The 182373-nt window shown below is 69.5% G+C and carries 135 protein-coding genes and 18 pseudogenes (1 of these 153 cut by a window edge); 90 read left to right on the top strand and 63 right to left on the bottom strand.

What is annotated here, in order from left to right; genetic code table 11:
* Positions 1-167: 167 nt before the first annotated feature.
* The 9 genes from ACZ68L_RS17510 (at position 168) to ACZ68L_RS17470 (ending at position 16354) form a co-directional block, all read left to right on the top strand.
* Positions 168-1460 (top strand): cytochrome P450, encoded by a 1293-nt coding sequence (locus ACZ68L_RS17510; RefSeq protein ID WP_469577693.1) that lies wholly within the window; start codon positions 168-170, stop codon positions 1458-1460.
* A gap of 556 nt (positions 1461-2016) precedes the next feature.
* The gene (locus ACZ68L_RS17505; protein ID WP_469577692.1) at positions 2017-3789 is read left to right on the top strand and encodes an alpha-galactosidase; all 1773 of its coding nucleotides are present in this window, start codon (positions 2017-2019) and stop codon (positions 3787-3789) included.
* Positions 3790-3868: 79 nt separating this feature from the next.
* A complete protein-coding gene (locus ACZ68L_RS17500) occupies positions 3869-6697 on the top strand; it encodes a DOMON domain-containing protein (protein ID WP_469577691.1) in 2829 nt (942 codons plus the stop codon).
* A 285-nt stretch (positions 6698-6982) separates the two neighbouring features.
* A complete protein-coding gene (locus ACZ68L_RS17495) occupies positions 6983-8254 on the top strand; it encodes an enolase C-terminal domain-like protein (protein ID WP_469577690.1) in 1272 nt (423 codons plus the stop codon).
* Positions 8255-8279: 25 nt separating this feature from the next.
* Positions 8280-9638, top strand: a complete 1359-nt coding sequence (locus ACZ68L_RS17490; RefSeq protein WP_469577689.1) for an ABC transporter substrate-binding protein — start codon at positions 8280-8282, stop codon at positions 9636-9638.
* 29 nt (positions 9639-9667) lie between these two features.
* On the top strand, positions 9668-10567 hold the full coding sequence (locus ACZ68L_RS17485) for a carbohydrate ABC transporter permease (protein WP_469577688.1): 900 nt from the start codon (positions 9668-9670) through the stop codon (positions 10565-10567).
* The gene (locus ACZ68L_RS17480; protein WP_469577687.1) at positions 10564-11517 is read left to right on the top strand and encodes a carbohydrate ABC transporter permease; all 954 of its coding nucleotides are present in this window, start codon (positions 10564-10566) and stop codon (positions 11515-11517) included. The genes ACZ68L_RS17485 and ACZ68L_RS17480 overlap by 4 nt, the downstream gene beginning before the upstream one ends.
* Entirely contained in the window at positions 11514-15533 is a 4020-nt protein-coding gene (locus tag ACZ68L_RS17475; protein ID WP_469577686.1) for a fibronectin type III domain-containing protein, read from the top strand. The genes ACZ68L_RS17480 and ACZ68L_RS17475 overlap by 4 nt, the downstream gene beginning before the upstream one ends.
* Entirely contained in the window at positions 15530-16354 is an 825-nt protein-coding gene (locus ACZ68L_RS17470) for an NAD-dependent epimerase/dehydratase family protein (RefSeq protein WP_469577685.1), read from the top strand. The genes ACZ68L_RS17475 and ACZ68L_RS17470 overlap by 4 nt, the downstream gene beginning before the upstream one ends.
* A 241-nt stretch (positions 16355-16595) precedes the next feature.
* Here the strand turns inward: ACZ68L_RS17470 and ACZ68L_RS17465 are convergent, their stop codons facing one another.
* Entirely contained in the window at positions 16596-17453 is an 858-nt protein-coding gene (locus tag ACZ68L_RS17465) for an SMP-30/gluconolactonase/LRE family protein (protein WP_469577684.1), read from the bottom strand.
* 41 nt (positions 17454-17494) lie between these two features.
* Positions 17495-18277 (bottom strand): SDR family NAD(P)-dependent oxidoreductase, encoded by a 783-nt coding sequence (locus ACZ68L_RS17460; protein WP_469577683.1) that lies wholly within the window; start codon positions 18275-18277, stop codon positions 17495-17497.
* Positions 18278-18582: 305 nt separating this feature from the next.
* Between ACZ68L_RS17460 and ACZ68L_RS17455 the strand changes: the two genes are divergently transcribed.
* Entirely contained in the window at positions 18583-20616 is a 2034-nt protein-coding gene (locus ACZ68L_RS17455) for a beta-galactosidase (protein WP_469577682.1), read from the top strand.
* Positions 20617-20964: 348 nt separating this feature from the next.
* Here ACZ68L_RS17455 and ACZ68L_RS17450 read toward each other — a convergent pair whose 3' ends face one another.
* Both ACZ68L_RS17450 and ACZ68L_RS17445 read right to left on the bottom strand, forming a co-directional pair.
* A complete protein-coding gene (locus tag ACZ68L_RS17450) occupies positions 20965-21633 on the bottom strand; it encodes a DUF4232 domain-containing protein (RefSeq protein WP_469577681.1) in 669 nt (222 codons plus the stop codon).
* Positions 21634-21833: 200 nt separating this feature from the next.
* Positions 21834-22316: a hypothetical protein gene (locus ACZ68L_RS17445; RefSeq protein WP_469577680.1), complete on the bottom strand. Its 483-nt coding sequence runs from the start codon at positions 22314-22316 to the stop codon at positions 21834-21836.
* 82 nt (positions 22317-22398) lie between these two features.
* On the opposite strand from ACZ68L_RS17445, the pseudogene ACZ68L_RS17440 reads away from it, so the two are divergent.
* Positions 22399-22583 (top strand): annotated as a pseudogene (locus tag ACZ68L_RS17440) (IS5/IS1182 family transposase); the annotation flags it as partial.
* Positions 22584-22676: 93 nt separating this feature from the next.
* Here ACZ68L_RS17440 and ACZ68L_RS17435 read toward each other — a convergent pair.
* A complete protein-coding gene (locus ACZ68L_RS17435; protein WP_469577679.1) occupies positions 22677-23303 on the bottom strand; it encodes a TetR/AcrR family transcriptional regulator in 627 nt (208 codons plus the stop codon).
* Positions 23304-23353: 50 nt separating this feature from the next.
* Between ACZ68L_RS17435 and ACZ68L_RS17430 the strand changes: the two genes are divergently transcribed.
* Positions 23354-24283 (top strand): NADP-dependent oxidoreductase, encoded by a 930-nt coding sequence (locus ACZ68L_RS17430; protein ID WP_469577678.1) that lies wholly within the window; start codon positions 23354-23356, stop codon positions 24281-24283.
* Here the strand turns inward: ACZ68L_RS17430 and ACZ68L_RS17425 are convergent.
* Entirely contained in the window at positions 24280-25263 is a 984-nt protein-coding gene (locus ACZ68L_RS17425; RefSeq protein ID WP_469577677.1) for an IS481 family transposase, read from the bottom strand. The two genes, ACZ68L_RS17430 and ACZ68L_RS17425, sit on opposite strands and share 4 nt — an antisense overlap.
* Before the next feature lie 124 nt (positions 25264-25387).
* Positions 25388-26302, bottom strand: a pseudogene (locus tag ACZ68L_RS17420) (IS982 family transposase).
* A 28-nt stretch (positions 26303-26330) separates the two neighbouring features.
* Between ACZ68L_RS17420 and ACZ68L_RS17415 the strand changes: the two are divergent.
* Positions 26331-26456: pseudogene (locus ACZ68L_RS17415) on the top strand (IS630 family transposase); the annotation flags it as partial.
* Between the two features lie 26 nt (positions 26457-26482).
* Here the strand turns inward: ACZ68L_RS17415 and ACZ68L_RS17410 are convergent.
* The 4 genes and pseudogenes from ACZ68L_RS17410 to ACZ68L_RS17395 all read right to left on the bottom strand — a co-directional run bounded on the left by ACZ68L_RS17410 (position 26483) and on the right by ACZ68L_RS17395 (position 29917).
* Positions 26483-27436 carry a GNAT family N-acetyltransferase gene (locus ACZ68L_RS17410; RefSeq protein WP_469577676.1) on the bottom strand — a complete coding sequence of 318 codons (954 nt, stop codon included), beginning with the start codon at positions 27434-27436 and terminating at the stop codon, positions 26483-26485.
* 208 nt (positions 27437-27644) lie between these two features.
* Entirely contained in the window at positions 27645-28040 is a 396-nt protein-coding gene (locus ACZ68L_RS17405; protein WP_469577675.1) for a VOC family protein, read from the bottom strand.
* A gap of 101 nt (positions 28041-28141) precedes the next feature.
* Positions 28142-28906, bottom strand: coding sequence for a class I SAM-dependent methyltransferase (locus ACZ68L_RS17400; protein ID WP_469577674.1), 765 nt, complete (start codon positions 28904-28906; stop codon positions 28142-28144).
* Positions 28907-29067: 161 nt separating this feature from the next.
* Positions 29068-29917: pseudogene (locus tag ACZ68L_RS17395) on the bottom strand (IS5 family transposase).
* Positions 29918-30003: 86 nt separating this feature from the next.
* Between ACZ68L_RS17395 and ACZ68L_RS17390 the strand changes: the two are divergent.
* Together ACZ68L_RS17390 and ACZ68L_RS17385 are read left to right on the top strand one after the other, a co-directional pair.
* Positions 30004-30453 (top strand): annotated as a pseudogene (locus ACZ68L_RS17390) (LacI family DNA-binding transcriptional regulator); the annotation flags it as partial.
* Positions 30387-31016, top strand: coding sequence for a substrate-binding domain-containing protein (locus ACZ68L_RS17385; RefSeq protein WP_469577725.1), 630 nt, complete (start codon positions 30387-30389; stop codon positions 31014-31016). The pseudogene ACZ68L_RS17390 and the gene ACZ68L_RS17385, both read left to right, overlap by 67 nt.
* A 111-nt stretch (positions 31017-31127) precedes the next feature.
* Here ACZ68L_RS17385 and ACZ68L_RS17380 read toward each other — a convergent pair whose 3' ends face one another.
* Together ACZ68L_RS17380 and ACZ68L_RS17375 are read right to left on the bottom strand one after the other, a co-directional pair.
* On the bottom strand, positions 31128-32204 hold the full coding sequence (locus ACZ68L_RS17380) for a mannonate dehydratase (RefSeq protein WP_469577673.1): 1077 nt from the start codon (positions 32202-32204) through the stop codon (positions 31128-31130).
* Between the two features lie 143 nt (positions 32205-32347).
* Entirely contained in the window at positions 32348-33088 is a 741-nt protein-coding gene (locus ACZ68L_RS17375) for a GntR family transcriptional regulator (protein ID WP_469577672.1), read from the bottom strand.
* A gap of 631 nt (positions 33089-33719) precedes the next feature.
* Here ACZ68L_RS17375 and ACZ68L_RS17370 point away from each other — a divergent pair.
* From ACZ68L_RS17370 to ACZ68L_RS17355, 4 genes are all read left to right on the top strand, one after another.
* The gene (locus ACZ68L_RS17370) at positions 33720-35006 is read left to right on the top strand and encodes an ABC transporter substrate-binding protein (protein WP_469577671.1); all 1287 of its coding nucleotides are present in this window, start codon (positions 33720-33722) and stop codon (positions 35004-35006) included.
* Positions 35007-35078: 72 nt separating this feature from the next.
* Positions 35079-35981: a carbohydrate ABC transporter permease gene (locus ACZ68L_RS17365; RefSeq protein ID WP_469577670.1), complete on the top strand. Its 903-nt coding sequence runs from the start codon at positions 35079-35081 to the stop codon at positions 35979-35981.
* Positions 35981-36901, top strand: coding sequence for a carbohydrate ABC transporter permease (locus ACZ68L_RS17360; RefSeq protein ID WP_469577669.1), 921 nt, complete (start codon positions 35981-35983; stop codon positions 36899-36901). The genes ACZ68L_RS17365 and ACZ68L_RS17360 overlap by 1 nt, the downstream gene beginning before the upstream one ends.
* 25 nt (positions 36902-36926) lie before the next feature.
* Positions 36927-39809 carry a fibronectin type III domain-containing protein gene (locus tag ACZ68L_RS17355; RefSeq protein ID WP_469577668.1) on the top strand — a complete coding sequence of 961 codons (2883 nt, stop codon included), beginning with the start codon at positions 36927-36929 and terminating at the stop codon, positions 39807-39809.
* Positions 39810-40090: 281 nt separating this feature from the next.
* Here ACZ68L_RS17355 and ACZ68L_RS17350 read toward each other — a convergent pair whose 3' ends face one another.
* Both ACZ68L_RS17350 and ACZ68L_RS17345 read right to left on the bottom strand, forming a co-directional pair.
* Complete coding sequence (locus tag ACZ68L_RS17350; protein ID WP_469577667.1) at positions 40091-40606, bottom strand: TetR/AcrR family transcriptional regulator; 516 nt, start codon at positions 40604-40606, stop codon at positions 40091-40093.
* A gap of 310 nt (positions 40607-40916) precedes the next feature.
* A complete protein-coding gene (locus tag ACZ68L_RS17345; RefSeq protein ID WP_469577665.1) occupies positions 40917-41900 on the bottom strand; it encodes a LuxR family transcriptional regulator in 984 nt (327 codons plus the stop codon).
* A gap of 218 nt (positions 41901-42118) precedes the next feature.
* Between ACZ68L_RS17345 and ACZ68L_RS17340 the strand changes: the two genes are divergently transcribed.
* From ACZ68L_RS17340 to ACZ68L_RS17325, 4 genes are all read left to right on the top strand, one after another.
* Positions 42119-43531: an aminopeptidase P family protein gene (locus ACZ68L_RS17340; protein WP_469577664.1), complete on the top strand. Its 1413-nt coding sequence runs from the start codon at positions 42119-42121 to the stop codon at positions 43529-43531.
* A gap of 97 nt (positions 43532-43628) precedes the next feature.
* A complete protein-coding gene (locus ACZ68L_RS17335; protein ID WP_469577663.1) occupies positions 43629-44432 on the top strand; it encodes a class I SAM-dependent methyltransferase in 804 nt (267 codons plus the stop codon).
* 174 nt (positions 44433-44606) lie between these two features.
* Positions 44607-46382, top strand: a complete 1776-nt coding sequence (locus ACZ68L_RS17330) for an MOSC domain-containing protein (RefSeq protein ID WP_469577662.1) — start codon at positions 44607-44609, stop codon at positions 46380-46382.
* Between the two features lie 497 nt (positions 46383-46879).
* The gene (locus ACZ68L_RS17325; RefSeq protein ID WP_469577661.1) at positions 46880-48196 is read left to right on the top strand and encodes a phosphatase PAP2 family protein; all 1317 of its coding nucleotides are present in this window, start codon (positions 46880-46882) and stop codon (positions 48194-48196) included.
* 610 nt (positions 48197-48806) lie between these two features.
* Here the strand turns inward: ACZ68L_RS17325 and ACZ68L_RS17320 are convergent.
* Together ACZ68L_RS17320 and ACZ68L_RS17315 are read right to left on the bottom strand one after the other, a co-directional pair.
* Positions 48807-49556: a cache domain-containing protein gene (locus ACZ68L_RS17320; RefSeq protein ID WP_469577660.1), complete on the bottom strand. Its 750-nt coding sequence runs from the start codon at positions 49554-49556 to the stop codon at positions 48807-48809.
* Positions 49557-49560: 4 nt separating this feature from the next.
* Positions 49561-50379, bottom strand: coding sequence for a FadR/GntR family transcriptional regulator (locus tag ACZ68L_RS17315; RefSeq protein ID WP_469577659.1), 819 nt, complete (start codon positions 50377-50379; stop codon positions 49561-49563).
* A gap of 113 nt (positions 50380-50492) precedes the next feature.
* On the opposite strand from ACZ68L_RS17315, the gene ACZ68L_RS17310 reads away from it, so the two are divergent.
* From ACZ68L_RS17310 to ACZ68L_RS17295, 4 genes are read left to right on the top strand one after another with little or no spacing between them, the layout of a single operon-like run.
* Positions 50493-51530: an ABC transporter ATP-binding protein gene (locus ACZ68L_RS17310; protein ID WP_469577658.1), complete on the top strand. Its 1038-nt coding sequence runs from the start codon at positions 50493-50495 to the stop codon at positions 51528-51530.
* 55 nt (positions 51531-51585) lie between these two features.
* Complete coding sequence (locus tag ACZ68L_RS17305; RefSeq protein WP_469577657.1) at positions 51586-52788, top strand: ABC transporter substrate-binding protein; 1203 nt, start codon at positions 51586-51588, stop codon at positions 52786-52788.
* A gap of 13 nt (positions 52789-52801) precedes the next feature.
* On the top strand, positions 52802-53686 hold the full coding sequence (locus ACZ68L_RS17300; protein ID WP_469577656.1) for an ABC transporter permease: 885 nt from the start codon (positions 52802-52804) through the stop codon (positions 53684-53686).
* Positions 53687-53728: 42 nt separating this feature from the next.
* Positions 53729-54544 (top strand): ABC transporter permease, encoded by an 816-nt coding sequence (locus ACZ68L_RS17295; protein WP_469577655.1) that lies wholly within the window; start codon positions 53729-53731, stop codon positions 54542-54544.
* A 335-nt stretch (positions 54545-54879) separates the two neighbouring features.
* Here ACZ68L_RS17295 and ACZ68L_RS17290 read toward each other — a convergent pair whose 3' ends face one another.
* Entirely contained in the window at positions 54880-55734 is an 855-nt protein-coding gene (locus ACZ68L_RS17290) for a DUF3592 domain-containing protein (RefSeq protein WP_469577654.1), read from the bottom strand.
* Between the two features lie 422 nt (positions 55735-56156).
* Positions 56157-56582 (bottom strand): hypothetical protein, encoded by a 426-nt coding sequence (locus ACZ68L_RS17285; protein WP_469577653.1) that lies wholly within the window; start codon positions 56580-56582, stop codon positions 56157-56159.
* A gap of 370 nt (positions 56583-56952) precedes the next feature.
* Between ACZ68L_RS17285 and ACZ68L_RS17280 the strand changes: the two genes are divergently transcribed.
* The 8 genes from ACZ68L_RS17280 to ACZ68L_RS17245 all read left to right on the top strand — a co-directional run bounded on the left by ACZ68L_RS17280 (position 56953) and on the right by ACZ68L_RS17245 (position 66602).
* Entirely contained in the window at positions 56953-58323 is a 1371-nt protein-coding gene (locus ACZ68L_RS17280; RefSeq protein WP_469577652.1) for a hypothetical protein, read from the top strand.
* Positions 58320-59609 (top strand): hypothetical protein, encoded by a 1290-nt coding sequence (locus ACZ68L_RS17275; RefSeq protein WP_469577651.1) that lies wholly within the window; start codon positions 58320-58322, stop codon positions 59607-59609. Before ACZ68L_RS17280 ends, ACZ68L_RS17275 begins: the two co-directional genes overlap by 4 nt.
* Before the next feature lie 3 nt (positions 59610-59612).
* Positions 59613-62531, top strand: a complete 2919-nt coding sequence (locus ACZ68L_RS17270) for a tetratricopeptide repeat protein (RefSeq protein WP_469577650.1) — start codon at positions 59613-59615, stop codon at positions 62529-62531.
* A gap of 459 nt (positions 62532-62990) precedes the next feature.
* Positions 62991-63356 (top strand): recombinase family protein, encoded by a 366-nt coding sequence (locus ACZ68L_RS17265; protein ID WP_469577649.1) that lies wholly within the window; start codon positions 62991-62993, stop codon positions 63354-63356.
* Between the two features lie 196 nt (positions 63357-63552).
* A complete protein-coding gene (locus ACZ68L_RS17260) occupies positions 63553-64308 on the top strand; it encodes an SDR family NAD(P)-dependent oxidoreductase (RefSeq protein WP_469577647.1) in 756 nt (251 codons plus the stop codon).
* Between the two features lie 160 nt (positions 64309-64468).
* The gene (locus tag ACZ68L_RS17255) at positions 64469-65347 is read left to right on the top strand and encodes an ABC transporter substrate-binding protein (RefSeq protein WP_469577646.1); all 879 of its coding nucleotides are present in this window, start codon (positions 64469-64471) and stop codon (positions 65345-65347) included.
* 90 nt (positions 65348-65437) lie between these two features.
* On the top strand, positions 65438-66169 hold the full coding sequence (locus ACZ68L_RS17250; RefSeq protein ID WP_469577645.1) for an SDR family oxidoreductase: 732 nt from the start codon (positions 65438-65440) through the stop codon (positions 66167-66169).
* A 232-nt stretch (positions 66170-66401) separates the two neighbouring features.
* Positions 66402-66602, top strand: coding sequence for a hypothetical protein (locus ACZ68L_RS17245; RefSeq protein WP_469577644.1), 201 nt, complete (start codon positions 66402-66404; stop codon positions 66600-66602).
* 169 nt (positions 66603-66771) lie between these two features.
* On the opposite strand, the gene ACZ68L_RS17240 is transcribed toward ACZ68L_RS17245, so the two are convergent.
* Positions 66772-66942, bottom strand: a complete 171-nt coding sequence (locus ACZ68L_RS17240; RefSeq protein WP_469577643.1) for a hypothetical protein — start codon at positions 66940-66942, stop codon at positions 66772-66774.
* 594 nt (positions 66943-67536) lie between these two features.
* On the opposite strand from ACZ68L_RS17240, the gene ACZ68L_RS17235 reads away from it, so the two are divergent.
* The gene (locus tag ACZ68L_RS17235) at positions 67537-70146 is read left to right on the top strand and encodes an SdrD B-like domain-containing protein (protein WP_469577641.1); all 2610 of its coding nucleotides are present in this window, start codon (positions 67537-67539) and stop codon (positions 70144-70146) included.
* Between the two features lie 116 nt (positions 70147-70262).
* On the top strand, positions 70263-71084 hold the full coding sequence (locus tag ACZ68L_RS17230; RefSeq protein ID WP_469577640.1) for a hypothetical protein: 822 nt from the start codon (positions 70263-70265) through the stop codon (positions 71082-71084).
* A gap of 107 nt (positions 71085-71191) precedes the next feature.
* On the opposite strand, the gene ACZ68L_RS17225 is transcribed toward ACZ68L_RS17230, so the two are convergent.
* Positions 71192-72559 carry a right-handed parallel beta-helix repeat-containing protein gene (locus tag ACZ68L_RS17225; RefSeq protein ID WP_469577639.1) on the bottom strand — a complete coding sequence of 456 codons (1368 nt, stop codon included), beginning with the start codon at positions 72557-72559 and terminating at the stop codon, positions 71192-71194.
* A gap of 30 nt (positions 72560-72589) precedes the next feature.
* On the opposite strand from ACZ68L_RS17225, the gene ACZ68L_RS17220 reads away from it, so the two are divergent.
* Complete coding sequence (locus tag ACZ68L_RS17220; protein ID WP_469577638.1) at positions 72590-73801, top strand: Dyp-type peroxidase; 1212 nt, start codon at positions 72590-72592, stop codon at positions 73799-73801.
* Positions 73802-74016: 215 nt separating this feature from the next.
* Here ACZ68L_RS17220 and ACZ68L_RS17215 read toward each other — a convergent pair whose 3' ends face one another.
* Genes ACZ68L_RS17215 through ACZ68L_RS17205 form a run of 3 tightly spaced genes read right to left on the bottom strand, consistent with a single transcriptional unit; the run spans position 74017 to position 78908 of the window.
* The gene (locus ACZ68L_RS17215) at positions 74017-75849 is read right to left on the bottom strand and encodes a glycoside hydrolase family 36 protein (protein WP_469577637.1); all 1833 of its coding nucleotides are present in this window, start codon (positions 75847-75849) and stop codon (positions 74017-74019) included.
* An 18-nt stretch (positions 75850-75867) separates the two neighbouring features.
* Complete coding sequence (locus ACZ68L_RS17210) at positions 75868-76722, bottom strand: alkaline phosphatase family protein (RefSeq protein ID WP_469577636.1); 855 nt, start codon at positions 76720-76722, stop codon at positions 75868-75870.
* Between the two features lie 59 nt (positions 76723-76781).
* On the bottom strand, positions 76782-78908 hold the full coding sequence (locus ACZ68L_RS17205) for an alpha-galactosidase (protein ID WP_469577635.1): 2127 nt from the start codon (positions 78906-78908) through the stop codon (positions 76782-76784).
* Between the two features lie 213 nt (positions 78909-79121).
* Here ACZ68L_RS17205 and ACZ68L_RS17200 point away from each other — a divergent pair, with 213 nt between their 5' ends.
* The 10 genes and pseudogenes from ACZ68L_RS17200 to ACZ68L_RS17155 form a co-directional block, all read left to right on the top strand.
* Positions 79122-80288, top strand: a complete 1167-nt coding sequence (locus ACZ68L_RS17200) for an ROK family protein (protein ID WP_469577634.1) — start codon at positions 79122-79124, stop codon at positions 80286-80288.
* A 140-nt stretch (positions 80289-80428) separates the two neighbouring features.
* Complete coding sequence (locus tag ACZ68L_RS17195) at positions 80429-81712, top strand: ABC transporter substrate-binding protein (protein WP_469577633.1); 1284 nt, start codon at positions 80429-80431, stop codon at positions 81710-81712.
* Between the two features lie 5 nt (positions 81713-81717).
* A complete protein-coding gene (locus tag ACZ68L_RS17190; RefSeq protein WP_469577724.1) occupies positions 81718-82746 on the top strand; it encodes a carbohydrate ABC transporter permease in 1029 nt (342 codons plus the stop codon).
* Between the two features lie 7 nt (positions 82747-82753).
* Positions 82754-83599 carry a carbohydrate ABC transporter permease gene (locus ACZ68L_RS17185; RefSeq protein WP_469577632.1) on the top strand — a complete coding sequence of 282 codons (846 nt, stop codon included), beginning with the start codon at positions 82754-82756 and terminating at the stop codon, positions 83597-83599.
* Positions 83600-83670: 71 nt separating this feature from the next.
* Positions 83671-85611: a glycoside hydrolase family 5 protein gene (locus tag ACZ68L_RS17180; RefSeq protein ID WP_469577631.1), complete on the top strand. Its 1941-nt coding sequence runs from the start codon at positions 83671-83673 to the stop codon at positions 85609-85611.
* 37 nt (positions 85612-85648) lie between these two features.
* Complete coding sequence (locus tag ACZ68L_RS17175; protein WP_469577630.1) at positions 85649-87403, top strand: glycoside hydrolase family 35 protein; 1755 nt, start codon at positions 85649-85651, stop codon at positions 87401-87403.
* A 25-nt stretch (positions 87404-87428) separates the two neighbouring features.
* Positions 87429-90482, top strand: a complete 3054-nt coding sequence (locus ACZ68L_RS17170; RefSeq protein ID WP_469577629.1) for an alpha-mannosidase — start codon at positions 87429-87431, stop codon at positions 90480-90482.
* A gap of 33 nt (positions 90483-90515) precedes the next feature.
* A complete protein-coding gene (locus ACZ68L_RS17165; protein WP_469577628.1) occupies positions 90516-91175 on the top strand; it encodes an HAD family hydrolase in 660 nt (219 codons plus the stop codon).
* A 183-nt stretch (positions 91176-91358) separates the two neighbouring features.
* On the top strand, positions 91359-91508 hold the full coding sequence (locus ACZ68L_RS17160; protein WP_469577729.1) for a hypothetical protein: 150 nt from the start codon (positions 91359-91361) through the stop codon (positions 91506-91508).
* Between the two features lie 50 nt (positions 91509-91558).
* Positions 91559-91801 (top strand): annotated as a pseudogene (locus ACZ68L_RS17155) (ISAzo13-like element transposase-related protein); the annotation flags it as partial.
* 188 nt (positions 91802-91989) lie between these two features.
* On the opposite strand, the gene ACZ68L_RS17150 reads toward ACZ68L_RS17155, so the two are convergent.
* Positions 91990-94791 (bottom strand): helix-turn-helix transcriptional regulator, encoded by a 2802-nt coding sequence (locus ACZ68L_RS17150; protein WP_469577627.1) that lies wholly within the window; start codon positions 94789-94791, stop codon positions 91990-91992.
* A 182-nt stretch (positions 94792-94973) separates the two neighbouring features.
* Here ACZ68L_RS17150 and ACZ68L_RS17145 point away from each other — a divergent pair, with 182 nt between their 5' ends.
* From ACZ68L_RS17145 to ACZ68L_RS17135, 3 genes are read left to right on the top strand one after another with little or no spacing between them, the layout of a single operon-like run.
* The gene (locus tag ACZ68L_RS17145; protein ID WP_469577626.1) at positions 94974-95888 is read left to right on the top strand and encodes an MBL fold metallo-hydrolase; all 915 of its coding nucleotides are present in this window, start codon (positions 94974-94976) and stop codon (positions 95886-95888) included.
* A 21-nt stretch (positions 95889-95909) separates the two neighbouring features.
* Positions 95910-97400 (top strand): carboxylesterase/lipase family protein, encoded by a 1491-nt coding sequence (locus ACZ68L_RS17140; protein WP_469577625.1) that lies wholly within the window; start codon positions 95910-95912, stop codon positions 97398-97400.
* A 53-nt stretch (positions 97401-97453) separates the two neighbouring features.
* Entirely contained in the window at positions 97454-99073 is a 1620-nt protein-coding gene (locus tag ACZ68L_RS17135; RefSeq protein ID WP_469577624.1) for an RNA ligase family protein, read from the top strand.
* Between the two features lie 59 nt (positions 99074-99132).
* Here ACZ68L_RS17135 and ACZ68L_RS17130 read toward each other — a convergent pair whose 3' ends face one another.
* Positions 99133-99441, bottom strand: a complete 309-nt coding sequence (locus tag ACZ68L_RS17130) for a muconolactone Delta-isomerase family protein (RefSeq protein WP_469577623.1) — start codon at positions 99439-99441, stop codon at positions 99133-99135.
* 166 nt (positions 99442-99607) lie between these two features.
* On the opposite strand from ACZ68L_RS17130, the gene ACZ68L_RS17125 reads away from it, so the two are divergent.
* From ACZ68L_RS17125 to ACZ68L_RS17095, 7 genes and pseudogenes are all read left to right on the top strand, one after another.
* The gene (locus tag ACZ68L_RS17125; protein ID WP_469577622.1) at positions 99608-100540 is read left to right on the top strand and encodes a LysR family transcriptional regulator; all 933 of its coding nucleotides are present in this window, start codon (positions 99608-99610) and stop codon (positions 100538-100540) included.
* Positions 100541-100728: 188 nt separating this feature from the next.
* Complete coding sequence (locus ACZ68L_RS17120; protein ID WP_469577621.1) at positions 100729-101445, top strand: SDR family NAD(P)-dependent oxidoreductase; 717 nt, start codon at positions 100729-100731, stop codon at positions 101443-101445.
* A gap of 29 nt (positions 101446-101474) precedes the next feature.
* Positions 101475-101870: a YybH family protein gene (locus ACZ68L_RS17115; RefSeq protein ID WP_469577620.1), complete on the top strand. Its 396-nt coding sequence runs from the start codon at positions 101475-101477 to the stop codon at positions 101868-101870.
* Positions 101871-101907: 37 nt separating this feature from the next.
* Positions 101908-102030, top strand: a pseudogene (locus tag ACZ68L_RS17110) (transposase); the annotation flags it as partial.
* 391 nt (positions 102031-102421) lie between these two features.
* Positions 102422-102967 (top strand): hypothetical protein, encoded by a 546-nt coding sequence (locus tag ACZ68L_RS17105; RefSeq protein ID WP_469577619.1) that lies wholly within the window; start codon positions 102422-102424, stop codon positions 102965-102967.
* A 287-nt stretch (positions 102968-103254) separates the two neighbouring features.
* Positions 103255-103440, top strand: a complete 186-nt coding sequence (locus tag ACZ68L_RS17100) for a hypothetical protein (protein WP_469577728.1) — start codon at positions 103255-103257, stop codon at positions 103438-103440.
* Positions 103441-103575: 135 nt separating this feature from the next.
* Positions 103576-103848: pseudogene (locus ACZ68L_RS17095) on the top strand (hypothetical protein); the annotation flags it as partial.
* Between the two features lie 181 nt (positions 103849-104029).
* Here ACZ68L_RS17095 and ACZ68L_RS17090 read toward each other — a convergent pair.
* Both ACZ68L_RS17090 and ACZ68L_RS17085 read right to left on the bottom strand, forming a co-directional pair.
* Positions 104030-104449, bottom strand: a complete 420-nt coding sequence (locus ACZ68L_RS17090; RefSeq protein WP_469577618.1) for a hypothetical protein — start codon at positions 104447-104449, stop codon at positions 104030-104032.
* A 146-nt stretch (positions 104450-104595) separates the two neighbouring features.
* The gene (locus tag ACZ68L_RS17085; RefSeq protein ID WP_469577617.1) at positions 104596-105165 is read right to left on the bottom strand and encodes a carbonic anhydrase; all 570 of its coding nucleotides are present in this window, start codon (positions 105163-105165) and stop codon (positions 104596-104598) included.
* Positions 105166-105972: 807 nt separating this feature from the next.
* Between ACZ68L_RS17085 and ACZ68L_RS17080 the strand changes: the two are divergent.
* Positions 105973-106491, top strand: a pseudogene (locus tag ACZ68L_RS17080) (DDE-type integrase/transposase/recombinase).
* A gap of 67 nt (positions 106492-106558) precedes the next feature.
* Here ACZ68L_RS17080 and ACZ68L_RS17075 read toward each other — a convergent pair.
* Entirely contained in the window at positions 106559-107101 is a 543-nt protein-coding gene (locus ACZ68L_RS17075) for a hypothetical protein (RefSeq protein WP_469577616.1), read from the bottom strand.
* A gap of 589 nt (positions 107102-107690) precedes the next feature.
* Here ACZ68L_RS17075 and ACZ68L_RS17070 point away from each other — a divergent pair.
* A pseudogene (locus ACZ68L_RS17070) lies at positions 107691-108105 on the top strand (transposase); the annotation flags it as partial.
* A 62-nt stretch (positions 108106-108167) separates the two neighbouring features.
* On the opposite strand, the gene ACZ68L_RS17065 reads toward ACZ68L_RS17070, so the two are convergent.
* From ACZ68L_RS17065 to ACZ68L_RS17045, 5 genes and pseudogenes are all read right to left on the bottom strand, one after another.
* Positions 108168-108782 (bottom strand): HAAS signaling domain-containing protein, encoded by a 615-nt coding sequence (locus tag ACZ68L_RS17065; protein WP_469577615.1) that lies wholly within the window; start codon positions 108780-108782, stop codon positions 108168-108170.
* A complete protein-coding gene (locus ACZ68L_RS17060; protein WP_469577614.1) occupies positions 108779-109153 on the bottom strand; it encodes a PadR family transcriptional regulator in 375 nt (124 codons plus the stop codon). Before ACZ68L_RS17060 ends, ACZ68L_RS17065 begins: the two co-directional genes overlap by 4 nt.
* 140 nt (positions 109154-109293) lie before the next feature.
* Positions 109294-109568, bottom strand: a pseudogene (locus tag ACZ68L_RS17055) (hypothetical protein); the annotation flags it as partial.
* Positions 109569-109665: 97 nt separating this feature from the next.
* The gene (locus ACZ68L_RS17050) at positions 109666-109887 is read right to left on the bottom strand and encodes a transposase (protein ID WP_469577613.1); all 222 of its coding nucleotides are present in this window, start codon (positions 109885-109887) and stop codon (positions 109666-109668) included.
* A gap of 3 nt (positions 109888-109890) precedes the next feature.
* Positions 109891-109986, bottom strand: a pseudogene (locus ACZ68L_RS17045) (hypothetical protein); the annotation flags it as partial.
* Between the two features lie 435 nt (positions 109987-110421).
* Here ACZ68L_RS17045 and ACZ68L_RS17040 point away from each other — a divergent pair.
* Positions 110422-110946: a hypothetical protein gene (locus tag ACZ68L_RS17040; RefSeq protein WP_469577612.1), complete on the top strand. Its 525-nt coding sequence runs from the start codon at positions 110422-110424 to the stop codon at positions 110944-110946.
* Between the two features lie 52 nt (positions 110947-110998).
* Here the strand turns inward: ACZ68L_RS17040 and ACZ68L_RS17035 are convergent, their stop codons facing one another.
* Entirely contained in the window at positions 110999-111685 is a 687-nt protein-coding gene (locus ACZ68L_RS17035; protein ID WP_469577611.1) for a hypothetical protein, read from the bottom strand.
* A 142-nt stretch (positions 111686-111827) separates the two neighbouring features.
* Positions 111828-111944: pseudogene (locus tag ACZ68L_RS17030) on the bottom strand (ATP-binding protein); the annotation flags it as partial.
* Between ACZ68L_RS17030 and ACZ68L_RS17025 the strand changes: the two are divergent.
* The 12 genes and pseudogenes from ACZ68L_RS17025 to ACZ68L_RS16970 all read left to right on the top strand — a co-directional run.
* Positions 111918-112100, top strand: a pseudogene (locus ACZ68L_RS17025) (transposase); the annotation flags it as partial. The pseudogenes ACZ68L_RS17030 and ACZ68L_RS17025 sit on opposite strands and share 27 nt — an antisense overlap.
* A gap of 388 nt (positions 112101-112488) precedes the next feature.
* Entirely contained in the window at positions 112489-113394 is a 906-nt protein-coding gene (locus tag ACZ68L_RS17020) for a LysR family transcriptional regulator (RefSeq protein WP_469577610.1), read from the top strand.
* A 413-nt stretch (positions 113395-113807) separates the two neighbouring features.
* Complete coding sequence (locus tag ACZ68L_RS17015; RefSeq protein ID WP_469577609.1) at positions 113808-115373, top strand: 4-hydroxyphenylacetate 3-hydroxylase N-terminal domain-containing protein; 1566 nt, start codon at positions 113808-113810, stop codon at positions 115371-115373.
* Positions 115374-115467: 94 nt separating this feature from the next.
* Positions 115468-116403 (top strand): VOC family protein, encoded by a 936-nt coding sequence (locus ACZ68L_RS17010; RefSeq protein WP_469577608.1) that lies wholly within the window; start codon positions 115468-115470, stop codon positions 116401-116403.
* On the top strand, positions 116400-117140 hold the full coding sequence (locus ACZ68L_RS17005) for an RraA family protein (RefSeq protein ID WP_469577607.1): 741 nt from the start codon (positions 116400-116402) through the stop codon (positions 117138-117140). Before ACZ68L_RS17010 ends, ACZ68L_RS17005 begins: the two co-directional genes overlap by 4 nt.
* A gap of 3 nt (positions 117141-117143) precedes the next feature.
* Positions 117144-117566, top strand: coding sequence for a cupin domain-containing protein (locus ACZ68L_RS17000; protein WP_469577606.1), 423 nt, complete (start codon positions 117144-117146; stop codon positions 117564-117566).
* A gap of 56 nt (positions 117567-117622) precedes the next feature.
* Positions 117623-119173 carry an aldehyde dehydrogenase family protein gene (locus tag ACZ68L_RS16995; RefSeq protein ID WP_469577605.1) on the top strand — a complete coding sequence of 517 codons (1551 nt, stop codon included), beginning with the start codon at positions 117623-117625 and terminating at the stop codon, positions 119171-119173.
* An 11-nt stretch (positions 119174-119184) separates the two neighbouring features.
* Complete coding sequence (locus ACZ68L_RS16990; RefSeq protein ID WP_469577604.1) at positions 119185-119586, top strand: RidA family protein; 402 nt, start codon at positions 119185-119187, stop codon at positions 119584-119586.
* A gap of 152 nt (positions 119587-119738) precedes the next feature.
* The gene (locus tag ACZ68L_RS16985; RefSeq protein WP_469577603.1) at positions 119739-121118 is read left to right on the top strand and encodes a purine-cytosine permease family protein; all 1380 of its coding nucleotides are present in this window, start codon (positions 119739-119741) and stop codon (positions 121116-121118) included.
* 94 nt (positions 121119-121212) lie between these two features.
* A complete protein-coding gene (locus ACZ68L_RS16980) occupies positions 121213-121809 on the top strand; it encodes a flavin reductase family protein (RefSeq protein WP_469577602.1) in 597 nt (198 codons plus the stop codon).
* The gene (locus ACZ68L_RS16975; protein ID WP_469577601.1) at positions 121806-123032 is read left to right on the top strand and encodes an acyl-CoA dehydrogenase family protein; all 1227 of its coding nucleotides are present in this window, start codon (positions 121806-121808) and stop codon (positions 123030-123032) included. The genes ACZ68L_RS16980 and ACZ68L_RS16975 overlap by 4 nt, the downstream gene beginning before the upstream one ends.
* Before the next feature lie 121 nt (positions 123033-123153).
* A complete protein-coding gene (locus ACZ68L_RS16970; protein WP_469577600.1) occupies positions 123154-123972 on the top strand; it encodes a fumarylacetoacetate hydrolase family protein in 819 nt (272 codons plus the stop codon).
* Positions 123973-124223: 251 nt separating this feature from the next.
* On the opposite strand, the pseudogene ACZ68L_RS16965 reads toward ACZ68L_RS16970, so the two are convergent.
* A pseudogene (locus ACZ68L_RS16965) lies at positions 124224-124784 on the bottom strand (transposase domain-containing protein); the annotation flags it as partial.
* A 114-nt stretch (positions 124785-124898) separates the two neighbouring features.
* Between ACZ68L_RS16965 and ACZ68L_RS16960 the strand changes: the two are divergent.
* The gene (locus ACZ68L_RS16960) at positions 124899-125183 is read left to right on the top strand and encodes an integrase core domain-containing protein (RefSeq protein WP_469577599.1); all 285 of its coding nucleotides are present in this window, start codon (positions 124899-124901) and stop codon (positions 125181-125183) included.
* Between the two features lie 57 nt (positions 125184-125240).
* Here ACZ68L_RS16960 and ACZ68L_RS16955 read toward each other — a convergent pair whose 3' ends face one another.
* A complete protein-coding gene (locus ACZ68L_RS16955; RefSeq protein WP_469577598.1) occupies positions 125241-126497 on the bottom strand; it encodes an FUSC family protein in 1257 nt (418 codons plus the stop codon).
* A 16-nt stretch (positions 126498-126513) separates the two neighbouring features.
* Here ACZ68L_RS16955 and ACZ68L_RS16950 point away from each other — a divergent pair, with 16 nt between their 5' ends.
* Positions 126514-127053: a MarR family winged helix-turn-helix transcriptional regulator gene (locus ACZ68L_RS16950; protein ID WP_469577597.1), complete on the top strand. Its 540-nt coding sequence runs from the start codon at positions 126514-126516 to the stop codon at positions 127051-127053.
* A 185-nt stretch (positions 127054-127238) separates the two neighbouring features.
* Here ACZ68L_RS16950 and ACZ68L_RS16945 read toward each other — a convergent pair whose 3' ends face one another.
* Positions 127239-127961, bottom strand: coding sequence for a hypothetical protein (locus tag ACZ68L_RS16945; RefSeq protein WP_469577596.1), 723 nt, complete (start codon positions 127959-127961; stop codon positions 127239-127241).
* 279 nt (positions 127962-128240) lie between these two features.
* Between ACZ68L_RS16945 and ACZ68L_RS16940 the strand changes: the two genes are divergently transcribed.
* Positions 128241-128510 (top strand): hypothetical protein, encoded by a 270-nt coding sequence (locus ACZ68L_RS16940; protein WP_469577595.1) that lies wholly within the window; start codon positions 128241-128243, stop codon positions 128508-128510.
* A 7-nt stretch (positions 128511-128517) separates the two neighbouring features.
* Here the strand turns inward: ACZ68L_RS16940 and ACZ68L_RS16935 are convergent, their stop codons facing one another.
* The 3 genes from ACZ68L_RS16935 to ACZ68L_RS16925 form a co-directional block, all read right to left on the bottom strand.
* The gene (locus ACZ68L_RS16935; RefSeq protein ID WP_469577594.1) at positions 128518-128685 is read right to left on the bottom strand and encodes a hypothetical protein; all 168 of its coding nucleotides are present in this window, start codon (positions 128683-128685) and stop codon (positions 128518-128520) included.
* A gap of 11 nt (positions 128686-128696) precedes the next feature.
* Positions 128697-129092, bottom strand: a complete 396-nt coding sequence (locus tag ACZ68L_RS16930) for a hypothetical protein (RefSeq protein ID WP_469577593.1) — start codon at positions 129090-129092, stop codon at positions 128697-128699.
* Between the two features lie 139 nt (positions 129093-129231).
* Positions 129232-130161, bottom strand: a complete 930-nt coding sequence (locus tag ACZ68L_RS16925; protein ID WP_469577592.1) for an AraC-like ligand-binding domain-containing protein — start codon at positions 130159-130161, stop codon at positions 129232-129234.
* A 358-nt stretch (positions 130162-130519) separates the two neighbouring features.
* Here ACZ68L_RS16925 and ACZ68L_RS16920 point away from each other — a divergent pair, with 358 nt between their 5' ends.
* Positions 130520-130714 (top strand): hypothetical protein, encoded by a 195-nt coding sequence (locus tag ACZ68L_RS16920; RefSeq protein ID WP_469577591.1) that lies wholly within the window; start codon positions 130520-130522, stop codon positions 130712-130714.
* Between the two features lie 37 nt (positions 130715-130751).
* Here the strand turns inward: ACZ68L_RS16920 and ACZ68L_RS16915 are convergent, their stop codons facing one another.
* The 6 genes and pseudogenes from ACZ68L_RS16915 to ACZ68L_RS16890 form a co-directional block, all read right to left on the bottom strand.
* Positions 130752-131060: a hypothetical protein gene (locus ACZ68L_RS16915; RefSeq protein WP_469577590.1), complete on the bottom strand. Its 309-nt coding sequence runs from the start codon at positions 131058-131060 to the stop codon at positions 130752-130754.
* Positions 131061-131236: 176 nt separating this feature from the next.
* Complete coding sequence (locus ACZ68L_RS16910; protein ID WP_469577588.1) at positions 131237-131368, bottom strand: hypothetical protein; 132 nt, start codon at positions 131366-131368, stop codon at positions 131237-131239.
* Between the two features lie 43 nt (positions 131369-131411).
* Positions 131412-131567 (bottom strand): annotated as a pseudogene (locus ACZ68L_RS16905) (site-specific integrase); the annotation flags it as partial.
* 121 nt (positions 131568-131688) lie between these two features.
* Entirely contained in the window at positions 131689-132612 is a 924-nt protein-coding gene (locus ACZ68L_RS16900) for a GNAT family N-acetyltransferase (protein ID WP_469577723.1), read from the bottom strand.
* A 271-nt stretch (positions 132613-132883) separates the two neighbouring features.
* On the bottom strand, positions 132884-135028 hold the full coding sequence (locus ACZ68L_RS16895; protein ID WP_469577587.1) for a M48 family metallopeptidase: 2145 nt from the start codon (positions 135026-135028) through the stop codon (positions 132884-132886).
* The gene (locus ACZ68L_RS16890; RefSeq protein ID WP_469577586.1) at positions 135025-135504 is read right to left on the bottom strand and encodes a hypothetical protein; all 480 of its coding nucleotides are present in this window, start codon (positions 135502-135504) and stop codon (positions 135025-135027) included. Before ACZ68L_RS16890 ends, ACZ68L_RS16895 begins: the two co-directional genes overlap by 4 nt.
* A 246-nt stretch (positions 135505-135750) precedes the next feature.
* Here ACZ68L_RS16890 and ACZ68L_RS16885 point away from each other — a divergent pair, with 246 nt between their 5' ends.
* Positions 135751-136281 carry a hypothetical protein gene (locus tag ACZ68L_RS16885; RefSeq protein ID WP_469577585.1) on the top strand — a complete coding sequence of 177 codons (531 nt, stop codon included), beginning with the start codon at positions 135751-135753 and terminating at the stop codon, positions 136279-136281.
* Positions 136282-136642: 361 nt separating this feature from the next.
* On the opposite strand, the gene ACZ68L_RS16880 is transcribed toward ACZ68L_RS16885, so the two are convergent.
* Both ACZ68L_RS16880 and ACZ68L_RS16875 read right to left on the bottom strand, forming a co-directional pair.
* Complete coding sequence (locus ACZ68L_RS16880; protein WP_469577722.1) at positions 136643-137089, bottom strand: zinc finger domain-containing protein; 447 nt, start codon at positions 137087-137089, stop codon at positions 136643-136645.
* 107 nt (positions 137090-137196) lie between these two features.
* Positions 137197-137607 carry a RidA family protein gene (locus ACZ68L_RS16875; RefSeq protein WP_469577584.1) on the bottom strand — a complete coding sequence of 137 codons (411 nt, stop codon included), beginning with the start codon at positions 137605-137607 and terminating at the stop codon, positions 137197-137199.
* Between the two features lie 77 nt (positions 137608-137684).
* Here ACZ68L_RS16875 and ACZ68L_RS16870 point away from each other — a divergent pair, with 77 nt between their 5' ends.
* Together ACZ68L_RS16870 and ACZ68L_RS16865 are read left to right on the top strand one after the other, a co-directional pair.
* Positions 137685-138071, top strand: a complete 387-nt coding sequence (locus ACZ68L_RS16870; RefSeq protein WP_469577583.1) for a winged helix-turn-helix transcriptional regulator — start codon at positions 137685-137687, stop codon at positions 138069-138071.
* A pseudogene (locus ACZ68L_RS16865) lies at positions 138035-138163 on the top strand (IS6 family transposase); the annotation flags it as partial. The gene ACZ68L_RS16870 and the pseudogene ACZ68L_RS16865, both read left to right, overlap by 37 nt.
* A 136-nt stretch (positions 138164-138299) precedes the next feature.
* On the opposite strand, the gene ACZ68L_RS16860 reads toward ACZ68L_RS16865, so the two are convergent.
* A complete protein-coding gene (locus ACZ68L_RS16860; protein WP_469577582.1) occupies positions 138300-138671 on the bottom strand; it encodes a hypothetical protein in 372 nt (123 codons plus the stop codon).
* Between the two features lie 147 nt (positions 138672-138818).
* On the opposite strand from ACZ68L_RS16860, the gene ACZ68L_RS16855 reads away from it, so the two are divergent.
* Entirely contained in the window at positions 138819-139019 is a 201-nt protein-coding gene (locus ACZ68L_RS16855) for a hypothetical protein (RefSeq protein ID WP_469577581.1), read from the top strand.
* Between the two features lie 208 nt (positions 139020-139227).
* On the opposite strand, the gene ACZ68L_RS16850 is transcribed toward ACZ68L_RS16855, so the two are convergent.
* Positions 139228-140772 (bottom strand): FMN-binding glutamate synthase family protein, encoded by a 1545-nt coding sequence (locus tag ACZ68L_RS16850; RefSeq protein ID WP_469577580.1) that lies wholly within the window; start codon positions 140770-140772, stop codon positions 139228-139230.
* A 470-nt stretch (positions 140773-141242) separates the two neighbouring features.
* Here ACZ68L_RS16850 and ACZ68L_RS16845 point away from each other — a divergent pair, with 470 nt between their 5' ends.
* Positions 141243-141368, top strand: a complete 126-nt coding sequence (locus tag ACZ68L_RS16845; RefSeq protein WP_469577579.1) for a hypothetical protein — start codon at positions 141243-141245, stop codon at positions 141366-141368.
* Positions 141369-141988: 620 nt separating this feature from the next.
* Here ACZ68L_RS16845 and ACZ68L_RS16840 read toward each other — a convergent pair.
* Positions 141989-145690, bottom strand: coding sequence for a S8 family serine peptidase (locus ACZ68L_RS16840; RefSeq protein WP_469577578.1), 3702 nt, complete (start codon positions 145688-145690; stop codon positions 141989-141991).
* Between the two features lie 263 nt (positions 145691-145953).
* On the opposite strand from ACZ68L_RS16840, the gene ACZ68L_RS16835 reads away from it, so the two are divergent.
* From ACZ68L_RS16835 to ACZ68L_RS16800, 8 genes and pseudogenes are all read left to right on the top strand, one after another.
* Positions 145954-146970 carry a helix-turn-helix domain-containing protein gene (locus ACZ68L_RS16835; protein ID WP_469577577.1) on the top strand — a complete coding sequence of 339 codons (1017 nt, stop codon included), beginning with the start codon at positions 145954-145956 and terminating at the stop codon, positions 146968-146970.
* Positions 146971-147133: 163 nt separating this feature from the next.
* Positions 147134-147385, top strand: a pseudogene (locus ACZ68L_RS16830) (ABC transporter ATP-binding protein); the annotation flags it as partial.
* 627 nt (positions 147386-148012) lie between these two features.
* Complete coding sequence (locus ACZ68L_RS16825; protein ID WP_469577576.1) at positions 148013-148825, top strand: hypothetical protein; 813 nt, start codon at positions 148013-148015, stop codon at positions 148823-148825.
* Positions 148744-149478: a hypothetical protein gene (locus tag ACZ68L_RS16820; protein ID WP_469577574.1), complete on the top strand. Its 735-nt coding sequence runs from the start codon at positions 148744-148746 to the stop codon at positions 149476-149478. The genes ACZ68L_RS16825 and ACZ68L_RS16820 overlap by 82 nt, the downstream gene beginning before the upstream one ends.
* A complete protein-coding gene (locus tag ACZ68L_RS16815; protein ID WP_469577573.1) occupies positions 149475-150518 on the top strand; it encodes a hypothetical protein in 1044 nt (347 codons plus the stop codon). The genes ACZ68L_RS16820 and ACZ68L_RS16815 overlap by 4 nt, the downstream gene beginning before the upstream one ends.
* A gap of 74 nt (positions 150519-150592) precedes the next feature.
* Positions 150593-151240 (top strand): MgtC/SapB family protein, encoded by a 648-nt coding sequence (locus tag ACZ68L_RS16810; RefSeq protein ID WP_469577572.1) that lies wholly within the window; start codon positions 150593-150595, stop codon positions 151238-151240.
* 370 nt (positions 151241-151610) lie between these two features.
* Positions 151611-152387 (top strand): hypothetical protein, encoded by a 777-nt coding sequence (locus ACZ68L_RS16805; RefSeq protein ID WP_469577571.1) that lies wholly within the window; start codon positions 151611-151613, stop codon positions 152385-152387.
* Positions 152388-152535: 148 nt separating this feature from the next.
* Positions 152536-153123: a sigma-70 family RNA polymerase sigma factor gene (locus tag ACZ68L_RS16800; RefSeq protein ID WP_469577570.1), complete on the top strand. Its 588-nt coding sequence runs from the start codon at positions 152536-152538 to the stop codon at positions 153121-153123.
* 747 nt (positions 153124-153870) lie between these two features.
* Here the strand turns inward: ACZ68L_RS16800 and ACZ68L_RS16795 are convergent.
* The 10 genes from ACZ68L_RS16795 to ACZ68L_RS16750 all read right to left on the bottom strand — a co-directional run.
* Positions 153871-154689, bottom strand: coding sequence for a helix-turn-helix domain-containing protein (locus ACZ68L_RS16795; RefSeq protein ID WP_469577569.1), 819 nt, complete (start codon positions 154687-154689; stop codon positions 153871-153873).
* Positions 154690-154780: 91 nt separating this feature from the next.
* A complete protein-coding gene (locus tag ACZ68L_RS16790; RefSeq protein WP_469577568.1) occupies positions 154781-155791 on the bottom strand; it encodes a teichoic acid biosynthesis protein C in 1011 nt (336 codons plus the stop codon).
* A 76-nt stretch (positions 155792-155867) separates the two neighbouring features.
* Entirely contained in the window at positions 155868-156299 is a 432-nt protein-coding gene (locus ACZ68L_RS16785) for an SH3 domain-containing protein (protein WP_469577567.1), read from the bottom strand.
* Between the two features lie 141 nt (positions 156300-156440).
* Positions 156441-156806: a hypothetical protein gene (locus ACZ68L_RS16780; protein WP_469577566.1), complete on the bottom strand. Its 366-nt coding sequence runs from the start codon at positions 156804-156806 to the stop codon at positions 156441-156443.
* Positions 156807-157409: 603 nt separating this feature from the next.
* Positions 157410-158696, bottom strand: coding sequence for an MFS transporter (locus tag ACZ68L_RS16775; RefSeq protein WP_469577565.1), 1287 nt, complete (start codon positions 158694-158696; stop codon positions 157410-157412).
* An 88-nt stretch (positions 158697-158784) separates the two neighbouring features.
* Positions 158785-158991, bottom strand: a complete 207-nt coding sequence (locus tag ACZ68L_RS16770; RefSeq protein ID WP_469577564.1) for an MbtH family protein — start codon at positions 158989-158991, stop codon at positions 158785-158787.
* 86 nt (positions 158992-159077) lie between these two features.
* Entirely contained in the window at positions 159078-160574 is a 1497-nt protein-coding gene (locus tag ACZ68L_RS16765; RefSeq protein ID WP_469577563.1) for an amino acid adenylation domain-containing protein, read from the bottom strand.
* Entirely contained in the window at positions 160571-163915 is a 3345-nt protein-coding gene (locus tag ACZ68L_RS16760; RefSeq protein WP_469577562.1) for a non-ribosomal peptide synthetase, read from the bottom strand. The genes ACZ68L_RS16765 and ACZ68L_RS16760 overlap by 4 nt, the downstream gene beginning before the upstream one ends.
* On the bottom strand, positions 163908-165707 hold the full coding sequence (locus tag ACZ68L_RS16755; protein ID WP_469577560.1) for a carbamoyltransferase family protein: 1800 nt from the start codon (positions 165705-165707) through the stop codon (positions 163908-163910). Before ACZ68L_RS16755 ends, ACZ68L_RS16760 begins: the two co-directional genes overlap by 8 nt.
* 50 nt (positions 165708-165757) lie before the next feature.
* A protein-coding gene (locus ACZ68L_RS16750) for a non-ribosomal peptide synthetase (RefSeq protein ID WP_469577559.1) crosses the window boundary here: on the bottom strand, positions 165758-182373 show its 3' portion. Its footprint extends 586 nt past the window's final position; 16616 of the gene's 17202 nt are visible here — the last part of the coding sequence; its start codon lies beyond the right edge, outside the window — the gene reads right to left on this strand; it ends in the stop codon at positions 165758-165760.

Raw genomic sequence — 182373 nt, 5'->3', positions numbered from 1 at the left:
CAATCTGGGGGGCTTCCGGCCCCCAATTGTGTTTGTTTACCGCGGGCCATTCGTGGGGTTCACCCCCGGGGGGGGGGCCCCCGGGGGCCCCCCCCCGACCCCCGGCCGCGCTGCCGACGACATCGACCTGGACAGGTACAAGAGTCAGGGACGATCTCATGGGCCGAATGAATCAGCCACCGAGGTTGCCCGAAGGCAGCTTCGCGGCCTGGACCCGCGACCGGCTGGCACTGGCGCGCCGCGGCGCGGACGAGTGCGGGGACGTCTGGCAGCTGGAGCCGGGTGTCTACGTAGCCGCTACCGCCGGGCCGTGTGAAGAAGTCCTGCGCCGCGCGCAGGACTTCCCCAGGGCACCCTCGCCTCTCTTCCCACCATTGAAGCGGTCGAGCGGAGCACCGACGCCTGAGGAGCGCGCGCACGCTCACGCCGCCCGCATGCGCGGACTACGCCCGCAGGCGGTTGAAGCCCGGATCGGTGAGATTGCGCCCAGGGCCGCTCGATTTCCTGACCAGTGGCCCACGGGTCAGGACGTCGAGATTCTGCCCCTGGTCCGGCACGCCCTGACAGAGATCGGCGTGCACTACCTCTTCTCCGAAGACGCTCCCACCCTGCTGCCCTTTGCCTCACAGCTCTTCCTGGCCCGGGAGGCGCTGGTACGCCCCTCGCGCTGGGTATGGCCGCGCTGGATCCCCACACCGGCACGGCGGTTCCGCAGACGGCAGCAAGTCGCCTTCATCAACGCTTTGCGGCCCATCGTCCGCCGGCGCCGTTCATCGGGCCGGCTCGGTGACGACATGCTGGGACAGATGCTCCGGCCATCCTCCCACTACGGCCTGCTGCCGGAAGAGGCCATCCTCGACACTCTGCCCGGAATCACCGTCGCCACCTTCGAGACACCGTCCCGGGCAGCCGGATGGATCCTGCTCCACCTGGCCCGGCACCCCCACGCGGCGGACCGCGTCGCGGCCGAGGCCGCCTTGCTGCCCGCGGATCCGGCCGTGACGACCAGCACCCACCTCGACAGCCTGCAATACACCCAGGCACTGGTACGCGAGGTGCTCCGACTGTTCCCCCCGAGCTGGCTACTGACCCGGCGCGTCAAGCGACAGACTCAGCTCGCCGAATACACCATCGACGCCGGGTCCATCGTTCTCGTCTGCCCCTACACTGCGCAGCGCGACGCACGGGAACACCCCGAGCCGGACCAGTTCCAGCCCGAGCGCTGGCTCGATGACTCGGGCTCGTCGGCGAAACCCGGAGTATTCCTGTCCTTCGGTACCGGGCCGCACGGCTGCGAGGGAGCCGCTCTGGCCATGGCGATGCTGACGCTCCTGACTGCGCAGACCGCCCGCCGCTACCACTTGAGTGAGCCGCCCGGACCGGAACCCGGCTACCGGGTCGCCACCTTGGAAGGTCTCGCACCTGTCGGCTTGCGCCTGCGTGCCACCTTGCGCAGCTGAGGGCAGTCCCGTTCCGACTGCCAACCGGGAGCGGAAGTCATCGCCCTTGGCAACGGCTTGCTCCTTCGTCCAGGCACGGTAGCTTGCGGCGGACCGCGGTAGATCCAGCCGGCTCCCTCGCCGCCCGTCATGGTCGGCGAAGCGCGTGAACGGTGTCCAGCCGTCGGGCTCGATAACGCGTAGGCGTACCCGTTTGCCAGTCCAGGGCGACGCCGACCCTATTTGATCACCCTGCAGTGCGCGCGAGGCTGAGAGGCACGCTCCCAACCTCTAGGCAACGTTGTCTCGACTGGCTATGGTTCAGAACCGACCCACGGAGGGCGGCAACTACGGCCTTGTGCCGGGACAGCTCGTGTCGCACTGGTCGACGGCCCTAGTTCATTGCCATCGGCTATCTGAACAGGGGCGATCCTCGCGTAAGTCGATGGGAAAGCTGCTGATGTAAAGCCAGCACCTTCAGGCAGGCGAAGGTGTCCCGAGCGAGTGTGCTGCATCGCTAGGCAACGTTGTCTCACCTCGTTGTGTTTCAAGGCCCGAACCTTGGAGGGAACCGGAGATGGCCGACATCATGGATCTGGCGCAGTTGTGGGCCGACCATGACGCGATCCACGTGCACGGCGTCGAGGTCGCTCTGCTGACCGGAGGGTCGCCTCCCGAGGTGGAGCACGACGAGGACGGCGCGGTGGTCCACCTTCGGGGCCGCCCGGCCGGACCGGTGCTGCTGCGTCTGGACGTCCCGATCGGCGACGCCGTCGGCTACTGGCACCCGGCGGCCGGCTGGGACCGGCACCTGGTCGCGGACTGGGCGAGCGGCTGGCACCGCGTCGGCCTCGTCGCCTCGGCGCCGCTGGGCTGCCTGTACGACGCGGCCGGCTCGGCGCTGCTGGCCTTCACGTCCGACCGGGTCACGGCGACGACCAGGATCCGGTTCGGCGTCGCGGAGGCCACGGCCCGCTTCGGGGTCTGGCTGGCCATGGAGCTGCGTCCGGGAGAGAGCTGCCGCATACGCGTCCAGGCCCCGGGACGCTCCTTCGCCGACACGATGCGGGCCCTGACACACCGGCTCCGCGACGGCGACGCGTTGCCCACGCCGGACGCGGCCCGTACTCCGGCCTACTCGACGTGGTACTCCCTGCACCGGGACGTGGACGCGGCGCGCGTGGAGGCCGAGGCGGCGCGCGCGGCCGAGGCCGGCTGCGGAATCCTGCTGCTGGACGACGGCTGGCAGCAACGGGCCCAGGGCCCCGGCTACTCCGGCAGTGGCGACTGGACGCCGGACCCGGCGAAATTCCCCGACTTCGCCGCTCACGTCAAGACCGTTCAGGGCCTCGGACTGCGCTACCTGGCCTGGATCGCCCCGCTGCTGCTCGGCGAACGCACCCTGGCGCACGAGAAGATGAAGGAGTTCGCCCCGCACGCCGTGCCGCGCCTTTCGTGCCGTGTCCTCGACCCGCGCCACGAGGAGGTCAGACGGTTCGTCACCGAGGCCTGCGTGGACCTCGTACGCCGCTACGGTCTGGACGGACTGAAGATCGACTTCCTGGATTTCGCGATGCTCCACGCCCAGGAGGAGGACGGCCGGGCCGGCACCGACATCGGCGTGGCGATGCGGTTGCTGCTGACCGAGTTGCGCGAGAGACTGCGCGAACTGCGTGGCGACGAACTGCTCGTCGAACTCCGGCAGCCCTACACCGGTCCGGGCATGGCCGGCTTCGGAAACCTGCTGCGCGTTCAGGACTGCCCGGCCGACGCGACCGCCAACCGGGTGCGGACGCTGGACATCGCCGCCACCGCGGCCGGATCCGTCCACTCGGACATGCTGATGTGGGACCCCGGGGCGACGGCGGAGACGGCGGCCAGGCAACTCCACTCGGCCCTGTACGCGACCCCGCAGCTCTCCGTGCCACTGGCCGCGCAGTCCGCCGAGCACCGCGCGATGACGGCCTTCTGGCTCGGGTTCTGGCGGGACCACCGCGACGTCCTCACCCGCGGCGAGATCCGCGCGGGACGGCCCGACCAGCTCTACCAGACGGTGATCGCGAGCGCCGGGAAGCGAGCCGTGATCACCTACTACGCCGAACACCGGGTCGCCCCGCTGCGCCTCGAAGCCTTCACCGAGACCGCCCTCGTCAACTCCACCGCCGCCGCGCATGTGGTCCTGGACGTCGACGGCCGTGCCGTGGAGGTCCGGCTGGACGCCGCGGACGCCTGCGGCCGGCCCGCCGGTTCGTCCGTCCGGACCCTGGGCCCCGGCCTGCACTCGATCCCCGTTCCCCCCTCCGGTCTGTGCGTGCTCAGGCCGGTGCCACCCGCGGATTGCCCGCGCTGACGTCTGGAGAGGTCCGCTCGTGTCGAACAGCCAAGATCGACGTCCTCGTACCACCGCGGAATCGCCGGCCCCCGGCGAGATGTCCCGCCGCACACTCGTGGGCCTGGGGGCGGCGACCGTCCTCGGAGCAGCGGCCACCGGCGTTCTGGCGCCGCGCGCCCAGGCCGCCGGAGCGGCCGCCCCGCAGTCCGCGGCGGCGGGACCCACGGTCACCCTCGCCTTCTCCGACCCGACCGGGCTCTACCCGGTCGACGGCGACACCCCGGCGACCCCCGACCTGCTGGTCTCCGTGACCAGCCCCACCGCGCTGAGCGGAACCGTCGCCTGGTCCGTCTCGGCCCGGAACCAGATGCCCGGAAGCGGAACGGAGCCCTTCGAGGTGGCGGCGGGCGCCCCGAGCACCGTCACGATCCCGCTCGGCCCGCTCGGCCCCGACTACTACCTGGTCACCGCGACCGTCACGGACTCGGCCGGGGCGCAGTTGCTCGCACAGACCGTCGGACTCGGCGTGATCCGGCCCACGGTCGCCGGACGGCGTCCGCAGTCGGTGTTCGGCATGGGCATCCGGCCGGAATCCACCCCGGCAGTCACCAAGCAGATCGCGCAGCGCATCGGCGTGAAGTGGACCCGGGGCATCGCCTCTGTCCAGCCTGACACCGTGTCCCCGAAAGCGGGTGTGTTCTGGCAGCAGCCCCAGATCGATGTCGCCCGAGCCGAGATAGCCGACTGGCACGAGCACGGCATCGAGACCCTCGGCGGCATCAACTACAACATGTCCTGGAACGTCCAGCCGGGCCCGAACGGCGAGCCGCTCAAGCTGTACCAGAACCGGCCCAAGGACATGGCCGCCCATGTCGAGATGGTCTACCACGCGATCGCTCCGTTGCAGGACCTGGTCCCCAACTGGGAGCTGTGGAACGAGCCGTGGGTCCATGGCTGGACCTGGAAGACCGGCGACGCACAGGACTACCGGGACATGTGCCGGATGATCTGGGAACGCGTGAAGCCGGAGTACCCGGACGTGAACCTGATCGGCGGCGGCTCGGTCTCGTACAACCGTGACGTCGTCTACGCCCAGGGCTCCAAGGACACCGGCTACATCGACGGTTCGGTCAACCACGCCTACGGCTACCCCGACGCCACGCAGTACGCGATGACCAAGACGCAGATCAAGATGGACAAGCTCTGGTCGCGGACGAAGGGGCGCGCCGGACAGTGGCAGACCGAGCTGGGCACCGCCACTCGCTACAACTTCGCCGACCTGCCCCCCGAGGAGGCCGCCTACGGGGTGGCCCGGACGCTGGCCCCCACCTATCTGCTGCACATGCTCGCCGGTGCCGAAGAGGACACCTCCATCCGGATCTTCTGGTTCTCCCTGTCCTACGACAAGGGCTACTCCGGCGACGACTTCAACATCTACGACGCGACGACCAGGACTCCGCGGCCCGTGGTGGTCGCCTACGCGACGATGACGAGCCTTCTGGAGGACTCGGCGCTGCAGGAGGAGTTGTACCCCGACGCGAAGTCCACATGGGGCTTCCTCTTCCGCGGCGCGGACGGCAAGGGCAGGGCCGCCGTCTACGCCGACCAGCTCTACGACGGCACCGACGAGCACCAGAGCGCCGGTCACACCGGCACCCTCACCCTGAACGACGCCCGCGGCATCCGCGCCTACGACTACCTCGGGCGCCGGCTCACCGACGGCAGGTCGTCCCGTGTCACGCTGACGCTGAAGCCGTGGGAGGCCGTCTACTTCGACAGCGACCTGTCACCGGCCGCGCTCCGCAAGGCACTGACCGAGGGCGCGCGCTTCGACTACACCACGCCGCTGCACGTCAGCCCCCTGTCCTTCGTGAAGCCGCTGGACTCGACGAGCACCATCGACGTACGGGTGGAGAACGTCACGCCGAAGGCGCTGGACGTCTCGCTCGGGATCACCCCGCCGGCGGGCTGGCGGCTGGGGCGGCGGACGGTGCCGGTCAACGGGATCAAGCCCGGGGAGTCCCGCGTCGTCTCCTTCCCCGTCACGAAGCTCGATGCCGACGCGACGAACCGGTACACCGTCGGATACGACGTCACCGTGGCTCACCGGCCGGGCTTCCACCAGAGCGGATCGCAGACCGTCCAGGTCGCCTATCTCCCGTTCCGGCACATCAGCGTCGGCGGGAGCGCCAGCCAGTGGAACGATGTCATCCCGGTGACGATGACCAGCGTGACCGCCGCCGGTGACAGCAGGACCTACTCGTTCCAGGCCGCCTGGGACGATGCCTTCCTGTATGTCAGGGCCCTGGTCGGAGACGATCTCCAGGTGTCGAACCCGGCGTTCACGGCCGACGAGTACAAGTTTCCGTTCCAGGCGGACAGCGTCCAACTGGCCTTCGACGCCACGGCCGACAAGACCGAGGACCTGCTGGCCGGCGACCCGCACTACGAGAAGTGCCTGCGGTCGATCTCGCACCTGTACGTCGCCACCCTGGCCACCGGCGGCCGTTCCGAGCTGCACCGGCAACTGGCGCCCGGCACCAACTACCAGACCTTCTACCCGACCAATGCCGTTCTCCCGACACCGCTCGGCCCGATGGACGCGCAGCCCGCCGACGGCACCGAGGGCCGGGTGCTCGTCTCCAGGGACGACACCGACAAGCAGACCAGATACGAGATCGCCCTCGCCTGGAGCCAGCTTCCGGAACTGGCGGCACAGGTGAGAGCCGCCCGTCCGGGGGGCGTCACCCCGGCCACGTTCGCCTTCCAGGTGCAGGACGCCGGAACGACCGGTCACGGGGCCACCTACTGGACGACGCAGTCGGAGCCCCCGACGTCGGGGTGCTACAACTTCGCCCCGTTCTGGGGCACCGGCGCACAGTTCACCGGTGGTCGCGTCGACACCCGGTGGGGCATCGGGCGCTGAGCGGCCGGGCCCTGCGTGGCGGCCGCCCGGCGGGAGTCCGGCGGCCGGGCGTCCCCGATGCCGGACTCCCCACCCGCCCCCGCGACACCCCGCACACGCAGCCAGGAATCCGGACCGACGAACCGGAAACCGGACCGAGGACGACCTGCGATCCCGGCGGAGGAACCGGAACGAACACGATCCGCATTCCCGACCGAGGAACCGGACCCAGCGTGGACCAGCGGTACCCGTCGGCCCGGCGCTCGCACTCGTGGTGAGCGCCGGCCAGAACCAGGAGCCACACCCGTGAGCGACACCCCCGACAAGCCCATCGAGCCGCCGTGGGCGCAGCCCTCCGGCGTCCGGATCACCTCGGTCCGGGCCATCCTCACCGCACCGGCCGGAACGACGCTCGTCGTCGTGCGGGTCGACACCAGCGAACCCGGACTGTACGGACTGGGCTGCGCCACCTTCACCCAGCGGGCGGCGGCGGTCGCCACCTCGGTCGACGAGTACCTGGCGCCGCAGCTGATCGGGCGCGACCCCGCCGACATCACCGACATCGCCTCGACCCTGCACGTCAGTGGCTACTGGCGCTCCGGCCCGGTGCTCAACAACGCCCTGTCCGGGGTGGACATGGCGCTGTGGGACATCAAGGGGAAGCAGGCAGGGCTCCCGGTGTGGCAGCTGCTCGGCGGCCGGTGCCGTACCGCGGTTCCCCTGTACGCGCACGCCCAGGGGCGGGACGCCGAGGAGGTGGCCGACGAGGTACGCGACCTGATGTCCCAGGGCTACCGGCACGTGCGCTGTCAGGTGGCCGTACCCGGCGCGGGCACCTACGGGGCGCCGGCCGCCGCGGCCCCGGTCGGCTCCCGCCCGCCCCTGACCCCGAACGCCTGGGACCCGGCGGCGTACCGGCGCACCGTGGGCGTGTTGTTCGGGCATCTGCGCCAGGAGCTGGGCTTTGAGGTCGAGTTGATCCACGACGTCCACGAACGGGTGCACCCCACCGACGCCGTGCGGCTCGCGAAGGACCTGGAGCCGTACGACCTGTTCTATCTGGAGGACCCGGTCGCGCCGGAGGACATCGAGTGGCTCCGTACCCTGCGCAGCCGGACCGTGACTCCCATCGCCATCGGTGAACTGTTCACCAACCCCGCCGAGTACCGGCCCGTGGTCCAGGAGCGGCTGTGCGACTTCATCCGCGTCCACGTCTCCGCCATCGGCGGCATCACGCCGGCCTGGCGCCTCGCGGGCGCGTGCGAACTGTTCGGCGTGCGGACCGCGTGGCACGGCCCCGGTGACGTGTCGCCCATCGGCCATGCCGCCAACCTGGCCCTGGACCTGGCCTGCCCGAACTTCGGGATCCAGGAGCAGCACCTGTTCGGGGCCGCCGCGCGGGAGGTGTTCCCCGGCTGCCCCGAGATCCACGGCGGCCACCTGTGGCCGAGCACCGCACCCGGACTCGGCGTCGACTTCGACGAACGCCTTGCCCTGAAGTACCCGCCCCGGTTCCCCGCCCCCGGTGGTGTGTGGAAGCCGCCGCGACGAGCAGACGGTGCCCTCCAACGCCCCTGACCGACCGCCCGAAGGAGCCCGACCCATGAGACCCCGTACACCCTTCACGATCCTCGCCGCGTCCGTCTGCCTGGCCACGGTCCTCGGCGCCTGCACCACCCCGTCCTCCGGAAGCGGCGGCGGTGGAGCGAAGCAGAACGTCACGCTGACCGTCGCGGAGTGGACCAACCCCGGCGCCGTCGAGTTCACCAAGGAGCTCAACGCCAAGTTCGAGAAGGCGCATCCGGGAGTCACCGTCAAACTGCAGACGGCCCCGAACGCCAACGGCGCCTGGCAGCAGCTGTGGAACAGCATGCTGCAGTCCAAGTCCCTCGATGTCCTCGCCCAGTTCCCCCCGACCCAGCAGGGCTACGCCCCCGACTACACCAACCTCAAACCCGGAGGGGCGGCCGCACTCATCACATCCGGTCAACTGACCGACCTCAAGGACCAGCCGTTCATGAAGCAGTACGACCCGCAGGTCCAGTCCGCAGCGGTCGGATACAAAGGCGGCGTCTACGGCGTCATGGCCGCCGAGTACGTCGGTGCCGGTGCGATCTGGTACAAGAAGGACCTGCTCGCGAAGCACGGCCTGTCCGTTCCCACCACGTACCAGGAATTCCTGGACGCCTGCGACAAGCTCAAGAAGGCCGGGATCACACCGATCTTCGTGTCCGCGCAGAGCGGCATGCACGGCGGCGTGTGGCAGGGCATCGCGAATCAGATGATCATGAAGGGGCACCAGCCCTCGGAGTCCGTCAAGGTGTCCGAGGACCGGGCCACCGCATTCTGGAAGGGCACGCAGTCCTGGACCGACCCGGTCTACAAGGAGATCTCGCAGCGGCACACCAAGATCATGCAGTACATCGAGCCCAATGCCTCGGGCGTGTCCCAGCAGACCGCGCCCGGCGTCTGGGCCACGAAGGCCGACAACTACCCGTTCCTGCTCGACGGCTCCTGGGACGGGCTGACCATCCAGCAGGCCAACCCGAAGCTCAACCTCGGGTTCTTCGCCCTGCCGGGCACCGATGATCCGGCGGCCAACCGCGTCGCGTTCAAGCCGGACCTCACCTGGGTCGTTCCGACCACCGCGCCGCACAAGGACCTGGCGATGCAGTGGCTCGCGATGTTCTCCGAGCCCGACACCTACAAGAAGTGGCTGGAGCAGACGGGCTCCATCTCCACCCAGCCGGCGCTGCAGAACACCGGCCTGCCCTGGATGGACTGGCTGAACGGCCACATGAGTGATGCCTTCCCGCAGCTCACCAACCCGTGGATCCCGGTCGGGGCGCCCATCGAGGCGGGCGGTCCCGATCTGTACAAGATGAAGCCGATCGGCAGCGACAGCATCGACACCCTCCTGTCCTCCTCGGCATCGGCCTACCGCAAGTCGGTCGGCAAGTAACGAGCGCACTCTCGGAAAGGAGGCTCGGCGTGGCACGCTGTCCCTTCGGAAACCAACGGACGCGGCGGTTCATCCCCTGGGCCAGCATCGCGATCCCGGGAGCCGGGTGGCTGCTGTTCGGGCTCTACCCGTCGCTTGCCACCATCGGATACTCGTTCACCCGGTACTCCGGGCTCCCGGGCACGCCTTTGAACGTCTGTGGTCTGTGCAACTACTCGGCGGCGTTCACATCGCTGTCCTCCGTGGTCGGGGACGCGGTGCGGGTCACGCTGACCTATGTGCTCGGTGTGACCGTACTGCAGACCGCGATCGGTCTGGGCCTCGCCCTGCTGCTGAACCGGCCCGGACGCTCCTACACCCTCTACCGCGCCGTCATCTTCATGCCGCAGATCTTCTCGGTCGCGGTGGTCGGCGCCATCTTCGCGCTCATGCTGGACCCCTACTCGGGCCCGGTGGAGAAGGTCATGCACGGCCTATTCGGCAACACCTCGGCGTTCCTCGGGTCGAGCTCGCTGGCCCTGCCCCTGGTGATACTGGTGAACGTGTGGATGTTCTCCGGCTACACGATGCTCATCTACATCGCCGGGCTGCGGAACATCCCACCGGCGGTCTACGAGGCGGCGGCCATGGACGGCGCCGGACGCCTGCGGGTGTTCCGGCACGTGACCTGGCCTCTGCTGGCACCGGCCACCACGGTGACCGTGTTCCTCACGGCGATGGGGACGCTGGGCGAGTACGCGCTGATCATGGTCCTCACCGGCGGCAACTTCGGGACCAAGACCCTCGGGCTGTACATGTTCCAGTCGGCGTTCGGAGGCGACAGCCAACTCGGTTACGGCTCGATGCTCGCCATGCTGCAGTTCCTCCTGACCGTCGTGATCGGCGGCGGACTGCTGTTCACCCTGCGCCGACGGGAGATCTCGCTGTGAAGGCCTCTCCTGCCGTCCTGGACCGGAGCGATCAGGGCCCTGCTCGGAGCAGTACACCGCAGCCGAAGGCGCCACTGCTGTCCACGAAGGCGGCCAAGTCCGCCGGGGTGAACCTGCTCTGCTTCGCGATCGCCGCCGTGCTGTTCGCCCTGCCGCTGGTGTACATGCTGCTGCAGGCGTTCAAGACGTACACCGGGTTCCTCCAGAACCCCACCGGGATGCCGGATCCGTGGACCACGGAGAGCTTCTCGACGGCGTGGAGCCAGGGCCACTTCGGACGGCAGATGATCAACAGCCTGATCTACGCGGTCATCCCCGACACGGCCACCCTGATCCTCGGGGTCTTCCTGGCCTTCCCCATCTCGCGCGGATACTTCAAGCGCTCCAATCTCTTGTACACGTTCTTCATCTTCTCCGGGTTCCTGCCCGGCGGCCTCATCCCGCTGTTCATCGAAGCGAGATCGCTCCACCTGTACAACAGCATGGCCGGGTACCTGATCCTGACCAGCCTGTCCGGCGCGGGGTTCTTCTTCTTCGTCGGCTACATCAAAGGCATCCCGCGCGAGATCGACGAGGCCGCCGCGCTGGACGGCTGCGGCTACGTCCGCTTCATCTTCACGATCATCATGCCGCAGATGAAGCCCGCCCTGGCCACCTTCGCCATCTTCGGATTCGTGCACGCCTGGAACAACCTCATCCTGCCGCTGGTCATGCTGTCCGACGCGGCGCTGTGGCCGGTCACCCGCGGGCTGTACTCGTTCTTCGGTGAGTACACGCAGAACTGGCCGCTCATCGCCGCCGGCACGTTCATCGTGGCCGCACCCATCCTGCTCCTGTTCGTGCTGCTCCAGCGCCACCTCGTCGAAGGCGTGGCGGGCGGCGCGGCGCTCGGCACGCAGGGCGTCGCCGGAGCGCCCGTCGTCCAGGGCGAGGAGGGGGACGGATCATGACCGGCCCGGTCACCTCCTGGCCCACGGGCGGCGACCGGGTGCGGTTCCGGCTCGCCGACCCGCTGCGCCACCCGGATTTCGCCTGGCCCAGGACCCTGCTGCACCATCCGGTGCGCTGGGCCGCCCCGTCGCTCCGCGCCGAGCAGCTCCGGCTGGTCGACGAGACGGGGCGGTCGGTGCCCTTTCAGCTCTCCCAAGTGAACACGGTGGACGGCCACCTGACGTACGCCGTCGTCTGCTTCTTCGCCGACCTGCCTTCCGGCGCGACGCGCGAATTCACCCTGTGCGCCGACCCAGCGGTGCCGACGGCCCACGTCCCGCGACCGGTCCGGATCACCGAGGACGGCGCGTCCACCGTCGTCGACAGCGGAGCGCTCCGGATCCGGCTGCCCTCCTCGGGCCGGTTCGCCGCCGACTCCGTACCGGGTCCCGTCCTCCAACTCGACCGAGGGCAAGGCTGGGTGGGAAGATCCGCCGTGCGCTGTGGCACCGAGAACCTCGAACAGCTGGAAGTACGGCTCGTGGAAGCCGGTCCGCTGTTCGCCACCCACGAACTGCGCTACCACTTCACCGGCACAGCCGCCTACACGGTGACGGTCGCCTGTGTCCAGGGCTGCGAATTCGTCGACGTGGCCGAGGAGATGACGGCGCTCGACTCCGGCACGACGGCATGGGAACTGAGCTGGGACGGTGTGGCACCGACCCACCGCTTCTCGTCCACCTGGCCGTTCTCGCAGTGTGCCGACGACCACGCCGACCCGGAATCACCGCACTTCTACCACTGGCTCGGCATCGACGAGCCGATCGTGCTCGGCGACAGCGGGGAGGACCCGTCGTTCTCCGGGCCCGGCGGCAGGGAGAGGCCGGACACCGACTTCGCCTTCACCGTCGGCCCGTACGCCCCGAGCCACGCGTGGAACATCCGCCCGCACGCCACGTTCTGGGATGCGGAGGGAGGCGATGCGATGGGTGTCTTCCTCCTCGACCACGCCGGGTGGGACGACCGCGTCTACGCGTCCTGGGCCTCCGCGGATCATCTCCAACTCCGCTTCCGCCACGACGGCGTACTCCACTGGACCTGGCCCCTGCGCTCCGGGATCCGCCGGACGGCGATCGCCTTCTACGATCACGAACACGACCTCGAGGTACTGCGCGACCAGAAGGGCACGCGGTACCCGTCGTCGTACGTGCGCCACCTCCATCACTGGCAGGGCACGCTCAGCCTGGATCGCGTCAAGGACTGGAGTCTGACCTACGCGGGAAGGCGACCCGCCCCGCTGTGCTCCGAAGGCGAACTCGACTCGCCCGACGACCTCACCGCAGCGCTCTTCACCGGACCGGAGGGCCCGAGTCTCATCGCTCACGGGGTCAACGAACACCCCGGCTACCTCAACATCGGGCAACGCCCCCTCTACGACCGGCTGCTGGACGGCTACGACCGTCTCGCCGACCGGCTCGAAGCGACGGACCGCGAACGGGCCGACGCGCTGCTGTTGCTGACCGCCCACGTCTCGGCCGGCGAGGAGATCGGCCCGCTGCGCCGCATGATCGCGGGCCACCCGAACTTCCTCGCCGACGGCAAGGCGGCGCTCGCCTGCCTCGCCTGGCTGTTCCCCGACCACCAGGCAGCACCGGAGTGGCTCGACCAGTTCGAGAAGTTCGTCGAACTGGCCGGCGTCTTCCACACCAGACCGGCGCTGCCGGCCCAAGGGTCGCGGGCCGGCCGCTGGACCGAGAGCCTGGCCACCTACGTGTGGGCCTTCCTGCGCCCGGTCACCCAGGGCAACTTCCTCGGCCGGCTGACCGACGGCCGCAACCGCCTGGCCACACCGGAGTTCGCGGCCGTCGGTGACTGGCTGGTGAACGCCCTGACCGCCCCGGTAGAGACCGGCGCCGACGGCGAACTCCGCCGCCTGCACCCCGCGCAGGGGGCCCACGCCTTCTGGCCCCGGCGCCCGCCCATCGAGATGCGGCTCCTCGGCGAGGCCCTGCGCCGCTACCGTCCACTTGTCGCGGAGCATCTGCTGTGGGGGAGCGATGAATGCGCCCACCGGCTCGACAGCCCACCCGGTGCGCCGGACCCGTGGCGGGTCACGGTGCGGTCCGCCGGCGATCGCGGGACCAATCCGCGGCTGAGGAGCTCGAAGTACACCGGATACGGCGTCACGCTGCGCGCCGATGTGGACCGGTCCGGGGAGGTCGCGGTCTTCCTCCAGCAGGTGGACCGCGGCCCCAACTACCGCTGGGGGATCGCCGACGACAACGGCAGCGGGCACATCTACTACTACGCCGCGGGGCACTCCTACAGCGGCCACGGCCCCGAGGACGCCGGGGACCGCAGGGCCCCCGACGCCACCTTCGCCACCTCCTGCGCGGTCTGGAAGGGCGGCGCCTACCGCTCGATCGGCCAGAACACCCTCGACCGGCCCCTCCACGACCTGGGCGGCGCGCAGTACGCGGAGATCGTCTCCGACCCGGACGGCCCGGTGGGCGGCCTCTATCTGAGTCGCAGCGTCCTGCTCGTCGGCAGCGACTACCTCGTCACGTACGACGCGTTCGCCGCGGGCCAGCGCATGGTGTGGACATGGTCCGCGCTGACCGAGGCCACCGGCCACGACGCCAACAGCTTCCCGCACCTCGCCGAGCGGATGCCGTTCATCCACGTGGTCCGCGGTGTGCGTACGGACGGAGCTCTCGACGGCACCTTCGTGACCGACGTCTCCCGCGGCGTGCGCCTGGAGGGAAGGGCCGACGGCGCGAACGGCAACACGCTGGCCGTGGTGAGCCACCGCGACGACCTGGAAGTCGCCCCCGCCCACTCGACGCCCTGGGGCGCCCGGATCCGGACCCCGCACAGCCTGGACTTCGTGTTCCGGCACGCGGCGTCCGCGCACTACGAACCGAAGACGGTCGAGTTCGCCGAGCAGGGGCTGCGCTTCTCGGGGACGGCCGGGACCATCCGGCTCTTCGACGACGGCCTGCGGCGACTGACCCTCTTCCACGGGAATGCCGTGGGAACCCCCGAGCTCCTCGTGACCACAGGGGACGACGATCTCGGCATCAGCCTCGGCTACCGGGACCCCAACGAGGCCCGGGGCGTCTACCACGCCCCGTCGGACAGTTCGGTGAGCCTCCACGTGCCCGGCGGGCTCGATGCGGCGGCCCGCTTCCACATCGACGGCGCGCCGGCACGCCTCCTCACCGAGTCGCAGGACACGATCACCGTCGCCCTGCCCCGAGGCCGCCACCACTGGGAGCTGACGGGCGGACAGCCGGAGCCACCGTCCTCGCAGGTCGTACGCACCGAGACCGTCGCCGACGGCGTGCTCGTGCACTTCTCCGCGGCAGCCGCCGCGGACCGCTACACCATCCAGCTCAGCTCCGACGGCGGCCACACCTGGGCGACGGCCGCGCAGACGGAACGAAGCCCCGTCCACCTGGCCGGCCTTGCCGAGGACCAGAAGCAACACGTCCGCGTCATCGCCCGGAACAGTCGGCGACAGGCCGCTCCGGGCGCCGACTACCCCGTTCACCCGAGCCACCGCGCACCCGACCCGCCGGACGGGCTCAGACTCCGGCTCGGCCACGGCAAGGTCACCGCCACGTGGGGCGAGGTGCTGGGCGCCGGCGGATACCGGCTCTACCGGCGCCGCAAGGGCGAAGCCACCCACCACGAGATCTTCGCCGGGTTCGGGTTCCGGCACGTCGATCACGCGCCCGGCGTCATCCCCGAACGCGACGATCCGGGCCGGGCCGGCCCGGCGGACGTGACCGTGTACGAGTACGCCGTCGCGGCCGAGAACGGCAACGGCACAGGCCCGAAATCGGCGCCCGTGGACACGGATCCGGGAAGTTGGCGGCACTGGAGTCCACCGACGGATCCCGCCTTCCGCCGGCAGCACACCTACAACCGGCCTCCCTACGTGCCCGCGTCCGCGACCCCTCGCCCCTACGACCACCAGGTCCCGCCCCCCGAACTGCCTGCCGTTGCCCACCCGGCCGGGGAGGCACCGTGACCGGGCAGCGGATCCTGCTCACCGGCGCCGCGGGCCGCATCGGCCGCGAACTGCGCCCGCGCCTGGCCCACGCAGGCCGGACCCTGCGCCTCCTGGACATCGCGGACATCGAGCCGGCCGGACCGCGGGAGAACGTGGAGACCGTACGGGCGTCCTTCACCGACCAGGATGCGATCGACGCGGCCTGCCAGGACGTCGACGCGGTACTCCACCTGGGCGGGCTGGCGGGGGAGACGTCATGGGAGCGGATCGCCGACATCAACATCGACGGCACCCGGCGGGTCCTCGAAGCCGCACGGAGGCAGGGCGTTCGCCGCGTGGTGCTCGCGTCGAGCATTCACGCCGCGGGGTTCCACACCCGGGACGACGCGGCCGACGGCGTCCTGCCCGCCGCCGTACCGCCGCGCCCGGACACCTACTACGGTGTCAGCAAGGCCGCGATCGAGGCGCTGGGCAGCCTCTACCACTCCCGGTTCGGCCTCGACGTCACCTGTCTGCGTATCGGCGCGTTCCGGCCGCGCCCGCTCGCCCCCGAGGACCTGGCCGCCTGGCTGTCGCCGGGCGACGCGGCCCGGCTCGTCGAGGCATGTCTGCAGGCCGAGCCCGCCGCGTTCCGCGTCCTGTGGGGCATCTCCCGCAACACTCGGCGATGGTGGTCGCTGGAGGAGGCGGAGGCCATCGGGTACCGCCCCGAGGACGACGCGGAACACCACCTGGCGTCGATCCTCGGCTCCGGGACCTTCGGCCCGACGGACCTCGATCCCGCCGGCCCTCGCAACTTCCGCGTCGGCGCCGGCTTCTGCACGATGCCGCTCGGCTGACGACCGGAGGGCCCGGCCGATCGAGGCCGGGCCCCCTGAGGGGCAGGCAACGTTGTCCCGGATGGGGTGAGTCAGGTGTGCCCGGGTGACGGGAGGACTCGGGCGACCTCTTCGGCAGGTCCGGCGGTGGACGTGCCGGGCCGGGAGGCTTCGCGACCGCGTCCGGCCGTCGAGCGGGGATCGCGCCCGTGCGGTCGTCGGCCACGCCGCGCCCCGGCCCTGCTCGGCCCCGCCGATCGGCTCATCCGGCGAACGTGGCCGAAGGCAGGCCGACGGCGCCGCCCGTCTCGCTGACGACGAAGACGGACCCCGCCGGGTCGTCGTCCGAGAGTTCCAGACCCTCCCGGGCCGAGGTGACATACAGCGCGTCGAGGCGGGGTCCGCCGAACGTACAGGAGGACGGCTGGTGCACGGGCAGGGAGATCTCGCCGAGCAGGTCGCCGTCGGGGGAGATCCGTGCCACGCGCGCGCCGCCCCACACCGCGACCCACAGACACCCGCTCGCGTCGACGGTGAGCCCGTCCGGCAGGCCCGTGCGCGCGGGAAGCCGGAACAGTGTGCGCCGACGGCTTATCCACGGTTCTTCGTCAGTGGTGTCGAAGGCGTAGATCTCGCCCGCGACCGAGTCGGCGAGGTAGAAGGTCCGGCCATCGGGGCTCCAGCCGAGCCCGTTGGGCAGAGCGAGCCCTTCGAGGACCACCCGGCTCGTCCAGTCGGGCAGCAGGACGTGCAGGGCACCGCGGCCCGGCCGGAAGTCCATCGCCGTGCTGCCGGCCCAGAACCGCCCGTGCCGGTCGCACTTCGCGTCGTTCATGCGCTCGCCGTCCGGCAGCAACGCGCGCCGGGTGGTCATCGAACCGTCGGCGTGTACGCTCGCGAACCCCTCGGCCGTGGCCGCCACGAAGCCTCCGCCGCGTCGGGGCACCGCGGCGCCGACCTGTGTCGGCAGCCGAAGGCTGGTGGTCCGGCCGGTGACCGGGTCGCTGGTGTGGATGTGCCCGGCGGGGATATCCACCCAGTGCAGGCGCCGGAGCCCGGCGTCCCAGACCGGTCCCTCGCCCACCCCGGCCCTGCCGGGGATCGCGATCCTGGCCGTCATCGGAAGTCCTCCGTCGTCGCCTGCGGTCGAGATGCCCGCCCTCAACCGGGAAGTACTACCGCCGCGTTGGCGAGCAGCCCGCCGTCGACGGGCAGCGAGACGCCGGTGATGAAGCTGGCTCGGTCCCCGGCCAGAAAGGCGATCGCCTCCGCGACCTCGTCCGGTCGCGCCACCCGCCCGAGCGGATGCATCCGCCCCCAGGACTCGACCAGTTCCTGCGTGCCCCGGTCACTGCCGTCGGAGAAGGAACGGGCGGAGGCGCGCAGCATCGGGGTGTCCACCGACGCGGGACAGACCGCGTTCGCCCTGATCCCGTTCTTCGCCTCGTCGATGGCGATCGACCGGGCGAGCGCGTTGAGCGCCCCTTTGCTGGTGGTGTAGGCGGCGACGGCGGTCTGGGTGACGAAGGCCTGCACGGAGGAGACGATCACGATCGAGCCCGCCCCACGGGCACGCAGGTGGGGGAGCGCGTGCTTGACGGCGTGGAAGGCACCGGTCACGTTGACCGCGAGCACCTCGTTCCACTCGTCGGCGCCGGTCTCCGCCGCGGCGCCGTAGCGCTGGATCCCGGCTGCGGCGACGAGGATGTCGAGCCCGCCGTGTGCCGCCGCGACCCGGGTGACGAGTCGAGCGGTCGCGGTCTCGTCGGTGACGTCCACCTCGACGCGCTCGACACCGGGAGGCAGTTCCTCGTGCGCGCCCTCCGATGGGATGCCGGCCGCCACGACCGTCGCCCCGCGCGCGGCGAGCACCCGGGCCGTCGCGCCTCCTATGCCGCTGAATCCACCGGTGACAATGGCGACCTTGCCGTCGAACTCCGCCATGTTCCGCTCCCTCGATGTGGTCCTGGGCCCCATGCCTGGCCGAGCCCCGCCGTCGAAATGATCCAGGGGCAGCTGTGACGGGCGGTTTCGGCTGATGTCCACGGCACGGACGGCCGGGCGAACTGCGTTCCGGTGACGTCGACTTCACTCTAAACAACGTTGTCTCAGCCCGCTAGTGTGTGGCCGTTCCGTACTCCGGTGCACTTTCGGGCGGTGCTCCTCGGCCGCGTCCGGCTGTCGCTCGATGCCGTGTCGGGGTCGTTCGCGTGGGCGCTCGTTCGTCGGGCGGTGAGGAGAAGAAGCTCGTGACGGCAGAGTGGATCAGATGGCCTGCCAACGTCGTTGCCCGGTTCGGCGGGGAACCCGTGGCGTTCGGCGGCGACTACAACCCCGAACAGTGGGACGAGGGCGTATGGCCCGAGGACGTCCGGCTGATGCGCGAGGCCGGAGTCAATCTGGTCACCGTGGGTGTCTTCGCCTGGTCGACGTTGCAGCCGGAGCCCGACCGGTGGAACTTCGGCTGGCTGGACCGGCTGCTCGACCTGCTGCACGCGGGCGACATCGCCGTCGATCTCGCCACGGCCACCGCATCGCCCCCGCCGTGGCTCACCACGCGGTTTCCCGAGGTGCTGCCCGTCGACCGGCAGGGGCGGACGATGGCGCAGGGTGGACGCCAAGCCTGGTCGCCGTCGTCACGGATCTACCGCGAGCACTCGCTCGCGCTGGTGGAGAAGCTGGCGGAGCGCTACGGCGAACACCCGGCACTCGCACTGTGGCACGTCTCCAACGAACTCGGCGGCCACAACTCCCGGTGCTACGGCGAAGCGAGCGCCGTGGCCTTCCGGAGCTGGCTGAGAGTCCGCTACGGGGACTCGCTCGACGAGCTGAACGCCGCGTGGACGACCAGTGCGTGGAGCCAGACGTACGCGGAGTGGGAAGAGATCCGGCCGCCACGGCTGACATTCACCGACTCGAACCCGACGCAGGTGCTGGACTTCGACCGGTTCAGCTCCGACCAACTGCGGGCGCAGTTGCGGGCCGAGACGGCGGTCCTGCGGCGGGTCACGCCCGACGTGCCGGTCACCACGAACCTGGTGCTCTTCGATGCCGGGAAGAACATGAACTACAGCTCGTGGACCGGCGATGTGGATCTCATCGCCAGCGATCACTACCTGAGACCGACGTCCGACGCCCAGGCAGAGCTGTCCTTCTCGGCCGACCGGGCCCGTGGACTGTCCCGGGGGAGGCCGTGGCTGCTGATGGAGACGGCCACCGGCGCCACGAGCTGGCGCCCGGTCAACCCCGCGAAGCGTCCGGGACAGCTCCGGCGGGACGCGCTGGCCCACCTCGCCCGCGGATCCGACGGCATCTGTTTCTTCCAGTGGCGGGCCGCGCGTGCGGGCGCCGAGCGGTTCCATTCCGCGATGCTGCCGCACGCGGGGGCCGACAGCAGGAAGTTCCGGGAAGTGAAGGCGCTCGGAGCGGAGCTGGCACGCTGTGCCGAGGTGCTCGGCAGCCGGGTGGCGGCGGACTGCGCGCTGCTCTTCTCCGAGGAGTCGTGGTGGGCGGCCGACCGCGAGTCGCATCCGCACAACGGTCTGTCGTACATGGAGTCCGCCCTCGGGTGGTACGGGAGTCTGCGCGACGCGGGCGTCACCGTCGACATCGTTCCTCCGTCGGCCGAACTGTCGGACTACCGACTGATCATCGTGCCCATGCTCTACCTGGTCCGCGACGAGGACGTCGCCGCGCTCACCGCTGCCGTGCACGCGGGGGCCACCGTGCTCGTCACCTATTTCTCGGGCATCGTCGATCCGCTCGACCGGGTGCGGCCCGGCGGCTATCCCGGAGCGTTCTGCGAACTGCTCGGCGTACGCGTGGAGGAGTTCGCGCCGCTGGTGGACGGGGACTTCGTCGACATCGACGGGGTCACGGGACCGGTACGGGTCGCCACCTGGAGCGAGGAGATCGATCTCACCGACGCGGAGGCGGTCTGCTGGTACGAGGGCGGCGACTTCGCGGGTGCACCGGCGATCACCCGCGCGCACCGGGGCGAGGGGGAAGCCTGGTACGTGGGCGTGGAGTTGGACGCCGACGCGCGTGCGTGTCTGGTGGGGCGGCTCGTGAAGCGGTCCGGGGGGACGACGGTTCCGGCCGGAAGTGGCGTCGAGGCCGTGACGCGCCGTTCGGCCGGCAATGACTACGTCTTCCTCATCAATCACGGTGGCACCGAAGCGACCGTTCCCGGCGGGGGGACCGACCTCCTGGACGGATCGGTGCACGAGGACGGGGTCCCGGTGCCGGCGGGTGGGGCGCGGGTCCTCAGACGGGTCCGCTGAACGCATCGGGCGTACCGGCCGTAGGGTGCCGGGCCGGCACCCTCGAACTGCCGTCTGCCGCAAGGCGTCCGGCACGCACGGCCGCGTTGTCGGAGTCGTCCACGTACGTTCGGTACGAGGACGATCCGCCGCCTCGCGATCGAACGAGCCGGACGCCGCACGACCGGGACTCCGGCCGAACGACGCCGGTTCGAAGACACGTCCTGGGCCCCGTCCTCAAAGCCGCTTAGAACCGGCTGCGAAAAAGGCATGCCAAGCGTTGCTGACATGGGCTGGCTACACGCTGGATGGCCGAGATCCTGGCCGGATGCGGCGGTTGGCCACCGGGGCCGGCCGTGCGCACCACCCCTACTCGGTCGTGTGCGTGGGGTAGACCTCGACGTCGGTGTAGGCGCCCTTGATGTCCCCTGTGCCCGCAGGCCACTTCAGGTTCACGGTGTGGGTCTCGTTCGGGGGCGTCACCAGGATGTTGGTCGGGGACGCGAGGCTTTTGCCGGTGTTGTCGATGTCGTAGGCGAGGTTGAAGACAGCGGCGTCGCCGGGCTTCAGGGTGGTGATACGTGGCTGGGCGTGGCCGCGCTCGATGGGGTTCGAGGTGTGGTCGGCGTCCTTGATGTCGACGCCCGCGAAGCCCGTGGCCGAGCAGGTGGTCGAACCCCGGTTGATCATGGTGATGTCGATCCTGCCGGAGTCCTTGTCGGGCGCGGCGTCCCTGGCGTCGATGGCCAGGTCCTCCGTCTTGCAGAACGTGACCTTGCCGCCGGTCTTCGTCGCGCCGTTCGAGGCTGCCTCTGCCTTGGTGTCCTCACCGGAGCCCGCCTTCGCGTTGCCGGCCTCCGAGCCGCCGGAGCCCGAGCCGCCCTCCGAGTTCGAGCCGCCGTTCGAGGACGAAGAAGACGAGGACGAGGAGCCCTTGGAGGACGAGTCCTTCCCGGAGCCGTCCCCGCTGCAGGCGGTGAGCGAGAGGGTGGCGGTGATGCCGATGGCGGCGAGAGCGGTGATGCGGGTGTACTTCACGGTGTTCCCCCAGGAATGGCGCGGTGCGTGTGTTCGGAAGTATTTGTATCTCGCACCGAGTCACAGGCGGTCCTCCGCGACGTCTTCGTTCTGTCACAGGTGCATTGGCCTCTCGGTTCGCCCAAGAGCTGCCCCGTAATTGCCGCAGAGCAAGCAACCGTCTGTGGCAGCCGGGCGGCCTCAGGTTTCAAGATCCTCAGTCACAGGGCTGATCGACGAAGGGATTCCTGCCACTCGTTCATCACGTCGCGGGCCTCGTCCAGTGCGGGATCGCGGCTCCCGCCGGGCGCGTATGCCGGGGACCGGTCCACGCGGAGCGGCACATGGGCGCAGTACCAGGCTCGCTTGGCGCCTGCTTGCTCCGCGTCCGTGCCCGTCCGTAGGTAGTTGAGCAGTGCAACCATGACCCTGCGGCGTCCGAAGGCATAGACCGCTGGTTCGACGAACCAGCGGCAGAAGCTGGGGTCGGGGTCGTAGACGGCTGCGGCCATCAACGGCGTGAAGAACTCTTCGGGCAGGCTGGCGCGTTCGAGCAGTGGCTTGCGTGCCGCATAGGCCAGGTGTCGTGCGCGGCGGGCTTCAGGCACGTTGGCGGCCTCCCTGAGGTTGAGCAGCCGGGCCACCTCGGCCGCGCACGACAGGAATGAGCGGGCAGCTGTCTCGTGGTGCGCTTCTTCAGCCATGGCGGCATTCTGGACCGGCTCGGGTCCAGAGGGTACGGGGGGCGACGGTTGCCGATCCGCGAGCGACGGCATGTCGGAGAACCGCGGCCGCCAGGGCGGCCGACCGCCCAGCTTCGACCGCGAGACATACCGTCGACGCAACGCGGTGGGTGCTTCAACGGACTGAAGCACTTCCGAGCCATCGCCACCAGGTACGGCAAGACCGCCGCCTCCTACGAAGCGGCGGTCAGCCTGGCGTCGATCCTGCTCTGGGCGAGATCTGCTTGAAGACGGGGCCCAGTGCCGCATCAGGCAACGTTCGCCCTGTTGTCGAATGCGCGTGGGCGCCCGTCATGGGGGTGCCCGCTGCCTGATGCGGCACTAAATCACAACCGCCAGCGGCAGCCGGACCGGCGGGGGCAGCGGCGGGATGGCCGGCTCGGCCCGCATGCCCTGGATCAGCAGCGCGGCGAAGCGCCGTGAGGCGGCCACTGCGGCGGCTGGCGAGGTGGTCCGGATGCCGCCGTTGGCCATGAGCACCATGATCAGGTCGTCCAGGACGAAATCCGGGCGCAGCTTGCCACCTGCCTTGGCCCGGCGGGCGAGTTCGGCGACCTTGCCCAGTGCCTGCTCCCGGTCCGCGGCGAAGTCGATCGCGCGGGGGAAGGCCGAGACGAACGCTGCGGTGAAGCCCCGGTCCTGCGCCTGCATTTCACACACCGCCTCGATCACCAGGCAGAAGCCGCGCCATGGGTCCGGATCGGCCAGTCCCTCGTCGACGATGGCCGTGCAGGCCGTCATCTGCTCGCGGAAGGCCTCGGTGACCAGCCCCTCCTTGGTCGGAAAGTGCCGGTAGAGGGTCGCGGGTCCGACCGCGGCACGCCGCGCGATCTCGCGCATCGCCACGTCCAGCCCCTGCTCGGCGAACGTCGTGCGGGCCACGGCGAGGATGCGCTCCCGGTTGTCCCGGGCATCGGAGCGCAGGGAGTGAGGCAAAGGGTTCGTCACCGCTCTCACTTTAGCCAAACGGACGGGGTGTTCCGATAGTGTCCGACGCCATGAGAGCACTGACATTCTCCGAGTACGGTCCCGCAAGCGTCTTGGAAGTCGCCGACGTACCGGAACCACACGCGGGACCAGGCCACATCCGGGTGGGCGTGCGGGCATCGGGCCTCACTCCCGCCGACTGCCACCTCCGTTCAGGCCGGTACCGCGACATGGCGCCGCTGCGCCTGCCCCACGTGCTCGGCATGGATGCCGCGGGTGTGGTCGACGAGGTCGGCACAGGGGTAACCGGTATCCGGCCGGGCGACGAGGTCTTCGGCATCGTCGAGGTCGCGGAGCTCGGCGGTGCGAACGCCGAGTACGCCGTCTTGGCAGCCTGGGCGCTGAAGCCGGACGCGCTGAGCTGGGAACAGGCCGGCGGCGCGGCCGGGAACGTCGAGACCGCCACGCGGGCCCTCGACCGGCTGAAGGTCGGCACCGGCACGACCTTGCTGATCGAGGGCGCGGCCGGCGGGGTCGGCGGGGTCGCCGTCCAACTCGCGGCGGCCCGAGGCGCGACCGTCATCGGTACAGCCAGCGCGCACAACCACAAGTTCGTCGCGGGGCTGGGGGCGACGCCGACCACCTACGGCCCCGGGTTGGGCGAGCGGGTCACCGCCCTGGCACCGGACGGAGTCGACGTCGTCCTGGACTGCGTCGGATCCGGCTCGCTGCCCGATCTGGTGGACCTCATTGGAAGCCCGGACCGGGTGGTGACCATCGCCGACATGAACGCCGCGAAGTACGGAGTCCACCGAACACGCTCGGCGGGCCCGGGAGCGGACCCGCAGGCGGTCGAAGGACTTGCCGTGGCCGCCGCTCTCGCCGGGCAGGGCCGCTTCACCGTGCCGGTCGCGGCCGCCTTCACCATCGAGAACGCTGTCGCGGCACACCAGTTGAGCGAGACCGGCCACGCCCGGGGAAAGATCGTACTCACCCTCTAGCTGTATTGACCCGCAGGGGTGTTGACTCGGCTGATTGGTGGATTGCCGTTGAGTGCGGTGTGGCAGCGGTGGTGGTTGTAGGTGTGGAGGAAGTCTGCCAGGGCCGCGGTGCGTTCGGTGTTGGTGGTGTAGGGCCGCAGGTAGGCCCATTCCTCCAGCAGGGTGCGGTTGAAGCGTTCGGCTTTGCCGTTGGTCTGTGGCCGGTAGGGGCGGATGCGTTTGTGGGCGACGCCGGCAGCGGTCAGTGCCTGGGTGAAGAGCTTGGACTTGTAGCAGGCGCCGTTGTCGGTCAGGACCCGTTCGATGGTGATGCCGTGGCCGGTGAAGAACGCCTGCGCGCGTTGCCAGAAGGCGATGGCGGTGTGCTGGCGTTCGTCGGTGAGGACTTCGCTGTTGGCGAGGCGGGAGTGGTCGTCGACGGCGGAGTGGATGTAGCTGTAGCCGATCACCGGTTTGCAGCTCTTGCGCAGGTCGGTGGTGGACTGCCGGTTCTGGTTGCCGGCAGTCCTGCCGACCGTGCGCCAGCCGCCGCCGTCAGGGATGTTGCCGAGTATCTTGATGTCGACGTGCACCAGTTCGCCGGGGCGGCTGCGTTCGTAGCGGCGTATCGGCTCGCTGGTCGGCCGGTCCAGCCAGGCGAGCCGGTTCAGGCCGTGACGGGTCAGGATCCGGTGCACCGTGGAGGCCGGCAGCCCGAGGATCGGACGGATCCGGGCAGGACCGAGCTTGCGGGCCTGGCGCAGATCGCAGACAGCGGCTTCCGTCCCGGGAGCTGTGCGATGCGGGGTCGTGTGCGGCCGACTCGAGCGGTCGAACAATCCCGGATGGCCTTCCGTGCGCCACCGCCGCACCCATTGGTGGGCGGTCGCCCGCGAGATTCCCATCTCATCGGCCACATCAGCGACCGGGCGGCCCGAACAGACACGCTGGATCAACAGCCGCCTGCCATGAACAGTCAGTCGGGCATTACGGTGGGACACGAAGACCTCCGGTGTGGTGCAGTCCTGGACAGCTCCACCACACCGAAGGTCTTCGCCTTTGATCAAGACCCCCGTGTCAACAACGCTCGTGATCAATACACCTAGATGATCGATTCCAAGGGGTTTAGTGGTCGTAGGCAGTCAGTGCGCGCATGACCGGCCGGCCGGTGTGGTCGTTGTGCCAGATGGCGGCCGTGAGCGCGAGGATGCGCTGCAGGATGCGGACCGCCACGCCTGCGGGTGTGCGGCCACGGTGCCGTTCGAGGTCGAGCTGGCCCTTGAAGGTCTCGTTGATCGATTCGATGACTTGCCGCAGCGGCTTGAACAGCTGTGATCCGGCCCGTTCGGCTTCGCCTTTGCGGGCCGGCCGCAGCAGCCGGATGTCCAGCTAGGCCAGCTGCTGCTCGAACTCGCGGCCGAAGTAGTTCTTGTCGCCGATCAGTGTCTGGCCCGGGCGGCCGGCGGTGAGCTGGGGCTCGACGGCGAGCAGGTCCAGCAGGGTCTCGCGTTCGTCTGCCTTGGCGCCGGTCAGGGCGAAGGCGACGGGCAGGCCGCGCAGGGTGCACACCGGGTGCAGCCGCAGTCCCCAAAAGAACCGGCTGTGGCTGGCGCAGTAGCCGTACTGGGCCCATCCGGCCAGGTCGGAGCGTTTGACGGTCTCGCGGGAGCGCCCGCACTCGACGGGCGTGGAGTCCACCACCCACACATCGTCGGTCCACAACGTGGTGTCGACGTCCAGCGCGCGGGTGACGCCCCGGATGAGCTCGGCGGCCTTGCGCAGGCGCTTGTTGTAGCCGGGCTGCTGGGGCAGGTAGGGGAACAGGTGCCGCAGGTGAGCGCGGGCGTGCCGCAGCCACCGGGCCTCGGAGGTGAAGCCGAGCATGGCCTGCATCATCGCCAAAGTCACTAGCTCGGCATCGCTGAGCTGCGGCGCAATGCCCACGGCCGGCCGCCACGGGGCAAACTGCGGCGAATCCTTCAACAGGTCGTCGGTCTTCACATAGAGTGCGGTCGCGAGGGAGTCCAACTCTGTCTTCACACACTGACGTTGGACTCCCTCCCTCCATGACCGCACCGACCACGCCGGCCACAAGGAGCAGGGCAGCATGATCCGCCGCTACATCATCTGGCGGAACCGCCACGCCGACGGCACCCGCCTCCGTCAGGTCTTCGCCCGGGCCAACGTGGCCTGACCAGCGACTACCCGAACAACCAGTCCTCAGCCCGCGGTCTTGGTTTTGATCAGCGGCGTGTCCCGCGTGAACTCCCGGAACCCGACGCTGTAATACAGTCCGCGCGCCTGGGGGTGCCCCGGCGCACCCAGGCAGGCGACCGTCATATGAGTGGCCCCGGCCGCCCGCGCCAGATGCATCCCGTGCAGAAGCGTCGCCCTTCCCAGCCCCAGACGCCGGTAGTCTGGATGCGTCCCGACCGGCTCGAACTCAGCGGTCCTGTTCGCTTCGTCGAGCCACATGATCGTCGAGGATGCCATCGTTCCGTCCGGCGCCTCCACCAGGATGTGCAGATCGCCGCGATACCCCGCCGTCTGCCGGACGCCCTGGTAGCCCTCGGCCGTGTACATCGAGGGAGCCCAGGCGTCCAGATGGGCCTGGACCGCGGCCTTCGGCCCGGCCTCGTCGGCGGTGCGGAACCGGAATCCGTCCGGCAGTACCGGCTGTTCCACGTCGATGAGGTCCCGCTCGTTGAGCTGGGTCCAGGACCCGGCGTCGCCGAGCGCGGCCGGGTCGGTCTCATAGCCGTGCGCCGCCCATCGCTTCAGGGCGAACTCATCGGCGGCGCTGGGCATCACCGTACGCTCGATGTCCGCCGCCGTACCGTCGTACCAGTCGATCACCTCGTCAACCAGCCCGGCGCGGTCGGGATGGACCTGATACGCCAGATAGGCGTCGGTGACGTCCTTCACCGACCCGTCGCTCAGCCTCACCCGGTGCGGAAGAAAGGCCCAGCTCCACGCCACCAGATCCCCGCCGGAGAACCACAGCCGACGCCGCCAGCTTGCGCCGTCGCTGGTGTGTCCCTTGCCCCAGACCCAGGCCAGCTCGCCGAACGACGCGTCGGTGTTCACCAGGTCCGGGCGGGCGGCGGTGACACGCTGCGCCAGACCCTGCATGAGCTGCACGTCCGCGGCGGTGACAAGTTCGAAGTTCGCCATAGTGCGCCACTGTGTCAGGACCTCGCAAAGCCGTCGAACCGATTTCCGGGGCTGCCGATCGCGGCAGTCAACAGCACAACGCGCGCATCGTCGTGGCGGCGGAGCCGATGGCAGGCCGGGCAGCCACGTCCGTCGATCTCACCGGCCGACTGCGGACATCGATCGACGCGCGTCACGACCTGCAGGGCGAACGTTGCCTGCTACAGGACTAGTTGGGCGGTGCCAGGGTGCGCAGGACGCAGAACTCGCTGCCCTCGGGGTCGGCCATGACCACCCAGCTTCGGTTTGGGCCTTGGCCTACATCCGTCTTGGTGGCGCCGAGGCCGAGCAGTCTGGTCACCTCGTCGTCGGTGCTGCCGTCGATTAGGCTGACGTCGAGGTGAAGCCGGTTCTTCACAGTCCTGGCCTCGGGCACCTGGATGAACAGCAGGGTGGGCGACATCTGGCGGGCCCGAACGTCCTCGACGGTCGGTACCCAGGAGCCGATCTCGACCTTGCCCTCGTTCCGGTCGATCACTTTGAAGTCCAGGACCTCGCACCAGAAGGCCGCGAGTCTCTCCGGATCGTGGCAGTCAACGGCCAACTCGGTGAACCTACTTGTCATGCCTTTCTCAGATAGTGCGGACGGGGCTCAGCTTATGGGGCCGCGCCGCCCATCCGGCAAGTCCGGGATCGCTACGACCACGAACCCTTGGAATCGATCGTCTAGGGCATTCCGGGAGGGACGGGCTCCGTGGCACCGCGCCGCGCCACGAACACGAACTCCCTGCCCGGCCGGTCGGGTGCGTCGCGTACGTCCTCGACGACGAAGCCGTGCTCGTGCAAGTCCCGCTCGATCTCCGTACGTTCGCGGAAGCGAAGTGTCGATTCCGAGGTCAGTACGTCCCCGTCCGCAGCGAACACGTGCGTACCCCGGAAGCTCACCAGCGGCAGGCTCACGTCCGTCAGCTCGGCCCAGGTCTCGACGTGGCCGACGCCCGGGATGTCCGTCATGCGGTACGTGGTCTCGCGCGTCCACTCCGCCCACTCCTCCCACACGCGCTGCGCCGGATCGCGCGTCTCGAAGACAAGCCGCCCGCCGGGCCGCAGTGCCTCGTACGCGCCGCCCAGCGTCGTACGCCACGTCTGCGGATCGGCGAGCGCCTGGGCGACGTTCCCGGTCATCGTCACCAGGTCGATCTGCATGGGCGGCAGGTCCCCCGCGTCGCCGTCGAGCCAGCGCACCCGCTCCGCGCCCGGCTTGCCACGCGCGACGTCGACGGACGCCCGCGCGGGATCGATCCCGGTGACCGTAATCCCGCGCTCGGCGAGCAGCAGCGCGAACACGCCCGTACCGCACCCGATGTCCAGCACGGACCGCGCCCCGAACTCCTCCGCCATCGCGAGATACGCGTCGAGGTCGCTACGGTCCGGATCGAGTGGGTCGTAGATGGCGGCGAGGCGCGGATGCCCGAAAGTTGCGTCAACCATGGAGGCGAACGTATGTGGCCCGAGCCCGCGCGGCCACTGCTTTTTCAGGTTACGGCGCCAAGCGGGCGCGGCGAAGTGCGCCGCTGATCCCAGCGCCCCTATCGGGCGCGGCCGTACCGCAGCGAACCTCGGCCAGGCCGCTTAGGAGTTGCCTTCAAATGTCACGCCCACATCAGGAGCGAGGCGAGGGTGACGGCCGCTTGGTAGGACTCGGCGGTCTTGTCGTAGCGGGTCGCGATGCCACGCCACTGCTTGAGGCGGTTGAAGTACCGTTCCACGACGTTGCGCTGCTTGTAGAGCTGCTTGTCGAAGCGCGGCGCCGTCCGCCCCGGCTGCCGCGGCGGGCCCGGTTGCTCTTCTGGTCGGCCCGCTCGGAAATGGTGTGGGCGATGCCGCGCTGCCGCAGCCAGGTGCGTATCGCGCGGGAGCTGTAGCCTTTGCCGCCCAGCACATGAGCGGGCCGCAGCCGGGGCCGTCCCGGCCCGAGGCGGGGCACCCGGATCGCCTCCATCACGGCGGTGAACTGCGTGCAGTCGTTCGTGTTGCCGCCCGTCGGCACGAAGCCGAGCGGGCGCCCCAGGGCATCGCAGGCCAGGTGGATCTTGCTGGTATCGCCGCCGTCCCGGGAGCGTCCGAGTGCGGGGACGCGGAGCCCCCATTTCGGGCTCCGACGGCATGCTGGTGGGCGCGTACGACGGTGGAGTCGACCGACACCAGCCAGTCGATCTCGCCCGCCGCGTCCGCCCAAGCCTGGGCGGCCCGGAGCATCCGATCGAAGGTGCCGTCCAGGGCCCACCGGCGAAAGCGGGTGTGCAGCGTGTGCCAGGAGCCGTACCGCTCCGGCACGTCCCGCCAGGCCGTGCCCGTCCGGAACTTCCACACGATTCCGTTGAGCACAGTTCGGTCGTCCAGCCGCTTCCGTCCGCGCAAGGAATGGGGCAGCAACGGACGGAGGAACTCCCGGTCCGCAATGGACAGTTCATGGCGACGTATCACCCGCCCCTGATCCACTACTCAAGGTCAATTGAAGACACGCCCTAGTATGATCGACCGCCAACTGCCGTCGGCTGGAGAGAGCAGTGCCGCGCAATCCCACCATGAACGACGTCGCCCGCGAAGCACGCGTCAGCCTGAAGACCGTCTCGCGTCACGTCAACGGGGCGACGAACATCGATCCCGAACTCGCGGCTCGGATCAGCGCGGCGATCGTGAAGCTGGGCTACCGCCGCAACCTCTCGGCGGCGAGCATCCGGCCCGGCTGGACCGGCAGGACCATCGGCCTGGTCATCAGCGACCTCGCCAACCCCTACTACTCCACGCTCGCCGGCGCCGTCGAGAGTGTGGCGGACGCCGCGGGCTACCTCGTCACGATCGCGAGTTCCAACGAGGAGGGGCCGCGGCACGACCGCCTGGTCGACCGGCTCATGGAACAGCGGGTGGACGGCCTGATCGTCGTACCACCGCAGCACTCGGCCCGTGACTGGTCCGAGGTCGCGTCGCCCATCCCTCCGCTGGTCTTTCTCGACCGGCCCACGCCGTACCCGGCCGCCGACACAGTTCTCGCCGACAACGGGGGCGGGCCCGCGAGGCGACCTGGGCGCTCCGCCGCGCCGGTGCGCGGCGCATCGCTTATGTGGGCGACTCGCCCGGCATCCACACCATGCGCGAACGGCACGCCGGATACGCCGCGGCGCTCGCCGAGGCGGGGATCCGGGTGGCGGACGCGCCCACGATCACGGCGGCCCACACCAGGGAGCAGGCGCAGCGCGCGGTCGGCGCCCTGCTGCGCGACGGCTCGGCCGACGCCGTCTTCGCGGCCAACAACCGTGCGACGATCGGCGCGTTGCTCGCGTTCCGACAGGCCGGTCGGCGGCTGCCGCTGATCGGCTTCGACGATTTCGAGACGGCGCTGCTCGGCAGCCCTCCGGTCTCGGTGGTGAGCCAGGACATCGAGCTGATGGGGCGCACGGCGGCCGAGTTGATGATCGCCCGACTCAACGGCGACAGCTCGGAGTTCGCCACCCGAGTGTTCCGCACTCGGCTCGTCCTCAGGGGATCCGAGAGGCCGGATCCGGAAGAAGGCCGGTACGCGAGCCGTCCGCTGCGGTGACCGCGAGTCGGGCGGTCACCGGGGAGCAGGCCGCGCACCCCGGCGCAGGACGTGCCGCATCCGCGGCCCGACCGGGCGAACCCCCGGTCGGGCCGGGCGAACCCCACACGGTCACGCCGACGTCCCGCCGTTCGCCGGTACGGCGCGTGGTCCGGCCGGTTCGTCGAGCGACAGGCCGTTCAGGACGCCTTGCAGATATCCGATCGCGTGCGCCCGGCCCCGGCTGCAGTACGCCTCGGACGAAGTGTCCCCCCAGGTGTCCAAGTCGCCGATCATGGCCGGAACATGATCGTCAATCAGGAAGCCGTCGAATCCCGAGGCTTCGAGCCGACGGATCACTCGTGCCGGGTCGAAGTTGCCCTCGCCGAGGAAGCATTCCCGAAAGCGCGGCACCGTGCCGCGGACGTCCCGGAAGTGGACGTAGCAGATGGCCGGTCCCAGCAGGTCGATGACCTCGTTGACGCTCTGCTCGCCGGCCATCTCCGACACGGTGCCGAGGCAGAGGTTCAGCCCCCATGACGGGCTGCCGCCGGCTTGGGCGTGGGCCCGTCCGATGGCATCCGGGGAGGTGAAGATGCGGGCGATGCCCCCGAGCGGCTGTGGTGTGGGCGGATCGTCGGGATGGAGGGCGAGCCGTACCCCGACCTCTTCCGCGACGGGCAGTACGGCGTCCAGGAAGTACTGGTGGTTCGCCCACATCCTCTCGGCGCCGATCGGCTCGTCCGGAGTCCGGTCGGGGGTCAGCCGGTAGCCGGCGAGCGCGTTGCCCGCCGGGACGTCGGCCAGGTCGAAGGCGGTGACTTTGGCTCCGCCCCGGCCCTTCGCCGCCATGTCCGTGCGCCACACGTAGGTGGCCAGGAAGTTGTAGCCGAGCACGTCGACCCCGACGGCGGCGAGGTTGCGGATGGTCTTCTGGTAGTTCTCGATCTGCTCGTCGCGGCCGGGCAGACCGCGCTGGATCTTCCAGAAATGGGCAAGGGGGACGTTCTCGATGCCGTCGATCGCCAGTCCGTCGGCGTCGCAGCGGTCCCGCAGGGCCCGCAACTCCGTCAGGCTCCAGAAGCCGCCGGTTCCCGGCAGCAGATCCGGAGTGTGGAACTGGACGCCGGTGAGCCCGAGTTGGTGGGCGAAGGTCGCGACCCTGGCGTCGTAGGTGTCGATGTGGCCGAGGGAGAGCCGTATGGTCATGCCTGCCCGACCCGATGCCGGCCGAGCCCGTCCGTGTTCTCGAAGTCCATGACGTCGCCTTCCTTCAGGTAGGGGAAGGGCCGGACAACGCTACGCCTGAGGGCGTGCCGTGCTGGCGGTCCGGCCGTGTGTCCTGATCGATGTCAATCGGTGAAGTAGCCCGGGTACTCGGCGCGCAGCGCCGGGCCGCGTTCCAGGGCGCGCCGGGCGTGCCGGCTGATCAGGGCGCGGCCCGCGGGCAGATCGGCGTTCTCCAGAGCGTCGACGATCAGCCGGTGCTCGTCGATCAGTGCGCGCATCGCGGCGGAGTCCGGCAGGGAGAGCCGGCGCAGCCGGTCCAGTTGCAGCTTCATCCGCTGCACGGCCTGCCATGCCCCCGGATAGCCGCTGAGCGAGAAGATCTCGCAGTGCAGGGCCTCGTCGGCCAGGAAGAACGCGTCGTAGTCCTCGGCACGGCAGCTGTGCTCCTGCCGTTCGAGCAGTTCACGCAGCACGGTGACGTCCACCGTCGGGTCGGCGCACGCCACTTCGAAGGCCGAGACCTCCAGGCTCTCGCGGACGAAGCGCGCCTCTTCGACGTCACGCAGGCTGATCAGGCCGACCCGTGTGCCGACTTGGGGTACGACCCGCACGAGCCCGGCGTCGACGAGCCGTGCGAGTGCTTCGCGCACAGGGGTGCGGCTGACGTGGAGTTGTCCGGCCAGGTCGGTCTCGGACAGGGATGCTCCCGGAGCGAGCCGGAGTTCGCGGATCGCGGCGACCAGCTCCTCGTGGACGCGGTCGGACGTCCGGGTCCGCGCCCCGTCCCGGATGATCGGGGCCAGTCCCGCGTCGCGCCCGGCCAAGTTCCGTTCAGGGATGCGCGGTTGTTGAGGGAGATTCACGAAATGATCGTTGCACGCCGTATGCTTGTATGCAAGTATCCCCACCATCGACCCACTCGTCGGGGAAGGGAAACACCGTGTGCGCCGACGCGCGAGACCCGTCACCGTAGGACCCTGCGTGAGACTCCTTCCCGTGCGGCGAATGTGACGGCGGAATCCGGGCCAGGTGTCCGTGCGGGGAGGCAGTGCCACGACCGCGACCGCGGGAAGGCCCGGCGTCCCTGTCCCATCGGCGACCGGAGCCGTGCCTCTTCGCGAGCGGCTTCCGTCGAGCTGCCGGAACACGCGTGGACGACCGCGATTCCGGTACGCCCGCACAGTGCGCGAACACCTTTTGCGCCCAAGTCCGTTGCCCGCACCACCGGCCTCGGACCCCAAGCCGTCATCCGGGCCTCGCGGACGACCCGTCCGCGCCCGGCCATGTGCCAGTACGTCCACCGTGCCCCTTCCGGCGGGTTTCACAGCCGTCCGCGGGCACGGGACCGGGAATCAACCGACGTACTCGACCCAGGCCAGAACGTCCCGCAAGACCAGCCAGGCAACACCCCTGGCCGTCCGCGAGGACTGCCTCGATCCACGCAGTGAAACGAACAGCGCTGTACAGAGCCGAATTTGAGAGGACGTCATGGTCATGCGCAAGGCGAGACTCGCTGCGGCGGCCGTCATCGCCGCCACCGGCATCATGCTTTCGGGGTGCGGTGGCAGTACCGAAGCGAGCACCGACGGACCGGCCGAAATCACCTTCTGGGGGTGGGCGGAGGGCTACGAGAAGTCCGTCGAGCTGTGGAACAAGTCGCACCCGGACATCCACGTGAAGTACGAGGCGATAACCAACGGCGGCGCGGGCGGCTACAACAAGATGCTCACTGCCGCCAAGGCGGGGAAGGCCCCCTGCCTGGCACAGGTCGGCTACGAAACCTTTTCGAGCTTCCTCGCCGCCGGCGTGCTGCAGGACGTCAGTGGCTACGTGAAACCGCGGAAGGACGAGTTCGCCGACTGGGTGTGGGGCAACGTCGGCGTCGACGGCAAGGCCTACGGCATTCCGGTCGACACCGCGCCGATGGCGATGTTCTACCGCGCCGACCTCTTCAAGAAGGCGCACATCGAAGTCCCCAGGACCTGGGACGAGTTCACCACCGCTGCGGCGGCGGTGAAGGCCGCCGACCCGTCGTCGCGCCTCATGAACCTCCCCACCGACCCCTACCTCTACGCCGGATTCGCCTGGCAGGACGGTGCCCCCTGGTTCGGCACCGAGAACGACGCCTGGTCCGTCTCGCTCGACAGCGCGGCGAATGGCAAGGTCGCCGGCTACTGGCAGGGACTCTTCGACAAGGACCTCGTCACCTCCCATCCCGCCTTCGACGCCGCGCTGTACTCGGCATGGAGCAAGGGAAAGGTCTGGGCGGAGGTCGGCCCGGTCTGGTCCGCCTCCCTCATCCGGGACAACGCCGCCGGCTCCGCGGGCAAGTGGGACATCGCGCCCATGCCGCGGTGGGGCACACAGGACGCCGTCGGCAACTCGGGCGGCTCGGCCACGGCCGTGATGAAGGACTGCGCGCGGCCGAAGGAGGCCACCGAATTCGCCCTGTGGATGTCGACCGACTCCGGTTCGGTCTCGAACCTGATCGACTCCGCGGCCATCCTTCCCGCCTCCAAGTCCGGGCTCGCCAACAAGGCACTGGACGCCCCTCAGAGCTACTACGGCGGCCGCCCCATCTACCAGCTGTTCCGTCAGGAGGCGGCCAAGGTGAACCCCGACTGGCAGTGGGGCCCGGTCATGTCCACCACGGCCACGACGCTCGGTGACGGTCTCGGCAAGGTGCACACCAAGAAGGGCACCTTCCAGGACGCCCTGAACAGCACCCAGAAGGGCACGGTCTCCGCCCTGCGGTCCCAGGGATTCTCCGTGAGCAAGTAGTCCCGCGCGGGGGCCGCGCCGACGCGGCCCCCGCTGGATCCGCAAACCCGCCACCCCACGGAAGACGTGACCATGCCCTCCTCGACGATCCGGCGGCGCCGACTGCGCGAACTGAGGCGAGCCGCGCCCTTCGTCCTGCCGTTCCTCCTGCTCTTCGTCATCGTCTACCTGGTACCCACCGGGTACTCCGTGGGCCAGAGCTTCTTCGCCGAAAAACGCTCCGGCCTCGGCCTTTCCGGAGCCGAGTCCGTCTTCGCGGGCTTCGACAACTACATCCGGGTCTCCCACGACACGGACTTCATCTCGTCGCTGGGGCGGGTGGCATTCGTCGGCGTCATCCAGGTGCCCGTCATGCTCGCCATCGCACTTTTCCTCGCCCTGCTCATCGATTCGTCCGCCACGAAGGGACGCCGGTTCTTCCGGATCGCCTACTTCATCCCCTACGGGCTGCCCGGTGTGATCGCCGGTCTGGTCTGGTCCTTCCTGTACGCGCCCTCGCTGAGCCCCATCACCCGGTACTTCGAGTCGATGGGCGTCCACTTCAGCTTCGTCACCGACGGCGCTCTGCCCTTCTCGATCGCCAACATCCTGACCTGGGCATGGACCGGCTACAACACCATCCTGATCTTCGCGGCCCTGCAGGCAGTCCCCGAGGAGACCATGGAGGCCGCCGCGCTCGACGGCTGTTCCGGCTGGAAGGCCGCGCTGCTCATCAAGGTGCCGCAGATCCGACCGGCCCTGCTGCTTACCCTCGTCTTCTCCATCATCGGCACGTTCCAGCTGTACAACGAGCCCGCCACCATGAAATCCGTGGCGCCGAACCTGTCGTCCACCTACACACCGATCATGGCCGCGCTGCGGTCGCTGTCGGCCAACGACTTCAACTACGCCGCCGCGCAGTCCGTGGTGCTCGGCGCGCTGATCTGCGTACTGTCCGTCCTTGTCTTCCGCGCATCGGCCAGGAGCGTCGACTGATGACCGCCACCCTGCAATCGCCCACCCGAACCGCGCCCGTGGCCCGGGAACCGAAGCCGCGGCGTTCCCCGGCGGGCGCCCTCACGACGGTCAACCCGGCATCGCGCCTGTTCGTGCTGGCCGTCATGACCCTCTTCGCCGTGTACTTCCTGCTCCCGGTGTGGTGGCTGGTCGTCTCCGCCACCAAGGGCTCCGGAGAGATCTTCTCGGGCAACGGCTTCTGGTTCGGCGGGCACTTCGCCCTCTTCGACAACATCCGGACCCTGTTCGAGGCCCAGGGCGGCATCTACGCGCGCTGGCTGCTCAACTCGCTGCTGTACGCGGTCGGCGGCGGGATCGTCTCCACGGTCCTGGCGTCCATGTGCGGTTACGCACTCGCCAAGTTCCCGTTCCCGGGGCGCGAGGCCGTTTTCGGGACGGTACTCGCAGCCGTGCTGCTGCCCGCACCTGTGCTCGCCATCCCGCTCTACCTCGTGTTCAGTTACACGGGGACCATCAACACTTTCTGGGCCGTGTTCATCCCGAGCATCGTCAGTCCCTTCGGCGTGTACCTCAGCCGGATCTACGCGGCGTCCTCGATACCGGACGCCCTGATCGAGTCCGGGCGCATCGACGGAGCCGGCGAGCTGCGCATCTTCGCGATGTGCGCGCGGCTCATGGCTCCCGCGATGGTCACGATCTTCCTGTTCCAGTTCGTCGCGATCTGGACGAACTTCCTCCTGCCCTCGCTCATGCTCGCCGACACCTCGCTCCAGCCGGTGACGGTGGGCCTCGTCGGCTGGCGTGAGCTCCAGGGCTATCCCATCAGCTACACCACCGTCGTCACCGGCGCGCTGGTCTCCGTCGTCCCCGTCGTCGCCATGTTCGTGTCGTTGCAGTCGTTCTGGAGCAAGGGCCTCGTCACGGGAGCCGTCAAGTAGCCCATCCACCCCGAAAGGATGATCCATGAACATCCTGACGCGAAGAGTGGCAGCAGTGTGTGTCGCTCTTCTTCTGGCGGTACCAGGCACCACCGCCGTAGCAGCCGACGACCCACCGACGAACCTGCTCGCCGCGGACCTGGACACCGGATTCGACAGCGGCAAGAGCCCGCTGACCATGGCCGGCCAGACATCGGGAGGCACCCAGCAGATCGTGCAGGTCGACGGCGACAACGCCCTCGAACTCCGCGACGCCTCCCAGGGCACCAACCTCTCCAGCTACTTCTACCACCGGTGGTCCACCGGCGTACTGAAGGACCGGATCAACGCCGTCTACAGCGAGCCGGTCGGCAGCCCCGCCCGGCAGTTCGTCCTCCAGTACGACCTGGCGCGGAGCGCGGCCAGCGACAAGCCCGTCGCCAAGGACATCTACGCCCAGATCCAGTTCGGCAACTTCGACAACAACCTCGTGCCGCGATTCCCGGTGCCCGCGGTGAGCGTCACCACCACCTCCGCCTACACCGGCACCTCCGGCAGCCTGTCGCGGGTCGACGACACCGCCCTCCCCCCGTACCGCTTCACGATCGTCCCCAACGGCGGGCAGCGGCTCATCTCCACGGTGGAGCTGGGCTTTTCGGTGCGCGTCGACACCGGCGGCACCGACGAGGCGATCACCGTCGACAACCTCGGCGTCTACGAGGTACCCGGCGGCATCACCGACACGGAGCCCCCCACCGCCCCGACCTCACTGACCGCCGGCGTGACGGCCGGCAGTGTCTCGCTCGGCTGGACCGCCTCGACCGACAACCTCGGCGTGACCGGGTACGACGTCTTCCGCGACGGCTACCAGGTCGCTTCCGTCAGCGGCACCACCACCTCGGCCGTCGTCACCGGCCTGATGCCCGCCACGCGCTACGACTTCACGGTGCGGGCCAGGGACGCGAGCGGCAACAGCAGCGCGCCGAGCACGCCGCTCAAGACATCGACCGGCCCGTACGTGCCGGAGTCGCCCGCCCCCTACCCCGGCACCCAGAAGACCCGGACACAGTGGCTGTGGAACAAGACCAAGGCCATGAAGGAGGAGAGCGGCGCAATCAACGTGGCCCAGTACACCGCGCAGCTCGCCGACCACGAGAACGTGACGACGAACCTCGCCAAGCTCGACGCCCAGTTCCAGAGCTACGACTACGAGCAGTACAAGACCATGGCGAAGATGTACTCCTACCTCATGGTCGGGGACCAGTTCAGCCCGGACATGCTGGCGCACGTGCGCGGCTACTTCGCCTCGTACGGCTACGCGAAACTCCCGCAGACCGAGAACCTGCGGATGAGCAACTACGCCACCGGATACCTCGTCGGCCAGTACTTCCCCGACCTCGCCGACCTCAACGGCCGCTCCGGGGCACAGCTGAAGGCCGCCAACAAGGCGAACATCCTTGAGATGGTGAACGCGGGCGTGCGCAGCGGATGGGCGGAGTACCAGAGCCCCGAGTACACCTTCATGACGTATTTCTGTCTCAACGCCCTCTACCAGTGGGCCGACGACGCCCAGTTGCGCCAGCAGGTGAGGATGGCGATGGACGTGATGTGGTTCGAGTGGGCCAACGACTGGATCGACGGCTACATGATCTCGTCGGAGAGCCGAGCCAAGGGCGACCTGTCCTCCGTCAACGATCCGACCTGGCGGCCCGCGGACCACTCGATGCTCGCCTGGACGTACTTCGGCGCCCACCGCGCACAGCAGGGTGTCGGCGAATCCGACAACCCGGCGCCCTCGGCGTACCGTCCGAACCTTGAGTACGCCGGTCTTGTGGCCTGGCCGGGGACCAAGTACACACCGCCCGGGGCGGCGGTGGAGATCGGCCGGAAGACCGACAAGTCCTACACCGCGCACAAGACCAACCTCCAGAACTCCAGTGGCAACGCGATGGACATCTACCGCACCGGCTACGTGCGTCCCACGTGGGGCCTGGGCACCGAGGTCCAGTACCGTCGGGTCGACAACTGGATCGAGGATCTGCCGGTCGTGCTCCGCTGGCACTCCGACGCCGCGAATCCGCTGTTCCGGCTGTCGGTCGACCAGGGCAACGCCTCGATCGGTGCCTATGACCAGCCCGCCAACCAGCGGGTGATGCAGGACGGTCCCACGGCGGTCGGCGTCTACAAGTCGTCGGGCGATCAGGCCTCGAACTACATCAACGCACTGTTTCCCGCCAACGGTTCGATTCGGGAACGGCGTGAGGTCGACGGGTGGACGATCGCCGACACGGGGCCGATGTACTTCGCGTACAAGCCGGCGAAGCCCGGAACCTGGTACCACCAGACACCGAACGACCCTGCCAACAAGGTGAAGACGACTGCGCAGAACCACCCGACCGCCACCCTCAGCTACAGCTATGACATTCTGCGCAGCCAGGCCGACAGCAACGGCTGGGTGCTGGAATCGGCGGACGCGTCCAAGTACGCCGACCTCGACGCGTTCGCGCACGCCCTCACCACTACCACCAGCCTGGATGTGAGCCATGTCGACGAGGCGAATCCGCGGCTGGTGTACCGCAGCCTGGGCGGGGACGACCTGGACATCACCTTCGACTCCGCTTCGGAGGCGCCCGGCGCCACCCATCTCGTGAACGGTGCACCGGTCGACTACGACGCGTTCAAGCTGTTCGACACCCCGTGGCTGCAGCAGGACAAACGGGGCTCGACGTTCACCGCCACAGTCGGTGGCGAATCCGTCGTCTACGACTTCGACCACTGGACCGTGACCGCCGTGGACGGCAGGGACCAACACCGGCGCAGCGGCCCCCGGCCCGACGACGCTCAGAGGGCGGGCCACGGACCCGGGGCGTGTCCGCAGGGTCACGGGAGCCGGAATTGCAAACAGGCGAGGGCGACCACGGCTCGGTAGTGGACGGCTCTCGTGTCGCGTCGCCGCCGCCCGCACGGCGGCGACCGGCGGCCCGTCACCGAGGACGGGGGACAGTTCGACCTTGTGAAGGCAGGCCCGGCCGGATACCGATTCCGGGGGATGGCTGTCCCAAGTCCGTGGGCCACTGCGGCAGGAGAGTCCGAGCACACCTCGGAGCGGGATCCGTGGACAAGACCGGCTTCGGCGCCTTGCGCCCTCCACCCGGTCCTGGCGGGTGGGACGGTGGAAGAAGCCCCAGTCGATCCTCGCGGGGCACTTCGTCAGTCGACAGAAACCGGCTCGGTGGGAGGCATATTGAGCAGCGTGGCGGCGGATTCCTCGGCCAGATCCTCGGCGTGGCGGGGGAGGGGCTTGTCGGCTCGTAGGTGGCGCCGTACCAGCGCGAGAGGCAGGTCGACCAGGGCGAGAGCGACGCGCTCGGCGGCCTGGGGGCCCTCGGCGCCCAGAGCCGCCGTGACGGAGGCCAGGGCGGTGCGCACGCGCTGGTTGCCCCGGTCCGCGCGACGGATGTGTTCCTCGGACCAGTCGGCGCGCCCGAAGTCTTCGGCGCCGTAGAGGAGCAGAGCGGCTTCCTTCGGGTGGGCGCGGCTCCATGCGACGACCTGTCGGGCCGCGGCGGGCCCGGATCGCTGCGGGTCGACGTCCGCTTCGAGAATCTCGACGTAGCCCGCCTGGAAGCTCTCGACCGTCCGCAGCCACACCTCGGCGAGCAGGGCTGTCCGCCCCGCGAACCGGTGGTAGGCCGAGCCGCTCGGGGCGCCCACCGCTGCGGCCACGCACACCCGGCGCGCCGGGGGCGGTACGTGCGGCTGCTGCGCAGCCTCGCTCGTTGACCGCCGAGTGCGGGGCCGCCCGGACCAGGGGCGGGTCGCCCGGAGGCGGGCTCCTCCGGGCGACCCGACCCCCCGTCGATCCCGTCAGCCCTTCGGAATTCCCCTCATCACCAGCACGACCCCGCCCGACCCGGCCTCACGGTCCACGGCGAGGACCGGCCCGGCGCGCGTGGCGGGCCGAATCCCTTCGCCCGTGGACGCGGCCGTCCGGGCTCTGCGGTGCCGAGCTGCCGTCGGGCCCATAGGCTGCCGGTCACAACCATCCGCAGCGCTGGGCCTGCAAGGCCAGCTGGAAGCGGTTCTCGGCGCCCACCTGAGCCATCAGGATCTGCAGGCGGCGGTACAGCGTGCGGCGACTGATTCCCATCTCACGGGCGATGACGTCGTCGCTCGCTCCGCCCGCGAGGAGCCACAGCACACGGCGGTCGGCGGGCGGCAGACCGCCTGGGCGGGTGGCGCGGCCGTGGAACGGCAGAGCACTCTGCCAGGACTGTTCGAACAGCGCCACGAGCGCGGAGAGCAGGCCGCACGGCTGCACGACCAGCATGGTGTTGTGCACGTCGGCCTCTTTGATCGACAACGACACGAGCGCGTACGCCTCGTCGATGATCACGAGCTTGACCGGCACCGACGGCACCACCCTGGCCTGCTCGCCGGCCTTGATGCACGGTTCGATGACCTCCTTCAGATGGCCCGGATGCTCCAGCGACTCCCGCGAGTACACGACACGCTGTGTAACCCCGCGCGCGAGCGTGGCCAGCGCGTCGTCCGTGGCCCCGGACAGCGGGAAGTACGGCGGTGACTCGAACTGCCGGATCTGATCGCGGGCGCTCGCCCAGGCATGACGAATCCTGGGCCCGACGGCGTCGCCGGTGACGACCTCGACGAGATGGTCGTTGTACGCGGCGAGCCGCTGTCGCCGGAACGACTCGAACGCGCCCCCGACGGTGATGCGCGACTCCTCGACCTCGGCCGCCCGGTGCCGGGCGAGAATCTCCAGGCCCGCGGTGGGCGGAACCGGGGCCACCACGTCCCCGCCCTCCTCGGCGGCACTGGCCAGACCGGCGTCCACCAGTGCGCCGTAAGCCGTGGCGAGTTCCGCACCGCCCAGACCGGCCGCGGTTCCGATCGCACTCAACGGAGCAGGGGCCAGCTCCAGCAGCGCCAGATAGACCTGGCCCGTCGCGTGATCGAGTCCCAGAAGCCGAAGGGCCTCGCGGAGTTTCGCGTTCGTCATACGCCGAATTATCGACGACTGCTCGCGACGCCGTGGCCGATCTGTGCCAGTGGCGGTCTTCGGCACCAAGGGTGTGCGGTGCGGGATAACGTCCGAGAGCCGCCGGCGACCGGCGGCAGCGAGGGCGCCCGGGCCGCACCGGGAGGGAGCTCGGCCTGTCCGCAGGGCTCCGGCTGCCCCTCGCCGCCGAGGAACCCACCCAGAAGAAGGTGTATGACGTGGCGAAAGCCCGAAAGAACGGTCTCTACTCAGGGATCTCCGAGGAACTGTCCGCTCTGATGCGGACGGGATGGGCGGACACCGAACGGCACGACCTGAGGCTCGGCGAGCAGTCTCCGTACGCGGCCCGCCGCCGCGCCGCGCTCTCCGCGCGCTTCCCCGGCGAACGCCTGGTGATCCCCTCGGGGAATCTCAAGGTGCGTTCGAACGACGACACCTACCCGTTCCGCCCGTACTCGGGCTATGTGCACATGACCGGAGACCAGGCCCGGGACGGCGCGCTCGTCCTCGAACCCCGTGCCGAAGGCGGCCACGACGCCTACTGCTACCAGCTGCCGCGGGACAGCAGGGACAACGACGAATTCTGGGTCGGCGCCACGGCGGAGCTGTGGATGGGCCGGCGCCGCTCCCTCGCCGAGTCGGAGCTCGTGCTCGGCCTGCCCTGCCGCGACGTCCGCACGGTGGCCCGGGACCTTTCCGCCGCCTCCGGTGCGCCGACACGGATCGTGCGCGGTGTCGACCCGTCCCTGGAGGCCGTAGTCACCACCGAGGAGGAGCGCGACGCCGAACTGGAAGAGGCGCTCAGTGATCTCCGCCTCGTCAAGGACGACTGGGAGATCGCCGAGCTCCGCAAGGCCGTGGACTCCACCGTGCGCGGATTCACCGATGTGATCGGTGAGCTCTCCCGGGCGGTCGCGTCGTCCGAGCGGTGGATCGAGGGCACGTTCTTCCGCCGTGCGCGCCTTGAAGGAAACTCCGTGGGCTACGGCTCGATCTGCGCCGCGGGTGAGCACGCCACCATCATGCACTGGACGGACAACGACGGTCCGGTGCGCCCGGGGGACCTCCTCCTGCTCGACGCCGGTGTGGAGACGCACACCCTCTACACCGCCGACGTCACGCGCACGCTGCCGGTCAGCGGAACCTTCACACCCCTGCAGCGCAAGGTCTACGACGCGGTGTACGAGGCCCAGGAAGCCGGCATGGCGGCCGTCAAGCCGGGCGCCGCGTACCGCGACTTCCACGAGGCGTCCCAGCGTCACCTGGCGGCCCGGCTGGTCGAGTGGGGCTTCGTCGAGGGCCCGGCCGACCGCGCGTACGAACTCGGCCTCCAGCGTCGCTTCACCATGGCGGGCACCGGTCACATGCTCGGTCTGGACGTCCACGACTGCGCGGAGGCCCGGCACGAGGAATACGTCGACGGAGTCCTTGAGCCGGGCATGGTGCTCACCGTCGAGCCCGGTCTGTACTTCCAGCCGGACGACCTCACCGTGCCCGAGGAGTGGCGCGGCATCGGCGTCCGGATCGAGGACGACCTGGTCGTCACCGACGACGGTCACGAGAACCTGTCGGCCGGCCTGCCGCGGTCGGCGGACGACGTCGAGGCGTGGATGGCCCGGTTCGCGGGCTGAGTACGCCGCAGAAGGTGTCCGGTGCCGGATCCACCGGATCGAACGGCTACGGCGGCCGGCCCGAGCCCGCCCTGCGCCTGTCTGCCAGAATCGCCATATGGCTGATCACGACGCTGCCCGCGGCTATTTGCTGGACAACAGACAGTCCGAGGCGGGTATCCGCTTCGGGGCCCTTGCCGAGCTGTTCGACCCGGTGACGTTCCGGCACGTCGACCGGCTCGGGATCGGTGCCGGCATGCGGTGCTGGGAGGTCGGCGCCGGCGGTCCGTCCGTCCCCCTCGGACTCGCCGAACGAGTCACCCCGAGGGGGACGGTGATCGCCACCGACATCGACGTGTCCTGGACCCGGGACATCGCCGGCGGCGTGATCGAGGTGCTGTCCCACGACGTGGCGGCCGACCCGCCGCCGCCCGGCGGCTTCGACCTCGTGCACGCACGGCTGGTCCTGGTGCACGTCACCGACCGCGCCGAGGCACTGCGCCGGATGGTCCAGGCGCTGAGGCCCGGCGGCTGGCTGCTCCTGGAGGACGCCGACCCCGCGTTGCAGCCGCTGCTCTGCCCGGACGAGTCGGGTCCCGAACAGCGCCTCGCCAACCGGTTGCGGTCCGGCTTCCGCACCCTGATGGCGGCGCGCGGCGCGGACCTCGCGTACGGGCGGACCCTGCCCGGAGTGCTTCGCGAAGCCGGTCTGCACGATGTGCAGGCCGACGCGTACTTCCCGATCACCTCGCCGGCGTGTGCCGTGCTCGAGGACGCGACGGTGCGGCAGATCCGCCACCGTCTGGTGGGGGAAGGACTTGCCACCGACGAGGAGATCGACCGCCACTTGGCGAACGTCGCCACCGGGCGGCTCGACCTGGCCACCGCCCCGATGATCTCCGCGTGGGGACGCCGCCCGTAACCCCTCCACGACTGCTCATCGGGCGGCCGCGGGCCCCGGCACGATCCCGTCACCGCTCGGCTCGTGCCGGGGTCGTACGCGGGGACGCGCGACACGCCTTCGACGCCGAGCCCGGCGGCTTCCCGCTGACTACGATCCGGCTGGGGGACGGTGCCGACGGGCGAGGAGCAGTTCATGGCCGAATTGGTCTCCGTGAACGTGGGGCTGCCCCGGGACGTCGCCTGGCACGGCAGAACGGTCCGGACCGGTATCTGGAAGACCCCCGTGACAGGCCCGGTGACGGTCCGGCGGCTCAACCTCGACGGCGACGGCCAGGGCGACACCGTGGGACACGGCGGCGAGATGCGGGCCGTGATGGTCTACCAGCTCGGCTCCTACCACTACTGGGCGAAGGAGCTGGGCCGTGACGACTTCGTCCACGGCCAGTTCGGCGAGAACTTCACCGTGGAGGGCCTGCCGGACGACGAGGTGTGCATCGGCGACCGCTACCGCATCGGCGACGCCGTGTTCGAGGTGAGCCAGCCCCGCGTCACCTGCTACCGGGTGGGGATCCGCATGGACGAACCCCGCATGGCGGCGCTGCTCGTCGCACACAAGCGGCCCGGCTTCTACTTCCGTGTCATCGAGGAGGGCGAGGTCGCCGCGGGCCAGGAGATCGTGAAGATCGCCGACGGGCCGGGACGGCTGACCGTCGCCGAGGTCGACGGCTTGCTCTACCTGCCCCGCCCGCCGCGTGAGCGGGTCCGGGCCGCACGAGGCATCAAGGCCCTGAGCGCCGGCTGGCGGGAGTCGTTCACCGCGATGCTCGATCAGCGGGAGTACGTCACCGGTAACCCGGGGCTGAGCGCCGAGGGCACGTCCCCGCCGCCCGCCTGGCCGGGATTCCGCCCCCTGCGCGTGACCGGGACCGTGCGGGAGAGCCGCGCGATCTTGTCCCTCCAGCTCGCCGACCCCGACGGAGAGCCGCTGCCGCCGGCCCTTCCCGGCCAGTATCTGACGCTGCGTCTGTCGGTCGACGGCGACGGCGACGGCGACGGCGCTCCGGCGCTGGTCCGTTCCTATTCGCTGTCCGGACGGCCCGGCGCGCCCACGTACCGCATCAGCGTCAAGCGGGAACCGCACGGTGCGGCCAGCACCTGGCTGCACGAGCGGGTGCGGGTCGGTGACCTCCTTCAGACGGCCGCTCCGCGCGGAGTGTTCACTCTGCGGGCCGAGGACGCCGACCCGGTCCTACTGGTCTCCGCCGGCGTCGGCGTCACACCCGTGCTCGCCATGCTCCACGCCCTGGCCGACGCGCGAACCGCCCGTCGGGTCTGGTGGGTCCACGCGGCGCGCGACAGCCGGGAGCACGCCTTCGCGAAGGAGGCCGCCCAGTTGCTGGGCCGACTCCCACACGCCCGGCTGCGCATCTGCTACAGCCACCCGGCGCCACAGGATCGGCTCGGAACCGACTACACCGACCGGGGACGCCTCTCCCGGGAACGGTTCGCCGAACTCGCCCTCCCGTCCACGAGCCAGGCCTACGTGTGCGGACCGCCGTCCTTCATGGTCGACGTCCACGCTGCCCTGGAGTCGCTGGGCCTGTCGGCCGGGCAGGTGCACACGGAGATCTTCGGCGCCGGCCCCTCCACCACCCCCGGCATCGCCGCCGCACCAGCCCGTCCTCCGCACGCCCCGGAGGGCCCGTCCGGCACCGGCCCGACGGTGTCCTTCGCCCGCAGCGGACTCACCGTGCCCTGGCAGGACGGCTACGGCAGCCTGCTGGACTTCGCCGAGGCCTGCGATGTCCCCGTCCGCTGGTCCTGCCGCACCGGGGTATGCCACACCTGCGAGTCCGGAAAGCTGTCCGGAGCCGTCATCTACGACCCCGACCCGCTCGGGCCGCCCGCCGAGGGCGACGTCCTGATCTGCTGCTCCCGGCCCGACGGAGACGTGACACTCGACCTCTGAGCCGGGCGTGGCACCGACCGGTGGCGCGGGCGCCCCGGGCGCAGGCCACCGGCTCCGCGCCGGTGTCGCCGATGGCCGCGAGGAGATGCCGCCGCACACTCACCCCGGCCCGCAGTTCGTCAGCGGGGGAAGGCGAGCACAGCGGCGGCATCTGATGGCGCACCAAACGCTGTCTCTGGGACAAAACGCTCTTCAAGGGTCGCTGAGTGACCCGTGTCTTCCCCCGATGCCCGCCGGGCGCCGAGACTTTGACGGTCAGTCCCGGAACGTCGAACCGTCGAGCCGGGATCGACCGGCCTTCTCGTCACTCGTGACCAGTGAACTCGCCCGCACCGCTCCTATAGCATGATCGAACCCACGACGAGCACCGTCATCGCAGTCCTTCACCGGAAAATCACGCTGTCCGGCACGAAGGGTGACCTATTCGATCAACATCTAACAAATCGGCCAAATAATTGATATCTATAGCGTCGCGGATGTTTTCGCGAATAAGCAGAATGACGTTCTCCGCGGGGCGTCAACCGCGGGCAATACTCTGGGCCGCGGCGGGTGTGGTGACCCTCGGCTTCCTCATTGCGTTGGAGATCGCCGCGCGGCACTACGGCCTGCCGGGGCCGATCGTCAGCCAGGTGCAAGAGGTGGTAACAGCCCCCAAATCGGGTTTCCTCTTGTACGCCAGTATGGCGTTGATGATGGTGGTGCTCACCTGGCGGCAACGGTTCATCGCGGCTGGTGTCGCGATCGGCATCGACGTCGCCTTCCTGCTGGTGCGGTGGGCGGCCGACATCAAGGTGACCGACGGTCATCCCTTCGGCAACGGCGCGTTGTGGGTGATTCTGGGCTATGCGGTCATCGCTCTCACGCGCCGCACAGGCCGGGAACGAGCCCTGCTGTTGAAGGGCGTCGGGCTGGGCCTGCTGCTGGTGGCCGGCCGCAAGACCGGTGATACCTGGCTGCTCATCACGTCGAAGACCCGCCCGGCGGTGCTCGACCAGTACGTGGCAACCGCCGATCACGCGCTGGGCAACCCGTCGTGGCTGGTAGGCCGCATTGTCACGGCCACCGGCCCGATCGGCGCCCATCTTCTCGACTCCGTCTACACCCTGCTTCCGGTGGCGGCGGTCGTCGTCACGCTGTACCAGCTACGTGCCGTGGCGGTCGAGCGCTGCTTCCCGGGCCATCATCTGGTGCGCACCTTCTTGGTCATCGGCCTCCTCGGGCCGGCCATCTACATGATCTACCCGGTGGTCGGACCGATCTTCGCCTACGGCGCCGACGGCGGGCACTGGGCGGTGGCCGACCTGTGGCCGGACACGCCGCCGCCGATCAATACCCCGCACCACATGCCGTTCGACGAGATCACCCCGCGCAACTGCATGCCCAGTCTGCACACGGCGTGGGCTACCGCGATCTTCATTCATTCCCGCAAGGGCCCACGGACTCTGCGGATCGGCGGCGCGTTCTGGCTGATCGCCACGCTCGCCGCGACACTGGGATTCGGCTACCACTACGGCGCGGATATCGTTGCCGGTGTGGTGTTCGCGCTCACGATCGAGGTGGCGCTGCGTTCGCACGAACGCGGTTGGGACCGGCGAGGAATCCAGCTGGTCACCTACGGTGCAACGGTCTTCGCCGCGCTCCTGGTGTCATATCGCTATCTGTCGATGGAGATGGCCGAATATCCGTGGATGTTCGGGCCACTTCTCATTCTGGCGATGACGTCAGTGGTCTACGGCTACGTACGGATCACCAGACTGTGGGAGCCGAAGGCCGGACCGGTGCCACAACCGGAACCGCAACCCGAACTGGTTTGAGTCATGGTGCGTCCGGAGGCGTGCGAGCTCCAGGCGCGACTTGTGCCGGACGCCAATTCTCCTGGTCTCCGGCTTCTCGCGCCGCCTCACGACGTGTCGGATGCCGGCGTCTCATCCTTGTGTCGTCTGCTCGGCGGTCCGCGCCGACCGGGGTGAGCCGTCGGACTCGTCTTGTCGCAGCACACTTGGCCGGAGTCACGATGCCGGCCAGTGTTGTTGCCATGCCGACCGAGAAGGTCGGGCTCATTGTCCTCGAACGACATCGCTGTCGCGGAAGAGGCGACAAGTCTGCCCTTGCCCAACCTGGTTGACGGAGCGTCACCGAGGAGAACTCCGAGCTGGTCACCCGGTTCCTGGAGCCCCGGAGAACAATGCTCAGCACCTGTGGATCCGCCCATCGACGGGGTCATCGAGCAAGGTCGACGTTGCGGCGCCGGTCGAGAAGGCGCGCCCGGCGCTGCGGCGTTGCACCGGACGGACGTCTGTTCCGCGGCGCAGTGTGGAATGACGTCGATGCCTCGGCCGGATGCGGGCCTGGCCCCGTTGGCCCGGTGTGAGCAGAAGGGGTCGGGTCGAGCCACGCATCCGCCGGCGTCGGGCGGAGCCAGCCTCACCGGCGTTGTGCCGGGGGTGTTGCTGTCACCAGGATGAGAGGGATCCCGTTGCAGGGCCGCAGTTGCTGCCCGCCGTGTTCCGTGCCGATTCCCGGTCCGGCCAGTACCGCCGCGAAGTCCGGGCCCCTGGTGAGCGATCCGACCAGGTGGTGGGGATCGGTAGAGGCGGCGACCCGGCCGCGCGCGTTGACCAGGCGGGCGGTTCCCGGCAGGCGTTGGAGCAGGGGCATGACGACCGCTTCAAAGCGCCGCAGGTAGATGTCGGCAGCGGCCACTCCCATGAAGCGTCCCCCGACCGTCACCGGTGAGGAGAGGGTGAGGCTGTACTCGTCGGAGCAGAGGTAGTCGACGTACGGTCCCGCGACCGCCCGCTGTCCGGTGTCGCGGGGCAGGGTGAACCAGTCCCAGTGGGTGTAGTCGGAGTACGCCGAGTGCTCCGGGTCCAGGTCGAGCAACAGCGGATGTGCGGCACCGTCCGCGCTGGTCTGCCACCACTCCAGCCACGCGGGTACGTCGTCGAGCAGTCCTGGCGCCGCCACGAAGCCGAGCCCCGAGATCAGGTCGTACCGGGCGAGACCGGCGCGCAGGCCGGGGCGGAGCGCGGCCAGATCGGCCGAGACCGGCCGACGGCCGTCTGTGACGGCCGAGGCCAGTACCGACTCCGTGTCCGTAGCGGTCCTGCCTACGGCGTCGAAGACTCCTTCGAGCGCGTCTCGGACACGGGCGGCCGCGTCGGCGACTGTCATCTCGTCAAGTACTGCCGATCCGGCGCTTGCGAGATGGGGACTGCTGCCCATCGGGGCCCTCCTTCGGACGGCGACCGCGCGCATCGTCGGCCGAGCCGAGCCGGAGTTCGATCAGGCGCGCCATGGAGGCCTGCACGCATTGTTCGGCCAGCGTCCTGGCGCGGTCATCCGCCCCATCATGCACGGCTGAGATTACGGCGCGGTGACGATCCGCTGCCTCCTTGAGGTGCCGGTCCTCGCAGAGCACGAGGCGCAGAAGGGCCCCCACTTCGGTCTGGAGAGTGACCTCTTCCCTGGTCAGCCGGGCGGACTGGGCGGCCGCGGCCAGTTCGACATGGAAGCGCCCGAAGATGCGACTGCGCGCCCCCGAGCCCTCGGCCACCACCAACTCTCCCAGAGACCTCTGCAGTTGCTGCAGATCCTCGGGGTCGGTGCGCTGGGCCGCGAGCCGCGCGGCGGCACCCGAAACGGCTGCCCAGTGGTCGGCGAGATCACGGAGTTCCTCGGTGCTCCAGTCGGAGAGGCGGTCAAGCAGCCGGTCCTCCGCAGGACCGTCGGGCACGGTGACGAAGCTGCCCCCGCCACGGCCCCTGCGGGTGGCGACCAGGCCCCTTTGCCGCAGTGCCATCAGCGCTTCCCGCAGGGTCACGGTGGAGACGCCGAGCTGGGCGGCGAGGTCGGTCTCGCCGGGCAGCTGCTCGCCGTCCGCGAGCAGTCCGAGGTCGATGGCGTCACCGAGCCGCCGCACGACGGCATCCACGCGGGCCAGGGTGTCGACCGGCGTGAAGACAACTCTGCGGGCGCCGGGTCTGTCTTGGTTCACGATCACCACCTTGCCAGTTGACCGAGCTTTTACCTTAACGGGCCCTTGAAATTAGAACTATGACTTCATATGTTTACGGTCAACTCCCGACAGCACCAGAAAGGTTCCCGCCCATGGAGGGAATGGCCGTCCGGTTGCAGAACCTGCGTAAGTCCTTCGGCCGGACAGAGGCTGTGGCAGGAGTCGACCTGGAGATCGCGGAGGGCGAGTTCTTCTCGATGCTGGGACCGTCCGGTTCCGGCAAGACCACGGTGCTCCGGATGATCGCCGGCTTCGAGGCACCCACCGGCGGAACCATCGAGCTCGCAGGCTCCGACGTCACCGCTCTGGCACCCTTCGAACGCGACGTGCACACCGTCTTCCAGGACTACGCGCTCTTCCCGCACATGACCCTGGAGCAGAACGTCGCCTACGGCCTCAAGGTCCGCAAGGTGCCGAAGGCCGAGCGTCTGAAGCAGGCCAGGGAGGCTCTGGCGAGCGTACGTCTCGCGGACCTCGGCACGCGTCGCCCGTCCCAGCTCTCCGGAGGCCAGCGCCAGCGCGTGGCACTGGCCCGCGCCTTGGTCGGTCGTCCGAAGGTGCTGCTGCTCGACGAGCCGCTGGGCGCCCTCGATCTCAAGCTGCGCGAGCAGATGCAGGTCGAGCTCAAGGCGATCCAGCGCGAGATCGGCATCACCTTCGTCTTCGTCACGCACGACCAGGAGGAAGCACTGACGATGAGCGACCGGATCGCGGTCTTCAACCAGGGCCGAGTCGAACAGATCGGCACCCCGGCCCAGATATACGAACGTCCCGCCACCCCGTTCGTCGCAGGCTTCGTCGGCACGTCGAACCTGCTGACCGGCGACGCCGCGGAGCAGGTTGTGGGCGGCCGGGGAACGTACAGCATCCGGCCGGAGAAGATCCGCGTGCTCAAGGAATCCGCCATCGCCGACGAGCCGCAGCACTCCAGTGCCACCGGCACGGTGGCGGAGGTCGTCTACCTGGGGGACGCCACCCGCTTCCTGGTGGACCTCGACGCAGGCGGCCGGCTCACCGCCTTGCAGCAGAACTTGGAGACCTCCTCCGAGGACGTCGCGGCCCTCCGCGGCTCCCGGGTCACGCTCCAGTGGCACCAACGGCACAACTTCCAGGTCCCTGAGGCCCGGTGAGCGCACACACCCGCACGACCCGTACCCGCCCCTTCCCTCTTCCGTGGAGATCCCTGTGCGTCTGAACCGAACGTCCCGAGCAGCGGCCGCGCTCGGCGCCCTGCTCCTTGCCGGCGCCTGCGGCACCTCGGACACCGCTGCGACGTCGCCCGGTGGCAGCGGCTTCACCCCGCCCAAGCTCACCGCGCAGAAGACCCTCGGCAAGACGGAGGGCGAGGTGAACCTGATCGCGTGGGCCGGATACGCCGAAGACGGTTCCAACGACGCGAAGGTCGACTGGGTCACCGACTTCGAGAAGCAGACCGGCTGCCAGGTCAACACCAAGACCGCGGGCACCTCCGACGAGATGGTCAGCCTGATGAAGACCGGTCAGTACGACGCGGTCTCCGCCTCCGGTGACGCGGCGCTGCGGCTGATCGCCTCAGGCGACGCCGCACCGGTCAACACCGAGTTGGTGCCCCACTACAAGGATGTCTTCTCCGGGCTGAAGGACCAGCAGTGGAACTCGGTCAAGGGTGTCTCCTACGGCATCCCGCACGGCCGCGGCGCCAATTTGCTGATGTACAACACGAAGAAGGTCTCCCCGGCGCCCGACTCCTGGTCCGCGGTCTTCGACAAGTCCTCGGCGTACAAGGGGAAGGTCACGGCGTACGACTCGCCGATCTACATCGCGGACGCCGCCCTGTACCTGATGAAGGCCAAGCCGTCCCTCGGCATCAAGGACCCGTACGCCCTGGATCAGAAGCAGTTCGACGCCTCCGTCGACCTGCTCAAGGAGCAGAACGCCAACGTCGGCGAGTACTGGAGCGACTATCTGAAGGAGGTCTCCGCCTTCAAGAGCGGTGACTCGGTTGTCGGCACCAGCTGGCAGGTGATCCTGAACACCGCCCAGGCCGAGAAGGTCCAGGTCAAGGCCGTCCTCCCCAAGGAGGGCGCCACCGGATGGTCCGACACATGGATGATCTCCGCCAAGGCCGAACACCCCAACTGTGCCTACAGCTGGATGAATTGGATCATATCTCCGAAGGTGAACGCTCAGGTCGCCGAGTACTTCGGTGAGGCCCCGTCCAACGCGAAGGCCTGCACTCTGACCGCGGACAAGAACCACTGCGCCACCTACCACGCCGCCGACGAGTCGTACTGGAAGGACGTGCATTTCTGGACCACGCCCATCGCGCAGTGTGTGGACGGACGTACGGACACCACGTGCGTGCCGTACGCCAAGTGGGTTCAGGCCTGGACCGAGATCAAGGGCTGAGGGTTACCCGCCGATGACCACCACCGCGCCTGCCGCCGGTCCCGTCCGGCGGCTCGCCGGGGCCCTGCACCGCCGCCCCCGGCTGCAGCTGTCCCTGTTGCTCTCCGCGCCATTGGCATGGCTCGCCCTGGCCTACCTGGGCTCGCTCACCGTGCTGTTCCTCTCCGCGTTCTGGACCACGGACTCCTTCACCTCCAACGTGGTGAAGATCTGGAACACGGACAACTTCACCGCACTGTTCACCACCGATGTCTACCGGCAGGTCGCCCTGCGCAGCATCGGCGTCGCCCTCGCGGTCACCGGGCTGTGTGTGCTGATCGCCTTCCCGATCGCCTTCTACACCGCTCGCATCGCGAATCCCAAGCGGCGGCCGCTCCTCGTCGTGGCGATCCTCACTCCGTTGTGGGCCAGCTATCTGGTCAAGGCGTATGCCTGGCGGCTCATCCTCGCCCACGGCGGCCTGCTCGACTGGGCATTGAAGCCACTGGGACTCGAAGGGCCCGGGTACGGACTCACCGCGACTGTCCTGGTGCTGACCTACCTGTGGCTGCCGTACATGATCCTGCCGATCCACGCCGGACTCGAGCAGCTCCCGGCCAGCCTGCTGGACGCCTCCGCCGACCTCGGCGCCCGCAGCGGCCGGACCTTCCGCTCCGTGGTGCTGCCGATGATCCTGCCGTCCATCGCGGCCGGCTCGGTCTTCACCTTCTCGCTCAGTCTCGGCGACTACATCGCCGTACAGATCGTCGGAGGAAAGACGCAGCTCATCGGCAACCTCATCTACTCCAACATCACCCTGGACCTGCCTCTGGCCGCCGCACTCGGCACCGTGCCCGTCGTGATCATCGTGATCTATCTGCTCGCGGTGCGCCGTACCGGAGCCCTCAGCAGCCTCTGACCCCTCTCCTCAACCTCCGTAGCACGCACAGCGAAGGCCCCCATGAATCTCTCCCGCCCCGCGCGCGTCACACTGCGCATCGCCGCCGGGCTCGGTTTCGCGGTGATCTACGTCCCGCTGCTCCTGGTCCTCGTCAACTCCCTCAATCCCGACCGTAGTTCGGGCTGGCCACCGCCAGGACTCACCTTCGACTGGTGGGTGGCCGCCTGGCACAGCTCAGGCGCGCGCGACGCGTTGTGGACCTCGGTCAGGGCCGGGCTCGGCGCGACCGCGATCGCACTGGTCCTCGGTACGCTCATCGCCTTCGCCTGCCAGCGATACAAGTTCTTCGGACGTGAGGCCATCTCCTTCGTGGTCGTCCTGCCGATCGCACTGCCGGGCATCGTCACCGGCGTCGCGCTCAACACCGCCTTCCGTACGGTCCTCGAACCGCTCGGAGTGGGCCTGGGTATGTTCACGGTGGTCGTCGGCCATGCCACCTTCTGCATCGTGGTCGTCTTCAACAACGTGATCGCCCGGCTGCGCCGGATGCCCGGTTCGTACGAGGAAGCCGCCATGGACCTCGGGGCCCACAGCTTCCGTACGTTCGTCGACATCACCTTCCCGCTGGTGCGTTCCGCGCTGGTGGCGGGCGGACTCCTGGCCTTCGCCCTGTCCTTCGACGAGATCGTCGTGACGACGTTCACCGCCGGGCCCGGTGTCCAGACCCTCCCCGTCTGGATCTTCTCCAACATGGCCCGACCCCAACAGGCCCCCGTCGTCAACGTCGTTGCCGCCGTCCTCGTCCTGCTGTCCGTCATACCGATCTACCTCGCCCAGCGGCTGTCGTCGGACACCGCCTCCGGCAGCCGCATCTGAGGGGAGCACCTCCGTACCCCCAGCGATGACTGACATGCTCACCCTGAGCGGCCAGGAGCCGGACGACACGCTGACGCACAACCGATCGGCTCTGATCGATCAGCACAGCGCAAGTGACCCGTCAGGATGCACCGGATCCCTGAAGGCCACGCCGCCGAGCGGTGGTTCACACATTCGGCGCACCTGACTTCCACGTACCCGGACTGCACCCAGTAGGGCCGCAGCTCCCCTCGGCCAGGGGCCCGGCCGGCCACCCTGCCGAATCAACCCGGCCGAGCCGCTGTCCACGCGCTCGTCGGCGAAACCGCCTCGCCCTGCGACGGCGGCTGAGGTGATCACATCGTGGCCGCTCCGGTCACCATTGCCGCTGTTCCGGTGAGCAGGAGGGCGACGATGAAGGCGATGCTCTTCACTCCGGAGCGGCGGTCGGCCGCGGGGTCGGGCGTGTAGACGGCCGGATCCGTGGGGGCGTAATGGATGGTGAGGTCGCGGCCGAGGGACAGGCCCGGGTCGGGGATGCCGTTGCGGGACAGGACGGTGACATGAGTGCCCTGACGGGTGGTGAAGACGACGACGGGGGCGTGGCTGACGATCTCGTCGCCCTCCCCGTCGGTGTAGACGTCCTTGGTGACGGCCACGACATGCGCCGGTACAGCGACGGCCGAGGCCAGCAGGCTGTTGCGGGTGCGCGCCAGGCGGATGTCGGGGCTGATCGCCCCGACGGCGGTCAGCAGGGCGCCGAAGCCGAGCAGTGCCCACGGGTAGCCCCGGACGACGGTCGCATGGATCGCCAGCCCGATGAGGAGCAGGACGACCGCGCAGTCGGGGCCGCCGCGTCCGCTCTTCTCGCCCGCGGTGTCGATCACGATGAGGAACCGGTGTGGTTGCCCGGGTGGGTAGCGCACGTCGAGTTCCCGGCCCACCCAGGCTTCCTGGATCGCGTCGCCGTGCCTGCCCGCGTTCGGCAGGGTGAACTCCTGCCCGGTGGCCGGGTCCTGGAACGCGATCGTCACCAGTATCCCGGGCTTCTGGGAGTCGCCGTGGGCCGGCTGCTCCACTTCTACGATCCGCGCCTTCACCCATACCGCTCGCTGGGCCCGGGTCACCCCGGCGAGCGAGCGCCCGTAGCCGAGCAGCGCCAGCCCCGCGGGCACCACCCACCACATCTCCAGTACCTCGTAGCCGCTCATCCGAGCCTCTGCCCTTTCTCCGCGGAAGGCAGCCCGCGGGACGCTTCGGGCGCGCCCCCGGCGCACGGGCCGCGCATGTACGAATGAACCCACCCGTAGACCGACCGCGACGCCGGATTCGTCCCCACCCGGGTCGAAGCCGGCCATGTCGGTGCTCCGAGTCCTCGGGCCGGCTCCGCGTCCAGCCGGTCCGCCAGGACTTGCAGGCCGACGAGCCGGTGCGGGTCGTACAGGATGGAGTGGCGTCTGCCGTGCTTGGTGCTGATCGTGAGTCCGCGGTTTCGGCCGGGACGGAACGCCGGACGAGGCTCCTTCCGGATGTCACCGGGCGGCGTCGATGTAGCCGAACACCTCCAGCACCCGGCCGTCGAAGGAGACCAGGACGGAATCGGTCGCCGGAGCCTCGTGCAACGGCGTCGGGGTCACGGCGCCAGGCCGTCCCCGGCGTAGAGGTATCCGCCGGGCCGGGCGGGGTCGGACACCAGCAGCACCTGGTCGCCGGTGCGGGGGATCCGCAGTTTGCAGACGATGGTCTGGAGTGTGATCCGGTCGGTGGTCCCGGAGGGTTGCAGGACCAGGTCGACGACCGGGTCGAAGTTGACCAGCTTCCCGGTGTCGCTGATCGATACGACGACGGCGGGTGTGGTCGGCGCCCCCATGGCGAGCAACTGTCGTACGTCGAGGCCGGAGTGGTACGCGCCGATCGACTGCTGGACTCTGGCGAAGTCCTCTGCCCCCAGGAACGCACGCGTGGCGCGACCGTAGAAGCCCTTGCCGTCGGCCACCTTGCCGGCGATCTCGGCCGCCCGCTCCTCGCGGTTCTGGCGGCTTTTCCTGAAGATTCCCATGACGGCTCTCCTTCTGGTGATGTCCGGTGCCGTGCGGACGCGGGGGGTGGCCGGCACTCGGACGGTGACCTCGTTCGCGATGTCCGGCAGGCGCGGGACGGTGATGATGCGGCCGACCTGGAGGCGGCCGGTCAGGCGGTCTGACAAAGGCTGTTCGACGGTCGTCTCGCACGACGATCCGCCGGGGCGGCCGGCGAGTTGCGCGGCGACCGAGGTGACCGTCCCACGGCCGTTGTCGCGCGGTTGACCGTCCTGGTCATGGGTTTGCCTCCTCGCCGTGGACCCGGTCCGACGGTGTGGACGCTAGCGACCGGGGACACCTACCGATCCCAGGTTCGCCCGCCCTTTCCGGACGACGTACTCTCCTCACATGCCGCCTCCGAGCCAGCAGACCGGCGAGCGCCGACCGCGCGCCATGGTCATCGACGGGGCCTGGCGTGGCCTCGGACCAGGGCTGGATTCACTGAGCGGCCCCGGTGGCGCACCGTTGACCCGGACGGTCAAGCTGATCGTGCTGCCGCTGATCGTCAGGCCGGCGCTGCATCCTGAACTCGCGGTGGACTTCCTCGGACCGGCGCAGGCCGCACGCCTGGACGCGCTGATCCGCGAGTCGGGTACGCGTCTTGCGGCGACGGCACAGTGGTTCACGCTGCTCAAGAGGACCCGCCGTGCACTGGGCATCGTGGCCGGCAACCCCCAGGACCTGTACTTCCAGCGGTGCTTCGAGCTGGCCACCGAGCACGGAATACCCTCGGCCGGTGCGGACACGGTGGCCAGGGCCGTGGTGGAGGACGTGGTCGGCGCGGCCGGCGGACGCACGGTGGAAGTGCTGAAGGACCATCTGGCGGACGCTGCCCGGCGCGCCCGGCTCGATGGGGAGCTGACCACCGCGTGGGAGAGCCGTCAGCCGGCCCCGGCCGCTGACGCGGTCACGGCGGTCGCACTGTCGGCCGAGGTACTGGAAGCCTGCGGCACGCCGGGGCGGTCGCGGAACTCGCCGCAGTACACGGCCATGGTCGAGGCGGGACACGGAGAGTTGTTCGGCCGGGCCCTGTGGGCGGACGCGAGCGGTGTCTGGGGCCGCGACGATCTCCCGGCGCATCTGGGGCTGACCGCGTGGCAGGTGCCGCCGTGTCCGGATACCGGGCGGGGTGCATCGACGGCCACGCTTCCCGCGCCACTGGACCGCACGCTCTTCGAGCGGCTCTTCGTCGTTCTGCACTCGTCGGCCCGGCGCGAGGAGCTGCCGACGGTGCCCGAGCTCGTGGGGCGGGAGGTCGGACGCAGTTGCGCTCCGCTCGGTCTTCACGACGAGAGCCTGCGCGTCGCCGTGGTCCTCGGCGGCCGGCTCGCGGTCGGTCTCGACCCGCTGGGCAGCGGGGATTCCGCGCTGGGGCGGACTGCGGCGCATCGGACCGTCAACAGCCGCTGGCGCCGGGAGGCTTCGGTTCTTCGTGCACGGCGGATGACCGTTTCTCCCGGCCCCGACCCGGACGGCGGCGTCCTGGACACCCTCGCCCAGGACCTCCGTACCCCCTGGGCCGCCTACATGCGGCGGCTGTGGGTGCGGCTGCACGGGCGGGATGTCCGCGACGCACCGCTGGGCGACATCGCGTCGGCCTGGGCGGTGCTCGACGGGGTCGCGCGCTCGGTGATGATGGACCACCGCGCCAGGGTCCGGTCGGCGCTGCGCTCGCTGTCGGCGACCATCGCGGAAGCGGCCGAGCGGAGCGGCGCGTGAGGGCGCGGGCCGGCATCGACGTCCATGTCGCGCGGGGCGAGGGCGGCACGATCCGGGTCGCCGCCGGCCCTGGCGTGGACCGAGCCGAGGACGGCAGCGACGTGGCTGCCGCGGGTCCCGGCTTCACCGGGGCCGTTCTCGACGTCGCGGGCGCGGTTCTGGTCTGGCCCGTCCTCGGGGAACCGGGTTTGCCGGTGGCGGAGGTACATGACGTGGGGCGGGCGCAGCAGTGGCTGTGGGCGGTCTACGGCGAGTGCACCGCCGCTGCCGTGCACGCCTGCGCGGCAGGGGAGTCGCCCGGTGTCCGGGTGACGGCGGACATGACCGCCCTCGCGGGCGGCGCCGCCCGGCTCGGCTTCGGGCACTGGGTGTCCCGGTGGTGGCCGGCGTCGTACCTCGACGGGATCCCGGCGCTCGAACCGGACGTGCTCGGCCTGGAGCTGGCCGCGCTCACCCACCGGTGCCAGCAGTTGTTCGACGACTTCGGTGATCAGCCCGATGACTGCGTGGCCGAACTGATCGAGGAGCACGAGGCCGCCCTCGACCCGCTGATCCAGTGGTGGCGCGCGGCACCGCAGCCGGCGGACACGGCACGCCACCTGGAGAGCGTCCTGCGGCTGATCGACGACGCGGCGGACAGCGCCGGGCTGGACGGGTCGGCGCTGCGCCGCCTTCGCTCATCGCTGGACCAGCCCCATCAGGGCGGTACGCCGGTCGGCCCCGGTGCGGTGTTCGCACGGCACGACAGCTACGCACTCGCGGCGGGCGAACCGCACCACGCGGGCGGCCGGGTGATCGCCCGAGGCTCGGGTACCAACGACTGGCGCCGCTACCCGCCCGGCTTCGTCGACGCTTCCGAGCACGCGGTGTCCTGGACCGCTCGCGCACTCGGCGCGCGACGGCTGATCGAGGTCGAGGTCGTCGCGCACGTCGCGGCGCCCACCGGCGGTGCGCCCCTCGTCGCTGAGGTCCGTGTGAACGGTGGCCACCCGGACCGGGTGTTCCTCGCCGGACGGGACGACATGTGGATCGGCCGGGCGGATCTCGACCCGCACCTCCCGGCCGGGGCGATGCCGCCACGTTTCGAGGTGGGTGTACTGCTGCCCGGATTCGACCCTGGTCCGGGGCTCGAAGGCCGCGAGGGCCGCGAAGTGATTCGCGCACTGGTCCGGCGGCGACTCGCAGCCGCGGCACAGCCCCTGGCGTACAACGGGTCGCCGCACGAAACGTCTTCGGGGCTGTTCCTTGCCGAGATCGCAGCTGCTGCCACCGGTGAGGACTACTGACGGATGCCGGACGAGGACGAGGAGAACGCAGCGGTGACGCAGCTGTACGGGGAGCCCTTCGACAGCGGCTTCGCCCGGGCCGAGGAGCATCAGCTGGCTGCTGATCCCGGGGCCGCGTGCGCCGTTTACGAGGAGTTGCTCACCGTGGCCGAGTCCATCGAGGACTCGCCCGATGTGCGGTTCCTGCGGGCGCACCTGCTGGCCGACATCGCGAGCGTCCGGCTCACCGCCACGGACCTGGTCGGGGCGGAGGAAGCCGTCGAGCGGTCCCGCGGGCTGCTCAACGGCATCGAGTCGGTGCCGATGGGGCCGCGTGGTCGTCAACTGTGGCTGGAAATGCTGCTGAAGACGCTGTTCGCCAGGGCCGACCTGCTGCGCAGGACCGGGCGCCTGGACGAGGCGCTGGGATGTCTGGACGAGGCGGCGGTCCGGCTGCCCGAGTTCGACGACCCCGAGAGGCTGCGTACTTCCGAACTCGGCCTGAACCGGGTGCATCTGCTGATGGAGCGGGGCGAGTGGGGAGCGGCCGAGGAGCAGGCCTCGGCGCTGCTGTCCATCCTCCCCGAGACCGTCGTGGAGACCGTGCCTCCGCTGCTCACCGCCCTCGGCCTGATCTGCGCCTCGACCGGGCGGTTCGACCTGGCCGAGGACTACTTCGCCCGCGCGGAGGACGGTTTCCGGGCGATGGGGGACACCGGTGAGCTGCAGTCGCTGGTCGCCCACCGGGCGTACGCCGCGATGCACCGGGGCGAACTCGACCTCGCGGAGCGGCTGTTCGCCGAGGCGTCGGCGCTCTTCGAACGGCAGGGGCGGTTCGGCGACCTGGCGGTCTGTGAACAGGCCCGTGGCTTTCTCGCCGGCCGGCGTGGCGACACCACCGACGCGGACGACCTGCTGGGGGCGAGCCTTGCCCGGTTCGAACGGCTCGGCGCCTCGATCGCGGCCGCCGACACCATGCTGCTCGGCGCCCAGCACGCCTATGACCGGGGCGACATCGAGGAGATGAAGCGACTGGCCCACGAGGCCCGCGAGGTGTACCAGGCCCGAGAGGTGTACGAGCGGTGCGCGCAGGTCGACCTCATGCTTGCGAAGATTCTTGAGCACAACCTGAACCTCACGCACCACGGCGACCACGAGACGGAGTCCATCGGCACCGCGCTCTCCCTCGCCCTTCCCGCCGCACTGGCCCTGGAAGCGGCGCGTTACGACTTCGTCACCGCCCACGCGCGCAGTCAGTGGCTGGAACTGGCGGACGACGCCATGCGGTTGGTCTTCCGCCTTGCTGTACGCCGACAGGACCAGGGACTGCTCTTCGAACTGGTGGAACACCGCTGTGCGGGCGCCTCCCTGGCCTTGGACCGTACACCGCCGTCGGCGACACGCACCTCGCCCTCCGGGCCGGCCGGGTCCGCCGAAACGGTCTTCCCGAATGCGGCCATGAAGGCGTACGGGCACGTCGAAGGCCCGACGACGCTCGGGGGTGTGGCGGCGGAGGCAGCGGCCTCCGCCGGCCTGCGCGTCGCGCCGCCGCCGAAGGTGCGGATGTCGCCGGACTCCGGCCGCGCCGCGCTCCAGGAGTACATCGCGGCGGCCGAGTTCCGCTATCACCGGCGGATCGTGAACGCGGAAGAGGTGCCGTTCTGGATCACCGACGACCTGACGAGCCGCCCGGTGGTCCAGGTCCGGCTGGCCGACGCCGGCGATCTGTTCATGACCTGGACATGGGCCGGCGGGGCCCGGGGGTTCGGCACCGGCCGCGGGCCCGGTGACGAAGTCGACCAGGCGGTCGGTGCGCTGGCCGCCGCTCTGCCGGGGGCGGGCGGCGGAACGGACGGGATACGGCGAGCGTTCGATTCGGGAGCGATGGCCGACCACCGGACCGAACACCTACTCGCACGGGTGCTGGCCGAGGCGCTGTGGCCGGAGGGGCTGACGGCGCAGATACGCCAGGTGTCGGCGCGGGCGGGCCGTCCGCTGGTACGGATCCAGCCGTCGCCCCGGGTCGCCCAGGTCCCCTGGGAGTTGCTCGCCGTCGACGACGATGTCCGGCTCATCGATCTGGCGGATGTCGTGACCACCGCCCCGGTGTCGTTGCGGCGGCAGGATCCCGTCGCGCGTCAGGCGCCGGACGCGGACACCGATGCCGACACGGTCGTTCTCGTCCTCGACCCCCGGGTGCCCGGATTCCGGGCCGACTCCTCGCTGGGCTCGGTCCTGGGACCGCCCGGCTCGGACCCGGAGCTGCTGTCGTTCGTCCAGAGCCGCCTCGACACGGGCGCCGTCGTACCTTCCGTCGCCACCCCGGCCGAGGCATTCCGCCGCACCGACCTGGACCGGGACTGGCTGAGCGGCGTGCTCCGCAAGGGCGCACGCAGACTGATGTATGTCGGACACGTGAGCGGCGCGCCGGTCGAGGGCGGGCAGAGCGAGGACGGCACGCTCCATCTGTGCTGCGGTCCGGGGACCGACGGCCTGGCCGAGCCGATCCGCACCCATCGGCCGCTGTCCGCCAAGGACCTCCTGCTCGGCACGCTGCCCCTGCGCGCGGACGGGGAGCCGGGTGCGCGGATCTGGCCCGCGCCGTCGCGGGTCGCCCTCATCGGCTGCGAGAGCGGCGGCGACCTGCGGTTCGCCGAGTCGTTCGGCCTGGCGACAGCGATGATCCACAACGGTGCCGAGCTGGTCACCGCCACCCGCTGGGTGCTGCCCACCAGCTTCGCCTTCCACCGGCTGGCCGGCCTGGCCGAGTCCGTACGCCCGCTGTCGGAAGCGATCACCGCCGTCGACACCGCCCACGAGCACAGCGACCCCGTACACCGGCTCGGCCAATGGCAGCGCGAGCAGCTCAACCACTGGCGCGCCGACGGCCGGATCGAGCACTCGCCCCTGCTGTGGGCGGCCATGACCTGCATCGTCGTGTGACCAGCAAGCGGTCCGCCGGGACCTGACACACAGCTGGGACGGAGGAACGGCGACGACACCCTGCTGCTGCGCGGCCGGGTGTACGACCATGACGACCCTAGGCTGCGGCCGGGGCAGGCGCGACCGTTGTGGCGAGCGAATCCCGAGATCACGGCCACCATGATCCGTCGCAGCGAGATCGGTCGCCGGTCCTCTTCCGAATCCCTGTTCCGTGCGGAGAAGCCGCGGCATTGGCACCTACCTCATCGGCCCCGGCTCCATTCCGGGCGGGACACCGTGCGTCATGATCCGTGATGCTCCGATCCGGCATCTCTCCGCCTGGATCTCGGACCGGCTCTCGAATTGCGGCAGACCTCTGTCGACGCTCGCCCCTGTGGTCACGAAGCCGCACGTGGGCGGTTTCGGCAACCCGCGTCGGAAATCAACCTCGGAGAACGGCGCTTGGGGTAGTTTCCGACCGTGCCTATCGGCTACTGCCGCTTCTCGACGGCCGACCAGAGCCCTGATCATCAGATCGACGCCCTGCCGCGGGTCGGCGTCGACCGCGACAACATCCACGTCGACACCGGGAGCGGCGCGAAGCCGTCCCGCCCGGAGCTGGACCTCGTCATGCGACCGCTGCGCGAGGACGACACGCTGAAGGTCACCCGCCCCGACCGGCTCTCCCGCTCCGTGCCGCACCTGATCACCCTCGGCGCGGAGCCGCGTGAGCGGGGTATCGGGCCGCACTTATCGAACAGGGCATCGACATCTCCACCATGGAGGGGCGAGCCCGGGACGGCCCCGGCGGGGACTGGTGCCGACGCCGTCGGCGCCGCTGAGTGAGATCACCCGCGGCGCGATGGAGCGGCTGCTCACTTCGTAGTCGCCGCGTGAATTCGACTGGACCGAGGCCGATCTGCTGCGGACGACCGTCGACACGTGCTTCACGGGGCGATCGGCTCAGCACACTCCCGGCACCGACGACGAACAACTGGGCGGTCAAGCCGACGGCCCGCGATGATGAGCAGGAGGTGGGCCCGTGACTGGGGCAACCGACAGGGTGGCATTGGTGACAGGGGCCAGCAGCGGAATCGGTGCGGCCACCGCGCGCCTGCTGGCCGCGCGAGGGATGCGCGTGGTGGTCAACTACCTTCGCAGCGGCACGGCAGCCGAGGAGGTCGTGGCCGGCATCGAGGCCGCGGGCGGCCAGGCCATGGCCGTACAGGCCGACGTACGCGAGGCAGCGGCGGTCGAGAGCCTGACCGAGCAGGTCCAGGCGGCATGGAGTGGCATCGACGTGCTCGTGCACAACGCGCTCACTCCGTATGTGATCAAGCCGTTCCAGGACATGACGTGGGACGAACTGGGCGGCAAGCTCGACGACGAGATGCGTGCGGCGTTCGCGGTCACCAAAGCAGTTCTGCCGGCCATGACCGAACAGGGCTGGGGACGCATCATCTATCTCGGTACCGGCCTCAGCAGCCGGCCTCGGGAGGGCATGATCGCGCTGGGCACGGCCAAGGCAGCACTGGCGCAGTTCGCCCGGTACCTCGCCCAGGAACTGGGCCCGCGCGGCATCACGGTCAACATCGTCGAGCCCGGCCCGGTGGAGGACACCCGCATGGCGAAGGCGCTCGACGAGACGCACAAGCAGCGGCAAGTGGCCGCTACCCCCCTGGGCCGCCTGGCACACCCGGGCGACGTCGCCCAAGCGGTCGCCTTCTACGCCAGCGAGGACAACGCCTTCATGACCGGCACCACGGCCGCGGTCAACGGCGGGATGTCCATGTACTGACGCCCGCCGTCCTCCGCACACGGCGCCATACCGTCCCGGTCCGGCTGACGGCAGGCCGGACGGCATCCGGCACACCGTCACCTCAGCACCATGGGCCGCAGCCGCCGTGCCGGCGACACGCGCGGGCGCACGGCGGTGGCACGATCAAGGAAGAACGTTCATGTACACGATCGATCTCGCCTACGTCGGGCGGGGCCTGCACGAGGAACTGGTCGCGTACATCGCCGACCAGCAGGGCTACTACGCCGACGAGGACGTCCACGTAGCGCTGCGCGACGGCTGCGCCTGGGACGAGGAGCGGCTGCGCCGGTGCGCCACCATCGGCCTCGGCCGGGCACTGCTGTCCCGACTCGCCCATGGCATCCCCTGGGTCGCACTCGATGTCAACACCCACAGCCCGCTGTTCTGGTTCCTCGCCCGCCCCGGCCTGACCTCCCTGGCCGACCTGGCCGGCCGACGGCTGGCGGTACACGCCCCCCACACCGCACCCGGGTGCTTCGCCCGGATCGTGCTGCGTCAGGCCGGCCTCGACCCGGACCGCGACATCCACACCATGGTCCGCCCGCCCGGCGACTACGGCATGGACCTGCGCCGGTTGAACGACGGCACGATCGACGCCGCCCTGGTCGGCAGCACCATGGCACCGGAAGCGGTAGCCGACGAGCACGGCTGGCAGGTGCTGGCCTGGGTCGGTGATTACTTCCGGATCCCCACCGTGGGCGTGGCCGTCGACCCCACCTACGTCCACCCGGACGACCCCGCGGTCCAGGCCGTCGTACGAGCCCACCGGCGTGCCCTGCAGATGATCCACGACGAACCCGACACCACGGTGCGGTACGTCCAGACGTTCCTCGGCCGACACACCGCAGACGAAGCCCGAGCCCACTACGAGACGTTCATCGCACCGTATTTCACCACCGACGGCCAAGCCGACCTCGCCGTCGGCGCCACCGCGATCACCGCGGTTGCCGCCGAACTCGGTGTCCCCGCCACCGTCACCGCAGCCGAGTTCTATCGCACCGCAGCCACCAGCCCATAGGGGCCCGGTGATGCCGACGCCGTCGTCATCTGGGCAAATCAGAGCCTCATACGGCGTATATGGGGCATCAATCATCGAAAGGCGCATGTCATGAAGTTCGCAGTCATCGGCGGAACCGGGCTGATCGGGTCACGGGTCGTCGAGAACCTGAACGCGGCCGGGCACCAAGCCGTACCGCACTCGCTGTCCTCAGGCGTGGACGTCATCACCGGCCAGGGGCTGGAGGCGGCCGTGGCGGATACCGACGTCGTCATCAACCTGACGAATTCCCCGACCTTCGACGACGCCTCGCTCGCCTTCTTCCAGACTTCGATGGACAACCTTCTTGCCGCGAGCGAGACGGCCGGGGTCGGGCACTTTGTCATCCTCTCGATCGTCGGCGTGGACCAAGTGCCTGATCTTGACTACTACCGGGCGAAAGTGCTTCAGGAAGACATCCTCAAGGCCGGGTCGATCCCCTATTCCATCGTCCGCGCCACGCAGTTCATGGAGTTCATGGACGCGACCCTGTCCATGACCACCGACGGCGACACCGTCCGCCTGCCGCGCACGCCCATCCAGCCGATCGCCGCCGCGGATGTCTCCACCACGGTCGCCGAAGTCGCCGCAGGCAGTGCTCTGAACGGCGTCGTCAACATCGCAGGTCCCGACGTCTACCCCCTCGACGAACTCGGCCGTCTCACCCTGACCGCCAAGCGCGACGGGCGCTCTGTCGTCACCGATGACACCGCCGGCATGTTCGCCGCCGTCCACGGCGACGTCCTCACCGCCCGAAGCGATGCCCGCATTGCCCCCACCAGTTACACCGGCTGGCTCTCCTGAATCAGCTCCCTCCGACGGAACCATCAAGTGCGGGACGCACAGGACGGATCGCTCACCAGAACGGACACGGCCGGGGCACCTTCGGGCGCCCCGGCTGCTTCACGGGCAAGGCGTTGTCGGAACACGGCATCGGCATCCCCGTCCTCGCGGTTCGCCATGCGATCGGGAGCTGACCGACGGCAAGGCACCCGCGGGCGCCGACGAAGTCGTCCTCGATCGGGAGCTCGCCGCGGTGCTCGGCACGGCCATCTCGCTCGCGGTGCTCACCGCCTTCAGCGTCGGGATGACGGGCGCCGCCCAGCCGTCCGTCCACCTGCCGATGTTCCTCGGGGTTCTCGGCTTCGCCGCGGTGCTCACCGCGGTGGCGACGCTGGTCCCCGGCCGAGTCGCACTCGGCGGACGCCCGGCGGACGTCATCAGCGCCCGCCAATAGACCGGCGCACCACGCCAACACCGCTGTGTCGCAGGGGAGTTCAGCTGCAGTGCACCCCTGCGTGCTGCATGGCGCGGCGCACACGAACGGCCGAGGGGCCGGCTCCCTGTGGAGGGGCCGGCCCCTCGGCCTGCCCGTCGGACGGCGGATGTCGCGTGCGTGGCCCCGCTCAGCCGAAGACCGCGCCGTTGCCCGCCCGGTCCACCCGGCTGCGCCGGTGGTCCAGGTGCGCGGACACCCGGTTCAGCCGGCGGTCCGCACCGTCGTAGGACGGAGTGAACGACGTACGGCCATGCACCGCGAGGCGGTTGTCGCCGACGCGCAGCGACAGCGCCGACATCGTGACGACCGGCGCGCCGGTCGGTGCTGTATGGCCTGCGCGATCAGCGCCGCCACCGGGGCCGCCGCGGTGCTGCTGCCGTAGGCAGCCGCGCTGCTCGGCAGTGTCTTCGAATGATCTCGTGTGGTGGATCACGGTTGGGTGTTCGTCACCATGAACTGTCGGATACGGAGCGGTGGTTCGTCCAGACACTGTTGCCCGCTTCGTCGCAGGGGCGCGAGAGGCTGGACGACCGACGGGTCCTCAACGGGAGCGTGTGGCAGTTCCGCACCCGTTTCCGGTGGTCGGCGGCGAACGAGTTCGCCATTCCGCCACGATCTTGCCCAAAGCCCTTCTAAGATCGCTGGCAAGGCGGTTCTCCGCATCTCTATGTACTCCCCCACGAGCAGGGCATCAGGCCCTTCTGAACGCTGAGAGCAGGAGATGACTTCTACGAATGAACAAGCGAAGGGAGCCGCGCCCGAGCAGCGTCGGCGGAGGCCGGGCATGCCCGGTCGTCGCACCGTTGGCTGCCTGGCCGCGCTCGCCTTGGGAATCGGTAGCGGCTCGTTAGCCGTGGCGCCTGCGGCGCACTCGCAGGCGGGGGACGGATCGGTGACGGTCCGGGTGATCCGGGCCGTGGACAACAGCGGCGTGTGGACACCCGCGCTGGAACCGGGCATCGCGGGCGTCAAGGTGACCCTCACCGACGACGCCGGAACGGGCATGGAGGGGGTCACGGCGGCCGACGGCACCGTGACACTGACTCCGGCGGCCGAGGGCACCACCAGCGGCAAGTACCGGGTGCAGGTGGTGAATCCGAAGCCGGGTGTGCTGTTCCCGGCCTTCGCCTCGCGCAAGGGACTGGACGGTGCGCCCGACCAGTTGAGCAGCAATGAGGAGTTCGTCGACCTCTCCGGCGAGAAGAACGTGGCGTACACCACCGGGCTGTGGAATCCGGGTGACTACTGCCAGAAGAACGCACCGCTGGTGACGACCTGTCAGCCCACCACGCGCGAGGGCGGGACTCAGCGCACGCTGGTCTCCTTCCCGTACGACGCACGCGGTCAGGACGGCGTCGACGTCAACGTCACGAACATCGCCACCAACGCCGAGACCGGCACGCTGTTCGGCATCGCGTGGAACAAGGCCGACAAGCGGGTCTTCTCCTCGGCGCTGGCCAAGCGCACTACGGACTACGGTCCGGGCGGCGCCGGCGGGATCTACGTGACCGACCGCGCGCAGAAGAAGACCACCCTGTTCACCGTCGTCCCGGACGCGGGGACGACGGCGCACGGTCCGGGTACCGACGACGCCTTCCTCACCGTGCCCGGCAAGGAGAGCCTGGGCGGCATCAAGATCACCGATGACGGCAGGGACCTGTTCGTCGTCAACCTCAACAACCGCAAGCTCTACCGCTACGACGCCACGGCGGCGACCGCAGCGGCGCCGAAGACCGTCACCGCCATCCCGGACCCGGGCTGTCCGGCGGCGGGGGACTGGCGCCCGTTCGGCCTGGGGATGCAGGACGGCACCGGCTACCTCGGCGGGGTCTGCTCGGGCGAGTCCACCGGGAAGGTCTCGGACCTTCGCGCGGTGGTTCTGCCCTTCGACCTGGGCACCGGCGCCTTCCAGAAGGCCGTGCTGAACCAGCCGCTGGACTACCCGCGCGGCTCGACGGTCGGCGCTGGCCCGTGCGATGGCGCAGGCTGGTTCCCGTGGACGAGCACCTACCCGGTCTCGCAGGACGGACGGCCGTGTGGCGACTCCACCATCGCCAAACCAGAACCGGAGTTGGGTGAGATCGCCTTCGAGACCGACGGCTCGATGCTGCTGGCCTTCCGCGACCGCTTCGGTGACCGCGCGCCAGCCGGTCCCACGCCGAACTCCGCCGCCCTCGTCATGTCGGGCGGTGACCTGAACAAGGCCTGCCCGGCGGACGGCATGTATGTGATGGACACGAACAACGGCTGCGGGCTGTCCCCTCGGGGCACTCGGTTCTTCGACACCAGCTGGGGTGGTCACCGCAACACGGCGTTCGCCGGCATGGCGCTCTCCAAGGCCGAGAACACCATCGCGACCTCCGCTTTCGACCCCAACCACACCGCCCTCGGGTACGGCACGTCGTTCCTCCAGCGCGATGGCACGCAGGATCCGGAGTTCGGCCTGCGCCTCAACCCGGCAGGCACCGTAGCCCCGTTCGGCAAGGGTGCCTCGATGGGCGATCTGGAGGTGCTCTGCGACCAGGCCCCGCTCCAGATCGGCAACCGGGTCTGGTACGACCCCGAGCGCAAGGGCATCCAGAGCCCGGGCCAGCGCCCGGTCGTGGGCGCGACCGTCAACCTGTACGACGAGTCGGGCAAGCTCGTGGGGACGACCGAGACGACGGAGCGTGGCGAGTACTACTTCGACGACTCCAATGTCACCGGCGGCCTCCAGCCGAAGACCAAGTACACCATCCGCCTCGACAATCCGGTCGACTACGCCAAGGGCGGCCCGCTCTACCAGTGGGTACCCACGGAAGCGGATGTCGGCGACAACCACTTCATCGACTCCAAGGGCATCGTCCCGCGCGGCGCGAGCTTCCCGGAGCGCGCGCTGACCACCGGCGGGCCGGGAGAGAACGACCACACCTACGACTTCGGCTTCCGACAACAGGAGGGCGTGCTGCGCCTGGTCAAGCACGACCAGGACGGCAAACCACTGGCCCGGGCGAAATTCCAGCTGTGGAAGGAGACGAACGGCTCCGACGACTTGCAGACCACAGGGGCGGAGCCGGATACGCGGGTCGACGAGTCCTGCATGACCGGGACCGACGGCATCTGCCAGGGCACCGGCGCACCGGGCACGTACTACTGGCAGGAGGTCAGCCCGCCCGCAGGTTACGCCGCACCCGACGTGGCGGTGTTCGGGCCGCTGGTGCTGACCTCCGACAATCTCGACGACGGGGTCTCGGTGACAGCGGTCAACCGACGGCTTCCCACCACCGAGCCGACGCCGGTACCGACGACGCCGGTACCGGACACACCCGGCAAACCGGGTTCGCCGGGGGCCCCAGGCGCACCGGGTGGACCCGGTGCACCCGGCCACGCACCCAACTCGGGCCTGGCGTCCACCGGCATGAGCCAGGTGGTTCCGCTGGCCTTGGCCGGCTGCGCCGCGCTCACCGTCCTCGGTGCGGCACTGGTCGTACTGATGCGCAGGCGAAGGGCACAGCACCGCTAGCCCGGGGGCGGGGCGACCGGCTCAGGTGACCTCCGGGCCCGCTCGGGCGGGTTCGCGGACCAGCGGTTCGCGAACCCGCCCTCCTGTGTGACCGACCGATGAGAGAAGGCGACCGCATGGCTCGGAAGAGGAAGACCGACGGCCGTAAGCCGCGTCGGGCCCTCTGGTTGAGAACACTGATCGCGATCACGGCGTGCGGCGCCGCAGTGGGCGGCCTGGCCGCCTACCGGACCTACTCCGACGACACCACCACCGAGCGGCCGGTGACGATGGAGGAGGCGTCCAGGCTGGCGCTGTCGCGGCTGAATCTGTACCAGGCCAGTCCCGTGGCGGTGACCCTCACCGTCATCGAGGGCGGCGGAGTGGTGGTGCGGGTCAAGGGGGTCGTGGACTACAGAACCCACCGGGCCGTGGGGAGCTACCGGGTCACCGGGTCCTCCGGGTCCTCCGGGCCCGCCACCGGGCAGTTCGACCACGGGCTGATCGTCTGGGACACCGGCGGCCTCGGCCTGGCCCCCGTGCCCAAGGGCGACAACAGACCGCCCTGGCAGCAGGCCGAGCGCATCCCGCGCTCGGGCTGGTCCGCGCGCTCCTACACGACCGATCCCCTGGACGCCGGGCTCCAGTTGCTGATCGAGCTCGGCGCGGACCGTCCCGACAACCCGCTGTTGCTCGCACAGTCCGGGGCTCGCCGGCTGGAACGTGATCGCATCGACGGCCGCAGTTACGATCGGTTCGCCGGGCCGCGCGCCCAGGGTGCCACGCCCGGTGCGGGTCCCGACGGCGGACGGTCGCCGCTGACGTACTGGGTCGACGGTGACGGCGGCCTGCGACGGGTGACGATGCGGATCTCGGGCCTGGGAACTCCCACCACCATGGAGTTCTCCGGACGCGACGGCAGCGCGAAGCTCCCCGAGGCGCCGTGGGGCACCGGCTGACATCTCGGTTCTGATGCGCCCCGGCTTCCGCGGTTGCCGACGGCCTCCTCGACCCACCCTTCGGGGCAGCAGGGTGAACGGGGGCCGAGTCCACCGCAGCGCCGTGCTCAGCGCGAGTGTGGTACGGCGTCCACATCCTTCGGGAGCGGATACGCGGCCGCGTCGACGGCCCCCGGCAGGTCGGTCGCCGGGCTGCCCGGGGCCGTCGGGTCCGGCATGGACGGTTGGGCGGATGGGGCCGGCACCTGGCTGAACGGGACGCCGGGCGGCGCCTGCACCGGCGCGGTCCGGCCGGTGGGCAGCGCGCCCCGGCCACGGGTGCCGCAGCCCGCGCGACCCTCCAGGCCGTTCGGGCTCTGGACGTCGGGCCGGTTGTCCGCGAAACAGTTGCCGGGGTCGGCCGAGGCCAGCACGAGGTCGATGCCGTTGCCGGTGGCGCGATTGCCTTCGACGCGATTGCCGCTCGCCGGATGCCCCGGCGGGTCGGTGACGACCACTCCGGCCGCCCGGTTGCCCCGGACCAGGTTGCGCTGGACGCGGTTCGCGGTGCCGCCGCCGATGCCGATGCCGATGCCGAAGCCCCCGTCCGCCTGCTCGGGCGTGTCGGCGGCGTTGTTGTCGGCGACCACGTTGCCCGCGATCACCGCGCCGTGCTGCGGGGCGAGGGCCTCCAGGTCGTTGGAGTTGACTGTGACGCCGACCCGGTTGCGGGTGACGCGATTGCCCAGCACCGACAGGCTGTCCGAGGCATTGGTCAGTTCGATGCCGACCGCGTTGCGCTCCACGGTGTTGCCGCGGACGACAGTGCCGCAGGGCTTGCACTGGCCGACGTAGATGCCGGAGTCGGCGTGCCCGGAGGCGTAGGAGTCCTCGATCACGCCGTCGCGCGCGTCGAAGGCGTAGATGCCGTACAGGCCGTTGTTGTATGCCGTGACCCGGGTCGCGCGGAAGCCCCGGACGGCAGGGAAGCGGGTCGTGTCCAGCGGGTCGTAGGCGGAGCCGCCGGCGCCGCGCTGTTGCAACCGCTCGTCGGTGACGCCGGTGAACAGCACGCCGTTGGCGAGGTAGCCGTGCACGGTGAGGTTCTCGACCACCGAGCCGGCGCCGGTCACGGTGATGCCGTTGGCCAGACGCACACCGCCGTCGAAGACCACCTTGTTGCGGTCCGTTCCGCGCAGCACCAAGCGGGGCTTGGTGACGCGCACGCTCTCCCGGTACACGCCCGGGCCGATCAGTACCGTCTCGCCCTCACGAGCGACGTCCACCGCCTGCTGCACCGAGGGGAAATCCTGCGGAACGCGCAGCACGCTCCCCGCCGGATGCCGCGCATCGCCGGACGTCGACCCCGTACCGGAGCACCCGGTGGCCGCCAACGCGACCGAGACGACCAGCACCGACAGACGCAGCGCCGCCCGGAACACCGACGTCGGGACTGCCGAGCGGTTCAACAGGCTTTCTGCAGACAGGGTTTGCATGGCAGATGTTTTATCGTCTCCAATAGGCCTATGCCCACCGAACAGGGAAATACGCCCGATCCATCCCGACCCGCGGCAGCCGGTTTCGGGCGGCGCCGGGCACTGCTCGCAGCCGGAGCGGTGCTCGCCGCCGGGGTCGGCGCGGGGGCCGACGAACTGGCGAGAGACGACCGGACAGTCGGCCGTGCCACCGCCGGATCCCCGCCGACCGAGGCCGCTATTGCCTTCCACGGCGCCCGACAGGCAGGTGTTACGGCGCCCCAGCAACCGGCGACGCACCTGCTCTCCTTCGACCTCCCGCAGACCTCGGCCGCCACCGACCGGAAGACCCTTCGCAGCGTCCTCGGCGCGCTGACCAGCACGCTCGCCACCGCAGCCTCCGACGCCCCGCCCGACCCGCGGCTCCAGGGCGGTGACGCGACCCGGCTTGCCTCCCTGGTCGGCATCGGCCCCGCTCTCGCCGCTCGGCTCGACCTCAACGTCCCCGCCTCACTGGGGGAGTTGCCGTCTTTCCCCGGTGACCGCCTCGACCCGCGCCGCAGCAACGGCGATCTTCTGGTCCAACTGTGCGCAGCCGACCGCTGGACGCTCACCATCGTTGCCGAACTCGCCGACCGGGCCGCGCACGCCGCCGGCGCCGTGCCGCGCTGGACCCAGTCCGGCTTCCTGCCCCACACGACCCCGGGCACCACCCCGCGCAACTTGTTCGGCTCCAAGGACGGCACCGCCAACCCGGATCACGCGGCGGCCGAGCAGTGGGTCTGGGGCCCGCCCGGAGCCCACGGGGACGGCACCGTTCTGGTCTACCGCAGGATTCACATGGACGTCACCGGCTTCGCGGCCCTCCCCGAGCGCCAGCGCGACCGGGTCATCGGCCGCCGCGCCCGCGACGGCGTCGCCCTCAGCGGCACCGCCGAGCATGACGAGCCGGACATCTACGCCAAGAACCCCGACGGTTCCTACGTCATCCCCGCCACAGCCCACGTGCGTCTCGCCAGCCCCCGCTTCGACGGCGGCGCCCGTATGCTCCGCCGCAGCTACAGCTACGACGACGGCCCGACCGACCGCGGCCTGCTCTTCTGCGCCTTCATGCGCGACCCCGCCCAGTTCACCCGCGTCCAGAACCGCCTGACAGCCCGCGACGCCCTCACCTCGTTCCTTCAACACCGGGCCTCGGCCGTGGCCTACGTCCTGCCCGGCGCCGCGCCCGCCGGGACTCTCGGTGAACAGCTCTGGACATGAGGTTCGCTTCGCTTCTTCCGCCCGCAAGCGCCCCGGAACGGCCGGTCAGGGGTGCGCCGCGCCTGGGAGAAATCGGGAGCTGGGCCGGATTTCGACACGCTGCGTCATGGAGAGCCGGGCAAGGGCGCCTGCTCAGCTTCCGCGAGGTCGAAGAGCTCATGCTCCAGCACTATGAAAGGAGTGGGTTCGTCGGCGCGCTCACCCGGGGGAGCGGGTCAGCGGGCCACGGTGAGGCGGCACAGACCGGACGGTGGTATGACGAGCGCGTGAATGCCGCCGGTGAGCAGTCGCGTGGCGGCCGGCCGGGGACGTCCGTCGGCGCTGTAGGAGTGGACGCGGACGACGACGGGCTCGGCCGACTCGGGGGATTCGACGAGGAGCCGGGCCATGGGGGTCGCGTTGACGAGGGTGAGAGTTTGCCATGGCCCTTGGGGGAGGCGGAGGACCGTGTCGGTGTAGGCGGTGATCACCGTCTCGGTCGCGGAGTGGGCGGTGACGTGAGGATAGAGCTCGTCCGGCCGCCCCGTCTCGTACGTGCCTCCGATGAGTGCCGGCCGAAGCCGGTGCCAGCTTTCGAGCCAGAAGGCGAGGGTGGCCCGGTGGCCGGGGGAGAGCCGGGAGAGGCGGGTGGAGATCTGGGGCACCGCGTGCAGGGCGCCGTGGACGTGCCGGGCGACGGTCTCGGGTGTCGCGTCCGGGTCCCACATCAGCATGTCGGAGTGCACGACCGCGCCCGGGGTGAGCAGGGCGACGTCCAGGGTCCGCACGCGGTTGGCGACGGGGTCGGCCGGACAGTCCGACGCGCGCAGGGCGTTGCCGAACGTGGTCATGGCCGGTCCGGTGTAGGGCTGGCGCAGTTCCAGGACCACGTCGTCCCCGCGCAGGGACCGCAGGCCGTCGCGCAGCCGGGTCAGAAGCTCGGCCAGGGCATGCCCGACGTCGGCGATGTAGCCAGGCGCCCGCGCGCTGGACGGCGGGGTGTGCGCGTAGGCCATGACCTCGTCCAGGAAGTCGAGCTTGAGTCCGTCGAGATGGTTCTCCTCGACGAGTCCGCGACAGGTGGTCACGACGTGGTCGCGTACGTCGCGGTGGCGCGGATCGAGAACGTGACAGTCCAGATGCGGCACGTACCGAGGTGCGCGCCCCGCCCACGCCCTGTGGGCGTCCGAGCGGTTGCCGAGGAGCAGCGGCGCGATCCACACGACATGGCGCAGCCCCAGGCCGTGGATTCTCCTGACATGGCCGGGCAGGTCGGGGAACTTGGCGGGATCGGGCAGCCAGTCGCCGCAGCCCGCGTATCCGCGGCCGGTGCCGTGCAGTTGCCAGCCGTCGTCGAGGAAGAGCTGGCCGAAGCCGAGTTCGGCCGCGAGAGCGGCCTCGGCCTCGACATCGGCCGCGTTCACGTCCTGAGTGAAGGCGTACCACGTCGAGTACACCGGTGTACGGGCGAAGTCCGGCACCGGCAGCGGGCGTACGGCCGGAAGCTCCGTCAGCCAGTCCCGTAGCTCTCGTAGCGCCGCCGCCACGGTGACGCCAGGGGTGGCGAGGCGTACGAGGCAACTCTCGCCCGGCGCGAGCGGGAAGCGCAGCCACACGCCGAAGCGCTGGTGCTCCTCGGACACCCCGAAGCGGATCAGGCTCTGCCCCACGACGCGGTCGGTGGCGAACGCGAGCAGGCTCCGCCCCGCCGCGTCGTACAGGCATCCGGCCGGTGCGGAGCGGATGAGCGACAGGGGCCGCCAGGCCGACCAGTCGGCGGGCAGCGTCCGCTCCCACCCCGCGTCGGGGTGCCAGAAACCTGCGGCGTCGCCGAGCGGGACATCGAGGCGGACGGTGACCTGGGCCGCCGCGCTCGCCGTGACGTGCACGAGGGACGGCTGCCCAGGGGGCGTCCCCCCGGCCGCGCCGACAGCGCCGCCGGGGGCACGGACGCTGACCGTCGCACCGTCGACGCGGAGGGCGGAGGGATCCTGCCACCACTGGTCGTCGTCGAAGGGCGATGTCGTGACGTGCTCCGCCGCGCTGGGTGGGGAAGGGGTGGTGTCCACGGAAGTCCTCCGGTCGGATCACGGGGCGAAGGGGGTGCCGTCCAAGGTCCAGTGGGAGTCGGGGGTGATGCCGAGGGCGGAGTAGACATGGGCGGCGACGTCGGAGTGGTGGAGGGCCGACGGAGCCTTGCCCGCGGGCAGACCGGGACCGCACGCGGCGACCCAGGCCGTTCGCTCCTGCGGGCTGCGTCCCCCGTGGCCCCCTTCGTCGCGATGGCCGTGGTCCGTCACCACGATGATCGTCCACTGCTCCGCCGCGTTGCCGGGCCGCTGCTGTACGGAGGTGAGGAGCCGACCGAGCCGCCGGTCCGCGGCCTCGATCGAACGGCGGTACTCCTGGCCGCAGCCGAGGAAGTGGGCGGTCTCGTCGACGGCGCCCAGGTAGACGAAGCCGGCGTGGAGTTCCTCGTCCAGGCCGAGAAGGTGTTCCGCCTCGGCGGTCACCCTGTCGTCCACCTCCTCCCATGCCTCGGGGGTGTCCGCGCGCGGGGCGACGTAGCCGAGCCGGGTGGGGGCGACGAAGAGCGGGCCGCCCTGCTGCGCGAGGAAGAGCGGTGCCCAGCCTCCGACGGCGAAGGTCCGCAGTCCGCAGTCGGCGGCGAGGCGGGTCGTGAAGTCGGGGAAAACGTCCAGGCGGTTGCCGTCGAGGCGGTTGGCCCACACCCCGTGCTTGGTGACGCCGACGCCGGTGACGATGGTGGTCCAGCAGGGGCCGGACATCGTCGGTGTCCCGGAGTCCACCTCCACGGGGGCCAGGAAGCCCGCGCGGACTATCCCGTCGAGGTGGGGGGTGTCGAGTTCGGGGAGCAGGTCGAGGCGTACGCCGTCGATGCCGACCACCAGTACGCGGGCGGTGTCCTGGGCGGTGTCCATGGGCGGATCCAGAGGTGTCGTGGGTGGGCGGGGGAAGCATGAGTGGAGAGGCACGACGCTCAGGGGCCGACGCGGCGGAGCCGGATCAGGTTGCTGGCGTAGTCGCCGACGGGAAGTCGCGGGTCGATGCCCCGGTGGACCAGGACGGCACCGCTGTACACCCGGTCCTGGTCCGGATCCAGATAGCGTGCCTCGGGGTCGAGCGAGGGCAGCCGCACCGGGGCGGGGCGGTGACCGAAGCGGGTGGTGGGGCGCCAGACGAGGAGCACGTGCTCGCTGTCGTCGGGTGCCGCGTAGTGGACGGCGGTCAACGGCCCGGGCGGGGTGACGCGGTGCTGGGTTCCCCGCTGCACAAGCGGGCGGATCCGCTTGTACTGGGCGACGAGCTCGGCGGCTTCCTTGAATTCCTCGTCGGACCAGGACGCCAGGTCGCCGCCGAGCCCCAGCGCCCCGGCCATGGCGACGTGGAAGCGGAAACGCAGGGGGGTGCGCCGGCCGGTGGCGGGGTTGGGGCTGTCGGTGACCCACGCTGCCATGGCCTGGGCGGGGAAGACCTGAGAGAAGCCGTGGTGCATGCCGATCCGGTCGACCGGGTCGGTGTTGTCCGAGGTCCAGGCCTGGTCGGTGCGGGCCAGCATGCCGAGGTCGACGCGCCCGCCGCCGCCCGCGCAGGCCTCGATGCGCAGTCCGGGGTGGGCGGCACGGAGCCGGTCCATGATCCGGTGGACGGCCCGGGTGTGATCGATCCACAGGCGGTCGGGGTCGGAGCAGCCGTCCCAACCGGCCTCGGTGAAAGCCCGGTTGGCGTCCCACTTGAGCCAGTCGACGTCATGGTCGCGCACCAGACGGTCGAGGGTCTCCTGGGCCCAGGCCTCGACCTCTGGCCGGGCGAAGTTCAGCACCAGTTGGTTGCGGAGCTCGGTCGCGTCGAGTCGGGGGGAGTGGACGACCCAGTCCGGATGGGCGCGGTACAACTCGCTGTCCCGGTTGACCATTTCCGGTTCCACCCACAGCCCGAACTCCATGCCGAGGCGGTGCACCTCGTCGGCGAGCGGACGCAGTCCGCGGGGGAAGGCCTCGGGGCGAGGAGTCCAGTCGCCGAGCCCGGACCGGTCGTCGCGGCGGGTGCCGAACCAGCCGTCGTCCAGGACGAAGAGCTCCGCACCGAGCCGGGCGGCCAGGTGTGCAAGGCGGATCTGGCCGGCCTCGCTGACGTCGAATCCGGTGGCCTCCCACGAGTTGTAGAGGACCGGCCGGTCCCGGTCGGGCTCCGGCAGTACGTGCGCGCGCACGTAGTCGTGCCAGGCGCGGCTGGCCGCGCCGAAGCCGTGCGGGCTGTAGAGGCCGGCGTACACCGGTGTGCGAAGGCTCTCGCCCGGCCGCAGAGTCCAGCTGAGGCCCTCGTGACCGAATCCGCCGGTCCAGGTGGTGCGGCCGACCGGATCGCGGTGCACCGTGACGCGCCAGCTCCCGCTCCAGGCGAGCGCGGTGCTCCACACCTCGCCCCGCTCCTCGCTCGCGGTGCCGTCATCGAGCGCCAGCCAGGGACTCGCGTGGTGGCCGGTGAGCCCCCGACGGCTCGTCAGTACGGTCTCGGCGACGGGGAGCCGGTCGTGCTGGAGCTGGAACTCGCTGTTCCAGCCGCCCACCAGGTGGCTGAGCCGGTAGTCGGAAAGTGCCGGAGCGGTCCAGGAAGCCGAGTCCAGCCGATCGACGGTGACCGGATCGGGCGGGCCGTCGGCGGCTCCGGTGTGGGTCAGTTCCGTCCAGCGCTCGACGATGTCGGTGCCGGGCCGGACGCTATAGCACAGTTCGGCGCGTAGGGGGCGGCGCCGGTCGTCGAGGCGCAGCCGGAGATCGCCGCCGTCGACGGTGTGCCCGGCGAAGCGCCACTGGGCGCCGCGGGTGCCGTCGGCGAAGCGGACCTGAAGGCCGGCCGGTCCGAAACGCGCCCCGGTCTGCGGTGCGAGTTCGTCGGCGGCGGCGTCCGCCTCGAAGCTGCTCGCGGCGGAGGAGACCGCGTCCGGCAGCGAGGCCAGGGTGTCGGCGTCGAGCGGCGCGCCCCAATACAGGTGCCGGGGGCTGCCGTCGGGGGCGACGCGGAACGCGTACACGCTGTTCGGTGTGGACAGGACCGCGAGGCCGAGGTCGGGATCGAAGGTGACGAGCGAGAGCGTGGCAAGCACGGATGGGTCCCCAGACGTGCGGAGAGGAACAGGGTCGTATCCAGGGCGGCGTGGACGGAGCACAGCCCACGCCGCGATCCGGTGCCCCGGGACGGGCACGGAGGCGGCCCTGAGCGTAGGACGGCACCAACTCCTAAATCAATACTGGAAGAAGTTATTTATTTGCTCTACGTTGCTCCCGTGTTTCGACATCACTCCCAGCCTTCCCGGCCTTTGGTCAGCGCGCCTGCCGAGACCGCGGTCCTTGCCCTGCTCCTCGCGGAGGGACCGCTCAGCAGAGTGGAACTGGCCCGGCGGACGGGGCTCTCCTCGACGGCCGTCACCAAGGCGGCCAGGCCGCTCATCGACGACGGCTACCTGTACGAACTCCCGCCGGAGCGCACCGCACCCGGTGCCGGCCGGCCGGTCAACCCGCTCGCGGTCGCTCCCGACCGGGAGTACTTCGTCGGACTGAAGATCAGCGGCGACCAGGTCTTCGGCGCGGTCTGCGATCTGCGGGCCGGCATCCGAGCCACGGCCGGCCGGTCGCTCGACGTGTGCACCCCCGAGACGGTCGCCGCCCGCGTCGCCGAGCTGGTCGGCGAACTGCTGGACGCCGAACCCGCGTTCCGGGACCGTACGCGCCACCTCGGCGTCGCCGTGAACGGCGACGTGGACCGCGACACCGGCAGGCTCCGCCACTCCGGCCTCCTCGGCTGGCGCGACGTCCCACTCGCCGAACTGCTCACCGCCTCCACCAACTTGGCGGTCACCGTCGAGAACGATGTCCGGGCCCTGGCCGTCGCCGAGCACTGGTTCGGCGAAGGCATCGGAACCGGCCACTTCGCGCTGGTCACCATCGGCGCGGGCATCGGCTCCGCGCTCGTCGTCAACGGGCACCTGCTCAGAGGGGCCTACGGTGTGTCGGGCGAGGTCGGACACATCTGCGTCGACCCGACCGGACCGCGCTGCCGCTGCGGCGCGCGCGGCTGCGTCGAGGCGATCGCGTCGACCGACGCGATTCTCGCGGCGGTCCGCCATGCCGCCGCGAACCCGCGCCTCACGTTCGACGAGGTCGTCGAGATGGCCCGGGAGGGCCGTCCGGCGGCCCGCGAGGCCTTCGCCCGGGCCGGACAGGCCATCGGGGTCGGCATCGCCGCACTGGTCAACCTGGTCGGCCCGGAGCGTGTCGTCGTCAGCGGTGAAGGGGCCGACGCCTACGACCTGTTCAGCCGTCACATCCAGGACGCCTACGCCGCACACGCCTTCGGAGCGGCGTCCCGGTGCCCGCTGTTGCTGCGCCCGCTGCCCTGGGAGGAGTGGGCCCGCGGTGGCGCCGCCGTGGCCATCCAGGCTCTCTTCCCACAGCCCGCGGCCACCCCCACGATCGGCGCCGGCTGACCTCCGTGGCACGTCGTCGTCCCCACAGCCGTCGCGTACGACTCCCTGGCCGCCGCCCTCCTCTGCCGGCAAGCACTGGCGAAGGCGCCGACCAGGGAACACATCCGCCCCGCACACACCCTCACAGAAGGAAATGCGACATGAGCGCACGCAGAGCCGAGCTTAGCCGACGCGGATTCCTCACCGGATCGCTGCTCGTCGCCGCCGGAACGGTCCTGACGACCGCCTGCAGCACCGACCCCACCGGCGGCTCCTCCTCCGGAGCGAAGACCACCCTCAACGTCTGGTACCACGCCTACGGCGAGGCCGGCACCCAACAGGCGGTGCTCCGCTACGCCAAGGCCTTCACCAAGGCCAACCCGGACATAGCCGTCAAGGTGACCTGGGTCCCCGGTGACTACACGAGCAAGCTCAACGCGACCCTGCTGACCGACGCGGCCCCCGACGTCTTCGAGATCGGCGACTTCAGCGAGGCCCTCGCCCACCGCGGCCAGATCGCCGCGCTCGACGACGTGTACGGCAGCGCCAGGAGCGACTTCAACAACAACGCCATCGATTCGGTCACCGTCGAGGGCAAGCTCTACGGCGTCAAGGAGATCGACGACGTCATGATGCTCTACTACCGCAAGAGCGCCCTGTCGAAGGCCGGAATCACCCCGCCCACGACCTTCGACGGCCTCGTCGCCGCGGCGAAGGCCCTGACCACCAAGAAGAACAAGGGCCTGTTCCTCGGCAACGACGGCCTCGGCGACTCCGCGATTCTCGCCATCTGGTCCAACGGCGGCGATCTCGTGGCCCCGGACGGCAAGGTGGCGTTCGGCTCGGACCAGGCACTCGAAGCACTCAAGGGCCTGAAGCGCCTGCACGACGACAAGTCGCTGCTGCTCGGCTTCACCACCGACTGGTGGGATCCCGCCGCCCTCACCCAGGGCGTCGTGCCGATGCAGTGGAGCGGCCTGTGGGCGATGCCCGCCGTCTCGTCCGCGCTCGGCGACGACTTCGGTGTGCTGCCCTGGCCCGCGTACAAGGCCGGCGGCACTCCGGCCGTACGGGTCGGTGGCTGGACCAGCTGCGTCAACGCCAAGGGCAAGAACGTGACCGCAGCCAAGAAGTTCGTCCAGTGGCTGTGGATCCAGCAGTCCGACCTCCAGAAGGACTTCGCCGAGAGCTACGGCTTCCACGTCCCGCCGCGCACCTCCGCGGCGGCGTCCGCGAAGAAGCTCTCCGGCGGTGCCGCCAAGGAGACCATGGAACTGGCCGCGAAGTACGGAAAGCACAACCCTGGAACCTGGGAGACAGCCGTGAGCAGCGCGTTCAACGCGGCCGCGGCGAAGATCGCCGGCGGGCAGGGCGACCCGGCCGCCCTCCTGGCCGCCGCGGCGAAGAAGGCCCAGAGCGAGATCGACAAGCAGCTCGGCCGATGAAACCGATGAACCCGGCGACCGACATCACGCCGGCGCCCGAGCGAGCCGGGCGCCCCGCGATCACCACGCGGGGCGCCGCCCGCACCGGCAGGTCCGGCACCGCTCGCACCGGCCGGGCCCGTGCGGCCCGGCCCCGCGTGGGCCGGTCCGGCTGGATCGCGTTCGTCGCTCTGACCGCGCCGACACTGATCGGGCTCGGCATCTTCAAGTACGTCGCGATCGGCTGGAGTTTCCTGCTCAGCCTCAGCGACGCGCGCGGCACCATCGCCCTCGGCCACTGGGTCGGACTCGACAACTACCAGACGCTCCTGTCCGACCAGGCGTTCCGTGACTCGCTGGTCACGATCCTGCTGTACACCGCCTTCATCGTGCCGGTCACCTTCGCAGCCTCCCTCGGGCTCGCCCTGTTGGTGCACCGGATCCGGCGCGGCCGGGCCCTGCTGCGCACCACCTTCCTCATCCCCACGGCCGTCTCGTACGTCGCCGCGTCGCTGCTGTGGAAGATGTGCCTGTTCAACGGTCTGCCGACAGGTATCGCCAACATGATCGGCGGATGGTTCGGAGCGGAACCGGTGCCCTGGCTGCAATCCACCTCGCCACCGCTCTACTGGATCGTCCTCGTCACGCTGCGTCTGTGGCTCCAGGTCGGGTTCTACATGGTGCTCTTCCTCGCCGGGCTGCAGGCCATCCCCAAGGAGGTCTACGAGGCCGCCTCGCTCGACGGCGCTACGGGCCGGCGGCTCCTGACCTGGATCACCCTGCCGATGCTGCGCAACACCGCCGTCGCCGTACTGATGCTGCTGTTCATCGCCGCCTTCCAGGCCTTCGACGAGTTCTACAACCTGTTCAACAGCGGACTCTCCGGAACCGGAACCGCCCCCGTACAGACCCCGCTGGTCCAGCTCTACAACACCGCCATGGGCAGCCAGAACTACGGCCTCGGCTCGGCCGGCGCCTTTGTGCTCACCGCCCTCATCGTCGGAGTGACTCTGATCCAGGGACGGTTCACCGGATTCGGCAGGAGCGGAGAATGAGAAGCGCATGATCACCCTGTCCGGACTGTCCCGAACCGCGCGCCTCCTCGTACGCGGTCTGCTCGTCGGCCTGCTCACCATGGCCTTCCTGGCGCCCTTCTACCTGATGCTCCGCAACGCGCTCATGGACTCCGGGGGCCTCACGGCGCCGGAGTGGACGTGGTGGCCCTCGACGATGCACTTCGAGAACTTCACCGCCCTGTTCGACGACCCCGCTGTCTCCATGGGCAAGGCCCTCGGCAACTCGCTGCTGATCGCCGCCGTCACCGCGCCGGTCTCCACCCTCCTCGCCTCCGCGGCCGGCTTCGCCCTCGCCCGGATTCCGGTACCCGGACGCGGTGTGGTGCTCGCCCTGGTGGTGGCCACGCTGATGATCCCCGGCTCGGTCACCTTCGTACCGACGTTCGTCGTCGTCGGCGCCATGGGCGGCGTCAACACGCTGTGGGGCATCATCGCGCCCGGCCTCTTCAACCCGTTCGCGGTCCTGCTGTTCCGTAACTTCTACCTCCAGTTCCCGAGCGAGATCGAAGACGCCGGACGACTCGACGGCCTCGGCTGGCTCGGCCTGTACCGCCGGATCGCCCTGCCGAGCTCCGGAGCGATGCTGGCCTCGCTCGGGGCGCTGTCCTTCATCGACAGCTGGAACTCCTTCCTGTGGCCGCTGGTCATCGGCCAGGACCCGTCCTCCTGGACCGCGCAGATCGCGCTGTCCACCTTCCTCACCTCGCAGACCATCAACCTGCCCGGCCTCTTCGCCGGCGCCGTCGTCACCATCACGCCCCTGGTCGTCATGTTCCTCGTCGCCCAGCGCTACATCGTCGAAGGCATCGCCACCAGCGGTCTCAAGGGCTGACCCACCGCACCACACCGTTCCGCACCACGCACAAGGCAGGCACACGACCCCCACCCGCAAGGAGCTTCCCCGTGACACCTCGCATCACCCTGCTCCGACGCGCGACCGCGGCCCTCGCCACGTCGTCCGCGCTCCTCCTCTGCACCCTCACCCCCACCGCCGCCGCGGCGGACACGGGGACGGCACCGCCGCCCCCGGCCCTCACCGGCGCACAGCTCACCGCCTCATGGACCGCCCCGCTGTCCACCCGGGACCGATACGTCGTCGACGCCGACGGCGACCGGTTCAAGCTCAAGTCCGGCAACTGGGCCGGCGCACAGGGCACCTGGCAGGGCAGTGGCGACGTCGGCGACGTCGCCAACCACCAGGCGAGGCAGATGTCGAACAACATTCCGCTCGGCCTCGACCGGAAGCCGATGTCCCAGATCCTGGCCGACTTCCACGCCCTGGGCCTGAACAGCATCCGGCTCCCGTTCGCCAACGCACTCATCCACGACACGAGCGCCGTCCCGGACTCGGCCGTCGCCGCCAACCCGCAGCTCAAGGGCAAGACCCCGTTGCAGGTGCTCGACGCCGTCGTCGGATCCCTGACCGCAGACGGCTTCGCCGTCATCCTCAACAACCACACCACCAGCTACCGCTTCTGCTGCGGCCTGGACGGCAACGAGCGCTGGAACAGCGGCCAGTCGACCCAGCAGTGGATCGACGACTGGGTGTTCCTGGCGAAGCGCTACCAGGCCGACAAGCGGGTCGTCGGAGCCGATCTGCGCAACGAGGTCCGTCGCGACACCTGGAACGACGCGAACTGGGGCTGGGGCGACGACCACGACCTCAACAAGGCCCTGGAAGAAGCCGGCAACAAGATCCTGCAGGCCAATCCGGACATGCTCGTCATCATGGAGGGCATCAACTGGCAGGGCATACCGACCGACCTGACCCCCCACAGCCGCCCGACACTCACCCCGGTCGCCACCCTGTCCAACACCCTGATCCGCTCCGACAAACTCGTCTACGCGGCCCACTTCTACGGCTACACCGGCCCGAACCACACCGGTGCCACCGGAACGGGCGAGACGCACGACCCGCGCTACGAGGAATTCACCCCCGCACAGCTCGCCCAGGTCGTCGACGACCAGGCCCTGTTCGTCACCCGGTCCGGCCAGCACTTCACCGCACCCGTGTGGATCAGCGAGTTCGGCGCCGCCGGCCGCGGCGGCATCGACGCCAAGGAACGTGCCTGGTTCGCCAACTTCACCGACATCCTGGTGAAGAACGACACCGACTTCGCCATCTGGCCCCTGGCCGGCTGGACCGACACGAACGGCACACCGCAGGACAGCTGGGCCATGGTCAACTACAGCGCGGACGGCACACGGCTCGGTGTCATGGACGCCGGCGACTGGCGCGCCACCGACTGGAACAAGCTCGTCAACGCCGCCGGCAAGACCGGCCGGATCGCCCCGGCACCCCGCTGGAACATGCTCAACCTGGACTACGCCGACTACAACGTCTCCGCCACCATGCTGGCGAAGCCGGACTGGTCCCCGGGTAACCGCAAGGCCAACTGCCCGGACAGCCAGCGGCTCGTCGGGCTCGGCCGCGGCGACAGCCGAGGACTGTGCACCGACGCCGGTCAGCCGGCGAAGTCGAGCGGCTCCTGGACCGTCGTCACCGACGAGCGGTACGTCACCGGGGGCGACTGGGCGTCCGGATACAACAAGCTCCAGTGCCCCGACAACACCTTCGCGGTCGGCTACAGCGTTCAGAAGAACGCCATGACGGCCCTCCTGTGCGCCCCCGCAGCCGGCTCCCTGCCCACCACCGGCCGCGCGGTCTGGTTCGACCGCGGTGACAACCGCCCCGCCACCGGGGGCTCGACCGGCAGCGACTGGGCACCGGGCTACTACAAGGGCCAGTGCGCCGACAACGAGTACCTCGCCGGCGTTGCCTACACCTGGAAATGGAACCACGGCGGCGTCCCCGACGCCGTGCTGTGCCGCCCACTGGGCTGAACCGACCGAACCCGCGCCCCTGAGGAGTAATACCGCCATGCCCCGACTGGAGATCGCCGACGACGGTTTCCGTCTCGACGCCCACCCGTTCCGCATCATCTCCGGAGCCCTGCACTACTTCCGGGTCCACCCGGAGCAGTGGGCCGACCGACTCCACAAGGCACGGCTGCTGGGACTGAACACGGTCGAGACCTACGTCCCGTGGAACCTGCACGCCCCGCGCCGCGGGGAGTTCCACCTCGACGGCGGTCTCGACCTGCCCCGGTTCCTCGACACCGCCGCAGCGGAAGGACTGCACGTCCTGCTCAGGCCCGGCCCGTACATCTGCGCCGAATGGGAGGGCGGCGGCCTGCCCTCCTGGCTGCTTGCCGAGGACGGCATCACCCTGCGCAGCGGCGACCCCCGCTATCTGCACGCCGTCGACGAGTACCTCGGCGCCCTCCTGACCCCGCTCCGCCCCCACTTGGGAAGCAACGGCGGGCCGATCCTCGCCGTCCAGGTGGAGAACGAGTACGGCGCCCACGGCGACGACACCGCCTACCTGGCCGAACTCGCCGCCATGCTGCGCCGCCACGGCGTCGATGTTCCCCTGTTCACGTGTGACCAGCCCTCCGATCTGGCCCGGGGCAGCCTCGACGGGGTCCTGGCCACCGCCAACTTCGGCAGCCGTGTCACCGCCGGGCTCACCGCCCTGCGCGAGCACCGGCCCCGGGGCCCGCTGATGTGCGCGGAGTTCTGGATCGGCTGGTTCGACCGCTGGGGCGGCATCCACACCCGCCGCGACGCGGCCGAAGCCGCGGCCGATCTGGACCGCCTGCTCGCCGCGGGCGCCTCCGTCAACATCTACATGTTCCACGGCGGCACCAACTTCGGCTTCACCAACGGAGCCAACGACAAGGGCACCTACCGGCCAACCGTCACCTCCTACGACTACGACGCCCTCCTCGACGAAGCCGGCGATCCCACGCCCAAGTACGAAGCCTTCCGGCAGGTCATCGCCCGCCACGCCCCCGTTCCCGAGGAGCCCCTGCCTCCGGCCGCCCCCAAGGCGGCCTACGGGCCGGTGGAACTCACCCCCGCGGCCGGCCTGCTGGAACAGGCGGACGCCCTCGGCATCCCGGTGACCGCCGACCGGCCGCTGACCATGGAGGAACTCGGCCACCCCTTCGGATTCGTCCTCTACGAGACCGACCTGCCCACGCCGGGACCCGTCGTCCTGCACGTCGAGCAGATCCACGACCGTGCCCAGGTCTTCGTCGACGGCCAGCCGGTCGGCGTCCTGGAACGCGAGAGCCACGAACACGCTCTCGCCTTCACCGTGCCGCGCCAGGGAGCCCGGCTCGCCGTACTGGTGGAGAACCAGGGGCGTGTCAACTACGGAGCGGGGCTCCACGACCGAAAGGGCCTGATCGGCCGCACCACGGTCAACGGGCACCCGCCCGCCGCCTGGCAATGCCGCGCCCTGCCCCTCGACCGCCCGGACACCTTCCCCCAACGGTCCGTGGATCCCGTCGGGTCACCGGTGGGGCCGGCGTTCCACCGGGGCACCTTCACCGTGGACGGGTGCGCCGACACCTTCCTCCACCTCGACGGCTGGACCAAGGGCCTGGTCTGGATCAACGGCTTCGCGCTGGGGCGGTACTGGTCCCGAGGGCCCCAGAACAGCCTGTACGTTCCGGCCCCCGTCCTCAGGCCCGGCGCCAACGAGGTCACCGTCCTCGAACTCCACGCCGCCACCACCCGCCACGTCCACCTGCGCGACACATCCGACCTCGGGCCCACCGAGGAGTGACCTTTCCCCTCTTCCGGAGCACGCCATGCACAGCAACCGACGCCTGACCGAGCAGCGGCTCGACCGCGTGCTGAACCAGCGCATCCGCCCGGCCGTCCACGCCCGCGCCACACCGATCCAGGTGGAGATCTGGAACGCCCCGGGCGAGCCCGTACCGGTGCCGGAGGGTCTCGCCGCTCCCTACCGGCCCGTCACGATCGGACACCGGTGGGGCCCGGCCTGGTCCACCAGCTGGTTCAAGATCAGCGGACAGGTTCCGCCGGAGTGGGCGGGGCAGCGGGTCGAGGCCGTGTTCGACCTCGGATTCGATGTCACCGGTCCCGGCTTCTCGACCGAGGGCCTCGTCCACCGCACGGACGGCAGCGTGGTGAAGGCGCTCAACCCGCGCAACGCGTGGATCCCCGTCGGCGACCCGGCGACCGGAGGCGAGGAGTTCACGTACTACGTCGAGGCCGCCGCCAACCCGACCGTCCCCTTCCCCGGCGAACCGCACCACGCACCGACGCGGGCGGGGGACCGGCCCCCCTGGCTGACGGAAGGAGAGGCCACCGGCGAGCCGCTCTACCGACTCCGCCGCGCCGACCTGGCCCTCTTCGACCGGGAGGTGTGGGAACTCACCCAGGACCTGGATGTCCTGGGGCAGCTCATGCACGAGCTGCCCGAAGGGTCCGAGCGCCGATGGCAGATCCTCCACGCGGTCGAACGAGCCCTCGACGCCGTGGACGTGCAGGATGTCGGCGCAACGGCGTCCGCCGCCCGCGAGGCACTCCGCCCCGCCCTTGCGGCGCCCGCCGCGGGCAGCGCCCACCGCGTCTCCGCCATCGGCCACGCGCACATCGACACCGCCTGGCTGTGGCCGCTGCGCGAAGCCGTGCGCAAGGTCGCCAGGACCGTCTCGAACGTCACTCATTTGATGGAAGACCACCCGGAATTCCGCTTCGCCATGTCCCAGGCCCAGCAACTGGCCTGGCTGAAGGAGCAGCGTCCGGACGTCTACGCGCGCGTGCGCCGGAAGGTGCGGACGGGCCAGTTCCTGCCCGTGGGCAGCCTGTGGGTCGAGCCCGACACCAACATCACCGGCGGGGAATCCCTCGCCCGCCAGCTGATCCACGGCAAGCGCTTCTACGCCGAGGAGTTCGGTGTCGAGACCGAGGAGATGTGGCTGCCCGACACCTTCGGCTACAACGCGGCGATGCCCCAGCTGATGAAGCTGGCGGGCGTGCGCTGGTTCCTCACTCAGAAGATCTCCTGGAACACCACCAACAAGTTCCCCCACCACACGTTCTGGTGGGAGGGCATCGACGGCACTCGGATCTTCACGCACTTTCCGCCGGCGGACACGTACAACAGCGAGCTGTCCGGAGCCGAACTCGCACACGGGGTAAGGAACTTCCAGGACAAGGGTGCGGCCGGCCACTCCCTGCTGCCCTTCGGCTACGGCGACGGCGGCGGCGGGCCCACCCGTGAGATGCTCGCCCGCGCCGAGCGACTGGCCGATCTCGAGGGCTCCGCCCGGGTCGTCATTGAGCGGCCCGCCGACTTCTTCGCCCGCGCCCACGCGGAGTACCCCGACGCCCCGGTGTGGCTGGGCGAGCTCTACCTGGAGTTCCATCGGGGCACGCTGACCAGCCAGCTACGGACCAAGCAGGGCAACCGGCGCAGCGAGCACCTGCTGCGCGAGGCCGAGCTGTGGTCGGCGACGGCAGCCGTGCGCACCGGCTTCCGCTACCCGTACGAAGCCCTCGACCGGCTCTGGAAGTCGGTCCTGCTGCACCAGTTCCACGACATCCTGCCCGGATCCTCCATCTCCTGGGTGCACCGGCAGGCGGAGGAGACCTACGCGGCGGTCCGCAGGGAACTGGACGGCCTCGTCGACGCTGCGCAGCGGGCGCTGGCCGGCCCGGGACCGGGCACGGTCGTGTTCAACGGCACGCCGTTCGCCCGGGGCGGCATCGACGCCCTCGGCGCCGCACTGCGCACGGAGGACCCCGCACCCGCGGTCACGCCGGTGCCGTACGAGGGCGGCCACGTGCTGGACAACGGACTGGTGCGTTTCGTGATCGACGACCGCGGTCTCGTCGTCTCGGCCCTCGACCTCGTCGTCGGCCGCGAAGCCCTGCCTCCCGGCGCCGCGGCCAATCTGCTCCAACTCCACCAGGACTTCCCCAACGAGTACGACGCCTGGGACATCGACGCGTTCTACCGCAACACCGTCCGCGACCTCGACGACGCCGACTCCGTGACCGCCGTCGGGGGAGGCGTCCAGGTCCGGCGCACCTTCGGCGGCTCGCACATACGGCAACTGCTCTCCCTGCGGGAGGGCTCGCGGCGTCTCGATATCGACACCGACATCGACTGGCACGAGCGGGAGAGACTCCTCAAGGCGGCCTTCCCCCTGGACATCCGGGCCGACCACTCGACAGCCGAGATCCCCTTCGGCCACGTCCGGCGCCCCACTCACACCAACACCAGCTGGGACGCCGCGAAGTTCGAGATCTGCGCCCACCGATTCCTCCACGTCGGCGAGCGAGGCTGGGGCGCGGCGGTGGTCAACGACTCCACCTATGGGCACGACATCACCCGGGACGTCCGTCAGGACGGCGGCACGACCACGACCGTACGGCTCTCGCTGCTGCGTGCCCCCCGCTTCCCCGACCCGGACTCCGACCAGGGTCACCACCGGCTGCGCTACGGCTTCGTCCTCGGCACCGCCATCGCCGACGCGGTACGCGAGGGGTACGCCTTCAACCTTCCGGAGCGCGCCGTCCCCGGGGCGACGAAGGTGACCCCCCTTGTCGGCACGGACGACGAGGCCGTTGTCATCGAGGCCGTCAAGCTCGCCGACGACCGCTCCGGCGACCTCGTCGTCCGGCTCTACGAATCGCACGGCGGACGTGCCCGGGCCGCACTGACCGTCGCCGCCCCGTGGGACACCGTGACCGAGACGGACCTCCTCGAACGCCCCCTGGACGGAGCGGAACCCACCCGGCCCGGCACACCGGAGAGCACGTCGCTCCACCTCACGCTGCGCCCGTTCGAGATCCGCACCCTCCGGATCGGGCTCCGGGCCCGTACCTGACGGACGCACGACCGACACCACCAGGGAGACTCCGTGACCACCGAACTCCAGGCAGTCCTCTTCGACATGGACGGCACACTCGTCGACACCGAGCGGCTCTGGCTGCGGACGGTCGAGGACGAGGCCATCGGCCTCGGCCTCGACCTCACGGACGCTGACCTCCCGTTCGTCCTCGGTCGCTCGATCGAGGACAGTGCCGCGCATCTCGCCCACCGCGCGGACGGCCGCGCCGAGACGGCCAGGCTCGGCGCGGCCCTTGAACGGCGCTTCACGGAACTTGTACGCGGGCAGGTCGTCCCCCTGCCCGGGGCCGTCGAACTCCTCGCGGCGCTCCGGGCCGCAGGCGTGGCCACGGCGCTGGTCTCGGCCTCGCCCCGGCCCGTCGTGGACACCGTCCTCGACGTCCTCGGGCGACATCGGTTCACCACCTCCGTCGCTGCCGGCGAGACCCCGCGCACCAAGCCCTTTCCAGACCCATACCGGGCGGCACTGGCCGCCCTCGGCGCCGACCCGACCGCCTGCGTCGCCGTCGAGGACAGCCCGACCGGCATCGAGTCCGCTGAGACGGCCGACTGCGCGGTGCTCGCCGTACCCTCGCTCACGCCCGTTCCCCCGGCACCGCGCCGGACAGTGGTACCCAGCCTGCTGGACGTGGACCTCGGCCTGCTCCGACGACTCGCCGCCGAGCCGTGAGCGGGCGATGTGAGGGCCTACGCCAACTCCGGCCGTCATGTCCGGGCGGACGGCGGCTGATGCAGGCCGGCTCGTCGGCCGGTCGGCCGAGAACCTCCGGCTCACCCTCGCGATCGCCAAACGCTTCGACACCGCCACGGGCTTCGTGGTCCTCCCGCCCAGGTGGCCGGTGGCTGGTGGCTGGTGGAGAGAACGCTGAGCAGGCTGCTGCGCTCGCACCGTCCGGTGCGCGATGTCGAGACGCTGCCCGCCATGCACGAGGCCATGGTGCTGTGGTCCATGACCATGCCGATGAGCGGCCGCCCGACAGTCGCCCCATCTCTGCGACCGTAGAACCGAGTTCATACTCACCTGAGCCGAACCAAAGGATCACGTTCGGAAAGCGGATGCCTTCTGAGGGGCTGGTTTCGGCCTTGCCGTCACTCATCGAACCCGATCAGCGGGCGATTCGGGGCCCCGCTGCGTTGGATGGTCAAGGTCACCCGGAATCTGGTGGCCGAGCTGACCCGTCAGGGGCACCGGGTCGGCCATGACACCGTCGCCGCCCTGCTGAAGGCCGAGAGATTATTCTTGCAGGGCACTCCAGGACCACCGAAAGCGCCCGCCTCCTCGGCCGCGACTCCGAGCGGCAGCGGTTGCGGAAGGCTCGCAGCGTGCGGGGCTGGAGCGTCCCGCCGGTACCACCCGCCCGTTCCTTGGGCCGCGACGGAGAGGCGAGCATCGAGGCGACTCAACAACATGACCCAGGTGATCACCGGCCTGCTCGACTTCGGCGATATCGTGCACGTCCTCGGCCGATTCGACGGCCGTGCCCTCATCCATCGTGGCCGGCCGTCGCGAGGGTGCCCGCGATGAGGCCGTGCAGTTGGGACCGGGCGGTGATGCCCAGCTTGGGGAAGCTGCGGTAGAGGTGCGAGCCGACCGTGCGCGGGGAGAGGAAGAGCTTCTCGCCGATCTCGCGGTTGGTCAGCCCGCGGGCGGCGAGCCTGATGATCTGCTGCTGTTGCGGGGAGAGTTCGGCAAGCGCGTCGGGGACCGTGTCCGTGACGTCGAGGCCGGCGGCGCGTGATTCGGCCCGGGCGCGCTCGATCCACGGGTGCGCGCCCAGGCGGCGAAAGGTCCCCAGGGCCTCGGTGAGCGGCGCCCGTGCCTCTGTGATGCGCCGACGGCGCCGCAGCCACTCGGCGAGGTCGAGCAGGGTCTGCGCGCGTTCGAAGGGCCAGTGCACCAGTACCGGGTCCGCCAGGGCCGCCCGGAAATGCCGCTCGGCGTCCTCGGGGTCCGCCAGCAGGCCACGGGCTCGGCTGATCAGGGCACGCAGGCGGGGTGAGGCGTTGTCCGCGAGCGTGCCCGCGGAGCGCTCGACGATCGTGGCGGCTTCCGCACGGCGGCCGCTGCGCGCGGCGGTGGCGGCCAGGTCCGCGAGGGCCGGGTAGGAGGCGTGGTAGTGCACGGGCGCGCCGTCTGCCGTGAAGGTCATGCGGAGTTGGTCGTATGCGGCCTCGTACGCGCCTTCCGCGACTGCCGCGGCGCCGAGCGAACGACGGGCATAGACGGAGACCGAGCGGCTTTCCAGTGGATCGATCAGGGCGAGAGCGTCGTCGATCCGGGCGCGGGCCGCCGTCGCGTGCCCCTGGAAGGCCAGCACGGTGGCATCCACGGTGGCCGCACAGGCCACAGCGTGGTCGAGGCCGGCCGCCCGGCCTGCCGCGGTGGTGCGGGCGCAGGCGTCCCTGGCCTGTTCCCACCTTCCTCGTTCCACATAGGCCCAGGCGACCGCGCCGCCCAGACCCTCCGGCAGCGTTCCCTGCGACTCCCACCGGTCGAAGGCCTCGTCGAAGGAGCGGACGGCCTGCGGGGTCTCGTCCAGGAGCCACGCCATGATCCCGACGGTGGTGAGCCGCTCCGGCCGGGATGCCGCCTCGGCGGCCGACTGCGCGAGCAACGAGACGAGTTCGGCCCGATCGCCGAAGGGGTCCGACACGGCCCGCACCCAGGTGCGCAAGCCCGCGAGTGAGGCGTCCTCAGCAAGACGCCCCAGGATGTCCTGGATGCGGTCGTGCTGGGTGACCTCCCCGGAGTAGAAGCGGACCACGGAGGCTCCGGTCAGCAGGTCCAGCGCGGCGGCGGGCTGGGAGTCCGCCAACTCCTCGGCGGCGTCGGTCAGTCGGGAGAAAGCCGTGGTGTGGCGTCCGGTCAGCACCGCCAGCCGTCCCGCCTGCACGGCGGCTGCGGCCAGCAGCGACGCGTCGTCCGTGCGTGCGCGTACCGCGGCGGTCAGTTCCTCGACCCAGGCGAGGTCTCCGGTGAACACGGCCGCTGAAGCGGCTTCGACCAGCAGCCGGGCACCGTCCCCGCGCTGTGGCGCCAGTTCCGCGGCGCGCTGCAGGGCCTTGGCCGCCGCCGCATGGCCGCCGCGTCGGCGGGCTCGGGCGGCGGTCCGCTCCAGCTCCGCCGACACGGCCGCGTCCGGACCCGGGCAGGCGGCGGCCAGATGCCAGGCACGCCGATCCGGTTCGTCCCGCAGCAGCTCGGCGAGCGCGAGGTGAGCTTCGCGCCGGGCGCCCAAGGACGCGGCGTGATACACGGCGGACCGGACCAGGGGGTGTCGGAAGCGGACGTCCCGGACGGTCCGTCGGACCAGTGCGGCCTGCTCGGCGGGCAGCCAGGCATCGTCCCCGGCACGCGGCAGCCCGGCCGCGACGGCGATCGCGGAGTCGCCACTGTCCATGGCGGCCAGGAGCAGCAGGGCCTGTGCCGTGGCGGCGGAGAGCCCGTCGAGGCGAGCGGCGAGGATCCGCTCCAGGTGATCGGTGAGCGGGAGCGGACCTGCGGACGGCAGTTGGGCGGCCGCGTCGTGGGCGGTGGCTGCCCTGGCCAGTTCCACCAGTGCCAGAGGGTTGCCGCCCGCCTGGTCGAGGATCCGTGTCCTGGTAGAGCCGGTGGGGCTCTTCGGCTGCACATCCAGCAGCTGATTGGCCGCGGTGTTGCTGAGCGGTCCCAGCGCGAGCGTCGGCACGCGCCGGTCGAATCCCGGGAGGTGATCGCCGCCACGGGCTCCGATCAGCATCGTGACCGGCTCACCTTCCAACCGTCTGGCAGCGAAGGACAGCGCGTCCACGGAAGCACGATCGCACCACTGCGCATCGTCCAGGACCACGAGCACGGGACGCTGGTCGCCGAGGGCTGACAGCAGGCTCAGGACGGCGACCCCGATCAGCATGAGATCGGGTGCGTTCGAATCCCGGGGCGTGGCCGGCCCCGCGCCGAAGGCGTCCTGTATCGCAGCGCGCTGCCTGTCCGGCAGTCCGTCCATCTCGGCCGGCACCGGCCGTAGCAACTGGTGCAGGGCGGAGAACGCCAGACTCGACTCCGACTCGCTCCCCTCGGCACGCAGTACGCGAGCACCGCCCGCTTCAGCCCGACGCACCGCACGGTCCAGCAGCGCGCTCTTCCCCGTGCCCATGTCACCGACCAGCAGCAGAACCGGGTCGGCCGACGCCGAGTCCACCGCACGGAAGAGGCGTGCCAACTCCGCGTCCCGGCCGACGATCAGCTCCCTGGGACGCGGCTGCGGCCCCATCACCGCACCGAGGCTGCCTGTGTGCTCGTCCACGGAGTCTCCAGGAAACATGGCTCTTCGGTCGGAGCCGCCTTGCCCTTGCCTCACCCAGGCTACAAGCCGCAGGGTCCAGCGCCCGAACCGTGCGCGCGGGTGCCGTCACGTGACGGATACCGCGCGCGCCGCGGCCGCTCGTACGGTTCCAGGGAGTCCCTCGAACCCCCAAGGACATCCCCATGGAACACATCACGCTCGGCAACGTCACCATCACCCGGGTATGGGAATACTTCGGCTCCGTCGACATGACGCCCGACACCTTCTTCCCGGAAAGCCCGAAGGAAATCTGGGACGACGGCGCCTCCTGGCTGACCCCCCATTTCCTGGATCCCGATACCCATACCGTGAATTCCGCGATCCAGACATGGCTGCTGCGCAGCGAGGGCAAGACCATCCTCGTCGACACCGGCGTGGGCAATCACAAGGAGCGCCCGTACGCACCGGTCTGGAGCCACCTGGAAACGGACTTCCTGGCCAATCTCGCGCGCGCCGGCGTCGGGCCGGAGGACGTGGACATCGTGATCAACACACATCTCCACATCGATCACGTCGGCTGGAACACGTTCCTGGACGGTCGGCGCTGGGTACCCACCTTCCCCAACGCCACCTATCTGATGCCGAAGGACGACTTCGACTTCTGGAATCCGGAGAACGGCCACAAGCCGCTGCTCGGCCGCGGCAACCAGAACGTCTTCGAGGACAGTGTGGCCCCGGTACACCAGGCCGGCCAGACGCTGCTGTGGGAGAACACCCGCCAGATCGACGCCGACCTCCGCCTGGACGCGGCTCCCGGACACACCCCCGGCTCCTCCGTGCTGACCCTCACCTCCGGGACGGACCGCGCGGTGTTCGTCGGCGACATGCTGCACAGCCCGGTACAGATCCTCGATCCCGGCTCCAACAGCTGCTTCTGCGAAGATCCCACGGGCGCCCGCGCCACCCGCCGCAAGGTGCTGGGCTGGGCGGCCGACCACAACGCACTCGTGATCCCCGCGCACCTGGGCGGCCACGGCGCCGCAGAAGTGGCACGCGAGGGAGACAAGTTCGTCATCAAGGGCTGGGCCCCCTTCGCCCCGTACACCGAGCAGGGCTGAGGCCCGCGGAAAGGCACCACTGTGAACCACCACACCGAACCCATCGTGACCATGGCGCAGGGAGCGGTCCGCGGACTGCGCCATGACGGCACCGTCGCCTTCCTGAACATCCCCTACGCCGCCCCTCCCCTCGGCGCCGGGCGGTTCGCATCGCCTCAGCCGCACGAACCGTGGGACGGCGTACGGGACGCCACTGTGCCGGGTCCCAACGCGCCGCAGTCCGCACGCAAGCTCGGCAGCGTGGACATGTCCCCCTACTTCGGCGCCGGTTGGAGCCGCGGGAAGGACTACCTCACCGTCAACGTCCGGACGCCCGCAGCCGCGAACGCCGACCTGCCCGTCATGGTGTTCGTCCACGGCGGCGGATTCGTCGCCGGATCGACGAGGCCCGCGCTGTACGACGGCTCCGCCTTCGCCCGCGACGGCATCGTCCTCGTCACCCTCAACTACCGGCTCGGTATCGCCGGTTTCCTCGACATCCCCGGCGCGCCGGTCAACCGCGGCCTGCTCGACGTCGTCGCCGCGCTGCGCTGGGTCCGGGAGAACATCGCCGCCTTCGGCGGTGACCCGCACAACGTCACCCTCTTCGGTCAGTCGGCCGGGGCGACCATCGTCGGTGGCGTCCTCGCCACCCCACAAGCCACGGGCCTGTTCCGCCGGGCGATCGTCCAGAGCGGCAGCGGCCTGGGGGCGTTCACCACCGAGCAGGCTGCCCGCGTCACCCGGGCGGCGGCCCATGCCCTGGGCATCGAGCCCCACGTCGAGGCCTTCACGGAGATCTCCGACGACCGCCTGGTCGAGGCCGCCTCCCGGCTCACGGGCATCGACCTGCAGACCGGGACACACCACGACCCGCTGATCGGACTCAGCCCGTTCAGCCTCGTCCTCGACACGCAGCCCGCCGAATCCGTCGCCGCCGGCCTCAGCGCCGACGTCGACCTGCTCATCGGGACCAACGCGGAGGAGGGCAACCTCTACCTGGTCCCCGTGGACAAGTACGCCACCTCGACCGCCTGGGACGTCGACGACGTGGCGGCGCGCTCGCACCCGAATCCGACGCAACTCGTCGAGACGTACCGGAAGACACGCCCCGAGGCGTCCTTCGGCGCGCTGCGCTCCGGCATCATGGGCGACGCGCTGTTCGGCGCGGGCAGCTGGGCCCTGGCCGGCGCACATGCCGCCCATCCCCAGTCCGCCACCTACGCCTACGAGTTCGCCTGGCGCTCCCACGCCCTGGGCGGAGAGCTCGGCGCCACCCACGCGGTTGAGCTGCCCTTCGCCTTCGATCTCGCGCACCTGCCTCAGCTGTACGGCCCCGCCGCCCTGCTCGGCCCCGACAAGCCCCCCGTGGAGCTCGCCGCCCGCATGCACGAGACCTGGGTCCGGTTCGCCAGGACCGGCAACACCTGCTGGGACCCGTACGACGACGAGCACAGGACCACCATGCGCATCGGTGCCGAGTGGATCCAGGTCAACGACCCGCGCAACCAGGAACGACATGCCTGGAGCTGACCTTCGTACGCGTCCGTCCGCACCTCGGCCGGCTCCCCGGCTGCGCCGTCCTCATGACGCTTCGGGGCGCCGAGCACGTTCGCGGACCGGGTCCGCAGCGCGGCATCACTTCCCGCCATGTCGGTCTTCCGGCCGATAGCCGCCTCCTCGATGCAATAGCTACGCCCTCGCAGAGCCGGGCCTGCAGGAGGCGCAGGACGACATCGCCGACTTCGTCACCAAGCACACCACCTGAGCCGACACGCCATGTCCCGCAGATCACGGCTCCGGAGCCCTCAGCGGCGACTGTCGCCGGCGGCCAGGAGGCTGGTCATCTCGACGTCCGGTCCTCGGGAGGGTCGGACCGGACGTCGAGGAGGCGCTGGAGCCCGCACGGGCCGCGATGGCGACGGTGCGGGTGCTCCTCCCGAGGCCCGCCGGTGCGCCTCGCGCAGGCCGGCGGCGGGAAGCGCGGCTCGACCAGGGCCCGCTCGTCGTCCCAGGTGTCGGAGGGACAGCAGTGTCGCCGCGGCAACTTCACTCCCCACAACCAAGGACAGGCGGGGTCTGCCAGTTTGACCTTCCGGAGCCGTCACGGTGAATCTTGGTTGCCCGGGGCTGGGCAGACAGCGATGATCCTCCTTATGTCCGACACCACGTCTGCGGGTTCCGCGCTATGCCCGTATCCCAAGATCCCCGCGAGGGGACGGCTCGGCGTGTCCGGGGCCCGGGAGTGGGTCGCGGCGGAGAAGGTGCACGGTGCGCACTTCGCGGTGGTGTGTGATGGTTCCGGGGTCCATCCGGCGAAGCGCCGTGAGCTGTTGGGCAACGATGCGCTGGATGGTTTTTTCGGCGTGAGCAGGGTCTGGCCGGTGTTGTCGGTGGCGGCGGCCCGTTTTGCCTCCGCACTGCGCAGTGTGTGGGGTGACGCTGCGGTGGTGACGATCTACGGCGAGCTGGCCGGTGGTTGCTACCCGCACCCAGGCGTTCCTGCCGTTGCCGGGGCCGAGCCGGTGCAGACGGGCGTGTGGTACGCGCCGGGCCTGCACTGGCTGCCGTTCGACGCATCGGTCGAGAAGGCTGAGGGCCGTTGTTGGATCTCTGACCGTGCTCTGCGCCAAGCCGCGGCGGCCGCGGGGCTCGTCTGCCCTCCCGCTCTTGGGCACGGCGCACTGAACGAGCTCCAGGAGCTGCCGTGCGCCTTCGCCACAAGAGTCCCAGCCCTCTTCGGGCTGCCTGTACTGGCAGACAATCTCGCCGAAGGCTACGTCCTCAAGCCGGCCGGTGAATGGCCGGAGGAGGATTCCGCAGGCGCAGGCATGCGTCCGGTGGGCAAGGTGAAGCAAGCGTCTTTCGCCGAGGACGAGCGGTTCAACGGCGCACGTCCCTATCTGCCACCGCCGCAGGGAGCGGCCGGAGTTCCCGCCTGGCTCCTGGTCGAGGCCTCGGCACTCCTCACTCCCGCTCGCGCCGCCGCCGCGGTCAGCAAGCTGGGCCCCCGCACTCCGGTGGACGTTGTGGCGGAGGAGATCACCGGGGATGTTTCGGAAGAGCTCGCCGAAGCGGTGGGAGGCTTGGAGGACACACTCCTACGCCTGCTGGAACGGGCGCTTCTGCCCGGGGCACACTCTCTGGCGGTGTTCGACGCCAAGGACCGCCATCCTTCCCGGACGGTCAGAGAAGGCACACCGTGACGGCAGCGAGGGGTCTGTCAAAACGTTTTTCAGTCCTCACCCCTCCGGAAGTTGACTGATCATCGGGCTGATGATCGGGACGGGCGGCCGGGATCGTTGGGGTGGAGTTCGAGCGCGGTCACGGTGAGGGTCATCCACGGGCGCAGCGGAAGGCTTCCGAGGACCTTCTCGCGGAGCTGGTCCTCGTCGGCGGCGCGCCAGATACCGATGCTGCGCAGTTCTCCGACCGGGCGCCACAGGTGGGTCAGGTGGCCGGCGGCGGCCAGCTCGCGGGCGCGGACGGCCTCGGCGGCGCGGCGGTGGTCGACTTCCTCGGGGGTGGTGCCCTCGGGCACGGTGGTGGTTATCTCGACCAGGAACTCGTTCATGGTCCTGCTCCCTTCGCGGGGTGTCCTGTGATGGGCGAGGGCGGGGCCGCTCGGCAACCCGGGCTCCGTCGTGTCCGCATCGTCCGTCCGTCGTCCCGCCGGGCGCCACGACCGGCGCCCTCCGTGCTGGTAGGCGCAGCCTCCTACCGGCCGTAGCATGTGAGGCGTGGAACTGCGTCAGCTGCGGTACTTCGTCGCGGTCGCCGAGGAGCTGAACTTCGGCCGGGCGGCCGCTCGGCTGCTGATCGCCGGCCCGTCCTTGTCCCAGCAGATCAAGGCGCTCGAACGCGATCTCGGGGTGGTCCTGTTCGACCGCGATCGGCGTTCGGTGGCGCTCACTCCGGCGGGTACGGCGCTGCTGCCGCACGTGCGCGCCCTGCTGGACCGGGCCGACGACCTCAAGCGCCGGGCGGGGCGGCTGTCCGGTTCGCAGCCGGTCCGGCTGGGCTACGTCAACTGGCTGCCGCCGGATCTCGCTGCCCGTACGTCGGCGGTGGCCCGGGTGCATGTCGACGCGTGGGTCGCGCCGTCCCACACCCAGGCTTCCCGGGTCGCCGACGGCAGCCTGGACCTCGCGGTGTGCTGGGTGCGGGAGGAGGACCTGGAGCGGCTGGGTCTGGTGGCCCGGCTGGTCGGCGCGGACCGGCTCTACGCCGTGTCCGCGGGGGCCGGTACTGGTGCCGTGCGCGTCCAGGACACCGTCGTGCTGCTCGACGAGGACGTCACCTCCTGGGCGTCGTGGAACGTCTACGCGGAGGAGCTGGTCCGCGACACGGGCGCCAGGGCGGAGCGCGTTTCGGACGGCGGTGTGACCGGCCCCGCGTTCTTCGACCACGTCCGCCGTCTCGGCCGGCCGGTCGTCAACTGTCCCAAGGGTCAGACCGCCGCGCTGCCACCGGACCTGGTCCGGCGGCCGATGGTGGCGCCGGAGGTGCGCTGGACGTGGTCGCTGGTGCGGCGCGTGGACGAGGAGCGTCCGGCGGTGCTCGCCGTGGCCGACGCGCTCTGCGACGCCGTCGGGGACCTCGGGCTGCACGGCCCGGACGCCTGGCTGCCGGCCGGTGACCCGTACCGGCCGGAGCGCCGCCAGGAGCTCTGACCAGGGCTGGAAGGCTGGGCCTTCCAGCAGGGAGGAAGCCGGTCACGGCGGCGGGACGGTTCGGCGTTGCCCCGCCCGTGCCACCCTGCCTACCGTTGAGGAGTCGACCGGCGGCTGCGGCCGAGGTCGAGGAATCCCACCCCGCACCGAGCGCGCGGTCGTGCTCGGTCACACCTCGGAGGTATGTCATGGGCATGCAGGAGCAGCAGAAGGTCGCCGTCGTCACAGGGGCCTCGCAGGGCATCGGTGCCGGCCTGGTCGAGGCCTACCGCAAGCTCGGCCACGCTGTCGTCGCCACCTCGCGCACCATCGCCCCCGCCAACGACGCGGGCGTGCTGACCGTCCCGGGCGACATCGCCGACCCGGCCACCGCCGACCGCGTCGTCTCCGCCGCCATCGAGCGCTTCGGCCGAATCGACACCCTGGTCAACAACGCCGGCGTCTTCCTCGCCAAGCCGTTCACCGACTACACCCCGGAGGACTACGCCACGGTGACCGGCGTGAACCTGACCGGCTTCTTCCGCCTCACCCAGCTCACCGTCGGCCAGATGCTCGCCCAGGGCGGCGGACACATCGTCACCATCACCACAAGCCTGGTCGACAACGCTGACGCCAGGGTCCCCTCCGTACTCGCCTCGCTGACCAAGGGCGGCCTGCAGTCGGCCACCAAGTCCCTCGCCATCGAGTACGCCACCCGGGGCATCCGCGTCAACGCCGTCTCCCCGGGCACCATCCGGACCCCGATGCACGCCGAGGAGACCCACCAGTTCCTCGCCGGCCTGCACCCCGTCGGCCGCATGGGCGAGATCGACGACATTGTCGACGCCGTCCTCTACCTGGAGAACGCACCGTTCGTCACCGGCGAGATCCTCCACGTGGACGGCGGCATGAGCGCCGGCCACTGAGCCCCCACCCAACTCCTGGGAGAACCGCCATGCACCACACCACCACGGACGACGAGACGATCCTGCGCGGCGTTCTCGACGGCTGGAAGGCCGCCGTCGACCAACACCAACCAGACCAGGTCGCCGCCCACTTCACCGAGGACGCCATCTTCCAGGGCCTGCACCCCTACAGCGTCGGCCGCCCCGGCATCGCCGCCTACTACGACTCGCAGCCCCTCGGCCTGACCGCCGATTTCCGCATCCTGGAGACCCGACGCCCGGCCGAGGGCCTGGTCCTCGGCTACCTGAGCGTCGACTTCTCCTTCACCGACCGCCCTGCACTCACCGTCCACCTCGGCGTCCTGCTGCAGCAGATGGACCACGGCTGGGCCATCGCCCACTACCAGGTCTCCCGCCTGGACCACGCACCCGCAGCCTGGGACTAAACGTTTGGTGTAACTCCCGATCACGGAAGATGCATCGATGACCAGCGACAACGTGACCGAGGTCGAGACCGTCGAGCCGTCTGAGGCGGTGCCGTCGAAGTCTGTGGACGACCGGCTGATTGACGAGCTGGTGGGAAGGGCCCAGGCCGAGGGCTTGCAGCGTCGGCGCAGAGCGATGGCGGACGCGCGACGAGTTGAATTGATGGCTGTCTCGGGGCCGGGTCCTGCCGTTCCGGCGGAGCAAGGAAGGCAGAGAGGCCCTGTTCGTATCCCTTGGCGAGCGCGGTCGTGAGGGCCGTAACGAACACAGGCGTTGATGCGCCACAGATCGTCGTCCTCGCCCTCGCGCAGGAAGCCGAGCCGTACCCGGCGGTCGGGGAGCGGTCACGTAGACGTTGCCGATCATGTGGAATTCGAATATGTCAACGCTCGGGCTGCCGAGGATGCAGAAGGGTTCTCGACATGCCCGTCTGGCCTAGGTTCATTGGCATGTGGGGTGGTATGAGGTCAGGGACGAAAGCCACGCGAAACGTGACGAGGAGGTTGGTCCGATGCGCGAAAACACGGAGCGGCGCGGAGACGACGAGAGCCATGAGTGGCGTCGAGGGCTGCTCAGACGGTGGCAGGAAACGTTGCACGATCACACCAATCCAACCCAGCGCTCCCTCCTTGCGACCTGGCTCGCCTTCGGGGCCACCTTCGGGGGCGCACGCGTGATCACTCACGGCATCCGCAGCGGTCGACTGCCCTGGGGCAACATCTCCACGTCGGGCGGAACCCATCTGCACCATTACAACTTCGGTATCGCCACACTGGCCGGCGTCGGACTGGTCGCCGTACGGGGTGACGCGCAATACATCGGACATCCCGGCGTCGGGGCGGCCTATGGCGCCGGAACAGCGTTCATCGCCGACGAATTCGCCCTCCTCTTGGACCTGAAGGACGTCTACTGGGCCAAACAGGGCCGGATCAGCGTCGACATCTCGCTCGGTATCATTTCCGTCCTCGGCCTCTACCTCACCGCCGCCCCCTTCTGGCACGAACTGACCAAAGTCACCCGCCAGCATGCCCTGGAGCGCCTGAAGAACGAGCGGTAACGCTGGAGCGCAACGCGCAGATCCTCGGTAGCCACCTCCTCACCGCGATGCCACTGGCCTTCGAGACCTTGCTTGTGCTCGGAGAAGGTTGTGGCCAGTACCTGCACGGTCGTTCATTATGGTCTCTACGGCGGTGACGGCCAGCTGTTGGACTGAATGGAGTTGCTCGGCCGTCAGTGAGCCTTTTCCAACCTCAGGCTGATGCATGGTGAAGGACGAGGACGGCTTTGACGAGTTCGGTGATGCGGTTGGTGCCGCAGCGGAGCTTCCGCTGCAGTCGCCGGCCCTTGAGGTTCGCCGCCTACGGCCTGACCCGTGACCGGCTGCTCGGGCACGTCAAGACCCGTAAGAGGCGCGCCCAGTTCCTGGAGTTCTGCCGCCACCTGCGCACCCTCTACCCCGCCGACGTGCGGATCGCGATCGCCTGCGACAACTGTGAGACTCGTGGGGTGCCGTCGGGGGCCGGAGCCTGACCCGTGCGACAACTGGCCTCAGTTGCCTTGGAGTAGATCTGTCGGCTTCCGGTCCCCTGCGGCGCTCGCTGCCGCCGGCCAGCCTCCGACGGCCACACAGGCACCTTCAGCCGCTTGACGAAACATAGGGGCATCTTCTCACCGCACCTGACCACCAAGTGGTGCCGCCGGGTGGCGGACTGGGCCGAGGCGAACAACATCGAGATCGCCTGCACCCTCACGAACTCCTCCTGGCTGAACCGCATCGAAGCCCAGTTCACTGCGCTGCGCTACGTCGCCCTCGACGGCACCGACCACGCAAGCCACAAGGCGTAAGGCAGCATGATCCGCCGCTACATCATCTGGCGGAACCGCCACGCCGACGACACCCGCCTACGTCAGGTCGTCGCCCGAGCCAACGTTGCCTGAAAAGCGAATACCCGAACGACCAGTCCTCAGCCCGCGGTCGCGGTTTTGATGAGCGGGGCGTCCCGCGTGGACTCCCGGAACCCGACGCTGTAGTACAGCCCGCGCGCCTGGGGATGCCCCGGGGCACCCAGGCAGGCGACCGTCATATGAGTGGCCCTCCGAGCGAGGCAGGGTCGGTCTCCTAGCCGTGCGCCGCCCATCGCTTCAGAGCGAACTCATCGGCGGCGCTCGGCATCACCGTACGCTCGATGCCCGCCGCCGTACCGTCGTACCAGTCGATCACCTCGTCAACCAGCCCGGCGTGGTCGGGATGGGCCTGATACGCCAGATAGGCGTCGGTGACGTCCTTCACCGACCCGTCGCTCAGCCTCACCCGGTGCGGAAGAAAGGCCCAGCTCCACGCCACCAGATCCCCGCCGGAGAACCACAGCCGACGCCGCCAGCTTGCGCCGTCGCTGGCGTGCCCCTTGCCCCAGTTCCAGGCCAGCTCGCCGAACGTCGCGTCGCTGTTCACCAAGTCCGGGCGGGTGGCAGTGACACGCTGCGCCAGACCCTGCATGAGCTGCACGTCCACGGCAGTCACAAGCTCGACGTTCGTCACAGTGCGCCACTGTGTCAGGACTCCGCCAAGCCGTCGAACCGTTTTTCACGCACCGTCGTGGCGGCGGGAGCCGATGGCAGGCCGGGCAGCCATGTCCGGTTGCCTGTCACCGACCTGACAACGCCCGTTCCTCTCGTCCGGCCGGTTCAGGAGGGGGCGCCGGTCAGGAGCTCCACCTTGCCGGTGTCGAGTGAGTAGTAGGCGCCGACCACGGCAAGGGCGCCTTTGCCCACGAGTGGGGCGAGGTCCTGGTTGGAGCGCAGATCGGTCGCGGTCAACTTGACCTGGGCGCGGGCCATGGTCTCGACCGGGTCGGCGCCGCCTTCCCGGGCTGCCTGCTCATATGCAGGCTGCAGAGCCTTGACGATCGCCTGCAGGTTGCCGGGGAGCGGTTTGCCGTGACGAATGGACTGGTACGCCGCTTTGACGGCGCCGCAGCGCTGATGCCCGAGGACCACGATGAGCGGGGTGCCGCTCGTCATGGGCCCGTACTCGGCAGAACCAGTGACCACTGGGCCGACCGCCTCCCCGCCCGTACGCATCACGTAAAGGTCACCCAGCCCAGTATCGAAGAGGAGTTCGGGTGGCACTCGGGAGTCGATGCACGAGAGGATCGCCGCAAAAGGCTCCTGCTCCTGGGCTACGAACTGACGCCGGTTCGGGTCCCGGTCGGGGTGTTGAAGGTCTCCGCTGACCCAACGCTTGTTGCCATCCATCACTCTTGTGAGCGCCGCGGCCGGCGTGGTCGGCCGCGCTTCTGGCGAAGCGCTGGTCGCCGACGTGGCGGCGCTGGTTGCTGAGCACCCCGCCAGCGCGACCGTGGCGCCCGCAAGTGCTCCGGCAAGCAGAGCTCTACGATCCGGACGACCTTCTTTGTCCATGGGTAGTTCCTCTCGGTGCCGCTCAGACACGTCCGTGCTTATTGACCAGGGCAATTGTTCAGCGTGGTATGGGTGACCTGCCAGCAGGCGCAAGCGGGCGCGGGCTACTTTGCCACCGACGGCCCACAGAACCGGTACCCGGTTTGAGGGGGTCCCCACCTCACGAAGACGTCCGACGGCGCGCCGCTCATGGCGGCCGGGGCCATTCTTCCGGGAGGCGACCCGGCCCCTCCTCTGGTGGAGACATCAGCGATGGCGGGCGAGGCGGACGGGCTGGGCGGCGAAGTCGATTTCCTGTGGCGGAGCCCGGATGAGGCGCGTTGATGCCGTTCCTGCCGAGATGCCGTGGCCGGCTCTGGGTGAGCGGGGGAGTGCCCCGCACGTCTACGTATGCCCCGGGCGGGCGTGGACGACGAACTGCTGCAGTTTGTGCATCGGGTGCATCGGGTGCATCGGGTGCATCGGGTGCGTCCGGCCAAGGCTCCGTGCCCGTACCCGAAGCCGACTCCGACCCGCTCAACAGCGCGCCGCGCACCACGATCCTGCTGTCGCGCGTGTGGCGAATCGGCATTGTCAGGTTGAGCGGAGGGCCCTTCGGTGCCGTAAGACGATCACGGTTCTCGTCTTCGGAGGGCCGTGCTCATGGACGCCATCACCCCGTCGTACAAGGACTACCGCTTCCCGGCCGAGGTGATCCCCACGCGGTCCGGCTCTACCATCGGTTCCCCCTCTTGTACCACGAGGTCGAAGCGCTCCTGCTGCAGCGAGGGATCGAGGTCGCCTACGAGACGGTCCGCCAGTGGCGCACGACCTTCGGCCGCGGGCGCGGTGCCCCGGGTGGTGGTCGCCGACAAGCTCGCCTCCTGTGGGACCGCGCATCGCGAGGTGATGCCCTCGGTGGAACATCGCGTGCACAAGGGGTTGAACAACCGGGCGGAGAACTTCCACCAGCCGACAAGGCACCGCGAACGCGCGATGAAGAGGTTCCGCTCCGTCGGTGGGGCACAGCGATTCCTGGCCTCGTTCAGTCGGATCTCCCCATACTTCCGTCACGGATGCCACCTGATGTTCGCCTCCGAGTGCCGCACCGCGATGAAGGACCGCTTCACCATCTGGAACGAGATCACTGCCACCACCGGGCACCTCGTCCCGATGGCCTGAACCACACCCGCACCGGGCAGAGCTGCCCGGAACGGCCTCGGCATGCCAAGAGCCGGAAGCCTCTCGCTCAACCTGACAAGGCCCGCGGGCCTGCCTCGTCTATGAGGCGGACGAGCCGGAGAATGTCTACGTTGCCCTGGCCAACGGCGAGTGGCACGGCAATCAGCTCTACCCGGAATCGGCAGATGATCCTGACCATGCCTTGGCGAACATCGCTGACGCGGCGCAGGAGACCGTGGCTGAGCGTCTGTGGCAGGCGTGGCCCCTGTGTGCCGAACACGACCTGGGCATGCATCCGCGCGATGCGGAGGGGCAGCTCTCCTGGTGGTGCGCCGGAGAGCGGCTGCGTCACGGGCGGGCCCACATCCGTGCGGCCGTGGGCGCGCTCGACACCTTCTGAGCCGCCCGCATCGCCGTAACCGCAATCGGCAGAAAGCAGATTGACATCATGTTGCGCGACAGTCGCAGCGGGTGCGCCGTGGCATGAAGGGGGCCGTGCGGGTTGGGTGTTGTTGTGACGCAATACCTTGGCCGCACGGCCTTGTCCCATCCTATCTTCACCGGCCTTCAGTACCGTCGACTCGGCGCGCTCATCGGCGAGTTGGCTCATGCGTGGATGGCTTCCGAGGAGGGCCGACTGCACAACCGCAGGGGTCACAGCCGTCTGCGGGCAGCCGGGGCAGGCCCGAACCACCAGTTGGTGTTCACCGACCGGATCATCGCACGGAGGTCCGGGTGCGCCGCCCCGGGGCGAACAGGCCCGGACGGCGCGCGTTCTCTCGGGGAAGATGCGGCAGAACACCAAGAAGGCCACCGTCGTCACCGACGAGCAGCAGCTCGAAGCGGTGCAAGGTGAGGGCCTGGCGGTGGCGAAAGGAAACGTTCGAGGTTCGGTCACAGTGACCGCATGGCGAACGGCTCACCGGATGCGGATCAGGTATTTTCCAGTCGTTTGCGGTCTTTCCTTGTGATCTCGCCCCGGACGGTCTGACTCTCCGTAGTGGAAGTGGGATCTGTCCTGTTGTGGTCTCAGGTGCCGTACTGGATGCCGCACTTGGGTGATGAAGTCGCCGTGCCGGAGGAGATCGACAAGGTCGGAAACGTCAGCCGGTCCTGCTACGAGGAGATCGGGGCAGAGCTTCGGGATGAGGTGGAGAGGGAGAAGTACGGTCAGTTCACGATCGGGGACCGTGCTCTGGAAGATCAACGGCCGCAAGCGGCACCTGGTCGTCGATACCCGCGGCCTTCCCCTGCTCGTCATGGTCACTCCGGCCGACCTCCACGACTCGTCGCCGCGAAGGAGGTCCTCTTCCGACTCCGCCTGATGCACCCGGAGATCACCATCGTCTGGGCCGATTGGGCCTACGCCGGGAAGCTCGTGACCTGGGCCAAACGGCACCTCAACCTGACGATCAAGACTGTCGGCAGGCCCAAGGACACCGCCGGCTTCGTTGTCATCCCCCGCCGCTGGGTCGTCGAACGCTCGCTGGCCCGGATGATGTACGCCCGCCGCCATGCCCGCGACTACGAACGGCTCGTCCAGCACTCCGAAACCCTCATCACCTGGGCCGCCATCACCCCCATGACCTGCCGCATCACCCGCTGACCGGCCCCCCTCCGTCACCGCACCAGTCGCCCAACGGCTCTCGGCAAACCCGCAGACCGAGAACAACTTCTCAGGCGCGGCGGGCCCGCCAGAGCCATGCTGCCGTGCCGACCATCAGGGCGAGGCTTCCCAGGTTGCCCAGGAGGGCCGGGATTTCTGCCGCCGCGTGGCCTGAGATCAGGTTCCAGGTGACGATGACGGTGGTCGGCACGATGACGGTGAGCAGTACGCCGGTGGTCTTCTGGACGGCGGTCCAGTGCACTGAGGTGCAGAGAAGTACCGCGCCGGTGACGCGGAACAGGAAGCCGAACACCGGGCCGGGGTCGAACGCCGCGTCGGGGCCGATGGAGAAGATCATCGTGAAGGGCAGCGAGAGGGTGAGCATCAGGAGGGGGACCAGGGGGTGCACCTTGCCGCGCCGGGCGGGTGCGTCCACGTCGCTCCCGGCCGGGGTGCCGGTGGTCCCGTTCCCGGCCTCGGTCAGCGCTGTCGCCGCGATCGTGCGGGGGTCCCCCAACTCCGTGAGTATCTCGCCGATCGCGGCGTCGGGGCGTTCGGTGCGCGTCACCTCGATGTGTTCGGCGAGGTCGGCGAGGAGTTCCTGGCGGCGGTCGGCGGGGAGTGCGGAGCTCTCGCGCTCGACGGCGCAGAGGTAGTCGCGTACGGGGTCGGCAGAGGTCTTCATGTGAGGTCTCCGGTGGAGGGGTGCAGGGTGGTCAGGAAGGTGTCGACGGCGTTGCGGAAGCCGGGCCAGACGCGGGTGAACTCGTCGAGCGCGGCCCGGCCGCTGTCGGTGAGCGCGTAGTAGCGACGCGGTGGTCCGGAGGCGGACTCCTGCCAGGTGGTGGTGACCAGGTCGTCGCGGCGGAGCCGGGAGAGCAGCGGGTAGACCGTGCCCTGGCTGGTGGCCAGGGCGCCGGAGTCCTCCAGGGCTTGGAGGAGTTCCACGCCGTAGCGGGGGCGGTCCCGCATCAGGGCGAGTACGCAGTACTCCAGGACACCCTTGCGCAGCTGGGCGGCTGCCCGGGCCTGTTTGGCCGAATCACCTGGTTCCATGCGATGCAAGATACCTGGTTGGGCAAGGGAATGGGAAGGGGGGCGGATCCCCTCAACCCATCAGTCTGGTGATGCCGGTGATTACGACCTTCTGGGTCGTTGCCAGGCCGTAATCGGGCGGGGGACTCGACAAACCCGCAGATCGGGAAGTGGCGGGAGGGGAATCGGCCGAAGCCGGTGGTCTTGCCGCACCTGATGTGGTCCTCTGCGGTGGCGTGTCCGCGGTGGCGGACCTCCGGAAACTGGGCGGAGCCCCCGATCCGGCACTGTCGGTGCCGTGCCGGTGGGCGTCGGGGATCTGCGCGAGACCGTCGTCCAGCACCGCGATGTGATCGGCGGTGGTGTTGGCTCCGGCGTTGCCGGGCCGCAGCCGCCCGGACATGCCCTCGCTGACGTTGGCGAAGAAACACCAGAGGGTGTCAATGGCCTTGAAGTCCCCGTAGGCGGGCAGGTGTTGTCCCCACTGGCGGCCTGCGAGATCTCCCCGACGGCGGCCAGTCATCTCCCCGCCGTCAATGAGGTGGTGCTGGGGGTTCCAGCCGGGGCAGGTCGCGTACCGCGGCCAGGACGTGGGTGGAGTCGGTGCGCTGGGTGGTGCGCTCGCGTACGAGTCCGGCCTCCTTCAGGCGCCCGAGCGCGAGGTCGAGGAGACGGTCGGCGCGGCCGTCGCGGGTGAGACGCTCACGGAAGTCGCCCAGCACACTGCGGTGGAAGCCGGGGTCGTCCAGCTCCATGGCCGGCGCGTATGTGAAGTCGATGCGGCAGCGGACCGCTTCGGCGGCCTGCCGGTCCGAGAGATCGAGCAGGAACCGCAGAACACAGACGGTGGCCAGCTGGGCTGGTGAGAGGCCGGGGCGTCCGTCGCGCAGGTACCAGTCGGCGTAGTCCTCGTTGTGCCGTCCGGGTTGCTCGCCCGCGCGATCTGCGCGGTCAGGGAAGGGACTTGCTCACCGGAACGGGAACGCAGGGACGACGGACACCTCGGTGACTACATCGGTCTTTGAAACAGCCCCGAGCATGCCCGTTGATCACGCCGCCGCACCGGGAAACTCCAAGATCCCCACAGAGTCAAGCTGACGTGGATGTTCCTCAACCCCCGTGAGGCCCGCGAGTTCGCGGAAACTGAAGGACTTTTCGCGGGAACCCGAGGATGGACGGTCGTGTTCTCGTGGGTTCGGCCCCGGGTTCAGGCGAACACGCGGGGTGGGTGCCGAGTGGGCCCGCCCCTGGGTGCCTTCCCTGGCAACGGTGCTGACACCGTAGGAGTCATGAGAGCAGAAGGAACGACACCGGAACCGGAAACCTCTACGCAGAGTGGGCTCACATCTCTGGGTGAGGTGGCGTGCCGTTATCAGGCGGATGAGATACGCCCGGAGGATCTGCCGATGATCGCTGCTGAGGCGCTCGCAGCCGGACTGGACACCCCGACATTGTGCGAGCTCGCCGGTTGGCCTCGCAGCGCGGATGCCCGCGATATTCGCGACGCGTTCGAGCAAGCACTTGCCGAGTCAGGAATCGGGTTGCCGGATCGGGGCCTGGCACGGCGCCACGCTCTGCGTCGGATGGCGGCGGGACTCATCGATGGAGAAATCACTCCCGCTGACCTGGCGACGGACGACTGGCGGGAGACGGAGGTCGAGACCGTGGCGGAGCAATCGTTCGTGGCGCTGATCCCGCAATGCGATTGCTGTATCGAGTACACGTTGGGGCTTGACCAGCAGACGTGGGCGGCCCAGCTGCGGAACGCTGCCCTCGCCCTGACATCGTCTCCGCCGATCGGCCCCGGATGCTGACTCTGCCTGGCGTGCTCATCCTCAGCAAAGGCGTGGACCGGTCAAGCAGACTTCACTGAAGTGGCTGTTCAGCGGCCTGGTGCAGCAGCGCCCGTGCGGAGTCCGCGTAGCGCATCGCGGTCTTCTCGTCGAGCCCGAACACCTCGACGAGGTGGAGCGGGTCGGGCCCGTGGGTCAGGGCCTCTTCGAGTTGCCGGTCGACGCGGAGCCGTTCCAGCGTCGCGTCCTGCCCGCGCATCGCGGCGCTGATCCAGTGGTTGCCGGCGCGGCTGGTCTTCGTGGCGGTCTGGTTGGTGATCAGTAGGTGGAGGTTCGCGGTGTTCGGCCACCGGCGGCGCCGGTGCTCCAGCCAGTCCGGCAGCAGCTTCCGGGTGAGATCGTCGAGTGGGCGGACACGCCCGGCGATGGTCAGCCGCCGGTTGCCGAGGTCGACGTCGACGTCGACGAGCATGAGGTTGGCGATCTGGGCGACCCGGGCGGCGTGGACCGCTGGGAAGGCGAGGATGAGCCGCGTCGCCGGGGTGGTGGCCGCCGCGACGGAGCGGTCGACCTGCTCGGGGAAGAGCGGTTGCAGCACGGCGTACTCGTAGTGCCCGACCTTGATCCGAATGGTGGGGTTGCGGAAGATCAGTCCGTTCCGCTTCGCCCAGGTGAACAGCGAGTGCAGGGCGATGAGTTGGTCGTGGCGCTGGTGGCCGTGGAGTGTCTTGATGTAGGTGAGGACACCGTCGCGGGTCACCTCCCGCAGGCGGTCGTAGCGGTTCGACCAATCCAGCGGGGCCGGACGGACCCGGTTGAGGCAGAGCCAGACCGTACCTTCCCGTCGCGGGAGGCTGCGGGGGCCGCCGTCGCGCAGGACGCGGGTCCAGCGCTCGGCCTGTTGGCATGATCTCGTCGAATCCGGACGGATGGAGGTTGCTGCTCACGGCCAGCGCCCTCCTTTCGTAGGCGGCAGCCACCAGGCGGTAGAAGCCTTCGGCGGCGTCACCCGCCGCTGGGAACCCAAGAAGCTCCGCCTGCGGCTGTTCTCCGCCGCCGCCCAGCTCGTCACCACCGGCCGTCGCCGCTGGCTCCGTTTCACCACCCGATGGCCCTGGACCAATGAGGTCACCCGGGCCATCGACCAGTTCCAGGTCCTGCCGAGCCCCGGCTGACCAGCCACTGCAACCGCCCCGACGACCCGCACCACCACACCGGGAACGTGGAACCTGGCGCCCATACGACGCGACAACCGGGTCGCCAGCGTGCCCCAACCCCGAAAAGACCCCACCTCGCCAACACAGAGTCCCCATCAGCACACCGACGAGGACTCATGAACGATCGAGGCTAAGGGCTGTCCCGTGATCCGTGGTGGATCAGCGCGCGGCGTCAGATGCGGTGCATCGCAAGGCGGAGGGACGTCCGCATACTGGATGTATGCGGATGTTCCGACAACGCGGCGAGGTGCCGTAGCTGACGTCGCGCGCCCGCCAGGGATTACGGGACAGCCCTTAATCTGCCTGCTTGTCAGAATTTCTGCAGGAGCCGTGAAAGGCAGGGAGCATGGACTTTCGTCAGATCGAGTACTTCAGGGCCGTCGTCGAGGCCGGTTCGGTTTCGCAGGCTGCCAAGAATCTCAACATGACGCAGCCGCCGGTGAGCCACGCCATCGCGAAGTTGGAGGGGGAACTCGGGGTGCGTCTTCTTGAGCGGACGGCAAAAGGTGTTCATCCCACCCAGGCCGGATTCTACCTACTGTCCAAGGGTGGGCGCCTGGTAGCCGACCGTAATCGCACTGTCGAGACACTGAAACTGATGGGCGAGGGCGCGGTCGGAGATCTGCGCATCGGTGTGGAACCCATGGTCATCAACGAAATCATCGCCGACGTTCTGGCCGAGTTCCTCGAACAGGCCCCAGGTGCACGCGTAAGCCTGACCGATGTCACCCCCGACGTCATCATTCAAGGGATTCGGGTCGGCGAGCTGGACATGGGCTGTATCCCTTTCGGTCCCAGCGAATTCGCTGGATTCATCGCTGACTTCTGCGATTGGTATCCCGTCATGGGAATCGACATCAAGCTTGCCGTTCCACGATATCGGGCGAGAGAACAACACCCTGGCGGTAAAGGATGGGGGCGTTGGATCCTGCCGTATCGAATTCCGGCATTCGCGGGCATGCCCGAAGCCGTCGAGAAGGCCCTGTCGGATGACGACTCCTTCGAAGTCCTCGAAGTTTCCACGCCGCAGACCGCACTTGCCTTCGTCGCTGCGGGACTAGGCGTGGCTCCCGTGACCGAGCGCATCGCGGGTAAGAACGATTCGGTGGCGCTCCTTGATCCTCCGCGGTGGCTCGGCCCCATGCAGGCGACGCTCCTGTGGAGGCGGGAGCGTGAGATCAATCCACTGATGGAGCGCTGGCTGCAAGCGACTCGCACTGTGGCTGAGCATCGACGTGCGATCGGATCGTGAGCGGATCCATACAAGAAACTATGCCCCCCTCTATTGTGCCGCGTATGGAACGGGAGGGAAAAAGTAATCGCACGTCTCGTAAATCGAGATGAATATCGTGTGACGTGCATCACTTTTGCGCATGTTCTGACCTCTCTGCCGCGCCCTCGCTGGGCATGAACTGGCTGTTCAGAGGTGGTTTCTGGATTGAGTTCCGGTCGAGGGGCAGGTCGTCGACCGATGCGGCCCGGCCGATCGGGGCTCGTCGGCTCCTATTGCCCCCGGCTACCGGCCGTGTAAGTCTTCCCGGCAATTCAACGCCGCAGGCAGCTTCGGGTCGGTGAGGGGAATCCGTCTTGATGGATCGCTGATCGCGTATTGCCTGAACCGGTGACTTGACCCGTTCCGTGGGTGACAAGAAAGGTTTTCGGTTCATGAAGTCAGGAAACGCGAATCAGCCGGCACATAACCCTGCCGGTCGTGAACATGTCCCCTTTATCGGAGAGGAGTACCTCGAAAGCCTCAATGATGGCCGCGAGGTCTGGATCTACGGGGAGCGGGTGGAGAACATCGCCGAGCATCCCGCTTTCCGTAACTCGGCCCGCATGATCGCTCGTATGTACGACGCCCTTCACGATCCGGCGCGCAAGGACGTCCTCACCGCGCCCACGGAGTGGGGAGGTTTCACCCACCGCTTCTACCAGGCGCCGAAGAGCGTCGACGAGCAGGTGGCCTCCCGGGACGCCATCGCCGAGTGGCAGAGGATCACCTGGGGCTGGATGGGCCGTTCCCCCGACTACAAGGGCTGCTTCCTCGGTACCCTAGGCGCCAATGCGGAGTTCTACCGGGGCTTCGAGGACAACGCGCGCAACTGGTACCGCAAGGCCCAGGAGAAGACGTGGTACATCAACCACGCCATCATGAACCCCCCGGTCGACCGCGGGCTCGGCGCGGACGCGGGCAAGGACGTGTTCATCCGGGTCACCCGGGAGACCGACGCCGGTTTCTACGTCAAGGGCGCCAAGGTGGTCGCCACGGGATCGGCGCTGACGCACTACACCTTTGTCGGCCACGTGGGTCAGGTCGCCATTCAGGACCCGGCCTACTCGCCCGTGTTCATAATGCCCACGAACGCCCCCGGTGTGAAGCTGCTCTGCCGTACGTCCAACGAATACCGCGCGGCCGTACTGGGCAGCCCGTTCGACTACCCGTTGTCGAGTCGTCTCGACGAGAACGATGCGATCCTGGTGCTGGACGACGTGTTCATCCCCTGGGAGAACGCGTTCATCTACAACGACCTCGAGCAGGCCAACAAGTACAACATCCACTCGGGCTATCTGGAACGCGCGTCCCTGCACGGGTGCACCCGGTTCGCCGTCAAGATGGATTTCCTGGTCGGCATGCTGTCCCGCGCGCTCGACGTCACCGGGGCGGGCCAGTTCCACGGCGTCATGTCCCAGCTCGGCGAGGTCATCGCCTGGCGCAACACGTTCTGGGCGCTGTCGGACGCGATGGCGAAGAGCGCGGTGCCGTGGAAGGGCGGCATGATCCAGCCCGACCCGCAGTTCGCCGGCGCCTACCGCGTGATGAACCAGCTGGCCATGCCGAAGATCAAGAACATCATCGAGCAGGTCGTGGCCAGTGGCCTGATCTACCTCAACTCCCATGCCAAGGACTTCAAGACCCCCGAGATCCGCGGCTACCTGGACACCTACCTGCGCGGTACGGGCGGCATCGACGCCGAGGAACGCGTCAAGGTCATGAAGATGCTCTGGGATTCCATCGGCACGGAGTTCGGGGCCCGCCACGAGCTGTACGAGATCAACTACATCGGCAGCAACGACGTGACGCGTCAGACCAACCTGTTCGGCGCACGCGGCAGCGGTCTCCTCGACTACTGCAAGGACTTCGCGCAGAGCGCCATGGACGAATACGACCTGGACGGCTGGACCGTGCCGGACCTCATCGGTCCCGACGACGTCAGCATCCTCAAGGGCTGACCGTCCACGCGGCTCCCGGCAGAGGGAGCTCCGACCCATTCGGCGGCGACGGACCGAACCGGCCGCCGCACTCTCACCCACCACAGGAGGACCCGTGGCTACGGCAGTAGACGCTGCCCAAGTGACCTACGAGGCACCAGACCTCAAGGTGATGGAGAAGTTCCTGACCGCCTTCGGCATGACGAAGGTCGAGGGCAGCGACGACCAGACCCTGTACATGCGGGGAACGGGCACTCAGCACCACATCCATGTGACCCGCAAGGCCGACAAGCGGCGCTTCGTCGGTGCCTCGATCGAGGTCGCCGCCTTCGAAGACCTCGTCGAGCTCGCCGCCAAGCCCGGGTCCTCCCCGATCGACGCGTCCACGGAGCCCGGTGGTGGTCACGAGGTCTCGATGACCATGCCTGACGGCATCGAGATCCGGGCGGTCTGGGGCCGCGAGAAGGCCGAGCCGATCGTGGATCGGGAGCCCTTCGCGATGAACAACATCCGCGACAAGAACCGGGTGAACGCCACCGTCCGCGTGTCCGTCGCGCCGTGCACCATCGCGCGCCTGGGCCACTTCGTACTCCACGTGAAGAACCACGACGAGTCCATGGCCTGGCTGAACGAGCGCTTCAACTTCCTGCCCTCCGACTACTTCGTCCCGCCGGGCGAACAGGGTCCCATCGTCGGCACCTTCGTCCGGCTGGACCTGGGCGAGCAGCTCGTGGACCACCACTTCATGCTCGTCCTGCAGTCGGACTGGGTAGGAGTCCACCACAGCGCGTTCGAGGTAACCGACATGGACGCGGTGATGTCGTCCCACGACCACCTCCTCCAGGAGGGCTACACCCTCGACGTCGGAGTCGGCCGCCATCTGCTGGGCAGCCAGATCTTCGACTACTGGAAGGACCCGTTCGGCTTCCGCGTCGAGCACTACACCGACGGCGACACGGTGGACGCCGGCCACCGGCCGACCAGGTTCAACGGGACCGCCGCCGACACCACGCAGTGGGGGAACCGTCCGCCCCTGGAGTTCTTCCAGTGACCGGCCGAGCGCGCGCGGACCGCGCCGAGCCGGTCCGTGAACAGCTGGTGCGGGCGGGATCGGCCACCGTCGCCAACATGCTGCTGCGACGTGGGCTGCGGAACGTGATCATGTCCGGCGTCCGGCCGCTGGCAGCCGGGCAGCAGCCGCTGGTGGGCCCGGCCTACACCCTGCGGTTCATCCCCGCACGTGAGGATCTCGACACCCTCACCAACTACGCGAGCAGCGACAACCTGCACCGGCGTGCGATCGAGGAGTGCCCGCCCGGCGCGGTGCTCGTGATCGACGCGTTCGGTTCCACGGCCGCGGCGTCCATGGGCGACATGATGGCGGCGCGGCTGAAGCACCGCGGTGTGTCAGGCGTGGTCACCGACGGCGGCTACCGGGACTCCGCGGCCATACGGGAGACCGGCCTGCCGTGCTACCAGCGGGACAACGCACCGAAGGCGACCCCCATCGCCCTGCATCCGGTCGCGCTGGACGAACCCGTCGGCTGCGGCGGAGTGGCGGTCTACCCGGGCGATGTGCTGCTGGGCGACAGCGACGGCGTCGCGGTCATTCCCCGTGACCTGGTCGCGGAAGTCGCCGCGGAAGCCGCCGACGCCGCAGCGTACGAGGAGTTCGCGGCCCTCGAAATCCAGCGCGGACGGAGCCTCTTCGGCCTCTTTCCCGGCACATCGAAGAGCCGCCAGGAATACGACACATGGGTGGCCGCGGGCCGCCCGGGTTTGGAGTGAACAGTGGACATCAACCCCGCAACCATGCAGTCGCTCGAAGTGCTGATCCATGCCGCTGATCTCAAGGAGGAGAACTGGATCGACTACCCGGACTACGGGTTCCGCCAGTACTTCCTCTTCAAGAACCCCGACACCGGAGCCAGCATCGCCCTTCTGGAGTACGAGAAGGGCGGCACCATCCCGACCAAGCACACGCACGCCTCGAACCAGTTCATGTACTGCCTTGCGGGTGACTACGAGTACACCGACTCCGGTCTCCGGCTGCGCCCCGGCTCGTTCTACATGAACCCGAAGGACCACCCCCACGGTCCGACCCTGGCGCACGAGCGCAGCGTGCTGGTCGAAATCTACGACGGCCCGCACTACTACGAGAAGCCCGAATACCACACCGACGAGACCATCGGGGACTTCCTTGCGAAGGAATGACGCACCGACTCGTTTCCGCATTCCTGCCGAACCCGTGACGCTGATGGGGAGTGATGATGACCGAGACCACCAAGACTCTGTTTGACACCGACAAGGTGCTGGCTGAATTCGGCCTGGACCAGGTGCATTCCGGTACCTATGCGGACTCTCTCGGCTGGGGAGCCGTCGAGGGCAGGCCGGTCATCGAGGCACTGTGCCCTGCTGACGGTGAGCTCGTGGGCCGTGTCGCGGCCTCGGACGGACAGGACTACGAGCTGATCGTGGCCGCCGCCGTCGAGGCGCAGAAGAAGTGGCGGATGGTACCGGCGCCGCGGCGAGGCGAATTCGTGCGCCGGATCGGCCAGTTGATCGAGGAGAACATTGACGGTCTGGCCGCCGTCGTCTCGCTGGACACCGGCAAGTCGACGATGGAGGCCAAGGGCGAACTTCGCGAAGCGATTGACATGTCGACGCTGGCCGCCGGCCAGGCGCGCATGATGTACGGCTTCACCCAGCAGTCCCAACGCGCGGAACACCGCATGTACGACCAGTGGCTGCCGCTGGGTGTCGTCGGGCTCATCAGCGCGTACAACTTCCCGGCCGCCGTCTGGGCGCAGAACGGGTTCCTCTCCGCGATCGCCGGCAACACGGTGATCTGGAAGCCGAGCCCAAAGGTGCCGCTGACCGCCATCGCGGTGCAGAAACTGGTCAACAAGGCGGCGGCGGAGATGGGGTGCGAGGGCGTCTTCTCCCTGTTCATTCCCGATGACAACGCGGTCGCCGAGAAGCTGATCTCCGACACCCGTGTCGCCATGGTCTCGTTCACGGGTTCCACGACGGTGGGACGGAAGGTCGCCGACATCGTCGGATCGACGCTCGGCCGCCGGTACCAGCTGGAATGCTCGGGCAACAACGGCTGCATCGTCGACGAGACCGCGGACCTCGCACTCGCCGCGAAGGCGCTGACCTTTGGCGTGGTCGGTACGACCGGCCAGCGATGCACGAGCACCCGCCGCATCATCGCCCACGCGAGCATCGCCGACGAGCTGGTCGCGCTGATGAAGAAGGCCTTCGACCAGATCACCATCGGCGATCCGCGGGAGAAGGAGACGGTTGTCGGCCCCTTGATCGACGAGCAGGCGGTGGAGGACTACAAGAACGTCCTCGCCGGCGCCGAGCGCGACGGAGCCACTGTGGTGCACGGCGGCAAGGCGTTCGAGCGCCCGGGTCTGTACGTCGAGCCGGCCATCGTCACGGGTGTCGAACCGCACTTCGAGATCGCCCAGTCGGAGACCTTCGTACCCATCGTCTCCGTGCTGACCTACACCGATCTCGACGAGGCCATCGAGATCCACAACGGCGTGGCCCAGGGGCTCGCCTCGGGCATGCACAGCACGAACCTGACCAACATCGAGACCTTCTTGTCGGCTCGCGGCAGCGACTGCGGCATCGTGCGCATCAACATGGGCACCACGGGCGCCGACGTCGGCGCCGCCTTCGGCGGCGAGAAGGAGACCGGCGGTGGCCGTACGGCCGGTTCGGACGCGTGGAAGGGATTCATGCGCCGCCAGAGCGTATGCGTGAACTGGGGCGGGACTTCCGCATGGGACAGCCGGATCGACCTCTGAGGATTACAACCATGAAGAAGGAACGTTTCTCCTCCGACGCCGTGCGAGAGCCGGCGGACAAGACCTGGTCGAACTGCCTCCGCATCGACGACCTGATCTTGATCTCCGGAATGACCGCGCGCGGTCAGGACGGGGAGACCCTCCTCGGCGAAACCGCCTACGAGCAAGCCAAGGTCGTCTTCCAGAAGATCAAGGACCTGGCCGAGGCGGCGGGCGCGACCATGGACGACATCGTCAAGATGACGATCTTCGTCACGAACATGAGCGACAACACCGCGGTGTGGAAGGCCCGTCAGGAGTTCTTCTCCGGCAACTTCCCGGCCTGCTCCCTGGTCCAGGTCGCCGCCCTCGCCAAGCCCGAGATCCTGCTCGAAATCGAGGCCATTGCCGTAGCGGGCTGCAGCACGGACTAACCGGTCGCGGCGACACCAGAAGCGTCCCCATGTGGAACGCCGCCGCGGTGCTATTTCTCCGATGGGTAGGAACTGTGTCTTCACACACAAGAAATCTCAGCTCCACCGATTCAACGCTGGCGACCGCGGCAGAAGACCATTCCCTGGTCAGCGTGCCCAGGTCGGAAAGAAGGAGCGGGTACCAGCTCGCCCTCAGTCCGATCAGCGTCGCCACCGCGCTCGTCGTCTTCGCCATCGCGGGTTTCACCGTCGTGCTCGCCGGTTTCACGGTGGGCCTGATCGTCGGTGTCCTCGTCGCGGGCTTTGCCGTCTTCCTCGGCAAAGCCCTCGGGCGGATGGCCTTCGAAACCGGCATGTCCAGCACTATCACCTCCCGGTTCTTCGGATTCGGGTTCATGGGCTCGTCGATCGGCTCGGTCATCTTCGCGTTCATGATCCTCGGCTTCCTGGCCATGGAGGCCGCCCTGCTCTACCAAGGCACGCTGTTGATGCTGGACCTGCCCGACTCATGGGCGATGCGCATCCTCATCTACGGCCTCATGACGCTGCTGTGGATCGCGCTCGCCATCTTCGGCCTCAAGCTCGCGTTGCGCGCGTCCGGCGTTCTGACGGCCGTCACGCTACTCGTCACGATCTACATGATTGTTCAGATCTACGTGATCCAGGGCGCCAACCCGATGGACGTGTTCACCTACGGGGGCGTCGTCCCCGGAGGTCTCTGGCCGCGATTCGAAGCCGCGATATCCGTCATGGGCGCGACGGCCGGAACCATCGCTCTGGTCACGACGGACTTCGCCCGCTACTGCCGTACGCGCCGTGACGTCACGATTCTGGCCGCGGCCGGCCCGATCACCCAGAACATCGTCATGACCATCCTGGGATCACTCGTCGTGATCGGCGGCATGCCCGACGTCATCGACTACCTCCTGGCCCACAACGCGGGCATGAGCCCGGAAGCGGCGGCTGCCGCGGGCAACGCGTTCGTCATGCAGAACACGGGAGCCTTCTTCGTCATATTCGCCGCCTGGATGGGCTTCATCACCATCTACGCGGCCCAGGCCAAGGCCCAGGCCATCAACGCCTACTCCGGATCGCTCTCACTGGTCAACCTGGTGAACTCCCTCACTGGCAGGAAGCCGGGCAGGGCGGCGATGGTGATCGTCGGAAACATCATCGCCCTGGTGATGATCGCCGCCGGAATCCTGGAGCAGTTCAGCACCTACCTGGCGTACCTGGGCGCCATGACCCTCGGCATGTGCGGCGTGATGATCGCCGACTACTACCTGGTGCGACGGGCACGGTACGACAGCCGTACCCACCGGGTGGAGAAGTGGAACTGGGCCGGAGTCATCACGCTGGTCCTGTCCGGCGCCGTCGGGATGACCCTGATGGCCACCGATGTCTTCGCCCTCGGCTTCCTCGTGTCGTTCGTCGTGGCCCTCGCCCTCTACCCGCTGCTGCGGAACTGGATGCCCGAAGGCACGGGCACCTCCTTCGTCGCAGGCGAGGAAGCCGTCGAAGAAGCCCACTGACCCGGGCCGGCAGCCGCGTCCCATGCCGCGGCTGCCGGGCCGCCCCCGGCCCTCATTCGCGGGCCGACCCCACGATTCATCCAGGAGGTTCAGGATGACCGACATCATGTGGGACTCCGAGATCTATGAGAAAGCCGCTGACGCCAAGACCCTCGCGTCAAGCGCCGCGATCCCATCGCTCGCCGATCCCCGTCAACTTCGCAACACGCTCGGCAACTTCGCCACCGGCGTCGTCGTCCTCACCTACCAGGCCGACGACAGCTACTACGGCGTCACCGTGAACTCCTTCACCTCGGTGTCCCTGGATCCGCCTCTGGTACTGGTCTCCATGCAACGCACCTCGCGCGCATTGACCTACCTGCTCGAACGCCCCTTCGCGGTCAACGTTCTCGGGGACAACCAGCTCGACACCGCGCTCCACTTCGCCGGCAAGCCGCAGTCCCACCCCATCGAATGGGTCGGGGACGACACGGCGCCGCGGATCAACGGTTCGCTGGCGTACTTCCAGTGCACGCCGTGGGCGGGATACGACGGCGGGGACCACGCCCTGGTGCTCGGGCGGGTGATGTCCTACGGCCAGCAGGACGACACCCGGCCCCTGCTCTTCTACCGCGGCCAATGGAGCGCCCTGGCCCAGGACGCCGACGACCACGCCACGGACGGTGCGCGGTCCGAGAGGAGTCGACCGTGACGATCCACACACGGGTGAACGAAGAGATCTCCGGGCTGCTGGAGGAACTGGACGAGATCTACCCGCTCCTGCAGAGCGAGGCCGCGGACAGCGAGCGGCTGCGCCGTCCGACGCCGGTCGTGCAGGACGCACTCCGCGACAGCGGGATCTTCAAACTGATGGTGCCCGCCGAACTCGGCGGCATGGAGGCATCCCCCCTGCAGATCCTGCACGTGGTGGAAAAGCTGTCCCACGCCGACGCCTCGCTGGGATGGCTCGTGCGCGCCCTCACGAGCGAGACGGCGACCGCGGCCACCTACCTGGGCGACGAGGCGGTGGCCGAACTCTTCGCCGATGGCGGGTACCCGCTGGTGGCGGGGCAGTCGACCTCGTTCACCGGCCGGGCCGTACGAGTTGACGGCGGCTACCGGGTCAGTGGCGTCTGGCAGTTCGCACCCGGCGTGTCCATGGCTACGCACCTCAATCTCGCGGCGACGGTCGAGGGGACCGGGGAGCGACTGGTCTGCCTCGTGCCGCGGGCGGCCATGCGGATCAGCGACAACTGGGACATGCTCGGGCTGCGCGCGACCGCGAGTCTCGACTATCGGGCCGAAGACGTGCTGGTCGAGGACCCGTACGTGTTCGGCATCGGCCCGGAGAACGCCCGACGAGGCCGTTCCGTGAACTGGTCGAGTCCTGCTCTGCTGGCCGGCCTGCATCAGGCTGCCTGGTCGCAGGGCGTCGGACGGCGCATGCTCGACGAGTTGCGAGAGCTGACCCGGCGCAAGAACCCCGCGGAGGGGTCCCCGGTCACCAGTGACGAGTTCTTCGCGGAGTTCGCACGACACTTCTCGCACGTCCGGGGCACGATGGCGCTGCTGCGCGAGACCTGGCGTGACAACGAGTCGACCCTCGCCACGAGGGCACAACTGAACGACGAGCAGGAGACGATGTCCCGGCTCGTCTGCAGCCTCGCCGGCCGGACCGCGCTGGAGATCAGTCAGCTCGTGCACCGTTTCGCGGGTGCGCAGGTCATGCGGGACGGTGTGCTGCAGCGCTTCTTCCGCGACAGCCACGCCGGAAGCCAGCACCGGGGCTCCTCGCACATCGTGACGCAGCAGTGTGGCCGGATGCTGTCGGGCACGCTGCCCGTCGGGTCGCACTGGGGATTCTTCGACTTGGTCGTCCCCGAGCAGGCGCCACCGACGTCTGACGACGTCGGATCCGTCGGCCTGAAGCAGTGATCCGCATCCAGCCGCGGAACAACGCCTGCCACGCGACCGCCGGCTCCGTCGAGGAGAACGCGAGACCTGCCGCGGAGCATGGCACCCGCGAGCGAGGGCGGGACAGCAAGAGAAGAGAGACATGAAACTGGCAACCGTACGCACCCACAGCGGGACGATCGCGAGCCGCCTGGACGGTGAAGTGTTCACCGAGATACCCGGCCACGCCGACGTCGGTTCCCTGCTGATGAACGAGAACTGGCGAGAGATCGCGAGGAACGCCACCGGCAGCCGGCACCGCATGGACGAGGTCGAGTTGGATGCGGTCGTACCGAACCCGTCGAAGGTGCTGTGCACCGGGCTCAATTACACGAGCCACATCCAGGAGATGGGCAGGGACCTTCCGTCGTACCCCACTCTCTTCGCGAAGTTCGCCGACACCCTGACCGGCCCGACCGACCCCGTGGCGGCCGTGGCGGAGGATCCGGAGATGGACTGGGAGGGCGAGCTCGTCGTCGTCATCGGACGGACGGCGTACAGGGTGAGCGAGGAGGAAGCGGGTGAGTACATCGCCGGTTTCACGGTCGCCAACGACATCTCGATGCGGGGATGGCAGTACCGTTCGACGGAATGGCTGCAGGGCAAGATCTGGGCACGTTCCACCCCGGTGGGCCCGGTCTTGGTCACGTCCGACGCATTCGATGCCGCAACCGCGGTCCTGCGCACCACGGTCAACGGAACCTCCGTCCAGGAACACGGCGTCGCGGACCTGCTGTTCACCCCTGCTCACCTGGTCGCGTACATATCCACCATCCTGCCGCTCCGCCCCGGAGACCTGATCCTCACCGGCACCCCTGGAGGAGTGGGAAGGGCCCGCATGCCGCGGGTGTACCTGACGGCCGGAGACGTGGTCGAGGTGACGATCGACGGAATCGGCGCCGTGTCCACGCCGATCGTCTGAAGGCCGTGTTGCACGTCCACGCCCACGGCCGAGCCACTTCATGTCCTCTTGGCACGTGTCGGCTCAGGCCGCCGGCACCCGGTGTCACCGCCGGCCGGCGGCCTGCAGCGCGTCCGTCGTCGGCAGCGTGTGCGGCGTGTCACCCGTGGGGTACTTCTGGCGATCTCCCGCCGGTGGCGGCGTGAGGAGCGGCCTCGGAACCCCACGAAGCCGCGGTCCGAGGCCGCTCTGCTGTGTACTGAGAGGGGTTGAAGCAGACCGCGGGTGCCGGTCTCACACAGAGCCATCAACGGGACGTGCGGGTATTCCTCCACGCCTCGGTGGAGGCGGGTCTTTCCCAGCACCTCACGGACCCGGAAGGTGTCGGGAGCCTGCAGCGAGCTGCATCCGTCGAAGACGACCGTGCGCCATCGCCGGTAGCTCACACCGGGCATCGAAGGGCGGCCGAGCGGGCCGGCCACCGTCTCGAACAACTCCTGGAACGGAGCCGTCCCCAGACGGCGGCGTACCTCGCGCAGTGCCTTCTCCGAGGGGACCTTCGAGGCCAGGGTCCGCACCCCGGCAATCAAGTTGCTCCAGACACGCAGGTATCCGGCTTCCGGGAAGAGGCACATCGCCAGGACGAAGTACACCCCCACGCGGGAGGGGATGAGACGCAACCTGCGCTGCACCGCCCTGGTGTGCTCCAGCACGTCGTCGATCAGCTCGAAGGGAAAAAGCTGTGTGAGCTCCCCCAGATGTCCGGGCGCGAAGATGCCCGAGGCGACGGTGATGCCGTGCGTCACCGTCGTGGTGGCAGACTGGTCGGGCAACGGGACCTCCGTTCGAGTAGTGAAGACCTTGGTCGGCTTCACCTCTGTAGCAGAGGTCCCAGCAGAGGTCCCGTTCTTCGTGGTCGCCTTGGACCGGAAGCTGATCAACTTCACGTGAGGCGGGACGGCTTAACTCCGCGGCATTGCCTGTACAGGACCGAGTTGATCAATCCCCGGCGGCCCTGGACGACCCGCGCCCGGGTCGAGCTGGCTACCGCCGAGTGGGTCGACGGGTACAACCACCGACGGCTGCACGGTGAGATAGGGCACATCCCGCCCGTCGGGGTACGAAGCCAACTACTACACGGAACTCACGAAACCTCAGGTCACGACCACCATCTGAGATCTCTACCGAACCCCCGGCCGTTCCGGGTTCGGTGGGGACTCGATTGCGTGTAGGGATTCGAGTTCGTCTTCCGGGCCTTGGTGGGGTGAGGTGCCGGCCGCTCGCCCTCGTCAAGGGGCAGGGGAAGGCACGGGCGTCGCCTGCTGTGCCTGTCCGCTGCCGGGGGCTGCGGCGGCGGGATCAGCGTCGCGAGAGGCCGTGGAACCGGCCGGTTCCGCAGGTGCGGTCAGGAGTCTGCCAGCAGCGGAGCCGATGACGAGCGAGATGCCACATGCGATGAGCGTGTCGATGAGGCGTTCGCGCAGCAGGGTCGGTGGGGGCTGCGTGCCGAGCCCGGTGAGGAGGACAACGAGCGGGGTCATGATCACGGCGTACACGGTGTAGTTGGCCAGTTTGAGGTACGGGCGCGTCGCACCGATCACGCCGACGACAGCCACCGTTACCCAGACGGGAAGGGCGCCCAGGAGCAATATGGAGACAAAGACGCCGAGTACGGTGCCCAGTCCCCGCTCGCAGGTGCGCAGCAGGGCGGCGCCATGGTCGCGCTGAACGACGAGAGCGACGGTGAGTGCGAGCCACGTCGAGTGCGGACCGGGCCGCAGGTGCGCGACGATCTCGGCGGCGGCCATGCACGCGCTGAGACGGATGGCGTATTGCCAGCCGGCCAGATGGCGCAGGCCCGCGCGCCAGCGGCCTACATCAGCGCGGAGTGAGGACGTGGGGTGGGCTGACGCGGGCCCTTGCTGCGAAGTGGTCCTCGGGCGGGTGTCATGGGGAGCCTTGCGGGCACCCGCCGTCAGGTGCATGGAGAGCGCGTAGCCGATCAGCGTCACCGCACCGGCTCCGACCGCCCCCAGGGCGAAGTACTCAGTCTTCTCGGCGGTGGGCAGAGGGACAGCGGCAAGGTTCGCGCCGAGAATCGTGAATACGATGGCCTGGACCGCGACCTTGGCCGCGCTTCGCCGGATGCCGCCGAGCAGGGCAGCGATGACAGCGAGCGCCACGATGACGAGGGATGGCACGAGGTGGTGGGCCGTGGATTCCATGCCGATGGCGATCGCGCCCACGCCCACGACCAGGGTGTTGAGGAGGTCCCGTGCGCGCTGTCGTACGCTGCCTTGATGGCCGCTGCCGCTGACCAGGAAGGCGCCGAGCCCTGCAGCCATGCCCAGGTCGAGCCGGTCTACGGCCACAGACAGGGCGAGCGGGAGCGTCAGGCCGAGGCCCGAGGTGAGCAGGCGTACAGCGTCCATCTCGACCTTGCGCCAGCTCACCACTCCGGCGGCGAGCCTCCGTCCGGTCGCGGTCGATGTGGCCAGACGCAGCCGCCAGATGGTGAGCGCAGGGCGGCGATGACGAAGTCGCACGTTCCCGGTCCGCAGCGTGTTCCCCATCTCGCCCCAGGCTCCCCTCCGAAAACACATCGATAACAATACATTGATTTCAATATACACTGGCGGAGTGAATCTTGGCGAACTGCACCGTCTTGGCCGGCATCTGGAAGACCTCGCGAGTGAGGCGATGCGGGAGGGTGCCCCTTCGAAGCTGAACCGCGCCCAGCGCGCCATCCAGTCGGACATCCGGGAGCATCCCGACACATCGATCGGCGAGATCGCGGCCCGTACGGGATTCAGCCAGGGCTATGTGTCCACCGCCATCGCCGCCCTGCGCGAGATAGGCCGCCTGGACACCCGACGCGACCCGGCGGAGGGAAGGCGCACGCTCGTGCGCCTGACCGAAGCGACGGCGTCGCGCATCGAGGAGCTCCGTCGACGGCGGAGTGTCGAGGAACTGCTCGCCGGTCTCCAACCGGACGCCGAAGCCGACCGCATCCGCTGCATCGTCGAGGTGCTCGAGGATCTCGACCGCCGGTTGACCGAACGAGCGCTGAACAAGCCTGCCTCTGGACGCAGGCGCACCTGACGCACACACCCCGAGGTGCCTGTGACAGGTTCCGCTGGTACCACTTTGCCATGTTGGGTTATAACTGATCGTTTCTCAATGAAATGTGCCGTGAGGCTTGGCAGTTGAGTGTTGTGTCGGCAGGATCTGTAGGGTGTCCGCTGATCTTGTGCCTGATGGTTACTGGCGGTGCCAGGCAGTGCCAGTCAGCCGCAGCCGGTCAGCTTCTCGACCAGTTCCTCCGGATCGGTCAGGCCCAGCGCGGTGGCGTCCTGCCCGACGACGTTGCCGGTGCCGGTGTGCTCGGCCCGCAGAGTCAACACCACCACCAGTAGCCGTGCCTCCGGGCCCGGCAGCGGGCTGTGGTCGGCGGCGTGGGCAAGGACGGACTGTGCGTGTTCCCACTGCGTCCGCGCGGTCAGCGGGCGGGTCACCGCCAGCCCCTCGGAGTCCGCGCCGCGGCCGGTGCGCTGCTGGTGATGGAGACGGGCGGCGGCAGTGGCCTGCTCGGCGCGCTGGGCGTCCGGCCGCAGGCCCGTATTCCCGGTGGCATCGGCCCAAGTGGTGAAGACGCGCGCCTTACGCTCCTGGAGGTCGGCAAGCAACGCCAGGTCGGGTTCGGTGCGTTCCTGGTAGGCGCGGAAGAGATCACCGAGTTCGACGAGTTCGTCCCGCGGGACGGCGGGCCGCAGATCGTAAAAATGAGCCGTTGCGCGATCTTCCCGTACCGGGGGCGATGCCGCGCCGGCACGGGGCGGGGGACCGGTACCTCCGTCGGGCCGGCCGTGGCCGGGCGGCGGTGGGAGAACTGCGGCGCGCCCGTGGCCGGGTGGTCGGCGGGCTGAGCCCCGGGTGCCTGGGAGGTGCCCGCGGTCTTCGCCCCAGGTGTGGCGGCCGCGCACCGCGAGCAGCACTCCACGGCCTGCCACCAGCGTCCTTCCCGGTCGGTGACCACGGCCAGGACGACCGGCCCGCCGCACCGCCAGGGTTCGGCCCGCGCATGCCGGCCGGCGTCACGCAGATGCGTGTGGCAGCCGTCGGCCCTGCATGCGCAGGACGTCCCGGCGCTGGGGGCGGGGGCGGCGCGCAGGTGGGCCTTGAGGTGGGCGGCCGCGACCGCACGGCCGGCGGCCGCGGACCGGGCCCTGGCCGGCGGTCATGTTGGCGGCCGCCACGGTGCTCAGGGCACTGCGGGTGAGGTCGTCGTCGTGTCTGCCCCGAACACTTCCGATCCCCCTTCCGAGGACGCCCCTGACAGGGAGGGCCGGGCGACAGCCGGCAGCTGCCGGGCCCGTTTCCCGCTCGTACGGTGGGTGCTCGCCCCGCGCTCGACCTGGCAGGCGCGGCGCCTGGCCGCCGGTTTCGGTGAGGGGATGGAGGCCCGTACCGCGTGGGTGATGGCCCGGCTGGCCCGCCATCCAGATGAGCACGGCTACGCCATGGCCCACCTGGACGACGAACGCCGGGCCGCGGACTGAGCAGCGTTCAGGCGCCGACCTTTGCCCCACCGGCTCCCTCATCGGGCACGGTCTCACCGGTCTCGCGGCCGGCCTGTTGCTCGGTGGACCACAGGGTGCGTGCGAGGAAGTACAGGGTGACCATCCCCGCGTAGATGAACGCGCCCCAGCCCAGGGCCAGATGGAAGGAGCGCACTTGCGGGGTATTTAACCGTCGTAAACCCCCCAGTCCCGCACGCTGCCGTGGCCGGAGCAGTCACCTCTGAAGACCCAGTAGCCGGGGCCGACCAACGGGCCCCAGATTTCGGTACCGTCCGAGCACTGGGTCCATGATCCGGATCTTCCGTAGTCGACGTTGCAGTCCGCTCTCCACGACGTACCGTAGTTGACGAAGTTGTTGCAGTAGTTCGCGTGCCGGATCGAAGGGGCCCCGTTCCTGCCCTGCGTCACCACTACCGGCCCGTCAGGCGTCTGTCGCGGCTGCGCCGTCGTTGCCGAGGCGGCGGACTCGACGGGCGCGGCGCCCGACGGCGCGGCTACGGCGGCGGAAGCTCCGCCCAGGACGAGCAGCATTCCGGCCGCTGGTACTAGATAGCGTTTCATTTTCCCTCCATGGGAGCAGGAATTCACGCGGGAACACCGCGCAATTCACAGATCAGACATGCGCATGACATGTACGTCTGAATCGTGCGTTCCCACCGTGACACGGAAGAAGCGGGGGCATTTGGGAATCAGTGCAGCGTTACTTGTGTTCTGGCGCAGTCTGCGCTTGCCGTGTGGCCTCGTGGCGGAATTCCGTGGGAGTCATGCCATGGGCTGCCCGAAATGCCCTGCTGAATTCGGCCGGCACCAGGAAGCCCCACCGAGCGGCCAGCGCGCTGATCGGCTGGCTGCGTTGCCGGGGGTCGGCGAGGTCGGCCTGGCAGCGTTCCAGGCGCCGATGGCGGATTGTGGCCGCGACGGTACTGGCCTCCGTGCGGAACAGTTGGTGCAGGGTGCGGACGGAGACGTAGTGGTGCGCTGCGATGTGTGCTGGTGTGAGCTGGGGGTTGCTGAGGTTGCGGTCGATGAAGGCGTGGATGCGGGCTAGCAGGACTTGGCGGCGGGTGTCTGCAGGAAGCCCTGATGTGACCTCGAGCCGCGTGGCCAGAAACGCGGTGGCCAGGTCGAATCCCACGCTCCCCAGGCGGAGCAGTTCCGCCTCGTCGCAGTGCGGAGCTTGCTCGCGCAGCCCGGCGAGATAGGACGTGAGGAGCGCTCCCGACCCGGTCCGGGCGGGGAGAAGGGTTGCGACCAGTTCGTCCGTCCGATCACGGGGAAGCGGTATCGCGGTTCTGGGCAACTGGATCAGAGTGACCTGAGGGAGCCGTCCGCTGTCCTTGAATTCGCAGGTCAGAGGGCGGGAGGTGTCGAACAAGGCCATGTCGCCGGCCCTGAGCAGGGTGTGATTGCGCCGTTGCTCCAGCCCGACCGGGCTGCCGTGGACCAGGAAGAGGAAGTAGGACTCGGGATCCGCCCGTCGGATGTGGATCGGGGTGCGGCGGGCTGACATCGGGGAGAAGCGGAATTCTGACACCTGGGTCTGGGCCAGCCGTAGCGAGGCCGCTTCTCCCGCGAAGGAGTCGACATGCTCGCACGCGATCGACACGGGAATGACCGCTTCGGCGACCATTGACGACCACCATTCGAAGCCGCCGCGCGCGCTGACGCTGTTAGTCGAGACGGTTGCCGCCCACGTGCCCGTCATCCCACCCCCTGAGCCTGAACATGACAGATCCTCATCTTCAGCTGCCCGAATACCAAGCAGCGAGCGGCTCGTCGGTCAGTCTGGTTTGGCTTTTAGGCCACGAAGCTGTGCACCCCGTTGCTGAAACCGTGGAGGCGAGCGTCCGGACCTACTCGTCACTGCACCGACAGCTTCAGCCCACGCGTGAGGACAGGCGCTTGCGCTACCCGCCCGTCAGCGCCTGCCAGACCTCGAGCTTGCGCATGTTCATCCTGCGGACCGTGAACCCGGGTAGGGCCTCCGCTTGGCCCTCTTCGTCGGTTACCAGCTCGCGCAGCGCGGCGTAGTGCCGCTTGATGACATCACCCACGCCGCGGCGGGTTCGACGGACAAACGGCCGCCTGCCGGCCTGCGCCACGCCACCGAAGAGGGCTGGAAGGACCGTGTGCCTTCCTTCACCCTGACCCGTGCCGGACTCGGAGCGCTCCGCGACGCCTGATCCGCGACAGCAACAGCACAGGACCTGCCCTGGGGGCCTACTTGCTGCGCCTGCCACAGCTGAAGGCGGCGTCGAGCGGCTTCACGAGGTAGTCCCACCACGACGTCGTGGCCGCCAGCGGAGCTCCGTGGGCGAACGCCACCGCCTTGTCGGCGTGGCGGTCGATGAGCAGTTCCAGCCGGGCCTGGCCGCCCAGGAGTCCAGGGGTCCAGGAGCCAGGAGAAGCGCAGGCGTGGGCCGAGTCCCCGTTCCGCGCAGACCTCGGGTGACATACGTCGCGCAGGTCCAGGAGTTCCTCATGGATCCGAGCGGCGCAGTCGGGGCCGTAGCGGTACAGCACGGTCAACTCGGCGCGGCCCCTTCGTCGGTGTGACGGCGGTGGGTGGTCTTCTCGGCCGGCGGCGCGGCGCGGCGTTGGGTTGCGTCGGCGGTGGGTGCACCGGGCGCTGTCCGGGGCAGGCTGCTGCGGCCAGGCCGCCGCCGTTCCGCGACCACGATGCGGCGCCGCCGGCCGGAGCGGGGTCAGTGACCACTGGGCGACGCCTTGCCCAGGACCGACTCGTAGGACACCTCAGTGAAATCGGTGGCCTGGACCTCGATGGCGATGCCGACGAGGGACCTCCTGAGGGCGTCCTTGGAGCTGGGGAAGGCCATCTCCTGCTTGATCTTCGCGATATCGGGTGCCCAGGAGACGAAGGCGTATGTTCTCCGGCTTCTTGTGCCGGGACTTCGCCATCAGCATCAACAGGCTCGCCCCGGCCTCACCGAGGTGGGTCAGACCGGTGTGCCTTGTGTCCGCAGAGGCCGTGTGCAGTCGGAGTCGTGTCGTGAAGGGGCAGACGAGTTCTGGCGCCGCGTTCGCGACGATGGAGGCAGTGCGTGTTGCATTCCAGCCTCGCTGGTGTGATGCAGTTCACTGTGTCGATCGCGGGCGAGTGGGCGGGGACGCCGTTGCGGGAGCCCCGCGCCCTCGGTCAGCTCCAGATCATGCAGATCCGGCGTGCGAAGTTGACGTATCCGATGCGCTGGAAGGCATTCGCCATGGGGGTGTTGCCGAGATCCGTGGCTGCCCGGATGCGGGGGACATCCTGCGCGCTGAGGATCCGGGTGCCTTCGGCAAGGATCTCGTCGATGTAGCCGTTGCCCCGGTGTTCGGGGAGTACGGCGAGGTAGCCGATGACGGGGTTGTAGTCGTTGCGGGCCGGGGTGACGAACCCCACCGGCTCGCCGTCCGACAGTGTCGCGATCCGCCACCAGTCCTGCGGGCTTCGGAAGTGCGCGAGTTCCTTCCCATAGTGTCTGGCCGCCGCTTCGCGGGGGGACATCCGGGTCAGGTCGTCCCTGCTGTGCGCGTCCAGCGTTGCGTCCAGGACCCGAGTCATCAGGGCGAGGATTTCGTCGGTGTCGCGGACCGGCCGGAACGCCAGGCGCCCCCTCGGCTCGGGGAGTGGCGTCCCGGGACGCCAATCCAGAAGCAACCGTTCGACGAACTTCCGGGCGCCGGTCCGTTCCAGAGCGAGCATGCGGTCCTCGACGATGCGCCGGCTCACACCGCCCTCGCGCCAATCGGGTGGGACGGTTCGGTTGTACTCGGGTGGACGGGCGCCGGCTGGGACCACTGCGGCCGTGGCAGCCCGCAGCAGCCGCACGCCGATGTCCACGCGATCGCGATCCGCGCTGTTGTCATCGATGTCGAAAATATCCAAAAGGAATGGTGTGTCGTCTCCGGTCCGACCCCACCATGCGACCCTGGCCAGTAGCCGCTCGCCGCGGAGGGCGACCCACATCCATTCCGGATGTCGGCGGCCGGCGGCAAGGTCGTCCGCCAGTTCCCCGTTGAGGGTGTAAGGCAGTTGGGAGAAGAGGGCGAGTTCTTCGCGTCCGGTGATCGGACGCATGGTCAGGTCGTTCTGTTTCACGGTCAAAGCACGCTCCGGTGAAGGCGCCCGTCCGCTCCGAGGTCAGATGTGGTACGCACCCCGGGAGGACACAAGCGCGGTGATCATGGCGATCATGGGCTTATCCCTCCTCTCGCTGTCGTAGCCCCTCACTCTCGTGGTGGGGGGTTCCGCTGTAACGTGCGTTGGTAAGTGGGAAGCCTACGGCACCAGCCGTTCGACCATCCCCGCCACGGGGCGGCAGCCTACCGAATCGACCAGAACGTGAATCTCAGGTTCTGGTCGGCGTGGTGACGTCCGGGCGCGGTGCGCCCGTCCACCGGGAGAAGGGGCGACCGCGCGGTAGTACCGCCGTCAGGAGGGCGCCGAACGCGGCGCCCTCGATCCCCACACCCAGCTGGGAGCCCCACAGTGCCGACGGCATCGGCAGCGACAGCAGCGCGCCCACCACGAGTGCGGTGGCCACCGCCCACACCATGCCGCGGGTCCTGGCCAGCCCGCCCGCCAGCGTCCCCGCGGCTGCGGACATCGTGATCGGGGTGAGGAAGTACGAGTACGCCAACGCGCCCAGCCCCCGCTCCTGCGCCCACCAGGTGTAGGCCGGCGGCAGAAGGGCGGCCGTCAGCGCCGTCATGACCAGCACCACGAGGAGGGCACGCCGGGCCGGCCGGACCCGGTCCTGCACCATGAACCGGGCCAGCCGCCATCCGCGTACCGCCCCGGTCAGCGGCACCCCCAGCAGCAGCGCCAGCAGGCCAAGCAGCCACCACGGATCCAGCAACTGGGTCATGTACACGTGCTGCGTCCACACCACAACGTGCAGCGCTCCCGGCAGCGCGGCCAGCCGCTCGTCCATGAACTGGCCGAACTCGATCTGCCACTGAAGCCCGAAGACGGTGTCCGCCTCGGCGACCACCGCCCCCGCCACCACCAGCCCAGGCACCGCGACCGTGAGAAGCGGCCGCCGCGCCAGATCCACCGAACGGGCCCAGCAGTCCCCGAAGTACTGGCACCACAGGGTGAACAGCAGCGCCAGCAGTGCCACCGTCAACCAGCCGGAGAACTGAGAGGAGAAGCGCAGTCCCGGCAGCATCAGATGGTCGACGATGGCACTGGGCGAGAGAGCGAAGCCCGCCAGCACCCCGAGACACACCCCCAGTCGGAAGGGAACCGGCGAGGGCGCTCCTGCCCGGTGGCCCAGCTGATGGATCGAGGCGCGGACCACCGTCAGCAGCAGCACCAGCACCAGCAGCAGGGTGATCAGCCACGCCGGCCACCAGCCACTGATGCCGCCGCCCGCCCGGATCCGAGCGGTGACCGAAGCCACCGGGTCCCAGGAGATCGGCATGCAGAAACCGATGACGAAGGCGAAGCCGAAGCCCTGGTGCATCAACTGCGCCTGGTCCGCCAGGCAGGCCCGGCGCTGCGCAAACGACGGATGGGTGCGGGTGAGCCGCGCCCACCAGCCGCGGACCGACCTCCGTGGCCGGCCGCCGGACCCCGCAGAGGCGAGGTCGAAGGCGTGCAGCAGCGGTTCGGAGGTCCCCAGCCACTCCACGACCCGGGCGTCCGCCCGGAACTCCCTGGTCCGCAGGATCACCGAACGCGCGGCAAGCGCCACCGTGGCGAGAACGGCCGAGTCGAGCAGCGCGGCCCCCGAGTACGGGGCGCTTCCCGGCACGAAGACCATCCCGACCAGGTCCCCGAACATCCTCGGGAACAGAATCAGCGCGAAGTAGCAGCGCAGCATCCCCAGCGTGATCAGGGTGATGTCGACATCGCGGTTGCGTAGATGGGCCAGCTCGTGGAGGACGACGGCCCGGAAGGCGGCACGGTCTGCCGCGCCCGCGTCGTGGAGGCGGATCAGGCCGCGGCTGAGAACGATGTGGCGGCGGCCGGCACGGCCGAAGGAGACGCCGTTCACCCCGGAGTCGAGGAAGTCCACCAGGAAAGTGACCCCGCGGGCCTGCTCGACGCCCGCGGCCAGGCGTGCCACCTCCGCGTGCAGGGCGGGAAACCGCTCCGCGTCCAGCGGGCGCACCCCGCGGCGCCGGGCACGGCGGGCGGAGCGGAACCAGTAGTGCGCGGCGGTGGCCACGGCGAGGATCGCGTACGAGACGAGGATGCCCTGCGAGGTGTGGTCGTCGCTGGAATCGCACCTCTCCTGCCGAGGTTGGGCCCTGATGAAGTCGCCCATCCCGCCGGCCTCCCGCACCGCCTTGCGCAGGCAGCCATTGAGGTCGGTGGCGCCCCGGTTGCCGGCGATGAAGTCGGCGTAGCCGGGGTGCAGGACGGACATGGATGCCAGCACCGCGCAGATCAGCAGGATGAACGCGAGGAGCGTCCCCGAGGGCAGCGACTGGCGCATTGGCGGCACCGTCTCCAGGGGCAGCTCGCCGCTCGGGGCGCCCGTCATGTGCCGGAACCGGGCCTGTCGGCCGCCCTCAGTTGGTCCCGGACCGTCTCGGCGAGCAGATCGGAGCGGTCCGGCGGCAGCCCGAGGAGGACGGCGCTGCGTCCGGCCGCGGCCGCCAGCTCGGCGATCCGCTCCTCGGTGAGGGTGGGAGGCCGCTGTCCGGCATCGGGTGTCGCCGGGTCCCCGCCGCGGCCACGGGTCAGCAGGCGGCGGAGCCGGGCCACCAGGCCGCTGCCGACCGTCTCGCCCATCATCTTGACCACCTCGGTGGCGACCCCGCAGGCGATGCTGGTGACGACGAGTTCGGCGGCACCGCCGAAGGCCAGCGGATCGTCCGCGGGTCGCCGCCGGGCCCACCTGCCGGGGTGCTTCGGCAGGCTCGCCACGGTCTCGTCGAAGTAGGGCAGCTCCTCGGGGGCGATCCGCGCCACGATGGCCCGCCCCAGTGCGCGGTCTGCGGCCTCGGGCTGTTCCACTTCGCTATTCCTCCTCGGCGGGACATTGAAGGAGCAGCACCGTAACGCATAACGGCCTTGTGTGCAGGGATACTTCAGGGCGCAGCCACGCCGGCCCCACTGCGGCCAGGTGTATGGCCCTGTAAGGTCGGGGGAGCTGAGGAGTTCGGTGCCAAGCGCCAGGGGCGGCCCAGGCCCAGGAATGAAGAACGGTGCCGTGCCCTGGTCGGTTTCCCCGAGGAAGTACGGATTCGTTGTTTCGCCGACATGGGAATGCTGCGCTTCGAGAAGCAGCCCATCGCGAGCCGCCGCAGTAAGGACGGATCCCTGGCGTTCCAGGACCAGATCGCCGAGCGGACGCACCCGGTCGTCGAGCGGATCCAGGCCGCCGGCGGCATCGTGCACGCCCGGACCACGACCCCTGAAGCCGGCGTTGCGCAGCACCGGGAGCACCGGACCAAGGTGATAGCGGTGGTGGGGAGACTGACCGGCGCCGCCGGTTCCCGGGACCGGGAGCGGGCTGTGACGGAGCTCGGCAAGGCCGTGACGCAGGAACGGCGTATGCGTCAGGCATTGGACCAGCAGGCCGATGACGTGGAAGAGGCGGACAACGCCCTGGCGGCCGAAGCGAAGACCCGCGCGGAGAAGCAGGGGATCGCAGCAGGGGAGAAGCCGGAGAAGAAGTTGGTCTTGGCTCCGCGTGGTCGGCTGGCTGATGCCGTCCGCGCACGGTTCCTGTTGCCGTCGTGGTTCGTGACAGTGCTCGGGTCGGTGCCGCCGGTCGCCGGGACCAAGTAGCGGCTGGACACCACCACGCAAGTACTGATGTACCGGCTCACCTACGGCGTCACGGGCCCCGTGGTAGCGCTCGGGAATAAGCCCGCCGACCGGGCTGGCCGCCGGGCGGGGAGGAGTCGGAAGAGCCGCTGATGCTGCCGATGGAGACGATCGAGCTGGACGCCTTCCGCCACCACTACGAAAGCGACACGTTCTGGTGCGGTACCCCTACCCCGCTCGGCGGCTGCGGCGGCCGGCTGACCACGAAGCTCGACACCGATAGAGCGTGCCATCGGATCACATGCTCAGGCGAAGGCCGCCCGCACGTATGGCAGTTACCAATCCGAGTGATCAAGTACGAGGACTCGTTCGGGCCCCGAGGTTAAAGATCAAGTGAGCCATGGTGGCTGCACCGTCCGGCTCCTGCCCTGGGGTACCGGGCGGGAGTCGGATGGCATTCTCGTGTCCCAGTGAGAAAGCTCCGCCGGGTCGTTCGTCCGAGCCGGAGGAGGTCCGTCACGCGGAACTCTCGCAGGCCCGGGTACTGGACGTAGCTGATCAGGATGGGGAACCGGGGAACGTCGAGGTTGTACCGGCCGTCTTCCATGGGCAGGCCGGGTGGTTCCTTGTCGGCGTCGATCGCGGCGCCGGCCTCGATGGCGAGGGCCCGGAGGATCGGCACCAGCAGGAGCTTGGCGAGCCGGGGCACCTTCGTGAAGTGGCCGGTGTGGTAGGTGCAGGCGACCGCTCCGGAACGCGGGCGGCACGGTGATCCGGGCTGGGCCGAGCAGCGCGGGCACGGGTGGCGCTCGACGTCGTCCGCGTCGATCGGGTGTGGTCGGGTAGCCGGGGCACGTTGCCGTGCCCCGGCTACCCGACCTCGGCGCCCGCGGTGGCGATCGCATGGAGACGAGGCTGGAAGACATGCCTCAAGAATCAGCCGAGCAGCGCAGTTGCTTCGACTTCTACGAGCACATCCGGCTCGAAGAGGTACTCGACACCGATCAGGGAGGCCGGCGGCATGGGGAGCTGGAGCCCGATCTCGTCGGCGACGGTCTCCACACCGGCCATGAAGTCGCCGATTTTCTCCGGGCTCCATCGGGTCACGTAGAACGTCAGGCGCAGCACGTCTGCGAACGACGCGCCCGCGCCCGCCAGCCCGACGGAGGTGTTGCGCAGTGCCTGGGCGACCTGCCCGGCGAGGTCGCCGGGTGCGACCGGAGTCCCATCGGCCCGGCGTGCGACCTGCCCGCTGACGTGGATGTGTGTCGCGCCGGTGCCGACGGCCACGTGGTGATACGGAGCCGGTTGCAGCATGCCTTCCGGCGTGAAGTGCTGGACAGTCATAGGTGTTCCCCCTCTGAGCTAGGTATCCGTAAGCTACTTAGTGGAAGAAGGACACTTCAACGAGACCAGGTTTCTCCATGGATACCGAGGACGAATTCCGCATCGGCCCTCCGCATCGCGAACTGCTCGACCAGGTCCTCGACAAGTGGTCGCTCAGCGTTCTCAGCGAACTGTGCGAACGCCCGTACCGCTTCAACGAGTTGCGCCGTGCCATCCCGCAAGTCACGCAGAAGTCGCTGACCGCGACACTTCGGCGACTCGAGCGAAACGGCGTGATCGAGCGCGAGGTCGTCTCCACCCGCCCGGTGGCGGTCAGGTATCGGATCACGCCACTCGGCAAGACCCTGCGGCCTCCCATCGACGTGTTGCTGGCGTGGGCCTCGGAGAACATGGCCGCTATCACGCGCGCCCGTGAAGCCTTCGACTTGGTATCTCACCCCATTTCCGGTCCCGCCGACATCTGATGACCGCCGCCGGACACCGCCTCGAGCTGACCAGTCGGTTCACCCTCTGGGACCACATCACCAAGAGCATCGGCCTGTCCACCCAAGGCTGAACACCGGCCCGGAACCCGGCCCCACCACCCCCCGACGCACCGTCAGACGCCCACACACTCAACAACGTGACAACGCCGCTGGTGCGGGTGCCGTGGACGGTGTGGATGCTGATCTCGGCGTCGATCACGCGAACGGTCAGTGGACCGATCCGGGGCAGTGTCGAGCCGTCGTGGCAGCGGGCCACGGGTGGCAGGTTCCGTTGGTCTTGCAGCGCACCAGCAGGTCGGCGCCGGTGGCGGCCAACCGGTTCAGCAGTGCTGCGGAGGCGAAGTTCCGGTCGCCCAGCAGCATCCCGGCCCGCAGGTCCGCCGCCAGGCGGCGGGCGTGTTCCAGCTCACCGGTCGTGGCCGGACCGAACACCGCGCCGATGACCGACGAGACGAGCGGCACCCCCACATCCACGAGCAGCGGCATCATGCTGTCCAGCAGCGCCTTACGAGGAGCGAACGGGGCGGCGACCGGAGCATCTGCGACACGGGCGGTGGCTGTGGCGGCCGGGCTGGTCATGACGGGTTCCTCTCCCGTACCGGCGGGAGCCTTCACGGTCCCGCTCTCGATACGTCCAGACTGGCCGTCGGGGCCCGGCGACGGCAGAGCCGTGTGTACCGAGCTCCGTATGACGCATGCCGGCCCCTGCCGTGCTGAGACGGGATCGTGACCGCCCCGACCGACCCGCACTACGAGATCCGCGCCCGGTACACGGGGACGACCGTCACCGTCTGTCAGGCGTACGCCCCGTTCATCGGCCTTCCCGTCGCCCACGACGGGCGGGCTGGGCAGCGGCGAACCGTCCAGCTCCACCGAGTAGCCCTCGCGAAAAGGCCGGCGGTCCCGATGCTGTCCTCCTGCGGCTGAGCCCACACCAATAGGTGAGGCGGGAGAGCCCCGTCAGAGGGAGACACCGCCGCGATCGTCCGACTCCTGGGCGGCCCGCTCGCTGGGCGCGAGCTCTCGACCACCCCGGACCCGTGGCCTGGAGGTCGGCTCACGCGGGGCCTGTACGTCTCGGTGCACCGCGCCCCGGTGACATCGTCGTGGCGGAGGTTCAGGTCACTGTCCCGCGTCAGCCGGCCGGCTTCTGGAGAGGGGCCGGTTCGGTGGTGAGCAGTGCGGTGATCTCCTGGGCGAGCTCCGGGCCGAGTTCGCCCCAGCCGTCCTTGTAGCCGTAGACGGTCGCCAGGGTGCGGGCGTCGTAGTCGCCGTTCATGATCTCGATGTCGTTGGCTGTGATGAGTGCCGGGTGGGCGACGCCGACAGCTCCCGAGACCTTCAGCAGCTCCTTACGCAGAGTGCGCAGGTAGACAGCGGCCCGGGTGGCCTTCGAGGGCGCGTCGACGCCGCGCACCAGCCACGGGTCCTGGGTGGCGATGCCGGTCGGGCACTTGTCGGTGTGGCATTTCTGTGCCTGGATGCAGCCGATGGAGAGCATTGCCTCGCGGGCGACGTTGATCATGTCGACCCCCAGGGCGAAGGCGACGGCGGCGTTCTCGGGCAGGCCGAGCTTGCCGGAGCCGATGAAGGTGAGGTCGTCGGTCAGACCCCGCTCGGCGAACGTGCTGTAGACGCGGGAGAAGCCCATCCGGAACGGCAGCGACACCGAGTCGGTGAAGATCAGTGGAGCCGCTCCGGTGCCGCCCTCGCCCCCGTCGACGGTCACGAAGTCGACCCCGCGATCACCACGCGCCATCAGCGAGGCCAGCTCCTGCCAGAAGCTCATCTCCCCCACAGCGCTCTTGATCCCGACCGGCAGACCGGTCTCGGTAGCGAGCAGCTCCACGAAGTCGAGCATCGAGTCGACGTCGTGGAACGCGGTGTGCCGGGAGGGGGAGGCGCAGTCCTTGCCGGCCGGGATGCCGCGGATCTTGGCGATCTCGGGGGTCACCTTCGCGCCCGGCAGCAACCCACCGAGCCCCGGCTTGGCGCCCTGGGAGAGCTTGATCTCTATCGCCTTGACCGGGGCGCCGGCGACCACGCTCTTGAGCTTGTCGAGGTTGAAGGTGCCGTCCTCGTTGCGGCAACCGAAGTACGACGTTCCGATCTGGAGGACGAGGTCACCGCCGTTGCGGTGGTACTGCGAGAGGCCGCCCTCGCCCGTGTTCTGCATCGTGCCGGCCAGCGCCGCGCCCTTGTTGAGCGCCGTGACGGCCGCGCCGGACAGCGATCCGAAGCTCATCGCCGAGATGTTCACGACGCTCGCCGGCCGGAACGCCTTGGCGCGCCCGCGCGGGCCGCCCAGCACCTTGGCCGAGGGCAGCGGGGCCTGCGGGTCGTGCAGGTCGGGCAGCGTGCCGGCGAACGTGCGCTGCTTCACGTACGCGTGCCCTTGCACGTGCTCGACGTCTACGTCGGTCCCGAATCCGAAGTAGTTGTTCTCTTCCTTCGCCGACGCATAGATCCAGGTGCGCTGGTCACGGCTGAACGGGCGCTCTTCCTCATTGGACGTCACGACATACTGCCGCAGCTCCGGCCCGATCGTCTCCAACAGGTACCGGGCGTGCCCGATCACGGGGAAGTTTCTGAGCAGTGCGTGCTTCTTCTGGACGAGGTCGCGGGCAGCCACCAGCGCCAATGCTGTTGCGGCGGCCGCGCCGATGCTCCGAGCACGCATGAACGTTCCTCTCCTCGACTACTCGATACCCGACTCCATCGCTGTGCGGCGGACGTCGTGGGCGTTGGGCGGCGGACACGGCCAGGCAGGCATCGGCGTCCGACGACGAAACACCACATGATATTAGAGGTCGCGCGGATGGGTGGGCGGAGCAGGGTGCGTGAGTCCGGCCGCGCCGCTCAGCCTGGTCAGCGTGGACTCCACCGTCGCCCGCGCACATCACCACGCGGCGGGCATGGCGGTCGACGCGCGACAGCACCGCTCATGGCGCAGAGCACCCCTATCCCCTCTGCCCTTCGGGAGTGGGGCGTCGACCATCTACGCGGCTTGGACACGATCACAGATCTGTCCTGGCCCCGGGGTGACTCCAGGGCCTGGCGGGTGACCGCAGGCGCGAACGAGGGTGCCGGCTGGTCCGAAACCGTCGGCGGGCCCGCGACTACGAACGGCTGACCGCGACCTCCGAGGCCGTGATCAAGGTGGCGATGATCCGCCGGATGCTCGTCCGGCTCGCCGGGCAGCCATCACGGTGGAGTCATGAATCCCGCCGCAAGACCGCCCGAACCAAGACCATCGAGGACTTCTTCGCAGCGTAATCAACCGGTCACCCGACAGACTCTCAGCCTCAGCCGGCCGGGCGACCCCCGCAGCCCAGCCATCGCGCGGGCCGTGGTCACGGCCGCCCTCCGGGCGCACGGGCTCGCCTCCTGCACCTGGCCCGCCGCCCAACTCGCCTCAGAACTCGTCGTGCGTCAACGCAACGCTCACTCCGCAAAAGGAGCTCTGCCTCTCCCTCCGCCACCGCGACGACGCCCTGCGCCTGCTCGTCCGGGACCAGCACCCGGACCACCCAGGCCCCGGCGCCGCCGAGCTCTGCGCGCAGCGGCGTCGCAGGGCGCTCCGGCTGCTGACGGCCGTCGTCGACGACTGGGGGGTGAGCGGGGCGTATACAGGGCTCTGGCTCCGCACCGGGGGAACAAGTCCTGAGTGGTCATGCCACGTCGAGGGGCGCGCCCGGAGCCGATGCGGGCGGATCGGAGGCCGGCTGCCTCGGTCGGACCTGAATGATGCTGATCGCCTTGCTGGGCGCGCCGCGTGGGTTCGACGCATCGGGTCGCCCAGCACTGGCCAGATACCACGTGTGGCCCGCCCATGTCACCGTCGCTGTGTGGACGCGCACGCCGGGGCGCCTGCGGTGCAGGCGCCCCGGCGTCGGTCAGCGGCGGATCTGGTAGGCGCGGGTCACCGTCTGTTCGATGGTGTTGCCATCGGCATCGGTGGCCTGCACGCGCAGGGACACGAAGCTCGCGTTCGCGGGGTTGCCGATCGTGCCCTTGAGGCCGCCGTCGAGGCGGACCTGCCGCCAGTTGGTGCCGTCGTCGTACGAGGCCCACAGCTTCGCCCCGGCGAGCTTCAGACCGTTCAGGCCCTTGGGGTAGCGCACGCCCAGTCCGATGCGGGTGGTGGAGTGCGGCCGGGCGCTGTTGGCCTGGTCGACGTCGAGTCGATAGTCGACCGACAGGACGGGGAGCAGGGTCAGTCCTTCCTTCCGCTCGGAGTGGAAGCGCCAGTCGGTGCGCACCTTGGTGGAGGTCGTCCAGCCGGGGGCGTCCCGCTGCACGTCGGTGACCACGCGGTATTCGGCGCGCTGTGCCGTCATCGGGAAGGCGACGGGCGCCGAACGGATGCTGCCGACGAGCTCGCCGTCCCGGTAGACGGTGGACAGCGCCTTGTCGCTGCCGGCTTCGACGGAGAGGGACTGGTCCTGCGCGGTGTCGAGCAGACCGCCCGACATCACCACACCGACATCGCCCTGCCGGACGGCCGAGTTGGACTGTCCGTCCGGCAGTGCGGTGCGGACCACGGCCTTGTTCCAGTCGCGGTGCACGCGCTGTCCGGCCTTGAGCGTCGAGGTGGTCGTCATCTTCCAGGAGCTGTCCAACGCCCACACGGGACCTGCCTTCACCGCTTCCCAGGTGGGCACGTCCGCGGAGACGTACTCGGTCCGGGAGCGCGGCAGGACCACCCGGTCGAAGGCGAAGTACGCCGTCGGCTGCATCGGCGAGCGCGTCAGCCGGGCGTATCCGCCTTCGGTGGCCGGCGTCGAGGCGTGGAACGAGGAGTCCACGGTGGCCAGTTCCCCGTCGCGTACCCGGTAGCGCTGGTCGGCGGGGATGCCGCCCTTGCGGTACTTCAGCAGCTCGTAGGAGTACGGGCTCACCGCTGTACCGGAGATCCTGATCACGGCGTTGTCCAGGGCCGCCAGTTCCTCGCCCTGGGTGCCGGAGAGGGTCATCGCCGGGATCTTGGTGGCCGTCGGGCCCCCGTTGCCTGTGAGCCAGTTCTCGGGGATGTCGTTGTAGATGAGGATGGCGAGCGCACCGGCGCTCGCGGCGTCGTCGACCTGCTCTCCCACCGTGCGCTCGGCGCTCCGCTTCACCAGGGCGAGCTTGCCCCGGACGTCCTCGCCGGGCTTCGCCACGCGCAGGACGCGGGTGCCGTCGATACGTGCGGAGCCCATCCTGCCCTTGAGGTAGGCCGCGTCCAGGGTCCGGTTGCCGTGCCCGACGAGGCGGGCGTCGAGTGCGGGTGCGCCGAGCGACCAGCCGACGCGCGATTCGAAGCGCTCGTTCGCGGTCTGCGACGGGATGGAGTACACGGCCGTCTCGCCGTCCAGCCACGTCTCGCGGTCGTGGACGAGGTCGCCGTCCACGGCCTGGAAGTTCAGACCGATGCGGGCGCGGTTGGTCTCCGTCGGCCGGGAGGTGGTCATGGTGACCGGGCCGGCCTTGGCGCCGTCCAGGGTGAAGGTCCGATCGGAGTCGATCACCGTGCCCGGCTGGGCGGCGTAGGTGTACTCCTCCAGCCGGCTCCAGTCGGAGGTGTAGTGGAAGATCTCCGAGATGAAAGCGTGCTCGCCGCGCGGTACCCGCACCACGACGGTCCCGTCCGCTGCGACCGGGTACGTCTCGGGCAGTCCGTAGCTGCCCAACTGCCAGGCGGTGACCGCGGCGATGCCGCTCGTCGGCTTGCCGTCGCGGTCGAGCACCTTCAGCGTGACGTCGAAGCGCTGAACGTCCCGGCCGAAGCCGACCGCCGTCACTGCCGCCGTCCGCCCGTCGGCGGAGACCGCGGTGACGTGCGCGCCGTGGGATCCGGTCGTCACGCCGACGGTGTTGAGGGTGAGGTCGACCTCGGCGGTGCCGTGCGCCGGCACGGTCACCGAGTCGGCTCCCAGGCTGAGCACTCCGGCCGGCAGTTCCTCGCCCGCGTTCTCGACCTTCAGGGCGAGGGTGACCGGCTGGTCGCCGTCGTTGACGTACTCGATCTTCTTCCCGACCGGGGCGGTGGCGTCCCAGTCCCGCAGTCCGAAGTCGGCCGTGCCGCTGGCCGATACGGGCTGCCGGAGTGCGCGTGCCACGTCCACGCGGCCGGCGCCCTGGGCGTAGACGGAGGTGGCGGCGGTGGTCTTGGCCGTGCTGATCAGCTGGCTCTTCAAACGGGCCGCCGTCCAGTCGGGGTGGCGCTGCGCGAGGATCGCGGCGGCGCCGGCCACGTGCGGCGTGGCCATGGAGGTGCCACTCGCGGTGGTGTACGAGCCGTCCACCGGTGTGCCCATCGTCGTGCCGGCGGCGCGGGCGGCGGTGATCCGCGAGCCCGGCGCGGTGATCTCCGGCTTGAGCCCGCCGTTACCGCCTCGTGGCCCCCGGCTGGAGAAGTCGGTGACCGCGTCGGTGGAGTCCACGGCGCCGACCGTCAGGGCCGCGTCGGCGGCTCCGGGTGAGCCGACGGATGTCGCCGCGGGGCCGCTGTTGCCCGCCGCGATGGTGAACAGCACGCCGGTCTGCGCCGTCAGTTCGTTGACCGCCATCGACATGGGGTCGGTGCCGTCGGCGCCTTCCGAGCCGCCCAGGCTCATGGAGATGACCTTCGCCCCCGAGTGCGCGGCCCAGTCCATCCCTTCGATGATCGAGGATTCCGAGCCGCTGCCGCCGTCGTCGAGCACCTTGCCCACGATCAGTCCGGCGCCCGGTGCCACGCCCCGGTACTTCCCGCCGGAGGCGGCTCCGCTTCCCACGATGGTGGAGGCGACGTGTGTGCCGTGGCCGTGGCCGTCGCGCGCCGTCTCGCCGGGGACGAAGCTGCGGCTTTCCACGATGCGGTCGGCGAGGTCGGGGTGGGTGGCGTCGACACCGGTGTCCAGCACCGCGACCTTCACGCCGGTGCCGTCGAAACCGTCCTTCCACGCCTCCGGGGCGCCGATCTGCGGAACGCTCCTGTCGAGGAGCGCCTTGACCTGCCCGTCCAGCCAGAGGCGCTGGACGCCGCCCGACAGGCGGGCCTTGGGGGTACCTGCGCGGGCGCTGTCGTCGTCGACGGCCTCCCAGAACGCGGCGCCCTTGCGCTTGTCGGCGCTGACGGCGGCTCCGCGTACGCCGGGGAGTTTCCGCGTGATGCGGACTCCGCCGGGTGCGGTGTCCTTGGCGCCGGACGCGTAGCGCACGATCATCGGGGTCGACGCGTGGTGGGCATCGTCGTACCCCTGGGCGATGAGCTGGGTGACGTTGAACAGCCGGCCGTCCACCTGGCCGTTGTGCACCAGCGCTTCGACGTCGCGCGGGATCACGTACACATCGGTGCCGACGGTGTACGTCCGCAGCTCGGCCGCACTGCGGTGGTACGGGGTGACGTTGACGGCGAGGGTCTTGCCCGCCCTCGTGGCCACCGTCACCTGGTCTCCGGTGACGAGGGTGACCTTCGCGGTGCGGACTTCTGCTTGGGACGGGGCGGTTACCGCGTCCTCCCCGGTCTTCGGCGCGGGGGTGGCACCGTACACCAGACCGCCGCCCGCCACGGTGGTGGCCAGGGTGGTCGCCAAGGTGAAGCTGAGCAGTGCGGATCTTCGCCTGAAACGCATGCTGAACGCTCTCCTTCCGCCGGCAGGGAGGGTTCCGTGACCGGCGGGTCAAGCCTCGGCAGGAAGGGGCACCGACGCTACGGCCGCGCCTGACGAAGAAGTGACATGTCCGCTCGCCGCCACTTTGCGCGTATCGAAGTCGGATGGCTGTCGCGTGTGATAGCGCGGACATCGTCCCGGTGTGCGGGTGTGGTTAGATCACGCTGTGTCCGGTGGGTGGTACATCGGTTGGGGTGGGTGGGGGCGTCGTGAGAGGCGGACACATGCTGGAGGCCGCGGGGATCGGCGCGGGGGAGGAGCGGGTGTACCGCTTCCTCGTCGGGGTGCGTGAGGCTGATGCCGCGGTGATCGCGGAGCAGCTGGGGCTCGAAGTGACGCAGGCACACAGGCTGTTGGCCTCGCTCCACGACAAGGGGCTGGTGGGGCGGGTGGCCGTTTCGCCGGCAGGGGGCGCGGTGCGCTATGTGCCGGTGGCGCCCGATGCGGCGCTGCGTCCGCTGCTGCTGCGTGGGCATGAGGCGCTGGAGGCGGCGCGGCGGGGGGTGGAGCAGCTCACCGAGGAGTACCGGGCCGGGGGGCGGAGGCATGACGCGGGGCAGCTTGTCGAGGTGATCACGGGGGCGAGTGTGATCCGGCAGCGGCTGCGTCATATGGCGTACGGGGCCAGTGAGATGCGGTGGCTCTGCAAGGCCGGCCATGTGGCCATGCCTGCGGCGGAGAACGTCGAGGAGTGGGAGCTGCTCGCCCGTGGGGTGCGGTACGAGGCTGTCTATGAGCGTGCTTTGCTGGAGGAGCCCGGCATGGTCGACAACGTTGCCCGGAGCATCCGCGCGGGTGAGCAGGCGCGGGCTACCGGGACGCTGCCGGTGCGGATGGTGATCGCGGACGGTTCGATCGCCATCTGCCCGCTGATGCACGGCGGTTCGGGTGGTTCGCTGGGTGAGCCGACGGCCGCGGTGGTGCGCGGCAGCAGCCTGCTCGACGCGTTGATCGCGCTGTTCGAGAGCCAGTGGGCGGCGGCGTCGCCGCTGCACGTCACGGACTCCGGTGAGCTGGCCGACTTCGGCGGCAGTCCGCGGCCCGGTGCGAACGTCGCCGACGACGAGCGCTATCTGCTGTCCCTGGTCGTCGCCGGGGTCGCGGACAAGGCGATCGCCTCGCAGCTACGGGTCAGCCAGCGCACGGTGCAGCGCCGGATCCAGGTGCTGATGCAGCGCGCCGGCGCCACGACGCGGACGCAGTTGGTGTGGCAGGCGGCGCGGCGGGGGTGGCTGTCGTGAGGGCCTTGTCAGGTTGAGCGGAGGGCTCTTCGGTGCCGTGAGACGATCACGGTTCTCGTCTTCGGAGGGCCGTGCTCATGGACGCCCTCACCCCGTCGTACAAGGGCTGCCGCTTCCCGGCCGAGGCGATCGCCCACGCGGTCCGGCTCTACCATCGGTTCCCCCCGAGAGCGAGATCCGCGTCCAGGAGGCGCTGTGGCGGCTCATGGAGGGGCGGACGGCGCTCGCGGTGGCGCACCGCCTGAGCATGGTCACCACCATGGACCGGCTCGTAGTCCTGGGCCGCGGTCGGGTCGTCGAGCAGGGCCCGCACCCGGAGCTGCTCGCGTCGGACGGTGCCTACGCGAAGCTGTGGCAGCGCCGGTCGGGCGGCTTCCTCGACGACACCTCCGCGCCGCAGGTCGACCTGACGTGAACGCGAGCCCGGTGGGTGTGGCCCGGTGCTTGCCGCGGTGGCATGGCAGGCGAACGCGGTGGAGGCGATCTGTTCGGCGCCGAGGAAGTCGAACGCCAGGGGAAGGACGGCGGCACGCATCTGCGTGCCCGGTGGGCCCGGGTCATCCCGGCGAGCGAACGCCCGTGGCCCAGCAGCGCCGGTACCGTCCACCACCGCCCCATGCCTTACGACCGGTCATCCGCACCCCCTCTCGGCCCCGGTGAAGACGGCCCCGCCGGGGGAGGTGCTTGCGCGCCAGGTATCCGGATCGAGGACGCGTCGCTCAACCCGGGCGCCGAACTGCGGGGGCGGGGACCGCGTGACGGTCCGCGAACCGGCGGTCAAGCGGTTGGCACATGCCATTGAGGCATCAACTTTCTTACTCTAGTCTCTCGTTCACCGAACGGCCGTCATCGGCCGGGAGTGCGCCACCAGGAGCCCAGCTGCCCGTCGGCGGCCCGGACAAGGGAGATCCAACATGGTCAAGCACTACATCAAGTACGCCTTCAGCACGCTCACCGCGGCGATGTTCGCCAGCATGGTCTGACGATCGGCCCCGGCCTGGACCGGGAAGTCCGTCCCCGGTCCAGGCACCAGGAGGCCATCGTGTTCGGCACCGCGCTCAGTCAACTCCGTTACGGCCTGGCGATCCTGAGTAATCGGCGGATCCGCCCACAGGACCTCGAACGCATCGCCCGTGACCTGGTCACGACCGTGGCCGAGTTCGGCGAGCCCGGAGCGGACTCCGCACTGCTGCCGGGGCAGGCCGGGGCCATCGACCCCGCCGTACGGCGAACCGTCACCGAGCGCAGCCTGCGGGCCACCGCACGGGCCGCCGCACGGCACACGCCCTACTACCGCCGGGTTTTCGACAGCCTGGGCCTCGACCCGGCCACACTCACCCCGGAGACCTGGGACCAGGTCCCGGTGACGTCCAAGTCGGCCCTGCGTGGCCTGCCGGCCGCCTTTGTCTCCGCCGCGTCCGTCCCCGCGCTCATGGCGCTCACCACGGGGACCAGTGGCACTCCCACCACTGTCTGGTACTCCCGGGCGGAGGTGGAGACAGCAGTCGCCATGAGCACCGTCTCGGCCGTGCTCGGCCTGGGTCTGCGGCCCCGGCACACCATGGCGTACGCGGGCTGCTCCCGGGCGACACTGCCGCTGCTCAATGTGGAGGAGTCGGTGACCCGGATCGGCGCCTCATTCGTCCAGATCGGTACCGTGGACCCGGCGGTGGCGCTGGACCGGCTCGCCGCCCCGCTCGGACTGCGAGGCAAGGCCCCGCAGATCACCCACCTGACGATCTCCGCGTCCTACCTGTCCGCCCTGGTGAGGAGGTGGAGCGGAGCGGCTGGCGGCCTTCGGACTTCGGCCTGGAGTTCATCGGTGTCGGCGGGGAAGTACTCTCCGAACCCCTGAAGGAGCGGGCTGAGGCCGCCATGGGGGCCAGGATCTCCACGACTTACATGATGACCGAGACACTGCCCTCCGGCGGCACGCCGTGCACCGAGGGACATCTGCACCACACCACCGAGTTCGGGCACCTGGAAATACTCGACCCCGTCACACATGAACCGACGCCACCGGGTGGCGTCGGCACCATCGTCCAGACGCCTTACGTCCCCTACCGGGACTGCACCCTGCTGCTGCGGTATGCCACCGGTGACCTGGTCCGACGGCCCGAGGCCGAGCCGGAGTGCGAACTGTCGCACCTGCCCGCGACCTCGCCCGTCCTCGGCCGCTGGTCGGGGCCGCTGAGTCGCTCGGTTCCCACCCGTTCGGTGCTGGACCTGCTCGAAGCGGAGCCGGACATCCCGCTGCCGGCTCGGTACGTCCTGGAGGAAGGCCGGCAGGGTCCGTTGCTCCATGTCCTGGTCCGCCGACTGCCCGGCGCCGCCCTGCTCGGCAGGCTGGAGGACCGGGCCACCGCGGCCGGCCTGGCGCTGGCCGCGATCGTGCTCCACGACGATCCAGCCGGGCTTCCGCCGACCGGGCCGGTCCGTGCCGACCTGCGGGAGCACACCTTCGAGTCGGCGCGTCCGGTCGCTGTGCGCGTCGCGAGCCCGGCGTGAACGCCGCCGCCCTTGTGGGCCTCAACTGCTGCGTCCTGGCGGTGACAGCTGCGGGCGCCGCCTACTTCGGCCAGGTGCGGATGCCCCGCCCGCCGGTCGGCAGGTACGAACCGCTCGATGTCGCTGTGATGTACGCCGTGGTGGTGGTTGCTCCGCTGCTCTATCTGGTGCTGCCCCGGGCCGCGGTGGCGACCGTCTTCGGCCTGGTCCTCTGCGCGGCACTGCAGTTCACCCTCTCACCGCTGACCGGCGGGGGCCGGGCCTGGGCGATCGCGTCTGTCTCGGTCGCGACCACCGCAGGACTCGCGTTCGCGAACCGGCCGCTCGCCGTGATGGTGCTCACCGACGTACTCCTCGCGGTGGCCGTGGTGGGGGTGGCCAACATGTGGGTGCAGAGCGGTATGCGGTCCGCCCACGCGGCGTGGTTCGCGGGCGCACTCGCCTGCTACGACCTGGTGGCCACCGGCCTCACCTCGCTTATGGACCGGTTCGCCGACCAGGTCATGGGGCTGCCGTTCGCCCCGCTGCTCGCCGTGACACGGGGAGATCCACCAGTGGCCCTGGGATTGGGTGACCTGCTGCTCCTGGTCCTCTTCCCGCTTACGGCGGTCAAGGCGTTCGGGCGGGTCGCCGGACTGGTCGCGGCCGGGGTCGGGCTGGCGGTGTCCGGAGCCGTCAGTCTGCTGTTCGGACTGGGAGCGCTGACCGGGGCATTCCCGCTGCTGACGGCGCTGGGGCCGTTGATCGTGCTGCAACACCTGTTCTGGGCGCGAGCCAAGGGCGGCGAGCGGACCGTCGCCGAGTGGCGGGCCGGAATACCGCGCCCGGCATCGGCCGCCGTGTCAACGGAACCCGATCCCGAACTACTCCAGGCACTCGAACCGGCCGGAGCGGAGGAGTTGAGTACACAGCCGTCCGAGGGAGACTGGCTGGCCGTCATCGACGGTCGGGTGGTGGGCTCCGGGACATCGCCGGGCCAGGCCCGCAAGGACGCAGGTCTCCGCGGCTTCGGCTCCGTGCCCGTGGTACGCCAGGTCTGAAACGGGCCCGCACATCGGGGTACACCGCGTGAGCACCACCGGCGGGGCACGCGAGCCCGGCCTGATGCAAACGAATGACCCTGGGTCACGGCGATCCGGCGCTTGGCCGGTTTCAGGCTCAGGTGGCTCACGCGGGGCTCCTCGCCGCCATGCCGTGTGTCATACGGTGGCGTCCCGGGATGTTTCTATGCATAACGGGACAGCCGGTTTGGCCGGCGAACTGTGGGAGTTCGGGAAGGGGCAGGGGGCCGCCAGTTCACCGAGCCGGCAATCGCGCTTCTCCTTCCACCGCCATCGGCCTTGAACGAGCAGCGCAGCAGAGGAGTGCGGGACTGCGTTCCCACACGCTGGTCGGCGTGGGCAGCGCCCTGTTCATGGAGGTGTTGCGGCATGGCTTCGACGGGATGCTCGGCGTGGAGGGCATCGCGTTCGACCCGTCGCGGGTCGCCGCCACACAGCTGCCGCCCGGGCCCCGACGCCAGCCACGCTCACACAACCCACCTCCTCGATGCGGTCTGCGCTTGCTGGCCGCACTTCGCCGCAGTGCGGCGGCCAGACCTCGGACAGGGGGAGCGCTGTTGATCCTGCGGTGCCTGTCAGTTCCACCGCATGCCGATCGGTGGGGTGTGCCTCCGGGCGTCCAACAACCGATCGGTTCTCGGACATGCCCCCTTGGGGGTGTCGCGCAGGTCACCAGCGTGTTCGGGAAGCGCGTCCTTTAAGTCGTGTTGAAGTGGACACATGTGAGACGCCCTCGGCTCGACACGGTGGCGCACGTACCGAGCGGTCCCTGTCCGAAGGGGGTCGATGCCGGTAGGGCGGGCCTTCCCGCATTCCTCCGGGAGCCGTGCCGGTCGCCGGCCCAACCCCACGGGGGTGGAGTGGAGGGGGGTGCAGGTGCCGGAGCCCAGCCCGACGTGGTGAGCTGCCTTGTATGCCGCCGGTCAGGGGGCGCGTGTGCGGCGTCCCCTCGGCCTGCCGTTCCATCGGTGACGAGGCTCGGGGTCTCGCGCCCACGCGGCCGGGCGCTGATCCTGCGGGGTGCGCATGCCGGTTAAGGGGTCCGGCCGCCGGATGTCAGGATGGGGCGTCATGTCTGTGGGCTTCGTGTCGCGTGCGCTACGGGCCGCGGTGTTCGCGACGGTCTGCGTCGCGCTCGCGGCCTTCGGGCACGTGCTGATGTCAGGCTCGCAGGTCCCGTGGCCGACCCTGATCCTCTGCGCGGGCGGGGTCGCGGCCGTCGGTTGGGCGTTCGGCGGATCCGAGCGCCGGCCCCCGGCCGTGGTCGGCCTCACCGTCGCCGCGCAGACCTGCCTGCACATCTGCTTCACCCTCGCCCAAGCCGGCCAAAGGCCCCGCACTGCAGCAGCGGACCATGCCGACACGGTCCTGGAATGGGGCCGCTACCTGCTCTGCGGGGAAAACGTCACCCCGGAGGCCGCGAACCGAGCCTACGACCTTGCCGTCCGTACCGGTCTCACACGTCAGATGCGCCTTCCGCAGGATCACGACGCCGGTTCCATGGCTTCCATGCATCACGGCATGTCCGGGATGGGTGGCGTGGCCGACATGCATCACACGGGTGGTATGGCGGGTACGGCGTCGTGGGGCATGCTCTTCGCTCACCTTCTTGCCGCCGTGCTGTGTGGGCTGTGGCTCGCGCAGGGTGAGCGTGCCGTGTTCCAACTGCTGCGTGCGGCGGCCAACCATGTGTTCGTTCCGCTCAGGCTCGCTCTGGCCGTACTGCGCCCGATTGCCCGTCCACCCGCGAGCAGGGCCCCCCGCGAGCGTGTGCGCCGCCCCCGGCGTCTGCTGCTCGTCCATACGCTCACCACCCGTGGTCCTCCTGGGGAGATCGCTGTCGCCTGACAGCCGGTTTCCCGCCGCCGTCCATGCGGCGCGGGCTCCCGTTCGCGCGCCCGCGTGAGCGGATCTCCTCAAATACCCCGTACGCCGGTGCACCGCCGCTACGGCTTACAGCCATGGCATACGGGATCCGAGAAAGGATCCACGGGCGATGACTCCTGCCCTGCCCGCCGTGACCGACGAAACGGTCACCACCTGGGCTCTCGCCGCCGCGGGCGGCGACAGTGAAGCGGTCGACCGCTTCGTGCGCGCCCTCCAGCGCGACGTGCGCCGCTATGTGGCTCACCTCGCCGACGATCCGCAGAAGGCCGACGACCTCACCCAGGACACCTTTTTGCGTGCCCTGGGCAGTCTTCACCGGTTCGAGGGCCGTTCCTCGGCCAGGGCCTGGCTGCTGTCCATCGCCCGCCGTGCGGTTGTCGACAGCGTGCGCTACGCGGCTTCGAGGCCTCGGCTGTCGGGCGTCGACGACTGGCAGAACGCCGCCGAACGCAGCCAGCCGCTCGGGCTGCCCGGCTTCGAGGAGGGAGTCGTCCTGATGGACCTCGTCGACTCCCTGCCAGAAGACCGGCGTGAGGCGTTCCTTCTCACGCAACTGCTGGGACTGCCCTACGCCGAGGCGGCGGCGGCGACGCGCTGCCCGATCGGTACGGTCCGCTCCCGCGTCTCACGTGCGCGCCTGACCCTGGGCGACCTGCTGAGTGAGGAGACGCTCCAGGCCGTGCCGGTCGTGGTCTGAGCACGGTGCGGTGCGGGCGCCGTCCGGCCATGGCTGGACGGCGCCCGGGTGTGCTTGCGCAGGTTGGCGATGTAGTGACCGGCACGCCGGAGTTGAAGGACCTCAGCGTGTCGTCGGCGCTCCGACTCGGCTGCGAGCTGGAGATCGTCCGCAAGGACCCCGGCCAGCACGGCTTCCAGACGTGGACGCCAGTGGTGGGAATCGCCCTGCAGTCCGGTGCACTTGCGGTCTCCTCCGGTGGCCAGGAGCCGGACCCGGGCCGGGAGCGAGGGCCCGTCGACCATGTTCCCGCCTGGGGCGCTCAGTTGCTGGGCGAGCGTGCGGCCCAGGTCGTGGGTGCCTTCGATGGCGAAGCGGCGTTCGGGCCACTGGGCTCACGGCCGCGATTTGGTCCCGGACCGCGGGGCAGCTCAGTCGCCCCGGTTTGCCGCTCCCTGCAGGCGGCCGGACACCCGCTGGAGGCGACACGCGGGAGACCAGGGTCGCGGTGCCGGGCCAAGCAGGAGCAGACGCTGCGCCATAACGCCAGCGGCGTGGTCGGCGGGCTCCCCGGTGGGTTGCAGGGGCCTCGTCATGGCCGGTCGGTCGTGGCAGGCGATCGTGATCCCGCTGGCACACGGGCCGGGAGGCGGAGAGCCGCTTGTCGGGGACGTCGGCATCCGGATCTACCCGCCGCATCCTCCGCTGTAGGGGTTCATGGAGGCTTCACGGGCCCACCCGCACAGGGCACATGGGTGGAGGCGAGCTTCAGCGGGTCTCCGGCAGATCCGCGGAGAGCTGTACGGCCCCGGTGCAGGCCAGTCGGTCCGCCACCTCGACGCACGCCTCGGCCCCCTTCGGGCTGGTCGCGGGCAGCATCGGGCTGCTTTTGCCGTGCGTCACCCTGTCCCGGCGCGAGGCGAGCAGCTCGTCCGCTCCGGATCGGATCGAGACCTCCAGGGCGCCATCGCGCGCGTCCGTCTCCACCTCGGACCAGACGGTGGCGCAGGACGGGCTGAACCGGAGCCGTACGGCGTAGGCATCCTGAGTGACGGTGCTCTCAGTGCGGGCATCCCGGTTGCAGCGGGAGGAGCCCGGATACTGCCCCCGGCAGCTTTCCATGCGGCAGGACGCCGCTTGGCGCTGCGGGCTGCCGCCCGACAGGGCCGGGGCACCCACGGCGCAGGCCACGGCGACCACCGTGGCGGAGACAGCCAGCACGACGGCCGTCCGCAGCCGTCGTGCCCGGACAACTGCCGCGAGCGGCAGCCGCGGCGCAGGGGGCTGGGGCGCCGTGCTCAGCGGTCTGGTCTCGGCCCGGCAGGCGTTCTCCCACAGGGCGAGCAGCGGCGCCATCTCCGTGCCCCCGAGTCGCCCCAGCGCCTCGACAGCGGTACGCGGCGGGAGCTTGACGCCGTTGAGATAACGGTGCCATGAGGACTTGCTGTGGGCGGTGCGTGTGGCCAGCGCGGCCAGGCTCAGCCCGGTCTGCTGTTTGAGGTCGCGCAGCCGCTCCACCAGCAGCAGCCCGTCGGGGCCGAGCGAGTTGGGCGCTTGCTGCCGGTGAGCCGTCGCTTGCTCCTTCATGCCGTTCCCAATCCTTCTATCAGGCATCCGGTTCATTCCGGATCGCGTGATGTGTGCCCTGGGGTCGGGGCGGCCACACGTACGGCCGGAGTCATCGGGCGATCGGCTTGTAGTACAGAGAGAAGGCGCGGTCCGAGGGTGGGCCCTGGGTGAAGCCAAGGCACAGCCAGGGCCCGCCCCTGCGCAGCACAGCCAGGCCCTCCGGCTCGCGCGGGTAGAGCCCCCTCGCAGTGTGGTCCAGCACCTGCTGCACCACGCGGCCAGTACGCACGTCGATACGGAACAGACGGACGTCGCCGGCCGAGCCGGCGGGGTTGTCAGCGCCGTATCCGTGGCCCAGCAGTTGATAGGCGTACGGGCCGTACAGCGCCATGCCCTGGAAGGGGAGCCCCAGTTCGGCGCCGGGCTGAGCGAAGCCGGTGACCGGCCGGAAGTCCCCGGCCGCGAACTGTTTGAGCCCGTACACCCCGTAGCGCGGCATGCCGCCCACCTTGTACCGCAGCAGCAGCCGGTTGTGCGCCGGGTCGAGGGCCACTTCGTTGTTCGTGGAGCCGGGGAGCGGGCGATGCGTGGCAATCCCGCGGCTGGCGCGGGTCACCACCCGGCCCGCGGTGAAGGTGAAGCGGCAGATGCCGCGGCCGTAGCCGGAGGCCGGCTGCGCGTCCCACTCCGTCCACAGAGCGCCGGCACGACGGGCCGTGTCCTCCACGCCGAGGGCGCTGCCGTGGCCGAAGCCCAGCAGGTACATATCGCCGGTGAGCGCGCCGTCCATGGTGAACCGGTTCAGACACATGTCGCCGCGGGCCGCGCGCTCGGCACCGGTGTACGCGCGCGGCTCGCCCGGCAGCCGAACGCCGCCCTCCATGACCTGGAGCGCGTACATGTGGCCGTGCCGCTCGTCGAAGGCGAAGGACTGCAGCACCGTGGAGTGGTGCAGCCGTACACCCTGGAGCCACGGCTTGCCGGCCGGCGCCAGGCTGGCCGGCTGAGCCTTCGGCTGGGCTTCTGCCCTGCCGGCGGGGAATGTGGCGGCCAGTGCGACCGCAGCTCCAAAGCCGAGGACGGCTCTGCGGCCCGGACTGGATGGAAGGGAAAGGGACATGGGTCTCCTTGCTTGCTGGTGAGCTTCGTGGAACGGGCCCGCCCGCCCCGTGAGCGGGACGGGCGGGCGCAGAGGCTCAGCACCAGGGGATGGCGCTCACGTTGCGGACGTAGCGGGCGGAGACGTAGCCCTTGCTGTGGGAGAGCTTGTACCAGCGGTGGTTGCCGTGGACGTTGCGCCCGTACTTCTTGCAGGAGATGTGGACCGTGCCGGCGGGACGCAGCGAGCCGATGACCCGGTAGCCCGTGCCCGGGCCGGAGCGGATCCTGAGCGGCATGTGGCGGGTTACCACGCGGCCCTGTACGTAGCCGGTGCAGGTAACGGGCCGGGTCGTGGAGTGGCTGGGTGCCCACAGCTGGGGCGGGGCCGTGCATCGGTGGGGCATCTGCTGGTGAGGCGCCGTGTGCCGCTGCTGTGCGGCGGCGGTGTCGGCGGAAGCGACTGCGGCGGGCAACATCGCGATCGCCGAAATCGCGGCCACGAGGCTGCGCTGGATCGTGCGGTTCATGGACTCTCCTATGAGGGTGTCTGCAGGATCGGCTGAGTGAGACCCTGTGTCGCTCAGCGTTTCCTGGCCGTCGGACGAAGATTCCGTCCCACGCGTTTCCGGGAGAAGGCGGGACGTCCCACCCGAGGGGACGGTTGCGTCTCAGCCGCTGTTGCCCGGGAGACCAGCCACACTTCCCGCCAGGCGGCGGATGAGGGCCCCGTCAGGGTGGGCGGTGACCAACTGTTCGATCTCGTCTTCCAGTGCCTTGAGGCGGGCCTTGCCAGCCGCCGGCTCGTCGGCGAGTTCGCGGATGAGTTCGGCGGTGCGTCGTTCGCCCAGAGGCGCGACGCGGTCGGCCTGTGCAGAGTTCACGGCAGCGTCCGCCAGGGCCTGCGCCACGGTCTGCTTGCTGACGCCGTGCCTGCCCGGGTAGCCGGCGATGCGAGTGGTTCCGGCGCGCCGGATCTCGCTTGCGGTGACGTAGCGGCCCGGCAGGATGAGTCCGGACTTCGTCGTGGGGTCCACGGCGCGTTACAGGCGGGTTGGATGCCCGTGAGCAGATCCCGCAGACACGAGCTCCGCGCTGTGGCCCCCTGCGGACACGGTGGACTGTGCCGCTTGGGATGCGTAAGGAGGGAACGGAGCTGTTGCTGCACCCCCCACCCACCACCGACCCGCTGACCCCCCGACCCACCGCCCGCGAGGGCCCGACCAGGACACACAGTGGAAGAGCCGTCGCAGTCCGCTTCCGATTCGGCGTGCCGAACGAGATTCCGGTCGCCCCGTCGACCGCCTGCGTGGAGGCGCGCTGTTGGCGGAGTGACTGGGGGGTCGATCTCGACATCCTGGCATTCTTCGGCAGCGTGGACCACGAGCTGATGCTCAAGCCGGTCGAGCGGCATATCGACGCTGACGGGGAATGGGTCCTGCTCTACGGCAAGCGGTGGCCGGTCGCTCCGCCGTCGAGGCCGATCAGCCCGCGTCCCCCCAGGACTGCGAGCTTCACGGCGCCCCCTTCGTCGAGTGTTCCAGGGCTCCGCGGGCGTCCGGGGCACAAGCTCCGTCCCGTACGCCCTTCGTCGTAGAGCCCTTCCACACTGCGCTCGGCGCGGCTTGTCGTGGCGGGGCTCACCCCACCCGAGGCTCGCCCACGGGCGCGCCGCTGTCCTGCTCGCGCGCTGGGGCCGCGCCCGGTGCGGGCCCCTCGTCGGCCGGGGCGTCCGCCACCGACGGCACCACCTCCGGAGCGGGAATCGAGCGGACCAGCAGACTGACCGCGCACGCCATCGTGGTCACTGTCATCACCAGGTACATGACCCGGTAGTCCAGCACCCCGATCAGTGCGGCGCCCGCCGTGAGCGAAAGGGTCTGCGCCCCGTCCTTCGCTGTGTTGACCGTGGCGTTGACGCGGCCCTGCATGCGGGCCGGTGCGTACAGATGCACCGCCGCGCCCAGCACCACGGCCACGAACGGCAGGCCCGCACCGATGAGTGTCGTCCCGACGAGGAAGAGTGCCACATCGTGGGAGACGCACAGCAGCAGCCCCACCGCGACGAGTCCGTAACCGACGCAGCTGGTACCGACGTCCCCCAGCCGCCGTACCACCGTCCCGGAGATCAGACCGCCGAGCGCGGAACCGGCGCCCTGGATCGACGCCATGACCCCGACGAACGCCGCCGGGCGGCCCAGGCCGTGATCGACGGCGGCGAAGGCCGCGGTCTCCAACATGCCGATGCCGCCGAGGAAGACGACCATCGCCAACGTCAACCGGAACAGCAGCGGTGTGCCGCGCAGGTAGCGCAGGCCGGCGGTGAGGGAGGTGCCGAAGGACTCCTCGACGGGATCCGGTTCCGACTCGACCACCTGGACCGAACCGATGAGCAGCGCGGCCGCGCTCAGTGTGAGCGCCCCCAACACGGCCAGCGCGACACCGCCGAAGGCCACGTACACCCCGGCTCCGGCCACCGGGGAGGCGATGCGCACGCCTTCCCTGGTGGCGATGAGGAGCGACCTGGCCTGGACGGCGTCGGACGACGGCAGCAGGTCCTTCAGCAGCGCCTGACGGGCGGGTGTGGAGACCAGCACCCCGTAGGCGAGGGCGACCACATAGATGATCCACAACTGGCCGGATCCCCGGACGGCCAGCAGCGACAGCACGAGAACCGCCATGCCGCCGTACATCCTGACCAGCAGCGGTTTGCGATGCACGCGGTCCACGAGGTGCCCCAGCAAGGGCGCGGACAGGCCCGGCACGGTGAGTGCCAGCATGACCAGACCGGCGGCGGCGTTCGAGCCGGTGAGGTCCTTCGCCCAGATGGCGAGTGACAGAAACATGGCGCTGTCCCCGAAGCTGGAGACCGCCTCGCCGGCGAACATCCGACGGAACTGCGCATTGCGGCGAAGAAGCGCCCACACGGCTGACCTCCACTGCTGGCTGGGATACGACCGGGGAAGGCACCCGTACGACGACAGGTCCCCTCCCTGGCCCTCGGTCGGTGAGCTGTCAGTTCTCGCCCATGGCCACCCGCAGGCTCCTGGGACGCATGTCCGTCCAGACCGCGTCGATGTGGGCCAGGCACTCCTCGCGCCCGCCGCTGAAGTCCGTGCGGTGCCAGCCGGCCGGGAGCGGCCGCCCCTCGGCCCAGAGGCTGTACTGCTCCTCGTCGTTGTGGACCACGCTGTACCGGGTGCCGTTCGTCTGCTCGCTCATGAGTCTGCTGCCTTTCTGACTGACGGTTGAATCGACTGGAAGGATCTGTTCGGGCGCACGACCGGTGAGGGTGTGCTGTGCCTTGTTCAGGGTCGTCTCAGGCGCTCCTCGACGATCCGCCGAACCCCGTTGCGGTCGGTCTTCCCCGAGGCGTTGCACGGCAGTTCGTCGAAGAACAACAGGCGTCCCGGCCGCATGTGGATCGGCAGGTCCCGCCGCAGACGTTCGCGCAGCGCGGCCTCGGCGGCCCCCTGGCCGACGGGTTCGCCCTCCCCGGCCCGGTACACCACGGCGAGATGCAACTCGGCCCGCCCACGCAGCGCTTCGGTGAGCAGGGCGACTGCCTGCGAGACGCCTGGGGTGCGCTCGGCGACCGACTCGATCTCGCCCAGCTCGACCCGGTGTCCCCGGATCTTCACCTGGTCGTCGATCCGGCCGTGGAAGAAGTACTGCCCGTCGGCACCGATCCGCACCATGTCACCGGTCAGATAGGCACGGGAGCCGTCGGGGCCGGTGGTGAAGGACCGGGCGGTGAGACCGGGCTCACCGACGTAGCCGCGCGCCACGCCGACCCCGTAGAGGCAGAGTTCACCGACCTCACCCTCGGGCACGGGCTGCCGCGAACCGTCCAGCACCTGGGCGCGCAGACCGGTGATCGGTACGCCTATCGGCAGCGGGTCCCGGTAGGGGGGACGGACCTCGGTGCACAGGCCGCAGACGGTCGTCTCGGTGGGGCCGTACCCGTTCCACAAGGTACCGACGACCCCGTCCAACTCCTCGGCCAGCGCGGCGGGCAGCGCCTCCCCGGCGCTGACCAGCTGGGTGAAGGCCCGCTCACCGGCCAGGAAGGGAAGCAGTAGCCGCAGCTGACTGGGTGTGGCGTACGCGGCGCCGGGCGCCTGGGTGAGCAGCCATTTCGCGAAGAACTCCGGGTTGCGCGCACACCGCGACGGAGCGACGGCGATCGTGCCGCCGCTCGTCAGCGGCACCAGCATCTCCGGCACCGACATGTCGAAGACGATGCTGCTGTGCGCGAGCATCCGGTCGCCCGGCCCCAGCCCCATGGACTCGGAGAAGTGGTCCAGCATGGTGAGCAGGCCGGTGTGCTCGATCTCCACCCCCTTCGGGAGCCCGGTCGAGCCCGAGGTGAACAGGATGTACGCGGCAGGCTCGCGCGCGTCCGGCGGGCCGGCGGTCCCGGGCCCCTGCGCGGAGACCACGTCGGCGACGGCGGCGTGGACGATGCCGTCGGCGTACGGAAAGGGAACGGCCGCCTCGCAGCCCGCCTGTCGGACCTGGTGGCGGCGGCGCTCGGCCGGCGCGGCCGGATCGAGCGGCACCGCCACCGCGTCCAGCAGCCAGGTCGCCAGCAGAGCGACCACGTAGTCGGTGCCGTACCCGCACTCGACGGCGACCCGCGTGCCGGGGCGTACCCCGTCGGCCGACAGCCTGGCCGCCCGGGCGCGGGCGGCGGACTCCAGTTCCGCGTAGCTCAGTTCGCCGCTCTCGTCGACGATCGCCACGGCGTCCGGCCGGACCCGCGCCCAGTGCAGGAAGCGGCCCAGAGAAGGAGCGGGGCTCACAGCCCACCTCCCGTCAGTTCCTGCCGTACGAGAGTGGTGAGCCCGCGCAAGGTGGGATTCTCGAGGAATTCGACCAAATCGATCGTGACGTCCAGCTCCTCGCCGAGGAGGGCCAGCAGCCGCATGGCCTTGATGGAATGTCCGCCCGCGTTCAGGAAGTTGTCCTCCGGCCGGACGCTCCCGGTGCCGAGCACCTCCTGCCAGAGCGCGGTGACCGTGCCGTCGACCGGGTCGTCGTCCTGAGACGGATCGGCTGACTCCGCCGGAGCACAACCACCGGCCGCGGCCGACGTCGACAGGAGTGCCTCGCGGTCGGCCTTTCCATTGGCGGTGACGGGGACGCGGTCGACGACGATCACCGTCGGCAGCATGTACTGCGGCAGTTCGCTGCGCAGTCCGCCCCCGAGCACGGTGACGTCCAGGGCCGCCTGCTGTCCGTCCTCGGCGGCCTCCGGTGCCACGAAGGCGATGATCTCGATGCCGTCGTCCGTCGGACGTGCGTGCACGACGGCGTCGGCCACCCCGTTCTGCCTCCGTACCGCCGCCTCGATCTCGGCGAGTTCGACGCGATGGCCACGCACCTTCACCTGATCGTCGAGCCGCCCCACGTACTCGTACCGCTCACCGGGCAGGACCCGTACGTGGTCGCCCGTGCGGTAGAGCCGCTGCCCGGGACGCCCGGCGAACGGGTCGGGGACGAAGGCCGCGGCGGTCTGCGCCGGGGCGTCGAGGTAGCCGTGGGCGAGCCCCTCGCCGCCCACGTACAGTTCCCCGGTCCCGCCGGTACCGACCTGGTGCCCGGATGCGTCGAGGACGTACGCCGTGCTGCGCGGGAGCGGGCGGCCGAGGGGGACCACGCCCTCGGCGAGATCCTCGGCGGTCACCTCGTGGGTGGTGCTGAACGTGGTGTTCTCGGTGGGGCCGTAGCCGTTCACCACAGCGGCGGGCGGGGCGGCCGCGAACAGTCTCCCCAGCCTGCGTGCATCGTGCTTCTCGCCGCCGAAGAGCAGCACCCGAAGATCCCGGAAGGCGTCCGGTGCGAAGTCCACCATCTGGTTGAGGAGCGTCACGGTGAGGAACATGACGGAGATGCGCTCGTCGGTGAGGAAGGAACGCATCCGCTGCGGTGACAGCAGGATGTCCCGGTCTGCGACGACGAGCGTGCCGCCGCCGGCCAGCGCTCCCCAGATCTCCAGCGTCGCCGCGTCGAAGGCGGGATTGGAGACATGGGCGACCCGGTCGGCGGGGCCGAACGTCACGAAGTCCGCGTCCGGCACGAGCCGTACGACGGCACGGTGCGGCACCACCACCGCCTTGGGACGGCCCGTCGAGCCCGAGGTGCAGATCACGTAGGCGACATCGGCGCCGGTCACCGCGGCCGGGGCCACCGGGGCCCCGTCGGTGACGAGCAGCTTCTCCAACAGGTGGGCGGGCACGATCTCCGCGAGCAGTTCGGCCGTCGCGTCGTCCGTGACGACGGCCGCCGTCGCCGCGGTACGCACGATGCGCCGGGCGCGCTCGGCCGGCTGAGCGATGTCCACCGGCAGGTAGGCGGCGCCCGCGTACAGGATGCCGAGGCATGTGGTGACCGACGCGATGCCACGCTCCATGGGCACGGCCACCACCGCGCCGCGGCCGATCCCGGCTGTCCGGAGCCCTGCGGCCACAACGCTCGCCCGCCGGTCCAGCTCCCCGTACGTCAGCGTCGTCCGCCCGTGTCGCACCGCCACCGCGCCGGGGTGCTCCACGGCCCGGCGGCGCACCCTTTCGTGGATCGGTACGAACATGTCGAGCGCGTCCGTACCGTACTCCTGCAGAGGGGTGTCCGGCTGTGCGAAGGCCTCGCCGACGGCCGTCACCATGCGCCGGTGCAGGGCGGCCGCCGCCTCGTCGGTGAACAGGTCCGTGGAGTACTCCAGTTCGCAGACCGTTCCGCGACCGGTCCGCGTGACCAGCCACAGCACCTCGTACTTCGCGGTGCCCGTGCCGATCTGCTCACGCTCGGCGCTGTGACCGTCCCACCGCAGCCCGCACTGTGTGGTGTCCATGTAGGTGAGGGCGGTCTGAGCCAGCGGGGCCCGCGAACGGTCGGTGCCGGATCGTACCTCCTCGACGAGCGTCTGGAACGGCACCTGCTGGTGGGCCAGGGCACCGGTCACCACACGACGCACCAACCGCACCACGTCACGGGCCGTGGCCCCCGGCCGGACGGTGAACCGCAGCGGGAGCGTATCGATGAACATGCCGACCTCGCCCGCCTGGGCGGGACCCCGCGACGAGGCCGGCACGGCGAGCACCAGATCCCGGTCGCCCGTCACCGCGATCAGGCCGGTCACATAGGCGGCCACCCACGCCATGAACGGACTGAGCCGTTCCTGCTCGGCCGACGACAGGATCGTCGACACCTGCTCGTCCGTGAGCAGGATCCGATGGGCGGCGCCTTTGACACCGGGCCGCGCAGGACGGGCCAGATCGTGCGGCAGGGACAACGCCCCCGGGCAACCGGCGAGCATCGTCCGCCAGTGGTCCAGCGCCGCCCCGGCATCCCGGGGCCGTACGGACACGGCCTGCCGGCCGGCGGATTCCCGCTCCCACTCCGTGGCCTCTGAACCCGAGCCGTCCTCGTAGAGGTGCTGGAGCTGTGTTTCAAGGAGATCCAGCGAGACGCCGTCGCACACCAAGTGGTGCACGGTCAGGACCAGTTCAGCGCCCGCGTCGCCCCGGTCCACGACGAGTGCGCGCAACAGCGGAGGCCGACCCAGGTCGAACGGTGTGCGCACCTCGGTGTCGACGAGTTCGCGCACACTCTGGTCCGACACGCCCCGCGCGTCCACCCACCGGCAGGCCACGGAGGCCTTCTGCGCGGTCAGTGAGAGCGCGGGCTTCACGAAGCCGCGCCGCAGTGCCTCGTGCCGGGCCGCCAGCGTGTCGAGCGCGGCGCGCAGCCTGATGACGTCGAGACCGCCGGGAAAGCGGTAACGGACGGCGAGATGATAGACGGCGCTTCCCGGGTGGAGCTGTTCGGCGGTCCACAGCCGTTCCTCGGCGGCGGTCAGCTCCCTCGTCTGCGGCGCTCCCTCGTCGGGGCCTCCGCTCAACACCGCCGACAGGGCACCGAACTCCGGGTACTCGTAGAGGATGTCCAGTTCGAGCTCCTGGCCCATGAGTTCGCGCAGCGAGATCGCCACCTCCACGGAGAGGACGGAGTCGCCGCCCTCGTCGAAGAAGTTGCAGTCGTCGCGGACGTCGTCCAGGCCGAGGGCGTTGCGCCAGATCGCGGCGACGGCCTCACGGAGCTCCGCCGCGGAACGTGCCCCTGCGGGGGCGGGCCGCTCACTCATCGGTCGCACCTGCGGTCCCGGCGGCCGACGGCTGGTCGCGGGTCACCAGCCAGTCGCCGATCGCCAGCGCGTCCAGCGTCGAGCGGGCGTACGTGGCGACCGCGACGTCCGGCGTCCGCACGATCGGCTGGCCGCGCAGATTGAACGAGGTGTTGACCACCATCGGGATGCCCCGGTCGTCACCGACCCGGCGGATGAGGCGCCAGAACCTCGGCGCGCTCTCCCGGTCGACGGTCTGCACCCGGGCCGAGCCGTCGACATGTGTGATCGACGGCAGCTTGTCACGGTACTCGGGCCGCACCTGTGCCACGAACAGCATGTGACGGTACATCGGCTCCTGACCCGGCTCGATCTCGAAGTAGGTGGTCGCCTCCTCCGCCAGGACGGCCGGCGCGAACGGCCGGAACTCCTCACGCTGCTTCACGACGGTGTTCAGATGGGCACGCATGCCGGGCGATGCCGGGTCCGCGAGGATGCTCCGGTTGCCCAGCGCACGCGGGCCGAACTCCATCCGCCCCTGGAACCAGGAGACGACCTTCCCCGCGCCGATCAGCGACGACACCTCGGCCAGCAGTTCGTCTTCGGCCAGCTTCCGCACGGTGAATCCGGCGCCCAGCCCACGCAGCTGCGCCTCGATGTCCGCGTCGTCGAACTCCTCGCCCCAGTAAGGCATCGTCATCGGGGCCGGCGGCGTCGGTGCGTGCTGCTGGAACTGCCACAGAGCCGCGCCGAGGGCCGTACCGTCGTCCCCCGACGCCGGCTGCACGAACACCCGGTCGAACAGACCGCTGCGGGCGATCACTCCGTTGGCCGTGCAGTTCAGCGCGACACCACCCGCCATGCACAGATTGCGGGAGCCGCCCGCGCTGTCCGCCGTCTCGCGCAAGACATACAGGAGGCTCTCCTCCAGCTTGCGCTGGACGGTCGCCGCGACATCCATGTGCCGCTGGTCGAGCGCTGCCTCCGGGTGCCGGGCCGGACCGAACAGCTCCTCCAGCCGTCGGATGGCCCCCCGGTGCGTCTCGCGCTCCGTCGGTGACTTGTCGTGCGCCAGGACGGGGACCAGCAGCCGTCCGCCCGGAGCCCCGCGCACCAGCTCGTCAGCCACATTCGCGTACCGGCTCGCGTCCCCGTAGGGCGCCAGGCCCATCACCTTGTACTCGTCCATCCCCGGCAGGAACCCCAGGTACTGGGTGACGACGCTGTAGAGGATGCCCAGTGACGCGGATATGGAGTAGCCGCGCACACCGTGCAATGCGTCACCGCTGCCCCGCAGCACCGACGTGGACTCGGCCTCGCCCATACCGTCAGCCACCAGAACCGTCGCGTCGGGGAACCCGCTCAGGTAGTAGCTGCTGGCGGCGTGGGCGACATGGTGGCCCACCCGGACGAACTTGCGCTCCCAGTCCTGGTCCGGATAGTGCGCGCGCAACACCTCGTACTGCACGTCCTCGCTGTACACCTCGCGGTACCAGCGCCGGGCGAACTCGTCGCGCTCGAACGCGACGGACGGCTCGTACCGGAAGCCGTGCGCGACGAAGTCGACGTCGTCCAGGGTCACTCCGGCCATTCTCAGGCACGCCTCGACCGCGTCGACGGGGAAGGCCCCCGTGCCCTTCACCCCGTCGTGCCGCTCCTGCGCCGAGGCGGCGATCACGCCCTGCTCCCCGACCAGGGCCGCGGCCGCGTCGAGGCCCTGCACCACACGCTGTTCCCGCCAGTCCAGACCGGGCAGCATGTTCTTCTTGACGGACATCGATCGGTCGAGTCCGCTGACACCGAGCACCAGCACGTCGAGTTCCTTTCGAAAGGGTCCAGCCGGATTCGGATGTGTACGGCGGATCAGGACCGGCCGGACACGCCCCCGTCGGTCTGATCTGTCGGATCGTCCGGGCCGGCGAACACCTCGGCCACGTCCCCGATCCAGGGCTCCCGCATGAGCTGGTAGTGATCGCCGTCGACGTACGAGACACGCAGCGTGCCGGCGCACCGCTCCCACCCGATGATCTGGGCACGGACGGCCGCCTCCTCACTCCGGCGGGACACCACGAGGTGCACGGGGCCCGGGTAGGCGGAGGGCCGGTGTCCGGCCAGGCCGGACAGCATCCCCTGCCAGAACTCCATGAGTGACGCGGTGACGGGCCCGTTCAGCTCGGCCAGCGCCTCCGCGTCCACGCCGAGCAGCCGCAGCACGTCGTCGATGGCGTGCTCCGCCAGGAGCCGGCGCGGTCCCAGCCGTGCCACATCAATACGCAGCCGTCCCAGAGCCGCCGCGTCCGCCGCCGTGTCCGGCCCCTGTCGGGGAGCGGCGTCGATGACGACGACACGATCGGCCACGATGCCCCGGTCCGCCAGCCGTGAGGCGACCTCGTGCGCCAGCACACCGCCCGCCGACCAGCCCGCGATCACGGGCCGCCGCCCTCGGAGCAGGGGCGCCAGTTCACGGGCGTAACCCGACGCCAGCGAGGCGAAGTCCGCCGTGTCCCCGCCGCCCATCAGGTCCCCCTGGACCCCGAGGACCTCGAAGGACCCCGAGATCCGGGCCGTCAGATCCCGGTAACAGAAGAGCGTGCCGCCGAGCGGATGCACCAGCACCAGCGGCTGGAGCCCGGGAGAGCCGCCGAGGCCGATGACGCTGCGCGGGCCGCCGCTTCGGCCCCTGCCCTCACGCTCGTGCCGCGCGTCGTCGAGGTACGCCGCCTGACCCGCCAGTGTGGGAGTGCTGTACAGCTGCGGCAGGGGAACCGTGGTGCCGAACGCGGCGCCCAGCTCACCCGCGAGCCGTACGGCCAGCAGACTGTGACCGCCGATCGAGAAGAAGTCGTCCTGTCGGTCGGCACGAAGGCCGAGGAGCTTGTGCCACACCTCGGCGACGCGCCGCTCCGTCCGGGAGAACGCCGACTCCGTCGCGCCACGACCCGGTTCGCCCGGACCCCCGCTTCCTTCGGACGTCCCGATTCCTTCGGACGTCCCGCTTCCTTCGGGACCCCAGCCGGGGCCGGCGATCAGCAGGGCGCCACGGTCCAGCTTTCCGGCCGGGGTGAGCGGCAACGCGTCGACCACGACGAAGTGCACCGGAACCGCTGCCGACGACAGCCGAGAGGCGGCATGCCGTCTCAGTTCCCGCTGGTCCGGGGCACCGCCCTGGGCCGGTACGACGTTCGCCAGCAGCCCCTCGTGGTCCGGATGGCGGCCGACGATCGCGCCGGCCACGCCCGGATGGGCGCGCAGCACCGCCTCGACCTCCTCCGGCTCGACGCGCTCGCCGAGTACCTTCAGCTGGTGATCCATCCGCCCGAGGAACTCAAGATCGCCGGAGTCGGTGAGACGGCCGACATCACCCGTGCGGTAGAGACGACTGCCCGCCGAGCCCCAGGGGTCCGGCACGAATCGCTCGGCCGTGGCCCCGGGCCGGCCGAGATAGCCCCGGCCCACCCCGGCGCCGCCGACGCAGATCTCACCCGCGGTGCCGGGCGGCACTTCACGCCCTGCGGCGTCCAGGAGATGGATCCGGGTGTTGGCGCAGGGCCGGCCGATGACGGGTCCGCCGTCGCCTGTCACCCGTGAGACGGTCGCCTCGACCGTCGCCTCCGCAGGCCCGTAACTGTTGAACACCTGCACCCCGGGCCGTACGCCCAGCGCCGCCCACAGGTCGGGCGGGCACGCCTCGCCTCCGAAAACGAGCAGCCGAGGCGGCCACGGAGCATCCAACAGTCCTTGCTCTGCCAGGAGTTGAAGCTGGACGGTGGTCGTGTCGATGACGTCCACAGCCCGCTCACGGTCATGGGCGAGGGCGACGAGATGTCCGGGGTCACGCCGCTGCTCCTCGTTCAGCACGCACAGTGTGTGACCGTCGAGCACCAGGAGAACCTGCGCCAGCAGGAAGTCGGAGATGTACGCCGACGTGCCGGTCACCACCCGCAGCGGCCTCTCGGTCCCCAACGAACGGGTACGCGCCAGCGGTGTTCCCACCGCGTAGGCGGCAAGGCTGCCGTGCTCGATCATGACGCCCTTGGGACCGCCGGTGGTGCCGGATGTGAACATCACATAGGCCAGGTCGCGGGTGCTCACGGACGGCAGCGCGGAACTGTCCGGGCCCTCCCCGGACCGCGAACCGGTCTCCCTCTGCCCTGCCTGGTGCGTGACGGACGACAGATCGAACAGCGGGTGACCGCTCGGGGCGGCCTTCGGGTCGTCGGTGATCAGCACAACGGGCCGGGCCTGATCGAGCATCGAGCGCAGGCGGTGTTCCGGCAGGCCGGGATCGAGCGGGACGAACGCGGCCCCCGCCTTCCACACCGCCCAGAAGGTGGTCAGCGCCGCCGATCCGGGCCGCAGGAAGATTCCGACGAGATCGCCGTGACGCACCCCGTCCCGGCGCAGCCGCCGGGCGAGGCGGTCACTGTCCGCGTCCAGCCGGGCCAGGCTGATCCGTGTCCCGCCGTCCTCGATCGCGAGCGCGTCCGGGGTACGGGCGGCCTGCCGCCGCAGCAGCTCGTGCACCGGAACCCTGCCGGCCGCCCGGGCGTCCGTCGTGTAGTTCAGCATGTCGAGCAGTGCCTGCTCGGCCTTGCTCAACAACGGAGTCCCGTACGCGTCTGCTCCGATGTCCGCCGCCACCGCCTCGAGCGCCCGCAGGTGGTAGTCGCGCAGCCGGGTGACCTGGTCGGCCGACAGCTCCGCGGTGTCGTACTCCAGCTCCATCCACATCCCGCCGAGTACCGATTCCCGGCTGAGCGTGACGCTGAACGGGAAGCTCGTGGGAGCCACGCCAGGGACGTCGCTGCCCGGTCCCTCCTTGGCCAGCGCACCTGCCTCGGCGAGCGCACCGAACTGCGGGAAGCTGTTGTAGGTGAAGTTGACCTCGAAGAGCGGTGCACCACCCAGCTCACGCCGGAGTGCGGCCATCGGATACCTGCGGTGCGGCATCATCTCGCGCTCGGCGTCGAACACGGCCCGCGCCAGATCGGCCCAACTGCCTTCTCGCAGACGGAGCCTGAACGGCACGGTGTTGAGGAAGAGCCCCCGCACTTCGGCCCCGTCGGTCTCCTCCAGCCGCCCGTGGGCCGTCAGCCCGGTGATGACATCCGGGCTCCCCGTCGCCAGGCCCAACGCACGCAGATGGGCGGCCAGCAGCACTGCCTTGAGCGGAACACCGGCCTGCGCGGCACTGTGCTCCACTGCGGCGAGGAGCTGCGGGGGCAGGTGCGTGGTGACGCTGCGGTAGCCCGGCTCGTCGGACAACGCGGCCGAATCGGACGGGAGGCGGGTGTCGGGGCGGTCGGTGAGGAGGTTGTGCCAGTAGGTGGTGTGTGCGGGGTTGGTGAGTGCTGCCTGTTCTGCTGCGATGTAGTCGCGGTAGGTGGAGCGGAGGGGTGGGAGTGTGGGGGTGTGGCCGTCGAGGAGGGTGTGGTAGGTGTCGATGATTTCGGCGAGGGTGGAGGCGAGGCTCCAGCCGTCGAGGATGGCGTGGTGGTCGGTGACGGTCCACTGGAAGGCGTTGTCGGAGAGCACATGGACGGTCATCCGGAACAACGGCGCCGCACCGATGTCGAACACCTTCGCCCGCTCGGTACGGACGCACTCCTGTAGAGCCGTGCGCTGCGCGTCATCCCCGAGTCCCCGCAGATCCAGCACCGTCAGTTGCACATCGGCGTCGGTGTGCACCAGTTGGAGCGGCTTGCTGTACCCGGTCAGCGCCAATGACGTACGCAGAACGGGATGCCGCTTCACCACCAGCGCGAGAGCCCGCCGGAAGACCGGAGCGTCGAACGGACCGGCGACCGGAAGGTTCTCGACGTTCAGATAGGGGTTGCGGTCGGGGTCGCGTTGCATTTCGTAGACCATGCCGATCTGGAGTTCGGCCATGGGGTAGGCGTCGTCGAGGTGGTGGGGGAGGTGGTTGCGGTCGTGGGGTGTGAGGAGGGAGAAGGGTTGGGTGGTGGGTGGTGTGGTGGTGGGTTGTGTTGTGGTTGTGGTGGTGGCGAGGTCGGCGAGTGTGGGGTGGTGGAAGAGGTCTTGGAGGTGGAAGGTGAGTCCGTTGTCGCGGGCTCGGCCGAGTATCTGGATGCTGCGGATGGAGTCGCCGCCGAGGTCGAAGAAGTTGTCGTGGCGGCCGATGCGGTCGACACCGAGAACGTTGCTCCAGATCCCTGCGAGCAGTTCTTCGGTCCCGGGTAGCGGAGCGGTGAACTCTGCTGTCAGTTCAGGGCGTTCGGTGGTGGGGGCGGGCAACGCGCGGTGGTTGAGCTTGCCCTGCGAGGTGAGCGGGAGGGCGTCGAGGAGGACGAAGCTCTTCGGGATCATGTAGTCGGGGAGGTGGTCGGTGAGGGCGTCGCGGAGTTCGCTGGTGGTGGGTCTGTCGGTGCCCGGTTCCGGCACGAGGTAGGCGACCAGATCCGTACGGTCCTCAAGGTCGTCCCGGACGACCACGACGGCCTGCCGGATCTCGGGCCGCCGGCCCAGTCGTGCCTCGATCTCGCCGAGTTCGATGCGGTAGCCGCGGATCTTGACCTGGGCGTCGGCCCGGCCGAGATACTCCAGGTCGCCGGAGGGTGTCCAGCGGGCGAGGTCGCCACTGCGGTAGAGGCGGGCACCGGGGGTCGGTGTCAGATGATTCGGTACGAATCGCTGTGCGGTGAGTGCGGGTTGCCCCGTGTAGCCACGTGCCAGGCCTGCGCCGCCGATGTGGAGTTCGCCGGTGACGCCGATCGGGGTGGGGTTTCCGTATGGGTCGAGGATATGGAGTCGGAGGTCGGGGAGGGCGGTTCCGATCGTGGTGGTGGTGTTGTTGTTGAGTTGGTTTTCGTGGATTTCGTTGGTGGTGACGTGGACGGTGGTTTCGGTGATGCCGTACATGTTGATGAGGCGGGGTGTGGTGGAGCCGTGGTGGTTTGTCCAGCGGCGGACGGAGGGGGTGTCGAGTGTTTCGCCGCCGAAGATGATGGCGCGTAGGGCGAGGTCGCGGTGGTGGGTGTGGTCGGTCGCTTCGAATTGGCGGAAGGCTGATGGTGTTTGGCTGAGGAGGGTGATGGCCTGGTCGTGGACGAGGGTGTAGAAGGCGTCTGCGTCGCGGCTGGTGAGGTAGGGGACGACGACGAGGCGTCCGCCGGTGGTGAGGGCGCCCCACATTTCCCAGACGGAGAAGTCGAAGGCGTAGCTGTGGAAGAGGGTCCAGGTGTCGTCGGGGCCGAAGGGGAGGCGTTGTTGGATGGCGTTGAAGAGCCGGGTGACGTTGGCGTGGGTGACGGTGGTGCCTTTGGGGCGTCCGGTGGATCCGGAGGTGAAGATGATGTAGCAGGCGTGGTTGGGGTCGAGGTGCTGGGGGAGGTGGGCGAGGGTGTGGTCGGGGTCCGGTGTGGTGGTGGTGGCGGCTTGGATGGTGTCGATGTTGAGGGTGTGCCAGGGGCCGTGGGGGATGGTGGTGTGGGTGGGTTGGTGGGTCAGGACGAGGGTGGCGTTGGTTTCGGTGAGCATGTGGTGCATGCGGTCGGTGGGGAAGGCGGTGTCGAGGGGGACGTAGACGCCGTGGGCCATGAGGACGGCGAGGGTGGTGATGACGGTGTCGGGGGATCGTTCGACGCAGACGCCGACGCAGACCTCGGGTCCTACGCCCTGTTCGACCAGGAGTGCGGCGATCCGGGCGGCGCGGGTGACGAGTTCGGTGTAGGTGAGGGTGGTGTCGTCGCAGACGACGGCTACGGCGTCGGGGGTTTCCAGTGCCCGGCGTATGACCAGTTCGTGGATCGCGTCGACCGGGAGTTGTTCGCCGTCACCCGCCCATGACTCCACCAGCTCCCGCTCGGTGTCTCCGAGCAGGACGACGTCCCCGAACGCGGTGTCTGGTTCGGAGACCATCGACTCCAGCACCCGCACGTAGTAGTTCCGCATCAACGCCACCTGGACGGACGACAGTTCGCCGCTGTCGTACTCCATCTCCAGGCTCAGCCCCTGGTGCCCGGGCTCTTGGCTGACGGCCACCAGCAGCGGGAAGTGGGTCCGTCCCCCTCCGGTCGCACGGGCGCGATCGTCGTCCGTGTCCGCCCCACCGGCGAGTGTGTCGATCTGACGGAAATGGTTGTAGACGAAGCCGGTCTCGAAGAGCGGTTCCCCGCCCAGTTCGCGTTGGATCGCGGACATCGGATATCTGCGGTGGGGCAGCATGTCCTGCTCGGCCTCGAACACCGCGCGTACGAGGTCCAGCCAACTGCCCTCCGGTAGCTCCAGCCGGAACGGCAGAGTGTTGAGGAAGAGCCCCCGCACCTCGGTTCCGTCGGTCTCCTCCAGCCGACCGTTGGACGACAGCCCCGTGACGACGTCCCGGCTGCCGGTGGCGAGGCTCATGACCCGCAGATGCGCTGCGAGCAGCACGGATTTCAGCGGCACCCCACAACGCCGGGCGAACCGGTCGAGACCATCACCCAGACCGACCGGCAGGGGCGTGACCAACTCCCCGTGCCGGCGCTCCGCGTCGTTGTGGTGCACCTCGCCCGCGCTGCACAGCCCCGCGAGCCCGTCGGGAAGAGCAGTGGTGTGGCGGGGGAGGCGGGTGTCGGGGCGGTCGGTGAGGAGGTTGTGCCAGTAGGTGGTGTGTGCGGGGTTGGTGAGTGCGTTTTGTTCTGCTGCGATGTAGTCGCGGTAGGTGGAGCGGAGGGGTGGGAGTGTGGGGGTGTCGCCGTCGAGGAGGGTGTGGTAGGTGTCGATGACTTCGGCGAGGGTGGAGGCGAGGCTCCAGCCGTCGAGGATGGCGTGGTGGTCGGTGACGGTCCACTGGAAGGCGTCGTCGGACAGCACATGGACCGTCATCCGGAACAATGGCGCCACCGCTACAGAGAAGCCCTCGTCCTGTTCGCTACGGACGCACTCCGCCACCGCCGCCCGTTGCGCACCGCCGTCCTGACCCCGCAGATCGACGACGGTCAGCGGCGACTCGGCCCGCTCGTGCACGAGCTGCACCGGCTCGCTGTATCCGCTCAGGTCGAACGAGGTACGCAGGACATCGTGGCGGCCCACCGTCAGCTCGACGGCCCGCCGGAAGGCGTCCTCCTCGAACCGTTCGCCGAGCCGCACCGTACTGACGTTGTGGTACGGGTTGCGGTCCGGGTCGATCTCCATCTCGTAGACCATGCCGACCTGGAGGGCCGCCATCGGATAGGCGTCCACCAGCCCCTCCGGCAGCGCCTGCCGGTCCTTCGCCGACAACAGGGCGAACGGCTCCGTCGTCGGCGCGGGGAGCAGGTCCGCCGCCACCGAAGTCACATCGGTGCCCAGCGCGGCGAGCGTCGGGGACCGGAACAGCACAGGCAGCGTGAGCAGCAGACCCTCCTCCCGGGCCCGTCCGATCACCTGAATGCTGCGGATCGAGTCGCCGCCCAGGTCGAAGAAGTTGTCGTGCCGGCCGATCCTGTCCAACCCGAGGACCTGACGCCAGATGACCGCCAGCCGTTCCTCCACCCCGGGCAGCGGCGCCACGTACTGGGACGACAGCTCCGGGCGGTCCCCGGACGGTGCGGGGAGCCTGCCGCGGTCCACCTTGCCCTGGGCCGTCAGCGGGAACGCGTCGAGGAACACGAATGCCTTCGGCAGCATGTACTCCGGCAGCTTCTCCCGCAGCACCGAACGCAGCTCGGACACAGGGGGTGCCGGGGCGTCGCACACCACGTACGCCACCAGATCGGCCCGTCCCGACGCGTCCCGCGGCGCTGTCACGACACACTGGCGAACGCGCGGGTGAGCGCCGATTGCCGCGTTCACCTCGCCGGGCTCCACCCGGTAGCCGCGAATCTTGACCATGTGGTCGACCCGGCCGAGGAACTCCACCTGCCCCTCGGCCGACCAGCGCCCCCGGTCACCCGTGCGGTACAGCCGAGCACCCGGCACGGAGGGATGCGGCAGGAAGTGCTCGGCGGTCAGCGCGGGTCTGCCGAGGTAGCCGCGTGCGAGGCACGGCCCGGCCACGTACAGCTCACCCGGGCTGCCCACGGGCACGGGATGGCCGGCCTCGTCCAGCACCCGGACCTCGGTATTGGCCAGCGGTGTGCCGAGCGGCAGCGGGCCGGCCGGGAGCGAGTCCGCGGTGAAGATGCCGCAGACGGAGAACGTGGTGGTCTCCGTCGGACCCCAGCAGTTGACCAGCTCGAGTTCAGGGCAACGGGCGAGGATCCGGCCGGCGTGCGGTGCGGAAACCGTCTCACTGCCGGTGAGCAGTCGGCGCAGTCCGTCGAACGTCTGCGGCTGCTCATCCACGAGCAGGGTGAACAGCGAGGCAGTGGCGTGGAGGACCGTCACGCCGTGATCCGTCACCCAGCCCGCCACATCGGCCGGGGCGTACCGTCCCGGCGGAGCGAGCACGAGCCGGGCCCCCGCCGCCAGCGGCGCCCATATCTCGAAGGTGGAGACATCGAAGGCGACCGTCGCGATCTGGAGAACGGTGTCGTCCTCCCGCAGCTCCATCGCGCGACCGCCGTGCAGAAGCTCGGTCACGTTGCGGTGCCGGGTCACCACACCCTTCGGCCGCCCGGTGGAACCGGAGGTGAAGATGGCGTAGCAGGCGTTGTCCGGTCCGGCGCCGGCCTCCGGGACCCGGTCGCACCGTGTCTCCTCGGGCAGAACGACGGTGTCCAAGTCGACGGTCTCCCACGGCCCTCGCGGAACCAGATCCCCAGCGCTCGCCCCGGCCAGGACCACCCGCACGTCCGCCTCCCGAAGCATGTGCGCGAGCCGGGCCGCGGGGAAGGAGACATCCAGCGGTACGTAGGCCCCACCGGCCTTGAGCACGGCCAGCAGCCCGACGACCAGTTCGGGCGAACGGTCCAGGCCCACCCCGACGAACACCTCGGGGCCGACGCCCAGCCGGCGCAGATGACGGGCCAGCCGGTCGGCACGCGCATCGAGCTCGCCATACGTCAGGGACCGCTCCCCGGCGACCACGGCGACGCGGTGGGGCTGCGCCACCGCCCGCGCCTCGACCAGCTCGTGGACGGGCGTGGTCGGGACAGCGGCGGCGTTGTCGTTCCAGCGTTCCAGCAGGGCCTGCTCGGCCTCGCCGAGCAGGACGGCCGGTCGGTGGGCGGCGTCCGGATTCTCGGCGATCGCCCGCAGAGCCCGCAGGTGGTAGTCGCGGATCAGGCGCATCTGCTCCGCGGGAAACTCTCTGGCGTCGTACTCCAGCTCCATCCGCATGCCGGCGAGGCCCGGTTCGCGGCTCATGGCCACATGCAGCGGGAAGCTGGTCCGGGCGACACCGGCGGCCGTCTCGTCGTGCGGCCCGGAGACCGAGGCCCGGCCCCCCTCGGCCAGTTCGTCCACGTGGCGGAAGTGGTTGTAGACGAAGCCGGTCTCGAACAGGGGGTCGCCGCCCATCGCACGTTGCAGCGCCGGCATGGGGTATCTGCGGTGCGGCAGCATCTCGCGCTCGGCCTCGAACACGGCGCGCGCCAGATCCGCCCAGCTGCCGTCGGGCAGCCGCAGTCGGAAAGGCAGCGAATTGAGGAACAGCCCACGGACCTCGGTGCCGTCGGTCTCCTCCAGCCGCCCGTTGGACGACAACCCGGTGACGGCATCCGCGCTGCCCGTGACCAGGCTCAGAACTCGCATGTGGGCGGCGAGGACGACGGCCTTGAACGGCACGCCGATCCGGGTGGCGCTGTCCTCCAGCGCCGACAGGAGCTCCGACGGCACCACGGTGACCAGGGCCCCGTACCCACCGGTGCTGTCGTGCTCATGCACCTCGCCGTCGAGCCGCTCACCGATGAGCAGGGGCGCGCCGTTGCCGCTGTGGCGGGGGAGGCGGGTGTCGGGGCGGTCGGTGAGGCGGTTGTGCCAGTAGGTGGTGTGTGAGGGATTGGTGAGTGCTGCCTGTTCTGCTGCGATGTAGTCGCGGTAGGTGGAGCGGAGGGGTGGGAGTGTGGGGGTGTCGCCGTCGAGGAGGGTGTGGTAGGTGTCGATGACTTCGGCGAGGGTGGAGGCGAGGCTCCAGCCGTCGAGGATGGCGTGGTGGTCGGTGACGGTCCACTGGAAGGCGTCGTCGGACAGCACATGGACGGTCATCCGGCACAATGGCGCCACCGCCGGATCGAACCCCGTCGTCCGCTCCCGACGGACGTAATCGGCCAGCTCACGCCGCTGCCTGGCCTTGCTCAGCCCGCGGAGATCCACCAGGCCGAGAGGCATCTCGACTTCCGCATGCACCAATTGCATCGGCACGGACAGACCACTGAGGTCGAAAGAGGTACGCAGCACAGGATGCCGCTCCACCACCATGGACACTGCCGCACGGAAGGCTTCCTGCTCGAACCGGCCCGGAAGATGCAGAGACGTCACATTCAGATAGGGGTTGCGGTCGGGGTCGCGTTGCATTTCGTAGACCATGCCGATCTGGAGTTCGGCCATGGGGTAGGCGTCGTCGAGGTGGTGGGGGAGGTGGTTGCGGTCGTGGGGTGTGAGGAGGGAGAAGGGTTGGGTGGTGGGTGGTGTGGTGGTGGGTTGTGTTGTGGTTGTGGTGGTGGCGAGGTCGGCGAGTGTGGGGTGGTGGAAGAGGTCTTGGAGGTGGAAGGTGAGTCCGTTGTCGCGGGCTCGGCCGAGTATCTGGATGCTGCGGATGGAGTCGCCGCCGAGGTCGAAGAAGTTGTCGTGGCGGCCGATGCGGTCGATGCCGAGGATGTCGGACCAGATGGTGGCGAGGGCTTCTTCGATTCCGGGTAGGGGTGGGGTGAACTCTGTTTCAAGAGTGGGGCGTTCGGTGGTGGGGGCGGGCAACGCGCGGTGGTTGAGCTTGCCCTGCGAGGTGAGCGGGAGGGCGTCGAGGAGGACGAAGCTCTTCGGGATCATGTAGTCGGGGAGGTGGTCGGTGAGGGCGTCGCGGAGTTCGCTGGTGGTGGGCCGGCCGGTGCCCGGTTCCGGCACGAGATAGGCGACCAGATCCGTACGCCCGTTCGCCTCCTGATACGGAAGGACGACGGCCTCGCGCAGACCGGCCAGCCGGGTCAACTGATCCTCAATCTCGCCGAGTTCGATGCGGTAGCCGCGGATCTTGACCTGGGTGTCGGCCCGGCCGAGGTATTCGAGGTCGCCGGAGGGTGTCCGGCGGGCGAGGTCGCCGCTGCGGTAGAGGCGGGCTCCGGGTGTCTGTCCCAGGTGATCGGGGACGAATCGCTCAGCGGTGAGGGCCGGCTGCGCCTCGTACCCGCGGGCGAGTCCCGCTCCTGATACGTGCAGTTCGCCGGTGACGCCGATCGGGGTGGGGTTCCCGTAGGGGTCGAGGATATGGAGTCGGAGGTCGGGGAGGGCGGTTCCGATTCTGGTGGTGTTGTTGTTGAGTTGGTGTTCGTCGATGTCGTTGGTGGTGACGTGGACGGTGGTTTCGGTGATGCCGTACATGTTGATGAGGCGGGGTGTGGTGGAGCCGTGGCGGTTGGTCCAGCGGCGGACGGAGGGGGTGTCGAGTGTTTCGCCGCCGAAGACGATGGCGCGTAGGGCGAGGTCGCGGTGGTGGGTGTGGTCGGTTGCTTCGAATTGGCGGAAGGCTGATGGTGTTTGGCTGAGCATCGTGACTGAGCGGTCGCGTACGAGTGTGTAGAACGCTTCCGAGTCCCGGCTGGTCAGATACGGCACCACGACGAGGCGTCCGCCGGTGGTGAGGGCTCCCCACATTTCCCAGACGGAGAAGTCGAAGGCGTAGCTGTGGAAGAGGGTCCAGGTGTCGTCGGGGCCGAAGGGGAGGCGTTGTTGGATGGCGTTGAAGAGGCGGGTGACGTTGGCGTGGGTGACGGTGGTGCCTTTGGGGCGTCCGGTGGATCCTGAGGTGAAGATGATGTAGCAGGCGTGGTTGGGGTCGAGGTGTTGGGGGAGGTGGGCGAGGGTGTGGGTGAGGGTGTGGCTGAGGTTCGGTGCGTCTTCTGGGGTGGGGAGGGTGTCGATGTTGAGGGTGTGCCAGGGGCCGTGGGGGATGGTGGTGTGGGTGGGTTGGTGGGTCAGGACGAGGGTGGCGTTGACTTCGGTGAGCATGTGGTGCATGCGGTCGGTGGGGAAGGCGGTGTCGAGGGGGACGTAGACGCCGTGGGCCATGAGGACGGCGAGGGTGGTGATCACGGTGTCGGGGGATCGTTCGACGCAGATCCCGACGCAGACCTCGGGTCCTACGCCCTGTTCGACCAGGAGTGCGGCGATCCGGGCGGCGCGGGTGACGAGTTCGGTGTAGGTGAGGGTGGTGTCGTCGCAGACGACGGCTACGGCGTCGGGGGTTTCCAGTGCCCGGCGTATGACCAGTTCGTGGATCGCGTCGACCGGGAGTTGTTCGCCGTCACCCGCCCATGACTCCACCAGCTCCCGCTCGGTGTCTCCGAGCAGGACGACGTCCCCGAACGCGGTGTCCGGTTCGGAGACCATCGACTCCAGCACCCGCACGTAGTAGTCCCGCATCAACGCCACCTGGTCCTCGACCAGAACACCGAGGTGGTAGTCGAGACTCAGGAGCAGCCGTGTGGAATACGGATTGCGGATCACGCCGACACTCAGCGGGAAGTTGGTCGGCTCGGCACGCAGCGTGCTGAAGCTGTCGATCTTCCCGTCCACGATCGTCAGACGACCTTCACCGAACTCGTCGGTGAGCACGTGGAAGTGGTTGTACACGAAGCTGGTCTCGAACAGGGCCTCGCCACCCATACGGCGCTGCAGCGCCCCCAGCGGGTATCTGCGATGGGGCAGCATGTCCTGCTCGGCCTCGAACACGGCGCGTACGAGGTCCAGCCAACTGCCCTCCGGCAGCTCCAGCCGGAACGGAAGAGTGTTGAGGAAGAGCCCCCGCACCTCGGTCGCCCCGGCCTCCTCCAGCCGACCGTTGGACGACAGCCCGGCCAGTACGTCCGTGCTGCCAGTGACAAGACTCATGACCCGCAGATGCGCTGCCAGCATCACGGACTTCAGCGGCACCCCACAACGCTTGGCCAGCGCAAGCAGTTCGTCGCACAGCTCCGCCGGTAGCAGTGTCTCGATCGATCCGTGCTTCTCCGCCGTGTGCAGCGCTCGCCACTCGTTCTCGCGCTCGGGCGTGGCCAGCGCGGCGTCGTGCTGGTCCGGCCAGCGTGGGAGCCGGCCCGTGGGCCGGTCCGCGAGCCGCTCCAGCCAGAACGCCTCGCTCTCCTTCGAGCGCAGCACCTCCCGTTCCGCCGCGATGAAATCGCGGTACGCGGACTCGGGCGGGTCGAGGGCGGCGACCGTGCCCGCACCGGTCGCGAGCCGGTGGTAGAGGCCAGTGATCTCGGCGAGCGTGGAGTGAAGGCTCCAGCCGTCGAAAATGGCGTGGTGCTCGGTCACCGTCCACTGGAACGCGTCGTCGGAGAGCCAGTGGACGCCGAACCGCAGCAACGGCGGCCGGGAGTGGTCGAACACGTGGGAGCGTTCGAAGGTCACGTATGCGGCGATCGCCGTCTGTTGCGCCTCGTCGTCGAGTGCGCGCAGATCGGACACCACGCACGGCATCTCCGCCGTGGCGTGCACCAGCTGGAGCGGCTCGCTGTAGCCGCTCAGCTCCAGGGACGTACGGAGTATCGGATGGCGTTCCACGACGAGGCGGAGCGCCTCCTTGAAGCTGCGCTCGTCGAACCGTCCGTTGATGCGCATGCTGTCCACGTTGTGGTACGGCAGCCGTTCACGGTCCAGCTCCATCTCGTAGATCATGCCGACCTGGAGTTCCGCCATCGGATAGGCGTCCACGAGGCCCTGGGGCAGCCGCGCCCTGTCCTCGGCGTTCACCATGGAGAACGGCTCATGGTCGCGCTGCGGAGGGTCGGAGACCGCGTGGGCCGAGGCGGCCTCGGCCAGCCCCGCCAGGATGGGTGTGCGGAAGAGGTCCTGCAGCTCGAAGCCCACCCCCTGGGCACGAGCCAGTCCCAGTACCTGGATGCTGCGGATGGAGTCGCCGCCGAGGTCGAAGAAGTTGTCGTGGCGGCCGACCCGGTCGACGCCCAGAACGCTGCTCCAGATCCCCGCGAGCACCTCCTCCTTTCCGGGCAGCGGAGCGATGAACTCGGCTGTCAGATCGGGGCGTTCGGTCGCCGGAGCGGGCAAAGCCCGGTGGTTGAGCTTGCCCTGCGGGGTGAGCGGGAGGGAGTCGAGGAAGACGAAGTTCCTCGGGATCATGTAGTCGGGGAGGTCGTCGGCGAGGGCGTCGCGGAGTGCGCTGGTGGTGGGCCGGTCGGCTTCCGGCTCCGGTACGAGATAGGCGACGAGGTCCGTGTGGCCGCCGAGATCGTCCCGGACGACCACGACGGCCTGCCGGACCTCGGGCCGCCGGCCCAGTCGTGCTTCGATCTCGGGCAGTTCGATACGGTAGCCGCGCACTTTCACCTGGGCGTCGGCCCGGCCGAGGTATTCCAGGTCGCCGGAGGCTGTCCAGCGGGCGAGGTCCCCGCTGCGGTATAGCCGGGCGCCCGGCGTACGGCCGAGATGATCCGGCACGAAACGCTGTGCGGTGAGCGCCGGTTGGCCCGTGTAGCAACGTGTCACGCCGGGCCCGCCGACGTGGAGCTCCCCGATGACACCGATCGGACTCGGATCACCCGACGGATCCAGGACGTAAAGACGGAGGTCGGGCAACGCCCTGCCGATCCGGCTGAACGTACCGTCGAGCTGGTCCTCGTCCACCTCGGTGTACGTCACGTGCACGGTGGTCTCGGTGATGCCGTACAGGTTGATGAGAAGCGGCGAGGCGTAACCGTGACGGGCGCCCCAGCGGCGCACCGACGCCCGGTTCAGCGCCTCGCCCGCGAACAGCACTGCCCGCAGTCCCAGTTCCCCGCCTTCCACTGCGTCGACCGTCTCGAACTGGCGGAAGGCAGAAGGGGTTTGGCTGAGCATTGTGACTGAGCGGTCGCGTACGAGTGCGTAGAACGCTTCCGAGTCCCGGCTGGTCAGATACGGCACCACGACCAGGCGCCCGCCGGTGGTGAGGGCACCCCACATCTCCATGACCGACACGTCGAAGGCGTAGCTGTGGAAGAGGGTCCAGGTGTCGTCGGGGCCGAAGGGGAGGCGTTGTTGGATGGCGTTGAAGAGGCGGGTGACGTTGGTGTGGGTGACGGTGGTGCCTTTGGGGCGTCCGGTGGATCCCGAGGTGAAGATGATGTAGCAGGCGTGGTTGGGGTCGAGGTGTTGGGGGAGGTGGGCGAGGGTGTGGCTGAGGTTCGGTGCGTCTTCTGGGGTGGGGAGGGTGTCGATGTTGAGGGTGTGCCAGGGGCCGTGGGGGATGGCGTGGTGGGTGGGTTGGTGGGTCAGGACGAGGGTGGCGTTGACTTCGGTGAGCATGTGGTGCATGCGGTCGGTGGGGAAGGCGGTGTCGAGGGGGACGTAGACGCCGTGGGCCATGAGGACGGCGAGGGTGGTGATCACGGTGTCGAGGGATCGTTCGACGCAGATCCCGACGCAGACCTCGGGTCCTACGCCCTGTTCGACCAGGAGTGCGGCGATCCGGGCGGCGCGGGTGACGAGTTCGGCGTAGGTGAGGGTGGTGTCGTCGCAGACGACGGCTACGGCGTCCGGGGTTTCCAGCGCCCGGCGTATGACCAGTTCGTGGATCGCATCGACCGGGAGCTCTCCGCCGTCACCCGCCCATGACTCCACCAACTGGCGCTCGGCGAGCCCCATGAGCGGAAGTTGGCTCACCGGGAGATCGGGTGTGGCGAGGATCTGACCGAGCAGGAACTGCCAATGGTCCACCAGTGTACGGATGGTGTCGGCGTCGAACAGGTCCGTCGCGTACTCGACCTGGAGATGGAGCCCGCCCGGCCGCCGGTACACCGACCAGGTGATATCGAACTTCGCGGTCCCCGTGGCCACCATCGAACGCTCGACGCTCAGCCCCTCACCGAAGGGCTCCAGCGGCTCCTCCTCGTGGAAGGCGAAAAGCGTCTGCACAATCGGGTTGTGACTCAGTGACCGTTCGGGGTGCAACTGCTTCACGGCGAGATCGAACGGGGCCCTGCTGCGGGAGAGCGCGCTCAGCAGCGACGCGCGGGAGCGCGCCACGAGCTCCCGGAAGCAGGGGTCGTCCCCCAGGTTCACCCGGAGAACGAGCGTGTCGACGAAGAAGCCGACCAGATCGTTGAGCTTGGCGTTGTCCCGGCCCGCCACCGGCGAACCGACGACGACATCGCTGCTCGCCGAGTGGCGCGCGGCGAGCACCTGGAAGGCGGCGAGCATCACCGTGTACAGACTGACGTTCTCCTCGGCGGCGAACGTCTCCAGCGCCGCCGAGGACACCCCGGTGAGCGGGAAGTCCGTCGTCTCACCCCGATAACTCATCTCAGCCGGTCGGGGGCGGTCCGTGCCGAGGTCCAGCACGGCCGGGGCATCGGCCAACGTGTCCGTCCAGGCCGCCAGGGCCTTCTCCGTACGAGGGCCGCGCAGCGTCTCGCGCTGCCACAATGCGTAGTCGGCGTACTGGACCGGCAGTGGTTCGACCG

The sequence above is a fragment of the Streptomyces sp. NPDC104309 genome, from assembly GCF_055584025.1.
This window is presented reverse-complemented; position numbering and strand designations above follow the sequence as displayed.

Bases quoted from the DNA above. Each gene is read 5' to 3' on its own strand.
- ACZ68L_RS17075 (WP_469577616.1), bottom strand. From the start codon at position 107,101: ATGAGCCAACTCGCCGATGAGCGCGCCGAGTCGACGGTACTGAAGGCC.
- ACZ68L_RS17310 (WP_469577658.1), top strand. From the start codon at position 50,493: ATGGAGGGAATGGCCGTCCGGTTGCAGAACCTGCGTAAGTCCTTCGGC.
- ACZ68L_RS17190 (WP_469577724.1), top strand. From the start codon at position 81,718: ATGAACCCGGCGACCGACATCACGCCGGCGCCCGAGCGAGCCGGGCGC.
- ACZ68L_RS17460 (WP_469577683.1), bottom strand. From the start codon at position 18,277: ATGGCGGAGTTCGACGGCAAGGTCGCCATTGTCACCGGTGGATTCAGC.
- ACZ68L_RS17400 (WP_469577674.1), bottom strand. From the start codon at position 28,906: ATGGTTGACGCAACTTTCGGGCATCCGCGCCTCGCCGCCATCTACGAC.
- ACZ68L_RS17510 (WP_469577693.1), top strand. From the start codon at position 168: ATGAATCAGCCACCGAGGTTGCCCGAAGGCAGCTTCGCGGCCTGGACC.
- ACZ68L_RS17280 (WP_469577652.1), top strand. From the start codon at position 56,953: ATGCCGCCTCCGAGCCAGCAGACCGGCGAGCGCCGACCGCGCGCCATG.
- ACZ68L_RS17500 (WP_469577691.1), top strand. From the start codon at position 3,869: ATGTCCCGCCGCACACTCGTGGGCCTGGGGGCGGCGACCGTCCTCGGA.
- ACZ68L_RS16995 (WP_469577605.1), top strand. From the start codon at position 117,623: ATGACCGAGACCACCAAGACTCTGTTTGACACCGACAAGGTGCTGGCT.
- ACZ68L_RS17330 (WP_469577662.1), top strand. From the start codon at position 44,607: ATGGCCGAATTGGTCTCCGTGAACGTGGGGCTGCCCCGGGACGTCGCC.
- ACZ68L_RS17505 (WP_469577692.1), top strand. From the start codon at position 2,017: ATGGCCGACATCATGGATCTGGCGCAGTTGTGGGCCGACCATGACGCG.
- ACZ68L_RS16770 (WP_469577564.1), bottom strand. From the start codon at position 158,991: ATGAGCGAGCAGACGAACGGCACCCGGTACAGCGTGGTCCACAACGAC.
- ACZ68L_RS17185 (WP_469577632.1), top strand. From the start codon at position 82,754: ATGATCACCCTGTCCGGACTGTCCCGAACCGCGCGCCTCCTCGTACGC.
- ACZ68L_RS16900 (WP_469577723.1), bottom strand. From the start codon at position 132,612: ATGCGTCCGATCACCGGACGCGAAGAACTCGCCCTCTTCTCCCAACTG.
- ACZ68L_RS16760 (WP_469577562.1), bottom strand. From the start codon at position 163,915: ATGAGTGAGCGGCCCGCCCCCGCAGGGGCACGTTCCGCGGCGGAGCTC.
- ACZ68L_RS16810 (WP_469577572.1), top strand. From the start codon at position 150,593: ATGACCCTGGGTCACGGCGATCCGGCGCTTGGCCGGTTTCAGGCTCAG.
- ACZ68L_RS17360 (WP_469577669.1), top strand. From the start codon at position 35,981: ATGACCGCCACCCTGCAATCGCCCACCCGAACCGCGCCCGTGGCCCGG.
- ACZ68L_RS17220 (WP_469577638.1), top strand. From the start codon at position 72,590: ATGCCCACCGAACAGGGAAATACGCCCGATCCATCCCGACCCGCGGCA.
- ACZ68L_RS17290 (WP_469577654.1), bottom strand. From the start codon at position 55,734: ATGAGCGGCTACGAGGTACTGGAGATGTGGTGGGTGGTGCCCGCGGGG.
- ACZ68L_RS17295 (WP_469577655.1), top strand. From the start codon at position 53,729: ATGAATCTCTCCCGCCCCGCGCGCGTCACACTGCGCATCGCCGCCGGG.
- ACZ68L_RS16990 (WP_469577604.1), top strand. From the start codon at position 119,185: ATGAAGAAGGAACGTTTCTCCTCCGACGCCGTGCGAGAGCCGGCGGAC.
- ACZ68L_RS17335 (WP_469577663.1), top strand. From the start codon at position 43,629: ATGGCTGATCACGACGCTGCCCGCGGCTATTTGCTGGACAACAGACAG.
- ACZ68L_RS17210 (WP_469577636.1), bottom strand. From the start codon at position 76,722: ATGGACACCGCCCAGGACACCGCCCGCGTACTGGTGGTCGGCATCGAC.
- ACZ68L_RS17345 (WP_469577665.1), bottom strand. From the start codon at position 41,900: ATGACGAACGCGAAACTCCGCGAGGCCCTTCGGCTTCTGGGACTCGAT.
- ACZ68L_RS16875 (WP_469577584.1), bottom strand. From the start codon at position 137,607: ATGACTGTCCAGCACTTCACGCCGGAAGGCATGCTGCAACCGGCTCCG.
- ACZ68L_RS17355 (WP_469577668.1), top strand. From the start codon at position 36,927: ATGAACATCCTGACGCGAAGAGTGGCAGCAGTGTGTGTCGCTCTTCTT.
- ACZ68L_RS17430 (WP_469577678.1), top strand. From the start codon at position 23,354: ATGAGAGCACTGACATTCTCCGAGTACGGTCCCGCAAGCGTCTTGGAA.
- ACZ68L_RS17115 (WP_469577620.1), top strand. From the start codon at position 101,475: ATGCACCACACCACCACGGACGACGAGACGATCCTGCGCGGCGTTCTC.
- ACZ68L_RS16910 (WP_469577588.1), bottom strand. From the start codon at position 131,368: ATGGCCTTCCCCAGCTCCAAGGACGCCCTCAGGAGGTCCCTCGTCGGC.
- ACZ68L_RS16800 (WP_469577570.1), top strand. From the start codon at position 152,536: ATGACTCCTGCCCTGCCCGCCGTGACCGACGAAACGGTCACCACCTGG.
- ACZ68L_RS17175 (WP_469577630.1), top strand. From the start codon at position 85,649: ATGCCCCGACTGGAGATCGCCGACGACGGTTTCCGTCTCGACGCCCAC.
- ACZ68L_RS17225 (WP_469577639.1), bottom strand. From the start codon at position 72,559: ATGCAAACCCTGTCTGCAGAAAGCCTGTTGAACCGCTCGGCAGTCCCG.
- ACZ68L_RS17195 (WP_469577633.1), top strand. From the start codon at position 80,429: ATGAGCGCACGCAGAGCCGAGCTTAGCCGACGCGGATTCCTCACCGGA.
- ACZ68L_RS17410 (WP_469577676.1), bottom strand. From the start codon at position 27,436: ATGGCGAACTTCGAACTTGTCACCGCCGCGGACGTGCAGCTCATGCAG.
- ACZ68L_RS17325 (WP_469577661.1), top strand. From the start codon at position 46,880: ATGACGTTCTCCGCGGGGCGTCAACCGCGGGCAATACTCTGGGCCGCG.
- ACZ68L_RS16970 (WP_469577600.1), top strand. From the start codon at position 123,154: ATGAAACTGGCAACCGTACGCACCCACAGCGGGACGATCGCGAGCCGC.
- ACZ68L_RS17270 (WP_469577650.1), top strand. From the start codon at position 59,613: ATGCCGGACGAGGACGAGGAGAACGCAGCGGTGACGCAGCTGTACGGG.
- ACZ68L_RS17120 (WP_469577621.1), top strand. From the start codon at position 100,729: ATGGGCATGCAGGAGCAGCAGAAGGTCGCCGTCGTCACAGGGGCCTCG.
- ACZ68L_RS17445 (WP_469577680.1), bottom strand. From the start codon at position 22,316: ATGGCTGAAGAAGCGCACCACGAGACAGCTGCCCGCTCATTCCTGTCG.
- ACZ68L_RS16835 (WP_469577577.1), top strand. From the start codon at position 145,954: ATGCTGGAGGCCGCGGGGATCGGCGCGGGGGAGGAGCGGGTGTACCGC.
- ACZ68L_RS16860 (WP_469577582.1), bottom strand. From the start codon at position 138,671: ATGACCAGCCCGGCCGCCACAGCCACCGCCCGTGTCGCAGATGCTCCG.
- ACZ68L_RS17015 (WP_469577609.1), top strand. From the start codon at position 113,808: ATGAAGTCAGGAAACGCGAATCAGCCGGCACATAACCCTGCCGGTCGT.
- ACZ68L_RS16925 (WP_469577592.1), bottom strand. From the start codon at position 130,161: ATGGTCGCCGAAGCGGTCATTCCCGTGTCGATCGCGTGCGAGCATGTC.
- ACZ68L_RS16840 (WP_469577578.1), bottom strand. From the start codon at position 145,690: ATGCGTTTCAGGCGAAGATCCGCACTGCTCAGCTTCACCTTGGCGACC.
- ACZ68L_RS17020 (WP_469577610.1), top strand. From the start codon at position 112,489: ATGGACTTTCGTCAGATCGAGTACTTCAGGGCCGTCGTCGAGGCCGGT.
- ACZ68L_RS17320 (WP_469577660.1), bottom strand. From the start codon at position 49,556: ATGACAGTCGCCGACGCGGCCGCCCGTGTCCGAGACGCGCTCGAAGGA.
- ACZ68L_RS16980 (WP_469577602.1), top strand. From the start codon at position 121,213: ATGACCGACATCATGTGGGACTCCGAGATCTATGAGAAAGCCGCTGAC.
- ACZ68L_RS16785 (WP_469577567.1), bottom strand. From the start codon at position 156,299: ATGAACCGCACGATCCAGCGCAGCCTCGTGGCCGCGATTTCGGCGATC.
- ACZ68L_RS17065 (WP_469577615.1), bottom strand. From the start codon at position 108,782: ATGAAGACCTCTGCCGACCCCGTACGCGACTACCTCTGCGCCGTCGAG.
- ACZ68L_RS16930 (WP_469577593.1), bottom strand. From the start codon at position 129,092: ATGAAACGCTATCTAGTACCAGCGGCCGGAATGCTGCTCGTCCTGGGC.
- ACZ68L_RS17240 (WP_469577643.1), bottom strand. From the start codon at position 66,942: ATGTCGGCGCTGTCGCTGCGCGTCGGCGACAACCGCCTCGCGGTGCAT.
- ACZ68L_RS16870 (WP_469577583.1), top strand. From the start codon at position 137,685: ATGGATACCGAGGACGAATTCCGCATCGGCCCTCCGCATCGCGAACTG.
- ACZ68L_RS17085 (WP_469577617.1), bottom strand. From the start codon at position 105,165: ATGGATGGCAACAAGCGTTGGGTCAGCGGAGACCTTCAACACCCCGAC.
- ACZ68L_RS17105 (WP_469577619.1), top strand. From the start codon at position 102,422: ATGCGCGAAAACACGGAGCGGCGCGGAGACGACGAGAGCCATGAGTGG.
- ACZ68L_RS17050 (WP_469577613.1), bottom strand. From the start codon at position 109,887: ATGGAGCTGGACGACCCCGGCTTCCACCGCAGTGTGCTGGGCGACTTC.
- ACZ68L_RS17300 (WP_469577656.1), top strand. From the start codon at position 52,802: ATGACCACCACCGCGCCTGCCGCCGGTCCCGTCCGGCGGCTCGCCGGG.
- ACZ68L_RS17285 (WP_469577653.1), bottom strand. From the start codon at position 56,582: ATGGGAATCTTCAGGAAAAGCCGCCAGAACCGCGAGGAGCGGGCGGCC.
- ACZ68L_RS17365 (WP_469577670.1), top strand. From the start codon at position 35,079: ATGCCCTCCTCGACGATCCGGCGGCGCCGACTGCGCGAACTGAGGCGA.
- ACZ68L_RS17060 (WP_469577614.1), bottom strand. From the start codon at position 109,153: ATGGAACCAGGTGATTCGGCCAAACAGGCCCGGGCAGCCGCCCAGCTG.
- ACZ68L_RS17380 (WP_469577673.1), bottom strand. From the start codon at position 32,204: ATGACCATACGGCTCTCCCTCGGCCACATCGACACCTACGACGCCAGG.
- ACZ68L_RS17040 (WP_469577612.1), top strand. From the start codon at position 110,422: ATGAGAGCAGAAGGAACGACACCGGAACCGGAAACCTCTACGCAGAGT.
- ACZ68L_RS16885 (WP_469577585.1), top strand. From the start codon at position 135,751: ATGGGAATGCTGCGCTTCGAGAAGCAGCCCATCGCGAGCCGCCGCAGT.
- ACZ68L_RS17465 (WP_469577684.1), bottom strand. From the start codon at position 17,453: ATGACGGCCAGGATCGCGATCCCCGGCAGGGCCGGGGTGGGCGAGGGA.
- ACZ68L_RS17405 (WP_469577675.1), bottom strand. From the start codon at position 28,040: ATGACAAGTAGGTTCACCGAGTTGGCCGTTGACTGCCACGATCCGGAG.
- ACZ68L_RS17135 (WP_469577624.1), top strand. From the start codon at position 97,454: ATGACGCTTCGGGGCGCCGAGCACGTTCGCGGACCGGGTCCGCAGCGC.
- ACZ68L_RS17145 (WP_469577626.1), top strand. From the start codon at position 94,974: ATGGAACACATCACGCTCGGCAACGTCACCATCACCCGGGTATGGGAA.
- ACZ68L_RS16895 (WP_469577587.1), bottom strand. From the start codon at position 135,028: ATGACGGGCGCCCCGAGCGGCGAGCTGCCCCTGGAGACGGTGCCGCCA.
- ACZ68L_RS16795 (WP_469577569.1), bottom strand. From the start codon at position 154,689: ATGAAGGAGCAAGCGACGGCTCACCGGCAGCAAGCGCCCAACTCGCTC.
- ACZ68L_RS17370 (WP_469577671.1), top strand. From the start codon at position 33,720: ATGCGCAAGGCGAGACTCGCTGCGGCGGCCGTCATCGCCGCCACCGGC.
- ACZ68L_RS17490 (WP_469577689.1), top strand. From the start codon at position 8,280: ATGAGACCCCGTACACCCTTCACGATCCTCGCCGCGTCCGTCTGCCTG.
- ACZ68L_RS16850 (WP_469577580.1), bottom strand. From the start codon at position 140,772: ATGCGTGCTCGGAGCATCGGCGCGGCCGCCGCAACAGCATTGGCGCTG.
- ACZ68L_RS17255 (WP_469577646.1), top strand. From the start codon at position 64,469: ATGTACACGATCGATCTCGCCTACGTCGGGCGGGGCCTGCACGAGGAA.
- ACZ68L_RS17170 (WP_469577629.1), top strand. From the start codon at position 87,429: ATGCACAGCAACCGACGCCTGACCGAGCAGCGGCTCGACCGCGTGCTG.
- ACZ68L_RS16790 (WP_469577568.1), bottom strand. From the start codon at position 155,791: ATGTCCCTTTCCCTTCCATCCAGTCCGGGCCGCAGAGCCGTCCTCGGC.
- ACZ68L_RS16805 (WP_469577571.1), top strand. From the start codon at position 151,611: ATGTCTGTGGGCTTCGTGTCGCGTGCGCTACGGGCCGCGGTGTTCGCG.
- ACZ68L_RS17230 (WP_469577640.1), top strand. From the start codon at position 70,263: ATGGCTCGGAAGAGGAAGACCGACGGCCGTAAGCCGCGTCGGGCCCTC.
- ACZ68L_RS17250 (WP_469577645.1), top strand. From the start codon at position 65,438: ATGAAGTTCGCAGTCATCGGCGGAACCGGGCTGATCGGGTCACGGGTC.
- ACZ68L_RS17475 (WP_469577686.1), top strand. From the start codon at position 11,514: ATGACCGGCCCGGTCACCTCCTGGCCCACGGGCGGCGACCGGGTGCGG.
- ACZ68L_RS17130 (WP_469577623.1), bottom strand. From the start codon at position 99,441: ATGAACGAGTTCCTGGTCGAGATAACCACCACCGTGCCCGAGGGCACC.